This is a genomic window from Rhizobium sp. Root149 (assembly GCF_001427345.1).
GTDB classification, from domain to species: Bacteria; Pseudomonadota; Alphaproteobacteria; order Rhizobiales; family Rhizobiaceae; genus Neorhizobium; species Neorhizobium rhizoryzae.
This window is the reverse complement of record NZ_LMGD01000012.1, coordinates 1-228,237: the sequence shown is the minus strand read 5'-3', so window position 1 is coordinate 228,237 and position 228,237 is coordinate 1. Positions and strand designations below refer to the sequence as shown.

The 228,237-nt window shown below is 57.8% G+C and carries 221 protein-coding genes, 1 tRNA gene and 2 pseudogenes; 100 read left to right on the top strand and 124 right to left on the bottom strand.

Translation table 11 applies throughout. The features are described 5' to 3' along the window. Window positions 1-221: 221 nt before the first annotated feature. The 4 genes from ASD54_RS08045 to ASD54_RS08020 are packed head-to-tail and all read right to left on the bottom strand — an operon-like array spanning window position 222 to window position 4,969. Window positions 222-2,081 (bottom strand): type IV secretory system conjugative DNA transfer family protein, encoded by a 1,860-nt coding sequence (locus tag ASD54_RS08045; protein WP_062554084.1) that lies wholly within the window; start codon window positions 2,079-2,081, stop codon window positions 222-224. Between the two features lie 28 nt (window positions 2,082-2,109). Then, complete coding sequence (locus ASD54_RS26100) at window positions 2,110-3,735, bottom strand: relaxase/mobilization nuclease domain-containing protein (RefSeq protein WP_082547139.1); 1,626 nt, start codon at window positions 3,733-3,735, stop codon at window positions 2,110-2,112. Continuing rightward, window positions 3,729-4,211 (bottom strand): MobC family plasmid mobilization relaxosome protein, encoded by a 483-nt coding sequence (locus ASD54_RS27260; protein ID WP_244484708.1) that lies wholly within the window; start codon window positions 4,209-4,211, stop codon window positions 3,729-3,731. The genes ASD54_RS26100 and ASD54_RS27260 overlap by 7 nt, the downstream gene beginning before the upstream one ends. Beyond that, window positions 4,208-4,969: a helix-turn-helix domain-containing protein gene (locus ASD54_RS08020; protein WP_062554080.1), complete on the bottom strand. Its 762-nt coding sequence runs from the start codon at window positions 4,967-4,969 to the stop codon at window positions 4,208-4,210. Before ASD54_RS08020 ends, ASD54_RS27260 begins: the two co-directional genes overlap by 4 nt. 636 nt (window positions 4,970-5,605) lie before the next feature. On the opposite strand from ASD54_RS08020, the gene ASD54_RS08015 reads away from it, so the two are divergent. The 4 genes from ASD54_RS08015 to ASD54_RS08000 all read left to right on the top strand — a co-directional run bounded on the left by ASD54_RS08015 (window position 5,606) and on the right by ASD54_RS08000 (window position 7,871). After that, window positions 5,606-6,400: a TIGR04255 family protein gene (locus ASD54_RS08015; RefSeq protein ID WP_162249564.1), complete on the top strand. Its 795-nt coding sequence runs from the start codon at window positions 5,606-5,608 to the stop codon at window positions 6,398-6,400. Beyond that, window positions 6,390-7,004, top strand: coding sequence for a hypothetical protein (locus ASD54_RS08010; protein WP_156379131.1), 615 nt, complete (start codon window positions 6,390-6,392; stop codon window positions 7,002-7,004). The genes ASD54_RS08015 and ASD54_RS08010 overlap by 11 nt, the downstream gene beginning before the upstream one ends. Window positions 7,005-7,201: 197 nt before the next feature. Then, window positions 7,202-7,501, top strand: a complete 300-nt coding sequence (locus ASD54_RS26545; protein ID WP_156379130.1) for a hypothetical protein — start codon at window positions 7,202-7,204, stop codon at window positions 7,499-7,501. Window positions 7,502-7,601: 100 nt separating this feature from the next. Then, window positions 7,602-7,871 (top strand): hypothetical protein, encoded by a 270-nt coding sequence (locus ASD54_RS08000; protein ID WP_062554076.1) that lies wholly within the window; start codon window positions 7,602-7,604, stop codon window positions 7,869-7,871. 14 nt (window positions 7,872-7,885) lie between these two features. On the opposite strand, the gene ASD54_RS07995 is transcribed toward ASD54_RS08000, so the two are convergent. From ASD54_RS07995 to ASD54_RS07950, 11 genes are all read right to left on the bottom strand, one after another. After that, on the bottom strand, window positions 7,886-8,413 hold the full coding sequence (locus ASD54_RS07995) for a hypothetical protein (RefSeq protein WP_062554075.1): 528 nt from the start codon (window positions 8,411-8,413) through the stop codon (window positions 7,886-7,888). A gap of 108 nt (window positions 8,414-8,521) precedes the next feature. Next, window positions 8,522-8,857 carry a hypothetical protein gene (locus ASD54_RS07990; RefSeq protein ID WP_062554074.1) on the bottom strand — a complete coding sequence of 112 codons (336 nt, stop codon included), beginning with the start codon at window positions 8,855-8,857 and terminating at the stop codon, window positions 8,522-8,524. A 22-nt stretch (window positions 8,858-8,879) separates the two neighbouring features. Beyond that, window positions 8,880-9,605, bottom strand: a complete 726-nt coding sequence (locus ASD54_RS07985; RefSeq protein ID WP_062554073.1) for a peptidoglycan-binding protein — start codon at window positions 9,603-9,605, stop codon at window positions 8,880-8,882. 21 nt (window positions 9,606-9,626) lie between these two features. Further along, the gene (locus ASD54_RS07980) at window positions 9,627-10,763 is read right to left on the bottom strand and encodes a contractile injection system protein, VgrG/Pvc8 family (RefSeq protein ID WP_062554072.1); all 1,137 of its coding nucleotides are present in this window, start codon (window positions 10,761-10,763) and stop codon (window positions 9,627-9,629) included. Window position 10,764: 1 nt separating this feature from the next. After that, window positions 10,765-10,974, bottom strand: coding sequence for a tail protein X (locus tag ASD54_RS07975; protein WP_062554071.1), 210 nt, complete (start codon window positions 10,972-10,974; stop codon window positions 10,765-10,767). A gap of 16 nt (window positions 10,975-10,990) precedes the next feature. Beyond that, the gene (locus ASD54_RS07970) at window positions 10,991-11,458 is read right to left on the bottom strand and encodes a phage tail protein (protein ID WP_062554070.1); all 468 of its coding nucleotides are present in this window, start codon (window positions 11,456-11,458) and stop codon (window positions 10,991-10,993) included. Between the two features lie 46 nt (window positions 11,459-11,504). After that, window positions 11,505-13,646 (bottom strand): phage tail tape measure protein, encoded by a 2,142-nt coding sequence (locus tag ASD54_RS07965; protein WP_062554069.1) that lies wholly within the window; start codon window positions 13,644-13,646, stop codon window positions 11,505-11,507. After that, window positions 13,643-13,774 (bottom strand): hypothetical protein, encoded by a 132-nt coding sequence (locus ASD54_RS27430; RefSeq protein ID WP_280139172.1) that lies wholly within the window; start codon window positions 13,772-13,774, stop codon window positions 13,643-13,645. The genes ASD54_RS07965 and ASD54_RS27430 overlap by 4 nt, the downstream gene beginning before the upstream one ends. A 20-nt stretch (window positions 13,775-13,794) precedes the next feature. After that, window positions 13,795-14,052, bottom strand: a complete 258-nt coding sequence (locus tag ASD54_RS07960; protein ID WP_244484707.1) for a phage tail assembly protein — start codon at window positions 14,050-14,052, stop codon at window positions 13,795-13,797. 38 nt (window positions 14,053-14,090) lie between these two features. Continuing rightward, window positions 14,091-14,600 (bottom strand): phage major tail tube protein, encoded by a 510-nt coding sequence (locus ASD54_RS07955; RefSeq protein ID WP_244484706.1) that lies wholly within the window; start codon window positions 14,598-14,600, stop codon window positions 14,091-14,093. A gap of 77 nt (window positions 14,601-14,677) precedes the next feature. Continuing rightward, entirely contained in the window at window positions 14,678-16,129 is a 1,452-nt protein-coding gene (locus tag ASD54_RS07950) for a phage tail protein (RefSeq protein WP_062554067.1), read from the bottom strand. A gap of 417 nt (window positions 16,130-16,546) precedes the next feature. On the opposite strand from ASD54_RS07950, the gene ASD54_RS07940 reads away from it, so the two are divergent. Beyond that, window positions 16,547-17,023, top strand: coding sequence for a thermonuclease family protein (locus ASD54_RS07940; RefSeq protein WP_062554065.1), 477 nt, complete (start codon window positions 16,547-16,549; stop codon window positions 17,021-17,023). Next, window positions 17,020-17,361 carry a hypothetical protein gene (locus ASD54_RS07935; protein WP_062554064.1) on the top strand — a complete coding sequence of 114 codons (342 nt, stop codon included), beginning with the start codon at window positions 17,020-17,022 and terminating at the stop codon, window positions 17,359-17,361. Before ASD54_RS07940 ends, ASD54_RS07935 begins: the two co-directional genes overlap by 4 nt. Here the strand turns inward: ASD54_RS07935 and ASD54_RS26095 are convergent. From ASD54_RS26095 to ASD54_RS07880, 11 genes are all read right to left on the bottom strand, one after another. Further along, window positions 17,358-17,978, bottom strand: coding sequence for an N-acetylmuramoyl-L-alanine amidase (locus ASD54_RS26095; protein ID WP_082547137.1), 621 nt, complete (start codon window positions 17,976-17,978; stop codon window positions 17,358-17,360). The two genes, ASD54_RS07935 and ASD54_RS26095, sit on opposite strands and share 4 nt — an antisense overlap. A gap of 88 nt (window positions 17,979-18,066) precedes the next feature. Continuing rightward, window positions 18,067-18,459 (bottom strand): helix-turn-helix domain-containing protein, encoded by a 393-nt coding sequence (locus ASD54_RS07925; protein WP_062554063.1) that lies wholly within the window; start codon window positions 18,457-18,459, stop codon window positions 18,067-18,069. Between the two features lie 5 nt (window positions 18,460-18,464). Then, on the bottom strand, window positions 18,465-18,707 hold the full coding sequence (locus tag ASD54_RS07920; RefSeq protein ID WP_062554062.1) for a hypothetical protein: 243 nt from the start codon (window positions 18,705-18,707) through the stop codon (window positions 18,465-18,467). Window positions 18,708-18,770: 63 nt separating this feature from the next. Next, entirely contained in the window at window positions 18,771-19,022 is a 252-nt protein-coding gene (locus ASD54_RS07915; protein ID WP_062554061.1) for a hypothetical protein, read from the bottom strand. Beyond that, entirely contained in the window at window positions 19,019-20,038 is a 1,020-nt protein-coding gene (locus tag ASD54_RS07910) for an AAA family ATPase (protein WP_062554060.1), read from the bottom strand. The genes ASD54_RS07915 and ASD54_RS07910 overlap by 4 nt, the downstream gene beginning before the upstream one ends. 119 nt (window positions 20,039-20,157) lie before the next feature. Then, window positions 20,158-22,158 (bottom strand): transposase domain-containing protein, encoded by a 2,001-nt coding sequence (locus tag ASD54_RS07905; RefSeq protein ID WP_244484705.1) that lies wholly within the window; start codon window positions 22,156-22,158, stop codon window positions 20,158-20,160. After that, on the bottom strand, window positions 22,158-22,616 hold the full coding sequence (locus tag ASD54_RS07900) for a hypothetical protein (RefSeq protein WP_062554059.1): 459 nt from the start codon (window positions 22,614-22,616) through the stop codon (window positions 22,158-22,160). The genes ASD54_RS07905 and ASD54_RS07900 overlap by 1 nt, the downstream gene beginning before the upstream one ends. Continuing rightward, on the bottom strand, window positions 22,616-23,455 hold the full coding sequence (locus ASD54_RS07895) for a ParB/RepB/Spo0J family partition protein (RefSeq protein ID WP_062554058.1): 840 nt from the start codon (window positions 23,453-23,455) through the stop codon (window positions 22,616-22,618). Before ASD54_RS07895 ends, ASD54_RS07900 begins: the two co-directional genes overlap by 1 nt. Next, window positions 23,455-23,814 (bottom strand): hypothetical protein, encoded by a 360-nt coding sequence (locus ASD54_RS07890; protein ID WP_062554057.1) that lies wholly within the window; start codon window positions 23,812-23,814, stop codon window positions 23,455-23,457. Before ASD54_RS07890 ends, ASD54_RS07895 begins: the two co-directional genes overlap by 1 nt. Window position 23,815: 1 nt before the next feature. Continuing rightward, on the bottom strand, window positions 23,816-24,142 hold the full coding sequence (locus ASD54_RS07885) for a hypothetical protein (RefSeq protein ID WP_062554056.1): 327 nt from the start codon (window positions 24,140-24,142) through the stop codon (window positions 23,816-23,818). Between the two features lie 2 nt (window positions 24,143-24,144). Continuing rightward, window positions 24,145-24,480, bottom strand: a complete 336-nt coding sequence (locus ASD54_RS07880; protein WP_062554055.1) for a helix-turn-helix domain-containing protein — start codon at window positions 24,478-24,480, stop codon at window positions 24,145-24,147. Between the two features lie 137 nt (window positions 24,481-24,617). On the opposite strand from ASD54_RS07880, the gene ASD54_RS27255 reads away from it, so the two are divergent. From ASD54_RS27255 to ASD54_RS07865, 3 genes are all read left to right on the top strand, one after another. Then, on the top strand, window positions 24,618-25,298 hold the full coding sequence (locus ASD54_RS27255; protein WP_082547136.1) for a LexA family transcriptional regulator: 681 nt from the start codon (window positions 24,618-24,620) through the stop codon (window positions 25,296-25,298). Window positions 25,299-25,327: 29 nt separating this feature from the next. Then, window positions 25,328-27,793 carry a DUF4062 domain-containing protein gene (locus tag ASD54_RS07870; protein WP_062554054.1) on the top strand — a complete coding sequence of 822 codons (2,466 nt, stop codon included), beginning with the start codon at window positions 25,328-25,330 and terminating at the stop codon, window positions 27,791-27,793. An 896-nt stretch (window positions 27,794-28,689) separates the two neighbouring features. Further along, complete coding sequence (locus ASD54_RS07865) at window positions 28,690-29,991, top strand: HEPN domain-containing protein (RefSeq protein ID WP_062554053.1); 1,302 nt, start codon at window positions 28,690-28,692, stop codon at window positions 29,989-29,991. Window positions 29,992-30,059: 68 nt separating this feature from the next. Here ASD54_RS07865 and ASD54_RS07860 read toward each other — a convergent pair. From ASD54_RS07860 to ASD54_RS07830, 7 genes are all read right to left on the bottom strand, one after another. Next, window positions 30,060-31,198 (bottom strand): IS3 family transposase gene (locus tag ASD54_RS07860; protein WP_200958456.1). Its coding sequence is split into 2 segments (ribosomal slippage): window positions 30,060-30,940 and window positions 30,940-31,198, totalling 1,140 coding nucleotides; the frame shifts between segments, so codons are not numbered across the junction. Between the two features lie 102 nt (window positions 31,199-31,300). Beyond that, window positions 31,301-31,675, bottom strand: coding sequence for a formyltransferase family protein (locus ASD54_RS07850; protein WP_280139179.1), 375 nt, complete (start codon window positions 31,673-31,675; stop codon window positions 31,301-31,303). 27 nt (window positions 31,676-31,702) lie between these two features. After that, window positions 31,703-31,849: a hypothetical protein gene (locus ASD54_RS26535; protein ID WP_156379128.1), complete on the bottom strand. Its 147-nt coding sequence runs from the start codon at window positions 31,847-31,849 to the stop codon at window positions 31,703-31,705. Further along, a complete protein-coding gene (locus ASD54_RS07845; protein ID WP_244484704.1) occupies window positions 31,846-32,667 on the bottom strand; it encodes a GNAT family N-acetyltransferase in 822 nt (273 codons plus the stop codon). Before ASD54_RS07845 ends, ASD54_RS26535 begins: the two co-directional genes overlap by 4 nt. Window positions 32,668-33,006: 339 nt before the next feature. Continuing rightward, entirely contained in the window at window positions 33,007-34,305 is a 1,299-nt protein-coding gene (locus tag ASD54_RS07840; protein ID WP_062554049.1) for an MFS transporter, read from the bottom strand. After that, complete coding sequence (locus tag ASD54_RS07835; protein ID WP_162249563.1) at window positions 34,296-35,030, bottom strand: 2OG-Fe(II) oxygenase; 735 nt, start codon at window positions 35,028-35,030, stop codon at window positions 34,296-34,298. The genes ASD54_RS07840 and ASD54_RS07835 overlap by 10 nt, the downstream gene beginning before the upstream one ends. A gap of 85 nt (window positions 35,031-35,115) precedes the next feature. After that, window positions 35,116-35,958, bottom strand: coding sequence for a 2OG-Fe(II) oxygenase (locus ASD54_RS07830; protein WP_082547134.1), 843 nt, complete (start codon window positions 35,956-35,958; stop codon window positions 35,116-35,118). A 213-nt stretch (window positions 35,959-36,171) separates the two neighbouring features. Here ASD54_RS07830 and ASD54_RS07825 point away from each other — a divergent pair, with 213 nt between their 5' ends. Beyond that, window positions 36,172-37,050, top strand: a complete 879-nt coding sequence (locus tag ASD54_RS07825; protein WP_082547133.1) for a LysR family transcriptional regulator — start codon at window positions 36,172-36,174, stop codon at window positions 37,048-37,050. Between the two features lie 218 nt (window positions 37,051-37,268). On the opposite strand, the gene ASD54_RS07820 is transcribed toward ASD54_RS07825, so the two are convergent. The 6 genes from ASD54_RS07820 to ASD54_RS07795 form a co-directional block, all read right to left on the bottom strand. Beyond that, complete coding sequence (locus ASD54_RS07820; RefSeq protein WP_062554046.1) at window positions 37,269-37,655, bottom strand: hypothetical protein; 387 nt, start codon at window positions 37,653-37,655, stop codon at window positions 37,269-37,271. A 105-nt stretch (window positions 37,656-37,760) separates the two neighbouring features. Beyond that, complete coding sequence (locus ASD54_RS07815) at window positions 37,761-38,183, bottom strand: secondary thiamine-phosphate synthase enzyme YjbQ (protein WP_062554045.1); 423 nt, start codon at window positions 38,181-38,183, stop codon at window positions 37,761-37,763. A 13-nt stretch (window positions 38,184-38,196) separates the two neighbouring features. Next, window positions 38,197-39,240, bottom strand: a complete 1,044-nt coding sequence (locus ASD54_RS07810; protein WP_062554044.1) for a DUF930 domain-containing protein — start codon at window positions 39,238-39,240, stop codon at window positions 38,197-38,199. Window positions 39,241-39,365: 125 nt separating this feature from the next. Further along, window positions 39,366-41,417, bottom strand: coding sequence for an RNA polymerase sigma factor RpoD (gene rpoD / locus ASD54_RS07805; RefSeq protein ID WP_062554043.1), 2,052 nt, complete (start codon window positions 41,415-41,417; stop codon window positions 39,366-39,368). Window positions 41,418-41,812: 395 nt separating this feature from the next. Then, entirely contained in the window at window positions 41,813-43,849 is a 2,037-nt protein-coding gene (gene dnaG / locus ASD54_RS07800) for a DNA primase (protein ID WP_062554042.1), read from the bottom strand. Window positions 43,850-44,293: 444 nt separating this feature from the next. Further along, window positions 44,294-44,743 carry a GatB/YqeY domain-containing protein gene (locus ASD54_RS07795; protein WP_156379170.1) on the bottom strand — a complete coding sequence of 150 codons (450 nt, stop codon included), beginning with the start codon at window positions 44,741-44,743 and terminating at the stop codon, window positions 44,294-44,296. Between the two features lie 322 nt (window positions 44,744-45,065). On the opposite strand from ASD54_RS07795, the gene carA reads away from it, so the two are divergent. Beyond that, the gene (gene carA / locus ASD54_RS07790; RefSeq protein ID WP_062554040.1) at window positions 45,066-46,271 is read left to right on the top strand and encodes a glutamine-hydrolyzing carbamoyl-phosphate synthase small subunit; all 1,206 of its coding nucleotides are present in this window, start codon (window positions 45,066-45,068) and stop codon (window positions 46,269-46,271) included. Between the two features lie 70 nt (window positions 46,272-46,341). On the opposite strand, the gene ASD54_RS07785 is transcribed toward carA, so the two are convergent. Further along, window positions 46,342-47,736, bottom strand: coding sequence for an MATE family efflux transporter (locus ASD54_RS07785; RefSeq protein ID WP_082547132.1), 1,395 nt, complete (start codon window positions 47,734-47,736; stop codon window positions 46,342-46,344). Between the two features lie 123 nt (window positions 47,737-47,859). Then, window positions 47,860-48,393 carry a DUF2306 domain-containing protein gene (locus tag ASD54_RS07780; RefSeq protein WP_062554038.1) on the bottom strand — a complete coding sequence of 178 codons (534 nt, stop codon included), beginning with the start codon at window positions 48,391-48,393 and terminating at the stop codon, window positions 47,860-47,862. Here ASD54_RS07780 and ASD54_RS07775 point away from each other — a divergent pair. Then, the gene (locus tag ASD54_RS07775) at window positions 48,392-49,348 is read left to right on the top strand and encodes a LytTR family transcriptional regulator DNA-binding domain-containing protein (RefSeq protein ID WP_062554037.1); all 957 of its coding nucleotides are present in this window, start codon (window positions 48,392-48,394) and stop codon (window positions 49,346-49,348) included. The two genes, ASD54_RS07780 and ASD54_RS07775, sit on opposite strands and share 2 nt — an antisense overlap. Here the strand turns inward: ASD54_RS07775 and ASD54_RS07770 are convergent. The 3 genes from ASD54_RS07770 to ASD54_RS07760 all read right to left on the bottom strand — a co-directional run bounded on the left by ASD54_RS07770 (window position 49,343) and on the right by ASD54_RS07760 (window position 52,607). Continuing rightward, the gene (locus ASD54_RS07770; RefSeq protein ID WP_062554036.1) at window positions 49,343-50,251 is read right to left on the bottom strand and encodes a neutral zinc metallopeptidase; all 909 of its coding nucleotides are present in this window, start codon (window positions 50,249-50,251) and stop codon (window positions 49,343-49,345) included. The two genes, ASD54_RS07775 and ASD54_RS07770, sit on opposite strands and share 6 nt — an antisense overlap. 189 nt (window positions 50,252-50,440) lie before the next feature. Beyond that, window positions 50,441-51,544 carry a phosphatase PAP2 family protein gene (locus ASD54_RS07765; protein WP_062554035.1) on the bottom strand — a complete coding sequence of 368 codons (1,104 nt, stop codon included), beginning with the start codon at window positions 51,542-51,544 and terminating at the stop codon, window positions 50,441-50,443. A gap of 118 nt (window positions 51,545-51,662) precedes the next feature. Continuing rightward, entirely contained in the window at window positions 51,663-52,607 is a 945-nt protein-coding gene (locus ASD54_RS07760; protein ID WP_062554034.1) for a phosphatase PAP2 family protein, read from the bottom strand. A gap of 253 nt (window positions 52,608-52,860) precedes the next feature. Here ASD54_RS07760 and carB point away from each other — a divergent pair, with 253 nt between their 5' ends. Further along, window positions 52,861-56,343: a carbamoyl-phosphate synthase large subunit gene (carB, locus tag ASD54_RS07755; protein WP_062554033.1), complete on the top strand. Its 3,483-nt coding sequence runs from the start codon at window positions 52,861-52,863 to the stop codon at window positions 56,341-56,343. A 98-nt stretch (window positions 56,344-56,441) separates the two neighbouring features. On the opposite strand, the gene ASD54_RS07750 is transcribed toward carB, so the two are convergent. The 4 genes from ASD54_RS07750 to ASD54_RS07735 form a co-directional block, all read right to left on the bottom strand. Then, on the bottom strand, window positions 56,442-57,476 hold the full coding sequence (locus tag ASD54_RS07750; RefSeq protein ID WP_062554032.1) for an alpha/beta hydrolase: 1,035 nt from the start codon (window positions 57,474-57,476) through the stop codon (window positions 56,442-56,444). Window positions 57,477-57,601: 125 nt separating this feature from the next. Beyond that, window positions 57,602-59,062, bottom strand: coding sequence for a UdgX family uracil-DNA binding protein (locus tag ASD54_RS07745; RefSeq protein ID WP_062554031.1), 1,461 nt, complete (start codon window positions 59,060-59,062; stop codon window positions 57,602-57,604). Continuing rightward, window positions 59,062-60,294 (bottom strand): putative DNA modification/repair radical SAM protein, encoded by a 1,233-nt coding sequence (locus ASD54_RS07740; RefSeq protein WP_062554030.1) that lies wholly within the window; start codon window positions 60,292-60,294, stop codon window positions 59,062-59,064. The genes ASD54_RS07745 and ASD54_RS07740 overlap by 1 nt, the downstream gene beginning before the upstream one ends. Window positions 60,295-60,385: 91 nt before the next feature. Beyond that, window positions 60,386-61,600 carry a pilus assembly protein TadG-related protein gene (locus ASD54_RS07735; protein ID WP_162249562.1) on the bottom strand — a complete coding sequence of 405 codons (1,215 nt, stop codon included), beginning with the start codon at window positions 61,598-61,600 and terminating at the stop codon, window positions 60,386-60,388. Between the two features lie 368 nt (window positions 61,601-61,968). Between ASD54_RS07735 and greA the strand changes: the two genes are divergently transcribed. The 3 genes from greA to ASD54_RS07720 are packed head-to-tail and all read left to right on the top strand — an operon-like array spanning window position 61,969 to window position 64,338. After that, on the top strand, window positions 61,969-62,445 hold the full coding sequence (greA, locus tag ASD54_RS07730; RefSeq protein WP_062554028.1) for a transcription elongation factor GreA: 477 nt from the start codon (window positions 61,969-61,971) through the stop codon (window positions 62,443-62,445). Between the two features lie 19 nt (window positions 62,446-62,464). Next, window positions 62,465-63,523, top strand: a complete 1,059-nt coding sequence (locus tag ASD54_RS07725) for a glycosyltransferase family 4 protein (RefSeq protein ID WP_062554027.1) — start codon at window positions 62,465-62,467, stop codon at window positions 63,521-63,523. A gap of 5 nt (window positions 63,524-63,528) precedes the next feature. Beyond that, window positions 63,529-64,338 (top strand): glycosyltransferase family 25 protein, encoded by an 810-nt coding sequence (locus ASD54_RS07720; RefSeq protein WP_062554026.1) that lies wholly within the window; start codon window positions 63,529-63,531, stop codon window positions 64,336-64,338. Window positions 64,339-64,383: 45 nt separating this feature from the next. Here ASD54_RS07720 and ASD54_RS07715 read toward each other — a convergent pair whose 3' ends face one another. Then, window positions 64,384-64,851: an Lrp/AsnC family transcriptional regulator gene (locus tag ASD54_RS07715; RefSeq protein WP_062554025.1), complete on the bottom strand. Its 468-nt coding sequence runs from the start codon at window positions 64,849-64,851 to the stop codon at window positions 64,384-64,386. Window positions 64,852-65,101: 250 nt separating this feature from the next. On the opposite strand from ASD54_RS07715, the gene trxB reads away from it, so the two are divergent. From trxB to ASD54_RS07690, 4 genes are all read left to right on the top strand, one after another. Then, window positions 65,102-66,076: a thioredoxin-disulfide reductase gene (trxB, locus tag ASD54_RS07710; protein ID WP_062554024.1), complete on the top strand. Its 975-nt coding sequence runs from the start codon at window positions 65,102-65,104 to the stop codon at window positions 66,074-66,076. 8 nt (window positions 66,077-66,084) lie between these two features. After that, window positions 66,085-66,981: a LysR family transcriptional regulator VtlR gene (locus ASD54_RS07705; RefSeq protein ID WP_062554743.1), complete on the top strand. Its 897-nt coding sequence runs from the start codon at window positions 66,085-66,087 to the stop codon at window positions 66,979-66,981. 520 nt (window positions 66,982-67,501) lie between these two features. Next, window positions 67,502-67,798, top strand: a complete 297-nt coding sequence (locus ASD54_RS07695) for a metalloregulator ArsR/SmtB family transcription factor (protein ID WP_062554022.1) — start codon at window positions 67,502-67,504, stop codon at window positions 67,796-67,798. Window positions 67,799-67,832: 34 nt separating this feature from the next. Beyond that, window positions 67,833-68,954 (top strand): alkene reductase, encoded by a 1,122-nt coding sequence (locus ASD54_RS07690; protein ID WP_062554021.1) that lies wholly within the window; start codon window positions 67,833-67,835, stop codon window positions 68,952-68,954. A 49-nt stretch (window positions 68,955-69,003) separates the two neighbouring features. On the opposite strand, the gene ASD54_RS07685 is transcribed toward ASD54_RS07690, so the two are convergent. Continuing rightward, entirely contained in the window at window positions 69,004-69,267 is a 264-nt protein-coding gene (locus tag ASD54_RS07685; RefSeq protein WP_062554020.1) for a DUF2188 domain-containing protein, read from the bottom strand. Window positions 69,268-69,461: 194 nt separating this feature from the next. On the opposite strand from ASD54_RS07685, the gene ASD54_RS07680 reads away from it, so the two are divergent. Next, window positions 69,462-70,571, top strand: a complete 1,110-nt coding sequence (locus tag ASD54_RS07680; protein WP_062554019.1) for a calcium:proton antiporter — start codon at window positions 69,462-69,464, stop codon at window positions 70,569-70,571. A 228-nt stretch (window positions 70,572-70,799) separates the two neighbouring features. Then, the gene (locus tag ASD54_RS07675) at window positions 70,800-71,990 is read left to right on the top strand and encodes a PQQ-dependent sugar dehydrogenase (RefSeq protein WP_244484730.1); all 1,191 of its coding nucleotides are present in this window, start codon (window positions 70,800-70,802) and stop codon (window positions 71,988-71,990) included. 60 nt (window positions 71,991-72,050) lie between these two features. On the opposite strand, the gene ASD54_RS07670 is transcribed toward ASD54_RS07675, so the two are convergent. Next, window positions 72,051-73,253, bottom strand: coding sequence for a pyridoxal phosphate-dependent aminotransferase (locus ASD54_RS07670; protein ID WP_062554017.1), 1,203 nt, complete (start codon window positions 73,251-73,253; stop codon window positions 72,051-72,053). Window positions 73,254-73,565: 312 nt separating this feature from the next. Between ASD54_RS07670 and ASD54_RS07665 the strand changes: the two genes are divergently transcribed. The 3 genes from ASD54_RS07665 (at window position 73,566) to ASD54_RS07650 (ending at window position 75,862) form a co-directional block, all read left to right on the top strand. Further along, complete coding sequence (locus ASD54_RS07665; protein WP_062554016.1) at window positions 73,566-73,901, top strand: hypothetical protein; 336 nt, start codon at window positions 73,566-73,568, stop codon at window positions 73,899-73,901. A gap of 419 nt (window positions 73,902-74,320) precedes the next feature. Next, entirely contained in the window at window positions 74,321-75,232 is a 912-nt protein-coding gene (locus ASD54_RS07660; protein ID WP_062554015.1) for a DMT family transporter, read from the top strand. 414 nt (window positions 75,233-75,646) lie between these two features. Next, complete coding sequence (locus ASD54_RS07650; protein ID WP_006725577.1) at window positions 75,647-75,862, top strand: cold-shock protein; 216 nt, start codon at window positions 75,647-75,649, stop codon at window positions 75,860-75,862. 103 nt (window positions 75,863-75,965) lie between these two features. Here ASD54_RS07650 and ASD54_RS07645 read toward each other — a convergent pair whose 3' ends face one another. Both ASD54_RS07645 and ASD54_RS07640 read right to left on the bottom strand, forming a co-directional pair. Further along, entirely contained in the window at window positions 75,966-76,613 is a 648-nt protein-coding gene (locus ASD54_RS07645; protein WP_062554013.1) for an MBL fold metallo-hydrolase, read from the bottom strand. A gap of 70 nt (window positions 76,614-76,683) precedes the next feature. Further along, on the bottom strand, window positions 76,684-76,875 hold the full coding sequence (locus tag ASD54_RS07640) for a hypothetical protein (RefSeq protein WP_062554012.1): 192 nt from the start codon (window positions 76,873-76,875) through the stop codon (window positions 76,684-76,686). Between the two features lie 329 nt (window positions 76,876-77,204). On the opposite strand from ASD54_RS07640, the gene ASD54_RS07635 reads away from it, so the two are divergent. The 3 genes from ASD54_RS07635 to ASD54_RS07625 all read left to right on the top strand — a co-directional run bounded on the left by ASD54_RS07635 (window position 77,205) and on the right by ASD54_RS07625 (window position 79,832). After that, complete coding sequence (locus ASD54_RS07635; protein ID WP_082547129.1) at window positions 77,205-77,672, top strand: MarR family transcriptional regulator; 468 nt, start codon at window positions 77,205-77,207, stop codon at window positions 77,670-77,672. Between the two features lie 2 nt (window positions 77,673-77,674). Then, window positions 77,675-78,379, top strand: coding sequence for a response regulator transcription factor (locus ASD54_RS07630; protein ID WP_062554011.1), 705 nt, complete (start codon window positions 77,675-77,677; stop codon window positions 78,377-78,379). 100 nt (window positions 78,380-78,479) lie between these two features. Continuing rightward, window positions 78,480-79,832 carry an ATP-binding protein gene (locus tag ASD54_RS07625; RefSeq protein ID WP_062554741.1) on the top strand — a complete coding sequence of 451 codons (1,353 nt, stop codon included), beginning with the start codon at window positions 78,480-78,482 and terminating at the stop codon, window positions 79,830-79,832. A 13-nt stretch (window positions 79,833-79,845) separates the two neighbouring features. Here the strand turns inward: ASD54_RS07625 and ASD54_RS07620 are convergent, their stop codons facing one another. The 4 genes from ASD54_RS07620 to ASD54_RS07605 form a co-directional block, all read right to left on the bottom strand. Beyond that, window positions 79,846-80,184: a tRNA-binding protein gene (locus tag ASD54_RS07620; protein WP_062554010.1), complete on the bottom strand. Its 339-nt coding sequence runs from the start codon at window positions 80,182-80,184 to the stop codon at window positions 79,846-79,848. A gap of 3 nt (window positions 80,185-80,187) precedes the next feature. Further along, window positions 80,188-81,006: a pyrroline-5-carboxylate reductase gene (gene proC / locus ASD54_RS07615; protein WP_062554740.1), complete on the bottom strand. Its 819-nt coding sequence runs from the start codon at window positions 81,004-81,006 to the stop codon at window positions 80,188-80,190. Continuing rightward, window positions 81,006-81,506 (bottom strand): YbjN domain-containing protein, encoded by a 501-nt coding sequence (locus tag ASD54_RS07610; RefSeq protein ID WP_062554009.1) that lies wholly within the window; start codon window positions 81,504-81,506, stop codon window positions 81,006-81,008. Before ASD54_RS07610 ends, proC begins: the two co-directional genes overlap by 1 nt. 416 nt (window positions 81,507-81,922) lie before the next feature. Further along, window positions 81,923-82,180, bottom strand: a complete 258-nt coding sequence (locus ASD54_RS07605; protein WP_062554008.1) for an accessory factor UbiK family protein — start codon at window positions 82,178-82,180, stop codon at window positions 81,923-81,925. 223 nt (window positions 82,181-82,403) lie between these two features. On the opposite strand from ASD54_RS07605, the gene lgt reads away from it, so the two are divergent. The 6 genes from lgt to ASD54_RS07575 all read left to right on the top strand — a co-directional run bounded on the left by lgt (window position 82,404) and on the right by ASD54_RS07575 (window position 88,424). Further along, the gene (lgt, locus tag ASD54_RS07600; RefSeq protein ID WP_062554007.1) at window positions 82,404-83,246 is read left to right on the top strand and encodes a prolipoprotein diacylglyceryl transferase; all 843 of its coding nucleotides are present in this window, start codon (window positions 82,404-82,406) and stop codon (window positions 83,244-83,246) included. Between the two features lie 18 nt (window positions 83,247-83,264). After that, a complete protein-coding gene (locus ASD54_RS07595) occupies window positions 83,265-84,368 on the top strand; it encodes a class I SAM-dependent methyltransferase (protein ID WP_062554006.1) in 1,104 nt (367 codons plus the stop codon). Window positions 84,369-84,593: 225 nt separating this feature from the next. Continuing rightward, a complete protein-coding gene (gene pgeF, locus ASD54_RS07590) occupies window positions 84,594-85,385 on the top strand; it encodes a peptidoglycan editing factor PgeF (RefSeq protein ID WP_062554005.1) in 792 nt (263 codons plus the stop codon). A 1-nt stretch (window position 85,386) separates the two neighbouring features. Beyond that, window positions 85,387-86,541: a Xaa-Pro peptidase family protein gene (locus tag ASD54_RS07585; RefSeq protein WP_062554004.1), complete on the top strand. Its 1,155-nt coding sequence runs from the start codon at window positions 85,387-85,389 to the stop codon at window positions 86,539-86,541. Between the two features lie 70 nt (window positions 86,542-86,611). Next, window positions 86,612-87,355, top strand: coding sequence for a hypothetical protein (locus ASD54_RS07580; protein WP_062554003.1), 744 nt, complete (start codon window positions 86,612-86,614; stop codon window positions 87,353-87,355). A gap of 136 nt (window positions 87,356-87,491) precedes the next feature. After that, the gene (locus tag ASD54_RS07575) at window positions 87,492-88,424 is read left to right on the top strand and encodes a ribose-phosphate pyrophosphokinase (RefSeq protein WP_062554002.1); all 933 of its coding nucleotides are present in this window, start codon (window positions 87,492-87,494) and stop codon (window positions 88,422-88,424) included. A 74-nt stretch (window positions 88,425-88,498) separates the two neighbouring features. On the opposite strand, the gene ASD54_RS07570 is transcribed toward ASD54_RS07575, so the two are convergent. Further along, complete coding sequence (locus tag ASD54_RS07570) at window positions 88,499-90,571, bottom strand: bifunctional diguanylate cyclase/phosphodiesterase (protein ID WP_062554001.1); 2,073 nt, start codon at window positions 90,569-90,571, stop codon at window positions 88,499-88,501. 275 nt (window positions 90,572-90,846) lie between these two features. Here ASD54_RS07570 and ASD54_RS07565 point away from each other — a divergent pair, with 275 nt between their 5' ends. The 4 genes from ASD54_RS07565 (at window position 90,847) to pth (ending at window position 95,686) form a co-directional block, all read left to right on the top strand. After that, window positions 90,847-91,449 (top strand): 50S ribosomal protein L25/general stress protein Ctc, encoded by a 603-nt coding sequence (locus ASD54_RS07565; protein WP_062554000.1) that lies wholly within the window; start codon window positions 90,847-90,849, stop codon window positions 91,447-91,449. A gap of 255 nt (window positions 91,450-91,704) precedes the next feature. After that, window positions 91,705-94,080, top strand: a complete 2,376-nt coding sequence (locus tag ASD54_RS07560) for an EAL domain-containing protein (protein WP_062553999.1) — start codon at window positions 91,705-91,707, stop codon at window positions 94,078-94,080. A 36-nt stretch (window positions 94,081-94,116) separates the two neighbouring features. Beyond that, on the top strand, window positions 94,117-94,845 hold the full coding sequence (locus ASD54_RS07555) for a transporter substrate-binding domain-containing protein (RefSeq protein ID WP_244484703.1): 729 nt from the start codon (window positions 94,117-94,119) through the stop codon (window positions 94,843-94,845). Window positions 94,846-94,954: 109 nt separating this feature from the next. Further along, on the top strand, window positions 94,955-95,686 hold the full coding sequence (gene pth / locus ASD54_RS07550; RefSeq protein WP_062553997.1) for an aminoacyl-tRNA hydrolase: 732 nt from the start codon (window positions 94,955-94,957) through the stop codon (window positions 95,684-95,686). Between the two features lie 4 nt (window positions 95,687-95,690). Here pth and clpS read toward each other — a convergent pair whose 3' ends face one another. Further along, the gene (gene clpS / locus ASD54_RS07545; protein ID WP_062553996.1) at window positions 95,691-95,999 is read right to left on the bottom strand and encodes an ATP-dependent Clp protease adapter ClpS; all 309 of its coding nucleotides are present in this window, start codon (window positions 95,997-95,999) and stop codon (window positions 95,691-95,693) included. Window positions 96,000-96,247: 248 nt separating this feature from the next. On the opposite strand from clpS, the gene ychF reads away from it, so the two are divergent. Next, a complete protein-coding gene (gene ychF, locus ASD54_RS07540; protein ID WP_062554739.1) occupies window positions 96,248-97,351 on the top strand; it encodes a redox-regulated ATPase YchF in 1,104 nt (367 codons plus the stop codon). 84 nt (window positions 97,352-97,435) lie between these two features. Here the strand turns inward: ychF and ASD54_RS07535 are convergent, their stop codons facing one another. Continuing rightward, the gene (locus ASD54_RS07535; protein ID WP_062553995.1) at window positions 97,436-98,044 is read right to left on the bottom strand and encodes a LysE/ArgO family amino acid transporter; all 609 of its coding nucleotides are present in this window, start codon (window positions 98,042-98,044) and stop codon (window positions 97,436-97,438) included. A 93-nt stretch (window positions 98,045-98,137) separates the two neighbouring features. On the opposite strand from ASD54_RS07535, the gene ASD54_RS07530 reads away from it, so the two are divergent. After that, the gene (locus ASD54_RS07530) at window positions 98,138-99,040 is read left to right on the top strand and encodes a LysR family transcriptional regulator ArgP (protein ID WP_062553994.1); all 903 of its coding nucleotides are present in this window, start codon (window positions 98,138-98,140) and stop codon (window positions 99,038-99,040) included. A gap of 2 nt (window positions 99,041-99,042) precedes the next feature. Here ASD54_RS07530 and ASD54_RS07525 read toward each other — a convergent pair whose 3' ends face one another. Beyond that, the gene (locus tag ASD54_RS07525) at window positions 99,043-100,122 is read right to left on the bottom strand and encodes a hypothetical protein (protein WP_062553993.1); all 1,080 of its coding nucleotides are present in this window, start codon (window positions 100,120-100,122) and stop codon (window positions 99,043-99,045) included. A gap of 326 nt (window positions 100,123-100,448) precedes the next feature. Between ASD54_RS07525 and ASD54_RS07520 the strand changes: the two genes are divergently transcribed. Next, entirely contained in the window at window positions 100,449-100,919 is a 471-nt protein-coding gene (locus ASD54_RS07520; RefSeq protein WP_062554738.1) for a MaoC family dehydratase, read from the top strand. Further along, window positions 100,916-101,383: a MaoC family dehydratase gene (locus ASD54_RS07515; RefSeq protein ID WP_062553992.1), complete on the top strand. Its 468-nt coding sequence runs from the start codon at window positions 100,916-100,918 to the stop codon at window positions 101,381-101,383. Before ASD54_RS07520 ends, ASD54_RS07515 begins: the two co-directional genes overlap by 4 nt. Window positions 101,384-101,394: 11 nt before the next feature. On the opposite strand, the gene ASD54_RS07510 is transcribed toward ASD54_RS07515, so the two are convergent. From ASD54_RS07510 to ASD54_RS07465, 10 genes are all read right to left on the bottom strand, one after another. After that, complete coding sequence (locus tag ASD54_RS07510) at window positions 101,395-102,009, bottom strand: LysE family translocator (protein WP_062553991.1); 615 nt, start codon at window positions 102,007-102,009, stop codon at window positions 101,395-101,397. 56 nt (window positions 102,010-102,065) lie between these two features. Next, a complete protein-coding gene (locus ASD54_RS07505) occupies window positions 102,066-102,608 on the bottom strand; it encodes an adenine phosphoribosyltransferase (protein WP_062553990.1) in 543 nt (180 codons plus the stop codon). A gap of 89 nt (window positions 102,609-102,697) precedes the next feature. Next, window positions 102,698-103,576: a cytochrome c1 gene (locus ASD54_RS07500; RefSeq protein WP_062553989.1), complete on the bottom strand. Its 879-nt coding sequence runs from the start codon at window positions 103,574-103,576 to the stop codon at window positions 102,698-102,700. A gap of 22 nt (window positions 103,577-103,598) precedes the next feature. Then, window positions 103,599-104,870 (bottom strand): cytochrome b N-terminal domain-containing protein, encoded by a 1,272-nt coding sequence (locus tag ASD54_RS07495; RefSeq protein WP_062553988.1) that lies wholly within the window; start codon window positions 104,868-104,870, stop codon window positions 103,599-103,601. Window positions 104,871-104,881: 11 nt separating this feature from the next. Then, complete coding sequence (gene petA, locus ASD54_RS07490) at window positions 104,882-105,460, bottom strand: ubiquinol-cytochrome c reductase iron-sulfur subunit (protein ID WP_062554737.1); 579 nt, start codon at window positions 105,458-105,460, stop codon at window positions 104,882-104,884. A 392-nt stretch (window positions 105,461-105,852) separates the two neighbouring features. Continuing rightward, window positions 105,853-107,721: an ABC transporter ATP-binding protein gene (locus tag ASD54_RS07485; protein WP_062553987.1), complete on the bottom strand. Its 1,869-nt coding sequence runs from the start codon at window positions 107,719-107,721 to the stop codon at window positions 105,853-105,855. Between the two features lie 105 nt (window positions 107,722-107,826). Continuing rightward, on the bottom strand, window positions 107,827-108,864 hold the full coding sequence (locus ASD54_RS07480; protein ID WP_062553986.1) for an ABC transporter ATP-binding protein: 1,038 nt from the start codon (window positions 108,862-108,864) through the stop codon (window positions 107,827-107,829). After that, complete coding sequence (locus ASD54_RS07475; RefSeq protein WP_244484729.1) at window positions 108,861-110,387, bottom strand: iron ABC transporter permease; 1,527 nt, start codon at window positions 110,385-110,387, stop codon at window positions 108,861-108,863. Before ASD54_RS07475 ends, ASD54_RS07480 begins: the two co-directional genes overlap by 4 nt. Before the next feature lie 192 nt (window positions 110,388-110,579). Then, window positions 110,580-111,587 (bottom strand): iron ABC transporter substrate-binding protein, encoded by a 1,008-nt coding sequence (locus ASD54_RS07470; RefSeq protein ID WP_062553985.1) that lies wholly within the window; start codon window positions 111,585-111,587, stop codon window positions 110,580-110,582. Window positions 111,588-111,786: 199 nt separating this feature from the next. Next, complete coding sequence (locus ASD54_RS07465; protein ID WP_062553984.1) at window positions 111,787-113,646, bottom strand: ABC transporter ATP-binding protein; 1,860 nt, start codon at window positions 113,644-113,646, stop codon at window positions 111,787-111,789. A gap of 400 nt (window positions 113,647-114,046) precedes the next feature. Between ASD54_RS07465 and ASD54_RS07460 the strand changes: the two genes are divergently transcribed. Together ASD54_RS07460 and ASD54_RS07455 are read left to right on the top strand one after the other, a co-directional pair. Beyond that, a complete protein-coding gene (locus ASD54_RS07460; RefSeq protein ID WP_062553983.1) occupies window positions 114,047-114,511 on the top strand; it encodes a tRNA (cytidine(34)-2'-O)-methyltransferase in 465 nt (154 codons plus the stop codon). Window positions 114,512-114,664: 153 nt separating this feature from the next. After that, on the top strand, window positions 114,665-115,942 hold the full coding sequence (locus tag ASD54_RS07455; protein ID WP_082547127.1) for a hypothetical protein: 1,278 nt from the start codon (window positions 114,665-114,667) through the stop codon (window positions 115,940-115,942). Window positions 115,943-116,085: 143 nt separating this feature from the next. Here the strand turns inward: ASD54_RS07455 and ASD54_RS07450 are convergent, their stop codons facing one another. Both ASD54_RS07450 and ASD54_RS07445 read right to left on the bottom strand, forming a co-directional pair. Beyond that, window positions 116,086-117,042 (bottom strand): hypothetical protein, encoded by a 957-nt coding sequence (locus tag ASD54_RS07450; protein WP_062553982.1) that lies wholly within the window; start codon window positions 117,040-117,042, stop codon window positions 116,086-116,088. Window positions 117,043-117,165: 123 nt separating this feature from the next. Next, window positions 117,166-117,423, bottom strand: coding sequence for a hypothetical protein (locus ASD54_RS07445; RefSeq protein WP_062553981.1), 258 nt, complete (start codon window positions 117,421-117,423; stop codon window positions 117,166-117,168). Between the two features lie 148 nt (window positions 117,424-117,571). On the opposite strand from ASD54_RS07445, the gene hemF reads away from it, so the two are divergent. From hemF to ASD54_RS07430, 3 genes are all read left to right on the top strand, one after another. Beyond that, window positions 117,572-118,486 carry an oxygen-dependent coproporphyrinogen oxidase gene (hemF, locus tag ASD54_RS07440; RefSeq protein WP_062553980.1) on the top strand — a complete coding sequence of 305 codons (915 nt, stop codon included), beginning with the start codon at window positions 117,572-117,574 and terminating at the stop codon, window positions 118,484-118,486. A gap of 93 nt (window positions 118,487-118,579) precedes the next feature. Next, a complete protein-coding gene (locus tag ASD54_RS07435; RefSeq protein WP_062553979.1) occupies window positions 118,580-118,852 on the top strand; it encodes a hypothetical protein in 273 nt (90 codons plus the stop codon). A gap of 197 nt (window positions 118,853-119,049) precedes the next feature. Next, the gene (locus ASD54_RS07430) at window positions 119,050-119,250 is read left to right on the top strand and encodes a DUF1059 domain-containing protein (protein WP_062553978.1); all 201 of its coding nucleotides are present in this window, start codon (window positions 119,050-119,052) and stop codon (window positions 119,248-119,250) included. Window positions 119,251-119,256: 6 nt separating this feature from the next. On the opposite strand, the gene ASD54_RS07425 is transcribed toward ASD54_RS07430, so the two are convergent. Genes ASD54_RS07425 through ASD54_RS07415 form a run of 3 tightly spaced genes read right to left on the bottom strand, consistent with a single transcriptional unit; the run spans window position 119,257 to window position 121,786 of the window. Continuing rightward, a complete protein-coding gene (locus ASD54_RS07425) occupies window positions 119,257-120,522 on the bottom strand; it encodes a CCA tRNA nucleotidyltransferase (protein ID WP_062553977.1) in 1,266 nt (421 codons plus the stop codon). Continuing rightward, on the bottom strand, window positions 120,519-121,166 hold the full coding sequence (locus ASD54_RS07420) for a CoA pyrophosphatase (protein ID WP_062553976.1): 648 nt from the start codon (window positions 121,164-121,166) through the stop codon (window positions 120,519-120,521). Before ASD54_RS07420 ends, ASD54_RS07425 begins: the two co-directional genes overlap by 4 nt. Then, entirely contained in the window at window positions 121,163-121,786 is a 624-nt protein-coding gene (locus ASD54_RS07415; RefSeq protein ID WP_062553975.1) for a DUF1285 domain-containing protein, read from the bottom strand. Before ASD54_RS07415 ends, ASD54_RS07420 begins: the two co-directional genes overlap by 4 nt. Window positions 121,787-121,960: 174 nt before the next feature. Here ASD54_RS07415 and ASD54_RS07410 point away from each other — a divergent pair, with 174 nt between their 5' ends. The 5 genes from ASD54_RS07410 to ASD54_RS07390 are packed head-to-tail and all read left to right on the top strand — an operon-like array spanning window position 121,961 to window position 129,240. Then, window positions 121,961-122,974 (top strand): MoxR family ATPase, encoded by a 1,014-nt coding sequence (locus ASD54_RS07410; RefSeq protein WP_062553974.1) that lies wholly within the window; start codon window positions 121,961-121,963, stop codon window positions 122,972-122,974. Window positions 122,975-123,016: 42 nt separating this feature from the next. Continuing rightward, window positions 123,017-123,931, top strand: a complete 915-nt coding sequence (locus ASD54_RS07405) for a DUF58 domain-containing protein (RefSeq protein ID WP_062553973.1) — start codon at window positions 123,017-123,019, stop codon at window positions 123,929-123,931. Further along, window positions 123,931-126,738 (top strand): DUF4159 domain-containing protein, encoded by a 2,808-nt coding sequence (locus ASD54_RS07400; RefSeq protein ID WP_062553972.1) that lies wholly within the window; start codon window positions 123,931-123,933, stop codon window positions 126,736-126,738. Before ASD54_RS07405 ends, ASD54_RS07400 begins: the two co-directional genes overlap by 1 nt. 9 nt (window positions 126,739-126,747) lie before the next feature. Then, a complete protein-coding gene (locus tag ASD54_RS07395; protein WP_062553971.1) occupies window positions 126,748-128,820 on the top strand; it encodes a hypothetical protein in 2,073 nt (690 codons plus the stop codon). Continuing rightward, on the top strand, window positions 128,821-129,240 hold the full coding sequence (locus ASD54_RS07390; RefSeq protein WP_062553970.1) for a GNAT family N-acetyltransferase: 420 nt from the start codon (window positions 128,821-128,823) through the stop codon (window positions 129,238-129,240). A 5-nt stretch (window positions 129,241-129,245) separates the two neighbouring features. Here ASD54_RS07390 and ASD54_RS07385 read toward each other — a convergent pair whose 3' ends face one another. Next, the gene (locus tag ASD54_RS07385; RefSeq protein WP_062554735.1) at window positions 129,246-129,779 is read right to left on the bottom strand and encodes an N-acetyltransferase; all 534 of its coding nucleotides are present in this window, start codon (window positions 129,777-129,779) and stop codon (window positions 129,246-129,248) included. Between the two features lie 244 nt (window positions 129,780-130,023). On the opposite strand from ASD54_RS07385, the gene ASD54_RS07380 reads away from it, so the two are divergent. Then, window positions 130,024-131,007, top strand: coding sequence for a glutathione S-transferase family protein (locus ASD54_RS07380; RefSeq protein ID WP_062553969.1), 984 nt, complete (start codon window positions 130,024-130,026; stop codon window positions 131,005-131,007). Window positions 131,008-131,009: 2 nt separating this feature from the next. Here the strand turns inward: ASD54_RS07380 and ASD54_RS07375 are convergent, their stop codons facing one another. Beyond that, on the bottom strand, window positions 131,010-131,498 hold the full coding sequence (locus tag ASD54_RS07375; RefSeq protein ID WP_062554734.1) for an NUDIX domain-containing protein: 489 nt from the start codon (window positions 131,496-131,498) through the stop codon (window positions 131,010-131,012). A gap of 41 nt (window positions 131,499-131,539) precedes the next feature. On the opposite strand from ASD54_RS07375, the gene ASD54_RS07370 reads away from it, so the two are divergent. From ASD54_RS07370 to ASD54_RS07360, 3 genes are all read left to right on the top strand, one after another. Further along, window positions 131,540-132,493 (top strand): metallophosphoesterase, encoded by a 954-nt coding sequence (locus ASD54_RS07370; RefSeq protein ID WP_062553968.1) that lies wholly within the window; start codon window positions 131,540-131,542, stop codon window positions 132,491-132,493. 77 nt (window positions 132,494-132,570) lie between these two features. Continuing rightward, window positions 132,571-133,044 carry a hypothetical protein gene (locus ASD54_RS07365; RefSeq protein WP_156379125.1) on the top strand — a complete coding sequence of 158 codons (474 nt, stop codon included), beginning with the start codon at window positions 132,571-132,573 and terminating at the stop codon, window positions 133,042-133,044. Next, the gene (locus tag ASD54_RS07360; RefSeq protein WP_062553966.1) at window positions 133,044-133,880 is read left to right on the top strand and encodes an anti-sigma factor; all 837 of its coding nucleotides are present in this window, start codon (window positions 133,044-133,046) and stop codon (window positions 133,878-133,880) included. Before ASD54_RS07365 ends, ASD54_RS07360 begins: the two co-directional genes overlap by 1 nt. Before the next feature lie 53 nt (window positions 133,881-133,933). Here the strand turns inward: ASD54_RS07360 and leuA are convergent, their stop codons facing one another. Further along, window positions 133,934-135,685, bottom strand: coding sequence for a 2-isopropylmalate synthase (gene leuA, locus ASD54_RS07355; RefSeq protein WP_062553965.1), 1,752 nt, complete (start codon window positions 135,683-135,685; stop codon window positions 133,934-133,936). 335 nt (window positions 135,686-136,020) lie between these two features. Then, complete coding sequence (locus ASD54_RS07350) at window positions 136,021-137,205, bottom strand: benzoate/H(+) symporter BenE family transporter (RefSeq protein WP_062553964.1); 1,185 nt, start codon at window positions 137,203-137,205, stop codon at window positions 136,021-136,023. Between the two features lie 252 nt (window positions 137,206-137,457). On the opposite strand from ASD54_RS07350, the gene ASD54_RS07345 reads away from it, so the two are divergent. Beyond that, entirely contained in the window at window positions 137,458-138,555 is a 1,098-nt protein-coding gene (locus tag ASD54_RS07345; RefSeq protein ID WP_062554733.1) for a carboxynorspermidine decarboxylase, read from the top strand. 50 nt (window positions 138,556-138,605) lie between these two features. Beyond that, window positions 138,606-139,844, top strand: coding sequence for a saccharopine dehydrogenase family protein (locus tag ASD54_RS07340; RefSeq protein WP_062553963.1), 1,239 nt, complete (start codon window positions 138,606-138,608; stop codon window positions 139,842-139,844). Window positions 139,845-139,911: 67 nt separating this feature from the next. On the opposite strand, the gene ASD54_RS07335 is transcribed toward ASD54_RS07340, so the two are convergent. The 6 genes from ASD54_RS07335 to ASD54_RS07310 all read right to left on the bottom strand — a co-directional run bounded on the left by ASD54_RS07335 (window position 139,912) and on the right by ASD54_RS07310 (window position 145,191). Continuing rightward, window positions 139,912-140,796 carry a cobalamin B12-binding domain-containing protein gene (locus tag ASD54_RS07335; RefSeq protein ID WP_062553962.1) on the bottom strand — a complete coding sequence of 295 codons (885 nt, stop codon included), beginning with the start codon at window positions 140,794-140,796 and terminating at the stop codon, window positions 139,912-139,914. A 171-nt stretch (window positions 140,797-140,967) separates the two neighbouring features. After that, window positions 140,968-141,204 carry a 30S ribosomal protein S21 gene (gene rpsU / locus ASD54_RS07330; RefSeq protein ID WP_062553961.1) on the bottom strand — a complete coding sequence of 79 codons (237 nt, stop codon included), beginning with the start codon at window positions 141,202-141,204 and terminating at the stop codon, window positions 140,968-140,970. A 26-nt stretch (window positions 141,205-141,230) separates the two neighbouring features. Next, on the bottom strand, window positions 141,231-141,518 hold the full coding sequence (locus ASD54_RS07325) for a hypothetical protein (protein WP_062554732.1): 288 nt from the start codon (window positions 141,516-141,518) through the stop codon (window positions 141,231-141,233). A gap of 209 nt (window positions 141,519-141,727) precedes the next feature. Beyond that, entirely contained in the window at window positions 141,728-141,937 is a 210-nt protein-coding gene (locus ASD54_RS07320) for a cold-shock protein (RefSeq protein ID WP_062553960.1), read from the bottom strand. Between the two features lie 338 nt (window positions 141,938-142,275). After that, entirely contained in the window at window positions 142,276-144,147 is a 1,872-nt protein-coding gene (locus tag ASD54_RS07315; RefSeq protein ID WP_062553959.1) for a HAMP domain-containing methyl-accepting chemotaxis protein, read from the bottom strand. A gap of 456 nt (window positions 144,148-144,603) precedes the next feature. Further along, window positions 144,604-145,191, bottom strand: coding sequence for an ATP-dependent Clp protease proteolytic subunit (locus ASD54_RS07310; protein WP_062553958.1), 588 nt, complete (start codon window positions 145,189-145,191; stop codon window positions 144,604-144,606). Window positions 145,192-145,381: 190 nt separating this feature from the next. Here ASD54_RS07310 and ASD54_RS07305 point away from each other — a divergent pair, with 190 nt between their 5' ends. Continuing rightward, complete coding sequence (locus ASD54_RS07305) at window positions 145,382-145,972, top strand: HupE/UreJ family protein (protein ID WP_062553957.1); 591 nt, start codon at window positions 145,382-145,384, stop codon at window positions 145,970-145,972. A 108-nt stretch (window positions 145,973-146,080) separates the two neighbouring features. Beyond that, the gene (locus ASD54_RS07300) at window positions 146,081-146,905 is read left to right on the top strand and encodes a DUF2076 domain-containing protein (RefSeq protein WP_062553956.1); all 825 of its coding nucleotides are present in this window, start codon (window positions 146,081-146,083) and stop codon (window positions 146,903-146,905) included. Window positions 146,906-146,959: 54 nt separating this feature from the next. Here the strand turns inward: ASD54_RS07300 and queF are convergent, their stop codons facing one another. Together queF and ASD54_RS07290 are read right to left on the bottom strand one after the other, a co-directional pair. After that, window positions 146,960-147,424 carry a preQ(1) synthase gene (gene queF, locus ASD54_RS07295; RefSeq protein WP_062553955.1) on the bottom strand — a complete coding sequence of 155 codons (465 nt, stop codon included), beginning with the start codon at window positions 147,422-147,424 and terminating at the stop codon, window positions 146,960-146,962. A gap of 4 nt (window positions 147,425-147,428) precedes the next feature. Then, entirely contained in the window at window positions 147,429-148,337 is a 909-nt protein-coding gene (locus ASD54_RS07290; RefSeq protein WP_062554731.1) for a cation diffusion facilitator family transporter, read from the bottom strand. A 259-nt stretch (window positions 148,338-148,596) separates the two neighbouring features. Here ASD54_RS07290 and ASD54_RS07285 point away from each other — a divergent pair, with 259 nt between their 5' ends. After that, on the top strand, window positions 148,597-149,163 hold the full coding sequence (locus tag ASD54_RS07285; RefSeq protein ID WP_062553954.1) for a dual specificity protein phosphatase family protein: 567 nt from the start codon (window positions 148,597-148,599) through the stop codon (window positions 149,161-149,163). A 61-nt stretch (window positions 149,164-149,224) separates the two neighbouring features. On the opposite strand, the gene ASD54_RS07280 is transcribed toward ASD54_RS07285, so the two are convergent. Further along, the gene (locus tag ASD54_RS07280; protein WP_062553953.1) at window positions 149,225-151,414 is read right to left on the bottom strand and encodes an anthranilate synthase; all 2,190 of its coding nucleotides are present in this window, start codon (window positions 151,412-151,414) and stop codon (window positions 149,225-149,227) included. Next, window positions 151,398-151,694 (bottom strand): hypothetical protein, encoded by a 297-nt coding sequence (locus ASD54_RS07275; protein WP_062553952.1) that lies wholly within the window; start codon window positions 151,692-151,694, stop codon window positions 151,398-151,400. The genes ASD54_RS07280 and ASD54_RS07275 overlap by 17 nt, the downstream gene beginning before the upstream one ends. Before the next feature lie 53 nt (window positions 151,695-151,747). Between ASD54_RS07275 and ASD54_RS07270 the strand changes: the two genes are divergently transcribed. After that, window positions 151,748-152,638 carry an extensin family protein gene (locus ASD54_RS07270; protein WP_244484702.1) on the top strand — a complete coding sequence of 297 codons (891 nt, stop codon included), beginning with the start codon at window positions 151,748-151,750 and terminating at the stop codon, window positions 152,636-152,638. Between the two features lie 20 nt (window positions 152,639-152,658). On the opposite strand, the gene ASD54_RS07265 is transcribed toward ASD54_RS07270, so the two are convergent. Both ASD54_RS07265 and ASD54_RS07260 read right to left on the bottom strand, forming a co-directional pair. Then, window positions 152,659-153,804 carry a GGDEF domain-containing protein gene (locus ASD54_RS07265; RefSeq protein WP_062553951.1) on the bottom strand — a complete coding sequence of 382 codons (1,146 nt, stop codon included), beginning with the start codon at window positions 153,802-153,804 and terminating at the stop codon, window positions 152,659-152,661. A gap of 224 nt (window positions 153,805-154,028) precedes the next feature. Further along, window positions 154,029-155,741, bottom strand: a complete 1,713-nt coding sequence (locus ASD54_RS07260; RefSeq protein WP_062553950.1) for a formate--tetrahydrofolate ligase — start codon at window positions 155,739-155,741, stop codon at window positions 154,029-154,031. A gap of 460 nt (window positions 155,742-156,201) precedes the next feature. Here ASD54_RS07260 and ASD54_RS07255 point away from each other — a divergent pair, with 460 nt between their 5' ends. After that, window positions 156,202-156,927, top strand: coding sequence for a LuxR C-terminal-related transcriptional regulator (locus tag ASD54_RS07255; protein ID WP_062553949.1), 726 nt, complete (start codon window positions 156,202-156,204; stop codon window positions 156,925-156,927). A gap of 42 nt (window positions 156,928-156,969) precedes the next feature. Further along, window positions 156,970-157,437 carry a PAS domain-containing protein gene (locus tag ASD54_RS07250; RefSeq protein ID WP_062553948.1) on the top strand — a complete coding sequence of 156 codons (468 nt, stop codon included), beginning with the start codon at window positions 156,970-156,972 and terminating at the stop codon, window positions 157,435-157,437. A 69-nt stretch (window positions 157,438-157,506) separates the two neighbouring features. Here ASD54_RS07250 and ASD54_RS07245 read toward each other — a convergent pair whose 3' ends face one another. From ASD54_RS07245 to ASD54_RS07235, 3 genes are all read right to left on the bottom strand, one after another. Beyond that, window positions 157,507-158,622 carry a DUF2333 family protein gene (locus ASD54_RS07245; protein ID WP_062554729.1) on the bottom strand — a complete coding sequence of 372 codons (1,116 nt, stop codon included), beginning with the start codon at window positions 158,620-158,622 and terminating at the stop codon, window positions 157,507-157,509. Between the two features lie 83 nt (window positions 158,623-158,705). Continuing rightward, window positions 158,706-159,485 carry a hypothetical protein gene (locus tag ASD54_RS07240; protein WP_156379124.1) on the bottom strand — a complete coding sequence of 260 codons (780 nt, stop codon included), beginning with the start codon at window positions 159,483-159,485 and terminating at the stop codon, window positions 158,706-158,708. Between the two features lie 92 nt (window positions 159,486-159,577). Beyond that, complete coding sequence (locus ASD54_RS07235) at window positions 159,578-160,030, bottom strand: pseudoazurin (RefSeq protein WP_062554728.1); 453 nt, start codon at window positions 160,028-160,030, stop codon at window positions 159,578-159,580. A gap of 210 nt (window positions 160,031-160,240) precedes the next feature. Here ASD54_RS07235 and ASD54_RS07230 point away from each other — a divergent pair, with 210 nt between their 5' ends. The 6 genes and pseudogenes from ASD54_RS07230 to ASD54_RS07205 all read left to right on the top strand — a co-directional run bounded on the left by ASD54_RS07230 (window position 160,241) and on the right by ASD54_RS07205 (window position 165,997). Then, complete coding sequence (locus tag ASD54_RS07230; RefSeq protein ID WP_062553946.1) at window positions 160,241-161,191, top strand: choline ABC transporter substrate-binding protein; 951 nt, start codon at window positions 160,241-160,243, stop codon at window positions 161,189-161,191. Window positions 161,192-161,361: 170 nt separating this feature from the next. Then, entirely contained in the window at window positions 161,362-162,207 is an 846-nt protein-coding gene (gene choW / locus ASD54_RS07225) for a choline ABC transporter permease subunit (RefSeq protein ID WP_062553945.1), read from the top strand. After that, the gene (choV, locus tag ASD54_RS07220) at window positions 162,204-163,262 is read left to right on the top strand and encodes a choline ABC transporter ATP-binding protein (protein WP_062553944.1); all 1,059 of its coding nucleotides are present in this window, start codon (window positions 162,204-162,206) and stop codon (window positions 163,260-163,262) included. Before choW ends, choV begins: the two co-directional genes overlap by 4 nt. Further along, window positions 163,259-163,741 (top strand): annotated as a pseudogene (locus ASD54_RS07215) (HugZ family protein); the annotation flags it as partial. The gene choV and the pseudogene ASD54_RS07215, both read left to right, overlap by 4 nt. A gap of 372 nt (window positions 163,742-164,113) precedes the next feature. Then, window positions 164,114-164,425, top strand: coding sequence for a metalloregulator ArsR/SmtB family transcription factor (locus ASD54_RS07210; RefSeq protein ID WP_062553942.1), 312 nt, complete (start codon window positions 164,114-164,116; stop codon window positions 164,423-164,425). 243 nt (window positions 164,426-164,668) lie between these two features. Further along, the gene (locus ASD54_RS07205) at window positions 164,669-165,997 is read left to right on the top strand and encodes an aspartate aminotransferase family protein (RefSeq protein WP_062553941.1); all 1,329 of its coding nucleotides are present in this window, start codon (window positions 164,669-164,671) and stop codon (window positions 165,995-165,997) included. Window positions 165,998-166,039: 42 nt separating this feature from the next. On the opposite strand, the gene ASD54_RS07200 is transcribed toward ASD54_RS07205, so the two are convergent. Beyond that, on the bottom strand, window positions 166,040-167,032 hold the full coding sequence (locus tag ASD54_RS07200) for a magnesium transporter CorA family protein (RefSeq protein WP_062553940.1): 993 nt from the start codon (window positions 167,030-167,032) through the stop codon (window positions 166,040-166,042). A gap of 145 nt (window positions 167,033-167,177) precedes the next feature. On the opposite strand from ASD54_RS07200, the gene ASD54_RS07195 reads away from it, so the two are divergent. The 3 genes from ASD54_RS07195 to ade all read left to right on the top strand — a co-directional run bounded on the left by ASD54_RS07195 (window position 167,178) and on the right by ade (window position 170,761). Further along, window positions 167,178-167,546 carry a hypothetical protein gene (locus tag ASD54_RS07195; protein WP_062553939.1) on the top strand — a complete coding sequence of 123 codons (369 nt, stop codon included), beginning with the start codon at window positions 167,178-167,180 and terminating at the stop codon, window positions 167,544-167,546. Between the two features lie 304 nt (window positions 167,547-167,850). Further along, complete coding sequence (locus ASD54_RS07190; protein WP_062553938.1) at window positions 167,851-168,957, top strand: branched-chain amino acid ABC transporter substrate-binding protein; 1,107 nt, start codon at window positions 167,851-167,853, stop codon at window positions 168,955-168,957. A 112-nt stretch (window positions 168,958-169,069) separates the two neighbouring features. Then, a complete protein-coding gene (gene ade, locus ASD54_RS07185) occupies window positions 169,070-170,761 on the top strand; it encodes an adenine deaminase (RefSeq protein WP_062553937.1) in 1,692 nt (563 codons plus the stop codon). A gap of 2 nt (window positions 170,762-170,763) precedes the next feature. Here ade and ASD54_RS07180 read toward each other — a convergent pair whose 3' ends face one another. Both ASD54_RS07180 and ASD54_RS26530 read right to left on the bottom strand, forming a co-directional pair. Beyond that, complete coding sequence (locus tag ASD54_RS07180) at window positions 170,764-172,563, bottom strand: M23 family metallopeptidase (protein ID WP_062553936.1); 1,800 nt, start codon at window positions 172,561-172,563, stop codon at window positions 170,764-170,766. A 97-nt stretch (window positions 172,564-172,660) separates the two neighbouring features. Beyond that, complete coding sequence (locus ASD54_RS26530; protein WP_156379123.1) at window positions 172,661-172,798, bottom strand: hypothetical protein; 138 nt, start codon at window positions 172,796-172,798, stop codon at window positions 172,661-172,663. Between the two features lie 214 nt (window positions 172,799-173,012). Here ASD54_RS26530 and ASD54_RS07175 point away from each other — a divergent pair, with 214 nt between their 5' ends. After that, window positions 173,013-173,930, top strand: coding sequence for an AraC family transcriptional regulator (locus tag ASD54_RS07175; protein WP_062553935.1), 918 nt, complete (start codon window positions 173,013-173,015; stop codon window positions 173,928-173,930). Window positions 173,931-174,040: 110 nt separating this feature from the next. Here the strand turns inward: ASD54_RS07175 and ASD54_RS07170 are convergent, their stop codons facing one another. After that, window positions 174,041-175,690, bottom strand: a complete 1,650-nt coding sequence (locus tag ASD54_RS07170) for an alpha-glucosidase (RefSeq protein ID WP_062553934.1) — start codon at window positions 175,688-175,690, stop codon at window positions 174,041-174,043. 181 nt (window positions 175,691-175,871) lie between these two features. Here ASD54_RS07170 and ASD54_RS07165 point away from each other — a divergent pair, with 181 nt between their 5' ends. From ASD54_RS07165 to ASD54_RS07155, 3 genes are all read left to right on the top strand, one after another. Next, window positions 175,872-176,783, top strand: coding sequence for a sugar kinase (locus ASD54_RS07165; RefSeq protein ID WP_062553933.1), 912 nt, complete (start codon window positions 175,872-175,874; stop codon window positions 176,781-176,783). 107 nt (window positions 176,784-176,890) lie between these two features. Continuing rightward, window positions 176,891-177,940: a glycosyltransferase family 1 protein gene (locus ASD54_RS07160; protein ID WP_062553932.1), complete on the top strand. Its 1,050-nt coding sequence runs from the start codon at window positions 176,891-176,893 to the stop codon at window positions 177,938-177,940. 172 nt (window positions 177,941-178,112) lie between these two features. Then, window positions 178,113-179,375, top strand: a complete 1,263-nt coding sequence (locus tag ASD54_RS07155; protein WP_062553931.1) for an APC family permease — start codon at window positions 178,113-178,115, stop codon at window positions 179,373-179,375. A 40-nt stretch (window positions 179,376-179,415) separates the two neighbouring features. Here ASD54_RS07155 and der read toward each other — a convergent pair whose 3' ends face one another. Continuing rightward, window positions 179,416-180,852, bottom strand: coding sequence for a ribosome biogenesis GTPase Der (gene der, locus ASD54_RS07150; RefSeq protein ID WP_062553930.1), 1,437 nt, complete (start codon window positions 180,850-180,852; stop codon window positions 179,416-179,418). Window positions 180,853-180,885: 33 nt separating this feature from the next. After that, window positions 180,886-181,566 (bottom strand): tetratricopeptide repeat protein, encoded by a 681-nt coding sequence (locus ASD54_RS07145; RefSeq protein ID WP_062553929.1) that lies wholly within the window; start codon window positions 181,564-181,566, stop codon window positions 180,886-180,888. A 340-nt stretch (window positions 181,567-181,906) separates the two neighbouring features. On the opposite strand from ASD54_RS07145, the gene ASD54_RS07140 reads away from it, so the two are divergent. Then, on the top strand, window positions 181,907-182,836 hold the full coding sequence (locus tag ASD54_RS07140; protein WP_244484728.1) for a polysaccharide deacetylase: 930 nt from the start codon (window positions 181,907-181,909) through the stop codon (window positions 182,834-182,836). Between the two features lie 42 nt (window positions 182,837-182,878). Here ASD54_RS07140 and sbmA read toward each other — a convergent pair whose 3' ends face one another. The 4 genes from sbmA to ASD54_RS07120 all read right to left on the bottom strand — a co-directional run bounded on the left by sbmA (window position 182,879) and on the right by ASD54_RS07120 (window position 187,419). Beyond that, window positions 182,879-184,156 carry a peptide antibiotic transporter SbmA gene (gene sbmA, locus ASD54_RS07135; RefSeq protein WP_062553927.1) on the bottom strand — a complete coding sequence of 426 codons (1,278 nt, stop codon included), beginning with the start codon at window positions 184,154-184,156 and terminating at the stop codon, window positions 182,879-182,881. A 132-nt stretch (window positions 184,157-184,288) separates the two neighbouring features. Then, window positions 184,289-185,473: a YbfB/YjiJ family MFS transporter gene (locus tag ASD54_RS07130; protein ID WP_062553926.1), complete on the bottom strand. Its 1,185-nt coding sequence runs from the start codon at window positions 185,471-185,473 to the stop codon at window positions 184,289-184,291. Between the two features lie 105 nt (window positions 185,474-185,578). Then, window positions 185,579-186,334: a type I methionyl aminopeptidase gene (gene map / locus ASD54_RS07125; RefSeq protein ID WP_062553925.1), complete on the bottom strand. Its 756-nt coding sequence runs from the start codon at window positions 186,332-186,334 to the stop codon at window positions 185,579-185,581. Window positions 186,335-186,354: 20 nt separating this feature from the next. Then, window positions 186,355-187,419, bottom strand: a complete 1,065-nt coding sequence (locus ASD54_RS07120) for an LLM class flavin-dependent oxidoreductase (RefSeq protein ID WP_062554727.1) — start codon at window positions 187,417-187,419, stop codon at window positions 186,355-186,357. A 359-nt stretch (window positions 187,420-187,778) separates the two neighbouring features. Between ASD54_RS07120 and ASD54_RS07115 the strand changes: the two genes are divergently transcribed. After that, window positions 187,779-188,276 (top strand): invasion associated locus B family protein, encoded by a 498-nt coding sequence (locus ASD54_RS07115; RefSeq protein WP_062554726.1) that lies wholly within the window; start codon window positions 187,779-187,781, stop codon window positions 188,274-188,276. A 127-nt stretch (window positions 188,277-188,403) separates the two neighbouring features. Here the strand turns inward: ASD54_RS07115 and ASD54_RS07110 are convergent, their stop codons facing one another. Then, entirely contained in the window at window positions 188,404-189,030 is a 627-nt protein-coding gene (locus ASD54_RS07110; RefSeq protein WP_062553924.1) for a hypothetical protein, read from the bottom strand. Window positions 189,031-189,170: 140 nt separating this feature from the next. On the opposite strand from ASD54_RS07110, the gene ASD54_RS07105 reads away from it, so the two are divergent. The 5 genes from ASD54_RS07105 (at window position 189,171) to xdhC (ending at window position 195,532) form a co-directional block, all read left to right on the top strand. Beyond that, window positions 189,171-189,947: a 3-hydroxybutyrate dehydrogenase gene (locus ASD54_RS07105; RefSeq protein WP_062553923.1), complete on the top strand. Its 777-nt coding sequence runs from the start codon at window positions 189,171-189,173 to the stop codon at window positions 189,945-189,947. A 21-nt stretch (window positions 189,948-189,968) separates the two neighbouring features. Then, on the top strand, window positions 189,969-191,441 hold the full coding sequence (gene xdhA, locus ASD54_RS07100; protein ID WP_062553922.1) for a xanthine dehydrogenase small subunit: 1,473 nt from the start codon (window positions 189,969-189,971) through the stop codon (window positions 191,439-191,441). A gap of 299 nt (window positions 191,442-191,740) precedes the next feature. Then, complete coding sequence (gene xdhB / locus ASD54_RS07095) at window positions 191,741-194,077, top strand: xanthine dehydrogenase molybdopterin binding subunit (RefSeq protein WP_062553921.1); 2,337 nt, start codon at window positions 191,741-191,743, stop codon at window positions 194,075-194,077. Between the two features lie 10 nt (window positions 194,078-194,087). Next, window positions 194,088-194,465, top strand: coding sequence for an endonuclease domain-containing protein (locus ASD54_RS07090; RefSeq protein WP_062553920.1), 378 nt, complete (start codon window positions 194,088-194,090; stop codon window positions 194,463-194,465). Window positions 194,466-194,722: 257 nt separating this feature from the next. Further along, window positions 194,723-195,532 (top strand): xanthine dehydrogenase accessory protein XdhC, encoded by an 810-nt coding sequence (xdhC, locus tag ASD54_RS07085; protein ID WP_062553919.1) that lies wholly within the window; start codon window positions 194,723-194,725, stop codon window positions 195,530-195,532. On the opposite strand, the gene ASD54_RS07080 is transcribed toward xdhC, so the two are convergent. After that, complete coding sequence (locus ASD54_RS07080) at window positions 195,527-195,748, bottom strand: hypothetical protein (protein WP_156379122.1); 222 nt, start codon at window positions 195,746-195,748, stop codon at window positions 195,527-195,529. The two genes, xdhC and ASD54_RS07080, sit on opposite strands and share 6 nt — an antisense overlap. Window positions 195,749-195,875: 127 nt before the next feature. On the opposite strand from ASD54_RS07080, the gene ASD54_RS07075 reads away from it, so the two are divergent. The 4 genes from ASD54_RS07075 to ASD54_RS07060 all read left to right on the top strand — a co-directional run bounded on the left by ASD54_RS07075 (window position 195,876) and on the right by ASD54_RS07060 (window position 200,740). Beyond that, a complete protein-coding gene (locus tag ASD54_RS07075) occupies window positions 195,876-196,832 on the top strand; it encodes a LysR substrate-binding domain-containing protein (RefSeq protein ID WP_082547125.1) in 957 nt (318 codons plus the stop codon). Window positions 196,833-196,945: 113 nt separating this feature from the next. Beyond that, a complete protein-coding gene (puuD, locus tag ASD54_RS07070) occupies window positions 196,946-198,190 on the top strand; it encodes a urate hydroxylase PuuD (RefSeq protein WP_062553917.1) in 1,245 nt (414 codons plus the stop codon). Window position 198,191: 1 nt separating this feature from the next. Further along, on the top strand, window positions 198,192-199,499 hold the full coding sequence (guaD, locus tag ASD54_RS07065; protein ID WP_062553916.1) for a guanine deaminase: 1,308 nt from the start codon (window positions 198,192-198,194) through the stop codon (window positions 199,497-199,499). Between the two features lie 95 nt (window positions 199,500-199,594). Continuing rightward, on the top strand, window positions 199,595-200,740 hold the full coding sequence (locus tag ASD54_RS07060) for an alpha-hydroxy acid oxidase (RefSeq protein WP_062553915.1): 1,146 nt from the start codon (window positions 199,595-199,597) through the stop codon (window positions 200,738-200,740). Window positions 200,741-200,807: 67 nt separating this feature from the next. On the opposite strand, the gene ASD54_RS07055 is transcribed toward ASD54_RS07060, so the two are convergent. From ASD54_RS07055 to ASD54_RS07010, 10 genes are all read right to left on the bottom strand, one after another. Continuing rightward, window positions 200,808-201,482 (bottom strand): hypothetical protein, encoded by a 675-nt coding sequence (locus tag ASD54_RS07055; protein ID WP_062553914.1) that lies wholly within the window; start codon window positions 201,480-201,482, stop codon window positions 200,808-200,810. 128 nt (window positions 201,483-201,610) lie between these two features. After that, window positions 201,611-202,357, bottom strand: coding sequence for a metallophosphoesterase family protein (locus ASD54_RS07050; RefSeq protein ID WP_062553913.1), 747 nt, complete (start codon window positions 202,355-202,357; stop codon window positions 201,611-201,613). A gap of 1 nt (window position 202,358) precedes the next feature. Next, window positions 202,359-202,715, bottom strand: coding sequence for a hydroxyisourate hydrolase (gene uraH / locus ASD54_RS07045; protein WP_062553912.1), 357 nt, complete (start codon window positions 202,713-202,715; stop codon window positions 202,359-202,361). Further along, window positions 202,712-203,212, bottom strand: a complete 501-nt coding sequence (locus ASD54_RS07040) for an ureidoglycolate lyase (protein WP_062553911.1) — start codon at window positions 203,210-203,212, stop codon at window positions 202,712-202,714. Before ASD54_RS07040 ends, uraH begins: the two co-directional genes overlap by 4 nt. Before the next feature lie 6 nt (window positions 203,213-203,218). Further along, the gene (locus ASD54_RS07035; protein WP_062553910.1) at window positions 203,219-203,587 is read right to left on the bottom strand and encodes a HepT-like ribonuclease domain-containing protein; all 369 of its coding nucleotides are present in this window, start codon (window positions 203,585-203,587) and stop codon (window positions 203,219-203,221) included. After that, window positions 203,584-203,874: a nucleotidyltransferase family protein gene (locus ASD54_RS07030; RefSeq protein WP_062553909.1), complete on the bottom strand. Its 291-nt coding sequence runs from the start codon at window positions 203,872-203,874 to the stop codon at window positions 203,584-203,586. The genes ASD54_RS07035 and ASD54_RS07030 overlap by 4 nt, the downstream gene beginning before the upstream one ends. 33 nt (window positions 203,875-203,907) lie before the next feature. Next, window positions 203,908-204,408: a 2-oxo-4-hydroxy-4-carboxy-5-ureidoimidazoline decarboxylase gene (gene uraD / locus ASD54_RS07025; RefSeq protein ID WP_062554725.1), complete on the bottom strand. Its 501-nt coding sequence runs from the start codon at window positions 204,406-204,408 to the stop codon at window positions 203,908-203,910. Then, window positions 204,408-205,331, bottom strand: coding sequence for an allantoinase PuuE (gene puuE, locus ASD54_RS07020; RefSeq protein ID WP_062553908.1), 924 nt, complete (start codon window positions 205,329-205,331; stop codon window positions 204,408-204,410). Before puuE ends, uraD begins: the two co-directional genes overlap by 1 nt. A gap of 100 nt (window positions 205,332-205,431) precedes the next feature. Continuing rightward, a complete protein-coding gene (locus ASD54_RS07015; RefSeq protein WP_062553907.1) occupies window positions 205,432-206,139 on the bottom strand; it encodes a DUF1045 domain-containing protein in 708 nt (235 codons plus the stop codon). A gap of 84 nt (window positions 206,140-206,223) precedes the next feature. Then, window positions 206,224-207,426 (bottom strand): FAD-binding oxidoreductase, encoded by a 1,203-nt coding sequence (locus tag ASD54_RS07010; RefSeq protein ID WP_062553906.1) that lies wholly within the window; start codon window positions 207,424-207,426, stop codon window positions 206,224-206,226. On the opposite strand from ASD54_RS07010, the gene mnmD reads away from it, so the two are divergent. Beyond that, complete coding sequence (mnmD, locus tag ASD54_RS07005; protein ID WP_062553905.1) at window positions 207,425-208,150, top strand: tRNA (5-methylaminomethyl-2-thiouridine)(34)-methyltransferase MnmD; 726 nt, start codon at window positions 207,425-207,427, stop codon at window positions 208,148-208,150. The genes ASD54_RS07010 and mnmD overlap by 2 nt on opposite strands. On the opposite strand, the gene ASD54_RS07000 is transcribed toward mnmD, so the two are convergent. After that, on the bottom strand, window positions 208,151-211,798 hold the full coding sequence (locus ASD54_RS07000) for a response regulator (RefSeq protein ID WP_062553904.1): 3,648 nt from the start codon (window positions 211,796-211,798) through the stop codon (window positions 208,151-208,153). Window positions 211,799-212,169: 371 nt separating this feature from the next. On the opposite strand from ASD54_RS07000, the gene ASD54_RS06995 reads away from it, so the two are divergent. After that, window positions 212,170-212,508: a hypothetical protein gene (locus ASD54_RS06995; RefSeq protein WP_062553903.1), complete on the top strand. Its 339-nt coding sequence runs from the start codon at window positions 212,170-212,172 to the stop codon at window positions 212,506-212,508. Window positions 212,509-212,826: 318 nt separating this feature from the next. After that, the gene (locus ASD54_RS06990; RefSeq protein ID WP_062554724.1) at window positions 212,827-214,515 is read left to right on the top strand and encodes a DEAD/DEAH box helicase; all 1,689 of its coding nucleotides are present in this window, start codon (window positions 212,827-212,829) and stop codon (window positions 214,513-214,515) included. Between the two features lie 62 nt (window positions 214,516-214,577). Here the strand turns inward: ASD54_RS06990 and ASD54_RS06985 are convergent, their stop codons facing one another. Next, complete coding sequence (locus ASD54_RS06985; protein ID WP_062553902.1) at window positions 214,578-215,459, bottom strand: DMT family transporter; 882 nt, start codon at window positions 215,457-215,459, stop codon at window positions 214,578-214,580. 296 nt (window positions 215,460-215,755) lie between these two features. Here ASD54_RS06985 and ASD54_RS06980 point away from each other — a divergent pair, with 296 nt between their 5' ends. The 6 genes from ASD54_RS06980 to ASD54_RS06955 all read left to right on the top strand — a co-directional run bounded on the left by ASD54_RS06980 (window position 215,756) and on the right by ASD54_RS06955 (window position 222,197). Continuing rightward, entirely contained in the window at window positions 215,756-217,168 is a 1,413-nt protein-coding gene (locus tag ASD54_RS06980) for a circularly permuted type 2 ATP-grasp protein (protein WP_062553901.1), read from the top strand. Between the two features lie 6 nt (window positions 217,169-217,174). After that, window positions 217,175-218,116, top strand: coding sequence for an alpha-E domain-containing protein (locus tag ASD54_RS06975; protein WP_062553900.1), 942 nt, complete (start codon window positions 217,175-217,177; stop codon window positions 218,114-218,116). Between the two features lie 36 nt (window positions 218,117-218,152). After that, window positions 218,153-219,019 carry a transglutaminase family protein gene (locus ASD54_RS06970; protein ID WP_062553899.1) on the top strand — a complete coding sequence of 289 codons (867 nt, stop codon included), beginning with the start codon at window positions 218,153-218,155 and terminating at the stop codon, window positions 219,017-219,019. 84 nt (window positions 219,020-219,103) lie between these two features. Continuing rightward, the gene (locus tag ASD54_RS06965; RefSeq protein ID WP_156379120.1) at window positions 219,104-219,565 is read left to right on the top strand and encodes a hypothetical protein; all 462 of its coding nucleotides are present in this window, start codon (window positions 219,104-219,106) and stop codon (window positions 219,563-219,565) included. Between the two features lie 118 nt (window positions 219,566-219,683). Next, window positions 219,684-219,760: transfer RNA gene (locus ASD54_RS06960), tRNA-Arg, on the top strand. 100 nt (window positions 219,761-219,860) lie between these two features. Continuing rightward, complete coding sequence (locus ASD54_RS06955) at window positions 219,861-222,197, top strand: phage integrase N-terminal SAM-like domain-containing protein (RefSeq protein ID WP_062553897.1); 2,337 nt, start codon at window positions 219,861-219,863, stop codon at window positions 222,195-222,197. Here the strand turns inward: ASD54_RS06955 and ASD54_RS06950 are convergent. Both ASD54_RS06950 and ASD54_RS06945 read right to left on the bottom strand, forming a co-directional pair. Further along, complete coding sequence (locus ASD54_RS06950; protein WP_062553896.1) at window positions 222,179-222,712, bottom strand: hypothetical protein; 534 nt, start codon at window positions 222,710-222,712, stop codon at window positions 222,179-222,181. The two genes, ASD54_RS06955 and ASD54_RS06950, sit on opposite strands and share 19 nt — an antisense overlap. Before the next feature lie 369 nt (window positions 222,713-223,081). Next, window positions 223,082-223,741, bottom strand: coding sequence for a recombinase family protein (locus ASD54_RS06945; RefSeq protein ID WP_062553895.1), 660 nt, complete (start codon window positions 223,739-223,741; stop codon window positions 223,082-223,084). Window positions 223,742-224,104: 363 nt separating this feature from the next. On the opposite strand from ASD54_RS06945, the gene ASD54_RS06940 reads away from it, so the two are divergent. Further along, entirely contained in the window at window positions 224,105-224,362 is a 258-nt protein-coding gene (locus ASD54_RS06940) for a hypothetical protein (protein ID WP_062553894.1), read from the top strand. A gap of 85 nt (window positions 224,363-224,447) precedes the next feature. Here the strand turns inward: ASD54_RS06940 and ASD54_RS06935 are convergent, their stop codons facing one another. The 3 genes from ASD54_RS06935 to ASD54_RS06925 form a co-directional block, all read right to left on the bottom strand. Further along, window positions 224,448-225,086, bottom strand: a complete 639-nt coding sequence (locus ASD54_RS06935) for a hypothetical protein (protein ID WP_156379119.1) — start codon at window positions 225,084-225,086, stop codon at window positions 224,448-224,450. A 307-nt stretch (window positions 225,087-225,393) separates the two neighbouring features. After that, window positions 225,394-226,044, bottom strand: coding sequence for a hypothetical protein (locus tag ASD54_RS06930; RefSeq protein WP_062553892.1), 651 nt, complete (start codon window positions 226,042-226,044; stop codon window positions 225,394-225,396). After that, window positions 226,041-226,277, bottom strand: coding sequence for a hypothetical protein (locus ASD54_RS06925; RefSeq protein ID WP_156379118.1), 237 nt, complete (start codon window positions 226,275-226,277; stop codon window positions 226,041-226,043). The genes ASD54_RS06930 and ASD54_RS06925 overlap by 4 nt, the downstream gene beginning before the upstream one ends. 288 nt (window positions 226,278-226,565) lie before the next feature. Here ASD54_RS06925 and ASD54_RS26525 point away from each other — a divergent pair. Both ASD54_RS26525 and ASD54_RS06915 read left to right on the top strand, forming a co-directional pair. Beyond that, window positions 226,566-226,965, top strand: a pseudogene (locus tag ASD54_RS26525) (P-loop NTPase fold protein); the annotation flags it as partial. A gap of 64 nt (window positions 226,966-227,029) precedes the next feature. Beyond that, window positions 227,030-228,219 (top strand): IS3 family transposase gene (locus ASD54_RS06915; protein ID WP_156379116.1). Its coding sequence is split into 2 segments (ribosomal slippage): window positions 227,030-227,282 and window positions 227,282-228,219, totalling 1,191 coding nucleotides; the frame shifts between segments, so codons are not numbered across the junction. Window positions 228,220-228,237 lie beyond the last annotated feature (18 nt).

Sequence of the window (228,237 nt, the reverse complement as noted above, 5' to 3'; positions counted from 1 at the left end):
TTTTGACGGCCAACTCTTTGAGAGCTTGCTCTTGAGAGCGATTAAGGGACGCTGTAACGCGCACCATCTCTTGCGAAATCACTTGAACCTCCGAATCGTGCGCTGCACCTTGCAGCACTGTTCTGCATGATAACTCAGAATGATGCAATCATGGAACATAATGTGAACATATGCAATATGCCCACCAGAGGAAACTGATACAGTGTACCTGTACGCCCACTCTAGGCGGCTCCCACCATCGGGTTCCGGTCCAGCTTGCCGCGATATGCCGGATGCCGGTGCGACACGATCGCGTCAACCAGCGCTGGCGGCTTCGAGCCCGCCAGCATGAGCATCTTGCCTGTCTTCATTTCTAGGATCTGATCGGCAGTCATCAGCTTCTGCCGTTGCTCGGCGGTTGATGTCTTGCGGCTCTCCCCGAACTTTGCAGACGATTGTTTCGTGCGGGTGAGCACCGTCTGATCGCCAAGCGCATTGGCGGCCCAATTGGCGGTTTCAAACTCGGCGCGACCCAGGCCGAAAATGCGGGTGGTGACGCAGGAGCCGAGAATGCTGGCGGTGTCGCCCTTGCCATAGACGCTTTCGATCTGGCCCTTGTCCTGGGTGATGAACAGCGCCTCGATGCCGCAGCCGGCAGCGACGTTGGCGATGTTGATCAGCTTTTCCATTCTGCCGAGACGGACAAACTCGTCCAGCACCAGAAGCACGTTCCTTTTCGGCTTCCTGGCGCCCTCCAGCCGTACGGCCATGCCGAGAATGATGTTCGTGAGCAACCGGAGAAAGACCGCCTGGGCGTCCACCTGGTCGAGCGGTACGACCATGAAGAGGTCGGCGCGGCCCTCGAACAGGTTTTCGAGCGAGCACGTGGACTTGCCGAGAAAGGCTCGGAGTTCATCCGAGCGTGCCCAGTCGAAGGCCTTCTTGATCGTCGTCTTGATTGCGCCGCGCTCGTTCTCGCCGGCTGCAAGGAAGGTGGCAGCGGCGGCCGCCGGGCGGGTGCCGAAGGTCTCGGGCGCTCCGGCCCATTCCGTCAGCGTCTTTTCAAAGCCGGCGGAAAACAGCAGGTCCATGACGGTGATCAGGTTACGATCGGCTTCCTCGCGCATGGTCATGACGACCTCGATCACTGCGGCAATCATGGATTTCGCCATTTCGGCAAAGTGCGTGCCGTTTCCGCCTTCCGGTCGAACAAGCCCCTCGGCAATGACTTCGATGTCGCGGACGAGGTGCGCTTGCCGGATATAGTCGAGCGGATTGAAGCGATCCTTCGATGGCTCGATAACGCCGAAGGGATTGAGAACCACGACTTGGCGCCCGAGCGACTGCCGATAGCGGCGCGTCACGGCAAAGTTCTCGCCTTTGATGTCGAGGACGGCGACCGGGCCGTCATGGTCGATGATGGCGGGAATGACGACGGACACGCCTTTCCCGGCGCGCGTGCCGGCGATGGCGACATGATGGCCTGCGCGCCATCCTGTCTTCGGGTTGGGGCGGTAGCGTAGCATTGCGCCGCCGGAGAGACCGAGCGGCAAACCGGTATCGTTGTGCCGGAGTTGGCGCAACTCGCTCCGGTTCATCCACCGGGCGCGCCACGGGCCTTGTTTGGAAATGCGGTTCGATGATGCGGGGGCGGCAATCGAGATTGCCCGCAGGATGAAGAATAGCGGCACAGGCAGGCCGATGGCGAGGCTGGTTTGCAGGCCAAGCTTTTGCGCCTCTGTGAAGCGGTCCCATGTCGAAACCATCCCCCGGATGCTCTCGATTCCGGAATAGCCGGCATTTCGCCAAGCCTTGAAGCTGTCGAGCAGGACGCCGGCCGCAATGGTGGGGTCGGTAAGGGCGAGAGCAGACGCGGCAAGGAGGGCAGCCCCCACAGCTAAGCCCGACGCGCTGCGGATGCGGCCCTGGGTGTCTCCCGCCAACGTCAACAGCGCAAACCCGCAAAACATAACCAGAATGGCGGCGCGCGCGTTCTGGTAGATGGGTGGCCAGAACAACGGTGCGGTTTCCATCAGCAGGAAACCGGCGGCCACGACGGCAATGGAAAGGGCATAGCGGTAGGGCTGAATGATCAAATTCATGGATCGAAACTCCAGACGGAAATAAAAATCAGTTGCGGCCGCGACCGGGCGCGGGCGGTCGGGCTGTCACGTCGGCGGCGCGACCGTCTCCAGCATCGCTTCGGCTTGCTCCAGCAGGGCGAACGCTTCCGTCAGCTCGGTCGAGGTCGTGTCGCTGGAATGATTGCCGGAGGCGAGCCAGGCGTTCATGAAGGTAGCCTGTGACGCGATGAGCGATTTCAGCGATCCTTCCAAAGCCGCTTGCCGGTTTTCGATCATGTCGGTCGAGCGTTTCTCCAGCGCCTCGAACTGCGCGGTTCCGCTCTGCAAGGTGTTCATCAACGTCTCGACGTAACCCAGCAATTCGCGCTCCAGCGGCGACAGGGTCTCGGCCATCGGTGATCTGGTCGTTCCGGTCATCGGTCAATCTCCCTGGACGATCTTTAGGCATGGGGTTTTGCCGGTCCCTGCCTGACAGGTGATCAGCTGAAGGCGGTTGACGTCCCATGTCAGGACTTTGCCGCTGTTGGTCTGGTTGATCTGCAAGCCCATCTGCCAGAGGCTTGCGCTCTGGGCGCGGTCGATCATCAGACCCGCCCAAAACCAGCTCGCGGTGAAACTCAGCAGGATGATCAGCAAGGCCACCGCGCCCATGGTCAGCAAGAACGGCTGCACCATCGAGCGAAGCCGGTTCACGTCCGCCTCGGTCATCGCCAGCGCCTCGTTCAAGTGCCGGCGGTTCGCGTCCGTGAAGCTGCGGATATCGGTCTCGATTGTAGCTTGCGCGCGCTTCAAGGCTTCGCTCCAATCGGTCTCGAAGCTCGTCGAGGGTGATGGCGTCGAGCCGGCTTCCGGAGCAACTGGGCTCACCAGCCGATCTTTCAAGCGCTCGCTCAAGGGTATTCTCTCGGGTCCAGTCTTCACGGAACAGGTCTCCTTTCAGGCGCCAGCGCTCGTCCGTCTCGGGGTCGCGCACGGTGATGTAATTTTTGCCGGCGCGCGGCAGATCGAAACCTGCCGCCGTCAAAGCCTCGGTCATGCTCGGGCGGTCGCGGATTTGGCCGGCCTCGATGCGCTGGACGATCCAGTCATGGATCAGTTCGCGGGCATCGCCGCGCCGGACGCTTTCGATGAGGCTGACGGTCTCGCGGGCGCGCTCCGGGGCCATCGGATCGTTCCAGGCGTGTTCCTTGTTCAGTACATCGCGTAGGGTGTCGTAGTGCTTCTGGTAGCCGGGCGGCGCGATATTGAGGCTGCGCCCGCTCGCAAGCTCCATGCGTGGGGTCACGAAATGCAGCTCGACGCGGCCCTCGTGGGTATGGCGGACCCAAAGCATATCGTGCTGGTCGGGTTCGAGGCCGGCAAAGGCAAGGCTCTCGAAGACGTCCATCACCTGCCGTTGCTGGACAGGGCTCGGCGCGTCTTCCGCCGTGAAGGCGATGACGCCGGCGCGATAGGTCCACTGGTGCGGGCAGGCGTCGATCAGCGCGCGCATGCGGTCGGCATCGCCACGCAGCACCTCCGGCAAAGGCTCGCGGGCAAACAGCATGACCTCGCCGCGCTCATCGCGGATCGCGTTGCGGTTCTGGTCGTAGGCGACGACGTCGCGCTCGACCAGATAGTTAACCGGTCCCGATCCGCCGCCCTGGCCGTTTCGGAAGAACTTGATCAGCACGGCGCGCCATCCTTGGCCGTGAACTGCTCAAGCGTTTCCGATAGCGCCCGCTCGATGGCGACGAGGCGGGCGGCAACCGTGATTGCGTCGATGGCGGACAACTGGCCCTGTGCCTGGGCCGTGTTCAGCCATCGCGCAATCTGGTTGAGGTTGCCGCCGATCCGGGCGACGGCGCGCACCAGTTCCGGGTTCACCTTGGGAACCGGACGGCGACGCCGTGCCTCGGTGAGGCCAAGCGCTTCCCGCATCAGCGTGGCGAAGGGCAGACCGGCCCGCGCTGCGCGTGCGGTCAGCGCCTGCTTTTCCGATGCCGTGCAGCGGAAAACCACGACGGCATTGAGGTCGCCTTTGGGCGATCGCCGGGCGTTCTTGGTGGGGTTTGAAGGGGAGGCCTGCCTCCCCTCACAAGGCTCCCTGTCAGAAGGCTCGCCGTATGACAGGGGTCGCCTTGCTCCCTTCAAATCGCCAGCCATCATGACGCCCTCCGAAGATCGGTTTGCCTCGCGGGTTCATCGGCGATGTGGTCACGGCGACGGCTGAAGAATGCGATCCAATCGAGGGCGCTGGGGCTTGTGTCATCAGGTGGCCAGTAGCCCGGCAAAGCATACCCCGGCTTCCTGGTTTTCACCGTTCGAAGGCCCAAGGCGTCGATCGAAGGAAAGCCGTGACGTCGCAACCAGGAGCGCCATTGCTCGACCTGATCCGTCTTGGTCTCGGCCACGAAAACGAGCGGGACGGCTCGCCGCGCCTCGACGCGCGGCGGGGCGTCCTCGCGCGGGTTAGGTTTATATATTTTTTCTTTCTCTAAGTTTGGTGGACATATTTGTCCCCCTTCGCTGGACAAATCTGACCGCCTTTCGGGACGATTTTGACCGCCTTTTTCAGGGTAAAGGGTGACAACTTTGTCCGTCTTTTCGCGGGCGTCCGATGCGCGTAAAATCGATGCTGCTGAGGGACGATATTCTGTGTTGTGCCCGACGCCATTTCCGCGCTGGACCTCGAACCATCCTTTGACCTCAAGTTCACGGACGGCGCGCTGAATGGTCTTGACGCTCTTGCCGGTCGCGTCGGCAATCGTTTGATAGGACGGCCACGCCTTTTCGGTGTGGCCGTTCAGATGCGTGGTGATGATGTAGAGCGCCACGGACCGCGCGCTGTCGCTCAAATCCTTGTCGCAGCTCAACTGCTGAAGCCATTGCAGCTTCACGTCCCGGAATGGCCGCGCTCCGCTCATGCGCGCCTCCCTGGCCGCGATACGACCGGGAAAGAGGGGCCGGAAATGGTCGGAAAAAGTGGGACGGCGGCTTTCTTAAGCCATTGATTTTTATGAAGCGGGGTTTTAGTCCCACACGGGGTTAAGCGGCTGATTTTGCTCGAATTCGGCAGGCCCTCCGGGCCCACCATTCTTGTTTTTTTATCAATAATTACAAATACTTATTTTGCATTCCGAACTGGTTAGCCAGTGGGGTTAGCCATGACGGTTAGCCTTCGCCGCTAATATTGACCATGCAAGGAAATTCTGAAGGCCGCAGAGGACTGCAAATCCAAAAACATTGTATGTTCTTCAACGCCTAGTGTGAACAAGGCGTGATTCTGCAATGCTTAAACTGCATTTTCCGCTTGTTGTGTTAACAGCATTTTTCCTTGCGTTCAGAACGATCTTTGCAATCAACCTCGTGGGCTTGCCGTGCTCTCAATGATCAATTGTTGCTTCAATCCCTGGCACTTGTCGCGACAATAAGCGTTTCTGACTACATAGTTTGAGCAATAAAGAACCTCACCATATTTAAATCATTTGTGACGAATGTCTGCTGGACGTTTTGATGATGGCGCTGTAGACGGAGCGTGAAAAATATGGGAGTGGCAAAAGTTGTCGTTCGTACCCGCAAATTCCGATCATGCAATCGTGGAAGTTGTGTTCGGCATCACAACTAGCCGACCATTTGCCCCTCATGAGATAGAGAAACTTCATAAGAACCATAGTAAGTGGAAAGATGAACTTCCACGCATCGCGCGGAGCGCTAGTTTCCCTTTCTTTAATAACGAAGCAATGTTTCCAGCAGGATTTCCTATACAAATGGGAGCGGGCATCGCTTTCGAGCGTTTTAAGCCTGACGGAAATTTAGAGTGGAGAATATTTCTTGAGAATAACAATATATTTGTGAACTGCTTAAGTTACACCAGGTGGGAGGAAGTCTGGGGTCGAGCTCACTCTTATTTCAAAGACGTGCTAGCGTTGGTTGGGACGCCTGATAACGTAATCAACGGCGCCTCTCTTCAGTACATAAATTCATTTAAATGGGACGGCAACAAAGAGGACTACGATGTCAAAGAGATACTCTCCTTTGATAGCCACGTCCCCGCTTCAGTTGCGACTAAAGGCCATCTTTGGCACCTCCATCAAGGGTGGTTCGACCAGACGGCAGAGGGCAGGATTTTAGAGCGTGTTCACGTCGATGGCATAGAAGACGAAAGCGCTTCTCCCATTATCAGATTTGATGCCTATATTCAGCAACAGCTGACATCACCTCAGGCAGCGCAGGAAATTGTAAAGAGTGGGTGGCTCGACTCAACTTTCACAAGTATGCATGATCGAAACAAAAAAATGTTGAAGTCGTTCATTGTGGAAAAGATGGCCGAAAGGATCAATCTGAATGTGGCGTGACAGTACGAGCTTTGCGACTGGGGAATATCCAGGAGGGCCCTTAACTATCGCGATGGCACCGACGACCCTTGGTAAGTCTGCTTCTCGGACAAGTTTTGTTGCCAGCTCACGTTCCGTTCTTTATGCGCTTGGCAGCGTGGCAACCGTCGCGACACTCGTTCTGCCAACTGGGCACTTGAGCGCGGCGCATCCTGGCTCTGATGTTACAGCAAGCTCTATGGCCGGGCACAAAAGTTACGGAAACGTTGTTCTTCATGCCGCGTTTAACGACGCTGTCACCGAAATGTCTTCGTTCAGCGTACTTCCGGATGGATGGGATGGGGTGGGAAGCATCTCGCCGTCTAAAGACGCCATCAATTCGGCGCTTCTGTTTTTGGCATCTTTGCCATTCGACACTCCAGTTCCTGAAGCAAGCGCAGCCGCAGACGGAATGGTTAGCTGGTTCTGGGATACACCGTCGATTTATTCGAGCGTTTCGTTTTCAGATCCGCTGAAGTTTGTTTTCTTTGCAAAAAACAAAGAAACTGGAGCCAAGGTCAAAGGGCAGTCTTTAATCAAGGACGGAATTCCGCAGGAACTGCTCGACGTAATTAATGCAGCGTAGCTTACATGATAGAAGCCTGCATTTGTGAGGGGGAACATGAATCCCATGGCGAACTCGGTCCGGTAGACAACACCGAAAATGTGGGCCGACTTGTGACGAGCCCTAACCATTTCCGAAAGGATGGGACACTTAAGCCGGGTACATTTCCACTCTCTCACATCCGTAGTTCCGGCGTATCTTTGCTCAGGATCGACAGGATGTCGGAGGAGGAGATCACCGAAATTTCGCACCTGATCGGAAAACAAGGTGAGACACCGGTCGGGGTTCTAGTTCGAACAGCAGCGTCTGTCCGAGCTATTCAAGATGAAAAGGGTGACCAAGCTTTATGTGTTCTGGATGATCCTGTGCTAGCGAATCCTCCCTACCCAGATAATCCCGCACACGCCATCGCGGTCAGTTCCAAAGAGCGACCTGATGAAGACATTGCTGAAATCCAAAATGAGTTAATGGAACTCTTCAATGAAGCTCTGCGAACTATCGGTTCTGTCAAAAAATAGCTATCAAAACTCTCACCGGAGTTGCATCTGGCTGCAATTGAAGCCTTAGAGGCGTGCGCTCGGCTCTTCATAAAACAGGGCAAACTCACTAAGCAGATTAATGCGGACCCCAGAACGAGGCTATACCTCGCCATACCTGTCAGACTATCGAGGGCAGAAGATCGCTGTTATCTGCGACACGTGCGGCTTATCACGCCAGTATGATGCGGATCTCATGCGGCAAAGGATCGGTGATAACGTCATGCCGGACCTGCTGAGGAAGATCGCCAGTGCCGAAGGATGCGAGCGTGTCGGCAATGATTATTACGACCGGTGCACCCTGCATTACGACAAGGCGCGGATGCAGATCCCGTTGCAGAGGAAGACTTAGCGCCTCACCTCGCGCTATTTGATCCGCTCTATTCGCTCCATCCGCTCCCGCAGATCCATGATGACATCGCGCGGTCCATAGGCCGCACTCTGCGATTGCCTGACATCGTCAAGCTGACGCTGGAGATCCTTGATCGATGCATCGGTTCGCGCTCGATCTTCCGCCGATCGGGCGGTCCGCCAGTCTAGTTCTTTCTGTGTGACAACCTTGTCGCTCAGTCCTGAGATCGCGATTTGGGTCAGTTCGTTCGATTTCACGATTGCAGCATCGAGCCTGTTTTGCTCGCGAGCAAGGGTGCCGTAGAAGAACGTGCCGAGCGCAGCGAGCACGGTGAAGCAAACGCCAGCAGCGGACCAAATGACAGGCCACTGTGTTTTACTGTTTGTCCGGAGTTCGTGTGAGAGAGCACTCAGACCGGCATTCACTGTCTGGAAGCCGGTGTTCATGTTGCTGCGCAGATCGATGATGTCTTTGCCTTGGTTTTCCACTCGCTCAGACAGACGCGCATAAGATGCCATCGGGTCAAAGCTCAATCCCGCCATATCAATTTCCCCTTGAGCCATGCTTTCCCTGTACCTTCGATGCATTTGATATGACGGCTTTCGCGAGACATTTCGCGAAGGCCTTTCTGTCCAAGCAAACTGACTGCATTAGCCGCCTAACGGCTTGCGGGCCTTCCATCGGCCATAGAGGGTGATCGCCCCGCCTATCAGCGAACCCAGCGCCACAAGCAGCGCCGTGAGCTGGTCGGCGTCGACCACATCGGCAGACACTCCAAGCGCACCAAGAACCGGGACTGCAATCGAGACAATGGCGCCGATCGTTACGCGGCTTTGGTACCACGGCTCATTGTTCGTAGCATTGGCGACGATTGGCGCAACGGCATCGACAATGGGCTTGATCGCGCCGCTTTGCGCAGGCACATCGTCACGCTTCACGGTGGCGCTCACGGCTTCAGCGAGCGCAGTAATGACTGCTGTATTCATGGCTTTTCCCTTTCGTTAAGGTTTACAGGCGAGCGGCCTGCACGTGCATCCAGTCGAAATTCTTCGCGCGCCCCAGCGAGAGCCAGCCTTCCGCCTCCCACGCCTCCCAGAAGGGCACGGCATCCGCATGGGAAAGTCGCGCCTGCGGAGCCTTTACGTTGAGCCCGTTGCGCTCCGGATCGAAGTCGATGGCAATCGCCCAGCTATGCATTGAGTAAGCCGTGCCGCCGCGCATGCGCCGGACATTCAGCGATCCGCCGAAGATGTTGAGCCCGAGGGCGGCGCGTTCGCCTTCAGTGTAGAATTCCGCAACCTGCTCAAATACGCGACTCGCGCTGGTAGCTACCTTGCTGTGCAGGGAAATCTTGCGGATGCGCACCGACTTGTCCCAGGCGAGAACCATGGCGAACGGCAGCTCCACCAACACCTGCGATGTGCCGACAGGGCCGAATACCGTCATGCAATCCGCCTGACGCGGCCAAAGATTGCGAGACGGCGCGGGCTTTACGGCAGGCTCTGCGATGTTACGATCCGGAACCCCAACAAGCTTTTCGGGCAAGACGGCGCTGGAAGGCATACGCAAGTGCGAAACGGTCGTGCCGTCCGCCTTGCCCGTTACCTCCAGCCCCCGCGCGCGTTGAAAGGCTTTGAGCGCAGCGATGGAGACGGGTCCGACATTTCCATCGATCCCGCCAACTGGGTAGCCGTGTGCCGTCAGTCGACTTTGCAGCCACTGTTCAAAATTCATCGGGAATGTCCTTTAGTGAAATCAGTTCTCGTCGGTTCGCCCGTAGCGCCGCTCATTCGTCCATTGGCTTGGCGTAGCGGGCGTTCCGGGCGGGGAATTCTGGGCAACGGTTCCCTTGTCCGCCGCATCGCCGCCATTGCCGTTTCCAGATCCGGAGCCGGATTTGCCGTCATAGAGCTTGGCGGAAATCTGTGTGGTGTATCCGGACTTGGAAAACTTGTGCGTGGCCGTGTCGATCACGTAAGGCACGCCATCCAGACCAGGGCGAACGCCCTCAAACAAAAGCGGCGCACCCGCGCATATGGCGGTATCACCAAGCACGGTCACGGAGGCAGCGCCCTCGCCTCGCTTCAGATCCTTTGCCTTGGCCTGCGCCGCCTTGTCCGCTTCCTCCAGATTGGCAAACGGCTCTGGTAATCGGTAAACGCTTTCGCCGTCCGCATCGGCTTCCGCCTCGATTTCCACCCGCTTGGCTTTGTCGCCATCCTGCACATAGGCCACCACCTTACTGTAGCGCGTGCGGTCATTGGCCTCGAATTCGCAAGTTCCCGGCAGGATGATGCTCGGCGTCACCAGAACAGAGCCGACAAAGGCGCCGCTTGCAGATTGCCCGCCGCCCTTTTCCGCAAAGATCAGCCGCCCCGCCTTGACAGTAAACAGCGCATTGTGCCGCTTGGCCAGACGCTGCAGAAAGTGGATCGGCGTTTCATCCTGCTGTGCAAGCCAGGGATAGACGACCGAGCCGATGGAAGAGTCGATGGCTGGAGACAGGCCGGATTCGCTGGCTAGATCGCCCACAACATCGGCCAGCGTCTTGCCCTCCCAATGCCGCTCGCTTCTGGCCTTCAGCTTAGATGATCGCAGATCCGCGGACTTTCCGGAAATCGACATGCTGTAGGGCAGGCATTTTGGCTGCACCTTGTCGGCGGTGAATTGCCCGAGGGATCGTAAGCCACCGCTCTCATATCCAAGTTGCACATCAATGATGGCACCCTTGCGCGGGATTGACAGAAACAGCGGCGGGCCATCGTTCAACTCGATATCGACGGTATCAGCCCCCTCGCCGTCCTTGTCCGTCACGCTGATGGAAATCAGCCGCTCGTAAAAGGCACCGGCAACCGGTTGCCCGTCAATCGTCACGATGCATATTGGCTTCATGTCACCAGAGCGTCACCAGTTGCGGCGCGCTTTCCTCTTTGCTGATATCGGGCATGGTGATCTTCGTGCCGATCGGCAGAACCGGACCGAGATCGGCAAGGCCCGGGTTTGCACCAAGCACGGCCTCTGTCACATCTCCCGTGCGGCCATAGGTTTTCCAGCAGGCGAAATCGACAGTCTCGCCTTGCCGCGTCGTGTAAACTCTCGACATCGTTCACCTGGATTGTTCAGAGAATGGACGCCAGCGCAGATGCAGCCGCACCGGCAAGTGCCGAAGCCAAACCAGCGCCGGAGAGACTGGAACCATAGCGCCGCAGCTGAATGGAATAGGCGTTCTTGCGCGGCACGCCTGCAATGGTGTGGTGCGTGCGGTCCTGTTCGACCGATTGCACCACATAGAGGCCATGCACCACGCCCTGCGCTTCGGAGCCGGACACCAGCATCAGCGGCGTTCCGGCAAGGGCCGCATTCATGATGCCTTCAAGCGAGCCCTGCCCGCCGAACTCTACAGGAAACAGTACGCCTCGAATGGTCAACTCGTCAGAAGTTCCGCCTGTGTGCTGCAAAACATTCATGCCCTGCGCAAGCTGGATTTCCGCCCATTTCGTATCCAGTCGGCGGCTCACGGCCTCGTAGCCGAAACCCAAACCCTCGAATGCGAAATCACCAAGCGTCATGTTCACGGTGCCTGCCATATGCAGCGCTCCTCTGCTTCAAAAGTCCTAAGTGAGCACGGACTGGCTAATCCGAGTAAGCGCCCTCACGAGCAGCCCGGACAGAATCCCCCATTTGCTTCGCCGCAGAATTTGCCGCCGCCACAGGGTCCGAGACGCCGGTAATGGTAATCGGCGCGTGGATGGTGATCGGCGGTGGAGGCTGCTGGTTTGTCACATGCACCTCCTGCACGCCTTGCGGTGCGTTCGCCTGCCTCAGCATTTCCACCGTGATGGGCTGCTGGCCATAACCGACATCATCTTTGGTCTTTCCGGGAAGATTATTCGTCGTTCCGCCGAATCCGGCAGCGCGCGCGTTGATGGCATCCTGAATGGCTATCGCGCCATTTGTCGGCACGGTTGGGACGGAAGGTTGAGGCGCAACTCGCCAGAGTGCAGCCGCGACATCCTCAACACCCGGCAGGAGCGCCTGACCGCGCTTATAAGCCGTATCGCCCGTCATCGTCTGACGACCGAATTCATAGGCTCCCGCCCCCGCAGCGAATGCCGTCCCAAGACGGCCAAGCCCGAGCAGAGTTGCTTTCCAGCCACCACTTGCCGCAGCAGCACCTCCGGCAGCCGCGCCGCCGCCAGCAGCGCCAACCAGTCCAGAGCCACCGCCGACCAGATTTGCGATCTGGCCAAGCGCCTTGACGGCGGATAGCGCGGCAGATGCGCCGGACAGCAGCATCATGGCAGATGCGAGTTTTCGCACCGTTCCGGCAAGGAACGCGATACCCGCGCCCCACACCATGAATTCGAAACCATAGCCCGCCATCTGCCCAAAGAATTGCGCAATCGGGTTAGCCTTGATCGCTTCCGTCAGCTCGCGGACCGACGATCCCCATTCGCGAAACTTGGCAAAAACCTGCCCCGCCTGGTCAGCCGCCTTGCTGCCATCTTCGACACCGAAAAAGAACTCCTTCAGCGCCCTGGCAGATGCTGCAAAATCTCCCTTGCCATCCACCGAAAGGCCGCTCCAGAAGCCCTGCATAGCATAGCCGATACGGTCAAAGACCGTGAACCGGGATTCGAGCGTATTGAAGATATTGGCAATCTCATTGGCAGCGTTGCCGATGGGCTCCAGCAACCGGCTGCCGATCGCCACACCCATGTTCTCCATGGAAATCCAGAACGCCTTCATTTTCTGGTTGGCATCCTGCATGCGGCGCTGGAATGCCGCGTCCACCGTGCCGCTGGCATTATTGGCCTCGTCACGAATGCGGATGTAATCCTTGAAATCGGCAATCATGGGCCGCACAAAATCCAGCGTCTGCTTGTCGCCAAAGATCTCGGTCAGTAACTCGCCTTTGCCGCCCTTGGTTTTCTGGTCCAGCAGCTTGATGAAGTGCTCGATTGGCGAGATGCCGTTCTTGTTTGCCTTTTCGAGTTCCTTGGTAACGTCAACGCCGAATTTCTTAAAATTCTTGATCGTCTGTGGCGTGACGATCTTGCCCATGAAATCGGAAAGATTGTTCGCTGCCGTCGAGGCATCGCCCGCGCCGCGCCGCGCGATCTGAAGCGCAGCCGCCATATCGTTGACACCAGAGACGCCATTCATGCCCAGAGATCTGGCAGACGCCGTCAACTGCGGGAAGTATTGCGCCATGTCCCGCAGCTCGAACGCACCGGCATTGCCAGCGCTGGCCATGCCGTCCAGCATCTTTGAAATTTCGGCAGGCAACACACCCAGGTTCTGCATGGCAGAGCTGGAGGCGGAAGAGAGATCTTCGATCGTCGCCCGCGTGGCCGTTGCCGCCTTACCGATGGCCGGGATAGCTCCCGCCGCATCAGTAGCAGCCGTGCCCATGGAAATCATTACATCAACGCCCGTGGTCAGGTCTTTTGCAGACTGGTTCACGGCGGGCGCAAGTGAGCGCATCTTCTGTCCAAGCTGCTCCAGCTGAGCGCCGGTCATATCCGACTTGATGCCGATTTCCGTCAGGGCTTCCTGAGCGCTGGCGGCAGCCTTGAAACTCCCGCCAACACCTTCCGTTACGCTCAGATAGGCGCCGCCAATGGCGAGGATTTGTCCGGTGATCCCGCGCAATGGTGCCGTCATGGCGCCCGTGGTTTTCGAGATGCCGGACAGCGCGCCGCCGATGACGCGAGCCTTTGCGCTCACGTTATCGATCAGGCTCATACGCAGCGTGCTTTGCAGCGTGGTCATTTCGGTTTCCCGTTCAGTTCGCGATGCAGCCGCAGTGCGGCATTGAAATGCTGGATAAGTTTTTCCGGCGACCAGCGCTCAATGACATTGAGCGATGTCGAGGCAAACCGGGCCACGAAGTGAGCCATCAGCTCCCAGTCGTGGCCTCCTACTCGTTTCCCTCCAGGTCACTCAGCAGGTGCTTTGTCTGGTCAAGGATGCGGTTGAAATCCGGCAGCTTGATTTTCTTGAACAGGGGGAGCGGCGTGTCAGACAGCGCCGCCAGCATGACGGCTGTCTTTTCTTCGTTTGTCGAGAAACGAGAGGCGAGGATCATATCGCCCACCTCTGCCTCACGGTTGAAGTGAAGCTCGGTCAGCTTTCCGCCGTCATGTTCGACGGGCTTTTTCAGGGTTACGGTAACCATCATCATTCCTAGAATTAAGAGGGATCAGAAAGCGCCGCCTAAAGCAGCAGCGCCGTGCGAATGCTTTGCTGTTGCGAAACACCGCCAACCTTTATGTCGAAGTCATCGACCTCGTAGATCGGGTTACCGTCGATCTCCAGCTTGTAGTAGTTCACGTCGACAGCGTAAGAATTGCTTGGCAGATCGCCGCCCTTCCAGGTGCCAGGGTCCGGCTTGTAGACTTTGCCGCGAATATTCATGACGGCGGAATGCACCGTGCCGTCTTCATCCACAAGCGCGCCGGTGACCATGAACGGGGTTTCCACCCCCGGCGCCAGACCGAACAGCTGCAAGGTCTGCGGATCGAGACCGGCCATGGTGAAGGAAAATTCCAGCGCATTGTAACCCATGTGGATCATGCGCGGCTTGATCATGCCAGCCTGGCGCAATTCCTCGCGCTTGGCCTCTGGCACGGGAGGCATCAGATCACCGATCTGGCCAATCTTGTTCTGGCGATCGGCATAGAGCATGCAATCGCGCAGGATGAAGCTAGGAAGCTGGTTTGCCATGAGAGATATCCTCAAGAGTGGAGTGGGTCGAGCGGAACGCGCCGCCCTCTGTCAGGCGGTGGCATCGACGATTAAAATCAGGCCGCGAGCGGGCCTTCCTGAATGAGGCCCTGCACCTGGTCGAATAGCAGCTCATAGGCAACGAGTGGATCGCGATAGGTGGTAATGTGGATCTGCTCCATCAGGCCAACAGGCTCGAACCGGACACCGAAGAACACCTTGCCCTGCGCATTCAGGCTTGGGGTATTGTTGACAGTCAAGAACACAGAACCGGTCAGGATATCGTTGTTCAAGACGAACACGCGCATGGCATTGTTGCCGTCTTCCACCGCCATTTTCAGGTTGGCGGCGGTGAACTTTTTGTCCACCCACTGGAAATACACATCCTCCAGCGCTTCATTCACCATGTCTGCCGTGGCACGCACGCTGTCGAATTGCCACAGCACATCGCTTGCCGCCAACCGCGAACCCCAGGTCACCAGATCCGTGCGGCGGATGATGGTGTTGACGCTGTTTTCGTTGAGATAGTTGGAATCAGCTGGATACTGGATCGTGCGCGCGACACCATCCAGCGTGCGGATCGGCTTATTCGAAACGGAGCCCGAAACACCTTCCGAGCTCGCTACCACGCGAGCACGGACACCCGCGAAGACCGCAGCAGACGGCACCACCACCGGCACATCATCCACCAGCTTGATGCCCATCGGGTCGATTGGCAGAATGCGATCGCCCAATGTGGAGCGCCAGCGCACTGCAGCGGCATTAGTGGTGTTGGGGCCGTTGAAGTAGGCACGCGCGCGGATCTGCGGGCAAATGACCTTGGCAGCAGATACGAAGGGATTGCCCACATCGCCGATATTGGCAATGGCCGTCGGCAGCACCTTGCCCGCATCGGAACCGCCACCGGTGAAGCCAACCGTTGGCGCGGCAGTCATATTTTTGCCTGCACTGGTAACGGTAATTGAAACCACCTTGCCCGCATTGACGCCCGTGCCGAGAACCGCAACGGCGGTAGGCAGCACCTTGCCTGCATCCGTGCCGCCACCCGTGAAGGTGACAACAGGCGCCTCTGTCAGCTTTTCGCCATTGGTGGCAACGCTGACCGAGACGAGGCCACCTTCGATCCAAGCACCTGTGTTCCCAGCTGTGATGAGTACGCGCGGCTGCGGCAGCCCGCGTGATTTCGCGGTCAGTGCGGCATAGAGGCCGGTGCGGGCAACAGGGTCACCCACCAGGTTGTTTTGCATGGTCGTGGCGTCAGCGCTGTGCTCCACACGGTTGACAATGACATAGGTCGCGCCCTCGCCAAACAGCGTGGTGACCATATCCAGCAGCGTGCCAGCCGTGCCGAGCGCAGCAGCCTGGGTGAGCGAGGTGACCAGCGTCAGGCCCAGTGGAAACTGTGCCGGATCAGCATCGGGCGCGCTGCCATTGGCGAAGGTGGTTCCAAAGCGGTTGATGCGCACGAGCGACGGCGTATCCGGGCTTTCTTCAAGCTTCACGCCATGGAAATAAGACAGGTCTGCCATCGGGCATCCTCCGTAAGCGGTTTCAAATCTAAGAGGGAAGGTTCAGCAAACTGCGACCGTTGCAGCATCGCTGATACAACGGGCCTGTATTCACAGATTTGCTCAACCAGAAGTCACTAATTTCGACCGAAGGCATGGACTGCGATCAAATTAGGTGATTGTCATTCCGCTAATTCAACTATTGGAAGCGGAAATGAGAATAGCGATCATGTTACTTTTGGCCTCGACAGCGGCGACCGCAGCCCCTGTTTTGGAAAGCCATCGCACCGACATCGAAGTTGCTCAAAGCTGGTCATGCCAGCCCAAGAAGACATGTAAGCAAATCCAGTCCTGCGATGAGGCCCGGTACTATCTTCAGAACTGCTCTTGGGGCGGCAAACTTGACAGAGATTCCGACGGCATACCGTGCGAGGCGATATGCTGAAGTTTTTCACCCTTATGATCAGTTTGACCGTTTCTGCATCTGCCCTCGCACAAGGCCCCGTTCAGGGCAGAGCCTCGATTATCGATGGCGACACGATCGAGATTGCTGGCCAGCGCATACGGCTTCAGGGTGTCGATGCACCGGAAAGCTGGCAGGGTTGCTGGGACGCCAATGAAAACATGTACCGCTGCGGCAACGTCTCAGCCGATGCCCTGGACAAGTTCCTCGCTGCATCACGGCCAACACGTTGTGAGTTCGTCGAGTGGGATCGATACAAACGCATGGTCGGCGAATGCTACCGTGCAGACGGCGCAAGCGTTGGCGAATGGATGGTTCGCAACGGCTACGCCCTTGACTACAAGCAGTATAGCAAGGGGGCCTTTGCAAAAGCCGAGGCCGAAGCAAAGAAAAAGGAGGCCGGGATGTGGCAGGGGCGCTTCGATGCTCCTTGGGATGCCCGCCGTCAATGAAGGAAGCCGTGCGCATGAAGACCCACCTGATCGGCTTAATCGGCCTATTTCTTTCTACCACCCCTGTACCCGGCGCCGATGAGGCAGTGAGGTTCGGGCGCTTCTGGGGTGCCGTGCTCGCAATCGAAGATGCGTGCCCCAAGTATTTTATTCGCACTGACGCGATCATGGGGAACCACTTAAAAGGCGAGCAATATGCCTATGCAAAATCCATAGTTGAGGATGAGCGAAAGAAGGCAGCAAAATCCGCCAAGAAACTCGGCTGCGATGCCTCGGCGAAAGAAATCCTCAAGCTTACAGAGCTTTCGTTCTTTGAGGTCTGGGAGATCAAGGACTAATTCCTAACTGACCACAGCCACAGCGCGTCGATCTGCTCTTCCGGCAAGCCGAGTGCCGCCCCGATCTGGTTGATCATCGGGTAATCACGCTGATAGCTTTGCGTGTCTTGCCAGTCGATCATTGCCGCCTCACGTTCCAGCGGATCGGGGATCGCCGCGATTTGCCACGAACTCGGCATAGATTTCCGTTTGTGTCCGGTCGCGATCCTGAAGCGCGTCCGCTGCCCAGACGCGTTGAAGCTTGGGCAGGCCTTGTTGGCATATTCGCGATGCCCGGAAACCTTCAGGATATTGAAGAGATCGCGGAGATCGATCAGTTCGGCAAGAAGCGCCTCCCTTTGGGCAGGGGTGCGCGTGTCTTTCGCATCGCGGCCATCGGCAGAAAGACCGCCGACATAGGCGACACCGATTGTTCCGATGTTGTGGCCTTCGCAATGGGCACCGATCTTTTCCAGCGCCCTGCCCTGCCAGCGTTCACCGTTGAGGCCGATGACCCGGTGATAGCCGATGCCGGACCAGCCGCGCTGGCGGTGCCAGCGATCGATCTCGGAAACGGTGACGGGTCGCCCTTCCGGCGTGGCGGTGCAGTGGACAATGATTTCGTTGACAGGGCGCATGAAAAAGCTCCGATTTGCCGTTGTGGCTTGTCGGAGCGACTATGCAATCGGGGGAAGAATTCAGCGGCTGACAGGTGTCAGCGTCTCGCTAGAACAGGCTGCCTTGAGCGCCGTCATCTGCTTTCATGCGCCAAATCGTGCGCTCGTGCAAGCCGGAGATGCGGGCCGCTTCCCGCACGCTCTTGCCCTGGTCGAGCGCGATCTGCGCACGGCGACGGGCGGATTTGAGAAGTGCTGCCGGTCCCTTCGGCAGGACTTCGGCCTGCACACCCTTCAACCGTCCTTCAGCGTCCAGCGTGGCAAGTTCGCGGCAGATCAGATCCGCCGTTTCAGAGCCCACCAGTTCCGTCAGCCAATGGTCCGGCAGCGCACGCGGCGGGATGGAAACGCGGGTGCCGCCGTGGCTTTCCGCAATCAGAAAAGCAACGTCGGCACCGGCAATATCGGCAATGTCACCCAGAAGACCCGGAAGGCTGCTCATGACCGTCACGCCTCCGGTGGCCCGGATGTGCGATGGCAGGAAGGCGTGCGGCGGTGAACGACATTGACCACCTTCCCATCGAGAACGATCAGCTTCACGCCTTCGGTGATGATGCCGGTCGCTTCTTCGCGAATGCCGGTTTCAGCCAGAACGGCAATACGCGAGCGGATGGTTTCGATATCGAGGCCATAAGCCAGTTCCAGAAACCGGACGACCGCGGTGTTGGTGACCTGATGCGTGTGCGTCATGATCCACCTGCCTTGCCCGCCCGAATCTGTTCGCCCAGCGCATTCATGACCACCTGCCATTCCCTATCGGTCACGGCGCTGAGGTAGAAAACCGAATGATTGAGCAGATCGATCACCGCCTGGTCGACCGGCTTCGGTGAGCCGGTGGATGGAAAGCTCCGTTTCCATGCTGCGCGAGAGTTTGGAGAGGAGGGAAATCCGCCTGGTCAGGCGCTTGACCTCGCCACCATCAAGCGTGATGCCGCTGCGAACGAAGGGCTGGAATTCGCGCTTCAAGAGATCGAGTTCGTGGCAAAGCGAAGGAGCGGGCTTCATGCCATGTCCTCCACATCGCGGTTCTTCCAGGCGGCTTCGATATCTTTCACCGTGACGTCGCGATCCTCGCCAATGGCAATCATGGTCGCGAGCTTCATGGTCTTGTCGATCTGACCAAGTGCGCCGCCCTTCAGGCCAATGCCTGTCAACAGCTTCACGCTATCAGGGTCGGAAATCCCCCAGGCGGCGATGTAGGAGGCGATATCCTCCGCATAGGGCTTCTGGCGCTTCAGGTGCTTGCCGATGCGGCGCTTCAGCTGGGCATAGGAACGCCCCCTCACCTGTGCGACGAACCGCGAATAGACTTCCTCGTTACCGACAAGCGCGATGCCGCACTGGTAGATATCCGAGAAGTGCCGCAACTGGTTGATGGCATCATCAACGAGGTTCTGCGCCTCATCAACAATCAGCAAGGTGCCACCGCCTGCCCGCCCGAGCTTTGAGCCGATGGCCCGCGTCAGACGCGCCGGGTTGTTTTCGTGAACTTCAAGTTCGGCTGCCAGCTCCACCAGCAGACCGTGAACAGTCTTCGTGTGCGGGCTGACGGTCGCGTGATAGACGTTCGGATGCGTTGCCCGGTAGTGGCGGCAGGTCATCGTCTTGCCGTTTCCGGCCGCGACCGTGATGATGACGAGATCCGCGGTCATCTGTGCCCATTGCAATGTCTGGGCAATCTCGTTGGAAATGCGGGTGCGCAGGAAAGTTGGCGAAGTCGGGATTGTCGGCATGGCTGCCGCTTCCAGAACCGCCGTCACCCACTGGTGCATCTGGCGGTTCATGTTTTCCAGACGCCCGAGATAGGTGCCGGAAAACCATTGCGAGAAGGTGCCTTCCTTCATGCCGCTGCGCCGGGTGACTTCCGCCTTCGTCCAGCTGTTGGCGATGGCAATTTCCGCCACATGCGCACGTATCCGACGCCAGTCATCAATGTCGTCGGAGTGTTTCTCAATAAAATTCAGGTCGGGTTCCTGTTGCTCCCAACCGGAATAGGGTCTTGTGTCGATATGCTTGTTCATGCGAAGGTTCCGTTGTGTGAAGCCCTAATCCGGGCTGATTGTCGGGCGGGATTTTCCCCGCCCGTTTTTTTTGGAACCGGACTCTGTACTTCACGGCTCTGCACTGCGGTCCCGACGCACTACTTCCGGGACCGATCCCCTTTCGGGAATGGGATGATCGCTGGCTCTCCTGAAACCTTGGAAAGCGCGCGAGAAAAGCTGTCTTCGAAATCCGTCTGGTCGATCACCGGCGCTTTCACGGCGAGATTGCCGGCCGCCATGCGGGTGACCTTAGAGCGTTTGGGCTGCTGGGCTGGCTTGGGCTCTGCTCTACTGGCAGCGCTGTAGAGATCGGCCAAGTCTTGAGCCTTCACCTTGGCGTGGAGTGCCTTCTCGGCATTGATCGCCTTCTGGTAATCGCCGCGCAGCTTCGCATGTGTGCGAGCGGCTTCAGTGTCATGGAAACCGGTGTTCTCAACGCAAGGCGCATCGCAGATCAGCGAATTGTCGAGGTCATAGATCTTGATGTCGCGGTGCAGCTGATCCGGGTCGAAGCGGATGATAACCTTCTTGCCTACATAGCCGGTGAGCGGCGGTGCCCAATAGCGATTACCGTGCAGGTGAATTTCCCCGTTTGGTTTGCGCGCCTTGAAGGCTTCCGACGCCAGCAACCAGAGAGAACGCTGGGCAGCCGTTGCGGTGCGGACAATCGTGCCCGGATCGGCAAGGCTCTGCTCGAACGTCTCATCAAAGCTGCGGCCGTTGCAGTTGCCGCCCTTGCGGCCCACGCGGGCGTTGTGCTCGGCCATCTGTTCATCGACATGGGCGATGAAGGTCGCCAGCGGCACCGCGTACTTGCCGTAGTTTTCCGGCTTCGCATCCGGCTTGTTGCCGGTATAGGCACCTGCACAAACAGGGTGGCGGGCCACATCATCCGTCAGATCGCGGAAGGCTCGTTCGATCGGCTTCGACTGACCAGAAAAGGGCTTCGTGAACTGAAGCTCGACACCCAGCGTGGTCAAAAGCCCGCGCGGATCTTCGTCCTTGATCTTGAAGCGGTATCGGGTCTTTGAACCTCCGGTGATCCACTTGCTGGTAAAGGCGCGCCCGTTATCGAGCGTGATCATGTCCGGAATACCGTAGCGTTCCACCATGTCACCAATCGCCAGCCGCACGGTTTCCTTGTTCTCGCTGTCGGAGATCCGCCAAGCGAGAAACTTACCGGAATAGAGATCCTGAAGCGCCACCATATAGACGCGGCCGATCGTGTTATCAGGAAACCGCACGAACACATCGAAGCGATGGCCGTCCATGTTCACCGCCTGCATGGCGTGAAGATGCGAGCGGGTGCGGCGTTGCGGCGGATAAAGCGCCTTCAGCTTCTCGCGTCCTTCGCGCGCTGCAATCTGTACCGCTTCCGGCACCTCATGATCGAATCGACGGCGCAAGGCCCGCTCGCTGGGAATCGGCGACCACTTCTTTGATTTCGCCAGCTTCACCACCCGGCGATAGCAGGCGGAAAAAGTCGGGCGTTCAGGTCGCAGGAAGTCGCTTTTCAGGATGTCCCAGACATCCGCGTGGCACTCGGCAAACCGGGTATCCGTTGAGTAGGAAGGAGCCAGAGCCGCCAACCAGTCCTCGCGCGGCAGACCGGCCACGAGCTTACGCCACTCGTAAAAGGCTGACTTCGTGACCCCTGCCCGCGCACACGCCATGGTCACGGCAGCACTAGCTGTCATGCCGCCCTGCTCCAGATCATCAGCCGTTTGAAGCGCCTTCAAACGCGCTTCACAGAGGGCTTTCTGGTCGTTTGAAAGCGTCTCGAAGCCGTGCCAGAGCTTCGCCTTTCGCTCGCGTTTTAGGTCCCGGTCATCGTTGGCAGGTGCCATGTGAACGACCAGGAGCCGGGTCTGCGCTGCTTGTGGCAGAAGCGAATAGTGATATTCCCAGATGGGCTTCGTCTTGCCCGGAACCCGCCGCGCGAGACGCTCATCACCACGCCATGTGGTGCGGGCAATCTTGTCGAGTGCCGAAACATCGCGTGGAAGTCCCGGCAGATTTGCAGCGGCCAGTTCTGCGATAGAGAAGAACTCCTTCACGCTGATGGCCGGTGCGGCTTTGACGTTCTTTCGCGCTGCCATCACAGCCCCCGCCTCTTGATGTTGATCGGCGTGGCGCGAAGGGTCTTCAGGCGCTGTTGCAGTTCCCGCTGCTCCTGCTGAAGGCGGGCAATCTCGGCAAGGCGGGCCTCGTCGCCTTCCAGCAACGTCAAGCCATCCTCGGAAACCACGAAGTCCCAAAGCCAGACGGCACCGGTTGCCCGAACGAAAGCCTTGAAGCGAACGAGGCTCACATCATGGCTGGCCTTGCTTTCAGCCGTGTAGGCATCGAGCGTCGTCTTCGAGAGGTTGGGCAGCCCGAGGTAATGCGCCATACGCGCGGCCACGACATCGCGGGAATATGGGCATTCGCGGATCGCTCTCGCCATCTCGCGCTTCAGCTTGGAGCGGAAGCGGTCGAGATCTATAGAGGCAACAGGCGAGCGAACCGGAAACAGCGGCTCCAGAAAGAAATCGAGCTGTGCAGGATGGTTCGACATCACGCAGCCTCGCTCTTCAGGTCGGCAATCATCTGCTGAAGCTCGGCGTTGCCAGTGAGGCCGATATGCTCAAGGAATTGCGACCGCGTTTCTTCGTTCGCATCCTCCCAGGCAGTCACCAGCCGGGAAAGCAGAAGCGCCTGGTCGGCCTTCGCCTTGGGCAGCCGCGGAGCCGGATCGACAATCGCCAGCGCCTTCTTCACATCAGGCTCTGTTTTCAATGCAAGCGCCACCTGCCGCTGCTTTTGCGGCTCCAACTTGGCCAGCGCCAGAAGCTGGGACTGGTTGTCGGCGGCGGGAGAGCTGTGCAGAGAGGCGCGTAACTCGGGGTGGAGCTTGCTGCTGATCTTAGCGAGCCTTTGGGCTGATCTCGTGGACAGCCCCAGCCTGTCAGCTACTGCTTGGGAATAGCAGGAGGCACCTTCGGCAGACCATAGCGACAACCTGTCGCTATGGTCCCCGCCCGACGCAATCTTCCCGTACTTGCTCTCCCAAAGGTCGCGGTAAGCCTGCACGAAGTAAGCGCGATCGAGAACAGAGAGATCCCGGCGATGCAGGTTCTCTGCCAGTTCCAGCAGTTGCGCATCAGCGCCGTTCGCCTTCACCACAATGGCATCGAGGGTCTCGATCTCGTGGATCTCGGCCCCGGTGCAGCGATGTCCGCCGATCACCAGCGTATATGGCCGTTGCGCCGCAGGAGTAGCACGAACAACGATCGGCTGAAGCTGCCCATGCTGCTTCATGGAAGCGCCGATCACGGATGCATAATCGCGGTCGATAGGCCGCTGACGCTCACCAATCAGGATCTGGGAAAGGGAGAGCTGCTTGTAGTCAGGCATCAGGCCACTCCCCGCATCTCTTCGGTTTGCAGGAAGACGAGAGCATGCGCCCGCTCAGCCATCATGCGATAATGGGTGGAGAAGCGCGGCGTTTCGAGCCGACGGTCAATCGTGCGCAGCGCGCGGTTGATCGCCTCGCGAGAGCGGTCTTCCAGTTCCACGACCCGGCGCTTCGGCCACTTGAACTCAGTCACCATCAGATGAATGACCACCTGCCGGGCCAGCGCCGCGTCAAACCATTCATGTGGCGGCTCAACGATGTCGCGGATAGCCAGATGCGGAAAGCCTTCGCGCACGGCAGCATAGCAAGCGTGCAGCTGCGCGTCATAAAGCGCCTTCTGATCAAAGACGTTGATCATATTACGCTCCCCGCAACTGATTATCGTCAACGTCGGAGGCAACCTGCTTTCGCTGCAGCCGAGCGCGAAGTTGTTGAAATTCTTCCTCCGTCAAATCCAAGCGATGAGGACCATCCGTTTGGCTACGAACCCGACTGGATCGGCCGAGACGACTAAGGTGATCGCGGTTCTTGTAGGGGCCAAACATGAGCGTCAGTTCTTCGGACGTCATCGCGCCGTAGTCTGGAACTTTCGCTCGCTGGGCCATTGCTGTTGCGGAGGTGATCTCGCCACAGCCAAACAGGCGGGCAACAGCTTTGCAGATTAGGCAGTGAACACGCTTTTTCATGTCTAAGCCCTCGCCTCGTTTTGGCGTTGCGCCATAGTGGCGGGCCGGACATAGTTCTCGCGGGGTTGAGGTGATTTCCGCAGACCGGAGGCGTGATACCGCGTCCGCCAGAGCAGTTCTGGCCTTGTGCCGAGAGCTGCGGCAATCGCCCGCTCCCCTTTCACATTCGGCTCCCGAAGCGTCGTTCCTGCGGTGCCTCTGGGAAGCTGATAATCGCGGTCGACCTGAAGGAGGCTGATACCCGCCGTAAAGAGCCTGCTCTTAATGGTGGAAATTTCTGAAATCTTCTTGTCGACTATGGTTGTGGTCTGCTTGTCGGCCTGCTTGCGCCGGTGCATAGTAGATCCTCGTTGTGATGAGGGAGACCCTGCCAGGTCTCCCATTTCATGGGTGTTTTGGTCCGTATTTATGGAAAGGTTATCGCAGAAATTTGTGATCGTCAAACAGCGAATCGCAAAAAATTGCGAAATAACGCATGGCCGTACCATTTGATTATGAGGGCGTTGTGGGACGCCTACTTTCCGTAAAAGGTGATGCCAGCGAGGGCGAATTCGCAGGCCGCCTTGGTATTTCTCCGAACACCTGGACCGCATACAAAAAAGGTCGGCAGTCTTTCGGACTGCATGAAATCACAAAAATCTGTGACGAATTAGAAATTGATCCTAGCTGGCTGCTTTTTGGTCAGCCTACCGAAGCTGATAGCCTCACACACTCCGAGATGGCAGAGCTTGTGAGATTGCCACGGTTCGACGCGCGCGCATCAGCTGGCAACGGCCTTGTGGCTGTCGACCAGATGCCAGTTGGAGAAATCAGCTTCGCACGCAATTTTCTTCGCAATCTCGGAGCCAATCCGGATTACTGCTACATCCTGGAAGCGCGCGGCGATTCAATGTGGCCAACGATACCTGACGGCGCACTCCTCATCGTCGACGCATCAAAAACCGAAGTCGATGACGGCCGGATCTACCACTTCAATGTTATGGACAAGGTGCTGGTAAAGCGTGCGCGGTGGTCGATGGACGGCAAGCTCTACCTGACCTCAGACAATCCGGCTGCAGGCTTGCCGCCCGAAGTCTTCACCGCCGACCGCGTCCACGAACTCAACGTCGGCGGCCGCGTCATGTTTACGGGCCACGCGCCCATGCCACTACGGTGAAAATTCAGCAAGCTTAACGAGAGAGATCTGTGCAGAACACACGTACAATCATTCGGGTCTTCATCGCATCACCAGGTGATCTAACCGAGGAAAGACAGCTTGCAAAGAATGTTGTCGATGAAGAAAATTCAAACCATGCGAATTTTCAGGGCTATCATATAGAACTAGTTGGGTGGGAAGACACAGTTGCCCAGCATGGTCGAGCACAGGAGGTAATAAATCGCGAGCTCGACCAATGCGAATTCTTCATTGGCATGCTTTGGAAGCGATGGGGGACCGCACCGGGAGCAAGCTACACTTCCGGCTTCGAAGAAGAATTTGAACGTGCACAAAAACGATTCAAACAGACTGGGTTCCCAGATATCTCGATGCTTTTTAAAGAAGTGTCAGCGGATCAAGAGAAGGACGCTGGACCCCAGTTGCAGCGTGTTCTTGATTTCAAGAAAGATTTTGCCGACAAATATCTCGGCCTTTATCAAGGGTTCTCCGATAGTCGAGAATTCGAGCGGAGGTTCCGTGCAATTCTTTCACGTTGGCTCAAGCGCAAGCTCGAGCAAGATACTGAGCAACATCTAACGCAAGACGTAAAGCTCCCTGAAATCTCTCCCCAGCCTGCTGTAGCTGAAACAGACAGAGCATCATTGATTTTGGATCGTGAGGCGTTGGAGTTTGTACAACAGCTTGTTCTGCAACCTAAGCCCCAAGACGCACCCTCATATACACCGACTGACGCCGCCCGTTTTAGGCTTATCGCCACCACGCTGAGGCAGGCCGGGAACGATGCTATTACCCTTGGGCCACATGACGCAAATATCATATACAATAACTTGCGCGATCACACGCTATCTCCTGCAGAACGACGCGGCCTTTTTCTAGCCGGCCTGCGTAATTTTGAAAGTAAAAATACTCCCATCTGGTACGTTCTACCAGGAAATGATCGTAGTACCGCTGATAAATTGTTAGTTTACACAATAATATCAGAGGTTCCGGAGAGAAAATCTGCCTTCAAGTTGCTAGAGCTAATGCCAGTGACGATTGAGGACGCCAGAGATCCTTTCACTCCTAATTTTTACCTTGAGCAGTGGTTCGATAAAGACCTAGAAGATGATTTAAAGTCATCAGCTTTGTCCTACTTAGAGAAACGGGGTTCACCGATCGCGCTAGCCGCTATTGACGCGCTCATTGCAGGATCAAATGCTACCATCTCGAGAGATGCCTTAGCTGCCAAAGTGTGTATTTTATATAGACAGTCTTCGGAAGACGCGCTTCGCTTCTTGGCTTCCTATCCTGAAGCGGAAGTTAGGCCACAGTTAGTTGAAATGCTGTTTAAGAAAACGGCCCTAATTCCAACCTCTGTACTCAAGGCGTGTTTACCTCAAAAGACTCCTGAGATACGCCTCATCGTCGGAAACGAGCTCCTCCGACGCAAAGAACTTAGCCTTGACGATCTAAATTATTTAGAAGTTGGCGCTCATCCGGAGCTAATGGCTGTATCAGCCAAACTTAGGGCCCAGTCGGGTTCGGGATTTTCTCTGACCAATGCCCGCGAACTGATTTTTAAGGGAAGCAAGCCGAGAGACCTTGGATCGGTTTCACCTCAGATGACAGAAGCTTTTTTTGAATACAACATGCATCACCTGTCACAATTGCCAGCAGCTGAAATACAACACATCGCGAATGGCGAAGGTTATTTTGATGATTTTGGAACGATAGCACTCGTAGATAAGATTTATCATGAAAATAAATTTAATATATTTGAAAATATAGAAGATGAATATCAAAATTTTTACAATAAAAAATATGAAAATTCTTTTATAGACTTGTCAAATATAAATCAAAATGTAAATGATTATCTACGTAATCGAACGTTTCATAGGACATTGAATATAGTTGCCTCAAAAATGGATAGTTCCGCACTTAAGACAATCCGTCATGTGATAGACAAATCGACAATCACAGGAAATTCACGCTTATATAAATTTCTATCGCGTTATGGCGATTGGAATGATGTACGTAGAATAATAAAAATACATAAAAATTTCGATTATAGCACACGTTCAATAGTAGATTTTGAGAGCCAAAATCTTCACGCGATCGCCGCGGATGCAATATTAAAGCTAGGAAAAGAGAGATACGTTGATCTACTCGAGGAGGAAATCCCAAGTCCGCTAAAATTTTTAATAATCTGCAGAATGCCTAATTCTGCATTTTCGTCCTTCGACAGGGGTAAAATTATATATTGGTTAAATTCTGAAGATTCACAGTTCCGTCGAGCGGTAGCTTTAAAGACAGTTTTATCATACAGCAAATCTTTTGTTTCCTCTATCTTAGATGATTATTGTAAGCTTCCGACCTACTACTATGATTGCATTTTCTGGTTGGACCTCGGTGTGTCGATGGATGTCAAATCCAAACGGCATATTGTTTACAGCGCGATTGAAGCGCTTGAGTTGACTACACGTAGATCCTCAACACCCCTAGGGCTTGTTTTGTGAAACCATATGTGATCCGAAGCTAGCGTAGAAAATGTTCAATTGGACCTGTTGAGAAAGTCGACTTTTATCGGTTGAAGAATTTCAAATGAGCGTGTTGAGGGAAAGCCTCAAATAGCAATCTTTGAGGTCCGAGACTTCTAGAGGAATGCTGTATGGTAAAGATAACGCCTACAGCTCAATCCAAGTCCGGAGAAATCTCTGGATTGCGCCGCTACGCTAAGTACCTGATATATCGATTTTTCTTCTAACTAAGGCGTCGCTTAGGTTCGATCCGTAATCTCATTTAACTGAAATCTCCATTTCGCGTCACCAAGTTGGTACCTTCACAGCCTTGAATACTGAAATTCTAATGATTTAATGGTCAATTTGAAAAATTGAAGGCGATTTGAAACGCTTCTATCGTTGCCCATGAAATCGCATAATGTGCATTATGATCAGGGGTACCGGCTGAACACGATGTCCAGCAGCAAGCATTAGCGATTCAGCTAAACCACTGCTCTAAATGACATAACCGGTCCTTCCCGGATAATGCCGCGAATTCCCGCCTCTTCCGGATGGTCGTGTCAAACAACAACGATGCTACCCGATTGGTACGGCTGCGAGCGAATTTTCAAAATCATTTAGCTCAAAGCATATTCGAAAGGTCGTCCCAGCGGGCAAGGCGGAGAGATATGCGATCATTTGACGATGAGCAATCGAGCCGAAGGTCACCTTGACTGACCTATGAAGTGATTAAACAATTTGATTGTTCGTACACCTAACCCGAACGTTGCCGACGGCAAGCAACAACAGAGCAACGGGTCCAGATTTCCACCTCATAGGAATACACCCCAGCTGATCAAGAATCGAGTATGCTGTGGCATAAGCACGGTAGCAGTTGAATCTAAAGGGTAACGATGCCGATCGAACTCCACGGTAAACACAGGGAGCAGCTACTAAAACGCATTGGTGCAATCGCTGGAGATTTACGACGCAGCGACGGCATGTTCCTTGATCTAAGTGCGATGGATCTAGTCCGAGACTTGGATGATGGCCTCAAGGGTAAACCGGAGCTTGCGAGCACCCTCGCTCGATACATCGGCGATACACCCCTGCCTACATTCGTCACTGAATACCTGAATATAAGAATTCGTGACAATTACGATTACCGACCGGACGACAATGGGCTAGTTAAGGAAATGGAATATTACGGCACCCAGCGTGATTTAGCTACGGATATCGTGTGCGCTTTCGAATCTCTTCCATGGTCGTACGCCGCGACTTTTTTATTGCCGGACACGCTCAATTGCCTGTTGGACGAAGATGAGGATGAAAGGAGCCTTTCGGAGGATACTCGGCTAGCTCGCTTAACAGATCATTTCAAAGCTCAATACTCAGAAAACCCGCGCAATATTCGGCGGCGGCCCAGTAGGGCGGGGCTAACGGGATTGCTTAGCACGCACGAAAATTTAAACCAGGTCTCGGGTCACCGAATTGTTCTTCAAACCAAAGTTGACGGCTTTATTGGCATCTATGACCGAAGTGTCGCGCTTCAACTCGCCGAACAAAGAACTAAATCGTTTTTTGGTCTGCTTCTCGCGTTAGGCATCATAGAAAAGGGATCGCTCTACGGGCCTCGTGTGAAAAAGAATCGACTTACAATTCATCAGGCGACCGACGAGGGATGGGAATATTTTCGCGAGCATGAGTTTGATCACGACTTCGACGAACTGATCGCACGGGTGAGAATCGCGGATATGAGCGCCTATGGTGTCAATCTATCTGGTGATGCTCTAAATAAGATTTGCTCCGAAGTGCTTAACGTGGTTCGAACGGCGTTACAGCCGACTTCGACCTGTAAACGGGTCCAGTTAGCTTCTGTCTGGCTAATAGATAGCTATGCCAATGGTCGGGATTTGCTAGCCTTCATTCAAGCAATGGTAAGCTTGGAGATCCTCTTAGAGGGCGATTACAAAGAAACGGGTCTGGGGGCGATGTTGCGAAATCGCTGCGCATTCTTGATCGGCACGTCGGAAAAAGACCGAGAGGATATCCTGTGTCAGCTGACCCGTATTTATCAGGTTAGGTCAAACATTCTGCATCGCGGGAAAGACCAGCTTACCAACGAGGAAAAGCGTCTACTTTACTCTCTCAGATACCTGACATCTCGGGTGATCCGTAAAGAGTTAGCCCTAGCTGCCTCGATCTACTCCCCATAAGATACTAAGAGCTGGCTCGGTTTGTCTGAACAGTTTCGGGCGTTTTGCTAAGTGGATTTCCGCCTCGATTATGCCGCCACCATCATTGGTGCCAGCGCGTTGAAGTAGGCCTGATCCGGCGTCTGCCGGTCAAGGGATGAATGTGGGCGTCGGCCATTGTAAAAGGTCAGATATCGGCCAATGCCGACGCGGGCCTCGGACACGGCCTTGTAGGCGTGCAGGTAGACTTCCTCGTATTTGATCGAGCGCCAGAGCCGTTCGACGAACACGTTGTCACGCCAAGCGCCCTTGCCATCCATCGAGATTGCGATCTCCGCCTTCTTCAGCACGGCGGTGAAGTCGATGGATGTGAACTGTGATCCCTGGTCGGTGTTGAAGATTTCCGGCCTGCCGTAACGAGCAAGCGCTTCCTCGACCGCTTCGATGCAGAAGGATGCTTCCATCGTGATCGACAGCCGCCATGACAGAACCCTCCGGCTGAACCAGTCCACGACGGCGCAAAGATAGACGAAGCCGCGAGCCATGGGGATGTAGGTCAGGTCCATGGCCCAGACCTGGTTGGGTCGGGTAACCGCCAGCTTGCGCAGGAGGTAGGGATAGATTTTGTGCCCAGGCGCTGGTTTCGAGGTGTTCGGGCGGCGATAGATCGCCTCGATGCCCATCTTCTTCATCAGCGTCGCGACGTGCAGCCGCCCAGCTTCCAGCCCTTCTCCTCTCAAGAGCCCTTGCAACATCCGACTTCCGGCAAACGGGTAGTCGAGATGCAGTTGGTCGATCCGGCGCATAAGGGCCAGATCGTCGCCAGACACTGGACGTGGAGAATAATACACGCTGCCACGGCTGAAGCCGAGAAGCTTTGCCTGGCGCGATACGGAGAGTTTGTGCTCGCGGTCTATCATTTCTTTCCGCCCAGCAAGCCCGCCTTGCCGAGCGCACCGGATAAAAAATCGTTCTCCAGTGTCAGTTCGCCGATCTTGGCATGAAGCGTTTTGACATCGACGGTTGGACTGGCCGGTTCGGCCTTGGTTTCATCGCCGAAAATGCCTGTGGCCCCCTCAAGGAGCTGGTCTTTCCATTGCTTGATCTGGTTGGCGTGCACGTCAAACTGCTGGGACAATTCCACCAACGTCTGCTCACCTCGGATGGCGGCAAGCGCCACCTTTGCCTTGAAAGCCGGGCTGTGGTTCCGGCGTGGTCGTCTCGTCATGGTATCTCCTGTTCCCGGCATCTAAGCCGAAGTCAGGCAGAAATTCCACTTATCCTGGCTGTGCAGATTTCCCGAGCCAGCTCTCTATGTATCCTTTATCACTCAAACCCGCTCCTGCTCCTCTGCCGGAATGAACCCATAAGCCGCAAGATGGTCGACGGTTTTCAGCAGAAGCTCCAGCCCCATCGGGCCGAGCGCCCTCCTCCACAGATCGGCCGGTGTTTCGCCCTTTCCGATGAAGCACCAATCCTGGAAGGCTATCGGCCCGCCATCCATGGCATCGGTCAGATGATAGACCGTGCCACCCGTGACGCGATCTCCCGCCGCAATTGCCTCGGCCACTGCGATTTTACCCGGATGGAGCGGCAGCAGCGACGGGTGATAGCCGATGCAATAGCGGGCCTGTTCTCTGATATGATCGGGCACGAAGACGAAGGCGTGGGCGCAAATGATGACATCAACCGCCTGCCCTGCCAGCGCATCCAGCCCGCACCCGCCGTAGCTTTAGGCCGGAACATCCGCCGCCATCGCAAGCTGCCATAGCCGGTCCTGCGGGTTGGGCACGGCCACGAAGGCGATCTCATGAACCGGCAGCAGCGCCTTGAAGAGTTCAGCCGCCAGCCACTTCTGGCCAATGATGCCGATCCTCATGGCGCGTCCTCCGCACCTTCGACATAGCGGAAGCCCTGGATGGCCCGCAGATGGCCGCCGTATCCGGTCTTCATGCCACGGCCGAGCGCGCTCTTCTGCTTGCCCGGACCATAGAGCACGGCAGAGACTTGGGCCCAGTTGCGGTCCCGGCGCAGCGCCGCCGCCAAGCCCGGATGCGAGGTATGGAATAGCGTCAGAAGCGGCTTGCCATACCGGTTGTTTCCCCGCCGCCATTCTGCGCACACCGCATTGAGGAAACGAACGCCGACGCCCGCACCCTGCCATTCCGGCATCACAACGAGGCGGCAGGCTCTGGCTTCCGCCATTCCCGGCCTTGTGGAGAACGCCACATGCGCCACCGGCTCGCCCTCCACAAAGCCGACATAGCAGGTGGCCGCGATCATGTGCGGCAGTTTCAGATAGTGATGCGGCTCAAAATGCGGCCACCATCGCCAGTTGGTTTCGCGGATCTCCAGCTGGATCTTGGGTCGTCGCCGAAGATACCTCCCGGTGAATGCACCTGTTGCCGTGTCATAGATCCAATCCGGATCGAGCCAGTCGATGATGTCATAATGGCAGGAAAGCAGAACCGCCCTGCCGCCCGTTCGCCGCCACGCCTTGCCAAAGGCCAGCGCACCAATGCGGGCGATCTGCCGATCGACCACGCTGGTGAACTCATCGATGACGACTTCGGACGGCTGTTCACAAATGATCCGGGCAAGCTCTGCCCGGAACTTCTCGCCATTGGACAGCACATTGAAGGGCCGCAGCCAGGCGGGCACAGAGCCCAGCCCGACTGCCGCAAGCGCTGCCGTCACATCATCAAAAGCACGCTCCGGCGCGATGGCCTCAATGATCGGCTGATCGTCAGGCCAAGTAGCCTGATATCGCCGATCGCTAGAGAATACCTGCGTGCCAGTGCGGTGGCTTCAGCCTTGCTCTTCACCTTGGCCTCGGAACCGGATGCTGCCGAAAACAGGAGCCAGTACAACGAAACGACTCCGCTGCAACCAAAGGCCTGCCTTTAAGGCGAAAGTCGTGCCGCCGTGATCAAGGGCGAAAATGGTCGAGCTCGCGCAGCAGTTCGACATGCATCAGAACCAGATCAGAGATCGCCACGTTCAACGGCCATGATTGTGCGGCTGTCGAAAGCGTCTTCAATCTTCTGAAGCCGGAGCGATTACGGCGCGGGTCTTACTTCCGTGAGAGACTGAAGCGTCCAACTCAATGAGACGCGGTCTGGGTACGGCCGACAGAAATACCCAGTAGCCGACGACCGAGAAGGCCGCGAGCGAACCTAGGGCAATCTGATAGGATTGCGTCACTCCGAACGTCGGTGACATTGCGGAAACGAGCAAACCAAATCCCCACTGCCAGATAAAAACTCCGACAAACAACAACAAATTGAAAAATGCTATCGCACGCCCTGCTTCTGCTGGCTTGGATTGCTGGCCCACGAGTGGATGAGTGACCGATAACGGCCACGCGGTAACGCAATAGAGGGCGAACATGTACCAATCGGCCTTGTCACCCATGATCGTGATGACAATCAAAATCGTGATGCTCGCCGGCGTCCATCTGCGCAACAGGCGCTCGGCGTCCTGGGCAGACGTGTTGAACTTCGGAGAAAGGTAGCCCATGAGTAAAAATGTCACGAGCATGATGATGTTGATGAACAGAAGTTCCAGCGATGCCCCGCGAGCATCTTCCCCCCTCAACTGCGTCAACCAGGGACCAATCCATAAGGTCTGCACAGCCACAAGAATTGCATAGTTGAAGAACCCAAGGGCACCAATCTTCCAAGTATAGGAAGTGGACATGATATTTTTATAGCCGAGGAAGAAGCTTCGGATACCTGTTGTCCCTTGGGGATTATGCTTCGGCGCCTTCACCGCAACCAGCAGGGCAACCGCCGCGAACAAAATGCCCAGTGCCACGAACAGAGACGGCCAGCCGAATGAGGTTGCAAGGCTTTCGGATGGTAGCGTGCCGAGTACAAGACCGAGCGCACCCGCCATCAACATCCATGAATTAAGGCGCTGTTGCTGTGCGGCGGCCGTCCAGAGGCGGGCTGCCGTGAGCGGCGCAATAAGACAGGCGCTGACACCGATACCACTGAGCAATCGAGCGCCGAAAAGTCCGTTGAATGAACTCGAATTGGCAAATAGTAAGCAGGACAGCGCGGCAACACTCAATGAAACCACGAGAACCAGCCGGACACCGAACCGATCCAGTAGTGCGCCCATAGGCAGCTGCATGATCGCAAAAGACACGAAATAAGATCCGGCAAGCAAACCTAGCTGGGCCGAAGATAAAGAAAACTCTGCAGTGAACATGGCCGCCAGCGCCGCTGTCACCCCCCGTAACTGGGATGACAGCAAATATCCGGCAGCAAAGACCACGAGGACAAAAATACCCAGCTGGCCGTTGGCCCGGTCTTGTTCTTTCAGCTCCATACCGTCAAAGGCTCCTTCGCGCCTCGATAGCCAAGGAAACCAGATATGGTCAGTCGATCCACGCCTTCGCCGGGCAAAACTGCGTGGAGTTTTCGGGCATTGAAGAGGATCAAGTCGCCGTTTTCGGGTTTGGCCGAATAATCGCAAGGTCCGAGGTGTTCGAGCGGAATTGCATAATCGCCACCCCGCCGCTCCAGGAACTCGGCATCCGATATCTCGTCGTTCCACATCCCTATTTCGCCACCCTTCTCTGGCACATCAATATAGATGTTGATCGCAAATTGGCTGATCAGGGATTCAGCTTCAGGAGTATTGGGTGCATGTCGTCCGAACATGTCATGATGCGCTTTGAGTGGAATTCCAGGCTTCATGCAGCGTGAAAGTCCGACAAACATTTTTTTCCCAAAGAGCGTTTGAAGCGTGCACCCCTGCGCCCAGGTTTCGTCCATCGCACAACGAAAGGTGTCCATCGGGCAAGGATAAGGCGCACAGGCGGCTCGCAGGAGATTGATATTATCCATCGCCGTATCGAAATAGTGTTCGATGATTTCCTGCTTCATGCCGGTCTCGAAATACGACATGCCGATACGGCCGACCTTCGGTGCGTTCAGATAGTCGTTATACCCCGTGGACTTGAGCCCCTTGGTGATATGCTTGCAGGCATCGCGCGAAATGAAGTCAGGAATCCGGAGAACCTGAATTTCATTCCGGATCAACGCCCCCACGTCTTCAGCGGTCAGCCTGGAAGAGACACGGACCGGGTCTGTAGCGGATGCGGGAGCAGTCTTGTGAATAGCCACGTTCATGGGTTCAGCTCCAATATGTGAGCGGGCATTCTTCCCCGCGATATCCGATGAAGAATGAGACCGCCATACGCGACGATCCGCGCGGAGATGCGACGGCGTGGATCTTGCGGGAGTCGAAAATCAAAAGATCGCCCCGACCCGGCTTGATGACCACATCGGGCGGCGGAAGGTCTTCTATGGCAATGCCGTATTTGCCTTTGCGACGTTCATTGAACTCTTGAGTGGTCATGTTCTTGTGCCACATCAGAAGCTCACCGCCGATGTCTGGCACCTGGAAGTAGATGTTTGCGGCAAATTGCGCAGTAAGCGACTCTGCTTCCTCAATGCCGGGAGCATCTTCAGAAAAAATGTCGTGATGAGCGAGGAAGGTCGTATCGGGTTCGACCATGCGCGAAAGGCCGACGAACATTTTCCGCCCAAATATCGTTTGGAGATTAGCACCTGCGGGCCAGATTTCGTCCAGCAGCGCGCGCAGCGTATCCAACGGAGAACCGAAGGGTTCACATGCCTTGCGAAAATCGTTTTGGTGGTCACTGGCAACAGTGAAGTATTTGTCGATGAGTTCTTGTTTCATTTCGGTTTCGTAGAAGGCCATGCCGATTTTACGAACTTCCGAAACGTTTATATAAGGCTGAAAGCCAAGGCTCGTCTGCCCCTTGCTGATAAGGTCACAAGAAGGGCCGTTGGCAAACCCCTTCACCTTGACGACGCGCACTTCACTCCTGGCCAGCGCTGTAATATGATCCTTGTTAAGGCTATATTTGTTAGTCTCAATTAAATAATCTCTATTGTCTGTTTCCTGAAAATCATGACAGTTTTCTTTTTTCACTGCCTGCAAATTACTCATATGCCCTCCACATAAAATATTTTTATTATAATAAAATTTTTTGATAAAAAAATTATAGGACGTTCACGGTAAACCCTCAGAGGTTTCCGTCCTCGATGTTCCGACTTTTTGCTTTTATTGATGAGCGCAACTCTTAGTATAGATAGAAACTCTTGAAAATCGCTCCGGAGGCAACTCTGTTTGGCGTCTGCGTCACGAATGTAGAAAGCAAAGATGCTTACATTAGAAATGCGTCTCTTTATTCGCCTTTTCGAACTAGGAACTTTCGCAGCCGTTTCCGACGAAGAAGGCATTAGTCCCTCTGCTGTGTCCCGAATAATGACGCGGCTTGAAAATCGGCTGGGCGTAAAGCTGGTTCACCGCTCCACGCGAAGACTGGTGTTCACGCCAGAAGGCCATGTTCTTTTAGGCTACGCTCGTCAGATGACTATTTTGGCTGACGCAGCGGCAGCGGACATCTATCAAAAGGCCGGGCAGGTCAAAGGCCATCTGCGGGTGAACTGCGGAACCGCTTTTGCGCACTACAAGCTGGCCCCCATACTCCCCGAATTTCTCTTGCGATTTCCGGATGTGACGATTGATGTGGCGGTTTCGGACCAGCGGATCGATCCGATGGAAGAGCAAATCGACGTCACTATTCGAGTCGGTTCCTTACAAGATAGCGATCTGGTTGTTGCGCGCCTGGGAACCGTGAAAAGGATCATCGCCGCAAGTCCGGGCTACCTCGAACGCAGAGGCGTCCCGAAAACTCCAGCCGATCTGAAGAACCATAATTGCCTGCTGCTTACAGGATTTGCAGGGCAAGCCTTGTGGCCGATGATCAGCGACGGGGTCGTAGAAAAAGTGGCAGTCAGCGGATCGGTTTCATCGGATAGCGCAGACACATTGCTCAAAATGGCGATAGCTGGTGTTGGAATAATCAGGTTAGGAGATTTTCTAGGCGAGCCCGCACTGGCTGACGGTCACTTGATCAAGCTTCTGGAGGGGAAACACGATCCGGATCCAAAACCCCTTTCCGCACTCATGTTGCCAGGACGCCAAAACATTCCGCGAGTGCGGGCCTTCGTCGATTTCCTGAAGGAACATGTTTAGGCGTTTTTTGTGATATATTGATTGAACTAAGCAAATACAAATATTGCGGCTACATCGAAATAATTTTCGATCTACCTTCATAGACTTCCTTAATATTGTTGTACTTGTCCCAACAGACCGGCTTCTGATCCACCTTATCGCGACAGGCGCAATGCCGTCGACATAGGGCCGGAGCCCTCGCTATCGACGGCAAGAACAGATCAAAACAAGCCCGTTGTTCAGCGGCTCACGACCGGGCAACCACGCTCGTTGGCGAAAATGATGCGGTTCGGACCACCGCGATCATAGCCGTTGACGACAACGACACGACGATTGACATCAACCACATGCGCGCGGCGAAGGCCCATGCGGGATGCCTTTTCCTCAGCCATCCAGGAAGCACAGCCCCGGTCGCGATCACGATCGCGGCCCCAGTCACGGCCACGATCACGCCCCCAATCACGATCCGGGCCACGGTCCCAGCGCGGTCCCTCATCACGACGACCATCGAAGAACTGGACCTGGATCCGTAGATCGTCAGAGGCTGACGCACTGGCAAGCGGTGCCAAGGTTGCCGTTGCCATCACGGCTGCAGCAAGAACGGTCTTGGTGATGATCATTTTCATGGGCGGGGTCTCCGGCTAATTCTTGGCCTCTACGGCGATGGTGGAGAAATAGCACCAAACTTCTGAACAGGTTCCGAATTTCGCATTCAGAAAGCATTCATCTGCTCATGAAGACACATGCAAGACCACCTCGCGTTGATGAGGCCTGTCACGGTGTTCGAAGAGGTAGATCCCCTGCCATGTGCCAAGGACCAGACGACCAGCCATGACTGGGATTCCGATCGATACTTGCGTCAGCGCAGATTTCACATGTGCTGGCATATCGTCCGGCCCTTCAGTCGTATGGATCATCCAGCGCATCGAGGCGTCGTCGCTCGGTGGAACCAGCCGTTGAAAGAAATGCTTCAAATCAGTCTGGACGTCTGGGTCGGCATTCTCCTGAATGATCAGCGAACAGGACGTATGCCGGACAAAAACCGTCAACAGGCCTTCCATTGTGCCGGCCTGCTGCACAAAGGCGCTCGCCTTCTCGGTAAACTCGTAAAGCCCCTGGCCCCGCGTGGGGATCCTCAGCGTCGTCTGCGGCATGCTTGCGCCTTTCTCAATGAACCGGGAAGCGGCGTGCCGCCCATTGGCTGCGAGGCACCTTCTCCCCCACGGCGAACTGGAAGCTCGTCACGCGCGTTGCATCGCCATCCACTTCGCATCGATAGTGAATATCGTACCAGACGCCGGACGCACGAAAAGCTGCGAGATCGACCTGCATCACATTGCCGGACTGGAGACGGATATTCGGCAGGTATTCCGGGTCGAACCGTTCTTTGCTGTGTTTCAACTGCTCACGCAATTCCGTGGCACACAGCTGTGATGCGCGCTGCTCCCGCGGCACACCAGCCATTGCCATCATCGCCACCATTTCGCCGTTGGAAGAGGCGGAATAGAGTTTCCTGGCCTCCCGCAGCGTAGCCTTCGTCTGGGCTGCCGGTGGCTTGCGTTCAGTATCGGCGGGTTTCTCAGGCTTTGCCATCGGCAGGGGAACAACAGAGGCAAGAGCCTCTCCCTGCCCCGCGTTGGCCGGTGCGCCGACTTCCGGCAAGGCGATCTCCGGCTGGGCTTCAGCGGGCTTCTCAACCTGTTCGGCGGTCTGGGCATCCGCGGACGGCGGAGGCTCCTGCGGCGCTTCAACGGGTTTGGCTTCAGCCTGTGTTTCCTGCGGCACAGGTGGCGCAGGCTCTGGCTTGGCTGCCTCGGCGCCATCACCATCCAGGGCCTTTTCCGGACCACTATCCTTTTCGCCGAACTGAAATGCAGGTCGAAGCACAGGTGTCTGCATGGCAGCCTCAGGCTTTTCGGGATCCGGCTTGTCCTGCGGTGGCGGTGGAGGTGGCGGCGGTGGCGGCGGTTCTTCCGCCTTCGGCGCCGGAGGTTGCTCAGGCGGCTTTTCCGGCTCAGGTTCAGGCGGCGGAACGATCTCGACTGACACTGTCTCTTCCGTCGGCTGCGGCGGATCGGAGTGAGGCAGACCGATCAGAATGACCCCAAGAACCACGACGTGAATGGCAACAGACGCCACGGCGCCCAGCGGGTAACCGGGTTTTGGAGAGGCCTCTTGAATTGGCGACTGATGGTCAGGTTCATCCTGCATGCATCCACATGTAGGCGGATAGGCGTAGACAATCGAGAGCCTAGCGCATCAAAAGCGAGTGCACCAACAAAAAACCCGGCGGAAGGTCGGTTCCGCCGGGTCGTAATCTTTAAGACAAGATCGGTTTAGCTATCCAGGAAGCTGCGCAGTTTGCGCGAGCGGCTGGGGTGCTTCAGCTTGCGAAGGGCCTTCGCCTCGATCTGGCGGATACGCTCGCGTGTAACCGAGAACTGCTGTCCGACTTCTTCCAGCGTATGGTCCGTGTTCATACCGATGCCAAAGCGCATGCGCAGAACACGCTCTTCACGCGGCGTCAGCGACGCCAGAACGCGTGTCGTGGTCTCGCGCAGGTTTGCCTGAATGGCAGCATCGATCGGCAGAAGCGCGTTCTTGTCCTCGATGAAGTCTCCGAGGTGGCTATCTTCTTCGTCGCCCACGGGGGTTTCGAGAGAGATCGGCTCCTTGGCGATCTTCAGAACCTTGCGCACCTTCTCCAGCGGCATGGCCAGCTTTTCTGCCAGCTCTTCCGGTGTCGGCTCGCGACCGATTTCGTGCAGCATCTGGCGCGAGGTACGAACGATCTTGTTGATCGTTTCGATCATGTGAACCGGAATACGGATCGTGCGTGCCTGGTCGGCAATCGAACGCGTAATGGCCTGACGAATCCACCAGGTTGCATAGGTGGAGAACTTGTAGCCACGACGATATTCGAACTTGTCGACCGCCTTCATCAAGCCGATATTGCCTTCCTGAATAAGATCCAGGAACTGCAAGCCACGGTTTGTATACTTCTTGGCGATGGAGATGACGAGACGCAGGTTTGCCTCGACCATTTCCTTCTTGGCAATGCGCGCCTCGCGCTCGCCCTTCTGCACCATATGCACGATACGGCGGAATTCCGTGACCGAAATACCGGTTTCCGTCGCCAGATTCTGGATTTCCTGACGGATGTCGCGGATTGTCTGGTTTTCCGACTTGGCGAATTCCTTCCAGCCGCGCGCAGCGAGGTTGGCGATGGACTTCATCCAGTGCGGATCCAGCTCGGCACCCTGATACTGCTCGAGGAAGCTCTCGCGCTTCACGCCATAGGACTCTGCAAGACGCAGCAGGCGACCTTCGTTCTGAACGAGGCGCTTGTTGATGTCGTAAAGCTGCTCGACAAGGCTATCGATACGGTTCTGGTTGAGCGACAGCGACTTGACCGCCGTGATCAGTTGATCCTTCAGTTCCTTGTAGCGACGCTCCTGGCCGGACGAAAGCGTGCCCGTGCAGGACAGGCGGGCTTCCACCTGCTGGTCCTGCAGCTTGCGCAGCTTCTTGTAGGTATCGGCAATCAGGTCGAGCGTTTCCATGACCTGCGGGCGAAGTTCCGCTTCCATGGCGGCAAGGGAAAGGCTCGATTCATCATCGTCCTCTTCCTCTTCTTCCGGCATGGGCATATCGCCGCCGACATTGGTGATGTCGTCGTCATTGGCCGGAGAACGCGACCGGCGCGTCTTTTCCTTTTCCTCGGCAGCCTTGCGGTCGGCCTCGATCTTTTCCGGGCTCTGGAACTGCGGCGCAGCCTTGGCTTCAGGACCGGAATAGGTGGTTTCAAGATCGATGATTTCGCGAAGCAGCGTCGTGCCTTCGTTCAGCTCGTCACGCCAGATGATGAGCGCCTGGAAGGTCAGCGGGCTTTCGCACAGACCCGCGATCATGGTTTCGCGGCCGGCCTCGATGCGCTTGGCGATGGCAATTTCGCCCTCGCGCGACAGAAGCTCGACAGACCCCATTTCACGCAGATACATGCGCACCGGATCATCGGTACGGTCTGTCGGCTCGCGCTTCTTGGTCGCAGCAACAGCCGTGCCGGTCGTGGTGGTCAGTTCGCCACCTTCGCTTTCGGCCTCATCGTCGCTGCTGTCTTCCTCGGCTTCCTTTTCCTCGGCGTCATCGTCTTCCACAACGTTGATGCCCATGTCGGAAAGCATCGCCATCGTGTCTTCGATCTGCTCAGAGGTCACTTCTTCCGAAGGAAGCACCGCGTTCAGCTCGTCCATGGTCACATAGCCGCGCTTCTTCGCGAGCTTGATCATTTTCTTGACCGCGTCATCCGAAAGGTCGAGAAGCGGACCGTCGCTTGCGCCGTCGCGTTCGTTTTCAGCTTCTTCGTTTTCTTTGACTTTTGTTGCCATGTATTTCGTCTTTCCTTGGACGTCGTTCGCAGCGCTTCGGCTAAGCCGCCACAACACCGTCAAGACAGCGTCGCGAATCGCACCAGAACACGTACCGGGTGGACAATTAATTCCCGATTAACCAAGGCGGAATTGAGCCACAAAACAAAAGCTGGTTATCGCGAAGGCGAAGGACCATGCTCGTGTGTCGGTGTGCTTCACTCCGCCTATGAATGTCTAGGACGGTGATTCCCACAAATTTCCCTCCCGTCAAGCCTTTAAAGGGCCAACACAGTGATTAAAGTGGAAAAATGCCTAACCACCGTGCTTCCTCACACCACATCACGGTTGTCGCTTAAGTGGTGATGATTTTCCGTATGGCAAGATGCCCGAACGTACCAAGAACCGATCAGGCCTCAATTTCCATGGCTGACCGCTGCACCTTTCACGCGGCCTGACATGACCCCGAATCCGTCGATAATGGCTTCCTGATTTTCCATGCGCGTAATCTCGAGCTGAACTTCCGAGAGCGCCCGCAACAAAGGCTCGATATTGTTTTCATCACCGGCTTCCGTTGCGATCGCAATCTCCCGCTCAAGCCCCATCTTTTCGAAACGTAGAGCCTTGGTTCGTTTGTGTAGCGAAAGCGCCTGCCGGTATCCTTCGCGCGCATCTTCAATGGCAGCCTGTTCGGTTGCAATCCAGAGGCGCGCATTGCGCACCTGCTGATCCAGCGCCGCCACCAGTTGCTCGAAACCCTGGGCGCCCAGTTTTTCCAGAAGGTAGCCCCGCGACAGATGCGGACCTGCCGTCGCCGCAACCGGCAGCATGGCCGACCAGAAACGCTGGAGATCGCGATTCTCGAAGTCGATGGCGGCGATCTCGTCATATTCCTCCAGCAGCAATTGCGGGTGGTTGACGATGGTGATCGCCAGGACAACCTCGCGCAGTGCCGGAAGCTCCTGATACCCGCGAACCACGCCCGTGCGCGCCAAACGATCCGATACGCTCATGCTGCGGCTCGAACCTGCCGCCTGCCCCTTGTTGCCGAAGCCTCCGGCAGCACCACCACCTGGCCGTCGGCCCTGCCCCCGTTGCGCCTGCCCGCCGAAGGCCTGTCCTCCAAACCCTTGTCCACCACCATATTGGGGGCGAAAAAGTGCATTCAGCCGCTCGCGAACATCCTGCTGGTAAAGACGGCGCACGCTTTCGTCTGCAATCACCGAGACGATCTGCTTCAGGCGTGCCTCGAGCTCGGCCTTCTTTTCCGGTGTCTCGAAACCGCCACCCGCCGTCTCGCGCGACCAGATCATCTCCGAAAGCGGCTTGGCCTGTGCCATGACGCGGTCGAACGGCTCCCGCCCCTCGTGACGCACGAGATCATCGGGATCCTTGCCATCGGGCAGAAGCGCAAAACGCACCGAGCGGCCGGGTTTCAAGTGCGGAAGCGCCAGATCGGCGGCGCGATGAGCAGCGCGGACACCGGCACCGTCGCCATCGAAGCAGAGAACAGGCTCCGATGTCATGCGCCAGAGCAGCTCGAGCTGGTTTTCCGTCAGCGCGGTGCCAAGAGGAGCCACGGCATTTTCAACGCCTGCCTGATGCAGCGCGATGACATCCATATAGCCTTCGACAGCGATGATCGTTCCCTGCTCCGCCTGCCCGCGGGCACCGATCTGCGACGCTCTGCGGGCCCGCGTGAAGTTGTAGAGCACATTGCCCTTGTGGAAGAGCTCGGTTTCATTGGAGTTCAGATATTTCGCAGGCGCATCCGGCGACATGGCCCGCCCGCCGAAGGCGATCACCTTTTCGCGGGACGAAAGAATGGGAAACATGACGCGGTCGCGGAACCGGTCGTAGGAAACGGCGATACCCTCGCCATGAACAACCAGGCCACAAGCCTCGATCTGCTCCTTCGGAATGCCTTTGCTCGCCAGATGTTCCTTCAGCGCGTTGCGGCTGTCGGGAGCATAGCCAAGTCGGAACGTATCTATGGTCTTCGCACTCAGGCCACGGTCGCGCAGATAGGCCCTAGCCTTGGCTCCCACCGCGCTTTGAAGCTGATCCTGGAAAAAGCGGGTTGCCATTTCCATGACATCGATGAGGGTGGCGCGCTCCTTCTCACGCTTTTCCGCCTGCACATCCGGCTGCGGCATGGCGATTCCAGCCAGATCGGCGATGGTCTGCACCGATTCGACGAAGCTCATGCCCTCGATTTCCTGCAGAAACCGGAAATGGTCGCCGGAAACACCGCAACCGAAACAGTGATAGCGCCCCTTGCGATCCTCGCAGTGGAAGCTCGGGCTCTTTTCACCATGAAATGGGCAGCAGGCCCAGAAATCACCACGAGAGACATTGGTCTTCTTGCGATCCCACGTGACGCGGCGCGCAATCACCGTCGAGATCGGCACCCGGTCGCGTATCTCGTCTAGGAAAGTGTTGGAAAAGCGCATTGGACCCTCAAGCTTATTCAACCATGTAGTACGTGCCCGGCCAATGCGCCATCATCATCGACAGCAGCCCCCACTATCCACAGCTCCAAACAAGATAACCTCTCACTTCTCGCCCGGCTTGTGACCAAACTAAGGCGCATGCTGCGGAGCAAAAATTATAATTTTGTAATTTGATTGTTGGCGGCTGCAGGCGTTTTCTACTCGTGCCTTCTCGACGTCCCACTCTCCATCGGGAAGGCTGACAGTAAAGGCGCAGATGCAGCCCCCCGCTCGCGCCTTCAGTAACCGCTCTTCCCTGGGGCGGTTGCGAATGTCCAGGCGTAGAGAGGCAGGGCCATCCCTAAGCCCTGCCTCGCTTGGCCTTTATAGAACGACCTCCAAACGAAAAGGCTGGATCCTTGTCCCCGGACCCAGCCTTTTCGCGGTTCTGAAGGTAGAAAGGGCTTACTTCAAAAGTTCTTTGACCAGCCCGGATGCCTTTGCAAAATCCATCTGTCCGGCATAGCGCTCTTTCAGGACACCGATAACCTTGCCCATGTCACGCAGACCCTGAGCCCCAATCTCTGCAATCACCGCCTCGCAGGCAGCGCGCACGGCCTCGTCAGACATCTGTTCGGGCATGAAGGAACGAATGATTTCGATTTCCTCACGCTCCTGCGCAGCAAGTTCGGCGCGACCACCCTCGTCATAGATCTTGGCCGATTCTTCGCGCTGCTTGATCATCTTCTGCAGGATCTGCAGGATCTCATCGTCAGTTACCGGGTCCTTGCCGACGCCACGATGGGCGATGTCGCGATCCTTGACCGCGGTCTGGATCAGGCGGACGGTGGAAAGGCGGCGACTATCCTTGGCCTTCAAGGCTTCCTTCATCGCATTGGAAAGTGTGTCGCGCATCATCTTCTTCTTATCTCCTTGTAAAGGCGTCCGCGCATTTCGTTTTGCTGAAGCACGACGCCTTTGGTGGGCGATCTCTTAAACCACCCGGCGATGCGGATCAATTCGGAGGTTGGAATACTTGCATCTACCCTGTTCAAATGACAGATTACCTTGAGAACTCGGATTGACCATCGCAAACACTTTCACTATTTTCCCGCACCTGCACGAGAATTGTATCCAAAGCCAGGCGCGACCTTCCGCGCGCCATTTTTCGCGACCATAGATGGCCCTATGGCTCTGCCGCGCTGAGTGGCCGGGCAACGGGCGGAGACAAACTGTTATGACCAACACTGCACCCTGGACCTCTCGCAAGCCAACGGCCGTCCTTGTCCTCGCGGATGGTACGGTAATCGAAGGCGTCGGTATTGGCGCCACGGGCAAGGTGACGGCAGAAGTCTGCTTCAACACTGCGCTCACCGGCTATCAGGAAATCCTGACAGACCCGTCCTATCTCGGACAGATCGTCACCTTCACCTTCCCGCACATCGGCAATATCGGCACCAACGACGAAGACGTGGAAGACCTGACGCCAGCAGCACGCCGCGGCGCAGTGGGTACCATCTTCAAGGCGGATATCACCGAGCCATCGAACTACCGTGCGGCGAAGCACCTGAACGACTGGCTGGCAAGCCGCGGCATCATCGGCCTTTCGGGTATCGACACCCGTGCGCTGACTGCCTGGATCCGCGAGCATGGCGCACCGAACGCGGTTATCGCCCATGACCCGAACGGAGTGTTCGACATCGAAGCGCTGAAGGCGGAAGCCCGCGCGTGGAGCGGTCTGGTGGATCTCGACCTCGCCAAGGAAGCCACATCAGGTCAGTCTTCGCAGTGGACCGAAAAGCCATGGGTCTGGAATGAAGGCTATGACAACCTCAAGGCAGACGACGCGAAGTATCACATCGTCTGCGTCGACTATGGTGTGAAGCGCAACATTCTGCGCCTCTTCACCGGCTTGGATTGCAAGGTAACCGTCGTTCCTGCCAACACGTCTGCTGAAGACATCATGGCGCTGAACCCCGATGGCGTGTTCCTGTCAAACGGTCCGGGAGATCCGGCGGCAACTGGCAAGTATGCGGTGCCGGTCATCCAGCAGATCATCAAGACGGAAACACCGACATTCGGCATTTGCCTTGGCCACCAGATGCTGGGTCTGGCGCTTGGCGCGAAGACCGAGAAAATGCATCAGGGGCACCATGGCGCCAACCATCCGGTCAAGGATCACACCACCGGCAAGGTCGAGATCGTTTCCATGAACCACGGCTTCGCAATCGACTCGAAGTCGCTGCCGGAAGGTGTGGAAGAGACTCACATTTCCCTGTTCGATGGTAGCAATTGCGGTCTGCGCCTCGCAGGCAAGCCCGTCTTCTCGGTCCAGCATCACCCGGAAGCATCGCCCGGCCCGCAGGACAGCCACTACCTGTTCCGCCGCTTCATCAACCTGGTGCGTGAGCGCAAGGGTGAGGCTGCACTGGCCGAGCGCTGATCCACATCAGACGCGTTGGAATAAAAAAATGGCCCGCTTCATGCGGGCCATTTGCGTAAGGCCAAGCCTTTCAGCCCCGTTCCCTGACAAGAAGCCAGAAACGCACGCAAAGCATGACGGCTGCTGCTGTAAGACCAGTCACAAACCCGATCCAGACGCCCGGCCCGCGCCATTCCAGAGGGAAAGCAAAGACCCAGGCAAATACGAAACCGATGGGCCAATAGGCGATCAGCGCGAGCACCATCGGCACCTGCGTATCCTTCAAGCCGCGCAGAAGCCCCGCAGCAACTGCCTGCAGCCCATCGAACAACTGAAATGCGCCTGCCAGCATGATGAGCGGCACCGCAAGCTCCAACACGCGCTGGGCATCCGGCAGGCTCGTATCCAGGAACAGCCGGCCAAGGGAAGCCGGAGCCACCGCAAACAGCGTACTTCCAACGATAGAAAAGCCCAGGCCCACCACCAGCACAGCCACCGCCGCGCGCTTGACGCCAAGATGGTCTCCGCGACCATAGGCAAGACCCACACGCACAGTGGCAACTTGCGCCAGTCCAAGCGGCACCATGAAGGCGATTGACGCCAGTTGCAGGGCAATGCCGTGCGCCGCCAGTTCCAGCTTTCCAAGCATACCCATCAGCAGCGATGCAGCCGTGAAGAGGCCCGCCTCAGCAAGAATGGTGAAGCCAATGGGCAAACCCACCGCAAAGATCTCCCGAAAGGCACTCCAGTCCGGACGCCAGAAGCGCACGAAAATCTCGTAGGCGCGCATTTCCTCGCGGCTCTGGATATAGGCCACCAGCAACGCAAACCCCAAAAGGTTGGCGCTCAGCGAGGCAATCGCGGCACCATTGAGCCCGAGCTTCGGCATGCCGAGATTGCCGAAGATGAGGCCGTAATCGACTACCGCATTGAAGGCGAACATGCCAAGCGTGACGTAAAGCACGATACCCGCGCGCTGCAAGGCACTGGCAAAGGAGCGCAGCACCATCACCAGCAGCGCCGGAAACATGCCCCACTGGAGAATGCGAAGATAGGATTGCGCCAATTCAGCAACGTCAGGCGCCTGCCCCAGAGTCAGCAGAATCGCCTTGGAGAAGAACAGGATCGGCGCCGTGACGATGCCATAGGCTATCACCACCCACATTCCCATTCGCACCGAACGGCGCGCCTGCTTCTGGTCCCCTCGCCCGACAGCCTGCGCTACAAGCGGAATCACAGCATTGGAAAAACCGCTGCCGAAAATAAAGACAACGAAGAACATCTGGCTGGCAAGCACCACGGCCGCCAGTTCGGTCGTCCCCAGCCAGCCGACCATCACCACATCCGTCGTATTGATCGCCATCTGCGCCAATTGCGCTCCGACAAACGGAACGCCAAGCCCGATTGTCGACTTCACATGGGAGCCCCACGAGTTATCAGACATCGATGAGGACTGCGCTGACGCAAGAACGGTGGACATGACCATGCTCCGGAAACGAAAAAAGGCCGCTGCACGGAAAATGGGCAGTCGGCCATGGACGGACTTAGATCACACCCTCCAGAGTAGCAACCCTTTTGCCTAATAAAGCAGAAGAATTGAATGGAGCCATCAACTGGAGTGATGGGTTGCCCGGATCGGATCGACAGCCGCAACAGCTCGAATTTTCCGATTCTGTTGTAGGTAGAAAGCCAGCAAGGGAACAGCGACCACGAAGATCAGCAAGGCCAATTGCGTGGACGAACTATCCCGGACGACGACAGCATGCATCATTCGATGAGGAACGAGCGTGAACCCGCCGGCCACGACGATGCCCCAGAAATAAAGCTGACGAACGGTAGCGGTATGCGCGCGGATGTTTCCCGCACGCGCAGTCCGGTAAACGCGCCAGCTGCTGACAATCACCATGACCGATAACAGGTGGATTGGAGAAAAGCCCCAGATCATATCAAGGCTATGGATAAAGAAACTGGAGCCCGCCGTAGCGAGCATCAGAAACAGCCAGATCTTGCCGAACAGCCTGTGAAGCGAAGTTCCTCGTCCCTTCCAGATGAGAAGGAAAGCACCAAGCACCGCGGCGGGCAAAACAGCGGCAACGTGGATTTGGACGGCGAGAGGCGCTTCAAGAAGAGGGGCAAGCATCATGACGGCGGGTTCTCCGGTTGAATTCGTCCCCGAGATTGGCGAAAACCTGGGTGCAGCCAACCGGATTGGCGTCAATGTGAGGGTAAAGTTCGTGAGAAGCGTCTATTTGCAATTCACGCTTCGCGAATTGCAGAGGTTTTTCGGCTCGTCGCGATTCTGGGCGACGATCGTGATTGTCAGTATCGTGTTCACGGTTGTCGGGCCGTTCGGCACCGGCGCATCGATGCCCTTCCTTCGCCGCCTCGCCTTCTGGCTTTTCCTGCAGGTAATAGCTTTTTCCATCGCAAGCTTCGTCATCGTACTGGCACTCGCGGTCTTGAGTCGTGGCGGCAGACATCGACTCCCCATCATGATGATCGGCGCGATCATCGCAGCCTTGCCCATTGGCCTTGCGGTGGAAGTTTTGCAGGCGGGGTTTACGGGGCAGTCCATGTCTGTCGGGAGCACGATCGAACAGATCAAGATTTCGCTCCTGCTCAGCCCCCTGCTCTGCGCCCTGACCAATCTGACGATGAGCCCGCCTGCATCTGAGAGGCAAGCGGATGAGCCGATGGATTGGCGGCACGAGAGCAAACCGCCCGCTGTCTCTCAGCCGGAGCCGTCGTCGCAATCCAGTGCAGAGGATCTTGCCGATCCGCCAATCCTGTCGCGGCTGAAACCCCAACACCGTGGCAGGTTGCTGAGGCTCGCTGTGCAGGACCACTACACTGAGGTGGTAACATCACGCGGCAAGGAACTGGTCCTGCTTCGCTTCAGCGACGCGCTGAACGAAACCGCGCCGGCTGCGGGCCAGCGCATTCACCGCTCGCATTGGGTGGCAGACGACCATATCGCCCACCTGAAACGCGCAAACGGAAGACTTGTGGCTGTGACGAAGGCTGGCGAAGAACTCCCCGTCAGTAGACCCAATGAGGCAAAGATCCGTCTCAAGTTTTCTGACAGGCAACCGTCATAGCTGCTGGTAGCTCGGCGTGAACGTATCGCAGGCCTGCATGTTGCCGCTCGTAAAGCCCTTGCGGAACCATTTGACTCGCTGCGCCGAAGTTCCGTGGTTGAAGCTGTCCGGAACAACATAACCCTGCGAGCGGCGCTGCAAGGTGTCGTCCCCGATCTTCTGCGCGGCGTTGAGCGCCTCCTCAAGATCGCCCGTTTCCAGAATACCCTTCTGGTCGGTGTACTTGCCCCAGACGCCCGCAAAGCAATCAGCCTGAAGTTCCACGCGCACAGACATGCGGTTGGCATCCGCCTCGCTCATGGACTTGCGCATCTGGTTGAATTTGGGGAGGACACCGATCAGGTTCTGGACGTGATGACCCACTTCATGAGCAATGACATAGGCTTCGGCAAAATCGCCCGATGCGCCAAATTGGCCCGATAGCTGCTGGAAAAACGCTGTGTCGAGATAAACCTTTCGGTCGCCGGGGCAATAGAACGGGCCACTGGCCGAGGATGCAAGCCCGCAAGCCGAATCTACCCGCCCCGAAAACAGGACTAGCTTTGGCTCCTCATACTGGCCACCACGCTGCTGGAAAATCTGCGTCCAGGTATCTTCGGTTTCCGCCAGAACAGTCGAAACGAACGCTTTCATTTCATCGTTCTGCGGGGCGCGCTGAACCTGCTGCTGACCGGATGAACCACCGCCAAGATCGATATCGCCGCCAGATAGAAGCGTGAGCGGATTGATGCCGAGAATGAAGCAGACGATCACGATGAAGATCAGCCCGCCGATCCCGATGCCACCGCCGCGACCGCCGCCACCGATTGGAATCCGAAAGCCCGGACCGGAACGGAAACCGCCGCCGCCATCCGCACGGCGATCTTCGATATTGTCCGATTGCCGTCTGCCACGCCATTCCATCGCTGCACCCTCTGCCGTTGCTGCATTCCGCGTGCACGATAATGGCGAATCTCAACCATCGTTCCATGACACGAGAGCGGGAACGCCCCGCCCCGCTCTGTTTCAGCATTTAACGTCTATTGCGACGAGTAGCAAAACCTCATGCTCTGGACGAGCTTGGTGCACTGAGAATAGCGACACTCTTGTAAATCAGCTCTTGATGAGCGCAGGCCACCTGATAGCTGGCATGCTCTGGCCCTGAAGACGCGGCATCCGCTTCAACATCAGATGCGCCAACACCATGACCCCCGCGGCAACGTAGCCATCCAGCGCGTAGTGCCAACCGAGGTAGACAGAACTTGCCATTGTGAGAAGGCAGGCAGCGAATGCTACCGCCCCCCACCGTCTGGAATGCTCCCAGACGAAGAGTGCATTCATGACGATGAGTCCCACATGGATGCTTGGGAAGGCGGATATTCCGCTACCGAAACCGCTCAATCCCTTCTCATGCAGAAACCAGAGGTAAGACTGGAATATCGAGGCTGAAAACGGGGATTGATCCTGTGACAGTGCGAGAAGCAGCGGGCGGAACCGTTCAACATCCTGAGTCACGGCGCCATAAAAGGCAGGTCCAGCAGACATCAAGCTTCCTGCAACAATGTTTCCAAGAAAGATCCAGCAAAAGAGAAAGGACGCGATGTAGCGCCCGCGCAGATGATCCGCCTTCGGGGAGGTCACCACGAAGAACAGCCCACCGAAGCACAGCAGGTACCACAGGACGCTGTACCCATGCCCGATGACGGGTAACGCCTCGGATGCAAATGGCAGCGACCAGAGTAGTCTCCACGGATCCGTTCCACCATGAAGCCAGCGATCCAGATCTGCCAGAAGTGGATCATGCGGGAAGCCACCGTTCAAGGCAGGTAAAAGCGTCTTGAACCAGGTGAATGCGCCGAGAAAGATTGAGATCGAGATGAGCAGAATCAGACCTGCCAGGAAGCGGGCGATACGGTCATGCGAAAGCATCCGCATGTAGGCCAGTTTGCGTCGGCGACCCGCCCGCATAATGACCGGAATCAGTTCTGTTGCTAACAGGACACTGGACATGAAAAGGAGGAATATCTGGGGAGCTCGCTCAAGATATTGAAGCAGCGACAGAATATTACCGTGCTCCAGAATAACCGTGCCTGTGAGGGCAAGAAGACAATAGCACAGGATGGCGGCATGAAGGGGCGCATCACGGAGAAGGCAGTCTGCCAATGAACGAAGGACGCCCTGGCCAAACTCCTTAGATGAGAAAATTAGTGTATTCATGGTTGAAAAGGCCTCCGAATTTGGCCCACCATGACAACCCATAATTTAAAATTTCTTGCTGACTGAGAATTTTACCCAACTTCACACAACTTAGCCGGAAGTTTTGCAACCGTCCTCATCAGTGGATGCTGGAGACCGGCAACGGACCCTTAAAGATAGATCGAGTGTGGGCGCGCGTGAGTTGGCTGCCACAGATCATGCTGACGACAGCTATCACGAGCCCGGCCACGCCAACGCCCGCAATCACATCGACGAGATAGTGATTGGCATGGGAAACCGCGGATATCGCCATCATGCTGTTCCAGACAGCGAAAGGATACCGCAGCCACTTAACATCCCACATGGCCCAGGCACAGAGCGCTGCAACCGCGGCATGCACGGAAGGAAATGTCAGGATACCGGCCAGCCGATTGATCGAAAACACGAAATCGGGATCACTTCTCACCGCATTGAACTGCTGGAGGAAGTAAAAACCGAATTCGGCATTGATGTGGGAAAGCTGCTCCTGTGATACGCCATAGACCACGTAGGTGCCGAGAGCCGGATACCAGATGGAGATCAAGCTCGCCACGAAGCAGATCAGGCCATAGCTGGCAACCATTGCATAGGCGCGCGGACCTCTTCCAAACATCACCAGCAGCAGCGGAATACCCAACAACTGAAAGCTGAAGCTGAAATAGGCTGCGGCAAGGCTCATCGCCAACAGCCTGCGTTCATCGATGAACCGGATGAAGGCATGCCAGTCGAAATGCAGCGCCGCATCCATTCGCACAAGGGCTTCGTCCGCCAAGGGCATATTGACCTTTATGGCGAGATAGGTCGCGATAGCCGCCGGAACCGTCAGGATGAAGCCATATGCAACACATTCCAGCGCCATCCGCAGCGGGGGCATGTTCCGCAGGCTGGCATAGAGGATGCCGGAGCCAAAGACGACGATGATCAGGCCATAAAGATTTAGCAGTGGTTCAAAATCGATCTTCATCGACAGGAGCCGGGCGAGGCCGAACACCAGCACATGAGAAACGAGAACGAGCGAAATGAGCAGAAAACGCGGCTTGTTCACTCTCGTGGCGCCTCGGCATTTGTTATCTTCGTTTGCCCAGATAAGCCCACGCCAGTAAATAAACGGACAATATGGTGGAGAACCTGCTCCTTGCCAGTAGAGACAACTGCGGAAACTAAATTTTGGGGGTTCCTTCCGCGCGAACATTTCCCTATAAGCCGCTTCTAGCCTGAAAAGACCCATCCATTGCGCCCGGCCGGTGAAGCCTCACCCTGGCCGGTTTTTCGCGCAACATGTTTATGGAATTGAGCCCATGCCGAAGCGCCAAGATATTAAGTCAATCCTCATCATCGGAGCAGGACCGATTGTCATCGGTCAGGCCTGCGAGTTCGACTATTCAGGCACTCAGGCCTGCAAGGCGCTGAAGGAAGAAGGCTACCGGGTCATTCTGGTCAACTCCAACCCGGCAACGATCATGACCGATCCGGGCTTGGCGGACGCGACTTATGTCGAGCCCATCACGCCGGAAGTTGTAGCCAAGATCATCGCCAAGGAACGTCCGGATGCGCTGCTGCCGACAATGGGCGGACAAACCGCGCTCAACACCGCACTTTCCCTGAAGCGAATGGGTGTTCTGGATCGCTATAATGTCGAAATGATCGGCGCGAAGCCGGAGGCCATCGACAAGGCCGAAGACCGCGCTCTCTTCCGTGAGGCGATGGCGAAGATCGGGCTGGAAACGCCCCGCTCCATGCTGGCGAACGCGACAGAAATCAAGGATGCCGACCGCAAGAAGCACGAGGCAGAGCGTACCAAGCTGCGCGAAACACTGTCCGGTGATGCGCTGGACAAGGCGCTGGACGAACTGGAAAACAAGTGGAACCTTGGCGAGACGGACCGCAAGCAGCGCTACATGAGCCATGCCATGGCTATCGCCGCCCAGGCGCTGGATGTCGTGGGCCTGCCTGCCATCATCCGTCCCTCCTTCACCATGGGCGGCACCGGCGGTGGCATTGCCTACAATCGCTCTGAATTCTTCGAGATCATCAATTCCGGTCTGGACGCCTCTCCGACCACGGAAGTGCTGATCGAGGAATCGGTTCTCGGCTGGAAGGAATATGAGATGGAAGTCATCCGCGACCGAGCGGATAACTGCATCATCATCTGCTCCATCGAAAACATTGATCCGATGGGCGTTCACACGGGTGACTCTATCACTGTCGCACCGGCGCTGACCCTGACGGACAAGGAATACCAGATCATGCGTAACGCATCGATCGCGGTACTGCGCGAAATCGGCGTGGAAACCGGCGGCTCGAACGTTCAGTTCGCCGTGAACCCCAAGGATGGCCGCCTGGTCGTCATCGAAATGAACCCGCGCGTGTCTCGCTCCTCCGCGCTCGCTTCCAAGGCAACCGGCTTCCCGATTGCCAAGGTCGCGGCCAAGCTCGCCATCGGCTACACGCTGGATGAGCTGGAGAACGATATCACCGGTGGCGCCACACCCGCCTCCTTCGAACCATCCATCGACTACGTCGTCACCAAGATCCCGCGCTTTGCCTTCGAGAAGTTCCCGGGTGCAGAACCGACGCTCACCACCGCCATGAAGTCGGTCGGTGAAGTCATGGCCATTGGCCGCACCTTTGCCGAATCTCTGCAGAAGGCCCTGCGCGGCCTTGAAACCGGCCTGACGGGCCTCGACGAAATTGAAATTCCGGGCCTGGGCCAGGGTGATGACAAGAACGCCATCCGCGCCGCCATCGGTACGCCCACGCCGGACCGCCTGCGCATGGTGGTTCAGGCGCTTCGTCTCGGCATGTCTGAAGCGGAAGTTCACGAAGGCTGCAAGATCGACCCGTGGTTCATCGCCCAGTTCAAGGCTATTGTGGACATGGAAGCGCGCGTGCGTGAACACGGCCTGCCGCAGGACGCTGACAACCTGCGCATGCTGAAGGCCATGGGCTTCTCCGATGCCCGCCTCGCCTCGCTCACATCGACCAAGCCGAAGGATGTCGCTGTCCTGCGCAATAGCCTGAACGTACGTCCGGTCTTCAAGCGCATCGATACCTGCGCTGCCGAATTCGCTTCGCCGACCGCCTACATGTATTCGACCTACGAGACACCGTTCGTCGGCGTCGCCCGCTCGGAAGCTGAAATATCCGACGCCAAGAAGGTCGTGATCCTCGGCGGCGGTCCAAACCGTATCGGCCAGGGCATCGAGTTCGATTACTGCTGCTGCCATGCGGCCTTCGCGCTGAAGGATGCAGGCTTTGAAGCCATCATGATCAACTGCAACCCGGAAACCGTTTCCACTGACTACGATACCTCCGATCGCCTTTACTTCGAGCCGCTGACAGCCGAAGACGTGATCGAGATTCTTCGTGCAGAGCAGGAAAAGGGTGAGGTCGTCGGCGTCATCGTGCAGTTTGGTGGCCAGACACCGCTGAAGCTGGCCGAAGCTCTTGAAAAGAACGGCATCCCGATCCTGGGTACAGCGCCGGACATGATCGACCTTGCGGAAGATCGCGACCGCTTCCAGAAGCTCCTGATGAAGCTGGATCTCGCCCAGCCGAACAACGGCATTGCCTATTCGGTTGAACAGGCGCGTCTCGTCGCGTCCGAAATCGGCTTCCCGCTGGTCGTTCGTCCGTCCTACGTTCTGGGTGGCCGCGCCATGCAGATCATCCACAACGAGACCATGCTCCAGGCCTATCTTCTGGACACGGTGCCGGAACTGGTGCCGGAAGACATCAAGCAGCGCTATCCGAACGACAAGACGGGCCAGATCAACACGCTTCTCGGCAAGAACCCGCTGCTGTTCGACAGCTATCTGACCAACGCCATCGAAGTCGACGTGGATGCGCTGTGCGACGGTGAAAACGTATTCGTCTCCGGCATCATGGAGCATATCGAGGAAGCCGGTATTCACTCCGGCGACAGCGCCTGCTCGCTGCCATCGCGCTCCTTCTCGCCGGAACTGCTGGACGAACTGGAGCGTCAGACGACCGCTCTTGCAAAGGCGCTGAATGTCGGCGGTCTGATGAACGTTCAGTACGCGATCAAGGACGGCACGATCTACGTTCTGGAAGTCAACCCACGCGCCTCGCGTACCGTGCCCTTCGTCGCCAAGACCATCGGCGCGCCGATCGCCAAGATCGCCGCCCGCATCATGGCCGGTGAAAAGCTGGATGCGGCCATTGGCGCCTACGGTTCAAAGCCGGATCCGCGCAACCTGAAGCACATTGCCGTCAAGGAAGCCGTGTTTCCGTTTGCCCGCTTCCCGGGTGTCGATACGCTGCTCGGTCCGGAAATGCGTTCGACCGGCGAAGTCATCGGCCTCGACCGCAGCTTCCCGCTCGCTTTCGCCAAGAGCCAGCTGGGTGCTGGCGTGGAACTCCCGCGTGAAGGCTCCGTCTTCGTCTCGGTCCGCGATGACGACAAGACACGCGTCCTGCCTGCCATCAAACTGCTGGTCGAAATCGGCTTCAAGGTTCTGGCAACCGGCGGCACGCAGCGCTTCCTCGCTGAGAACGGCATTGAAGCCGTGAAGGTGAACAAGGTCCTGGAAGGTCGTCCGCATATCGAGGATGCGATCCGCAACCGTCAGGTCCAACTGGTCATCAATACGACCGATAGCAACAAGGCGATTTCCGACTCCAAGTCACTTCGTCGTGCAGCCCTGATGCAGAAGGTGCCCTATTACACCACCATGGCTGGCGCCATGGCCGCCGCGGAAGCAATCGAGGCCCTGAAGAAGGGCCAGCTGGAAGTCGCGCCGCTTCAGAGCTACTTCTGAAATTGAAAATCAGGAGCCCGGAGAGCGCAGTCATCGCCTCTCCGGGCTCCTTCCTCTTGCGCTAAACCGAACCCGGCAAGCAGTCATGTGCCTGAAGCTCAGGAGGTTCTTGCATCCGCGTACTGAGCGGTCTGTTTGATATCCCATTCGGATTGGAATGCTGGCCGCGGCTTGTCCTGCAGGTATAGCTCGCCATTGATCAGCTTGCGTGTTGGCAAAGCACGCCGATCAATCGCCCCCTCGAGTGTCATTGCCTGATCTCGCGCGAAAACACGATCGCCGAAATGCCAGGAATGCGTCCAGCTTGATCCGTCGCTGACAGCAGGCGGCTTGAGCCCGCTGAAATAGTCGGAACAATTGACATTCACACCCTTGGAAGACGCGCCGTCAGGTAAACCGACGCGGCCAGTGCGTGGCGCCGTGCCAAGCCGCTTGGCATTGGAAACCGCCAAAGCCGCATCGTATGGCGAGGAGTAATTTGTCAGCCTCATGATGCGCCGGAACATCGGATTACTCCAGTCGCTGGTCTCGGTCAGACTTCCCGCAGAAACGTCCGCGCCGATGAAGGCGACCTGGCCGACACGCCAATCGCGTTTGAAGAGTTCGCCCTTTTTTTCCGCCTGCACGAAGGCTTCCATGGTGACATAGGCGCCAGCAGAATGCGCCAGAACATGAATGTTCGTTTTGCATCCGGCCTTCTGGCCCTCGGACAATAATGTGATGCCCTTCGTTACGAGCGAAAGGGCAACCTCGGCACCATCGGCACGGTCCTCCAGATAGTTGAGAACCTGATTGGCGCTTGGCCAGTCGAAGGAGATGATTTCCCCGCGCCAACCTTCCGCCCGAAGATTGTTTCGCAGACGTCGCATGCGGGTGAGGACTGCCTCGATCGTATTGTTATAGCCGTGGACAAAGATCAGGACATCGCCTTTCGGACTGATCGAGAGCGGGTTCTGATCACCATCTGCGAGACCCTGAACTTCTCGCATCCACTCTCCCGGCGATCCGATTACATCCTTCGGTCCGTACCCGAATTGATCGGCGGCAACCTTCAAGTACCGTACAGGTCCCGGATCGCTGCCAAATGAGCCCGCAGTCAACTTTCGGGCAGTCATCACATAATCATAATGCATTTTAGCCCCCTCAAACATAAGTTGAATTAACAAACTTATAATTGCATAAGGGCAAAGACTTGCAAGACCGGGCGCAAGTAAACGATTGCAGCATCCGAAAGCAGCCTCAACCTGGCCCAGGACTTCTATTGACGCTCCATCAGCCGCCGGACCGACGCCATGTCCGACTTGAACTTTTCCAGTTCCGCCGCCTTTCTGGCCTCATCTGGAATGCGCAGCAGATAGGATGGATGGACAGTCACAAACAGCGTGCAGCCGCTGCTCATGGCAATGGGGATGCCGCGCACATCCTGAAGCTTTTCCTTGTGATCGGTCAGAGCGTAATAGGCCGTTGCCCCCATGGCCACCACCAGAGACGGTTTGATCAGTTCCACTTCTTTCGTCAGCCACCACCGGCAGGCCTGTATCTCCCCCTGGTTCGGCTTCTGGTGAATACGGCGCTTGCCCCGCGGTTCGTATTTGAAATGCTTCACCGCGTTGGTGACGTAAAATTCCTTCCGGTCCAGCCCGACCTCATTCACCACCGTATCGAAAACCTTGCCAGCAGGACCAACAAAGGGACGGCCAGCCAGATCCTCCTGATCCCCCGGCTGTTCACCGACGAACATAACCCTGGCCGATTGTGAACCTTCGCCGAACACGGTTTGGGTTGCCCGGCAATGCAGTTCGCATCGGGTACAGTGACGGGCATCCTGACGCAGAGCCTCCAGTGTCCCCTCTGGAAATGATGGCTCCTCCATCCCACCGGCCGCCATCCGGTCCTGAAGCCGCTGGTGAAACGCTGGCGGTTGGGAGGCGGCACGCTCGGCCATCTCGCGCACCTTGGCTTCGGCATTGGCAATGAGGTCGGGAATAAGGTCCGCCTCCGGCAGGTTCTTCCAGTATTTCTTCGGCATTTCTGCCGTCATTGCCTTCACCTTCAACCGCGCGGGATTGAAGATATTGGCATAATAGATCCGCCAGAGTTCATCCGCGTCGTCGCGGATTTCCGGCTTCTCGGCGGGTTCGTCGGAGACGGTCAGTTCCTCGCCATCCCAGGCAGCCGACCCCTTGGGCGTCGCGATGACCCAATCCATATCGAAGAAGCGACGCTTGAAGAACGGCGCCATCCGCGCCACGATGTGATGATCAGGCTCGAACCAGGCAAAGAAGGCCCGCCGCCGCTCCATCGGATCGCGAGACGGAACCTCCTTGAAGCGCACGAAGGCCTTCATCTTGTGGCTGTCGCGGCGAACGGATTTTTCCAGCTTGCGCGCAGCAATGACATCCGGGTCTGAAACGATACCGATCAGGTGACGCTCGGATCGAATGCGCCAGAGCAACCGATATAGCAAGGCAAAACGGTCCGGATCCGAATGACAGATGACCGTCTGCGCCAGATCGAGAAACGCCGGTGGTACGCTGGGCGAAGCCGCTGTTGGCGACGGAACCGGCAATTCGCTCTCGCCGAAACCCAGACCGCTCTCGACCGATGAGCCGCTTTCCCACACCACCTCGGCGGGGCTCACATTACACATCAGGAGAACACGCGCCGCATCGCGCCATTCCATAAAGTCGCCGCATCCATTGAGACGGATCTTCAGCATCAGAACAGCGTCAATTGCTCAGGCTGCGGCGAGAACATCTGTCGCAAATCACTGCGATCAATCATCCGGTGCGGCGTCCAGCCATCCGCCACGATGAAGGGCTGCACCTTGCGCAAGGATACGCCGAGACGACCGAGATCTTCGATCCGGAGTCGACGGAAACGCCGCGACGAGAGGATGGATCTGACCGTCTTGGTACCAAAGCCCGGCACCCTAAGAAGCATCTCCTTCGCCGCCTTGTTGACATCGACCGGAAAGCGATCCCGATGCGCAAGCGCCCAGGCCAGCTTCGGATCCAGTTCCAGATCGAGGTTTCCGTCTACGGTTGCAGATGTGATTTCACCGATGTCAAAGCCGTAGAAACGATAGAGCCAGTCCGCTTGGTAAAGACGATGCTCTCGCACGAGCGGCGGCTTGATGAGCGGCAACTTGGAGGATGCATCCGGTATCGGACTAAACGCCGAATAATAGACCCGTTTCAGGCCGTAACTTCCGTACAGCCGTGCGCTCGTGCCGAGAATGGTCGCATCATTGGCACCATCCGCGCCAACAATCATCTGCGTGCTCTGCCCGGCCGGAACGAACTTCTTCCGGCGCTTGGTCTTCAGTGTCGGCTCGGATGCATCCTCGATCTTCAAGCGAAGATCACCCATGGCGCGACGGATACCCTCAGGCTTCTTTTCCGGTGCGAACTGACTGATGCCTTTGTCCGTGGGCAATTCGATATTGATCGACAAACGGTCGGCATAAAGCCCAGCCTCCTCGATCAACGCCGCAGACGCTTCCGGGATTGTCTTCAGGTGAATATAGCCGCGAAAATTATGAACCGTGCGCAAATCCCGCGCAATCTTGACCATTTCCTCCATCGTATGGTCAGACGAGCGGATAATGCCGGAAGAAAGAAACAAGCCCTCGATATAATTCCGGCGATAGAACTCCATGGTCAGCCAGACCACCTCTTCCGGCGTAAAGCGCGCCCGCTCCACATTCGAGGACGACCGGTTGATACAATAGGCGCAATCGTAAATGCAGAAGTTCGTCAGCAGTATTTTGAGAAGCGAGATACAGCGGCCATCGGGCGCATAGGCGTGGCAGATGCCGGACCCTTCTGTCGACCCCAATCCTCCAGACGAGGTTGAATCACGCCGCGTCGTGCCGCTGGATGCGCAGGACGCGTCATACTTTGCTGCATCGGAGAGGATGGCCAGACGTTCTTTCAGCGACTTCTTCATCACTGATGTTCACTAAACGTTCCGCATCCATCTGTCAATGCTGCCGGCAGGAAACCACCCAGGCTCGTCGTGCTTGACCGTGTGTGCCCGCTTACCGGACGAGTCGCACACCTCCCATAACTTGGGAGTAGATTTTGTCTAGCGCGCCGCCAATTGCTGTTCCATCATCGGCCATGAAATGATTTTCCGGCTTTGATGCGCACGCTTCCAGAGCAGACGGAATTCGCTTGAATGCATTCTGTACACCTACATCTGTCGAGGGTGGATAGTAGGTTTGAACCGTGAATACCTCGACCCCAACACCGCGAAGAGCAGTGCACTCATCGGCATAGAATGGTCCGAACGTTCGGGCAGGTGTTGTACTGTCAAGTCCATCGGTCATAAAGACGAAATAGGTTTTGCGTTTTGCGGACGATGAGCCGTCGCCGATGTTGCGAATCTTTGGGCGTACCAGCGTCAACCCGTCTTCCAGAAAAGACCAACCATCATCCGTCGCCTTTCCCGGTCCAATGATGACACCTGGTGGATAAGTGGGCTCCACTTCCAGCGCAGCGCCCACCGTGGCGAGTTGGTCCGCATTGCTGGAATTCTCCAGCAGGGCGTTGAATGTGGTTCCGACTGTATAGACGCTGTAGGTTTGCAGTCCGGTTTGGCCAGAGGCTTTTGCTCGGGCGGCAAAGGCAGCCATTGCGCTGCGGATGAAATCCATTTTCAGCTTGATGCCCAGTTCCTTCGCGACTTGAACCCCATCCTTGTAACCCGCCTTTCGCGCCAGACTGTCATGGCAAGCAAACTGGCAGCCATCAGAAACAATCTTCCACCTTTTCAGATCGGCGTCAGTACCGGGAACGGACATGGAGTTCGAGACATCCACCAGAAATACAATCTGGGAATAAGCAGTCGACCCGACAGAAGCTTCCGCCGCAAACGAAATCTCTTTCGTCGGCATGTTCCACAGGGCACCAAAGTATAAAGGAACGTTTATCCTGCCTGTAACCCTGACGGTACGATTGGTGGCAGTCGGAGCGGTGACCGCAAGATTGCTGACCTTATATCCGGCCCCCAGATTTCCAGCGACATGGGAATTGGCCAGAGAAAGCAGCGCCTGTTCGCCAGACAAACCTTTATTGTAGGCCTGCGAAGCAGCAAGAGCAGCCGCATCCGCACTTTCCTGAGCCCGCTTCAGCTCAAGCGTCATCATGCTATAGTCAACGGCAAATCCAGCACTCAAAAGGATTATAGGAATCAATAAAGCGGTCATGATGGCGAAATTTCCGCCTTCGCAGAACAATATATTCTTCAACATCATCAATCACCTTTTGAAATAAGAGTGATGATGTATTTTGAATATTAATCTGGAGTAAAAACATAATTTTTGCTGATGTTGTTATATCCAGATCACGACGTTGTTATATTTTACTATAATTATATATTTATAAGCATAGCAGAAAGGGCAGTCTGCCTCTGCAACACAGATGCGGCCACGAGCGGCTTCTCCGAAGTTCTCCCCTGTTCGACCGCAGAAAAAGCCCTATCTCGAATTTGCTGGCTTTCCGCTTTGCGATTCTGCTATGTTCAAAGGCAGAAGAGTTTTCACATGGTTCCGGGGTCCCCTCCGGGACCTGTTTCTTTTTGTGTCTGCCAGTTGTGGGCATAAGACTGAGGAAATGAGAAATGGTTGAAAAGGTACCGATGACGCCGTCTGGCTTCACCAAGCTGCAGGAAGAGCTGCGCTGGCGCCAGCAGGAGGAGCGTCCCCGCATTATCGAAGCCATTGCGGAGGCACGCGCCCACGGCGATCTTTCGGAAAACGCTGAATATCATGCCGCCAAGGAAGCGCAGAGCCACAACGAGGGCCGCATTACGGAACTCGAAGACCTGACGGCGCGCGCGGAAGTCATTGACCTGACGAAAATGTCGGGTTCGAAAATCAAGTTCGGCGCCAAGGTCAAACTCGTTGATGAAGACTCTGACGAAGAGAAGACCTACCAGATCGTTGGCGATCAGGAAGCTGACGTCAAGGAAGGTCGCATCTCCATTTCTTCGCCTATCGCCCGCGCCCTGATCGGCAAGGAAGTGGGTGATTCGATTGAGGTCAACGCGCCGGGTGGCTCGAAGGCTTACGAGATCCTGTCCGTTTCCTGGGGCTGATAGAAGGCGCAAAGCACTCGTGCCCTCATCTCTTTCTCAGGTCGAGATCATTGCCCCGCACTTCAAGCGAAGATTGTCGGGCGTAACCTCGACCGTCATCCAGCTTGTCCCGGTCCAGAATGCACTCGGCCAGAAGGTCATCACCTTCGGGCCGGGACTTCCTTCGTCACTGCCTTCCATGAAGGCATGGCAAGTGCCTCAGCTTTGGAAGCCGCCTTCGGGCCAGACCTGCCGCGTTTGGCACGCGCGCCGGAACATCGAAATGCTGCCCGGCATCATCCTGCGGGATATATTTCGAATGCCGCTCAGACTTCTGTTCACTTCGGCCTCGCAACGGCATCATAGCGGCTGGACAAAGTGGTTGATCTCGCGCATGGATGGCGTCATTGCCGTCTGCCAGAAAACAGCCTCATACCTTGAGCGCGAGAGCACGGTGATCCTTCACGGCATTGATCTCGAGCGGTTTTCTCCGGCTGCGGACAAGGCTACTGCCAAGTCTGCTGTCGGCCTTGATCCCGGTTTTCGCTACATCGGCTGCTTCGGTCGCGTCCGACATCAGAAGGGGACCGATCTCTTCGTCGATGCCTTGGCTCGCCTTCTGCCGTCTCACCCGGGCTGGAAAGGCGTGATTGCCGGTCGCGCCACTGCCAAGCACATGGCTTTCGAGGAAGAACTGAAGCAAAAGGTCAATGCTGCCGGGCTTTCAGACCGTATCCTGTTCGTCGGGGAACACACGAATATTCCCGACTGGTATCGCGCTCTGGACCTGTTCGTTGCACCGCAACGCTGGGAAGGCTTCGGCCTGACCCCGCTGGAAGCCATGGCAAGCGCTGTGCCCGTGATTGCATCCGATGTCGGCGCATTTCCGGAACTTGTCGTAGAGGGCCAGACCGGCCATATCGTCGGCCGCGGCTCCGTCGAAAATTTCGTGACGGCTCTTTGTCCTTACCTCGAAGACGATGAACGGCTGGCGCGGGCAAGCCACAATGCCCTTGCCCATGCGCGCAAGAATTTCTCCGTGGAAGGAGAAGCGCGGGCAATCGGCGAAGTCTATGCCCGCCTCTTGGCGCGCGGTTGACCCTTATGCAGGTCTTCGTCATCAATCTGGATCGCGCCACAGACCGCATGCAGCGCATGCGGACGCTGCTGGACGGCCTTGGTCTCGCCTGGGCCCGAATTCCCGCCGTGGACGGCAAGGCGCTGGAACCCGAAGCCTTGCGCACCTGGTCGGCAGCACGAGACGACGGAAGCCTGATCCTGACACCCGGCGAAGTGGGCATTCTGCTAAGCCAGAGACAGGCCTGGCAAAATACGGTTGAGCAAGACAAGCCGTGTGTCGTGCTGGAAGATGATGTCCATATCGCCGACAGCGCGCGTCACTGGCTGGCGCATACGGATTGGCTGCCGGCGGATGCGGATATCGTCAAATTCGAAACCACCTTGCGCCCTGTCTCGGTTGATCGGCAGGCCATCAACGTGGGTTCCGGGCTACGGCTGGCGCGATTGAGATCAGGCCATCTGGGTCTGGCGGGTTACATCATCACGCCAAAAGCCGCACTGCGACTGCTGAAAGCCATCGGACAAAGCGCGCATGCGGTTGATCATCTGGTCTTCGATCCGGTTTCGCCGCTGTTTGACGAACTGGTGATCTATCAGACGCTTCCTGCCCTCTGCATCCAGGATCAGTTCCTGCCGAGCCATCAGGTGGGCCTTGGCGGAGAAATCGAGCGGGCCTGGGCAGTGGAGAAAAAGAAGCAGAAGCGAACGCTTCTTCAGAAACTCGGCCGCGAAGTTCAACGCCTCGCATCGCAGGCTGCGTTTGCGTGGCGCGGCAATCGGCTCAACCCGTCGAGCCGACTACGTAATCTCCGGGTTCCGTTCGAAGAGAAATAAGCAAGCCGCGTGGCTGGCTGTACCCGTCGCACGCGAGCCCTGAGATCAGATCTCGACCAGCCCCAGTTTCTTGACCTGCCGGATCGTCAGCATCGTGCGGACTGTGTCCACATGCTCGTTGGCGGCCAGAACCTCGATAACGAAATCCTGGAACTTCGTCAGGTTTTCGGCTGTGCAACGCAGCAGAAAATCGCTGTCGCCGGACACCATCCATGCTTCGCGCACGATCGGCCAGCTTTCCGCCAGAGCAGCAAAGGCCTTCAGATTGGCTTCCGATTGATGCTTCAGGCCGATGAGGCAAAAGGCCACCAGATCGTATCCGAGCTTCGGCCCGTTCAAGATGGCGGCATAACCTTCAATGATCCCCATCTCCTCCAGCTTGCGAACGCGTCGCAGGCAAGGAGGCGCAGAAATGCCAACGCGTTCGGCCAGTTCCACATTGGTCATGCGGCCATCACGCTGCAATTCACGCAAGATCTTGATGTCAGTGGTGTCGAGTTCGACTCGCAGCACGCGAAATTCCTCTGATATGTTTTCCAGTGGTATTAGCCATTGCAGCCCCGAACGCAAGAAATTCACGCCAATGTGCACTGAAAGACGCGCCTAATATTGTGCAGAACGCAAAGCTGGCCTGCCTGTAATGCAAGGCTGCCCTTGAACTGGAACATGGTTCAATCATAAATGGGGGCGAGTTAACATAATCGATGGATTGCTTCTGCGCGAACAGCGCTCGTTCCCCTGCAATCCCTGAAGGATAGAAATCATGTCTGCCCGTCATACGCAGGTCCTGATCATCGGCTCCGGCCCCGCAGGATACACTGCCGCCATCTACGCCGCTCGCGCCATGCTGAAGCCCGTTCTCATCGCCGGCATGGAACAGGGTGGCCAGTTGATGATCACCACCGATGTGGAAAATTATCCTGGCTTTGCCGACCCCATCCAGGGTCCATGGCTGATGGAACAGATGCTCAAGCAGGCGCACCATGTCGGCACGGAAATTGTGAACGATCTGGTGACGAAGGTTGAGCTGTCGCAGCGCCCATTCGTTGTCAGCACCGATTCCGGCCAGACCTGGACGGCCGACACGCTGGTGATCGCAACCGGTGCCAAGGCGAAGTGGCTGGGCATCGATAGCGAACAGCATTTCCAGGGCTTTGGCGTCTCGGCCTGCGCAACCTGCGACGGCTTCTTCTATCGCAACCGGGATGTCATCGTGGTCGGAGGCGGAAATTCCGCCGTCGAAGAGGCACTGTACCTGTCCAACATCGCGAAGTCTGTCACCGTCGTTCACCGCCGGGATAGCTTCCGCTCGGAAAAGATCCTGCAGGAGCGCCTGTTCCAGCGTCCCAATGTCAATGTTCTCTGGAATTCGGAGATTGCGGAAATCATTGGCGAGCCTGCCAAGCCGCCGATGCCGCCATCCGTCACCGGTGCCCGGATCCGCGATACCAGAACCGGAGCGATAACCGAGATGCCGATCCATGGTGTTTTCGTCGCCATCGGCCACGCCCCGGCAACGGAACTGTTCAAGGATCAGTTGAAGCTCAAATCCAACGGCTATCTCTGGACAGCGCCGGACTCGACAGCGACCAGCATTCCCGGCGTCTTTGCCGCGGGCGACGTGACTGACGACACCTTCCGCCAAGCCATTACCGCCGCCGGCATGGGCTGCATGGCAGCTCTTGAAGCAGAGCGGTTCCTTGCCGGCATCCAACCTATGGCTCAAGCTGCGGAGTAAATATGGGCGTGCCACTCGACTGGGATAAATTGCGCATCTTCCACGCGGCAGCGGAGGCGGGTTCTTTCACGCATGCGGCGGATAAATTGCACCTATCCCAGTCGGCCATCAGCCGTCAGGTCAGCGCGCTGGAGCAGGATGTCGGCGTCAAGCTCTTCCATCGCCATGCGCGCGGCCTGATCCTGACCGAACAGGGTGAATTGCTGTACCGGACAGCACACGATGTCTTGCTCAAGCTGGAATCCGTCAAGGTTCAGCTGACCGAGACAACGGAAAAGCCGAGCGGCAAATTACGTGTCACCACAACCGTCGGCCTTGGCCAAGGCTGGCTGACCGACAAGGTGCAGGAGTTTCTGCAGCTTTACCCGGAAATGTCGATCCAGCTCATCCTCGATAACGAGGAGCTGGATGTGAACATGCGCCACGCCGATTGTGCCATCCGTCTGCGTCAGCCGCAGCAATCGGATCTTATCCAGCGCAAGCTCTTCACCGTGCACATGCATGTCTATGCGGCTCCCTCCTACATCAATCGTTTTGGAGAGCCGCAGACCATCGAGGATCTGGATACGCACCGCATCATCACATTTGGTGAACCAGCGCCCAACTACCTGCTGGACGTGAACTGGCTCGAATATGCCGGGCGCTCGTCTGACAATCCTCGACTGCCGCATCTGCAGATCAACAGTCAAACATCGATCAAGCGCGCGTGCCTGCTCGGCATCGGTATCGCGGTCCTGCCGGATTACATCGTCGGTCGCGACCCGGGCCTCATCCAGCTTGCCATCAACGCGGATATCCCGTCATTCGATACCTATTTCTGCTATCCGGACGAGATGAAGAACGCTGCCAAGCTGAAGGTCTTCAGGGACTTCATCGTTGCCAAAGCCCGCAACTGGAACTTCTGACAACCGAAGAACAGCACCTCGCAGGCCGCCAGTTTTTAGAAAGCTGATACAGCATTGCACTATCAGCATGGCTGCCCTGCACAGAAAAGCATTGTTCCCTGCTCAAGAAAGAACCATATCGCACACAGCTGATGCACATGGCGGCTTTTCCTCCCAGTTCCGCCGCAGCAGCTGTTCCCCTCTGGAGGTTTATTGACCTTCACACTTACAAGGGCCCTGGAGCGATCCGGCGGCCCTCTTTTTTTAAGCTTCCATTGCCCTTGTTGAACAAAATTCTTGCCCCGGACGATCCCTGCCCCTTGTTGTGGACGAGGACAGCTTCCATATTCGGGATAGCTGTCCCGGCGGCCTCCTGTCGCCCCTCAGCTGTTCCCCTCTGGAGGTTTGGTAAACCTTCATCCTCACGGGCCCGAAGAAATTCGAGGCCCTTTTTTTTTGCCAACCTCCTTTAAATCGTAAAATAACGATCTACATATCGCTCAGAAACGATTTATCCGGTCAGAAAACAGGAGGGCTAGGAATGGACAAGACAGAAATTCTGAAAGCGCTCTCCCACCCTGCCCGTGTCGAGTTTCTGGAATGGATGCGCGAACCGGAGGCACATTTCTCCTCCCAGGCTCATCCCTTGGATATGGGCATCTGCGCCAAACAGTTTGAAATGCGCTGCGGCCTGTCCCAATCCACCGTATCCGCCCATCTGGCCATGCTCGAGAAAGCCGGCCTCGTGAAAACGAACAAGGTGGGCCAGTGGACCTTTTATCATCGTGATGAGGACAGAATTCGGTCCTTCATCGATCACCTGAAGACCTCGCTCTGAGGCAACCTCCCCTTTTCAATCTATGAGGATTATCATGCCTACACTGTTCGACAGCGTGAAGTTTGGCGATATTGAGCTTCGCAATCGCATCGTCATGGCGCCCCTGACCCGCAATCGCTCCCCGAAGGCGGTCCCGAACGACCTGAATGTTGTCTATTACGAACAACGTGCGACCGCTGGCCTGATCGTATCGGAAGGAACTGCCATTACGCATCAGGGTCAGGGTTACGCCGATGTCCCGGGGCTCTACAAGCCGGAAGCCCTGGCTGGCTGGAAGAAGGTCACCGATGCCGTCCACTCGCGTGGTGGCAAGATTGTTGCGCAGCTCTGGCATGTCGGCCGCATTTCCCACGTCTCGCTGCAGCCAAACGGTGCGGCACCCGTTGCACCCTCTGCAATCACTGCGAAGTCGAAGACCTACATTCTCAACGAGGACGGCAGCGGCGGTTTTGCGGAAACCTCGCAACCCCGTGCGCTGGAACTCTCCGAACTGCCGGGTATCGTGGATGATTTCCGCAAGGCAGCACGCAACGCGGTCGATGCCGGTTTCGACGGCGTCGAAATTCACGCAGCCAATGGCTACCTGCTCGATCAGTTCATGAAGGATGGCGCCAACCAGCGCACCGATGCCTATGGCGGCCCCATCGAGAACCGTATACGGCTGACCCTTGAGGTGGTCGATGCCGTGGCATCTGAAATCGGCGCGGGCAAGACCGGCATTCGTCTGTCTCCGACAACGCCCGCCAACGACATCAGCGACAGTGATCCCCAGGCCGTGTTCAATGCCGTCGTCAAGGAACTGGCCAAGCGCAATCTGTCGTTTATCCATGTGATTGAAGGCGCAACAGGCGGCCCGCGTGACCACCAGTACGCAGGCACATCGTTCGACTACGCCTCCTTCAAGGCAGCCTATATCGAAGCTGGCGGCAAGGGTGCCTGGATGGTCAACAACGGCTATGACGCCGAGACTGCCGCCAAGGCAATCGAGACCGGCCATGCGGATCTCGTCTCCTTCGGCAAGCCGTTCATCGCCAATCCGGACCTCGTCCGCCGCATCAAGGATGGCGCTGCCTGGAACGATGTGAACCCGCAGACGCTGTATGGCGGTGGCGCCGAGGGCTACACCGATTACCCAACGCTGGAAGCGGCCGAATAAGACGCTTCAGGGAGGCCCGCTCCGGCGGGCCTCACCATCGCTCAAAGCATCAGTGCGTTGGGCGAGCTTCGACAGAATCTTCAACTTCCGCCTCCGGCCTGTCTCCGCCATCGCTATGCTCCACGTGCCAGATGCCCTTGGCATCCTGCCAGCTGATCTCCTCTGAATCCCCGCCGACCTGCTGCTCGGCCGCAACAATCTTGGCAGCCTGCAAGGCATCGGAATGCGTGGCAAAGGTCTCGGAATAGACGTCACCCTGGCGATACGCCCAGCCACCGTCATGCTGCACCACCTGATAGACGACTTTGGTCATGGTTTCCTCCTGATCGAGTGTATTTTGTGTTGCACCTGCCGGAAATCGAAAAGCAGCACGTCCGGTTCCGGAAGAATGCGACAGGCAGAAAATTTATGCTGTGGGAGCAGGCTGAGTAAACGCTAGTCTGCTCGCTTGATGGTTCTGCGAACTGCCATAGATATTGCTCCCATCACGCCGGAGCACATCTCAGCATGCCATCTCTTCTCAGCCGCGAAAAGTATCTTGTTCTGGCAGCACTGGTGGCAGTGTCAGGCTTCTTCGTGGAGCACTTAATTCTCGAGATGGGCAAGCTGGCGGCCATAATCGCCGCAGTCGCGCTGATCGGCGTCATCGTGCTTGCCTCCACCCGCGTGGCCCATGCGGCGGAAATTCTGGCACACAAGGTGGGCGACCCCTATGGTACGATGATCCTGACGCTCTCGGCGGTCGCCGTCGAGGTCATCATCCTGGCAATCCTGATGAACAATTCCGCATCGCCGACCCTGGTGCGGGATACGATCTACGCGGCCGTGATGCTGGACATCAACGGAATTCTGGGCCTCGCCGCGTTGCTTGGTGGGCTGCGCCACGGCGAACAACCCTATAACGATAATTCCGGCAAGACCTATGGTGTGATGATCCTGACCGCCATGGGCATTTCGATGATCGTGCCCGAATTCATCCCGGCAGATCGCTGGCACTATTATTCCGCCTTCACCATCTGCGCCATGATTGCGCTCTATGCCCTCTTTCTGCGTATGCAGGTGGGTCCGCACAGCTATTTCTTCAGCTACAGCTATCCACGACAAACGAAGCCGAAACCAGCGACAGGCGACGCGTCACACTCTGAGCCGGAAGAGCCGTCTCAATCTTCCGCCTCCGCCATCGGTGTCATCCTTGCAGGGGTCATAATTATTGGCGTGCTTGCCGAATTCATGTCTGCCTTCCTTGATCTCGGCCTGAAAGGCAGTGGCGCGCCGCCTGCCTTGATGGCGGTCATCGTGGCTTCGATATCGGCAGCACCCGAGATTCTAACCGCCTTGCGCGCAGCACTCAGAAACCGCATGCAGGCCACCGTCAACATCGCCATGGGTGCGTCACTCTCAACGGTGATCCTGACGGTGCCGGTCATGGAGAGCATTGCCCTCTACAGTGGTCAGCCCTTTGTCATGGCAATGACGCCCGTACAAACGGTCATGGTCACCATCACGCTGATTGCCGCAGCGATCAACCTCAATGACGGCGAAACAAACGCCATCGAAGGCATGACGCATTTCGTCCTTTTCGCCACCTTTGTCATGCTGACAGTTCTGGGACTTTGAGAGTGAGTTGAAGATGTTACGGGCAGGTCCGGAATCCGATCCGGAATAACCTGAATCAGAACATGAAGAAATATTTCCGATAAAACAAACTTGAACGCTTCGTGTAGAGCAAAAGGCGAGACCCGACCCTAGATCAGATCAAACGTCGCGGAAGCGGCAGTCCATTGAATGATTTGGGAGAACATGATGAACCGCTTCAACGTCCTGGCCGCAGCCACCTTCCTCGGCATGGCGGCACTCGCGCCGATGTCCGCGCAGGCACAGACCGCAACGGCGAAACCAGCGGAGACCAAACCGGCCAATGCGCCGGACCAGAAGCCGGCCTTCGCCGGTCAGACGCGCGCACCGCAGCCCGCACAGATGGTGAAGGTCAAAAAGGAAGTGGTGGCGCAGGGTCTGCCACATCTCTGGGCCATGGAGTTTCTGCCGGACGGCCGGATGCTGGTAACCGCAAAGCAGGGCAAGATGCACATCATCTCGAAGGACGGGAAGCCCGGTCCGGCAATTGATGGCGTCCCGAAAGTTCTGGCAAGCGGCCAGGGCGGCTTGCTGGATGTCGCGCTTGCGCCAGATTTCGCCTCATCCGGCATGATCTTCTTCTCGTTCTCCGAAGAGCGGGAAGATGGCAATGGCACATCCGTCGCCTCCGCCAAACTCGTACCCGACGCAAATGGCGGCGCGAAACTGGAAAACGTCAACGTCATTTTCCGCCAGACGCCAAGCTATGACGGCAACAAGCATTTTGGCTCTCGCCTCGCCTTCGGGGCCAAAAACGAACTCTATGTGACGGTCGGTGAGCGTTCGGACCCGGAACCTCGCGTTCAGGCGCAGGAACTGTCCAGCGGTCTCGGCAAGATTTTCCGCATCACGATGGATGGCAAACCATTTGATGGCAATCCGTTCGTGAACCAGAAGGACGCGCTGCCGGAAATCTGGTCGCTTGGTCACCGTAATCTTCAGTCCGCGACCGTCGACGACAAGGGCCGCCTCTGGACTGTGGAGCATGGCCCTCGAGGCGGAGATGAGTTGAACCTGCCGGAAGCAGGCAAGAACTATGGATGGCCGGAAGTGACCTATGGCGTCGAATACAGCGGAAGCCCGGTCGGCAAAGGCGTGACGCAAATGGCGAAGACCGAGCAGCCGGTCTATTATTGGGATCCGGTCATCGCACCCTCCGGCATGGCTTTCTACAACGGCAATGCCATTCCTGAATGGAAAGGCGCCTTCCTTGTCGGCGGACTCGTGAGCCAGGGCGTCGTCGTCCTTCACATGGACGGGGACAAGGTGAGATCCGAGGAGCGCGTGCCGCTGGACGCGCGCATTCGTGACGTCAAGGTTGGCCCCGATGGCGCCGTCTACGCCGTCACAGAACAGCGGGGCGGCGGCGCATCAACCATCATCAAGCTGACGAAGGCTTGACCTAAACCAAGAAAGGGCCCGCCGACGAGGCGAGCCCTTTCTGTCTTGAGACAACAAGGCTTACTTGCAGTTATTGCAGAAACGCTGGATGCGGCGGCAGGCTTCTTCCAGCAGATCCTCAGACGTTGCGTAGGAGATACGGAAGTTGGGGCCAAGACCGAAGGCAGAGCCGTGGACAACTGCTACGCCTTCTGTTTCCAGAAGTTCGGTCACAAAATCTTCGTCCGTTTCCAGAACCTTGCCCGAAGGCGCGGTCTTGCCGATCAGGCCTGCGCAGGACGGATAGACGTAGAAGGCACCTTCCGGCGTCGGGCAGGAAATGCCCTGGGCCTGGTTCAGCATCGATACGACGAGATCGCGGCGCGCTTCGAAGATCTTCTTGTTCTGAGCGACGAAATCCTGCGGACCGTTCAGCGCCTCGACAGCCGCCCACTGGGCGATGGACGCCGCACCGGAGGTCTGCTGGCCCTGGATCATGTCCATGGCCTTGATCAGCTCCAGCGGACCAGCCGCATAGCCGATACGCCAGCCGGTCATCGCGTAGGCCTTGGAAACACCGTTCATGGTAAGCGTGCGGTCATAGAGCTTCGGCTCCACTTCCACCGGCGTCACGAACTTGAAGTCACCGAAGGTCAGGTGCTCGTACATGTCGTCGGTCAGGATCCAGACATGCGGATGCTTGACCAGAACGTCGGTCAAGGCCTTGAGCTCGTCATGGCTGTAGGCGGCGCCCGACGGGTTGGAGGGCGAATTGAAGACGAACCACTTGGTCTTCGACGTGATCGCCTTCTCAAGATCTTCCGCCTTCAGCTTGAAATTGTCTTCCTGCTTCGTCTTCACGAAAACCGGGGTACCGCCGCAGATCGACACCATCTCCGGGTAGGAAACCCAGTAGGGAGCGGGAATGATGACTTCATCGCCCGGGTTCAAGGTTGCCATGAAGGCGTTGAAAAGAATCTGCTTTCCGCCAGTACCGACGATCGTCTGGGCAGCGGTGTAGTCGAGACCGTTTTCACGCTTGAACTTGGCGGCAATCGCCTCGCGCAGCTGCGGAATACCGGAAACCGGCGTATACTTCGTCTCACCGCGATTGATGGCGTCGATGGCGGCTTTCTTGACATTATCCGGCGTATCGAAATCCGGCTCACCTGCGCCGAGACCGATGACATCGCGGCCTTTCGCTTTCAGCTCGCGCGCTTTCTGGGAAACGGCGATAGTGGCGGACGGCTTCACGCGGGAAAGTGCATCGGCAAGAAAGGCCATGATGGATAGATCCTAAGACTGTTGAAACGGCAGACCAGCTCGGTTTTGCCGGATGTTTCTATGAATAATGTTCGTGCGCGTTTCAAGCAGAAACGGCAATTTTCAAAATCTGATCGAATGCTGAAACGGCCGCGAGGCATTAGCTGGAACAGCGATATCACGGCCGGGTTTGAGTGCCTACAAAAACCGCGTTAACCAATGTCTTGATTTTGCCACAATAAATGCCGGTACCTGCCTCAATCCGGTCTTTGTGGCGTCTCTTTCGCACGGCTTTTTCTCAAATCAGGACAAGCGCAGTGAAGGGAAGAGAAAATGTTTCTGGATGATGAGGAAGCGACAGTTCGCATTCGTATCCGGCAAAGCTTCTCGACGCTTTGGGTCGCCGCAACAGCGCTTCTTGCTTGTGTGGTGATGATGCTCGCCATGATTGGCAATGCCCGCGCCGCCGACATGCGCAGTATAAGCGAGATCGTCACGCCCCAACTATTGCTTGGCGAAACCGTTGGCTTCGATACGCGTACGATTTTTTCGGCCCTGATCGTGGTTTTTTCCGTCGCTGCGGCGGGACTGTGGCTCCGGATCTTCCGGATGCCTGTCTCCGGCACATCTCTGGATCGGTTCGACGAGCAGACCAGCAAGCCACGCTAGCCCGCCCTCTCTCGCTTGAACCTTATCCGCACTCCTGCTAAAGCCCGGCACAACACAGGGCGCGCCGCAGACTAGGGTGAGGACTCAATCATCTTGTTGAAATGGTGTGAGGCGATCCGGAGGAGATACAAGGCGAAAAACTTGAGGCGATGTTTATGCATCGGCGAGGCTTTTCAACGACGTAGATCGCCGGATCGACCACATCCAAAGGACACGCGAACGGCTTCAATCTGCTTTGTCGAGGCTCTCGAATGGGTTTGGGACCCATCCGTCGAGCCTCTCCTCGCATATTCTTGCCGTTCATCGTGCCATTTCAATAACATGATTGGGTCCTCACCCTAACGAAGCGGCATCCATATTCCCGGTCTTATCTGATCGGCGAATATACCGGCGCCTGACCTCCAGGTATCAGGCCCGCAATGACACGCGTACAGGCAAATCTCGTTCTTCTTCTCGCCGCAGCCATTTGGGGCGGCGGCTTTGTGGCCCAGGCAACGGCCATGGATGCGATCGGCCCGTTCTGGTTCGTGGGCCTGCGCTTCGCGATCGCCGCCCTCGCCTGCCTTCCGTTCGCGCTGCTTGAGCACCGCAAACTCGGCAAACCTGCGCAAAGGCGCGATTTCGGCGCCTTCGTACTGGTCGGGCTCGCGCTGTTCGGAGGCGCGATAACCCAGCAGATCGGATTGCAGACGACGACCGTCACAAACTCCAGCTTCCTGACCGGGCTATATGTCGTCTTCGTCCCCGTCATCTCGATCATTCTGTTTCGCAAGGCCCCTCACTGGATCATCTGGCCGGTCGTGCTAATGGCACTTGCGGGGATCTTCCTTTTGAGCGGCGGCACACTGGCTCACATGACTATTGGCGATCTCTGGAGCATCGTCTGCGCTGCCTTCTGGGCCATGCAGATTGTCCTTGCCGGCCACTTCATCGCACGCTCACCGCGTCCGCTTGGGCTGTCAGCAACGCAATTTGCAACCTGCTCCGTTCTGGCTCTGGCAATGGCAATCGCACTTGAGCCGATTTCGCTTGCGGCCATCGAAGGCGCCTTGATCGAAATCCTGTATGTCGGACTGATATCATCCGGCCTCGCCTTCGTGCTTCAGGTCATCGGGCAGCGCTATACCACGGCACCCCAGGCGGCCATCTTCCTGTCCTCCGAAGCCCTGTTCGGCTCGTTTTTCGGCGCCCTTTTCCTGGGGGAAAAACTGCCCGCTATCGGTTATGTCGGCTGTGCCCTCATCTTCGCGGCCATGCTGATCGTGGAAGTTGTGCCAGAACTGCTGAAACGGCGACGGAACGGCAAAAGCATCGGCGCGGACTTCACTTAAGCCGAATCGCGTTGCACCTTTTGGCACGAAATCGACCGCCGGATACAGTTCCGATACACAATCTCATCTTGTGGTTGCGGCAATTTCGCTGATTTTTCAGCATGAAGAGCAATAGTTCATGTGTTGCTAATTAGTTGCACAAAAGTTTTTCTTGCCAAGTAGCGATTTACACAGCACTCTGTGAATGTTCGGGCAATTTACGAGCATGGGAAGAGCTATAATAAGCGCTCCGGAAGCGCCAAAACTTCCGGGTAGGAGATATGAGGCGTTTCAGCAATGATTCTTACTCGTATTTTCTGCGGTAACACGGGCCCCTTTCCTCCATTTTCGAAATGCCTGCCGCCAAGCCCCTCGTGGGCAATATCGTGATGCTGTCCGCCGCTGAACACGGACAGAGGAAAAAGGACCTGATGCATGGCCGAGACTGGCACTGTAAAATTCTTCAATACGGACAAGGGCTTTGGTTTTATCAAGCCAGATAACGGCGGCGCCGATATCTTCGTCCACATCTCTGCTGTACAGGCTTCTGGCCTGTCCGGACTTACCGAAAACCAAAAAGTAAGCTTCGACACGGAACCGGATCGTCGCGGCAAGGGCCCGAAGGCAGTCAACCTGCAGATTTCTGGCTGATATCCGCTACGGATCTCTCGAGTTGAAGCCCGGCAGGAATGCCGGGTTTTTTTATGCCCCCGTTAGGAGAATATCCGGCGCCCATCGAAGCGCCGGAAGTTTATCAAATTCCCTGAAGGAATGGATTGCTGCGGCGTTCGTCGCCAATTCGGCTGCCGGGCCCGTGACCGCAGATGAAGCCGAAATCATCGCCCAGAGGCAGAACCTTATCGCGGATCGATGCCAGTAGCTGATCGTGGTTGCCGCCCGGAAGATCGGTACGGCCAATCGAACCGTTGAACAGCACATCTCCCATGATGATGAAGCGCATGTCCTTGTTAACAAAAATGACATGGCCTGGCGCATGTCCCGGGCAGTGCAGCACATTGAAGGTGTGCGTGCCGAGCGTGACGACGTCACCGTCCTGCAGGTAGCGGTCAGAAACCAGGTTGCGGGCTGGCGCCTTGTAGCCAAACTCCCGGCCTCGTGCCGCAAGCCCATCCAGAAGATACTGGTCGTCTTTGTGGGGGCCGATAACGGGAGCCCCGGTCATTTCTCTCAACTCGTCGGCACCACCGGCATGGTCGATATGACCATGCGTGATCCAGATTTCCTTGATGGTGATGCCTTCCCGGCGGGCAGTCTCGGCAATGCGGTCCGCATCACCGCCGGGGTCGACGACGACGCCTTCCTTCGTTTCAGTATCGAAGATGATCGTGCAATTCTGCTGGAAGGGAGTGACGGGAATAATCCCTGCCTGGAGCTGTCCCATGATACCTCACTGAAGGATGCTGACGAAAGGTTCCCTATAACGCCCTTCGCCCTGCCCTGCAGCGAAAAAATCACTCAGAGACGAAGTAGCTGCCTTCAGCGGAAACGGAAGGAGCAAAGGCGGCCGCGCCAATGAGGAGAGAAGCAACCGCGATCTTCAAAGCGAATACGGCCACGAAAACGGGGCGAAGCGGGTGATGTGTTGTTTCGGTCATGCTGCGGTCTTCCAATTGTTCCGCCATATCGCTGGTGAGCAGAGCCATCGTTTTTCTCCTTATTCCGGCCAAAAAACGGCACAGCGCAGAGAAAGGTTCCGCCAATCATGCAACTGAGAATATTATGTTGCATGAATTCAACACGTGCCTTGAGCGGAGCTGGCGTACGCTTTGTCCTTGCCAGTGGCAGGCCGCTGACAATCCGGCGAGGCACGCACAATCCTGTTGATTCCGGAGGCACTTCGCGCTTTATCAGGCGCGACGAAACCAGAAAGACAACCGTGGCGCGGCAAACGCTGCCATTGGTTTGCCGAAGAGGAAACATAAACGTGCCATCGGGTTCGACAGGGAAAGCCGCTGCAAAGGTTCACCCGCCAATGCCTGCCGTCGATGAGGCGCAGATCGATTTCGAAACGATAGAGCTGTTCTTCTTCGCCTATCGGGATTTCGTGTCCGATCCCGATGCTATTCTCTCCAAGATCGGCATGGGACGCGCCCACCACCGCGTGGTCTACTTCGTCTGCCGCCAGCCAGGCATGATGGTGACCGATCTTCTTGATACCTTGCAGATCACCAAGCAGAGCCTCGCCCGTGTTCTCAAGCAGTTGATCGATAACGGCTATATCCGTCAGATGGCAGGCGCCAAGGATCGCCGCCAGCGGCGGCTTTATCCCACATTGGCGGGGCGCGAACTGGCGCTGGCGCTTTCTGAACCGCAATCCCGCCGCATAGCGCGCGCATTGGAAGAGTTGACGCCAGAGCAGCGTGGTGGTGTGCTGGCGTTTCTGAAGGCTATGCGCGGTCGCGAAGAAGGCGTAGAGCCGGTTGAAACCGAGGTCGAGTGAATATGGCGAATGCTGCAGTGTCACCATCCGATGACGCCGCCCACCTGCTGGTGGTCGATGATGACCGGCGTATTCGCGATCTCCTGCATCGCTACCTGATGGAACAGGGTTTTCGCGTCACGGTCGCAGGCGATGCTGCCGAAGCCAGACGTCGGCTCGAAGGAATAGAGTTCGATCTCATCATTCTTGATGTCATGATGCCGGGCGAGACAGGCATCTCGCTCACCCAGTCCATGCGCGAAAAGCGGGCAATTCCCATCATTCTGCTGACCGCGCGGGCCGAAGCGGAATCGCGTATCGCAGGACTGGAGGCCGGAGCCGACGACTACCTGCCGAAGCCGTTTGATCCACGCGAACTTGTCCTGCGCATCAACAATATCCTGCGGCGCAATTCCAATCCCGAGGTTCCGAAGATCGATCAGATCATGTTCGGCCCCTTCACCTTCTCCATTGCCCGCAAGGAACTTCGCCGCGCTGCCGAGACAATTCGCCTGACGGACCGCGAACAGGAGATCATGCTTCTGTTTGCGCTGCGTGCCGGAGATACGATTCCGCGCCATGAACTGATCGGCGACGATGCCGAGGTAGGAGAGCGAACGATAGACGTGCAGATCAACCGACTGCGCCGGAAAATCGAGGATGATCCGGCCAACCCGGTCTACCTTCAGACCGTTCGCGGCATAGGCTACCGCCTGAGCATTGACTGATCTTCGTCCACCACTCAACCGCTCTCTCGATCAGCTGAAGCGGCTCTCCGCCACCCTCTCCCACGCGACCGGCAGCCTGAAACAGCGGGTGGAGCCTGTGATGGACCGGCTCAAGCCACCGGGCTGGACGAAAGCAACGCGGTGGCTGAAGCGCCGCATGCCAACCGGCCTCTACACCCGGTCCGTGCTGATCGTCATCATTCCGATGCTCCTGCTGCAGAGCGTTGTATCCGCCGTCTTCATGGAACGGCACTGGCGAAACGTGACAGAGCGGCTGTCGCAGGCCGTAACGCGTGATATCGCGGCAATCATCGAGATCATCAAGACCTATCCGCCCGCAAATGGCGACTATACGGAGATAACCCGTATTGCCCGTGACCAGCTATCGCTGAACATATCGGTTCTGCCCGATACCCAGCTGCCGCCGCCGCGCCCGAAGCCGTTCTTTTCGATCCTGGATGATATTCTCGCGGACCAGATCAATCAGCAGATCCGCCTGCCCTACTGGATCGATACGGTCGGCGACAGCCGTCTGGTGGAAATCCGTATCCAGCTGGATGACAAGGTTTTGCGCGTCTTTACCATTCGCAACCAGACCTACGCCTCCAACACGCATATCTTCCTGGTCTGGATGTTCGGTACATCGCTTCTCTTGATCGGCATTTCAATCCTGTTCCTGCGCGGCCAGATCCGCCCCATCCTCATGCTGGCGGATGCCGCCGAAAGCTTTGGCAAGGGCCAGCGCAATGATGGCTTTGTGCCTCGCGGAGCCGATGAAATTCGCCGCGCGGGCATTGCCTTCAACCAGATGCGCGAGCGCATCGAGCGGCAGATCGAACAGCGCACCGCCATGCTGACAGGCATCAGCCATGACCTTCGAACGATCCTCACCCGATTCAAGCTGCAACTGGCGCTGGCTGGCAATAATCCGGACCTGCATGGCATGGAAGCGGATGTAGAGGACATGCAGAGCATGCTGGAAGGCTATCTCGCCTTTGCGCGTGGCGAAGCCGAGGAAGATTTTGGCGAACTTCGCCTCAGCGAACTTCTGGAGAAGATCAGGGTCGACTTCGATCTGCACGGCAAGGAGATGGACTATACCATCGACGGCGAGGATCTCCTGTCCGTGCGTCCCAATGCCTTCATGCGTCTCGTCGGCAACCTTGCATCCAACAGCCAGCGCTATGCGAACCGCCTGACGGTCGAAGCCCGGCACAGCGCCAAATGGCTGACATTGATTTTCGATGATGATGGTCCGGGCATTCCGGAAGCCTCACGCGAGGATGTGTTCAAACCGTTCTACAGGTTGGATGAGGCACGCAATCTGAACGCTTCCGGCACGGGTCTCGGGCTTGCCATTGCCAGAGACATTGCCCGTGGCCATGGCGGGAACGTCACCTTGTCCGATAGCCCTCTCGGCGGCCTGCGCGCTGTGGTGCGCGTGCCAGCCTGAAGACTGGACAAGATCACATCATCTTCTTGCCGTTCGGCACGCCGCGCTCGACGCTGGCCAGAACGATTGCGCCATTCTCATCGGCAAAACCCAGCGTCAGCACTTCGGAACGCACCGGCCCGATCTGACGCGGCGGGAAGTTGACGACGCCCAGAACCTGCCGCCCCAGCAGGGTCTCCGGCGTATAATGTACGGTGATCTGCGCGGATGAGCGCTTCACGCCGATCTCCGGGCCAAAGTCGATCCGAAGCTTGTAGGCGGGCTTGCGCGCTTCCGGAAAGTCCTCGACCTCGATAATGGTGCCGACACGGATGTCGACTTTTTCGAAGTCGTCGAAGGTGATCTCGGCCAAGTTTCAGCTTCCCAGTTCCTGCGCACGCGTGCGTGCCGCTTCAATTGCCTTGTCGAACAGCGGCTGCATGGCATCGTCCGCCATCAGCACGGAGAGTGCCGCAGCCGTCGTCCCGCCGGGAGACGTCACGTTCTTGCGAAGCTGCGCAGCCTCCTCCGTCGATTGATGCAGCAGTTCCCCAGCGCCCGCTACGGTTTCGCGCGCAAGACGCATGGCAAGATCTGCGGGAAGGCCAAGCTTGCGGCCTGCTTCCGCCATGCATTCCACGAGGTAGAACACGTAAGCCGGACCGCTGCCGGAAACCGCTGTGACGGAATCAATATCCGCTTCGGTTGCGACCCACTCGACAGGACCGCTGACCTTCAGAAGGTCATGCACGGATTGCCTTTGCTCGGCGGAAACCCTGGCATTGGCGAAAGCACCTGTCACGCCACGACCGACCATCGCAGGCGTGTTGGGCATGGCGCGAACCATGCCAGCATCTCCCAGAGCATTTTCGATCGATTTAAGCGTCTTGCCCGCAGCAACCGATACCACCACGGTTTCGGACCCCACCAGGCCCTTCAGCGGCGGCAGCACTGCATCCATGACCTGCGGCTTGACCGCTATGAACAGAATGGACGCGGAGATACCGTGAGGTGCTTGCGTTGCATGGCGCACGCCGGCCTCAGCCAGTCTGCCCTTCGTCGCCTCGGAGGGCGACGGATCGATCACCAGAACGTTCTCCGGTGGAACGCCGTTCTTCAACCAGCCAAACAGCATGGCGCCACCCATGTTGCCAGCGCCAACCAGCACAATCGGATTTTGGGCAGAAACAGGCATCAGCATTCACCAACAGTCTCGAACAACACGGCCTCCATGGCCGATTTTGCATCGAGTCCGGACCAAACGACGAACTGGAACGCCTGATAATAAGTTTCGCAGGTCTCCAGGGCGTTGGAAAGCAGAACTTCAACCTGCTGGTTCGTCGGCTCCGCGCCGCCTGCCAGAAGCAGAGACTGGCGGAAAATGACCACGTCTTCCTGCCGCCAGAGATCGAAGTGACCCATCAGCACCTGACCGTTGACCTGCGACAAAAGCCGAATGACCTCGTTCACGCGAATTTCGGGCACTTTCAGATCGAAGGCACAGGCCAGATGCAGCGCTTCGAACTCCTCCATCCAGGAAAAGGAAACGTGGTAATCCGTCCAGTGACCCTCTACGGTCATGGCGATTTCGTCTTCGCCGGAACGCTCGAACGTCCAGTCGTTCGAGGCGGCGACGAACTCGATCATGTCGACCGGGTTCGAGTGACGTTCCGTCTGGATCTCAATTAGGCTCATGCGGCACCTTCTAAACCGGAATGGAAGCGGCATTCGTGCAAGGACTACGCACCAAGAGACGCACACACAATTACCGGAAACTGATAGTCTCGATGTTCCCCGCACCGGCCACACTAGAGCGTCAGCCCTGTCTGGAGCTTGTGGTCGCTGTTTCGAATCATCATTTAAAATCAGTGTATAGGCACAGAATCCGAGTACCAGTCCCTCTTGCCACATTTTGCGGGGACGACTCAAAAAACACCCTCTCACGAGGGTTAAGATTTCATGATTAAGCGATTCTGCGACTTGCGTTTTTCCAACCTGTCCACAGGCCCGAATTTTGTTTGTACAAGCTGCGGACCGAAGCCGGTCAACACGAAAAAAGGCGCATCCCCTGTTAACAGGAACGCGCCTCCCAATGCTGGTCGAAGTGACCTTCAGCCGTTATTGGCGAGCTTGGCTTCCAATGCCTCGATCCGCGCCTTCAGGGCGTCGTTCTCGTCGCGGGCCTTGATTGCCATTTCGCGCACGACCTCGAATTCCTCGCGCTTCACCACGTCCAGCGAATTGATGAACCGCTCCATCTGTGCGTGGATCGCCGTTTCGGCTTCCTTGCGCACACTCTGCGCTGCTCCTGCCGCATCCGTCATCAGGCGGGCGAATTCATCGAGAATACGATTGCTGCCGGTCGACATGGATCTCTACTCCTTATCCGGGCCGCCGCGGCGGCAAGCCGTTGATCTTCCCAACTGAGGTAGGCGCAGACGACATCGCTTGCAAGATTTTTGGCACTCTGCGGATCGGATTCCTGCAAATGTCTGAGGATGACCAGAGCTTTGGCGAGATAAGCCTTGACCCGTTCCGGGACGAAAGTCATCTTCCGCGAAAGAAATGGCTTTCCGGCCGAGGTATTTTCATTTGTACTCAGCACCTGGTCTTCTCGCCATATTGCCCTATCCGAACATAGATCCGATCGCCTTTTCGATCGGTCCTCTTGCTGTGCATTGGTATGGCATCGCCTATGTCGTCGGCATCATGCTGGGCTGGCACTATGCCAAGCGCATGGTCGCCAGACCGGAACTTTGGCCGAACGGCACATCACCCATGACAGCGGAAAAACTGGACGATTTCCTCGTCTGGGTTGCCGGTGGCATCGTTCTGGGCGGACGGATCGGATACATTCTCTTCTATGATATGGGCGCCGTGATCGAGAACCCGGTCCGCGCGATCCAGATCTGGAATGGCGGCATGTCCTTCCACGGAGGATTGATCGGCACCACTCTGGCGATGATCTTCTTTGCCAGACGCAACGCCATCCCGGTCTGGAGCCTGTTCGATACGGTCGCGACCGTCGCGCCCTTCGGTCTATTCTTTGGCCGCCTCGCGAATTTCGTCAATGGCGAACTCTGGGGTCGCATCAGCGATGTTCCCTGGGCCATGGTCTTCCCGACGGGCGGGCCTTTTGCACGCCACCCCAGCCAGCTGTACGAGGCCGTGCTCGAAGGCATCGTTCTTCTGCTCGTTCTTCGTGTCCTGACCCATCACGTAAAGGCGCTGCGAAAGCCCGGCACGGTGGCAGGTGCCTTTGTCTGCGGTTATGCGCTGTCGCGTATCTTCGTGGAATTCTTCCGGGAGCCGGATCCGCAGCTCGGTTATCTCGCGTTCGGCTGGCTGACCATGGGAATGGTGCTTTCCCTGCCCATGCTGGCGATCGGCATCTGGGCAATCCTCCGCGCACGCGGCGCGGCCCCTACACCTTGAGGCGAAGACGAGGCAAACATGACCACGCCGCTCGCAGACAAAATCAAGAACCTGATAAAGCTCAACGGCCCCATCAGCGTTACGGATTATTTCGCCCTGTGCCTTGCCGATCCGGAACACGGCTACTACCGGACGCGCGAGCCTTTCGGTCAGTCGGGCGATTTCATCACGGCTCCGGAGATCAGCCAGCTGTTCGGCGAAATGATCGGCGTTTTTCTGGTTCATGCCTGGCAGCAGCATGGCAGCCCGACGCCCGTCAATCTGGTGGAGATCGGGCCGGGACGCGGCACCATGATGCTGGACATCATGCGCGTCGTGCGGCGGCTTGCGCCGACCTTGTTTGACGAACTCCAGATCCATCTCGTGGAAACGAGCGATCGTTTGCGTGGCGTGCAGAGGGTGACGCTGGAAGCCTTTTCCGCCAAGGTTCACTGGCATCGCGGATTTGACGATGTCCCGCCAGGTTTCACGCTGATTGCCGCCAACGAACTGTTTGATGCCATTCCGATCCGCCAGTTCGTCAAGACCGGCACCGGTTTCCGGGAACGCCTTGTCGGCCTCGATGCCGATGATGAACTGGCCTTCGGCGTTGGAATGGCCACCATCGATCCGACGCTTCTCCCTCAGGGAAGTGGAGGCGAACCGGAAGGCACGGTCTATGAAATTGCCCCGGCACGGCAGGCGGTGATGCAGGCCCTGTGCGACCGGCTGACACAAAACGGCGGCACCGCAGTCATCATCGACTATGGCCACATGGCCACGTCTTTTGGCGATACGCTGCAGGCGGTTCTTCGCCACGAATATGATCATCCGCTCGCCCATCCCGGCGAAGCGGATCTGACCAGCCATGTCGATTTTGAGGATCTGGCACGGGTGGCGCGCGCCTCCAACCTGCAGATCAACGGCTGCCTGCATCAGGGCGATTTCCTCTACGGCCTTGGCCTTGCCCAACGGGCGCAGGCGCTGGCTTCAGGCAAGGCCGAGCAGGAGCAAAGAGCAATCGCGCTGGCGGCAGACCGCCTGGCTGGTGCCGGTGAAGGCAAGATGGGCGAGTTGTTCAAGGTCATGGCAGTCTCCTCCCCCAAGGTGGCGCTTGCCCCGTTCAAGCCGGTCACGCGCTGACCTTGATCTTCTGAGCTGAGCGGTTGACAGGTTTGCAGCCGCCGGGCCAAAGTCCGCACCGAACGAAGCAGTGGGCATGGCGCCTGCCGCGCAGATGGCATGCCGCAAACGTCGGCACGGACGAGCATGCCTGTGACCAACAGACTGGCGGCGCAGATCAAATCCGCCCCGGAACTCGAACCGTAAACGACACGTCAGCACCAACGTCTCACGCAGCGGGAACTTATGCAGCAACAAGCCCTATCGCCGGTCCATAGCCCAATCCTGTCCGAACTGGAGCCTTCTGGCATTCGCCACGGCTTTTTCACGAAGGTAGGCGGCGTTTCAGATGGCATCTATGCCAGTTTGAATGTCGGCCTCGGCTCGAATGATGATGCTGAGAAGGTGCTGGAAAACAGACGCCGCGTTGCTGCCTGGTTCGGCCAACCGCTGGAACGGCTGGCGACCGTGCATCAGATCCATTCGACCGATGTCATCGTCATGGATGACCGATATGACGGAACACGCCCTCAAGGCGACGCCATGGTGACAGCGACACCCGGCCTGATCATCGGCGTCCTGGCTGCCGATTGCGGCCCAATCCTGTTTGCGGATGCCAAGGCGGGGGTTATCGGTGCGGCCCATGCCGGTTGGAAAGGCGCTCTCGGCGGAATTGCGGAAAACGTGATCGGCGCGATGATTTCCTTGGGCGCAAGCCTTGAGAACATCACCGCAGCGCTTGGGCCCTCCATCGGGCCGGCCAGTTACGAAGTCGGCCCGGAGTTTGTGGAGCGCTTTGTCACGCAGGACCCGCGGTTCGAGCGGTACTTCACACCATCAGCCAAGGCGGGCCACGCCATGTTCGATCTTCCATCACTCACGACGCAGCGGTTGCTCGATGCGGGCGTCCGGGCTGAAAATCTCGCAATTGATACCTATCCCGATCAGCATCGCTTCTTTTCCTACCGCCGAACGACACATGCCAGGGAACCGGATTACGGCAGACAGATTTCAGCCATTGCAATAATGGAGACGTGATATGGCGCTGCATTTCGACAGAAGCGAATATTCCGAGCGCCTTCAACGTCTGACGGATGTCATGGAAGCACAGAAGCTGGACGCGCTTCTACTGTTTGCACAGGAGAGCATGTACTGGCTGACCGGCTACGACACCTTCGGCTATTGTTTTTTCCAGTGCATGGTCGTGAAGGCAGACGGCTCCATTTCGCTTCTCACCCGATCTGCGGACATGCGGCAGGCCCGTCATACGTCGACGGTCGAAAACATTGTCATCTGGGTGGACCGGGTGAATGCTGATCCGACGCTGGACTTGAAGAACCTGCTCAGCGATCTCGACCTATTGGGCGCGAAGATCGGCGTCGAATACGATACGCATGGCATGACGGGCCGGGCTGCGCGGCTTCTCGATAACCAGCTTTCCACGTTTGCATCCTTGAGCGATGCATCAAATCTCGTCGGCGAACTGCGTCTCATCAAGAGCCCCACAGAGATCGCGCATATCGTTCGCGCGGCCGAACTGGCGGATGATGCTCTGGATGCCGCTCTCGAGCTGATCGCTCCGGGCGCCGATGAGGCAAAGATTCTGGCTGCCATGCAGGGCGCGGTCTTGAAGGGTGGCGGAGACTATCCCGCCAACGAATTCATCATCGGCTCTGGTTCAGACGCGCTTCTTTGTCGCTACAAGGCAGGTCGCCGCAGATTGGATGCTATCGATCAGTTGACGCTGGAATGGGCGGGCGTGTCTGCCCACTATCATGCTGCGATGATGCGCACCGTGCTGGTTGGCGAGGCAAGCAGCCGACATCGCGAACTGTATAATGCATGCCGGGAAACCATGCTCGCACTCGAGGACGTTCTGAAACCCGGAAACACGTTCGGAACCGTATTCGACGTGCACGCTCGCATTATCGATGAGCGGGGACTGACTCGACATCGACTGAACACCTGCGGCTACTCGCTCGGCGCTCGTTTTTCGCCGTCCTGGATGGAGCAGCAGATGTTCCATGCGGGAAATGAGCAGGAGATCCTGGCCGATATGTCGCTGTTCGTGCACATGATCATCATGGATTCCGACAGCGGTGCGGCAATGTCGCTGGGCCAGACCTACCTCACCACGAATGACACACCCCGTAGCCTTTCGCGACACAGCCTGGATCTCATTGTGCGTGAATGAGACACCGGCGTTGACTTGAACCTTTCCTCGCCCCTACTCTCTTTCTCTGGGAGACGGCAGGAGGAACGGGATGCGAAAGCACCAACTGCAGGTTTGGGCACCGCTGGCGGCCATCCTACTCTGTGGCTGCAACACGTCCGATGCGCTGACGCCGAAGGTCGACGTTGGCGGTGGATTGCATCCGACAAGCCCGGTCACGCAGGCCGAGGCGCAGCGCATGGCCGGAAGCCCCGAACCGCAGTCGAGATCCTTCCCGCCAGCTCCCTCCTATCCGGCTGGACCGCAAAATTCCCAGCAGGCGCAATCACGTGCCATGATTGAAGGCGCTTCGGCCTCAAGCCAGACCACGGTGCAGAGCGCCCCGCTTTCATCTCCATCGCCACCGCCGCCCGCTTCCTCACAAAGCGCAGCCGCCATTGCCTCCCTTCCCGCCGCCTCGGCAGCGGAGGCGGAAAGCATCCGCTTTCTTCCCATCATCGGTGCACCCGTTCAGGCGGTTACCCCCCTCTCGAAAGAGCTGGGTTCCTCGGCACGTGCGGCTGGCCTGACCATCAAGGCTGCGGCAGATTCTACCGCAGGGCATATCCTCAAGGGCTATCTTTCGGCTTTCGAGGATGGCGGCAAGGTGACGGTCGTCTACGTCTGGGATGTACTGGACGGTACAGGTGCCCGTCTCAACCGGATCCAGGGACAGTTATCCACACCCTCGCGCGGCGGAGCGGACCCGTGGACCTCGGTTCCGGCCGAACTCATGCAATCGGTCGGCCAAACCACGATAAAAAGCTATCTTGAGTGGCGAAACAGTCGCGCCTGATCATCCTGAGTTGAGATAAATTTACCACCTCTAACGCTGGTTACATAAAAATCCGGCCTGTTGGGCCGAACAGTCTTGCATTCGAGGCACGCCTCGGTAAAAGGCCCGCATCCAGCGTCAAAATAGGCGGACCCAAATGAAGGTTTTCGCAGGCAATTCGAACCGGCATCTGGCCGACGCGATCTGTTCCTACCTCAATGTACCTCTAGGAAGAGCCAGCGTCCGGCGGTTTGCCGACCAGGAAATCTTCGTGGAGATTCAGGAAAACGTGCGTGGCGAGGACGTTTTCGTCGTCCAGTCTACATCGTTTCCCGCAAACGACCATCTGATGGAACTGCTCATCATGATCGATGCGTTCCGTCGCTCCTCCGCACGGCGCATCACCGCGGTGCTGCCCTATTTCGGCTATGCCCGCCAGGACCGCAAGGCGGGACCGCGCACGCCGATCTCGGCCAAGCTGGTCGCAAACCTGATCACGGAAGCCGGTGCTGATCGCGTTCTGACGCTCGATCTTCATGCGGGCCAGATCCAGGGCTTCTTCGATATCCCGACGGACAATCTTTACGCCGTGCCGATCCTGGCCCGTGACGTGAAGGAACACTATGACCTGAAGAACGTCATGGTCGTTTCACCGGATGTTGGCGGCGTGGTTCGCGCCCGCTCTCTCGCGAAGCGTCTCGATTGCCAGCTGGCGATTGTCGACAAGCGCCGTGAGCGTGCTGGTGAATCCGAAGTCATGAACGTCATCGGTGATGTGACCGGCAAGGACTGTTTGCTGATCGACGATATCGTTGATTCCGGCGGCACCCTTTGCAACGCCGCAGAAGCACTGCTGAAGAACGGCGCAACCAGCGTGACCGCCTACATCACACACGGCGTTCTGTCGGGCGGCGCAGTCGCTCGCGTCAGTTCCTCGAAGCTGAAGGAACTGGTGATCACAGACTCCATCCAGCCGACAACGGCCGTCCAGTCCGCTCCTAACATTCGCGTTGTCACCACAGCCGGCCTGCTGGGCGAAGCGATCAACCGGACGGCTCTTGAAGAGTCGGTCTCCAGCCTGTTCGACTGATCTAAACAAGAATAGACAGCATTGGCCGCACGGCGCTCAAAGCACCGTGCGGCCATTGTTTTTTTGGGCACTCGTCAGGCCACGTGCGGCAAGGCGTCTACATCCGCATATTCTTCAACCGGATTGACCAGGCCATCGATGCCCGAATGCGGCACAGGCTTGCCAAAGAAGAAGCCCTGCATCTGCTCGCATCCCTCTCTGCGCAGAAAATCCACGTGTTCGGCCGTCTCAACCCCTTCCGCCAGAACGGGGATATTGAGGCTGTGCGCAAGAATGACCGTAGAGCGAACGATAGCTGCAGCCAGACGATCATGGCTGACCCGATCCACAAAGGAGCGGTCAATCTTGATCTTGTCAAAAGGAAAGCTCATCAGCGTCGAGAGGGATGAATAGCCGGTGCCATAGTCGTCCATGGCGATTTTCACGCCGAGATCCTTCAACTGCCGGATGATGATCAGCGCCCTCTCCTGCTCCTCGATAAGGCCGGACTCGGTGATCTCCAGTTCAAGGCGATGCGGCGAAAGGCCCGTTTTTTCCAGAACCATCGCGACCTTAAGCGGGAAATGCGGATCGGAAAGTTGCTGAACCGCGACGTTGACCGCAATTCCATACGGCTGCTGCCAGCGAGCGGCTTCCATGCAGGCATGCTGGAGAACCCAGGCTCCGATTTCGACGATCAGCCCGGAGCGCTCCGCAATGGGAATGAATTCCGCAGGAGAGATACTGCCCCGCACCGGGTGGTTCCAGCGCAGCAGCGCTTCAAAGCCAACGAGATCGCCGCTCACCGTATCGTGCTGTGCCTGATAGAACACTTCAAGCTGCTCGTTTGCCACGGCGTGACGCAGGTCCATGGCCAGCGCATTGCGTTCGCGAACGGCTGCATCCATTGAAGGATCGTAAAAACAGACATTGTTCGGGCCGAGCGCCTTTGCGCGGTACATGGCCACATCCGCCTGCGCAACAACGGTGTCCATCAGGTTTTTTTCATCGCCCGGCTCGAAAAAGGCAATACCGACGCTGGATGACACACTGAAACGGTTCTCCTTCCAATCGACCGGTTGATTGATCTGGACGAGTAACCGATTGGCGAGTGAGCTTGCGTCGTGACGCCCGAAAGCCTTCTGGCTGATCACCACAAACTCATCACCGCCAATCCGCGCGATGAACTCCTCAAATCCCATGACGGAGCGAAGGCGCTGGCCGATGACCTGAAGAACTGCATCGCCAGCGCTATGACCGTGGACGTCATTGATTTCCTTGAACCTGTTGAGGTCGAAGGAGAGGACTGCGACCCGATGACCAGGAACGACAGGCCGACTTTCGATCTTCGAGAGCTGCTCGTGGAAGGCGGCGCGATTGGGCAGACCGGTCAGGGCATCGTGCAGGGAGAGATGGCGATAACGGGCAACTGCGGCCTGCGTTGTTTGAAGGTCCAGCACATAAGTTGCAGCCGCAAGCCCCATCAGTATCATCATGACACTCAGGACCGAGAAGCCCAGAAGCATGGACGAAACGGCGGAGCCAGAGAGCGCCGCCATCGGCTCGAGCACCAGCTGTACCGCGGCCATGGCTGTGAAATGGGTCGTCACGATCGCAAGTACCAATGCGAGCGTGCCGCCATATCGGCAAAAGCGCGTGACGGGCCGGATAATCCGGTTGACCGCGACCGCTCCAAAGAAAGCTCCGAGCACCACAGAGGCCACCACATAACGATCGTCCCAGATGATCGAGCCCGGAACGTCATAGGCCGCCATGCCGGTATAATGCATGGATGCGATGCCAAGACCGATGACGGCTCCTCCCGCCTCGCCCAGTGCGGAACGGCCACTAGCGGCCGCAATCCCGAAACCTGAAACGCAGCCGGCAATAGCAAGAAACAGAGACAAAAGCGTCAGGTCTGGCTGATATCCCGCAGCGACGCCCGGCAGATAGCCCAGCATCGCCAGGAAGTGCGTGGTCCATATCGCGCATCCACTGACGAAGCCGGTCAGCAGCACCCACACAAGCCGTTCGCTACGGCTGGATGCCTTGAACGAGCGTGCGAAAAGGCGCATGCCGAGATAGGATCCGAAAATACAGACCAGAGCAGCAGCCGCGACATAACGAAGGTCGTGATCCTGGATCAGGCAGGAGATTACATACAGCATTGAACCGACACTCATTGGCAAGTGAATGGAAACTAATCAACGAAAGTGTAAAAAGCCTTCGAGAGAAGGGTAAATGAATTATCATCTTCTAATGTGCCGATTTGGGGCCGCACGGCCAGCGCTTGCACTTGGGGGACATATCGTCTATAGCGCGGGCGTCCGCGTAGACACCCTTGGAGGCAACGCGGATGAAGCGCGTCGGATGATGCCCTTCAAATCCGGCGGGGACTGGTTCCCGGTCCGGATTCTCCAAATAACCTCGAAAAGGATATGCCATGAGCAACGCTACTTATGAGCTCAAGGCCGAGGCGCGCGATCGGGTTGGTAAGGGGTCCTCCCGCGAACTTCGCCGCAACGGTTTGATTCCTGCCGTCATCTATGGTGACAAGCAGGCTCCGATTTCCATCGCCCTGTCCACGAACGAAGTAACGAAGCGTATCCACGCTGGCGGTTTCATGACCACCGTTGCTACGATCGATGTCAACGGCCAGAAGATCTCGGTTCTCCCGAAGGACTACCAGCTGGACCCGGTTCGCGATTTCACGATGCACGTCGACTTCCTGCGCGTTTCCGCAGACAGCCGCGTTACCGTTGAAGTCCCGGTTCACTTCATCAACGAAGACAAGTCCGCCATCAAGACCGGTGGTGTGCTGAACATCGTTCGCCACGAAGTCGAACTCGTATGCCCGGCAAACGACATTCCGGAATTCCTGACGGCTGACCTCGAAGGTCTGCAGTTCGGCGATTCCATCCACATCTCCAACATCAAGCTTCCCAAGGGCGTAGAGCCGACGATCGATCGCGACTTCACCATCGCTTCCATCGTTGCTCCGGTTGCTGAAGAAGCCGCAGCAGGCGAAGGCGAAGCTTCCGAATAAGCTTCTCTGTCGACTTCTGATTGATTTTAACCCGCCGGGCGACAGCCGGGCGGGTTTTTCTATTTACCGCCGCTTAAGGCTCTTGCTTCGAAACATTTCCAAATTCGCAATACTGCACGTTAAGGTGATGTCTGTTCGTGCCATGATTGAACGGGATTCGTCCGGTTTCAGTGAAATTTAAAGAATACATGCCACGGTCTAGGAAGCTTACGTCGAGATCCGGCGACACTGCTGGAACGCGCGAGGGAGAAACTGATGACACGATCTGTCGAAAGCCGCTTCATTGCGATCATTTCTGCAGCTCTGGTCATCGTTGTTGCTCCGCTTTTCTCCCTGTTTCTTGCTTTGTCTTCCCAGCAGGCCAGCGAGAGCCAGCATGAGCGCATTCAGGTTCTGATTGGGGCCAATGCCCAGGCGCTTTCCAAACCGCTCTGGGATCTCGACATTGAGAGTATCCGCCAGATCACCGAGCAGCTTGTGGGCGAAGGTGCAATTCGCGTTGTTCAGGTCACCGATACGATAGGCAAGTTCGACGTCACGGAGAGCAATCTGCGCGACAGCAGCGAAGATCTGGAGAAGATGTCGCGACCTATCGTATACCGGGCGCCCGACAGTATCCAGCGCATTGGCACCATCACCATTCATTATGATAGGGTTGGGCTGTTTTCGGCATTGAACCGCATGGAGATCACATTGATCTCCATATTCGCGGTCGCGATCCTCGTGGTGTTCGCAGCGGCAATCGTGGGCAACCGGCTCATGGTCATTAGGCCCCTCCTCCGCCTGACGGCGGCAGTCGAGGCGACGCGTCGCCTTGGCTCGCGCCACCACGTCGACTGGCGCTCGAAGGACGAGATGGGCCGGCTGGCGAAAAGCTTCAATGAAATGCAGATCCAGCTGGACCGTGAAGAGCGGGAACTCAAGCGCGCTCACCAGCAGACAACCGAGATCTACAATCTGACGCCCGCCATGCTCTTCTCGCTGGATGCCGACGGCATGATCTGGGCTGTCAGCGATTATTGGCTTCTTGCCACAGGCTATAGCCGTCGCCATGTCCTGGGGCGGCCCTTTGTTGATCTCATCGTTCCCGAAGACCGTCCGGTCTATCTCGACCGTAGAAGCGAGGCAGACGGTGGCAACGCCAGCCACGGCGTCACAGTCCGCTTTCAATGTGCAGATGATCGCATCATCGACGTGCTTATCATGGAAACGCTTCTCAAGTCGGCATCCGCTGAACTGCCGACCTCGCTCAGCGTCATGACGGATGTGACCGAGCTCAAACAGTCCGAGATCCGCAATCATCATCAGGCCATCACCGATCACTTGACCGGCCTTCTGAACCGCCAGGGCTTCGAGGTCGCGCTCGATGAGAAGATTGCAGAGGCCGACGAGAGCAAGACCGACGTCGCCTGTCTGTTCATCGACCTCGACCGGTTCAAATCGATCAACGATACGTTGGGACATGCGGCCGGAGACCGTGTGCTGTGCGAATTCGTCGAGCGTGTGTCTCCGCTGGTCACCGCTGAGGATTGCGCCTCCCGTTTGGGCGGGGACGAATTTGCTCTTCTCATTACCGGCAAGGATGCAAAGGCAAGAGCATCGCAGATCTGTATGCAGGTCGTCGCGGCTTTCGACGCCCCCTTCGAGCTCGACAGCGCCTCGGTGCGTCTCAGCGCCAGCATCGGCCTTGCGGTCTATCCGGAGCACGCCGAAAGCGCCGCAGAACTTCTTCAGCGATCCGACATGGCAATGTACGCCCGCAAACGCGATGGCAAGAACGGCGCCAGCATCTATGATGAGGCAATACTGGATCGCACACGCCAGAGGGCCGAAATCGAGGCCGACATCGAGGCAGCGCTCGCGAACAGCTGGTTCGAGGCACATTTCCAGCCCATCGTCGATACGCGCACCCGCTCTACCATGGGCTTCGAGGCCCTGATGCGCCTGCGCCATCCCCGCAAAGGTTTGCAGTCTCCAGCCGCCATCGTCAGTGTTGCCGAAGAAACCGGCTCAATAGACAGGATTGGCAATGAGATCCTGGAGGATGCGCTCGAAAGTCTTGCAAAGGTATGCCGCATACCGGGCATGGAGCGCTGCTACGTAGCCGTGAACTTCTCGCCGCTGCAGTTCGAGCACAGCTTGCCGACGCGCATCGCAGCCCATGCGGCCCGTTTCGGCCTCAGCCCCAGCCAGGTCGTGATAGAAATCACCGAAGCGGTTCTGATGCACGACAACCCGGAAATCCGCACAATCCTGGATCAGTTGCACAGTTTCGGCTGCCGTATCGCACTGGACGACTTCGGAACGGGCTATTCTTCGCTAAGCTATTTGAGCCGCTTCCCGGTCGACATCGTCAAGATCGATCAGTCCTTCGTGAAATCTCTCGGGACCGATGCAGTCGAGATCAAGCAGAAAAACCGCATGCTGATGGAAGGTATCACTGCCATCTCGCATAAGATGAACTGTATCGTGGTCGCCGAGGGAGTGGAAACGGAGGAGCAGTTCACGCAGTTGCGCGCCATCGGCGTCGATTGTGCACAGGGCTATCTCTTCTCCAAGCCCATGGCCGTGCCGGATCTCATCACAAATCTGAACACGACCGCGAATTTGCTGGAATCTCGCATTGCATAAGCGCAAACTGTATTAGCGATTCAACTGGGGGTGAGCGTGAAACGACTTCTCCTGACAGGCATACTGGCGCTGATGGCATCGTCGGCACACGCCGAGCATCTGACGTTCACCACGGAATCCTATCCCCCCTACAGCTTTATTTCGTCGACCGGTAAACCGTCAGGGGTCGGCGTCGATCTGGTGGATGCCATCATGCGCGCCAGCAGCGTCAAAGCCAGCTACACAATTGAAGTCATGCCTTGGGCCAGAGCTTTGGCGCTTGCGGAAACCTCGAAGGATCATTGCGTCTTTGCCGCAGCCCGCACCAAGGAACGCGAGAAGACCTTTCAGTGGGTCACCCCCTTCTTCTCGGATATCAACTTGCTCGTTGCGCTCAAGTCGTCGCCGGTCGACGCCCGCACAATCGAGCAGGCGCGGCGCTATACCGTCAGCACACAGCGGGGCGATTATACGCAAAGTCTGCTGAAGGATAAGGGCTTCGAGAAAATCGATGTCAGCGCAAATTTCGAGACCTCGCTGGCAAAGCTGATGGCGGGACGCATCGACCTGATCCCGATGTCGGAATCGGTCTACAACAAGCTGATCCGTGAAGGTGCGGAATTGCGCCGCCTGATGATCTTCTCGGAGCAAAAACTGGGCATTGCCTGCAATCGCGAGATCTCGCCCGACCTGATCGCCAGAATGCAGGCTGCTCTGGATACACTGCGCTCCAGCGGGGAACAGGATCGCATCTTGCGCAAGTATGGCCTGATGCCGCCTCGTTAACTTGCGTAGCCACGTGTCTGCCCAGCAAAGGCCCGCCTGACGACATCGCTCTTGACTTTACTGCCCTTTCGGAGTGGGAAAGCGATCGAGAGCAAAGGTCCAAACCATCATGATCATCATCGCAGGCTTGGGAAATCCGGGCAGTCAATACCGCGGCAATCGCCATAACATCGGCTTCATGGCCGTTGATGCAATCCAGCGCCTGCCCGGCTTTGGCTCCTGGTCGAAGAAGTTCAAGGCCGAGATTTCCGAAGGCGAAATCAACGGGGAGAAGGTCCTGTTGATGAAGCCGCAGACCTTCATGAATCTCTCCGGAGAAGCGGTTGGTGAAGCCATGCGATTCTACAAGCTCGGTCCGCAGAACATTGTCGCGATCTACGATGAACTCGATCTTCCTCCCGGCAAGGCGCGCATCAAGACAGGTGGCGGACACGGCGGGCATAACGGTGTGAAATCGCTGGATGCCCATTGCGGCAAGGACTACAGACGCCTTCGGCTGGGCATCGGCCATCCCGGCGCCAAGGAACTGGTTCATAACCATGTTCTGGGCGACTTTGCGAAATCAGATCAGCCCTGGCTTGAGACACTGCTCGATGCGATCGCCGCCAACATCGGCCATCTTGTGAAGGGTGAAGATTCGCAACTCATGAACAAGATCGCGCTTGCCACCGGTGACCAGAGTGCGGACGCGACGACAAAACCTGCAAAGGCGCCAAAGCCCCCCAAGCCCGCCAGCCAGTCCCACATCCATCAGGCGCGCAGCAATCGTGGCCCTGCCCTTCCGGCGTCGGGCCCCATGGCAGACATGCTGAAGAAGATGTTCGGCCCGAAGGGGGAGTGAAGGTTCACTCCTCCGGTTCGGTGATGAACATGAGCGGGAACCCGGCCTCCTTTGCGAGATCCACCGCTTCCTTCGCCTTCGTCTCGGCAATATCCTTGGCACAGACGACAACGACAGCAAGCCCCATGCGGTGCGCCGTCATCATCACGCGATGTCCGGCTTCCGCGCTCATGCGGAACACTGACTTCAGCACGATCGTCACGAATTCGCGCGGCGTGTAGTCGTCGTTCAGGAGAATGACCTTGTAGAGCTTGGGTCTTTCGAGCTTTGGCTTCGCCTTTGTCGTCGGCTTGACTGTCGTATTCTCACTCATGGCCGCGTTCCCAACAGGCTCGATTGTCGCTCACAAGCGATCAGCACGGATATTGATAGATGGCAAGATGCGCGACGGGCATCAGCCCCGCGACAGACCGGATCATAATCTCTGCAAAGGTCGCGGACAAGTCGCGCAGGCCTTTCCAGACGGGATTTAAGCCTTTGCTGTGGTCGCTTGCCCTTGACCCGATGGCCTCTTTCCCCCATAGCCGAAGCCAAATCGAAATCAACGACGGGTCAACCCTTATGGGCTTTAAATGCGGCATCGTCGGCCTGCCCAATGTCGGCAAGTCGACACTCTTCAACGCGCTGACGAAAACGGCTGCTGCACAGGCCGCCAACTATCCCTTCTGCACCATTGAACCCAATACGGGTGAAGTGGCCGTGCCGGATGCACGCATGCAGAAGCTGGCTTCCATCGCGGGCTCGAAGGAAATCATCCCGACCCGCATTTCCTTCGTGGATATTGCCGGCCTGGTGCGCGGCGCCTCGAAGGGTGAAGGTCTCGGCAACAAGTTTCTCGCCAACATTCGCGAAGTGGATGCTGTGGTCCACGTTCTGCGTTGCTTCGAGGATGACGACATCACCCACGTCGAAGGCCGCATCAACCCGGTCGGTGACGCCGAAACCATCGAAACCGAACTGATGCTGGCGGATCTCGAAAGCCTTGAGCGCCGCGTGGAACAGACCCGCAAGCGTGCGACCGGCAAGGACAAGGAATCGCTCGCGCAGCTTCCTGTCATGGAAGCCGTGATCAAGCTTCTCAATGAGGGCAAACCGGCTCGCCTGTTGCTGAAGACACTGGGAACCGATGAGATTGCCGTTCTCAAGGGCCTCAACCTGCTGACCTCCCATCCGGTTCTCTATGTTTGCAATGTCGCGGAAGCCGATGCCGCAACCGGCAACGAGCATACGCAGGCCGTTGCTGCCATGGCGAAGGAACAGGGCGCAGAATGCGTCATCATTTCCGCCGCCATCGAAGCGGAAGTCGCTCAACTGCCGGAAGAGGAAGCAACCGAATTCCTCTCTGCGCTCGGTCTTGACGAAGCAGGCCTTGATCGCTTGATCCGCGCTGGCTACCACCTGCTCGATCTAATCACCTACTTCACCGTTGGCCCGAAAGAAACGCGTGCCTGGACCATTGTTCGCGGCACCAAGGCGCCACAGGCGGCAGGCGTTATCCACTCCGATTTTGAACGCGGCTTCATTCGCGCCTTCACCATTTCCTATGACGACTACATTGCCTTCAAGGGCGAAGTCGGCGCCAAGGAAGCGGGCAAGGGCCGCGATGAAGGCAAGGAATACGTCGTGAATGACGGCGACGTCATCCATTTCCGCTTCAACACCTGATCGCGATAGCTGATCAGGGCGACTTTCGCTCTTCACAGGCCGCCGCTGCACCCGCACCGGCGGCTTTGTTGTTCGCGAAGAGGCTCAAACCTCAAAGAGCAGAGTTGCGGCAATCGTCCACATGATGAGAGCGATGCAGGTATCGAGTAAGCGCCACGCCGAGGGCTTCGCAAACAGGGGCCTCAGATAAGTCGCGCCGTAAGCGAGCGAGAAAAAGAAGACCAGTGAAGCCGTTGATGCTCCTGCTGCGAAAATCAGTTCCTCGCCCGGGAAGCGGGTTGAAAGCGTCCCTACCAGCACGACCGTATCAAGATAGACATGCGGATTGAGCCAGGTGAAGGCAAGACAGGTGGAGATCACCGTCGAGAAAGGCAGTCCTGCGCCCTCCGTGATCACGAGGCTGGAAGATCCCGTCACGGCAGAATGCAGGCTGCGCGCGCCATACCACAGTAGAAAAGCCGCCCCCGCATAGCGCATGACGGGATCAATCCATGGTGCAGACGCAAGGATTTGCTGAAAACCGCTGACGCCGAAGAAGATAAGCAATGCATCGGAAAGCGCGCAGGTCAGGGCAACGGCCAGAACATGCTCGTTTCGCAAACCCTGCCGCAGCACGAAGGCATTCTGAGCCCCGATTGCGACGATGAGGCTAAGCCCGATACTGAAACCCGTCGTGTAGGCCGTTGTGATCACAGCATTTCCTCTCACTGAATGATCTGGAATTAACCGGCCATGCGAGTTAAGTAAAATGAAGGCTTCTAACGCGGATTAAGGAAAACTAATTCGATGCTGGACTATGGCGGCTTGCAGGCGGTGGCGATGGTGGTGCGCACGGGCAGCTTCGAAAAGGCTGCCCAGAAGCTGTCCGTTACACCTTCTGCGGTTTCGCAGCGGGTCAAGGCGCTGGAAGAACGCCTTGGCACGATCTTGATTGTACGTGGCCAGCCTTGCACCGCGACCAGCGAGGGCGAGTTGATCTGTCGCCATGTCGAGCAGGTCCTGATGCTGGAGCATGACCTTTCCGCCGCCCTCCCGCCCCTGCCTCCCAACCGTGACAGCGAGGACCGGGTTACGATCCCGCTAGCGGTCAATTCCGACAGTCTCGCCACCTGGTTTCTCAGCGCCGCCGCCGCCAGTTTCAGTACGGGCTATCTGTTCGATGTGATTGTCGATGATCAGGATCATACGACGGACATTCTGAAAGCAGGTCGGGCTATCGGTGCAGTCACCGCACAGCCGGAACCTGTTGCGGGCTTCAAGACCTTCTCGCTCGGTGCCATGACCTATCTTGCGACCGCCTCACCCGCCTTCCGCCAGCGATATTTCAGCAATGGACTGACGAAAGAGACGCTGCAGAAGGCGCCCGGCATTGTCTTCAACCGCAAGGACAGTCTACAGGACATCTGGGTTCGCAAGGTCACCGGCCAACAGGTCGCATTTCCGAACCATTGGCTCCCGTCCAGCCATGCCTTTATCGATGCCTGTCTGCTGGGATTGGGATGGGGCATGAGCCCGCTTTATCTTTTGCACCACCATCTCGCCAATGGCACACTCGTGGATCTGGCGCCTGCACATCCGATCGACGTTCCGCTGTACTGGCAGATAAAGTCCTCCGCCGCAACGCCTCTCAAGGTCCTGACAGAGACCATCGTTGCCTATGCGCGGAGCAACATGAACCGACCGTTCTAAGTTCAAGCCACGGGCGGCAGCTTTTCGGCCATGGCGGGCGGAAACAGTTCCAGCACCCGTTGGCGCAGATAACGCCATCCCACACCCACCAGCAGCACGACGATGCCGACAACGGCAAGCGCCATGAACACGATCAGATCGCCGGTCAGTTGCTGTTCCTTCAGGATCCCGATAACGGCGACGACAAGTGCCACAAGACCCGAGGTCGCGAACGCGCGCCGGTCAATCAGAATGCCCACCAGCATCAGGCAGGACACTACGAAAACGATCGGTAGGGCCAGATCACCCTGCCAGCTCTCCGGCGTTACTCTCAGCGCCCCCGTCTGGAGGTAGATGACAAAGGAAAGAACGGCATACAGCAAGGCAGGCGCCGTCATCAGATGAAGCCAGAAGGCAATATCGGCGCTTCTTGAAATCCGATGGCGATCGGCAAGATCAAAACGCATTGCAATGGCAAACAGCCCGCCCGCCGAGAGCAACAGAATGCAGACCAGCAGAAACGGATAGCTGGTGATGAAATGCTGAACCCCGAACACGCGCTCCAGCAGTGCAAAGACAAGCATCGTTGCCAGCGCCAGACAGGACGCGATGAAGAGCGCAACGGCAAGCGGAACCCGGTAACGCAAGGCATAGAGCCCGAGCACCGCCGGAAACGGAGCCACATAAGCGGCAAGACCCAGCGACGTATCAGCATCGACGTAATCGCCCAGGATCACCAAACCCGCAATCCACGTCACCGCCGCAGCCGAAATGGTCAGCACGACCGCAGGCAAGGCCAGACGCTGGCGCGCGACCAGTATTTCAGACAGGAGAATGATGGCCGGCGTGATGACGAAAATATTGCCGAGCCCCCAGAGGCCGGCAAACAGGATCAGGATGCCGATGCTGATAAGCACGTCATGAAAACCACGTAGAAACCGGGGGGCTTCCGTATCAGGAGGGGAGGAAAGCATACTGTCCGCCACGGAGCCAGCAGGCAAGGCAAGCGATTTCGACAAATGCCGTTCGAGATCCGCGACCTTGGCGGCATCAACAAGCCCTTTCTCGACAGCACCCTGCAGTACGGCTCTCAGCTTGGTCATGTTTCTCCTCCCGATGCCTTGAGAGCAGAACTCCCACCGTCTTGAATAATCTCTGCGACTGGCCATTGTCCATTATCGCGAGCGACCTAGAGTCTACCTTTCGAAGGCTTGTATCAACTGTCGCATTTCTGAGACGGACCAAGAGAGAAAGCCGCAACCAGGAATGGACGCGACCGTGAATTCATTGCATACCATCGACCCCCGCAAGGCATTTCAGGAACGAGCGTGATGAGGGCCTACCTCTTGAATTGCTAAAACAGCTGTTGGAACACGTTCGATGAAACGCTATTCATCAAAGACAATCCAGTCTCATGAAGGAACCAGGCATGACGAATGGGAAGCTTCACTTTGAAGACTTCACCCCCGAGCGCGCATTTCCGCTCGGTCCGCTGACGGTGAGTGCTGAAGAGATCATCGAATTCGCTTCCGAATACGATCCGCAGCCAATGCATCTTTCCGAAGAGGCCGGCAAAGCGAGCATTCTAGGCGGTCTGGCGGCTTCCGGCTGGCATACCTCTGCCCTGCACATGCGCATGACGATCGACAGCTTTCTGCTCAACTCCACCTGTGAGGGTGCGCCGGGCGTCGACTTCATGGACTGGAAAAAGCCGGTTCTGGCAGGCGATACCCTCTCCGGACAGGCGGTGGTTCTGGAGGCCAGAACACTCCGCTCAAAGCCCGGCATCGGCTTGATCCGTATGCGAAGCGAAGTCGACAACCAGCGCGGTGAAACCGTCTGCGTACTGGAGCAGGCAATCATGTTCCGGATGCGGAATGCTCAGGAGACTGCACCATGAGAATGGCTGAACTCAACCCGGTCGGCACGCGTCTCGAAGTGGGCACCATAGAGTTTACCACAGACAGCATCATCGGCTTTGCGCGGAAGTTCGATCCTCAGCCCTTCCATCTGGATGCCGAGGCTGCCAAGGATTTCGTGTTCGGCGGCCTGTGCGCTTCCGGATGGCAGAGTGCAGCGGGCTGGATGAAAACCTTTCTGGCCTTCTGGACCAAGGAATGCATCCGATTGCACAAGCAAGGCATTGCCCCGCCCAAGCTCGGCCCCTCGCCCGGCTTTCGCAAGCTCCAGTGGCTGAAGCCGGTCTATGCCGGCGACCGGATCACCTATTATACAACACTGCTCAACAGCCGCGAACTGGCCTCGCGCCCGGGTGTCTGGCTGAACTCGACCCTGAATGAAGGCGTCAACCAGAACGGCGAGACCGTTATTCGGTTCGAAAGCAGCGTGCTGGAATTCACCTGAGGAGCACGAGCTCAGCGGGCCACGATCACCGTGGCGCCGGCTCCCACCATCAAAGCGCCTGCGCCTCTGTTGAGACGGCGCAGGACCACAGGATTGCGCAGTAATCCGCGTGTGCGCAAGGCAAGCAGAATGTGCCCGCCAATCACAAGGGCCTCGACGATCAGGATTGCCGCCGCCAGCAGACTGAAATCGCCGAGCGAGAGATGCGCATCAACGACGTTTGGCAGCAGAGCGATATAGAATAGCGGCATCTTGGGGTTTCCGAGATTAAGAAACACCCCCGCCAGATAACCGCGCCATAATTCCCCGTGACCGGCCACATGCCGCGCTTCCGGTACGGCAGCGGGCGCAGTCCACAGCCGACATCCCATCCAGATCAGGTAGATTGCTCCGAGATAGCGGAGCACCACCATCGCCCACCCCATCTCTGATGCGAAGGCGGACAAGCCGAAGGCCGCAAGGGACAGGAAGATGAGGATACCTGTTACCGTACCGAGACCGTAGGCCAAACCCGATGCCGCGCCGTGATGAAGCGTACGCGCAAGGATCGTCATATTATCCGGGCCGGGACTGGCCGCGAAAATGAAGAATGCGAGCGCAAACCCAATCAGCGATGTGAATTCCATCTGCCCCTCCTGCGGACATCAATGGAACCGCAGCAGAACAGAGCGCTGCTCAGCCGTCAATGCCCGTCGAACGACACAAGCGTGCGAACCTCAACGCCAAGCGCCTCCAGCTTCTTGCGCCCGCCCAGCTCCGGCAAATCAATGACGAAACAGGCGGACACCACCTCGGCACCCAACTGACGCAGCAGCTTCACAGCGCCCTCAGCTGTGCCGCCCGTCGCGATCAGATCGTCGCAGAGAATGACCTTATCCCCCGGCTTCACCGCATCGACATGCATTTCCATCTCGTCGACGCCATATTCGAGGCTATAGGCCACGCGAACGGTTGTGTGCGGCAGCTTGCCCTTCTTGCGAATTGGAACGAAGCCTGCCGAAAGTTGATGCGCCATGGCACCGCCCAGAATGAACCCGCGCGCCTCGATACCCGCAATCTGGTCGACAGCCAGATCCGCATAGGGACGGACCAGCTCATCGACCGCGCTGCGAAACGCTGCAGCATTCCCCAGAAGCGTCGTGATATCGCGGAAGATGATCCCCGGCTTCGGATAATCGTGAATAGCGCGGATCGAGGCAGCAAGGGTCTGTTGGATATCGGCCATGGGATTCAAACGTCCAGAAGGGTGAACAGGGATGCCGCCAACAAAAAAGGCGGCCGAAGCCGCCTTTCTAGAGAATATGAGCGCTGGGCTCAATGTTCCTTGTTTGCATAAACCGACTTCTTCGTCAGGTAGACCAGGATCGTGAAGATTGCCAGGAAGACCATGACCATGAAACCGGTCCGCTTGCGCTCTTCGAGATGCGGCTCGGCAGCCCACATCAGGAACGCCGAAACGTCCTTCGCATACTGGTCGAGAGTCTGCGGTGAACCGTCGTCATAGGTCACCTGGCCATCCGAGAGCGGCGGCGCCATAGCGAGCGCGACAGCGTTGGCAAAATACGGGTTGAAATGCGTTCCCGTCGGAACGTCGACACCCTGCGGCGCTTCCTGGTAACCGGTCAGCAGCGAGTAGATATAGTCCGGACCACCTTCCTGATACTGCGTGAAGATGTCACCCACGAAGAGCGGGAAGCCACGGGTTACACCGCGCGCCTTGGCAATCAGAGAGAAGTCCGGCGGAGCTGCGCCACCATTGGCTGCTGCCGCGGCCTGCTTGTTCGGGAATGGCGACGGGAAGTGATCCGAAGGCACAGCCTTGCGGGTGAACATCTCACCATCATCATTCGGGCCGTCCTGAACTTCATATTCCGAAGCGAAGGCCTTCACCTGGGCTTCCGAGTAACCGAGGTTCTCAAGCGTTCTGAACGCCACCAGATTCATCGAGTGACAGGCAGCACAAACTTCTTTGTAGATCTTCAGGCCGCGCTGCAACTGACCCTTGTCGTATTTTCCAAACGGACCGGCAAAGGACCACTCAAGGTTCTTCGGCTTCAGGACGGGAAAGTGGCCACCCTGAATTGCGTGCTGCGTTGCTTCCGCCAGCCCGTGTCCCTCCTCGGCCTGTGCCGAAGAGATGCCAAAGGCTGCCAGTGAGGCGACCAGAGCGAGGCTCGTTACAAGCTTTTTCATTATCGTTGTCCTCTCTCTCGCTTCAGGCCTGAGCCGCCGCAGGTTTTCCCTGCTTCTCGAGAACCGCTTCGGTAATCGAGTTTGGTATTCTGCGCGGCGTTTCCAGAAGGCCGAGAAGAGGCATGATGAGAAGGAAGAAGCCGAAGTAATAGGCTGTCCCGATCTGGGAGAAGACAACGTAGAGGCCTTCCGCCGGCATGGCGCCGAGCCAGCCCAGCATGATGGAGTTGGCAACGAAGATCCAGAAGAACAGCTTGTACCAGGGACGATACACTGCGGAACGAACCTTCGACGTATCGAGCCACGGCAGGAAGAACAGCACGATGATCGCGCCGAACATCACCAGAACGCCACCGAGCTTGGAATCGATCGGGCCGACGTTGAAAGTGATCGCACGCAGCATGGCGTAGAACGGCAGGAAGTACCATTCCGGAACGATGTGTGCCGGGGTCTTCAGCGCGTCCGCCATGATGTAGTTATCCGGGTGACCCAGATAGTTCGGCATGTAGAAGACGAACCAGGCATAGACCATCAGGAACACGGACAGGCCGAGCGCATCCTTCAACGTCGCATAGGGCGTGAAGGGCACCGTATCGGTCTTGGTCTTGACTTCAACGCCCGTCGGGTTGGTCTGGCCCGTCACATGCAGCGCCCAGACGTGCAGGATGACAACGCCTGCAATCATGAACGGCAGCAGGTAATGCAGGGCGAAGAAGCGGTTCAGCGTCGGCTGGTCAACGGCAAAGCCGCCGAGCAGGAACTGCTGGATCCACTCACCCACCAGCGGGAAGGCCGTGAAGAAACCGGTGATGACCGTTGCACCCCAGAATGACATCTGGCCCCATGGCAGAACATAGCCCATGAAGGCGGTTGCCATCATCAGCAGGAAGATAACCACGCCGAGGATCCAGAGGATTTCGCGGGGCGCCTTGTAGGAGCCGTAGTACAAGCCGCGGGCAATGTGCAGATAAACCGCGATGAAGAAGAACGACGCGCCGTTGGCATGCATGTAGCGCAGCAGCCAGCCGTGGTTCACGTCGCGCATGATCTTTTCGACGGAATTGAAGGCGACGGTGACTTCCGCCGCATAATGCATGGCCAGAACCACACCGGTCAGGATCTGCACCACCAGCATCACGGCCAGCATGCCGCCGAAGGTGTAGGCGTAGTTCAGGTTGCGCGGAACAGGATAAGCGACGAAGCTGTCATACATCAGGCGCGGCAGGGGAAGCCGCGCGTCGATCCATTTTTCGACAGCCGTCGATGGTTGATAGTTGGAATGCCCACCACTCATGTCGTGTCCCCTCAGCCGATCCGGATCACAGTATCGGAAGCAAATGTAAATGTCGGAATTGCAAGGTTCTGCGGGGCTGGACCCTTGCGAATACGACCCGCCGTATCATAGTGCGAGCCGTGGCAAGGACAGAACCAGCCGCCGAAATCACCGGACTGGCCGAGCGGAACGCAACCCAGATGGGTGCAGGAGCCGACCATGACGATCCAGTTTTCCTTATCCTTGCCCGCGGAACGGTCCAGATCTGTTGCCTTGGCATCGGCCGCGAGGTTGGCGTTGCGTGCAACCGGGTCCTTGAGGTCCGCCAGAGCCACAGCCTTGGCTTCTTCAACTTCCTTCGGCGTGCGGTTACGGATGAAGATGGGCTTGCCGCGCCACTTCACCGTCAGCGACATGCCCGGCTGGACGCTGGCCACGTTCACCTCGATGGAGGCGAGCGCAAGCGTCGAAGCATCAGGCCGCATCTGATCGATAAAGGGCCATGCAACCGCAACGGCACCAACCGCACCTGCCATACCTGTTGTCAAATAAAGGAAATCACGGCGTGTGGGCTCGCCCACGGTGCCGCTATTCGTGTCGTGCTCGCTCACGTTCAACCCATCCTCTGCGCAGAAATGTACTGAATTTGCATTGCCCCTCACCCTTGCGAGTCCAATTCGGACACAAATTGGTCGCTATTCTCCCCGAAATTTGTCTAAGCGTGATCGCAGGATATGTCCAGCCTCCCCACTCAGCTATCGGCAGATTGTCGCGCCCAGATGGCGCAACGCAACACCGCTCCCCCTGGAACGATGGTCACGGCACGCCCTGCCCCGGACCTTATCAACTGTCACTAGCATGATTCGCTGGAACGGGGCTGTGCGCCAGTGAGATAGAATGTCGCACATCTTGCGAATGTCAGGTTTTACCCCCATAAAGGCTGCCCGCACACCGCACTTGATATAAATCAAGTCGGATGAGGTCTCCTAACAGAGCTTGCGCTTCAGTCCGTGCCCGGCTCAACCGCAATGAACCCGCCCGATTGCCGCGCCCATAGTTCCGAATAGAGACCGCCGCTCGCGATCAGTTCCGTATGCGTGCCCTGCTCCGCGATGCGGCCCTTATCCATCACGATCAGCCGGTCGAGAGCAGCGATGGTGGAGAGGCGATGGGCGATGGCAAGCACTGTCTTGCCCTGCATCAGCGCATCGAGATGCGCCTGAATGGCCGCTTCCACTTCCGAATCGAGCGCGGACGTCGCCTCGTCCAGAACGAGGATTGGGGCATCTTTCAGCATGACGCGCGCAATCGCAATACGCTGGCGCTGACCGCCGGACAGCTTCACGCCGCGCTCTCCCACATGCGCATCAAAGCCGGTACGGCCGCGCTGGTCCTGAAGCTTCTCGATGAAATCATAGGCTTCGGCACGCTTTGCCGCCTGCACCAGCAAAGCCTCATCCGCGTCCGGACGCCCGAACAGAATGTTGTCGCGGACGGAGCGATGCAGCAGCGACGTATCCTGCGTGACCATGCCGATCTGGGCGCGCAGGCTCTCCTGGCGGACCTTCGAGATATCCTGCCCGTCGATCAGAATGCGTCCGCCTTCGAGGTCGTAAAAGCGCAAAAGCAGATTGACCAGCGTGGACTTTCCCGCACCCGAACGCCCGACGATGCCCACCTTTTCGCCGGGGCGTATCGTCAGATTGAGATGCTCTAGCACGCCTTTCCCGCGACCATAGTGAAAGCTCACATCCTCGAAACGGATTTCCGGCTCGCGCACCACGAGCGCCGGAGCGTTTGGCGGGTCTGCGAGATCGATCGGCTGAGAAATCAGGTCGGCCGCATTCTGCACGGTACCGTAGTTTCGCATGATGCCGTTGAACTGCGTCATCAGCCGTCCCAGCAGAAAATTCAGGCGAAGCACGAGCGCCAGCGTAAAGGCCACGGCGCCGGAACTGATCCGACCATCCAGCCAGAGGTGGATGCACAGCGCGGCCATGCTGGTGATCATGACGCCGGACAGCAAAGCCATGGACGCGCGCACGCCGGTAATGAACCGCGTGAACATCAGCGTCGTGTTCTGGAAGACCTCGAAGCCCTCGCGCATGTAGCGATCATTGGCTTCGTCGCGCCCGAACAGGCGCAGCGTCTGGATATTGCTGTAGGCATCGACCATGCGTCCGCTCAGCATGGATGCGGCCTCCGCCGTCTCGCGCGAATGGAAACGGATTCGCGGCACGAAATAGCGGGCAAGCATCGAGAAAATGCCGACCCAGACCAGCACGATCACCGCAAGGCGCCAATCCAGACCGCCGACGAGCGTCAGCATCGAGACCGAATAAATGCCGACAAACCAGACACTTTCCATGAGGGAGGTCACGAGATCGCCGGTCGCCTGCCCGCCGGACCAGACCTTGGTGACGATGCGGCCCGCAAAATCATTCTGGAAAAACGAGAGCGACTGGCGCGCCACGTGCTGGTAACTCTGCCAGCGCACGAGATTGTAAAATCCCGGCGTGATGATCTGCTGGTCCACCAGTGCATTGGCCATGGCGACAAGAAACCGGACAACCGCAATCAGCACCAGCATTCCTGCCAGTTCCCAGCCATGCGCGGCCAGAAGACCGGCCCATCCGGCGGCTCGGTCCGTCCCCGCCAGAATATCGACCAGCCGGCCGACAAACCAGAAGAGCGCCGCCTCGATGGCAGCCGTCATGCCTCCCAGCACCAGCATGGCAACAAAGGGAGATTTGGCTTGGCGTATGTAGAACCAGATGAAAGCGGTGGTGCCGGATGGCGGGCGCAGATTGTCCTTGTATGCAAAGGGATCCAGCCAGGTTTCGAAACGGCGCGCGATAGATGAAAATATCATGGAGCCCGATATAGGCGGATTCCATGAGGAGGCAAAGTTAAAGCCTCTTCATCTTGAGGCCAGACCATTTTGCAACTGGCTTATCTTGCAGTTGGAAAGAAAAAATCATGCCTCCAGTACGTGGGCCTTTTCCGCCACATCGAGACGCACATAGGAACCGGGTGACGGAAGCGCTACGCTGGAGGTCTTGATGCGAATAGGCGGCAGCGCCGCCCCATTCAACGCAACCGCGATGGTGGAGGTGGCGCCTGAGAATTCCACATCGACAACCTGCCCCGTGGTGTCGTCGGAGCTGCTGTCGCTGGCGATACGGATCTGCTCGGGCCGAAGCATGATTTCCACCTTGCCCTTGTGGTGACCCGCAATGGGCACATTGCCCAGGGCGCAATTGGCGATGCTGCCCTTGGCAATGGCCGGAAGCAACACGGCATCGCCCATGAAAAGAGCCGTGGCACGATCCTTCGGATGAAAATAAAGCTCCTGCGGCGTACCCGCCTGCACCACCCTGCCCTCCCGCATCACCACCACGCGATCGGCGAAGGAAAGCGCCTCTTCCTGGTCATGCGTAACCAGAATGGTGGTGACACCCGCCGATTGCAGCAGACGTGACACCGTTTTGCGCATGTTCTCCCGCAGGCCGGTATCGAGCGCGGAAAAAGGCTCGTCCAACAGCATCAGGCGCGGACGACAAGCCAGCGCACGGGCAAGCGCCACACGCTGCTGCTGACCGCCGGACAGCTGGTGCGGACGGCGCGACAGCATGCCCTGATCCAGTTCCACCATATCCAGCAGCGAAAGAATTCGCTCGTTGCGCTGCCGGTCCGTGCGGGAAATGCCGAAGCCGATATTGTCCGCAACCGTCAAGTGGGGAAACAGCGCGCCATCCTGCGCGACAATGCCAATCGAGCGAAGATGTGCCGGCACGCTTGTCGCGGCATCAGCCAGCAGCTCGCCACCAACTGAAACGCGCCCGCTATCCGGCGTCTCGAAACCCGCAATCATCCGCAGAAGCGTCGTCTTGCCGGAGCCGGAGGGACCAACGACGGCGGTGCGCATGCCGGACGTGGCTTCGACACTCACCTGATCCAGCGCCTGGACCTTGCCATATCGCTTGGAGACGTTTTCGATGGAAAGCACGGTCATTGTCCTGCCACCCGCTTGGACTGGAGATGAAGATAAAGCGTCATCGGCATGGAAAGCACCACCATCATCACCGCATAGGGTGCCGCGGAAACATAGTCGATCTCGCTCGTCAGTGACCAGAAGCGGGTGGCGAGCGTATCCACGCCAAGTGGCGAAAGCATCAGCGTTGCCGTCAGCTCGTTGGCGATGCCGAGAGCCGCAAGCGCTACACTGGCTGCGGCCCCCGGTGCCGCCAGCCGGAAGGTGATTTCAAAGACTGCCCGCCGTGGTGGTCGCCCAAGGGCGGTCGCCGCCCGTTCCAGCTCCACCGGCGCCTGGGCAATGCTGGCGCGCAAGCCCACCATGGCGCGCGGCAGAAACAGAAGCACATAGGCCGCCAGAAGCGTAGCGAAGGTCTGGTAAAGCGGCATGAAATAGCGAACGGTAACAGTCACCAGCGCCAAGGCCACGACGACACCCGGAAGTGAGCCGACATAATAGTGGCACGCTTCCAGAATCCGCTGCACACGACCGGGCGCCCGTACGGAGAGCCACGCCATGGGTGCGGCGAGTGCAGTCGCCAGCACTCCGCCGACCAGGGAAAGCACAAGTGTCTGAAGCAGGGCGTTGCCCAGCCTATCGGCCTGCCAGATGGCAAGCCCGCCCAGCCACAGCCAGCGCCCCAGCGTGTAAAGCGGCACACCGATGGCAAGACCGGCGACGAGGATTGGCAGCAGGAGGCACGGCAGGGTCAACGGGCCGAGAGCATGAACGACGGACGGACGGGCAGTGCCGGTGCCAACTCGCGCATAGCGCTCGTTGCCGCGCAGGATTATTTCCAGCAGCAGAAGAAGCAGGCAGCAGAGCACCAGAACCCCGCCCAGCATGTTGGAGGCAGGGCTGTTATAGGAAGACTGGAACTGATCGACGATGGCGGTCGCGAAGGTATCGAAGCGGATCATCACGAACAGCCCGTATTCGGACAGCAGATGCAGCGCAATCAGCAATGAACCGCCGCAGATGGCAAGGCGAAGCTGGGGCAGGACCACATGCAGGAAAACCTTGAACGGTGACAGGCCAAGCGACGCACCGGCATCTTCCAGCGCGGGATCGAGCCTGCGAAGCGAGGCGGCAACCGGCAAATACAGGAAGGGATAATAAGCAAGCACCGCCACGAAGACGGCACTCCACAGTCCGCGCATGCCGGGCAGGAACGTGATCCAGGCATAGCTGTGAACGAAGGCTGGAATGGCAAGCGGCGCGACGGCAAGCCCCGAAAAGAAACGCCGAAACGGCAGATCCGTCCGCTCTGTCAACCAGGCAAGACCCACCGCTACGACAATCGAGATCGGGATGGTGACGACTTCGAGGTAGACCGTGTTGATCAGCAGTTCGCCAACGCGCGGACGAAACACCAGTTCGCGCACTGTTTCCCAGCCCACATCGAAAGTGACCAGCACAATGAAACCAAGCGGCAGCAGGCTGAAAAGCGCGACACAAAGCGCCAGCAGCGTCGCCACCGGATGCGGACGGAGCGCTGGCAGAAACCGATGTCCGTCGGTGCGGCCGCTTGACCGCCTCAGCGATGAGGCACGCTGCAACAAGGGTTCGCTCACTCCGTTCAGGCCACGCTCTCAAAGCCGCGCGGGAAATGCCAAAACGACCGTGCCTTGCGGCCACGGTCGCTCAGTCTGATTAGAAGTTTGTCAGTCAGAACTCAACAGGCTAGAAGCCGATCAGAGAATACCCGCCGCCGTCATGAGTTCGACAACCTTCTTGCTGTCCAGCTTGGAGGCGTCCACCTTGGGCGCCTGAAGATCCTTGATCGGCACCAGCTTGGCATTGGCATCGCCGTTGATGGCGTATTCGAAGGAGGTGCCGCTCTTTAGAATATCCTGTCCGCCCTGACCGGTTACGAACTTCAGGAATTCCTGCGCTTCCTTCTGATGCTTGCTGGATTTCAGAACACCACCACCGGAAACGCTCAGGAACGCGCCCGGATCCTGATTGCGGAAGTAGTGCAGGCCAACATTCTTGCTGTTCTCGCCGGTCTTGGCCTGATCACCGAACCAGTAATAGTGATAGATCACTGCACCTTCGACTTCATGCGCGTTGACGGCCTTCATGGCAACACTGTTGCCCTTGTAGGCAACGGAATTTTCCTTCATCGCCTTCAGCCACTGCGCGGTTGCCTGCTCGCCCTTCGTGGCGAGAAGAGCACCGACGATCGCCTGGAAATCGGCCCCGGCAGGAGATGCACCCCAGCGACCCTTCCACGCCGGGTCGGCGAGATCCAGCATGGACTTCGGCAGCTTGTCTTCCGTCAGCTTCGTCTTGTCATAGGCAAAGACCGTGGAGCGGCCGGCAATACCCGTCCAATTACCATTGGCAGGACGGAACTGTTCCGGAACCTGGGCGAGCGTGGCAGAATCCACCGGCGCGAAGAGACCGGCCCCATCGACCAGCGTCATGGCGGGAGAATTCTCGGTCAGGAACACATCCGCAGGAGACGCCGCCCCTTCCTGGATCAACTGGTTGGCAAACTGCATGTCGCCGCCCTGGCGCATGGTTACCTTGATGCCGGTTGCCTTGGTGAAAGCTTCGATCCACTCGCGACCGAGACTCTCATGCTGGGCATTGTAGACGACGATGCCTTCGCCATCCGCTGCATGGACGATGCCTGCGAAACCGGTGCCTGCAAGCGCAATGGCAAACAGCGTGGACAAGCGGCTGACTGACTTCATCGATAAATCTCCTTCAACGAGACCTGCGGCTCCACAGGCGTGAGGCTCTATAGATTTATTTGATTGGCGCTTTCAAGTTTGAACACCCGCTCATGCAGGGAAATTGGACCAACTGCGTCAAGATATCGCCGCATCTTACCCGATGCGGCGATCAGAGGATGAAACGAACGAGGGCGTCTCAAGCGAGGATTGTTTCGCCTTATTCAGCCGCCTCGGTCTCTTCCTCGCTGTCCTCGTCACTCAGGAAACCGCCGGACTGCCGGTTCCACAGATCGGCATAGACGCCACCATGGCTGACCAGTTCAGCATGCGTTCCCTGCTCGATGATGCGGCCCTGATCGAGCACGATCAGGCGATCCATCTGCGTCAGCGTGGACAGCCGATGCGCAATGGCGATGACGGTCTTGTCCTCGATCAACTCGAACAGGCTTTCCTGAATGGCGGCTTCCACCTCTGAATCCAGCGCAGAAGTCGCCTCGTCCAGAATGAGAATGGGCGCATCCTTGAGGAACACGCGCGCAATCGCGATACGCTGGCGCTGGCCACCGGAGAGCTTGACACCTCGCTCGCCCACATGGGCGCTCAAGCCCGTCCTGCCCTGCTGGTCGGCGAGCGTCTGGATGAATTCCCAGGCATTGGCCCGCTTTGCGGCCTCGATAACGTCCTCATCGGTTGCCTCGGGACGACCATAGGCAATGTTGTCGCGGATCGATCGATGCAGCAAAGACGTGTCCTGCGTCACCACGCCGATGTTTGCCCGCAGACTGTCCTGCGCGACGTGCGAGATAGTCTGTCCATCGATCAGGATCTGCCCCTTCTCGACATCGTAGAACCGCAACAGCAGGTTCATCAGCGTCGTCTTGCCGGCACCGGAGCGACCAACAAGGCCGACCTTCTCGCCTGCACGAATGGTCAGCGAGAAGTCTTCGATCACGCCCTTCTTCTTCCCGTAGTGGAAACGAACGCCATCGTAGACGATCTCACCCTTCGGCACAGTGAGCGCCTTGGCCGCAGGCTTGTCGACGATGTCATGCGGCTTCGTCATCATGCCCATGCCGTCGTAGATCGTGCCAATGCTTTCGAAGAGCGCGGCCACTTCCCACATGATCCACTGCGACATGCCGTTGATACGCATGGACAGACCAATGGCGACAGCAATCGCGCCCACCGAGACATTGCCCTGAAGCCAGAACCAGATGCCAAGCGCGGCCACCGAGAACTGAACGATGGCATTGTTCACGTCGACCGCCATGTTGAGCAGGGAAATCTGCCGCATCTGGCGGTGAACCGTACCAAGGAATTCGTCCATGCCTTCGCGGGCATAGGTTTCCTCGCGCCCTGCATGGGAGAAGAGCTTCACCGTTGCGATGTTGGTATAGCTGTCCACGATCCGGCCCGTCATCATGGAGCGCGCATCAGCCTGTTCGCTGGAGCTTTTGCGCAGACGCGGGATGAAGAAGCGCAGAATGAGGCCGTAGATGATGATCCACACCACCAGCGGCACGCCCAGCCGCCAGTCCACTGTCGCGACCAGCGCAAGCATGGAGACGAAGAAACTGATGGCGTAGACGAAGACGTCGATGATCTTGATCGTGCCCTCGCGCACGGCAAGCGCCGTCTGCATGACCTTGGTGGACACGCGACCGGCAAATTCGTTGGCAAAGAAGGTCATGGAGTGACGCAGCAGGAAGCGGTGCATCTGCCAGCGGGCAATCATGGGGAAGTTGCCAGCCAGCACCTGGTGCATGGTCAGCGTATGCACGATGCCAAAGGCAGGCAAAGCCAGCAGCAGAAGCGCCGCCATGCCAGCCAGACGCCAGCCTTCATTAGCCAGAAATGTCGCGCGGTCGGCATTGCTCAGCCAGTCCACGATATTGCCGAGGAACTGGTAGAGAAACACTTCCAGTACCGCTATGCCCATGGAGCAGATGCCAAGCAGCAGAAGCCAGGGCCAGACAGGCTTGGTGTAATACCAGCAGAACGCCAGCAGGCCCTTCGGGGGCAATGCGGGATCACCCGCCGGATAAGGGTTCACACGTTTTTCGAACCAGGAAAACATGATGTAAAGGCTCCGTCGATCGGAACGCATTGCCGCCGTCCCGTGCACTTGGTGCGGGACATGGTGAGGCAAATGCAAAATTCAATTGGCGAGGCCATGATGCGGCCACGAGATGAAATGAAACGGGAGTTTGGCGAGAACCGTTAAGCGCTCACACCAGTGCCACAAGATTGGGCTGGAGAAGGCGCATACGCACGGTCATATCCATGTAGGGCCTCCTTGTCTGGTGTGTTGGTTGTCTGGCGCTCGGGTTGCGAAGCGTGTAGCACCTCCGGGAAAAATTGGAAAGCCGCAATCTCGGAGTGCCCTCGAAAGTCAGCGATCGTGTGAATGTCGCGTGACAGGCCCTGTGGATGAGGCAAACCCAATACGTCTTCTATCCCTGACTTGGTGACCCCGCATGACCACAGCCCTGCGTATCGCGCTCTATCAGCCGGATATTCCCGGCAACACCGGCACCATTCTCCGCCTCGCAGCCTGCATGGGCATCGGCGTCGACATCATCGAGCCCGCCGGCTTCGTGCTGTCAGACAAGAACCTGAAAAGAGCCGGCATGGATTATCTCGCAAGCGTCACCATGACGCGTCACGTCAACTGGCAGCAGTTCGACGCGTGGCGGCTGAGCGAAGGCCGCAGGCTTGTGCTGGCATCGACAAAGGCTGCCGAGCGCTACACCGATTTTGTATATGCTGAAAACGACATACTGCTCTTCGGCAGGGAAAGCGCGGGCGTGCCGGATGATGTTCACAATACGGCGGATGCGAGAATCATCATACCCATGGTCGAAGGACAGCGTTCCATCAATGTGGCCATGTCGGCAGCAATGATTACCGGCGAGGCTCTGCGGCAAATCGCCTGGCGGTGAAAAGCAGCTACAGGTAGTATTGGCGAATGCGAAGGATTATGACACACTCAGTGTGCAGCGCACAATTATGATGGCGTGAGCGGGCCCGAACGTCTGCCGCACCAGTGTCACGAACATAATTTAGGAACGAACACCGAAACCGGAGACACGTCGATGTTCCCTTCAGCATTTACGCATAACATCACGCAGTTTGCCCGTACTCTCAGCCTGCCGGAGCGTTTCCAGCATTCACCGATCCGCAATCTCTCGCTGGAACATTTGCGCCGCCGCAACGCAACGCTCGACACCCTGTTCTACGACGTCAAATGCGTGACGGCAGAAGAAGCCTTCTATATCAGCAGTTGTCTCGCAGCCGAAGGCGCGATCCTGATCGTGCCGCCCACAGGCGCAGATCCCCTGCGGCTTTGCGATACCGTGGACGATTTCTTCCAGGCGGGTGGAGCAACGATCGAGACACTTGCGATCGCCGGTGTCGGCAGCTCCGCTCTCGGCTCTGCGGCGCTAGGTCGCAATATCGCAGATGCGACAGGCAAGCCGGTGGCCGTGGTCATTTCGGGTTACGGCCTCGCAGATGCGGTGACCGAAGCCATGGGCGGCTATTTCCTGTTTGGCTACATGAACTCCGTACGCCATGCCTTCGAACAGCTGGATGAATTCTTCGGCCGCCCGCAATTCGGTGTTGCCACCCGTCTGAGCACGGACAAGCTTTGCCAGGGCAGTCTCGACACCCAGACGGTACGGGCGCTGCTGGTCGACCCTCGTCTGTCGCTGAAGTTGCTCGTCGGTCACTCGAAGGGCAATCTGGTCTTGTCGGAAGCGCTTTATGATCTGGCCGAGAATGAGAAGGAACGCGCGCGCCAACTGGCGGGAGCACTCAAGATCGTGACGATCAGCGCCCGCATCGCCATGCCACCTCTGTTCAGGGATGTCATCGACATCATGGGCGAATGGGATTGGTTCGGCGAACTCAATTCGCGAAAGTCCATTCCCTCTGACCGGATCGTCCCGCAGGGACTGCATCATACGAATACGGAACTGCCGAACCACATTCCGGTAACGGCACTCCTGAGCGAACTGCTGTCTACACCGGCAACCATTCCGGTATCGGAGCAGGTTCAAAGCCTTGCTGTTGAGGAGCCTGAAGCCCACATCCCGGCAGATGCCGCAGAGCAGCCCCTCGCAATCGACGTTGCTGCGCCAGAGATGGCAGAAGCAAGAACGGACAGTGCCCCGGAAGCGAGCAATGGGCCGCCCGAGGAAGCCGGTCAGCAACCGGATGTCATGATCGAGGCCGTCCCCGTGCCATCGCAGCCGGAAGACACGCGGGAAACCCTGCTTACAACAACAACGCCTGCTCCGGCAGAAGAGACCAAGGTTGTGGCGGCACCCCTTCCCTTCAAGCCAAAGCGCGGCTTCCGCAGAGGGAAGTAAGCGTCAGGCGGGTCACGGAGCGACAGCAGAAGAACAAATTGAAGGGGCCGGTAGAACACTCTACCGGCCCCTTCTCTCGAACCACCTCCCTCGGCATTACTAGGGACAAGGGGCATGCCGAAGGCAGGTTCAAACACAAACATCTATTGCAGGGCGCGAAGCGTAGCCGCCATTGTTGTATTGGTAATATTGAGGCCAGTTTCCCGAAGTTTCGATTGAACTGAAAGGGCAGCAAGCCTTGCGGCATCTTGCTCCATGCCGGTGTCGATCAAACCTCGGACATCACCGCCGACAGTTTCCATGATCCGCGCAACTGTCGCCGATGCGCCGCCGACACGAGCGCCCGCGGCATTGACGCCAACGGAAGCGTCCGTCAGGCCGCGCATCATTCTGCCAACGGCGGAAAGCATACCCTCGATCTCGTCATTGCCGACGGAACGCGACACCGATATCTCCCGGGACGATGGAGGAACTGCTATCTGGGCGCCTGCTTCTAGCAGGTGATAATCATAAGGCGCACCTGATCTTGTGATGCCGGAATAGGATCGCGTCAGCAGTCCGTCGCTTGCATCCTCCTTGGCAACGAGGGTCGATTTCGCCGTATCGAAATCGATGATGTTTATCGCCACGTCACCATTCCGATCAGAGCTGACGGAGCCCACGATCGACTGGACCTTCGGCACTTTTCCTGTTTCGCTCTGAAGCCAGTTCTGGCCTTGGAACGATCCCGCCTGGGCGATGTCCAACAGTCGGCCCTTCAAGTCGGAAAGCGCCGAGTTTACACCGTCCTTATCAACGCCAGGGGTCTTGGCGAGATAGAGCTTCGACTGGATGTCGGACATGACCTCGGTCGCGGCGTCAAGCGCGACGGACGCCTTGTCGGTCAACGCCGCCGAAAGAGCCTGCGCGTCCTCTGCGCTGGAAAGAGAAATGCTGCTGGACTTCACCGTCGTTGCGATGGACCAGTAAGCTTCGCTACCTGCCGTTTCCGCGACCCCGCCAGCTGGCGCGGCCCGCTCTGACCTCACAGGCTGTGCGCGCGTCGACTCGGTCCGCCCGGAAATCGGTAAACGGGTCAAATCAGTGAGGATACTCGACATCAAAACTCCGCTGAGCAGAGCCGGCTACACGTGACCGGTTCAGTGCACCTTTTAGCGAAGAATGTTTTTGGGTTCCGTTTCGGAAACAGCTAAAGCTTTACGGAATACCGCATGATTGCAGCCTCAATCGGCACTCGGTAGTCGCCGCATCGTAAATTCGATCTCATCGCCGTCGAGCTGACGCCAGCTTTCAACCTCGGTCCAGTAAGCGGCCTTGGGGAAGGTATCGAACCATTCGCGTGCTTTCTGGCGTGCTTCCGGTCTGGAAAGACGGAAAGTTTCCCGCACGAAATGGCTCCGACCGGCTTCACCTTGTGACTGCCGGTGCCGGTCGATCCGTCGTTTCAAGCCGTCGAGCGGCGGTGATGTGAATTTCGCCATGCGCTCTTACCTCTAACAGTCAGATAGTAGCAGAAAGAGATAAAGCGAGTCGAATCGTCTGCGACACCGGTTGCGATTGCGTCCGAGCGATTGCCTGTTTAGAACCCCTCCAATTCATCACGCGCGCATCAGCGGATTCGAGGACAAAATGGAACGACCGCAGATTCCGATCGGCCTGCCCGACGACATCGAGGACAAGAAGCTGCAGGCACGTCACTGGTTCGAGCATCTGCGGGATGAAATCTGTGCATCGTTCGAAGCCCTCGAAGATGAACTGTCCGGCCCCTTGTCGGACCGCGCTCCCGGTCGCTTTCGACCGAAGGACTGGCTACGCGAAGGCGGCGCCGGTGGCGGTGGTCGCATGTCGATGATGGAAGGCCGCGTTTTCGAAAAGGTTGGTGTCCATACGTCCACGGTGCACGGCGAGTTTTCCGAGGAGTTCCGCAAGCAGATGCCGGGCGCGTCCGAGGATCCGCGTTTCTGGGCATCCGGCATCTCGCTCATCGCGCACCCGGTGAACCCGAATGTTCCTGCCGTGCATATGAACACACGCATGGTCGTCACCTCTGGCCTCTGGTTCGGCGGCGGCGCGGATCTGACCCCCGTGCTCGACCGGCGCCGGACGCAGGACGATGCTGATTCGCAGGCTTTCCATCGCGCAATGGAAGAACCTTGCCGCAGACATGCCCACGTCGCGGATTACGAAAAGTTTAAATCCTGGTGCGACGAGTATTTCTTCCTCAAGCATCGCAACGAGGCCCGCGGGATTGGCGGCATCTTCTATGATTGGCTCTATCCCCGCGAAGAAGCTGGCGGTTGGGAGGCAAATTTCGCCTTCACTCAGGATGTCGGAAAGGCATTTCGCGATATTTATCCGCAGCTTGTCCGCAAGAACTTCAACACGGAATGGACCGAGCAGGACCGCGACGAGCAACTGGTTCGCCGCGGACGGTATGTGGAGTTCAATCTCCTCTACGACCGCGGAACGATCTTTGGCTTGAAGACCGGCGGCAACGTCGAGTCCATCCTGTCGTCCCTGCCCCCTTTGGTGAAATGGCCCTGACGCGCCCGTGAAGGGGTGTGACTGCAAAGTCCATTGACAAACTAGAGATCCGTATCATCCTCATCCGCATTACTACACTGGAGGAGGATCATCATGGTCGCGTCAGGCAGCGTAGCAGTCCCCCCGAACACCCCTCAGCAGACAGAGACCTCTCGTTTGCTGGCAACTCCCGAATTGATTGACCGATTGGCTGCGGAACTCAGAGCCCGCAGTGATGCAGACCTGCCCCATGCGTTTTATGTCGCGCAGGTTCGCCGGCAACTCGCATCCCAGGCGAATGAAAACATCCCCGGATCGTCGGAACCACAGCGTCGGGCGGGCTCGGCTCACCCCTCCGTTTTCCACGCCTGGGCGCTTTCGGACTAAGCATCGGGCGAAAAAGTGGAATCCGGTTTTTCGCTCAACGGATGCGTCAACAAAGAATTTAGAGCGGCGGGCCGTTGCCGATTAGTCGCCCGACGCTCTAGGCATCGCTTTCGGGAACCGGCAGGTTTCCCGCCCGTTTAGACCTCGGAGACACGTTGAGGAGCGCGTCTCCGAGCGTTGAAAACGGGAGATGTATCATGAGACAGTTTGAATGCGGGACACTGGTGCCTGGTTGTGATTGGCATACACGCGCGGATCAGGACGCGGAGATCGTCCGCCGGGCTGTTGACCACATGCGCACGGCCCATGGCGAAACCGTTATTCGCGAAACCATGGTCGAGCACATCAAGGAGCGTATCCGCGACGAACGTGCCGAGCCTGCACAACCCGCTGGCTGACAGCCGTCAGTCAGCCTGCTCAATGATTGTAGCCAGCCGGGTGGTCAATGCTGCCCGGTCGTCGACAAAATTTCGCTCGACCCACTCGGCCTCGAGTTGTCCCAGGACCTTTCCGAACTTTGGGCCCGGCGTCAGCCCCAGTTCAACGAGATCCGCACCGCTGACTGGAAATTGAGGCTTCACGAAAGCGATTGCCCGCTTCAACAGGGTGTCAAGCTTGGCCGCCTTCAGCATCTCGTCATTGTCATCAACGGCCTTGGCCCTGGCATTGACCAAGGCGAGCCGCAACCGCATGATGATCCCGGTCACGCCCTGCCGATAAAGCGCGCGATCGAGGGCGGCACCCGCCATATCGGGTGTGATTGAGGGCGCTGCGGCAAATGATTGAAGAGCCTCCGCCTCCGCGCGTGACAGGCGCAGCCTGTCCGCCATCACGCGAATACGCTCGCCGTCCGGCGGGATGATCGCCGCCAGCCGTAGCATGGGATCCGGTTGCCATTTCAGAGCCGTCTCGGTCGCAACCAGACCATGGATCGCGTCGATGCCCCATTTTTCCGTTTCAGGCAGCACCGCCGTCAGCACGCCAGAGGTGCGCATCCACAACAGGGCGCGCGAAGGATCAGGCGCTGCCAGCAGCTTTCGCAGTTCCGACCACACACGCTCGGCAGACAGACTATCCAGCTTGTCCTTGGCCCGCGCACTGGCGCGCAGGCCATCGGCATCCGGCCTCCCCGATCCGTAATAGGCGAAGAACCGGAAGAACCGCAGCACACGCAGGTAATCCTCGGCAATACGTTGATGTGCGTCTCCAATGAAGCGCAGGGTCTTCGTCTCGATATCCGGCAAGCCGTTGACGAGATCGACGACATCGCCATCGGCCGTTGCATAGAGCGCATTGATGGTAAAGTCTCGCCGCTCTGCATCCGCCTGCCAGTCGGTGCCGAAGCTCACCTTTGCGCGCCGCCCGTCGGTTTCCACATCCTGCCGAAGCGTGGTGACCTCGAAGCCCCGACCATCGATCACCAGCGTCACGGTCCCGTGGTCGATGCCGGTCGGCACAGCCTTGATGCCAGCCGCAGCAGCCCTTTCCATCACGACCTGCGGAAGATTGGTCGTGGCAAAATCCACGTCGCTGATCGGCGCGCCCATCAGGGCATTGCGGACAGCACCGCCAACCACACGACCTTCACCGCCATCAGCGTTCAACAAGGCAAACACCCGCTGGACAGCCGCATCCTGCAGCCACGCCTCATGAGCAAGGTTCACCGTCATGCATAAAGCCTTTCGTAAAGCGTGCGCAGAATGCCTGCGGTAATGCCCCAGATGTTCCATTCGCCATAGGGCATTCGGTAGAAATAATGGGTTGTACCGTTGAAATCGCGGCTGTCGCGCTGATGGTTGGCAGGGTCCATCAGGAAGGACAATGGCACCTCGAACACCTGCTCCACTTCCGTCGGGTTCAACCGAAGCTCGAAACCGCGTTCAACCACTGACAGCACAGGCGTGATGCGGAAGCCCGTCGCGGCAAAATAATCCGGCAATCGCCCCACCGGCTGAACAAAGCGTGGATCGAGACCGATTTCTTCCTCGGCCTCCCGCACTGCTGCCCTTTCAACGGAGCCATCCTCGGGATCAACGGCTCCGCCCGGAAATGCAATCTGACCCGAATGCTTGCGCAATGTCGCGGTACGTTTCGTGAAAATGATCTTCGCGCCGTCGGCGTCATCGACAACGGGTATCAGTACGGCCGCATCTTTCAGCTTGCGGGCAGAAACCTCCGCAATGATCGCAGGGTTGAGTATGTGGTCCCCATGCTCGGCGGATGCGAGATCGAGCGGGCTGCCCGACTGGTTGAGGGCACGGCGCCGGAACTCGGCAGCGGAGTAGAAGGCTGGGTTCAGCAGCAGCTCGCTCATTGGCTCAACGCATCCAGTTCATCCGCGGGCATCACCGGAAAAAGACACGCGCCGGATCGCAGCGCGAACATCTCTCTGCCATCGATCTCGACGGTCTCGCCGCGTTCGACCAGATCATACATCACGGCGCGGGAAACAAGCGCCTCCAGCCGCCCGCGCACGAGGACGTAGGGTTTGAGCTGTCGCTTTTCACCAGCAATCTCGAAACGGAGGGGATGCTCGGCATCGACAGAGACGAGGTCACCCACATTTGTGCGAAACGTGATGACCGGCAATCCTGCCTTGTCGGCCACATTCATTTCAACGGCCAGAAACGGCGCATCCTCCACGCGGATGCCGACTTTTTCCACAGGTGTGACGAGATAGGTCTTGCCGTCTTCATCCTTGCGCAAAACCGTGGAAAACAGGCGCACCAGGGCCGGTCTGCCGATCGGGGTACCAAGATAGAACCAGGTACCATCGGCACGAATTTCCATATCCAGATCACCGCAAAAAGGCGGGTTCCAACGCTCGACGGGCGGTAATCCTCGTTCACGATTGCCGGTCTGATCGGCAGCGCGTGCGATCATGGCTGCCAGTCCCGCAGCGTCGCCTGCCGCTCTTATTGTCTCGTCTGCCATAATTTCATTCACGCTTGCTGTTAATGCAGTGCTCTGTCACGAGATAGTCATTCACAACGTCCTTGTCAGCCGCTATCGCGGGAATAAGTTGAAAAGGGCGAATTCTACACTTGATCGAGACGATTCGTTCGCCCGGCATAATGCCGGGTCAGAAGAGCCAGATGGAGACCGAAAATGGGCGTCATGACTTCCACCGAAACTCCGCTGGACGAAAAGGCGATCGTCGCTGCCGCCGAGCAGGCGCTCGCCGACATCTCGACGGTTCGATCGGAAGTCTCCAAGGTCATCTTCGGCCAGGAGCACGTTGTCGAAAACACCCTTGTTGCAGTCCTCTCCGGTGGCCATGCCCTTCTGGTGGGCGTGCCAGGCCTTGCCAAGACGAAGCTGGTTACGACGCTTGGTACGGTGCTGGGGCTTGATGCCAACCGCATCCAGTTCACACCGGACCTGATGCCCTCCGATATCCTCGGCACCGAAGTGATGGATCAGGACGAGAACGGCCGCCGCTCTTTCCGTTTCGTCAAGGGTCCGGTCTTCGCGCAGCTTCTGATGGCGGACGAAATCAACCGTGCCAGCCCGCGCACCCAGTCGGCACTGCTGCAGTCCATGCAGGAATATCACATCACGGTGGCTGGCCAGCGCTATGATTTGCCCTCGCCGTTCCACGTTCTGGCAACACAGAATCCGCTGGAACAGGAAGGCACCTACCCGCTGCCGGAAGCGCAGCTCGACCGTTTCCTCCTTCAGGTGGATGTTCTCTACCCGGATCTCGCCGCCGAACGTCAGATCCTGCTCGATACCACCGGCATTGCCGAGGCACGGGCAACAAAGGTCATCGAGGCATCGCGCCTCCAGGAAATCCAGAAGCTCATCCGCCAGATGCCGGTAAGCGACAAGGTGGTGGATGCGATCCTGTCCCTCGTGCGCTCCGCCCGTCCTGGTCAGGGCAATACAATGACAGACCGTCATGTGGCCTGGGGTCCGGGTCCGCGAGCCGGTCAGGCACTGATGCTGTGCGCGCGCGCCCGTGCGCTCTATGAAGGCAGGCTCGCCCCCTCCATTGATGATGTGCACGCTCTTGCCGAACCTGTTCTCCAGCACCGCATGGCCCTGACATTTGCCGCGCGTGCCGAGGGCATGTCGGTGCGCGATGTCATCAGCGGCCTCGTCAAGCAATCGAACGCCTGATTGGCGATCCTGTAACATGCGTCATCGTTCAAAGGAGCAGGCGTGGCATCCATAGGCCAGATCGTTTCCCAGACACCCGGCAGTGAAGTTCTTGCGCGCGCCCGCCAGCGGGCAGCACTCGTGCCGGATTGCATGGTGGAGGCGAAGCGGATTGCCAATACGGTGATCTCCGGCTGGCATGGTCGCCGCAAGCGCGGCGTTGGCGAAAATTTCTGGCAGTTCCGCCCCTATACCGATGGCGAAAACCTCTCCCGCATTGACTGGCGAAGGTCTGCTCGAGATGACCACGCCTATGTCCGTGACCGCGAATGGGAGGCTGCCCACACGGTCTGGCTCTGGGCCGACATGTCCCCGTCGATGATGTACAAGTCCACCTATGGTATGGTGTCCAAGGAAAGCCGCGCACTGGTTCTGATGCTGGCGCTGGCTGAAATCCTGGCGCGGTCGGGCGAGCGCATCGGCTGCCCGGGCGTGATGGAACCTGTCTCCGCCCGCAACGCCGCAGAAAGGCTGGCAACCGCCATCATGCATGCGCCGCCGACCGAAGGCCTTCCTCGAACGGACATGATACGCGGCGCCAGCGACATCGTTCTCATCGGTGACTTTCTGGACGATGCAGACAAGATCATGGAACGCCTCTCGCCTCTCGCAAAACGTAGCCTGCGAGGACATGTGATCGAGGTCGCCGATCCGGCGGAAGAGATTTTCCCCTATGCTGGCCGCACGGAATTCACCGATCCGGAAACGGGTGAAAAGCTGACATCCGGCCGAGCCGAAACGCTGCGGGACGACTATCAGCGCGCCTATCTCGCGCGCCGTGAAAATCTTGGCCAGTCGTTGCGCCGGATGGGCTGGAGTTTCATCTTCCATCGCACGGACCACCTGGCGTCAGAGGCGCTGGTGGCCGTTCACGGTCATCTGTCCGGCAATCCGCCGCGCCTGGCAGGAGGACGCTGATGGGAGCCCTCGCCTTCGCAAGCCCATTCATCCTCATCGCGCTTGTGGTGCTGCCTGCCATCTGGTGGTTGCTGCGCCTGACACCGCCTAAGCCGCGGTCGGAAGTGTTCCCGCCGCTGGCCATTCTCGCCAAGGTTCTGAAGCGGGAGGAAACCCCTGCCCAGAGTCCGTGGTGGCTGACGCTGCTGCGGATGCTGATGGCAGCCGCACTGATCTTCGCCATTGCAAACCCCGTTCTGAACCCCCGGACCGGCTCCTTGAACAATGGGGGGCCACTTGCTCTGATCGTCGATAACAGCTGGTCCACGACCGCCGACTGGCAGCGTCGCGTGGAAACGGCTGCGATGTTGATTGACGATGCGGAGCAGGCCAACCTGCCGGTTTCCATCGTGTTCACGACGGATGCAACGCATGACGCGGTCCCTGCAAGTGCCGCCGCTGCCCGTGAGAAGCTGGCCGCAGCGCAACCCAAACCACTTCCGCCCATGAGAGAACGCGCGGCAGATGCCCTTGTCGAAGCCTTCAACGGCTCGCGTCCCGGCACTATCGCATATCTGAGCGACGGCATTGCAACGGCTGAAGACGCGGACATGGTGGCAGACCTCTCCAGTCTGTCGGCGGCAGATGTGCGCCTGATCACCGGTGAAGGCTCAAACGCGGTTGCGCTGACGCAGGCTGCGAACGATTCGGGGGCCATGAAAGTGACCGTCGAGCGCCTGTCGCGCGATAGTGCCCGCAGCCTCACCGTCAACGCACTCGATCAGCAGGGTCGTTCACTCGCAACCGCGCCCTTGAACTTCGCGGCAGGCGCTTCAACGGCCACGGCTGAAATTGCAGCGCCATTCGAATTGCGCAACGACTTCGCACGGCTTGCAATCGATGGCCTTGCTACCGCAGGATCGACCCATCTTCTGGATGATGGCTTCAAGCGTCGCCGTGTTGCCCTTCTCTCCGGCGATAGCAGCAATGAAGTGCAGCCGCTTCTTCAGCCGCTCTATTACATCAGTCGCGCCTTGCAGCCCTATGCGGACATCATCGAGCCCAAGAGCTCGGATCTGACGGCATCGCTGCCGGAGGTTCTGAACACCAATCCATCCGCCATCATCATGGCAGATATTGGCCGCTTGCCTGCAGAAACCTACGAGCCGCTGCAACGCTGGCTGTCGCGCGGTGGCGTGTTGATCCGTTTCGCCGGTCCGCGTCTCGCAGCGGCACCGGCAGACGATCCGCTGGTGCCTGTCAATCTGCGCCGTGGCGAGCGTGCGCTGGGTGGCGCTCTTTCCTGGGCGGAACCGCAGCCGCTTGCTGATTTTCCAGCGATCGGCCCCTTTGCCGGCATGCCACGCGCGGGAGACGTCACCGTCAACCGTCAGGTGCTTGCCGAACCCTCGCCGGATCTGGCGGAGCGCACCTGGGCAAGCCTTGCCGATGGAACGCCGCTGGTCACGACCCGTGAGGTGAATGCCGGCCGCATCGTGCTTTTCCACGTCAGTGCGGAGGCAACATGGTCAGACCTGCCTCTGTCCGGATCCTTCGTTGAAATGCTGCGCCGCCTGATGCAGGTTGCCCGTGCCGGTGGAGCGCAAACCGCTTCGCAGGGCGGAGAGGCTGCCGTGGCCCTGCCGCCCTATCGGCTGCTGAATGCTGAAGGCGTTCTGACAACACAGATCGGCTCGGCAAAACCGCTGACGACAGCCCCGGGGAAGGTTACATCCGCATCCTTAGATCATCCGCCAGGGCTTTATGGCAATGAGGACGGCTTCAGCGCGGTCAACCTGCTGCCCCCAACAGCCAAACTCGACCCCGTCAACATGTCTGCCGAGGGCATGACCGTTGCCCGTGAGGGTCTCATTGGCCGCGAAGCCGTGTCGCTGAGGCCTGCGCTGTTCACGCTTGCGCTGATACTCCTGCTTCTCGATACGCTGATTGTCCTTGTCATGAATGGTGCCTTTTCCAAAGCGGCTCGTCGTGGCCGGATTGCGGCTGTCCTCGCAACTTTGATTGCTCTGCCCTTTGCCCTACCCGCTCCGCCCGCCCATGCAGCGGATGCGCGACCCGGTGACGAACAGGCGCTGGAGCGGCTGGATACGACCCACCTTGCCTATGTCATCACCGGCGAGCCGGAAGTAGACCGTATCTCGGAAGCGGGCCTCGAAGGTCTCACCCAGTTCCTGACATTCCGCACAGCTCTCGAACCCGGCGCGCCGGTTGGCCTCGACATCTCAAAGGATGAACTGGCCTTCTACCCGATGATCTATTGGCCGATCTCCGCAACAGCGCCTATGCCCAGCGCGGCAACAATTTCGCGGATCGATGCCTATATGCGAAACGGCGGCACGGTTCTGTTCGATACCCGCGACCAGATCTCGTCGTTCGATGGCAGCTCGACCTCAGCCAATGGCCAGCGGCTGCAAGACATTCTGGCCAACGTCGATATTCCGGCATTGGAACCAGCGCCCGCTGACCACATCCTGACGCGCGCCTTTTATCTCCTGTCCAATTTTCCGGGTCGCTACAGCGGAAGCCCCATGTGGGTGCAGGCTCGCCAGGAAGCGCGCAATCCGGATCGTCCGCTCGCCGCGTCCGGGGATGGCGTCAGTCCGATCCTGATTACGGCCAACGATCTGGCGGGTGCCTGGGCGATCGATGCAAACGGCATCCCGCTGCTGCCGACCGTTCCCTCGGACGAAATGCAGCGCGAATATGCCTATCGAACCGGCGTGAACATCATGATGTACATGCTGACCGGCAACTACAAGGCGGATCAGGTTCATGTGCCGGATCTGCTGCAGCGGCTTGGCCAGTAGGATATCGGGATGAATATTGAATTCTCACCCTTTCTGCCGTGGTCCGTTCTTGTCGTTCTTGGCGTTTTCGCACTTGTGCTGGTCGTGCTTTCGCTTTGGCGCGGCATGCGGGGCGCAACGCTTCGCGCCGTTGCGCTTGCTGTTCTTCTCCTGTCGCTGACCAATCCAACCCTGACGCAGGAAGACAGGGAGCCCCTGTCGACCATCGTTCCGGTGATTGTGGACCGCTCACAGAGCCAGCAAACGGCCGAGCGTACCCGCCAGACTGATCAGGCATTACAGGCACTGACCGACCGTCTTTCACGTTTTCCCCGCATCGAGCCGCGCATCGTTGAGGTGAAGGATGAGGATACCGACACACCCTCGACCCGTCTCTGGTCCTCGCTCAACGCAGCGACCGCGGATGTTCCGCCTGCGCGGGTGGGCGGCGCGATCTTCCTGACGGACGGACAGGTGCATGATCTGCCCGGAACAAATCAGGATCTCGGCTTTACCGCACCGATCCACGGACTGATCACCGGTCGTGCCGGAGAATATGACCGGCGCGTCCAGGTCGTAAAGGCGCCGCGCTTCGGCATTGTCGGAGAAGAGCAGGAGATGACCCTTCGCGTGGTGGACGAAGGTCCGGCACCGGGCGGGGCTGCGTCCGTCACCATCCGCATGAACGGCGAAGTGATTGGCAACCTGCAGGCAAATCCGGGCGTTCCGATCCCCTTCCGCTTCAATGTGCCGCGTGGTGGCAACAACATCATGGAGTTCTCCGTGCCGGAAGTGGCCGGAGAGGTGAGCGCCGCCAACAATCGCGCCGTCCATGTCATTGATGGCATTCGCCAGAACCTGCGCGTTCTGCTGGTATCAGGCGAACCGCATGCCGGTGAGCGCGCATGGCGCAACCTGTTGAAATCAGATGCCTCCGTCGACCTGGTGCATTTCACCATTCTTAGGCCAAGCTTCAAGCAGGATGGCACGCCGATCAACGAACTGTCGCTGATCGCCTTTCCGACACGCGAACTGTTCATCGAGAAGATCAATGATTTCGACCTGATCATCCTCGACCGCTACCAGAACCTCGGCACGACCCCCATCCTGCCGATGCTCTATTACGATTACATCGCGCAATATGTGGAAAAGGGTGGCGCCCTGCTGGTGGCGGCGGGCCCGGAATATGCCGGTGATTCGTCAATTGCGCTCACACCACTCTCTACGGTTCTGCCTGCCCTGCCGAGCGGCAGCGTCCACAATGCTCCGTTCTTCCCGCGACTTTCGGATGAAGGCAAGAAGCACCCTGTGACGCGTGGACTGGATGGCGCAGCCGCAGAGCCGCCGGCCTGGGGACGCTGGTTCCGCACGGTGGATGTGGATCCGCCGCAGGGCCAGACAGTGATGCTGGGCGACGGCACCCGCCCTCTCCTCGTCCTGGATCGAAAGGGCGAAGGGCGTATTGCTACTCTCTTGTCCGATCAGGGCTGGTTATGGGCCCGAGGTTTCGAGGGCGGCGGCCCGCATGTGGCGCTCTACAGGCGCATCGCGCACTGGCTGATGAAAGAGCCGGAACTTGAAGAGGAAGCGCTGACTGCGCGCGCCGTCGGCCGAACCCTGGAGGCGACGCGCCAGACCATCGGCGACGATCCGGGTCCGGCGACCATTCGCTATCCGTCCGGCAAGACAGAAACAGTCGCCTTCACGGCGGCAGGTCCGGGTCTCTACCGGATCGAGAAGCGGATGGATGAAACCGGCCTGTTCGAAATACGCAATGGCGACCTCTCGACGCTGGTTCATATCGGCAATGTCGATGCGCCCGAATTCCAGGCCATGATTTCCACCGGCGACGTACTTGCACCCTATGCCCAGAAGACGCGGGGCCTGATCAGCCGCGTGGCCAATGGCGACGGCGTGACGATCCCCGATCTCCTGCCTGTGCGTGGCGAGGTCAGGATCAATGATCCGAACCGGATGGTCATCCGCATGACAGATGAAACCGTGCTGAAGGGTATCGATTCGACACCGCTTTTCGCCGGTTTTGCAGGACTGGCAGCGCTTCTTCTGGCAATTTCTGCCATGTGGTGGCGCGAAGGACGATAAATGGCATTTGATCTGGTTGTTTCCGACGTCGTGACGCCGGATATGGAAGAGGCGATTCGAGGGCCTCTGGTCGCGTACAACAATGCGCGGTTCGGCGAGAGCAGCAAACGCGACCTCGGCATCTACCTCCGTTCAGAGGCTGGAGAGATCACGGGCGGATTGATCGGCTGGACGGCCCGCGACTGGCTCTATCTTCAGCTGCTCTTCATACCGGATGAAAATCGCGGTCATGGCCTTGCTGGCCGACTCTTGAGCATGGCGGAGAACGAAGCGCGTGCACGAGGCTGTGTCGGGGCCTATCTCGACACCATGAACCCAGATGCGCTGCAGACCTATCTGAAATACGGCTACAGGATCATCGGCAAGAACGGCCCGATGTCCGGCGGCCAATTCATCACTTGGCTGAACAAGGTTTTCTGAGAAGCTTATTCCGCGGCGAGAGCCAGAGCCACCGGTTGCCAATCCTGCCAGGCAATTTCGCCTTTCAGACGGGCATGAACATTTTCGCCAAGTGGCACGACCAGAATGCGCGCCGGATCGGTTGGTCCCGGGAAAGTCAGCGCGTTGTAGGCAACACGCTCGAACCCGAGCGGCATGTAATAGGGAGCATCGCCGACAAGAATGACGGCCTCAGAGCCCTTACGCCGTGCGGCCTCGATTGCGATGCGAACCAGTTCACGTCCGATACCCCGGTTCTTGTGCGATGGCCGCACGGCAAGCGGCCCCAGCAGATGCCCGTCAACCCCGCCTGCTCTCACTGCGGTCATCCGCACAGAGGCAATCGTCTCGCCGTCATCGGCGCAGATGAAGGAGAGCGAGCGGTCATGCGGACCCTGTTCGCGAATACGCTGCGATGACTTGGTGAACCGACCGGGACCAAAGGCCTCGGCATTGATCAACTCGATGATTTCATCGTGGGAAGCATCTTCAGTGAGGTAGACGAGATCGTGCTTGTTCATGAGCAGCCAGACCATATAAGACAAAACAACGGCATTGTGAACGACGCCGAGGGGGCGTCCGGCAGTTCAATCAACGTCGTCGAAGTGTCAGGGTCTGGGCCATTGTCGATTTCCTCACTTGGAAAATCGCAATAACAGTAAAATTTATAGTCGTCTATCGAAAACACACTGTCTTCATTGCGGAACTCGCTTTTCATTCGAGGACTTGTATCGTTGCAACGACGACAGTGAGGAGAATGAACGCATGGGAATGCTTGTCGAAGGCCAGTGGCAGAACGTCTGGTATGATACGAAGTCGACGGGCGGGCATTTCAAGCGTGATGCCTCCCGCTTTCGCAACTGGATCACGCCGGATGGCTCTGCGGGTCCGTCCGGTCAAGGCGGCTTTAAGGCAGAAGCGGGCCGCTACCACCTTTATGTATCACTCGCCTGTCCCTGGGCGCACCGCACGCTGATTTTCCGAACCCTGAAAAACTTGGAGGACATGATCAGCGTATCCATCGTCAGCCCTCTGATGCTCGATAACGGCTGGGAATTCAAAACGGAGGATGATCCGGATGCAACGCCGGATCATCTGTTCGGCAGTCGCGCACTCTGGCAGGTCTATGTGCGCGCGCATTCGACCTATTCAGGCCGCGTAACGGTGCCGGTTCTCTGGGACAAGAAGAACGAGACGATCGTCTCTAACGAATCGGCGGAAATCATCCGCATGTTCAATTCGGCCTTTGATGCACTGACGGGCTCGACGCTCGACTTCTATCCATCATCGTTGAGAACAGAGATTGATGCGCTGAACGCCCGCATCTACGATGCGGTCAACAACGGCGTCTACAAGGCTGGATTTGCGACGACGCAGGCTGCCTATGAGGAGAATGTGACCGCGCTATTCGCCATGCTGGATGAGCTCGACCGCCGCCTAACACAACAGCGCTATCTCTTCGGCAGCCAGTTGACGGAAGCGGACTGGCGTCTTTTCACGACCCTTGTGCGGTTCGATCCGGTCTATGTCGGCCACTTCAAATGCAATATTCGCCGCATCGCTGATTATCCAGCACTCTCGGGATATCTGCGGGATTTGTATCAGCACCCCGGCATCAGGCAGACGGTCAATCTCCGCCACATCAAGCATCATTATTATCGAAGCCACAAGACGATCAATCCCACAGGTGTGGTGCCGGTTGGACCACAACTCGATCTCGACACACCCCACGGTCGGGATCATTTATGAGCCTACCAGATCTCCTGCTTTGGCCTCTCGCCTGAAAGCTCTTCCAACCGCCGCAACGTCGCGGCGGTGACATCTACGGGCAGATGGTCGAGAGGAAAGAACCCGCTCTCGGCAATTTCCCGGTCAGGCGCTCGTGGCGCCGTCTGCCGCACATTCACCCGGTAAAGGATCACGTGGTCACGCTTGCTGGCGCGACTGTTCTGATAGACCTGAAACAGCAGCGGCTCGCCATCGATCTCGAGATTGCCTTCCTCTCGCAACTCTTTCGCCAAGGCAGCCGCGGCGGTTTCTCCGTGTTCGACGCCCCCGCCCGGAAGATACCAGCCCGGAACATAGGTATGGCGGACCAGAAAGATGCGGCCTTGCGCGTCGAAGCAAGCTGCGCGAACCCCGAGCGTCATGCCCCGCGTGAAGGCAAACAGCCGATGCAGGACGGAAACGATAACCCTCGTCCTCAATCCGCGGATTTCCTGTATTCCTTCATTGCTCATGCGGGTTGCCCCCTTGGCCTGCAAGCTCTATGTCTCGAGCAATGTACACCTTCGCGCACATTTCAGATGTTCACCTTGGCCCGCTTCCTCGCCTGACAGTGCGCGAACTGGCCTCGAAACGCATCACCGGCTTTATCAACTGGCACCGCAACAGGCGCAAGCATCTGCTTGTGAATACATTGGATCTCCTGTTGAGCGATATCCGCACGAAACAGCCGGACCATCTGATGATCACCGGCGATCTTGTCAATCTCGCAACCTCCATCGAGATCCGGCTGGCGGGCGAATGGCTGCGCAGCATCGGCGATCCACTTGATACGACGGTGGTGCCCGGTAATCACGATGCCTATGTGCCCGGCGCTCACGATCGCTCCGTGCGAGAATGGTATCCGTTCATCGCGGCGGACAATGATCCGAATGACTGGTCCGACGAGGACCACATTTTCCCGACCTATCGCCGCCGCGGACCAATCGCCATCATCGGCTGCTCTACCTCAAATGCGACCCTGCCCTTTTCCGCCAGCGGACTATTCAGCAGCCGGCAGGCCCGCGAAACCGTCAATCTCCTGCGCAAGGCGGGAGAAGAAGGTCTGTTTCGCGTCGTGATGATCCACCATCCACCCATTCGCGGCGCGGCCGCTTCCCACAAGCGCATGCTGGGCATTCGCCGTTTCAATGCAGCAATCTCCACCGGCGGCGCAGAGCTAGTCCTCCACGGCCACACGCATCTCAATACGCTCTACCATTTGAAGACACATGCAGGCAGCGTGCCGGTGGTCGGTATCGCTTCAGCCTCGCAGGGGCCGGGTGGACATAAACCTCCGGCCGCCTATAATTTCTTCACATTGTCGGGCCAACCTGGTTCCTGGAACCTTGCATGTGATCGGTTCGGACTGACACAGGAAGCGGATGCCATTGCTCACGAGCAACGACGTGTTCTTTACGGAACACCGGCACCACTTCCGGAGCCACCACCTCTCGAACTAGAACTGTAGCCAGTTTGGCGAAAGCCTTGGCCTGTAGTGATAATTCGGAAACTTTGACGATTGACAGATTCGGTACCAAGGAATTCATGGACGTAAAGCCAAACAACACGGACATTCGACGGGACCTCGTTTCCCTGCTGCCCCGTTTGCGGCGTTTTGCCCTTGTTCTTGCGCAGAACGGGGCGAAGGCGGATGAGCTTGTGTCCAAGGTGTGCGGTCAGGCTCTGCTGAAGGCACCGTTCCAGGATGCGGAAGACCGGCTGGATCTGCGCCTGTTCGGCGCAATCTGCTCCCTGTGGCGAACGGAAATCCGCAAGAAGAAGGCATCCAACGAGACAGTCGTCTGCCTCCATTCCGCGGCTACCAGTTCACCACAATTGCCAATGATCCTCTCCGCGGAACTGGCTGCGGCCTTTCTGCTCTGTGCGGTCGAAGAACTGTCCTATCGCGAAGCGGCAGCGGTCATGGCAACGACGGAGGACAGCATTGCGGAGACGGTTCTGGCCGCCAGACGCGAACTTGCCATTGTCACCGAAAGCGAAGCGGAGCGCCGAGCCTGATGTCCGACAATCTGCGCCAGCCCTCGCTTGATGCCCGTCTGTCCGCCATGCTGGATGGAGAAGTGACTGAGGCGGAGAAGTCTGAACTGGATGACATTCTCGCGAATGATCCAAATGCAAAACTGACCTCGGACAAACTCAGGCAAGCCACAGAACACGGTCGAACGCTGTTCAATGAAATGCTGAAAGAGCCGGTTTCGCTCAGCCTCGTCAGAAGCATCAAGACAGCACCGGAAGGCCGTCGCGCCTTGCGTTTTCCGAAGCAGGAAACCGTTCGGCAAAAGCTCAAGCCTACCTACCGTCTCGCGATCACCTCGTCCGTCATTATGTTCGCGCTCGGCGCAGCGGCCGGCTACATGGTCGGCGCCCCGTCCCACATGATGACCTATGCGGATATCGCGGGCGATCCAAGCAAAGCCTGGCTGGATGATGTTGCGTCTCACTACCGGCTCTTTTCCCGCCAGTCGCGACATCTCGTGGAAATTCCGGCGAACGAATCCGCGCATATCGTCGAATGGTTGATGGCGACCACGGGCATTTCATTTCGCATTCCCGATCTCACTTCGGAAAAGCTCGTCTTCATGGGTGCTCGCCTGTTTTCGGCAGGCGGAAGGCCGGTGGGGGAACTGATCTACCAGAACCGGGATGGCGAGGTTATCGCCATATCCTTCACCAAATTCATTTCGCCCATGCCGGAAAAAGACATGCGCGAGAGCATTCGAGACGATATCGGAATGGTGACCTGGCAGGGCTTGCAGGCAAGCTACGTGCTGACTGGCCCCTCTTCCGATGCCGATCTGGAGGGCTTGGCGACAAAGATAGCCGGCATTATCTAACAACAGTATTCATTCGAAAAGCGCCCGGGTTAGAAGCCCGGGCGCTTTCCATATCAGCTATTCGCCAGAACGCGGTTCGCAGCGGAGACGATCGCCTCGAGCGAAGCCGTCACGATATTGGTGTTGATGCCCGCACCGAACAGTTTACCCCCATCGTACTCCATCTCGACATAGGCGATGGCGGACGCATTCGAGCCATGCTGGAGGGAGTGCTCGGAATAATCCGCCACCGACAGTTCCTTGCCGAGATAGATCGATAGAGCATTGATGAAGCCGTCGATCGGTCCAGTACCCTTGCCTTCGATCCGCTTGGTCTCGCCATTATCGGTGATTTCAGCCGCAACGATCCGGATCCCTCTCTGGTCGGTTCCGGCCGGATAGGTGTGGTGATCCACGAACTTGATGCGGCCTTCCGGCTGATCGACATACCGCTCGATAAAGCGCTCGTAGATACGCTTGGAGGGCAGCTCCTTGCCTTCTTCGTCTGTGATCCGCTGGATATCCTCGCGGAATTCGACCTGCAGATTGCGTGGCAGATTGATGCCGTAATCCTGGGAGAGGATATAAGCGATGCCACCCTTGCCTGATTGCGAGTTGATGCGAATGATCGCTTCGTAGGTACGGCCCACGTCCTGCGGATCGATCGGCAGGTAAGGCACTTCCCACACCGGCGAATTGGCCTGCTTGATCGCCTTCATCCCCTTGTTGATCGCATCCTGGTGAGAGCCTGAGAAGGCGGTATAGACCAGCTCGCCAACATAAGGATGACGCTCAGGGATCGTCATCTCGTTTGAATATTCGTAGACCGCTTTGATGCGCTCGATATCGGTGCAATCCAGCTCGGGATCGACGCCTTGCGTATACATGTTCAGCGCCAGGGCCACGACATCCACGTTGCCGGTGCGCTCGCCATTGCCGAACAGCGTGCCTTCCACGCGGTCGGCACCGGCCATCAGGCCCAGCTCCGTTGCGGCGATGCCCGTGCCGCGGTCATTGTGCGGGTGCAGGGAGATGATGACATTCTCGCGGTTGTCGATATTGCGGCACATCCACTCGATCTGGTCCGCATAGATGTTGGGCGTTGCCATCTCAACCGTGGAAGGCAGGTTGAGGATCAGCTTGTTCTCAGCCGTCGGCTTCACTTCGGCAATCACGGCATTGCAGATTTCCAGCGCCACTTCCAGCTCCGTTCCGGTGAAGCTTTCCGGCGAATATTCGAAGCGATAACCACCATTCTCGCTGCTGGCGGCCTTTGAAGACATGTCCATGATCATCTTGGCAGCATCAACGGCGATCTGCTTGATGCCATGCACATCCTTTGCGAACACGACGCGCCGCTGCAATTCGGACGTGGAATTGTAGAAATGGATGATCGGCTTGTAGGCACCTTCTAAGGATTCGAAGGTGCGGGTAATCAGTTCCGGGCGGCACTGGACCAGCACCTGCAGGGACACATCCCGAGGCACACCGCCTTCTTCCACGCACCAGCGGGCGAAATCGAAATCCGTCTGCGAGGCGGAGGGGAAACCGATCTCGATTTCCTTGAAACCCATGTCCAACAGGAGCTTGAACATGCGCGCCTTGCGATCATGACCCATCGGGTTGACGAGCGACTGATTGCCGTCGCGCAAATCGACGGAGCACCAGATCGGCGCCTTGTCGATGACCTTGGACGGCCATGTGCGATCCGGAATATTGATCGTGGGGTACGGGCGGTACTTGCGGGATGCATCCGGCATTCCCCGGCTCTGACCCGTGGCCTGGCTCGATGTCGCGGCTTGCGTTGCGGGAGTATTGGCAGTCATTCGTCTTCTCCTTCGCGTCCAGCGTCACGCTTATGGCATCAGCCTGTTACAGCGTTGAAACACTGGATCAAGGCCTCTATGGAGGCTTTCGGTCTTCAAATCATGGATTTTGTGAAAAGGAGCTCTAGCCGGCAGGCTCTTTCGGCCGCCGGGCGCTCCTTAACGGACCCGGCAACCGCCGATAAGGCCGAGAAGAAGAAGCGAGTTTAGGGCAGCAGAAGACGCGCGGTGTGCCATCTGGCCCGCGACGCAAGAAGTCGGAAATGTACTGCCCGTGATCTTCATGGAGAATTTGATACCGTGGGATGCGATGTTGCGCAAGATGGGTTGCGCCCTCAGTGACCATTTTGCTGAACGAAACGTCGCAGACCCAACATAAACGCACCTGCGACGAGGCCCCAGAAGGCTCCGGAAACACCCATGAAAGCGGTACCGGACGCCGTAACCAGAAAAGTAATCGCCGCCGCCTCACGGTGATCCGCATCGCGGAAAGCAGCCTGCGCCGAGCTGGAAAAGGCGCCGACCAGCGCAAGCCCCGCCACGGCCTGCAAAAGGATCGGTGGAGCAAAAGCGACAAAGGCGATGATGGCGGAAGCCAGAAGTCCGAACAGAATATAGCCAATCCCGCCGATGATCGCCGACCAGTAGCGCCGTTTTGGATCCGGATGCGCCTCATCGCTGGCGCACATGGCCGCAGTGATAGCCGCCAGATTGACCGGAACCGCACCGAACAGCGCCGCCACCAACGAAAACACGCCTGTCGAGGCAAACAGCGGACCGGGCGCAGGCTCGTATCCATAGACTTTAAGAATGGCGATGCCGGGAATGTTTTGGGAGGCCATGGTCACGACAAACAATGGAATGGCGACGGAGACGAAGCCATGCCAGGTGAAGGTCGGCATCACCGGAACGAGCGTCGGATGAATGGAACTGCCCAGTTTTGAGAGCATGTCCGGCGGCAGGTCCACGCCGAACACAAGCACCAGCGCAAAGGCGCCGAGGGCCGCAGGCACCGCCCAGAGCCGCTTCCACATGAGAAACACCATCCAGGTTCCGACGATCGGCAGCCCAAGCCAGGGGTTGAATGCGATAGCCTTGACCGGTGCAAGGCAGAGGCTGAGCAGGATGCCGGCCAGCATGGCATTGGCAAGCGAAGCGGGTATCATGCGCATGGCCTTGCCGAGCGGCTGAAACAGGCCCGACAGGATGATGAGAACCGCACACATGACGAAGGCACCAGCCGCAGCGGAGAAGCCACCCTCGATCATGCCGACGCTGGTGAGAAGAGCCGCGCCGGGAGTGGACCATGCGCAACTGATCGGCATACGCTTCCAGAGCGGGAAGATGATGCCGAGCAATCCCATCAAAGCTGCCAGCACGAAAAGCGCGGATGCCACCTGATCCGGCGCCGCCCCCATGGCTGTCAGCCCCTGCATGATGACGGCGAAGGAACTGATGAAGCCGACAAAGGCAACCAGCGTCCCCATGATGGTGGCCTGGATGGAAAAGTCTTTCAGCATGGCATGCAATCCGCGGCAGTGAATCCGTATCGGAAGTCACACCAGATTGCAGCGATGCGAGCAAGCTTATTGCGGGGTAATTCAGTTCTCTGAGCAGATTCTCTGAAAGCCGCCCAAAATCCAAGAAACCTTGAGGTTTACCTGCTTTGCCTCTTGCCTTCTGCCCCCCTTTTGCATAAGCCCCCAGCCGACGCATTCGGGGCGTCCCGTTCACTTCCGCCGGAAACGGCTGGGTTCACGAAGGATGAAGCCTTGATCCAGACTCCCTATTACCTCATCGACAAGTCAAAGCTCCTGCGCAACATGGAGAAGATCGCGACCTTGCGCGAACTGTCCGGCGCCAAGGCTTTGCTGGCGCTGAAATGCTTTGCCACATGGTCCGTCTTCGACTTCATGCGCGACTATATGGACGGCACCACCTCATCCTCCTTGAATGAGGTGCGCCTTGGCCATGAGCGGTTCGGCAAGGAAACACACGCCTATTCGGTTGCCTATGCCGATTACGAGATCGACGAAGTCGTCTCTCATGCCGACAAGATCATCTTCAACACGATTGGTCAGCTGCAACGCTTCGAGAAGCAGTCTGCCGGCATCATTCGTGGCCTGCGGCTGAACCCCGGCGTGTCTTCGTCGAGCTTCGATCTGGCAGATCCCGCCCGCCCCTTCTCGCGGCTCGGCGAATGGGACCTGAGACAGGTCGAACCAGTGATGGACCTCATCACCGGCTTCATGATTCATAACAATTGCGAAAACGGCGACTTCGATCTGTTCGACAAGATGCTCGGCCAGATCGAAGAAAAGTTCGGCCCCCTGCTGAAGAAGGCCGAGTGGGTGAGCCTCGGTGGTGGCATCCATTTCACCGGAGAGAACTATCCGCTGGAAAAGTTCGCCGAGCGCCTGAAGCGCTTCTCCGGTGAGTACGGAGTACAGGTCTATCTGGAGCCCGGCGAGGCCTCCATTACAAAATCGACGACGCTGGAAGTCACCGTTCTCGACAAGCTCTACAACGGCAAGAACCTTGTCGTGGTGGATTCGTCCATCGAGGCACACTTGCTGGATCTTCTGATCTATCGCGAGAATGCCAAGGTTCATCCCAACCAGGGGCCACATCGTTACATGGTCTGCGGCAAGTCCTGCCTGGCCGGCGACATTTTTGGCGAGTTCGATTTCCCGAACGAGTTGAATGTCGGCGACCGCATTTCGATCCAGGACACCGCCGGTTACACGATGGTCAAGAAAAACTGGTTTAACGGCGTGAAAATGCCGGCAATCGCCATCCGTGAACTGGATGGCAGCCTCAGGACGGTCCGTGAATTTTCTTACACGGACTACGAAGAAAGCCTTTCCTGAAATACCTCAGGTTGGTCTCTGACGATTGGACATAGGAGTTGGTCCCTATCATGAGAAAGAACGTGCTCATCATCGGCGCGGGCGGCGTCGCGCAGGTCGTAGCGCATAAATGTGCGCAGAATAACGACGTGCTGGGCGATCTCCATATCGCATCCCGCACCAAGTCGAAGTGCGACGCGATCATCGCGAGCGTACACGAAAAAAAGGCCATGAAGCAGGCGGGCATTCTGGAAGCCCACGCGCTCAACGCCCTCGATATCGAAGCCACCAAGGCGCTGATTACCAGGCTTGGCATTCAGATCGTCATCAATGTCGGCACAGCCTTCCTGAACATGTCCGTCCTGCGGGCCTGCATGGATACGGGCGCTGCCTACATCGATACGGCCATTCACGAAGAGCCGAACAAGATCTGCGAAACGCCGCCGTGGTACGGTAACTACGAATGGAAGCGCGCCGCCGAATGCGAGGAAAAAGGCATTACCGCCATCCTCGGCGCCGGCTTCGACCCGGGCGTCGTCAATGCCTATGCCAAGCTGGCCAAGGACGAGTATCTCGACAAGGTCACCGACGTGGATATCGTCGACATCAATGCTGGCAGCCACGGCAAGTATTTCGCTACGAACTTCGATCCGGAAATCAACTTCCGTGAGTTCACCGGCGTCGTTTACTCCTGGCAGAAGGGTGAGTGGCAGGTAAACAAGATGTTCGAGATCGGCAAGGAATATGACCTGCCGGTCGTGGGCAAGCGCAAGGCCTATCTCTGCGGCCATGACGAAGTCCATTCGCTGGCCAAGAACATGGATGGCGCAGACGTGCGCTTCTGGATGGGCTTCGGCGATCACTACATCAACGTGTTCACGGTCCTGAAGTCGATCGGTCTTCTCTCCGAACAGCCGGTGAAGCTGGCCGATGGCTCCGAAGTCGTTCCCCTCAAGGTCGTCAAGGCCTGCCTGCCGGATCCGGCATCGCTCGCACCAGAGTATGAAGGCAAGACCTGCATCGGTGACTATGTGAAAGGCTTGAAGGACGGCAAGGAAAAGACCGTCTTCATCTACAACGTAGCAGACCACAAGGAAGCCTATAACGAAGTAGGCAGCCAGGGCATTTCCTACACCGCTGGCGTTCCGCCGGTCGCAGCAGCCATGCTGGTTGCCACAGGTGAGTGGGACGTCAAGAAGATGGCGAACGTGGAAGAGCTTGCTCCGAAGCCCTTCATCAACCTTCTGAACAAGATCGGCTTGCCGACTCGCATTCAGGATGAGAACGGCGATCGCGCTGTCGAATTCTGAAACGTCACGCCGTGAGCGTATTCATCGATCCGCCGGAGCAATTCGGCGGATTTTTTTCTACCCGGTTCTATGCAATACGACGGGAGAGATAGGCGGGAAAATCGCGCATATCCTGAAGCAGGATGATCCTTTCAGGCGCCACGAACGGCTGCGATACCGGACCGCCGATGACAATATCCGCATGGGCCGGAACTGTCGCATGCAGGCCGGCAAGGATTTTCTCGAACGCCCGGTACGCCAGGGAGATACTGCTGAGACAAACGCATCGGGCGCCATGGCGCTCTGCCGCATGCGCGATCTCCATGACGGAGAGATTTGGGCCAAGGTACAGCACGTTCCAGCCGGCTTGCCTGGCGAGGACTGCGGCGCAAAGCGCGCCGATTTCATGCGCTTCACCCTCCGGCGTCGTGGCGATGATGAGAGGCGCAGACGAACAGGGGGCCTCACAAAGATCGAGGCTGTCGAGCAACAGCTTCTTGATCTGCATGCTGGCAAAGTGTTCATCGGCAACCGACAACCGGCCTTCAGCCCACAACGCACCCACCAGGTTCATGAGGGGTGAAACCGTTGTGAAAATAAAGTCTTCCGTCTCCTGAACACGTCGGCGATCGGCCAGCCAGAGCGCGAAATCCGCGAACCTGCCGACACGAAGAAGTTCAACCCCGGGACGCAGCGCGTTTCGGAGCACGACATCCTGTGTCATGGATTGCAGATCCTTCGCGTCCAGTCCGACAAGCGTACTGATGCGGTAGCCAGCATCAATGCAGAGTTTGAGGGATCGAAGCCGCTCGGCATGGCGCAGGGTATAAGTATGGGGCTTCAGTTTTGCGCTGATAAAGTCGGTCAAACCATAGCGCTCTTCCCATACGCGTATCTGACGACTGGATAGGCCGGCATGCCGTGCCGTATCAGCAAGATTTAAAAGAGTTTGGTCAACATCTTCGGTCAACACGTCGAATCATCCGCCGTAATACTTTCGGCGAGTATGGAATGTTTCCCGCGATTCACAACAATTAAGGTTGAAAAGATAAAACGAATAAAACCTGAGCAAGTAATAGATGTGCGCCACAAGTATTTCTGACTATGGCACACATCTTGATATCGAGCCGAGACCCGAAGTGGTTTAGCGCGGGCGCACAGCCTTCTTCGGCATGGGCAGCAGACCTTCGCGCTGCATCTGCTTCTTCACAAGCTTGCGATGGCGGCGAACGGCTTCTGCTTCTTCGCGAACACGACGCTCTGAAGGCTTCTCGTAGGAAGTCCGGGCGCGCATCTCGCGGAAGATGCCTTCACGCTGCATGCGCTTCTTGAGCACACGAAGCGCCTGTTCGACGTTGTTGTCTCTGACGATGACCTGCAAGATGGCTCCTTGGTGCAGACGTACTGCTACTTCTTGATTTTCATTGAATTGAGGTTGATCCAGCCGGACGCAGGCTTGCGCTCTTCACCGGCTTTCGGTGGTTGCTTCCCGGAAATGGACAGGGACGCGTCAATGTCATCTTCGCCGACGGTGCGGTCGAAGTTTTCCTCATTGAACCGAACACGGTAGCGCGTTGGCCCACCACTTTGAGATTCGGGCTGGACCGATATGATGCGCCCCTCGCCCTGCGCTTGGCCGGAAGGACCTGCCTTCAGAACGATGCGATCACCAGCTATGTAGCGGTTTCTCGCCACGGCACTCTCCTTCTGCATTCCATGGGCTGAACAAAAACAAAAGGCCGGGATGAACCCGACCTCATAATGCTTCCTGCTCCCAACGCCAGTACATCCGTGGTCGAAAAGAGCAGCAATCAGCCAGCAAACCCGTGCACATGATGCGCGACGAGCAGATCAGGTCTAAGATAACAGATGCCCGATCCTCAAACGGGATGGGCAATCGGAAATCAAGCAGCCTGAAGGTTGTCTGCAGAGCTCTTGCCAGAACGACGGTCCTGGACGATTTCGAAGCTTACCTTCTGGCCTTCGACCAGAGTGCGCATGCCAGCGCGCTCAACAGCCGAGATGTGGACGAAAACGTCCGCATTGCCGTTCTCAGGCTGAATGAAGCCGAAACCCTTGGTGGTGTTGAAAAACTTGACTGTGCCGATGTTCATAACGATTTCCTTTCATCAAATCGTTGTAGGACCCGCGATACCTTGCGGGCAAAGATCGAAGATTTGAGAGGAAATCTGACGAGAGCATAAAGCTCCGGGACGACGTCACAAGCAATTGTCGATAGCCTGAGGGTACGCTGTTATTGGATATATTCAACCTCAGGGGCTGTATTTATTTGCAGGCCCACACAAAAATGAAGGTAACTAGCTGAAATCAAATCTTTAAAATTTCGATTCAGTTGAACTCGACGGCGTCGCGTGACGGCTTTCTCATCAAATTCTAACCCGGCTGTCAGGCAGCCGGGCCTTCTTCTCAGCTTCATCGATCACGGAAGCACTCAGGAAGCACGGCGCAGCGAGAAGGACCCTGCGCTGGCGACGACCGGCTTTGACTGCCGCGCTATTGCGCCCTTGTCATCACGGCCTTGGTTGAGCTGGAACCTGCCAACCATGCTGCTGAGCAGGTTGGAGTCAGCGGCCAGAGAATTGCTGATCAACGTGGTTTCCTCCACCATCGATGCGTTCTTCTGGGTCATTTGATCGATGGAATTGACCGCATCGCTGATCTCCGAAAGACCGACCGCCTGCTCTCGCGACGCCGTGGTAATGGCCTCTACCTTGGCATCGATTTCCCCGACAAATGTTTCAATCTGCTGCAAGGCTCCGCCCGTCTCGACAACCAGTTGCACGCCAGCGGCAACCTCTGTTTTCGACTTCGCGATAAGGGCATTGATTTCCTTCGCCGCCGTTGCCGAGCGTTGGGCAAGGTCGCGAACCTCTTGGGCCACGACAGCAAAGCCCTTGCCGGCCTCGCCGGCACGCGCAGCTTCGACACCTGCATTCAGCGCAAGGAGATTGGTCTGGAAGGCAATCTGGTCGATCACATCAACAATCTTGCCGATCTCGCCAGATGCACCTTCGATACGTTTCATCGCGTCGATTGCATCGGCAACAACACCGCTGGACTTCGATGTGCATGTCCGCGCATCCCGCACCAGATTGCGCGTTTCAGCCGTACGCTCCACGGACGCCTTCACCGTCGAGGTTACCTCTTCAAGCGAGGCAGCCGTCTGTTCCAGCGCGGCAGCCTGTTGCTCCGTGCGCTTTGAGAGATTGTTTGCGGCCTCGTTCATCGCCATGGCATTGTCGTTGATCTGACCGGTCTTCAGAAGAACCTGCTCAATCGTTTCCTGGAAGGTCGCGATGGAATTGTTGAAATCAGTCCTCAATGCTTCGAATTGGACGGCAAATTCCTCATCAAGCGGCTTTGAGATGTTGCACTCTGCCAGACAGCGCAGCCCGGCACCCAGGCTGTCGACGACCTGTTTCAGTTGGGCCGCCTCGGCGACACGCTGGCGCTCCTGAAGCGCCCTCGCCTCGTCGGACAGGATACGACCAGCCTCCATTTCTTCGCGAAGCCGCTTGCGCTCCAGCGCGGCCGTTCGAAACGTCTGGACCGAGCGCGCCATGTCGCCGATCTCGTCGCCTCGCTGCGCATAGGGAACGTCCTGACTGTAGTCACCAGCAGCAAGACGGCTCATATACCCGCCGATGGCGGTCAGCGGCCCGATGGCACGCATCTTCATGAACCACAGCCCCGCCAGAAAAATGACCAGCGAGAGAATACTGCCGCCGATTGCCAGGTTGCTGAACTTGGTGTCTGCATCCGCTGCGGCCGCTTCCGTGGACTTCATCCATGTATTGGACATGTCAACGAGGCGAATGACAGCCGCCTGATGGTCACGGAAGGTCTTTTGCAAGGCATCGAAGCTTTTGTGTGCGGCCTCGACATCCGCGCCAGAGGCAAGCACGGCAAAGCTGCTGTCGAGCTGTTTCCAGAAAAGATCGCCTTTGACCAGGACTTCATTGAGAAGATATCCTTTAAGATCAGCCGGGAGGCTCGAATCCTTCCAGATTTTCCGCCGGTCCTCGTAGTCTTGCCTGAGCTTGTTGACCTTCTTGACGTTCTCGGAAAGGTCATCGCGATGGATAACGACCTCCGTTGCCAGTCCATAGGCCTCAACCAGGTAGAGAGGTGGCGGCAAGATATCCGCGACGAGATCCTTTCCATCGACGATCTGATTAAAGACTGGTCCTCCAACCTTCAATTCGCCAAGCGCAAGACGCTGCACGCCAAATGAACTAACAATACCTGTCGTTACAATAATGCCAAACAAAACGGTCATGCGAGAGATGGTCAAGGTGAACATGAAAATCCTCATCGGCGCGATGGACCTGTTATGATGCCTCCATCCCGGCATTTCTTCTGAATCCAAAAATATGCATACACTTATTAACGCAATCTATATTGCTCTAATTGACTTAAGAATAGACTACACCTCAGCGAGTACAGAAATGCACCTGCAATCAATATTTTTGTAATCCGCGAAGTTGTTAGCGCTACCAGGATTTTTACTCAGATTTCCTGCATAGATTGTCTTTGACCGCTACAGGTAGCATGATCGGCCATCTGTCCGTGCATGATCATCGACGGGACATCCAGCAGTATGAGTGATTGCTAACTTAATGAGAGACGTATCGTACACTAAAAGACCCGCGAATTTTTCTGAGCATTTGCCCAAAAAAATTTACTTTGCGGCAAAGAAAAAGCCGCGCCGGATGAGTTCCGGCACGGCTTATGGCAAAATGAGGTCTTGGCGTGAAGGTCAGTCGATCTCGGACTGGCTCTCGACGATGCGGTTGACGAGGCCGTAGGACACCGCATCTTCCGCGCCAAGCCAGTAATCGCGATCGATGTCCTTGGCGATCTTATCCTCGCTCTGGCCGGTAGCCTTGGCGAAGATCTTGATCAGGCGCTGGTTCATCTTGATGATCTCGCGGGCCTGGATCTCGATATCGGAGACCATGCCGCGCGTACCGCCGGAGGGTTGATGAAGCAGGAAGCGAGTGTTTGGCAGGCAGATACGACGCTCTTTCGGCGCCGCGACATAGATCAAAGCACCGGCAGAGGCTACCCAACCCGTACCGATCATCCAGACCTTCGGCTTGATGAACTTGATCATGTCATGAATCGAATCGCCTGATTCGACGTGACCGCCGGGGGAGTTCACATAGATGCGAATGTCTTCATCGCTCGCGGCAGCCAGCGCAACAAGCTGGGTGCAGACCTTCTGGGCCAGTTCCTGGGTAATCGGGCCATAAATGAAGATCGAACGCGACTTGAAAAGATTCGCCTCCGTTTCCTTGCCGAGTGGCAATTCCTTCGTCTTGTCGTCTTCATTCTCGTCGTTCATCGAACAGTCTCCAGAGTGAATTTGCTCTCCCCGGACATAATGTGTTCGCGCGCACAAAACAATCAGCCAGCGACGTTATGATGAATATGGCCTTCGTCATTTTACGCATAGACAACTTTTTAGGCAGTGCCTAATCTTGCGCCGAACGCAATGAAAACCGTTGCGCCGCGCATTTCGAAGGGGAACATTCATGTTCAAACGTCTTTCACTGGCCGTCGCCATGTCGACTGTGGCCGCCGTCCCGGCATTCGCACATCTGGATCCACTGGAACATGGATCGATTGCGGCGGGGCTGTCTCACCCCCTCTTTGGAGCAGACCATGTTCTGGCCATGGTGGCGGTTGGCCTCTGGGCGGCCCAGATCGCAACGGATCCGAACCGTCGACAGGCTCTGTGGCTTGTTCCCGCTGCCTTCGTGGCCATGATGGTTCTGGGCTTCGGCCTGGCGGTAGCAGGTGCGCCCCTTCCCTTCGTCGAGCCGGCAATCCTTGCCTCTGTCATGGGCCTCGGCCTTTTGGTGGCCCTGGCTGTGCGCGTGCCCGTCGCCGCATCTGCCGCTGTCGTCGGCATATTCGCGCTCTTCCATGGTTACGCGCATGGTGGTGAATTGGGGTCCGCAGCGGCACTTCAGTTCGGCCTGGGCTTTGCGGTCGCAACGGCCTTCCTGCACCTCATCGGCGTCGGGCTGGGCATGAGGACCGCACGCTTGGCTCCCGCCATCGGTCGCTTCGCAGGCGCGGCAACAGCACTTGCCGGTCTTTCGCTTGCCTTTGGCGGCTGAAGTACGGCTCTCTTACCAAGATTTAAGCTTCGGGCCTGCTGACAAGGCCCGAATTTCTCCCTACTTCCTCCTCATGGCTGTCGTGAAACGAGCCTTGAGGAGCCGACCATGTCACCTGAAGAACGCCAACTTCTGACTGAACTGTTTCAACGAGTCCGAGGCGCCACTGCTACGCCGCGTGACCCGGAAGCGGAAACGCTGATCGCGGATGCCGTTCGTCAGGAACCGGCGTCACCCTACTATCTGGCACAGGCAGTCATCGTGCAGGAGAAGGGGCTCGAAGCCGCATCCAAACGGATCTCAGAACTTGAGGCCCAAGTCCGTCAGTTGCAGGAGCAGCAGGCAGCGGCACCGCGCGAAACGGAGCAGCGTGGCGGCTTTCTCAGCTCCATCTTCGGCTCCAGCCAGCCGCCACAACCGCCCGCACAATCACGACAACAGCCATCGCCCCGTCCCTACAATGGGGCACCAAGCGGCCCGTGGGGTCAGTCGCTCGAAGTGCAGCAGCAACCGGCCTATGGACAACCGGGAGCGATGGCACCATCCGGCCCTTGGTCAACGGGCGCATCTGCACCAGCTATGCGGCCGCCATCGGCAGGCAGCAGCTTCCTGACAGGCGCGCTTGGCACGGCCGCTGGAGTTGCAGGCGGCATGCTTCTGGCCAACTCACTCAGCGGGATCTTCAGTCATCACATGAGCGGTCTTGGCCTCGCCTCTCCCGCAGCCGAAGGTTTCGGCAGCAACCCGATCGAGGAAACCACGGTCATCAACAACTACTATGGCGACGCTGCTCCGACCCAGCCCGATCCAATTCCGGCGCAGGCTGATCCGACACCGGACAATGACTTTCAGCCGGCATCCTACAACGATAGCAATGATGACTGGAGTGCCGATGATGGTGATTCCGCCGGCGACGACAGCAGCTTTGCATGACAGACAAGCCGGGCTCAGCGCCCGGCTTTATTGTTTCACTCCCATCAACCGTCTTCACCCACGGCCGCGATAGGTCGGCACGCCCTGATCCGGCAACCAGACGCCTTCCGGTGCTGCACCGGTCTGCCAGAAAACATCGATCGGTATTCCGCCGCGTGGATACCAGTATGCGCCGATGCGCAGCCATTTCGGCTCCAGCAGATCAACGATCCGCTTGGCGATGTAGACGGAGCAATCCTCGTGGAAGGCGCCGTGATTGCGGAAAGACGTGAGGAACAGCTTCAGCGATTTCGATTCCACCAGAAAACCGTTCGGGATGTAATCGATCACGATGTGCGCGAAATCCGGCTGTCCCGTCATCGGGCACAGCGATGTGAATTCTGGCGCGGTGAAACGCACGACGAAATCCGTGCCCGCATTGTTGTTTGGCACCTTTTCCAGCACCGCCTCTTCCGGGCTGGTTGGCGCGTCCACCTGACGGCCGAGCTGCGACAGCCCGCTGACATCGGTCTTGCTCATCTGACTAACCTTCTATCTGAACCTTGACACCATGTTCACGCTCGCCCTCGGGCTCCACGTGAATGGCCAATGATGCGCCGGGAATAGCCTGCTTGATCGCATCTTCCAAGCGGTCACAAATATCGTGCGCCTGCCCCACTGTCATCATGGCTGGCACCACAAGATGAAAATCGATGAACGCAGCAGCCCCGGCGCGCCGGGTTCTCAGATCATGAACACCCAGCGCTCCGGCGGAATGGGCGGCAATCGCTTCCTTGATCGCAACCTCTTCTTCCGGCTCAACCGCCTTGTCCATCAGCGCGCCAAGAGAGGAGGTAATCAGTCTGTATCCCTGCCAGAGAATGTTGACCCCCACGATCAGCGCCAGCAGCGGATCAAGGATGGCGTAACCCGTCAGAACTGCCAGTACCAGACCGACGAAGACGCCGCCGGACGTCACCACATCCGACATGACATGATGACCGTCTGCCTTCAGGGCCGGAGAACGGTTCACTGTGCCCACGCGGATGAGAACAGTCGCCCAGACCGCATTGATGACGCCTGCGAAGCCATTGATGCCAAGACCGAGCCATGGCGCTTCCGGCAGCGCGGGCTGCATGATGCCGGCATAGGCTTCCTTCACGATCAGAAGTGCGGCAACCACGATCAGCACGCCCTCCAGAACAGCGGAGATATATTCCGCCTTGTGATGCCCGAACTGGTGGTCGTCATCAGCGGGGCGCTGCGCATACCGAATGACGAAATAGGCGACCACCGCCGCAGTCACATTGACCGATGACTCCAGCCCATCTGAAAGAAGCGCCACTGATCCCGTGACCCACCAGGCCAGAAGCTTCAGGCCCATGACAGCTAAGGAGAGTGGAATACCCCAGAAGGCAAGGCGCTGAACGAGTGTGTGGTTTGGTTGTGACATCATCTTCTCTGCGTATGCGAATGATTTGCAATAGCCCTGAAACGGCGAAACCGCCGAGGCGTCAGCGCCCGGCGGTTTCTGTTGGACGTCTCTATCGCTCACTTTTGCGCGGCTGTCAAAGCATCGCGGTGCAGGTCCAGTGACAGCCTTGAGCGGAAATGTTGATGGGCTTTGCAACAGACATAAATTCGCCACAGGCCGGGTTCTCAGGTCGTAGTCGCTCCAGACAAGTCGAAATCAAGACAGGACGCATATCCCAATGGTAATCATCAGCATTGCAAAAAAAGTTACACTGGTGGTTGGCGCTGCTGTGCTTGGCCTTGGTGTCTATCTTGGCTATCTGCAACTTGTCGGAAATTTCCATGAAGTGCTTCCCGGAAAATTTTATCGCTCCGCGCAGCTTTCTCCCGAAGATCTTGGCAAATACATCGATGAATACAAGATCAAGACAGTTATAAACCTACGCGGCGGCAACCCCAATGCAGCCTGGTATCGGGCAGAGGAAGCCATGGCAACCGAGCATGGCGCGAAGGAACTTAACTTCGAGATGTCCGCGCGCAAACCGCTGGGGCTGGATCGCACATTTCAATTGCTGGAACTGATGCGCAGTGCGGAAGGTCCGGTGCTGGTTCACTGTCGCAGCGGCGCCGATCGCACGGGCTTTGCCACCGTCCTTTACCTTCAGCAGATCGCCGGTGTGGATGAGGAGACAGCAGAATGGCAACTTTCGCCACTCTTTGGTCACCTGAACCTGCCCTTCCTCAAGGAGTATGCGATGGACGATACCTGGGAAGCCTTCGAGAAAGTCATCGGACTCCACAGCTGATCGAAACAGAAAAGGGGCGAGAAACCGCCCCTTTCCTAAGACAGTGAAGTTGAGGCAGCGATTACGCCGCCTGCTCCTTGGCCTTCCGCGCCAGATGCGCCACCACATTCTCGATCATCCGCATACCGGCGTCACCGCCCAGCGTCATGATCGATTCCGGATGGAACTGCACAGCTGCGATCGGCTCCTTGGCATGCTCGATGCCCATGATGGTGCCGTCTTCGCTTTCGGCCGTGATGATGAAATCCGGGTGCAGCGTCTTCGGGTCGGCAAAGATGGAGTGATAGCGGCCGACCGTAACCTCCTTGCCGAGGCCTGAGAACACAAGTCCCGGCTCCAGCACCCGAATGCGCGATGGCTTGCCATGCATCGGCACCGCCAGATGGCGCAGTTCGCCACCATAGGCTTCGGCCAGTGCCTGAAGCCCCAGGCACACCCCAAAGATCGGCAGACCCTTGGCACGCGCCGCCTTGATGGTGTTCTTGCAGTCGAAATCCTGCGGATTGCCCGGTCCGGGCGACAGGACGACGAGATCCGGCTTGATGCGGTCATAGATTTCGGCAGGCACCGGCGTACGCACTGTGGAGACTTCGGCGCCTGTCTGGCGGAAGTAGTTCGCCAAGGTGTGAACGAAGCTGTCTTCGTGGTCGACCAGCAGGATCTTCACACCCTTGCCAACAGCCGCGACATCGCGGCCCGCCTTGGCCGTATTGCCCGCACGCGCATCACGGATTGCAGAAATCATGGCAGATGCCTTCAATTCGGTTTCAGCCTCTTCCTCATGCGGATCGCTATCGTTCAGCAGCGTCGCTCCGGCGCGCACCTCCGCGATGCCATCCTTGATGCGGATGGTGCGCAGCGTAAGCCCCGTATTCATGTCGCCGTTGAAGCCCACCATGCCGATGGCGCCGCCATACCAGGCGCGCGGGCTCTTCTCATGCTTTTCGATGAACCGCATGGCCCACAGCTTCGGGGCACCCGTCACGGTCACTGCCCAGGCATGGCTGAGGAAACCGTCGAAGGCATCCATGTCCGGGCGCAGACGACCCTCGATATGGTCCACCGTATGAATGAGGCGCGAATACATTTCGATCTGGCGGCGACCAATGACCTTGACGGAACCCGGCTCACAAACGCGGCTCTTGTCGTTGCGGTCGACATCCGAGCACATGGTCAGCTCGGACTCATCCTTCTTCGAGTTGAGCAGCTTCAGGATCTGCTCACTGTCGGAAATCGCATCCTCGCCGCGGCGGATGGTTCCCGAAATCGGGCACGTCTCGATACGTCGGCCAGAGACGCGGACAAACATTTCCGGCGAAGCGCCGACCAGATATTCCTGATGGCCGAGGTTGATGAAGAAGGAATAGGGTGACGGATTGATCGCCTTCAGCCGATTGGAGATCTGCGAGGGCTTGCTGTCGCACCGCTCCATGAACTTCTGCCCCGGCACCACCTCGAACAGGTCGCCGCGGCGGAAGCTTTCCTTCGCCTTGACCACGAGTTCGGAATATTCGCCGGGACGATGATCGCCCTTGGGCGGGATGACATCCGTGGTGCGGAACGGGTCAGGCGCGATTTCCTCGCTCTTGCCTGCGGTCGTCAGGTCGCCGCGGCTGAAGTCATAGCGGTCGATCCAGGCCTTGGCGGAATAGTGGTCCACGACGAGAATCTCGTCCGGCAGGAACAGAACCATGTCGCGCTGATCGTCCGGCCGCTGTAGCGACAGCTGGATGGAATCGAACTGGAACGCAAGATCGTAGCCGAAGGCACCGAACAGGCCGATTGCGCTATCGGCATCGGAGTAGAAAAGATCAACGACTGCACGCAGTACCGTAAAGACGGTCGGCATTTTCGAGCGCTCTTCTTCCGTGAAGGCGCGCGCTGGCAGATTAACGGAGAGATCGAGACGACGCGCAGTGCGCTCACCCAGTGTCAACTCGGTCTCGCTTGCCAGACGCTGGGCGATCAGTTCCAGCAGCACTTCGCCGCGCCCGTTATAGGCCTCGATCCAGACCTGACGTCCGAAGGAGGAGATACCGAGCGGCGGATCGACGATGGCCGTGTCCCAGCGCGTGTAGCGACCCGGATACTCATAGTTCGATGAGAAGACGGCGCCGCGACGCTCATCCAGCTTGTCGACATAGCTGGAAATTGCATCGGCATAGGGTGCGGCGCGACGTTTGCGGCTGACCTTTATCCCGCCGCGGGTCTCGTAAACCTCGGACCCATCATCTTCAATAATCGTGACCATAATCCACCTTTTGAATATCCCGCGTTCTTATCCTGTCCTCGACAACTGCGAAAGCTGTTTTGCGGCGCAAGCGTTTGGCATTTGCCCGGTTTGCGAGGGGAGCCTTGGGAAACAAGAAAGCCGCCTCGGTGGTCGGGCGGCTTTGTCTTGTCTTTGAACATGACTGGTCAAGGCCGCTTAGCTGCGAGCCCACCACCAGATAGCCATGATCAAAGACGTCTTCATGCCGTGATTGATAGCGACTCCAAACCTGCTTCGCAAGAGCCTCCATGAGGAGCATGCGACCAATTTGATCCTGATGCGTTGTCAGCCGTCACGTGGAGGACAATGTTCATGATGATGCGCATAGCTGCAGCCCTGTTGGCCACCATTTCGCTCACGGCGGCGAGCCTGCCGACCGAAGGCCCGCTTCCTGAAGCAAAGCCAGCTGAGGCTGAGCGTTCGTCAGACAAATCCCTGCCGGACAATACAAAAATTCCGGAGACGAAAGACATTCCGACACCTGCAGCAAAGCCACAGCCGCCGGCAGAGGCCGAAACGCCCGGCAAGCAACCATCCAGCGAACCTCAATCGCCGACCAAGCCAGGAACAGAGGCCGAGAGCAAGACCGAGACCAAGAGCAAGACACCGGAAGAGCCTGCCGTGCCAAACATCATCAAGGAAGATCCACAGGCCTATGCGGCTTGCCTGTCGGATTTGAAAGCGATGGGTGCCGAGTTCACCGAGGCCGAGTCGATCTCCGAGGAAGACGGCACCTGTGGAATTGAAAAGCCGATCAGGCTCACAAGTCCCCTTCCCGGCATCAAGCTCTCCGACCCTTCCCCCTTGCGATGCGAGGCCGCGCTGGCCCTGTCGCACTGGCTGAAGGACACGGTACAGCCGGCCCTGAAGGTTGCGTTTCCGGACAGACAAATCGTCGGTGTTCGCAATGCTGCATCCTATGCCTGCCGCAAGCGCAATCACGCCGAAACGGGCAAGATCTCGGAGCATGCGAAAGGCAACGCCATCGACGTGATCGCACTGGAATTCGACAAGGGTGACGCGATTGAAATGAAGCCGAAGACAGAAGACCCGACACTGGAGGGCGCCTTTCAGAGGACCGCGACCGCCGGGGCGTGTCTGCATTTCCGCACCGTTCTGTCACCGGGCAGCGATGCGACCCATGAGGATCACCTCCATCTCGATGTTCTCGAGAGGAAGGGCGACTACCGATATTGCCGTTGACCCTTCGGCCCTGAACGGCTTCAGGCCATAGCTTTGGATGCGCCCGACATGGCAGGATCATGCAGGAGCGCGCAGCCCCGGCCCGCGCGCTTGGCGCGGTAAAGCGCTTCGTCTGCCTCCACCATGGCGCGCTCCAGATCGACTTCCATCGGATCGAACAGGGAGATGCCGATACTCACCCCAACCGACGCCTGACCTGCTGACGTTACGGTTGGAAGCGATATTGTCTGAATGATACGTGCACCAATGACGGCGGCTTCCTGCCGACTGTGACAGTCGGCAAGTACGATGAACTCGTCTCCGCCCATACGACAGATGGAAGCATTCGGCAGACAAATGGAAAGTCGTCGTGCCGCCTGCCTGAGAATTTCATCGCCCACGCCGTGCCCGAACCGGTCGTTGACCTGTTTGAAACCATCGAGATCAAGGTACAAGAGAGCCTTGGTACTTGAAGTCTGCCGCATCGACTGCGCTTTTTCCGCAAAGCCACGCCGGTTCAGCAGTCCCGTCAACGGGTCTTGCAAAGATTGGGTTCGACTCTCGATCTGACCGGCAATCGCCCGCACCGTGGTTTCGCGCTGCTGCCGCATGATCCAGATGGCAACACCGATGAAGCCTGCACCTTGCAGGAGGATAAGCGGAATGAATTCGGGGTGATGAATGCAAAACGGAATCTTGAACGAAGCATCGATCACAATGACCTGCGCCAGTGCCAGCCGCGGCGCGGCATAATTGCGTGCAATGATGCCCGCACAGGATCCCAATCCCGAAGCAACCACGATGATGAGCATGGGCGTGTCGTCACTGAAGCCGACGACAACCATGGTGGCGGCCATCATCGTCGCCCAGCCAATACCGGAGACCACAACAAGATCTGCAGCAACCGTACGCAGCCAACTGACGTTTGTTGCGCACACCCGCATAACGCCGAAGATGAGGTCGCACAATGCAATGTACAGCAGGATCGTATTCTGGAGACGGGCGTAGGCCAGCAGCGTAATGCAGAAGGAGTTCAGAGAGCCCAAGAGGGCCGGCAAGGTGGAGGATGCCAGGGTCGCACACAGTCTGTAGCGAATCTCATCCGAAATGTCGGAACCCATATCGGCGATCCAGTTCAGAATCGGCACCCGGGGCTGCAACAGATTGGGGTTATGCGATAGTGGCATGCCTTCACTCCATCTATAGCACAAAGCATAGAGCTGAATTACTGAAGACACGTTAGCAAAATCGGACAAATGTCCTTCTCATACAGAACAGACAACTATCGTGAATCAAGAATTAATCCTGATGATTTGAGTAAAAACCACTGGAATTCACGTTAAGTCTATGATTGCCAATCATGTTCGAGCTTTGACATAAGACTCCAACTTAGGTTGATTGATCCCTCACCCTAGAAAAGCCCTTCGATTTGCCCGAGTTCATTCAAGGCAATGCGCTCTGCCGAAGGCGACCGGGGCAAGCCAGGCATGGTCCGGATCTCGCCCGTGATTGCGACCACGAAGCCCGCTCCCGCCGAAAGCCTGACCTCCCTGATTGGCAGACTATGTCCCGTCGGCGCCCCAAGCAGAGACGGATCGCTGGAAAAGGAGTATTGGGTCTTGGCAATGCAGACCGGAAGTCCTCCATAGCCTTGCGCTTCAAACGCCCGCAACTGCTCAAGAACCGATGCTTCGGCAGTAACTCCATCGGCGCGGTAGATCTCCCGCGCCACGGTCTCGATCTTTGCCATCAGCGACAGATCATCGCCGTACAGGGGACGAAAGTCTGCTTCGCAGGAATTCGCCAGCGCGGTCACTTTTTCAGCAAGTTCGACAATGCCCGCAGACCCCTGCGCCCAATGACGGCAAAGCACCGCATCGACACCCTGATCATTCGCGTAATCAACAATCGCCCGAACTTCAGCATCGGTATCAGACGAAAAATGATTGATGGCCACGATAACGGGAACACCGAACTTGCGGATGTTCTCGATATGACGACCAAGATTGACGCATCCCGCCCGAAGGGCATCGACATTCTCGCGGCCAAGATCCGCCTTCGCGACCCCGCCGTTCATCTTCAAGGCACGAATGGTTGCAACCACCACGGCGGCGGCAGGCCGCAGACCTGCTTTTCTGCACTTGATGTCGAAAAATTTTTCGGCGCCGAGGTCAGCGCCGAAGCCCGCTTCGGTCACAACAAAATCTGCGAGCCTCAAGGCTGCCTTTGTCGCCACGATGGAATTGCAGCCATGCGCAATGTTGGCAAAAGGCCCCCCGTGCACGAAAGCCGGATTGTTCTCCAGCGTCTGCACGAGGTTCGGCTGCATGGCATCTTTCAACAGCACGGCCATGGCACCGTCTGCTTTCAGATCCCGCGCGAAAATGGGCGTCTTGTCGCGGCGGTAGCCAACGATTATGGCGCCCAGACGCGCTTCCAGATCCGCAAGGTCTTCGGCAAGGCAAAGGATGGCCATGACTTCCGAGGCAACAGTAATGTCAAAACCGGTTTCGCGCGGAAATCCGTTTGAGACACCGCCGAGCGAACCAACGATCTCCCGCAGTGCCCGGTCGTTCATGTCGACCACACGCCGCCAGGCGATACGCCGAAGATCGAAATCGAGACCGTTACCCCAGTAGATATGATTGTCGATCAGCGCGGCCAGCAGATTGTGAGCCGCGGTAATGGCATGGAAATCACCCGTAAAGTGCAGGTTGATATCCTCCATCGGAACGACCTGCGCATACCCGCCCCCCGCAGCGCCGCCTTTGACTCCGAAGCAAGGACCTAGTGATGGCTCGCGCAGGCAGATCATGGCACGCTTGCCTATCCGGTTCAGTCCGTCGCCGAGACCGACAGTCGTCGTTGTTTTGCCTTCGCCGGCGGGTGTCGGATTGATGGCCGTGACCAGGATCAGCTTACCCTCGGGTCTGGCACCCAGAGAGTGCAGAAAAGACGCTGATACCTTTGCCTTATCGTGACCGTATGGAACCAGAGATTGCGCCGGAATTCCGATCTGAGATCCAATCTCCGTGATCGGCTTCATGGCAGCAGTACGCGCAATTTCGATGTCAGACGGCACGATCACACCCAGTCTCCGTTTACGATGCGTTTCAATCTGCATAGCGCATTGCATCGCTGGCGCCTACCAGTGCCGGATACTTACATCCAACGCGTTTTATTCGCTTGGTGCATGGTCTGATGCAAAAGATAGAAGTTGACGCATTCCTCAGAGACGATTACTTGCGCGATCAATATTTTTCACTCGCCTGATCAAAAATTATTGAATTTCCCGCCGCAAATCTTCTTGTGTTTACAGAATCTCGACTGGATTGTATCAGCAAGGACCATGCAATCTCAAGAAATGAGAGCAAGATTTGGACAACGGCCATCATGTCGGGCAAATACTCATTCACTTGAGGCAAATTGCACCGAATTGATACAGGTCGATTCGAAGTTAACCCGTATCGACTCAGTCGAATTGCAGTATAGATGTGAAAATACGAAAATAACGTTGGCAAGCATTTACGGTTCGGCTATCGTCGTTCCATTGCAGTTTAGCGCAGGCAAACGATCGGGAATTCATGATTACGCTTGAACGGCATTCGCTTTTGAGTCGGGAAATTTCTACGGCGGATTCACGCGCGGCGGTCGTGGCTGTTCTGGCGAAACTTGCAAAACAATTTGGCTTCAAATATTTCGCGCTGATGAGCGCGCCGGCGGCATCGGACTCTCTGCTGGAACCACTTATGGTGGAGTCGAATGTCCCTCGGTCCTATCTTCGCGACTTTGACCGTTTGAGGCTGCTCACGGCTTGCCCCCTGGTTCCGCTGTTGAAGAACATGGCTCTTCCGCTGTGCTGGAGCTATGAAGAGCAGTATGATGACGGTTGGCCTCTGGATTTTCCGGAACCGTTTCGCCGCCTTGCGAAGACCTATGGCATGACCACCGGCGTCGCCATGCCTTTCAGTTCGTCGGATGGATCCATGTTCGTCATGCGCCTCGACGGAGACCGCCCTGTTCTGACGCTGCCTCAACTCAACGAGGTTGGAATGCTGATGCTGCAGTGTTTCAGGGTCTTCGATCGCGTGCGCCGCACCGAGCCACCACCGAAAAGCATCCTGACGGCCCGCGAACTGGAGGTGCTGAAATGGACCTCACAGGGGAAGACATCGTCCGAGATCGGTGACATTCTTTCCTTGTCGGATCATACCGTTAATGCGTATCTGAATAAGGCAATAAAGAAACTGGATTGTGTAAATCGAACCCAACTGGTAGCAAAAGCTATCCGTCTACGTTTAATCACCTAACAAACGGGGCGTATTAGACAAGTGTCAATAAGGGTTCGACCATTGCTGTCAAAATCCGGATCCATTACTGGAAAGATCGACACGCTGCAGGACTTCGGTTTGTCGACAGACGAATTCTTTGAAATTTTTTCTACCTTCAATCTTGTCGGTTTATGGCGCCTGGACCTGGATAGTGGTCACACATTTTGCAGCGCCACCTACAGCAAACTTTACGGCATCAAGCACACCGACGGCCCCATCAACATGATGGAGATCATTGCCCGTATTCATCCGGATGATTTGAGCAGTGTCATGGAGAGCCATGAAGTTGCCTCTGCCCATCCCATGGCTTATCAGAAGATCCATCGCCTTTCATCGGACAGGATCACCTACCGATACGTCTGCTCGATCGGTCGCTTTCGCACGAAGCCCGGCACCAGCGGCGAAATCGTAGGCATTGCCTTTGAGGTGCCGCCCCATCGTTGCGACTTCCGGTATGAAACGGACAGTACCGCCGACCTGAAGCTCTGAACCGGGGTTTATGCAGCCGCATCCCTGATTCAGATGCGGCTTTCAATCCCGATCGTCCGACGGCACCCTCTATCGATCAAGAATAGCTCTGATCTCGACGAGATTGGAACGCGTGCGCAAGGTGTAGAAACCGATCGTCGCCAGATGTGATGGCATGATCAACCCATCTTCCGCGCCATTGGAAATGATCAGGGGACGAATCTTCAGGGCACCGCGGAACTGTTCCAGTGTATCGTTCCAGATCGAGCCCAGATTGCGCTCGCGAATGACCTGATTGAAGTCGGCACCGGCCGCACTCATGATGGCGTAGTAGCCATAGAGCTGGCCATAGGCGAACCAGAACCGGTCGTCAGCCCGCGTGTCGAACCATCCGCCATTGTAGTTTTCGGAACGCTCCCGCAGGATCGCGGAGGTCGCCCCCAGGTCGTTGGCGATCCGGTCTACGAACTGGACCAGATTGTCGGCACGGCCATCGAAAACGGCATTGCAGGCGGCCAGATCGCCGTTGAACTTGCGAAGACTGTCAATGGCTGCGCGATAATAGCTGGGGGTCGGCGTTTTGAATCCGAACGGCTGGAGACCGAAATACCAGGAATATTCGTCGAACTGAAGGTTGCCGCGTGCATCCTGCAGGTTTCCGTTGATCCCGGATGTGCCGCGCACGCGACCGAGGGAATCAACCAGTTCGACTGCAGTACGGCGAACGGTCTGGTTCACGCCGCGCTGGAATGCAGCCTTGTTGTCGAGAAACGGTGTGCGATCCCAATCGAGCCCGAAGAACCCAAGCCGGTACATCAGCATGGACGAGATCCATGCGTTCTGGTTCACGTTCGTGTCGGTCAGATCGGCGGCAACTTCAACAATACCGGATTGCTGGCATTGCCGTGGCAGAACAGGTGCAGAAGACGGAGCAGCGGTCGCCGGCTGGCTGCCTGGCTGCACGGACGGAGATAGTTCCTGGCCGGCGCCGACATTGCGTGTCTGGAACGCGTAGCGATCGACGAAATTCGGATCGAAGCCGCTCCAGATCTGTGTCTGCCATACGAAATAGCCATACAGACCCACGAAGAGAACAAGGAAAGCAGCGAGCGGCAGCTTGATCAGCAGATTGCGTTGCCGATACCAGCCGTGCGCGGCCATGATGGGCCACAACAGCCATGCGCCGAAGAGCTTCACGCCTCGCATGATGGTTTCCCCTGCGCGTCGCAAAAAGGCTGAAAATGCACTCATGCCCGATGGCTCTCCTGTCGTTTTCGTTCAGGTAAGCATCAATGGCCCGCTTGTCGAGTGGTCGACAGCTTGCGTTGAAATGCTTCGTCGAGAACTGCCCTGCGGTGAGCAATGCCCCGAACCGACAAAAGCCCCCTCTCTGCTCGCTGGCGCAAGGTGTCGAAATGCGGTAGCGCGAGGCCGGACTGCGCATATCGATTGGTTTCCAGCGATGTCAGGGCAAGGATATTTGCTTCCGCATCCACCAGGATCTTGTTGTAGAAAAGGTTCGCGCTTGCCGTCATGTCGATTACGCCGTCGACCAGATCCTGCAGAACGTCGATCCGATCAACGATTGCATCAACCGGCTCACCGGCACCGACGGGAACCAGCTGAAGTTGCGTGAATCGCTTTTCCAGCTCCGCTTCCAGCAGGGTCAGTTGCCGTTGCAGGAATTCACGATGATCAATGATCAAGAGAAGAAGCCGGTGACTTTCGGCAAGCCCATCCAGCAGAATGTTCGCTGTCTCCTGATCGCTGTGCTGACGCTGCTCGAGTGGCGAGCGAAGCAACCTTTTCAGGAGACTTCTCTTGGATGGAAGCTTGTGCCCTCCGGCGTCGTGTATGGCAGTTGCCGCTCTGGCGTCGATCTGCAGTGCAAGGCGCGCAGACTGGCTTTCGATCCAGCGCCATTCCAAGAGACATATATCAACCTGTTCCAGTGCTGCAGGGTCCAGCGACTCCGCCAAGAGTTGCTTCACCGCCGTCTCCAACTGCTCACGAAGAGCAGCCATCCGCCGCCCCAGGACGTCCGGCACGGCGGGCTCAGCTTTCTGCATTGGCGTTTCCATGCTTTCTCCGGCGAGCCGATATCACACCGGAGTTTTTGCAGAGAGCTTGGCCAGACACAAGACGACGATACGCGTTCAGATCAGAAACCGAGCGCCTTCAGTTCGGCATCCAGTCTGTCACGCGTCTTCTTCGCCATCTTGGCGGCCTTTACAGCCTCGAGGTTGGCAGGTTTGTCCCCGGCGACAATGAGCGCGACCATGCCCATTCCCCAGTGTGGGGTGCACTTGATGACATAGGCACCTTCCTTGTCGACCTTGAGAATCAGCTCCTGGTTCATCTTGCCCTTGGTCTCCTCGACACCTTCGGGAAGCAATTCCTTTACGGTCGCCGCATCATGCCCTTTGTCGACGGGTACGAACTTCACGGTGTCGCCCACGGCAACCTTCACCGCAGCGGGCTCGAAAACCATGGCCTCGCCATCGGTTCCCTTGTTCAGCATCTTGATTTCGTGCTCCGCGGCCTGTGCCGTTCCGGCCAACAGGGCTGCGAAAACAAGGGCTGCGGCGGCGAGACTTTTGTTGAGACTGGTCATGATCGTTTCCTGTTTCTCCGGCAGAGCAGTTCCGCCTCTGAATTTCAGGAGAACCAAATACGCTGGCGTCAAAAACTCACCTTGATCAAGATCAATCGCGCTCCACCGCGATTGTCGCAAATCCACCGCCTGTTCCGGCGCGTTTGGGCAAGCTTGCTTGCTTAGGTCAGATATTGATAATGCTGGGGAACCAAAAAACGGAGCAGTTCAATGCACGCAAAAACCTCGCTGAAACTCTCGCTGTCTGTCAGTCTCTTGATAGCGGTATCCGGTCAGGCGCTCGCCGCCGAGCCTGCAAGCTGCAGCTCCGTTCGATTTTCGGACGTCGGCTGGACGGATATAACCGCCACGACCGCAACCGCATCGGTGATCCTGGAAGCGCTCGGCTACAAGCCGCAGGTTCAGGTTCTGTCGGTTCCGGTCACCTACCAGTCGCTCAAGAACAAGGATATCGACGTTTTCCTCGGCAATTGGATGCCGACACAGGAAAACGATGTTCGCCCCTTCCTGAATGACAAGTCTGTCGAGTCATTTGGTCCCAACCTTGAAGGCGCGAAATATACCCTCGCCACCAATTCCAAGGGTGCCGAACTCGGCATCAAGGATTTCAAGGACATCGCGAAGTTCAGCAAGGAACTGGGCGGCAAGATTTACGGCATCGAGCCCGGCAATGATGGCAACCGCCTGATCCTCGACATGATCGCCAAGGATACGTTTGGGCTCAAATCCTTCGAGGTCGTGGAATCCTCCGAGCAGGGCATGCTGGCGCAGGTCGCCCGTGCCGACCGTTCAAAGGAACCCGTTGTCTTCCTCGGATGGGAGCCGCATCCGATGAACGCAAATTTCAAGCTGACTTATCTGACGGGCGGCGATGACGTGTTCGGTCCGAACCTCGGCGGCGCGACGATCTTCACCAATACGCGCGCAGGCTACACCAAGGAATGCCCCAATGTGGGCAAGTTCATCACCAATCTGAAGTTCAGCCTGTCCATGGAAAACGAAATCATGGGCGGCATCCTCAACGATGCGCTCGAGCCGCAGGCGGCTGCCAAGAAATGGCTCAAAGCGAACGGCAAGGCCGTTGAGCCTTGGCTGGCCGGTGTGACGACAGTGGATGGCAAGGACGGTCTTCCCGCAGTCAAGGCCAAGCTGGGCCTCTGATCACCCTCTAGAGATCATCCCTCTAGAGATCAGGCGGCCAGATTGGCCGCCTCACATGCTTCTGGCATTTCCGCGCTGGGTTTTCTGCCCGGCCGGCTTCATCGCCGGGTTTAGCGCCTCCCATGCGTCTTGCCCTTTCGTCGTGACGACTGCAACACGGGAAGAAGCCTTTGGAATTCCTGACTGAACACCGTATTCCCATTGGAATCTGGGCGAAGAAATGTGTCGATTGGCTGACGCAGAACGGCGCCTGGTTCTTCGACCAGCTTTCCGCCCTCCTCTCCAAAGTCATCAACGCACTTCTGTTTCTTCTGCAATGGCCGCATGCGCTGGTGATTGTGGCGCTGATGACGGGCCTCTCCTTCTATCTGCGCAGGTCAATCGGCCTTGCACTGTTTACCTGTCTTGGGCTCCTGCTGATCATCAATCAGGGCTACTGGAAGGAAACGACGGAAACGCTCGCGCTGGTTGTGGCTGCCACTGCCGTCAGTATGGCGATCGGCATTCCGCTTGGCATCGCCGCTGCACGCAGGCCATGGCTCTATGAATTCATGCGTCCGATTCTGGACCTGATGCAGACCATACCCACCTTCGTATACCTGATCCCCGCCCTCATCCTCTTCGGTCTCGGAATGGTGCCCGGGCTGATCGCCACGGTCATCTTTGCGGTCCCCGCTCCCATCCGCCTGACCCGGCTCGGGATAGTCTCCACACCAGGAGCACTGACGGAAGCAGCAATCGCCTTCGGTGCCACGCCTTCTCAGGTCTTGCGCAAGGTGGAACTTCCCTTTGCCATGCCGCAGATCATGGCTGGCCTGACCCAGACCATCATGCTGTCGCTATCCATGGTGGTGATTGCGGCTCTGGTCGGCGCCAATGGTCTCGGCGTTCCGGTCGTCAGGGCGCTCAACACTGTCAACATCGCCCGTGGCTTTGAGGCCGGACTCTGTATCGTCATTCTCGCCATCATTCTGGACCGCATGTTTCGCACCGATACCGATGGAGAAGGCGCATGAGCGACGCAATCATCTTCGGCGCTGTCGACATCATCTTCGGCGATCGCTGGCAGCAGGCGCTGTCCCTCGTCGACGCGGGAAAGACACGCGATCAGATCAGCGCGGAAACCGGTCAGGTTCTGGGGGTGGCCAACGCGTCGCTCACCATTCGTGAGGGCGAAATTCTGGTGCTGATGGGTCTGTCGGGTTCCGGGAAATCGACGCTCCTCCGGGCAGTAAACGGGCTGGCCCCGGTGGTTCGTGGCAGCGTGACCGTGATGACCGACAAGGGAAGCGTGGACCCCTACCGCTGTTCCGCCAAGGCGCTGCGGGATCTGCGCATGAACACGGTCTCCATGGTGTTCCAGCAGTTTGGCCTGCTTCCATGGCGAAGCGTTGCAGACAATGTCGGCTTTGGTCTGGAACTCGCGGGCGTCGAGGAGGCAGAACGCAAGCGCCGGGTAGCCGAACAGCTGGAGCTGGTCAATCTTGCCAAATGGGCGGGCCGTAAGGTGGGAGAGCTGTCCGGCGGCATGCAGCAACGCGTCGGTCTGGCGCGCGCCTTTGCCACAGGCGCACCGATCCTGCTGATGGACGAGCCCTTCTCGGCACTCGATCCTCTCATCCGCACCCGGCTGCAGGATGAGCTTCTGGAGTTTCAGGCGCGACTGAAAAAGACAATCCTTTTCGTCAGCCACGACCTCGATGAAGCCTTTCGCATCGGCAATCGCATTGCGATCATGGAAGGCGGCCGCATCATCCAGTGCGGCACGCCGCAGGAGATCGTCCGAGCACCCGCGGACCAGTATGTGGCCGATTTCGTTCAGAACATGAACCCGATCTCCATGCTGACGGCGGCCGACATCATGCGGCCAGGCACGCAGGGACCATCTCAGGCGCTGCCGGTCACCGGAACGACGCGGCCAGCGACACCGCTCGTCGATATTCTGGACGCGCTGGCAAGACAGCCCGGCGTGATCGGCGTCATAGACAATGGAGAAATCATCGGCTCCATCTCCGCAGACGAGGTGATCACCGGGCTTACGCGTCACCGCCGCAGGGAGGCATCTTCATGAAAGACAAACCCTCCGTTCTGCGACCCACGGATGACGAGGCGCGCCAACTGGCGCGCCAGCTGATGGCTGAAGCGCCATGGGTAGCGCTTGCAGTTCTGGAGCCCGCAACGGGCTGGCCCAGCATCAGTCGGACGATCATCGCTCTGGATGAAGACGGCGTGCCCTTCATTCTCGTCTCTGCGCTCGCAGCCCATACTGGTGCGCTGAAGACAGATGGACGCTGCTCGTTTCTGGCAGGAGAACCCGGCAAGGGGGATCCGCTTGCCTATCCGCGCCTCAGCGTCCAGGCACAGGCGTTTCAGGTTACGCGTGAACATCCGGATTTTCCGGCCTTGCGAGATCGCTTTCTCAACCGCCATCCCAAAGCACAACTCTACATCGATCTTCCCGATTTCTGCTTTTTTCGCCTGATGCCGCAATCAGGCTCTCTAAATGGCGGATTTGGGAAAGCTTTCCGCCTCGAAGGTCAGGATTTAGTAGGCAGAGCATAGACCGCCCGTTTGGAGGGAATCACTCAAGAAATCATGGATGATTTCTTCGGTCTAAAAAAATATTCACAAGACAAACATCTTTCTAAATTAGTTTCTCCTTCAGGTTGCAGTCTTATCACTTTTTTGGCATAATCGATAATGATTAACTATTCAGATTTAACGTTTTACCTTGTCAGTTAAGCGATTAAATAGTCGAACTACCTAAAATGTCATACTTATCAGGGCCTACCGTGAGGTGTACACCTGATACGTAGAATTTAGGGATATACAATGGGTGCCTGAAGTTGGTAATTTATAGTTACATTGTTATCTCGCATTAGGAGGTAACAACGTAACTGGGGAAGACTTGAGGGAAGAAGAATGATGTCACTGTCAGAGAATTCCGCCGCGGCTGCAAACCTGCTGTCTGCCATGGCAAATCCCAAGCGACTGATGATCCTGTGCTGCCTCGTGAAGGGGGAAGTTGCGGTCGGCGCCTTGGCAACCAAGGTTGGCTTGAGCCAGTCGGCGCTGTCTCAGCATCTCTCCAAGCTTCGCGCGCAGAAGCTGGTCAACACCCGTCGCGATGCGCAGACGATCTACTATTCGAGTTCTGCCGAGTCGGTGATGAAGGTGCTGGAGACCCTCGAGTCGCTGTACACCGAAGCTGAGCCGGCAAAATCGGCTGCCTGATTTTTTTTGAGCTGCAATGACAGCGCTGACATCGGGGGATGTCGGCGTGGCGGGACGCGCACAGCGTCCCGCTTCTGTATCCAACATGAGCGCAATATTTCGAGCGCTCATTCCATAGGCGCATTCCGTCTGGTCTTGCTTGACCATTCAACAGCGATTGTTAACCTCCTCCTCCAGCCGCGACCTGTCATAGGTCAGGTCGGGAATGGCCTCCCCTGAATTGCTGGGGCCATGGAGATCCTCATGTCAAACCGCCTCACCACCGTGCCGAACGACCTGCGGGCGTTCTGGATGCCGTTTACCGCAAACCGCCAGTTCAAGAAGGCGCCTCGCCTTTTCGTCAGTGCCAAGGACATGCACTATACGACGCATGATGGCAGGCAGGTACTCGATGCGACGGCAGGTCTCTGGTGTGTGAATGCGGGCCACTGCCGTCCCAAGATCACCGAAGCGATTCGCGAGCAGGCTGGCGAACTCGACTACGCGCCGGCGTTCCAGTTGGGGCACCCGAAGGCGTTCGAGCTTGCGAATCGCCTCGTCGATATCGCACCCGAAGGTCTGGATCATGTGCTCTATACCAATTCCGGTTCCGAATCGGTTGATACGGCCCTGAAAGTTGCGATTGCCTATCATCGTGCAAAGGGGAACGGTGCCCGTTTCCGACTGATTGGCCGCGAGCGCGGCTATCACGGCGTCAACTTCGGCGGCATTTCCGTCGGTGGCATCGTCGCCAACCGCAAGATGTTCGGCACGCTGCTCACCGGTGTCGACCATATGCCGCACACGCATCTGCCGGGCAAGAATGCCTTCACCCGTGGCGAACCGGAGCATGGCGGCGATCTTGCGGCAGAACTGGAACGCATCGTGACATTGCATGACGCGTCAACTGTTGCGGCGGTGATCGTTGAACCCGTAGCCGGTTCTACTGGCGTGCTGATCCCGCCGAAGGGCTACTTGCAGAAACTGCGCGAGATCTGCACCAAGCACGGCATTCTCTTGATATTCGATGAGGTCATCACCGGCTATGGCCGCCTCGGCGCTCCCTTCGCGTCGCAATATTTCGACGTGAAGCCGGATATCATGGTGACTGCCAAGGGCCTCACCAACGGCGTCATCCCCATGGGTGCCGTCTTTGTGACGGCGGAAATCCACGACGCCTTCATGAACGGCCCGGAACATCTGATCGAATTCTTCCACGGCTATACTTATTCCGGCAATCCGATTGCCTCTGCTGCAGCACTCGCCACGCTTGATACCTACAAGGAGGAAGGCCTGCTGACCCGTGCGCAGGAGATGGCCTCCTACTGGGAGGACGGCCTGCATTCGTTGAAGGACTGCAAGAACGTCATCGATATTCGCAATATCGGACTGATTGGTGCCATTGAACTCGACCCCATTGCAGGAGAGCCGACAAAGCGCGCCTTCAACGCATTCCTCGCGGCCTATGAGGATGGCCTGTTGATCCGCACGACCGGCGATATCATCGCGATGTCGCCGCCGCTGATCATCGAGAAGCATCACATGGACGAAATCTTCGGCAAGCTGCGGACGATCCTGAACAACAATATCTGACAAGGCATGCGGGCGGAGGCAAAACCTCCGCCCGTAAAAATGTCACAACCAGCCGCGCCGCTTGAAATACAGAAACGGCAGCGCCGCAGACAGGATCATCAGCACAACCGCCCAGGGATATCCCAACTGCCACTGCAGTTCCGGCATGGCCTGGAAGTTCATGCCATAGACGGACGCAACCAGCGTTGGCGGCAGGAACACGACGGACGCGACCGTGAAGATCTTGATGATCTGGTTCTGCTCCAGATTGATCAGCCCCAACGTCGCATCCAGCAGAAAGTTGATCTTGCCGGACAGGAAGGTTGCATGATCGCCGAGCGATGTCGCATCCCGCTGCAGGAGCTTGGCCAGTTGCCGCGTTTCTTTCGTCGGCTTGCGGCTCTGCGTTTCGAGTGCTGAATGGTAGGCGACGAGCCGGGAAATGCTGACCAGGCTTTCTCGGATACTGCTGAGAAAATCACCCTTCTGGCCCAGCTGATCGATCAGCGATTGCAGGTCGCGTTCTTTCTCGCTGGATTTGGCGCTCTTTCCCCGGAACACCTCACGCGAAATGCCGTCGATCTCATTGCCCATCCGTTCCAGAACATCAGCCAGACGGTCGATGATCGCTTCGATCAGGCCCAGCATGGTTTCCTCGCCGGACGCATAGTTCTGCCCGTTGCTGCGCATGGCACGACCAGCAAACATCAGAAACGGCTTTGCTTCCGCATAACGGACCGTCACCAGCTGGTTGCCTTTGAGAATGAATGTCACCGGCGTCTTCGAAGGCGCATCGCCATCCAGATTGGTCAGCGCGGTCATGGTCATGAACTCGGCGCCGTCTTCCTGGTACAGCCGTGCGGAAAGCTCGATCTCCTCCATCTCGTCTCGTGTCGGCAGGGAAAGACCGAGCGCGGTTTCGATGAAGGATACCTCCGATGCAGAAGGCTTCAGCAGGTCGTACCATTGCGCCGGGGCTGGCTGGTCGGCAGTGCTGGCAGAAAGGTGGTCACGCAGAACAAGGCGATCTGTGTCACGCTCGTAGATACGCAGCATGGGCATGCTCCTTCACAGGCTTGATCTTGCCTGCGGGGAGCAGAAACGCTATCCGACAGGCAGGAAAAATGATGTCGATAGTCGACTGTCGGGGTCCATTTTCGGGTTCCTTGAATGAGATGAAGAACTCATCACGACCGCTCACATGCGCCCGAACTGGTCGCAGGTCAAGACGCTTTCGACCCTGACAACGGAAGGGAGTGCCGTGAAACACAATACGCGCCTAACCTTTTTCGCCCTGCCCTTTCTTTTGCTGGGAACAGGAGCCGTTTGGGCGATCGACTGGGGCAATGCAGGCCGCAGCCCGGAAGTGAAGCCGGTGCCCGGCCAGGCGCTGCCGCAGCCACCAACCGATAGATCTCAATTGCCCGATGGCAGCTTCAATTGCGACACCGTGACCCGGATGTCCTGGGAGCAGAGCCGCACGGTTGAAAGCGCCGGCACCGGCCCCCGGCAAGTCAGGCGCTGTAGCCGCGACGGATTGAGCATAGAGGTAACACCGCCCTCCAATTGATCAACGCAATCAAATTCGAATTTTCTAAATCAACCAAAAACCAGTGTCATCGGTGAAGTCCGTCAAGATCAAAGCCTACGCAGCAGGCAAATGCGCATTTTCTGCGCAGAATTTGATATTTTCTTGCTTTCGTTCCCCCGAATTTCTACAGAAGGTTGCCGCCTGAAAGCCAAAAATGGCTCGGGTGAAAGACTGCACTTCCACTCGTATTGGCGCCGGAGGACCGCCCCTTCGGGACACGAGCGCCGGAAGAGCGCGGTCGTCAGATGGGCCAGACATTGGCTCGACCCAAGGAGAAGAACTGATGAACCTCAAGACCTTGCTCACAGCAACGACGGCAGCCTGCCTTCTGATGGCCTCTACTGCTCGTGCAGATATCGTGATCGGCCTCATTGCGCCAGTCACCGGCCCCGTCGCAGCCTATGGCAACCAGGTAAAGAACGGCGCAGAAACCGCTGTCGCGGAGATCAACAAGAAGGGCGGCATTCTGGGAGAGAAGGTCGTCCTCAAGATCGCCGACGATGCAGGCGAGCCAAAGCAGGGCGTGTCCGCAGCCAACCAGTTGATTGGCGAAGGCATTCGCTTCGTCGTCGGCCCGGTCACATCCGGTGTTGCCATGCCTGCATCCGATGCGCTGGCAGAGAACGGCATTCTCATGGTCACGCCAACGGCTACGACACCCGCTTTGACGAACCGCGGCCTCACCACGGTTCTGCGCACCTGCGGACGCGATGACCAGCAGGCGGAAGTGGCGGCCAATTATGTGCTGAAGAGCCTGAAGGACAAGCGTATTGCCATCATCAACGACAAGGCGGCCTATGGCAAAGGTCTGGCGGACGCCTTCAAGGCAACGCTCAACAAGGGCGGCGTCAAAGAGGTTCTCAACGATGCCATTACTCCCGGCGACAAGGATTTCAGCGCGTTGACGACACGCCTGAAGGCTGAAAATGTCGACGTCATCTATTTTGGCGGCTACCACCCGGAAGGTGGTCTACTGGCCCGCCAGTTGGCCGACCTCGGCATCAAGCCGCTGATCATCGGCGGTGACGGCCTTTCCAACACGGAATACTGGAGCATTGGCAACAAGGCTGCGGCTGGCACCATGTTCACCAATGCTTCCGATGCGTCCAAGAGCCCGAACTCCAAGGCTGCTACCGAAGCGCTTGCCGCACGCCAGATCCCGGCAGAAGCCTTTACCCTGAATGCCTATGCAGCTGTGGAAGTCCTGAAGGCAGGCATCGAAAAGGCCAAGACCAAGGACGATGCGCAGGCTGTGGCAACGGCACTGAAGTCGGGTGAAAAGATCACGACAGCGATCGGCGACCTGACCTATGGCGAGACAGGAGACCTGACCTCCCAGACATTCGATCTCTTCAAGTGGGAAGACGGCAAGATTGTCGCTGCACAGTAAACCTGGCAATGGGGCGGTCTCCGCCGCCCCATTATCACCATCTATTCCCATCGTATTTGTCGTGAATCGGCTATAGTCTCCCCGCACTGCAAGATGACCAGGAGACAGCGAAATGCGCCTTGAGACCTATATCGATCAGGGAACAGGGCGGGAGCCCGCCGATATCGTTCTGAAGGGCGGCCATTTCTACGATCTCGTCACTGGCGAACTCGTGCAGTCGGATATCGCGATTTGCGGTGATCGCATCGTCGGCACCGGCGAGGCCTATCGAGGACAGACGGAAATCGATATCTCCGGCCAGATCGTGGTGCCAGGTTTCATCGATACCCATCTCCATATCGAAAGCTCGCTGGTCACGCCGCATGAATTCGATCGCTGCGTTCTGCCCTATGGCGTAACCACCGCCATTTGCGATCCCCATGAGATTGCCAATGTCATCGGCACCGAGGGCATCCAGTTCTTCCTCGATTCGTCGCTTGAGACGATCATGGATATCCGTGTTCAGCTTTCTTCCTGCGTACCAGCAACACATCTGGAAACCGCAGGCGCCGATCTTCCCATCGAGCGCCTCCTGCCCTTTCGACATCGTCCGAAGGTCATCGGGCTCGCGGAATTCATGAACTTTCCCGGCGTGATCCATAAGGATCCGGTCTGCATGGCAAAGCTCGAGGCTTTTCAGGGCGGCCATATCGATGGTCACGCGCCGCTCCTGTCCGGCCTTGGCCTGAACGGCTACCTGTCGGCGGGCATTCGCACGGAGCATGAATGCACAACGGCCGAAGAAGCCATGGAAAAGATCCGCAAGGGTATGCACATTCTGGTGCGGGAAGGCTCGGTGTCCAAGGACCTCCACGCGCTGATGCCCATCATCACGGAACGCCTGTCGCCTCATCTGGCGCTCTGCACGGATGATCGCAACCCGCTGGACATTGCCGAGGAAGGCCATCTGGACTTCATCATCCGCACGGCCATTGCCCACGGCGTCGAACCGCTCGCCATTTACCGCGCAGCCTCCATCTCCGCCGCACGCGCCTTTGGCCTTAAGGATCGCGGGCTGATCGCACCCGGCTGGCGTGCAGACCTTGTGGTGGTCGATAACTTGGCCAACTGCAAGGCGCAGATGGTGTTCTCAGCAGGTCGATTGGTGAACGACGAATTGTTCGCGACCCGCAAGCCGGTGGAACCTGTGGGCCTGGATAGCGTGAAGGCGCGCATCGTCAAGGCAGCGGATTTCTCCGTTCCCGCACGGCAGGAGGAGCAGCCGGTCATCGGCGTCCTGCCGGGCAAGATCATCACCGAGCATCGGCGTTTCCGCCTGCCCTCGTCGGGCAATCAGAGCACGGTGGATCTCGCCAATGATATCATTCGCGTGGCTGTCATCGAGCGGCATGGCAAGAACGGCAATCACGCCAACGGTTTCGTGCAGGGCTTTGGCCTGAAGAAGGGCGCCATCGCCTCCACCGTCGGGCATGACAGCCACAACATCTGCGTTGTCGGTGTGTCCGAGGAAGACATGGCGCTTGCCGCCAACCGGCTCGGCGAGATCCGCGGCGGCTTCGTCGTGGTGGAGGATGGCAAGGTGACGGGCGAAATCGCGCTTCCGGTCGCGGGCCTCATGAGCCTTGAACCCTACGAGACGGTTCGCGACATTCTTCATGAACTGAGAAAGGCTGCCTACGCACTCGGAACAACCCTGACGGAGCCCTTCCTTCAGGTCGCCTTCCTGCCACTGCCCGTCATTCCACACCTGAAGATATCGGATAAAGGCATGGTGGACGTCGACAAGTTTGCCCTGATCGGTTGAGGCTATTGCTTGTCGCTACCCGGGGTCAGGGCGGAGACAGCCGAGTGAGCCGCAGACGTGGCGGTTGCCCGAATGGTGCTGGCAATGGTCTCCACGCGGCCAATCTGCTGGCGGAACTCTTCCAGCGCCCTGCCCCGCAAGGTCGTGCCCGCAGGCATTTCAGCCTTGGTCGGATCCTTGTAGGTATCGCCGACGCGCAGTTCGTAATAGAGATGCGGTCCGGTGGACAGCCCGGTCGAGCCCACATAGGCAATGACTTGCCCCTGTGCCACATGGTCGCCAACCCTCAGCCCCTTCGGCGTGCCTTCGATGTGGGCATAGGTCGTGGTATATCCGCCATCGTGCTGGATGCGGATATATTTCCCGTATCCGGTTTCGGAATCAATCTTCACCACAACACCGTCGCCCGCCGCAACGATCGGCGATCCCATGGGCGCGCGATAATCGACCCCGTTGTGGAATTTGCGGGTTCTGAGGATTGGGTGCACGCGCCAGCCGAAACCGTCACCCAGCTGACCGGCGGAAACGGGCTTGTGCATCAGCGTCTTTGAGACCGATCGTCCTGCATCGTCGAAAAACTCAGGCTTTCCGCTATCGGATACGTAGCGGTAGAAACGGCGGTCCCTGCCCTTGCCCTTCAGCGTCACGGAAACAAGCTCCTGCTCGCCCTGTTCTGCTGTGCGGAATACAAAATCCAGTTGCGGCACATCGGCTGTTTTCGACCAGTGAATGCCATTGGCACGCAAAAGCTGGACGATCTGCAGGCTCACCTTTACCGGCACGTTTCTGCGCGCCAGATGCTCGATCAGCTTCGGATAATCGGCTGCAGCATCCTGCAACGCGGCAACATCCTTCGGCACGGCCTGCGCAGACCCGGACCGCGCCTCTGCCGCCTGATGCGCCAGCGCTTCTGCCACCATTCGGTCATAGGGCCGGTGATCGGTTACCAGCTGGAAGTGGCCATCATCGCAGCGCGCCAGAAGACGTTCCCGACCATCCGCCGCCAGATGACGCGCAAACAGAATTTCCGAAAGATTGGGCTGTGCAGGACGCTGGCCGATGATCAGGTCGAGCTGCTCGCCCTTGCGGACAACGTCAGCACCCAAACCAGAGGCCAGCTGGGCAAAATCCTGCTCGGAAACTCCGATGACGCCCTTGATATCGCGAAGCCGTTCCGGCTGGACAGGCAGGGAGACAATCCGCCTGACAAGCATCGCCTCCTGCGCAGGGGTCACGGTCACATTGGATTGGTCGGCGGGACGCACCGCCTTCGGTGCGTCCGCAGCATAACCGAGCCCGGAATGGCGCATCAATTGCCGGGCATCCAGCGCATCTTGGAGAACCAGATCGAAAGGATTGGCGCCCGTATCTGCAACCTGCGCGACAGCCGAAGCGCTGGAGGCAGCCGACCCGGATGCATTTTCATTCAAATCGAGAGAAATATCGAAGTAGGAGGTCTGCGACATCGAACCATCGCCCATCCGCTCCACGAGATCGAGCGTTTCCGGGCGACCGGTTCGGGGCATCCACAGCCGAGCCTTCTTCGGGCTGGTGACAGACTGCCTTCGTGTGCGGGCAAGCACAACGGGCTTTTTCTGCTCCGGCCCTGTGGGAGGAGCAACATCCGAAAGCGGCTCGAGAAGCGCGGTTGAGCTTAGAGTGACCAGAAGAGCGGCGGCGATGACACATCCGCTGTTGCGAATCCAGAACCGCCGCGCTTTCAGCCCAGGGATGTCCGGGGCAAACTCATCGCCAACGCAACTCTCATCGCGCACAGCAATTGCGCTTGCCCTTGCATCCATGTGGACTGATCCCGCCGCCGTTAAAAAGTTAAGCAGACGTTATAGTTCCGCGTGGCGAAAATGTGTCGGACCCCGGTCTCTGAACAGGAGATCGCGCTTATCCGTTCAGAAAGCGTCGGCGAAGCTCCTCATCCCGCCGCCGCTCGACGGATTTGCGATACCGCACCATGAACTGCTCGATACGCTCTTGAAGCCAGACAAGGGGGCTTTCGAGTAACCGCTGGAAATTTTGCATCTCCGTCTCCTTTCCTTGGAATATTTGCTGTGTGGCTGCACTCTGCTTATGCCAGACGCAGACAGGAAACCGGTAGACCGTTCCTCCGGCATGATTGCACAAAAATCCGAAAGGCCAGATTTGCAAAAATGCAGGACCGCGCATATATGGAAGAAAAGCGAGAGAGATCCGCGATTAAGTACACGGAAATCCGGCCATATCAGAGACAAGTCAGATGCATCAACTTCAAACGCTTGCCGATATCATTGCACGACACACCGAGAGTGACGGAGTTTTTGCAACCGAAATTCCTCGCCTGAGCCTTGTGCGCATGTCCAAGCGCACTGAGCCTATGCAAGGTGTCCAACACCCTTCGCTATGCCTCATAGCGCAGGGCACCAAGCAGGTGCTGCTGGCGGACGAAGTGTTCGAATATGGACCGGCACGTCACCTCATCGCCTCGGCAGACCTGCCAATCACCGGACAGGTGATCGAGGCGAGCCCGGAAGAGCCCTATCTCAGCATCAAGCTCGATCTGGATCTGTCGGTGCTGGGCGCGATGATGATTGAAATGCCGCCCGCGCCTGAAACCTTCACCACCGCGAAAACCTGTGGCAAGGCAATCTGCCTCAGTCGAACCGATCCACAACTGCTGGAGGCTGCCGTGCGCCTTCTGCGTTTGCTCGATACGCCGGATGACATTCCGTTTCTGGCTCCGCTTGCCGAGAAGGAATTATTGTACCGCCTGATGCGCGGGGACCAGGCGAAGAAGCTCCATCGCATGCTGATGCCGGAAAGCCGTTTGCAACAGGTCAATCGCGCCATTGCCTGGATCCGCCAGAATTATGCAAAGCCCTTCAGCGTGGACCGCGTGGCGCAGGAAGCGCGCATGAGCACATCTTCCCTGCATGAGCATTTCAAGGAAGTGACCGCCATGAGCCCGCTGCAATACCAGAAGCAGCTTCGGCTACAGGAAGCGCGCCGGTTGATCCTGTCGGAGGCGCTGGACGCGGCAAGTGCGGCCCATCGCGTGGGCTATGACAGCCCATCGCAGTTCAGCCGCGAATATCGTCGCCTGTTCGGAGCGCCGCCGATACAGGACGTATCCCGCCTGAAGACGGAGCCGGCCAGCTTTGCGCCGGCATCCGCCTAGAGCATCGGGCGAAAAAGTGGAATCCGGTTTTCCGCTAAACCGATGCGTCAACGAAAATTTAGAGCGGCGGGCCGTTTCCGATTAGTCGCCCGACGCTCTAATCTTATCCGTCAAAGCTTGGCACAAAACGCATCGAGTGCCTCAAGCTTTACGACCTTCTCTTCCAATGTCGGGGCAAAACCCGGCATCGCAAGCGGCGTCGCTGACGCAAACTGCGCAGGCAACAGGAAGTCCTGCACTGAGCGCGTCAGGTTGAACACGAAGAGCAACCGCTCATCGCCCTTCTCCCGCACGAAAGCGAGAAGATCGGCCTGCGTCTCGAGGAAGGTCAGGTCACCATCATAAAGGCTTGCATGCGCCTTGCGGAAGGCCAGCGTCTGCCGATAGTGGTGGAGAACGGAATTGGCATCCGCTTCCTGCGCATCCACCGCCAGTTTCGCATGTGCGGGCGGCACGGGAAGCCAGGTCTTGGCCCCCGGAGAGAAGCCGCCGTGCGGTGCCTTTGCCTCCCACACCATGGGCGTGCGGCATCCGTCACGACCCTTGAAGGCAGGCCAGAAGCGAATGCCGTAAGGGTCTCGCAGATCCTCGAAGGCCAGTTCCGCCTCTTCGAGACCAAGCTCCTCGCCCTGATACAGGCAAATCGACCCGCGAAGGCTGGAAAGAACGCTGATGGCGAGTTTCGCAATGCGCTCGCGCTCATCCGGCGTCTCCATGAAGCGCGTCACGTGGCGGATCACATCATGGTTGGAGAAGGCCCAGCAGACCCATCCATCGGTCACGATTTCCTGGCACTTGGACACGACACCGCGAATATGATCCGCCGTGAAACGCGGGCTCAGCAGGTCGAATGTGTAGCACATGTGCAGCTTGTCATTGCCGCTGGTGTAGATCGAGAGCGTCGATAGCGAGCGATCGCCATCGCCGACTTCGCCCACGGTGGTGCGGCAATCATACTCATCGAGTAGCGAGCGCAGCTTTTTCAGGAACTCGATGTTTTCCGGCTGGCTCTTGTCGTAGAGATGGTTCTGCATCGAATAGGGGTTGGTATCGGTCTCCAGACCCGTCGAATCGGGATCGTAGACCATGGGCGGGTTGTTCCGCAGTTGCTTGTCGTGGAAGTAATAGTTCACGGTATCCAGCCGGAAACCATGCACGCCCCGGTCCAGCCAGAACTTGACCGTCGCCAGAACCGCCTTCTGCACATCGGGATTGTGGAAGTTGAGATCCGGCTGCGAAATCAGGAAGTTGTGCATGTAATACTGCTTGCGCACACCGTCCCATTCCCAGCCGGGGCCGCCGAAAATCGACAGCCAGTTGTTGGGCGCCGTGCCATCCGGCTTCGGGTCGGCCCAGATATACCAGTCCGCGCGCGGATTGGTTCGGCTCGCCCGGCTCTCGATGAACCATGGGTGTTGGTCCGAGGTATGCGAGATGACCTGGTCGATGACGACCTTCAGCCCCAGCTTTTCGCATTCGGCCATCATCTCGTCGAAATCGGCCAGCGTGCCGAACATCGGGTCGACATTGCAGTAATCGGAAACGTCATAGCCCATATCGGCCATGGGCGAGGTGAAGAAGGGCGACAGCCAGATCGCATCAACGCCAAGCGAGGCGATGTAAGGCAGGCGTTGCGTTATCCCTTTGATATCGCCGATGCCATCACCGGTCGTATCCTGGAAGGACCGTGGATAGACCTGATAGATAACTGCGCCGCGCCACCAGTCGGGATCGCCCTTGCGTGCCGTCACTGTCGTCATGCCTGCTCGACTCCTTCAATCGTTTCATACATCCGGTAAACTAATCAGAGTACGCGAAAAGACAAAGGCAAAGCGGTGGATGTTTGGCATCAATTTCAAAATCCGCATAAAAGCAGCCCCAGCCGACTTGTCATACAGCTTCGCCCGTCCTATTCCCGGATGAACGGGTGGAGACGGCAAGATGACGAAGCGGGTTCTTTCGATCGGCGAGTGCATGGTGGAACTCTCGCAGGCGGGCCAGGGCCTGCTGCGCAAGGGCTTTGCAGGGGATACGTTCAATACTGCCTGGTATCTGCGTGCCGTGCTTTCGCAAAACTGGCAGGTAGATTACCTGACGGCGCTCGGCGACGACCCGCTGTCCGAGGAGCTGCTGGCCTTCATGCAAAAGGCCGGGATAGGTACAGGTCTCATTCGTCGCATTCCGGGCAAGACACCCGGTCTCTACCTCATTTCACTGAAGGATGGCGAACGCACCTTCAGCTACTGGCGTGATACATCCGCTGCAAGACAGCTTGCCGATGATGCCGACCATCTGCGCAAGGCGATCGAAAGCGCTGACGTGCTCTATTTCTCCGGAATCACACTCGCAATCCTCACGCCGCATGCGGCAGACACGCTTCTGTCTGAACTGCGCCGCGCGAAGGCAGTGGGCAAGCATGTGATCTTCGACCCCAATATCCGGCCTCGTCTGTGGAACGACAGGCAGCGCATGCTGGACACGATCACGGCCGGTGCCGCAGCCTCCACGATCGTGCTGCCCAGCTTCGATGACGAGGAAACGCATTTCGGCGATGCCAACGTGGCCGAAACGATTGAACGCTATCAGGCGGCGGGCGTGCAGCGCGTTGTCGTCAAGAACGGTTCGCAGGGAGCCACGGTCGCAGAAGGCTCTCAGCGCACTTTCGTGCCTGCCGTGCCTCCGGAGAAGCTGGTGGATACCACCAGTGCTGGCGATAGCTTCAACGGCGGTTTCATCGGCAGACTGCTGGATGGAACACCGCCAGCGGAAGCGGCGGCCCATGGCGCGGCGGTCGCCTCCGTGGTCATTGCCCATCACGGCGCCCTCATCGAGCCCGCACTTCTCCCCTCCTGAGACTTATGACATCACCCTGTAACAGAACGCACCGATAGAAGCATCTGTCAGGCCATATCGACACGAGTCGAACGCGGCAATTGGTCTGCTGGATCAGGGGATGCGCCATGACCAAGATCACCATCGTCACCGATGCATGGTACCCGCAGATCAACGGCGTGGTTCGCTCCATCGAAAACACGAACCGCGAACTGGCACGAATGGGCGTCGAGGTCTCCATGATCACGCCGCAGGGATTTTCCAGCATACCCTGCCCCACCTATCCGGAAATCCGGCTGTCCGTCGCGACCTATGCATCTGTTGCCCGGGCGATTGAAGCCTTCGGGCCATGTTCGGTTCACATCGCCACCGAAGGGCCGCTGGGTCTGCTTGCCAGACGCTGGTGCCTGAAGAACAACATGCCCTTTTCCACCAGCTATCACACCCGTTTCCCGGAATATGTCGCAGCCCGTTTCCCTATTCCAATCCGCTGGTTGCGCGCCTTCGTTCGCTGGTTTCACAATGCGGGCAACGGCTGCATGGTTGCAACGGCAAGCCTGGAAGGGGAACTCTCCAAACTGGGCCTTCGCAATCTGCGCCGCTGGAGCCGGGGCATCGATCATTCGCTGTTCCGGCCAATGCCGCAGGAAGCCGAGCCCTTCGGCCTTCCGCGCCCCATTTTCATGACGGTCAGCCGCCTCGCCGTTGAAAAGAACATCTCCGCCTTCCTAAACCTTGATCTGCCGGGTTCGAAAGTGGTGGTGGGGGACGGGCCGGAACGCATCAATCTTGAGCGACAATTTCCCGATGTTCATTTCACCGGCATGAAAACAGGCGAGGATCTGGCGCGGGCCTATGCGCAGGCCGATGTCTTCGTCTTCCCCTCCTTGACCGATACCTTCGGCAATACAATTCTGGAGGCACTGGCCAGCGGCGTGCCAGTGGCAGCCTATCCGGTGACTGGGCCGATCGATATCATCGAGGATGGCAGCGGCGCTGGCGCTCTCCATGAAGACTTGCACGCTGCCTGCCTTGCCGCCTTGTCCTGCTCTCGCGAAGATGCACGCCGTCTTGCGGAACGCTATTCATGGCAGGCAGCCACCCGGCAGTTTCTGGAAAACGTGCTGTCCGCCTGCCGTGCGGACAAGCTGCAGCACCTTTCGCAGGACTCGCTTTAGAAAATCCGGACGGAAGGCGAGCGCCACCAGCCTGCTATCAGCCGCGCTGAAGACCTGACGAGTAATTCTGAAACAAGCCTGTTTTTGCTGGTGAAACGGTTGCCGAACCGGGAGTTTGGCATATCGTCGCCCGTACATCGGAACATGGATCATCAGGAAAGAGCTTGCCAACATGGCGCTGAAACAATCGCTGACCACCCTCAAAGGCGCCGGCCTCATGCTCAACATCGTGATCGGAGCCGGGCTGCTGGCGCTGCCGGGAATGGTTGTGCGGGAGGCGGGTCTCCAGGCGATCTGGGCATGGGGACTGTGTGCGCTTGTGAGTGTGCCCCTGCTGCTTGTCTTCATCATCATGGGCATGCGCTTTCCTGATGCAGGAGGAATAACGCACTTCGCAAAGCTCGCCTTTGGCCGGAAGGCCTATGCTATGGCTTCAGTCATCCTGCTCGGCACCTTCCCGTTCGGCATGCCGGCGATTGCCCTGACGGGAGGTCACTATCTGGCGGAAGCCTTTGGCGGAACGCCCACGCTCTACGCAGCGGGCCTGATTGTCGCCGCAGCAGCATCTCATATTCTGTCCACCGAAATGGCCGCACGGCTATCTGCTGCCATTGCATCCATTGTGCTGGTCAGCCTGCTGGGCCTGATGGTCGTCGGCCTTGCCACGGTCGACTGGTCGGCGGGCACCCGTCATGTCGCCAGCATCGCTGAGCTTGACGGACGAATCGTTCTTGCGCCCTTCATGATGATCTTCTTCGCCTTTACCGGCTGGGAACTGGCGGCGGGCCTTTCGGAAGAGTTCAAAAACCCGGCCCGTGATTTCCCCCGGGCCATGTTCCTATCGTTTGTCGCCGCCTGTATTCTCTATTTCGGCATGGCACTGACAGCGCAGAGCATTGTCATAACCGGCTCCTATGAAGCTGCCTTCTCCTCCATCCTTGCTCATGCGGTTGGCGAAAACGGGCGCATCGTCATGGGCTTGCTGGCGGCAACCATCATCTATGCGAACCTGCTGGGGTGCATCTGGGCCGTTTCGCGCATGGTCTATGCGCTCAGTCGCGAAGGGCTGCTGCCGATACGGTTGCAGACAACGGCGAAGGGCGTTCCGCTATCCTCCGTTCTCATCATCTGCCTGTTACTTCTCTGCGTCGTGGGCGCAGATGCCTCTGGTCTCATCCATCTCGGGCTGATGCTCGAACTCGCCGCACAGAATTTCCTGCTGCTCTATGGCTTGAGCGGTCTCGCTTTGCTGAAGTTATCCCGACGCGTCTTTGATCGCCTCGCGGCGCTGCTGACAGTCGGCCTCGTTCTCGTTTTGATGATTGTGCAGGGGCAGTCGCTCTTCTACCCGCTCGGGCTGGCGCTGGCCGGAATCGTTCTCGAACGGCTCAACTCCGGTCGCCCGATCTTGCGCCAGACGATGCCTGCGGAGTGAGGGCCGAACGCCCTCACGACAATAGCGCGGTTTAGAGCATTCAACGCTTCTTGCGCTTGTGCTCGTACGGATTTTCCGCCGACTTGAAGTGGATGCGGATCGGTACACCCGGCATCTGGAAGTCGGCGCGCAAACCGTTGATCAGATAGCGGACATAGGATTCCGGCAGGGCATCCGAACGGGTGCAGGAAATCATGAAGGCAGGCGGACGAGCCTTGACCTGCGTCATGTATTTCAGGCGAATGCGGCGGCCCGAAACAGCCGGTGGCGGATGCTGGATCTGGGAGCTTTCCAGCCAGCGGTTCAGCCTGGCGGTGGAAATACGCTTGTTCCAGACCATGTCCGTGTCGATGATGTTCTGCATCAACTTGTCGAGGCCGTAGCCGGTCTGTCCTGAAATCGGCACGGCGCGAATACCGCGCGCCTGTGGAAGCAGACGCTCTGTCTTTTCGCGCAGGTCCGTCAGGAACGCCTGCGGATCTTCGACGAGATCCCACTTGTTAAACGCCAGCACCGCGGCACGGCCTTCACGCAGCACCAGATCGACAATCTGCAGATCCTGCTTCTCGAAGGGGATCGTTGCATCGAAGACAATGACGACGGTTTCGGCAAAACGAATGGCGCGCAGCGCATCGGCAACCGAAAGCTTTTCCAGCTTTTCCTGAACACGCGCCTTGCGACGCATGCCCGCCGTGTCGAACATCTTGATCGTGCGGCCACGCCAGTCCCATTCAACGGAAATGGAATCGCGCGTAATGCCCGCTTCCGGTCCCGTCAGAAGACGATCTTCACCCAGGAAGCGATTGATCAGCGTGGATTTTCCGGCATTGGGACGCCCGACGATCGCCACGCGCAGCGGCTTTGTATCGTCATAGGCCGGCTCGAATTCCTCGTCCTCAGCACCCTCGCCTGCAAAGCTTCCGGCGGAGACATCGACATCCGTCTCGGCCTCGTCATCCTCTTCCTCGCCAAACGCCTTCTCCGGTCCGAGCGCTTCGACGATCGCATCGCGCAGATCGATCATGCCCTGCCCGTGCTCTGCCGAAATCGGCACAGGTTCGCCAAGGCCCAGCGTATAGGCATCGTAGAAACCGCTGTCCGAACCGCGTGCTTCCGACTTGTTGGCAACCAGCACGACCGGCTTGCCACGCCGACGCAGCATTTCGCCCAAAGTCTTGTCGAGCGGCGTCAGGCCCGTCTTGGCGTCGACCACGAACAGAGAAAGATCCGCCTCATCGATTGCCGCTTCGGTCTGGGCGCGCATGCGGCCTTCCAGCGTATCGGGTCCAGCCTCTTCGAGACCGGCCGTATCGATGATGCGGAAGCGCAGATCCACAAGCTTTGCGTCACCCGGGCGACGGTCACGGGTCACACCGGGCGTATCGTCCACAAGCGCCAGCTTCTTGCCAACCAGACGATTGAACAAGGTGGATTTTCCAACATTGGGACGCCCGACAATGGCGACGGTAAAGCTCATTTCAGGTTCCCTTTCCGGGCCTTCTCAAGTCTATCAGGATTTCGCGGCCGGTGGCGCGGAGGATACCAGAGTATCCAGGAGAATCTGGGCACGGTTCGCGATGTTGCGCGGCGCCTGGGCGTCGTTCGCAATATCTTCGAACCACTGCTTGGCCTTTGCCGTATCGCCAGCCTTCATGGCAGCAAGACCCAGCACTTCGCGCGCGGAATTGCGCAGCGCGTGGTTGCCCGTTGCCATGGGTTCAACCTCGGCCGCCACCTGCGCATAGGTGCTGGTATCCACCATCAGATAGGCGGCGCGCATCTTGGCGATATCACGCAGCACGGCAGGAATGGCGCTATCGGCTGCCACCTGCTGGAACGCCTTTACCGCACCAGCCGCATCACCCTTCTGGGAAAGAAGCGTGGCGGCGCGCATGCGGGCCAGAACCGGATAGGCACCGGAGCCGTCTTTCTCGAGCTTTTCGAGAGCGGCAATCGCTTCGTCCGTCTTGTTCTGCTTGGCAAGGTTCAAGGCCGCCAGAAACTGGTCGCCATATTGCGATGCATTGTTCGAATGCCAATATTCATAGCCGCGATAGCCCGCGGTGCCGAGAACGATCAACGCAGCGCCCGCAATGATGAAGGGACGATAAGCGCGCCAGACCCTGCTGATCTGCTCCGAGCGCAGTTCCTCATTCACCTCGCGAATAAAGCTGTCGTTTTCGTGTGCCATACCTTGCTCCGGCCGAAATCGGCCCATTATCTCGAAAGCCTGCCTTCTAACCTATTTTTCACAGGATGTAAGGGCGTAGATGCTGCAAAGCGTCATGGTTTTGCGCTGAATACGGAGAATTCATCAACTTCGTAAACAGCGTGCGGAGCAAATCTGCATCGCCGGAAGCGTGTGGCCCACAATCCATCCTCAATCATTTCAGTCTATGAAGCACTACGAACTCTCCCCGACTTTGCCGCATTCCGAATGCAGGAAAGCGGGCCGATTCTTGCCACAGGTCCCCACAGTGCGTTTTCTTGCCCCTGCCCTTTTTTCATTCCTTGTCGCATTTCCGGGCAACATTCTTGCACAGGACCAGCCAAAACAATTAGTGATGATCTCGTTTGATGGCGCCGGAAACAATGCGCTATGGGAGCGCAGCCGCACACTCGGCAAACGGGTCAACGCGCACTTCACCTATTTCCTCTCCTGCACGCTCGTCATTGATCGCGCCCGCGCCAAAACCTATCAGGGGCCTGGACAGAGGCCCGGCAAATCCAACATCGGGTTTGCCCAGACGAAGGAAGAAGCGCTTACCCGGCTGGACCATGTCTGGAACGCCCGGCAGGAAGGCCACGAGATTGCAAGCCATACCTGCGGTCACTTCGATGGACGCGAATGGAGCAAGGCCGATTGGCAGCAGGAAATGCGCAGCTTCCGCTCGCTGCTAGGGTCTGCCTGGGCCGATCTGGGTGCGCCGGATAAAGAGCCCGCAGGCTGGCGGGATTTCGTGAAGAACGGCATCAGGGGATTTCGCGCGCCCTATCTGTCCACAAGTGACGCCTTGACGGAGGCGGAACGCGACGAAGGTTTCACCTATGATGGCAGCGGCATCAGCAAAGGTCCAATGCTGCCGACACGCGAAAACGGCGTGCTGATGTTCGGGTTGCCTCTCATTCCCGAAGGGCCGGAGCGGCGTAACATCATCGCAATGGATTATAACCTCTTCATCCGCCATTCGGCAGGCGTGGAAAATCCTAGTCGCTCGGCGGAGTTCGAGGAACGCAGCTATGCGGCCTTTCGTACCGCTTTCGATCGGCAATATGCAGGCGACCGTATTCCGTTGCAGCTTGGCTTTCACTTCGTGGAAATGAATGGCGGCGCCTATTGGCGGGCGATGGAAAGGCTGGCAACCGAAGTCTGCCAGATGCAGGATGTTGCCTGCGTAACCTATGGCGAGGCCATACGGGCGCTTGGCACGCGAAACGCGCAGAACCCTTCTACCCTCTGAAAGAATGAGGCCACCCGGTTTCCCGCGTGGCCCCTGCTTTCTTCAGGTCGGCTTGTTTGCCGCCATCTCGCCATCGCTATCTTCGCGGGCGAGATAACGCTGGTCGATTTCCGGCAAAGGCTCGCCATCGATGGCCGCCTCGAAGGCCTTCAGGCGCTTGTGGATGGAGAGAAGCTCGATGATCGTGGTCCAGGAATTCACGAGATACTGGAACGAGTTACTGACCTGCCCGAAGGCAGTCGCGATCTGCTGGTAGATACCATAGGTGATCTTGCCCGCCACGATCGTCGGCACCAGCATGATCAGCAGGAAGATGCCGTCTGCCTGCACATAGAAATAGCGGAACACGTTGAAATAGAGATAGTGCCAGTACAGACGGAAATAGTTCTTGCGCACATTGCCGAACAGTTCCTTCACCGTCGGTGGCTGAGCTCGAGAACCGTCATCTTCGCCGTAGACCAGCTCTTTTCGGTAAGCCGCTTCCACGCGCTGGTTCCGGAAGTTCAAGCCGGGCAGCTTAATGCCGACAACAGCCAGGAGCACGGTGCCGAAGGCGGGCCAGAATATGGCAAGCCACAAGAGCGGATGCGCGATTTCGCCAATGACGGGCAGTTCGGTCACGTAGCTTGAAAGCGCATAAAGGATCGGCAGAAACACGATCAGCGTCATCACCGAATTGATCAGGTTGATGCCGAGGCCTTCCAGCGTTGCGGAAAAGCGCATCGTGTCTTCCTGCACACGCTGCGAGGCGCCTTCGATATGACGGAGCTTTTCCCAGTTGGCCATGTAGAAATCGTTCATCGCCGTACGCCAGCGGAAGATGTAGTGGCTGGTGAAGAAGTCAGTCAGAATGGAGACGCCCATGGAAAGGAAGGCGATCTTCGCAAAAATAATCTGCAGATTGTAGAAATCCCAGACCGTGATGCCGGGCTTCTGTGACAGGGCGTTCTGCAGCAGATCGCCGAAAGGCCGACGGAAGTTGTTGATGACAACGGTGACCTGCACGCCAAAATAGGTCACGGCAATGATCAGCAGGCTTCCCCAGATCGACCACCATTTCCACGGATGATCCTTGGCGATCACCGTCCAGGTCGCGCCGAACAGAAAAAGGCACAGCGCAAAATAGGCGTAGAACCAGACGTTTGGTGGAAACGCGAAATAGCTGAGATCGTAAGGTTCAGGCGTTCCGTCCGGCACGGCAAAGCCAAGCCTTGCGCCCAGGCCATCCACGAAGAAGTACCAGGCAAGGACGCACACGAGCGACCAGATGATTCCGGAAGCGAAGTAGAATTTCGGTTTGGGAAAAAACGAGTGAAACACGGAAGCGAGTTTCCTTGTGCTCAGCCGCGACCGGCCGCATGGATTGATTTGGCGCGAAACTAGGACAGTTCATGCAGCGCAGCAATGCCACAGCCGTTATCTTACGCATTTGTAAGGCGGATAGCGGTATGCCTATCTGCCACGCAGGGGCTCGAAGGCTGACACAACCGGCAAAGCGAGCACGAATGCCAGCAACAGCACCATGGCGGCGATCACCGAAGCGAGCGTGAAACTGCCGCTCCATTGCGTCGCCCATCCGGCAACCAGAGGCCCGAAGATCTGGCCAACTCCGAAGGCCGCCGTCATCAGGGCCAGTACTTTTCGCGCACTGGCGGGCGCGAGTGCGCGAGCCACCTGCAGGCCGTGGGACGTGACGGTCATGAAGGTAACGCCCAGCGACAGCCCGCCCACGAGTGTGCCGAAAATCGGCGGCAGATAGACGGATGCCAGTACGCCCAAGGCTTCCAGCAGGAGACAGGCGAGATAGCTACGAACGAGGCCGAACCGATTGACGAAGGGTTGCCAGATGAACAGCGAAACGGCAGCGGTGATGCCCGTCACAAACCATGATCCGGCTTCCACGACTGGCCCGGCATTGGCCATTCGTGCGATGGCGACCAGAAAGGTTGCCGTCACCACATAACCGAAACCGAAGAGACCGTAGGATGCGGTCATCAATACGAGCGGCCGCGTCCAGCGTATCGGCGGCTCCGCCTCTGCACTGCGGGTCGTGACCGGCTGCGGCAGCAGTCTCGCCACGAAGAACAGAACCAGCATCACGACAGCAGCACCGGCAAGCCAGTTCACACGCCAGCCATCACTTGGACCGGCAGATTGGATGTTGATGATCAGCGCCAGCACAGATGAGGCCGCGATACCAGCGCCCACTCCACCGAAATGCAGCGCCCCGACGCTCGCCCGTCCGGCACCATGCGCCAGAACGATGGACGAGGTGAAAATCATGGCGAATGCGCTGGCCAGTCCTGCGCAAAACCGGATCAGGATGAACGCTGGCAACCAAGTGGTCGTTGCCATGGCAACCAGCAGCAGCGCTGTTGCCAGTAGTCCGCCAAGCGCAAGCTTCCGCTCAAAACCCGTCGCCCAGCCTTGCGAGGCCAGCAGCGCGCCGCAGAGATAGCCGGCAAAATTTCCCGCTGCTATGAGACCGGCATCCGCGGCAGACAGGGGAATGCCGCTCATCATGCCCGGCAGGACCGGCGTGTAGAAAAATCGGCCGAAGCCCATGGCGGCGGCCATGACCAGACCACCGGCAAGACCGATCATCAGCGGGGAAGAGGAACTTTGTATTCTGATCATGCGCCCCTATGGCAGGCGCTGAAGCAGATCACAATCAAAGATCGGAAATGGCTGATATCACGCTTTTTGATAATTGGCACAGCAAGAACCAAACAGCGGCACAGCCTATTCCGCCAGCGTGAGAATGAGCGGGCCATTCCGCGTCACCACGATCGTATGCTCGAACTGCACAGTCGGAGCGCGCGGATCTCCGTACAGCGTCCACGGGTCGCCATTGCCGCCGTCTTCGGCCCAGGTTGCGCCCAGCGACAGAAACGGCTCGACCGTGAAGACAAGCCCCTCCTCCATGGTCCGCGTCTCGTCCGGATCAGGCCATGTCGGAAGCTCTGAGGGTTCCTCATGCAGCGAACGGCCAACGCCATGGCTGGCAAGATTGGTGATCAGCGTATAGCGGTTTTTCTTGGCAAAGGTCCCGATGGCGTTGCCGATGCCTGCCATGGGCTTGCCGGTCTTCACCTGCTGCAAACCTGTCCAGAGCGCCCGACGTCCATCGCGCACCAGCTTTTCGATTTCGCGCTTCACCGGCGGCACGGCAAAGGAAGATCCTGTATCGCCGAAAAACCCGTCTTTCACGGCAGAGACATCGATATTCACGAGATCGCCCGCCTGAATGACGCGGTCTCCGGGAATGCCGTGTGCAACCTCTTCATTGACGCTGATGCAGGTGGCGCCTGGAAACTGGTAGCAGAACTCCGGTGCCGATTGCGCTCCGTTCTCTTCCAGCAGCCTGCGGCCAATATCGTCGAGTTCCTTCGTGGTGATACCGGGCTCCAGCGATTTGCCCATCAGGTCGACGGCCCGGGCGCACAACCGCCCGATGGCCTTCAACTTGTCCAATTCATCTTCGCTGGAAACAATCATCACATTATCCATCTACCGCATCAGGCGGCGGGTTTCGCCCCTTCCGGTTGCGAGGTCAATTCTTTTCTGACCAGAGGCGCAACCTTCGTGCCGAAGAGTTCGATGCCCCGCATGATCTGGTCATGCGGCATCAGGCCGATTGCCATCTGCAGCAGGAAGCGGTCATTGCCGAACACGCGATGCGCGGCCACAATCTTCTCTGCCACCAGTTCGGGATCGCCAACAAACAGATTGCCCGGCGCAGACCGCGCACGGTCGAACTGGGCGCGGTTGGTAGGCGGCCAGCCGCGCTCCCGGCCGATGCGATCCATGACTGCCGCCTGCGGCCCGTAGAACTGATCGGCTGCAGCTTCCGTCGTATCGGCAATGAAGCCATGAACATTGATGCTGGTCTTCAGCTTTGTCGGATCCTGACCGGCGCGCCGGGCTGCCTCCCGATACAATTCGAAAAAGGGCGCAAAGCGCGCATACTCGCCGCCGATAATCGCAACCGCCAGCGGCAGCCCCATGGCGCCAGCCCGCGCCACGCTTTGCGGCGTACCACCGACAGCGATCCAGATCGGCAGCTTCTCCTGAAGGGGGCGTGGATAGACACCGCGATTATTGATCGGCGCCCGCAACTCGCCGGACCAGTTGACGATCTCCTGATCGCGAAGCGTCAGCAGCATGTCCAGCTTTTCGGAAAACAAATGGTCGTAGTCGTTGAGGTCGTAGCCGAACAGCGGATAGGATTCGATGAAAGATCCACGGCCAGCCATGATTTCGGCGCGTCCGCCAGACAGAAGGTCCACCGTCGCAAACTGCTGGAACACGCGGATCGGATCATCGGAGCTCAGCACGGAAACAGCACTCGTCAGCCGGATGGTCTTTGTCTTGACCGCCGCCGCAGCCAGAACCGTGGACGGTGACGAGACGGCATAATCCGGCCTGTGATGTTCGCCAAGGCCAAAGACATCGAGCCCTACCTGATCGGCAAGCTCGATTTCCTCCAGCAGGTGCTTCAGCCGCAGTGCCGCATCCGGTCCGCGTTTTCCGGTCGCCGCATTGGGATCGACATCCGCAAAGGTATAAAGGCCGAGTTCCATGATCATCATCCGTGTTTCAACATTAGCTTGTAGATAGAAACTGGCACGGCTCCTGCAAAGCAGAAAGTCTCGAAACAATCCGTCAAGAATTTCGATAGGCAACAGCCAAAACGATTCCGCAATCAGCCGGTTAGGAAGCCTTCCGGAATCATGATTGCAGGAACCTCGCGCGCTACTTCAACCCGACAACCACTCCAATCTGAGCACATGTCATCAACCCTTTGTGAGTGGAGTGTCTCAAGGGTTGATCCCTCCCTTAACCTTTCGATAACTCTGCCCCGGTTCAATCACACGCTGTCACGCCCACGCAGAGCATGCTCGTCTGGGCTGTTTTTCACATTTCTGATCAGGAGAGTTCGATGTCCATAAAGACATGCGCCCTAGCCATTTCCATCGCCTTGCTATCCACCTCGGCCTTTGCAGCCCAACCGAACCGGATCAAGCAATTCGATGCCTGGGGCGTCTATTCTTATGGCGCTGGCACAGCCAAGAACTGCTACGTGCTCTCCGTGCCGGTGCAGCAGCAACCGGCAAGCGTCAGTCATGGGGACAATTTCTTTCTGGTCGCGCCGCAGACCGGGCAATCCGGACTGATGCCGCAGGCCATCATGGGCTACAGCCTCAAGGAAGGCTCGAAGCTCACCGTTACCATTGGCGGCGATACCTTCACGATGATTCCGAAGGAGAACGCAGCCTGGGTCCGCGATCCGCAGCGAGAGCCGGAGCTTGTTGCGGCCATGCGTGGCGGCAGCGACATGACCGTCAAAGCCATATCCGCACGCGGCACCGATACCAGCTACACCTACTCGCTGAAGGGTGTTTCCGCCGCCCTCAGCGCGGTGAGCAACTGCCGCTAATGCATGTCGCGCTCAACCGGATTCGGTTGAGCGGAACGAGCATGCATCAAGTCAAGGTCTTACAGCGTCGTTCGCGCGTTCAATCGAACGTGCCGCGCTGTAGCAGAAGGCGAAACCAGGCCTGAACTCAGGCCGATTCGGCAAACCGGGCAGCGGCATCGCCGGTGCTCGGAGAATTCTGCCGCTCGACCTGCCGCTGGACGAAAGAACCGATGAAGGCGCCCAGCGTCAACTTTGCCAGATCGAGAAATTGCGCGGCAAAGAGAGCCAGGAACGAAAAGACAAGCGTCAGGAAAATCGTTGCCAGCGGCAGCCCGGTCAGTCCCAGCTGCGTGAATGTTCCGGTAAAGCGCGTGAGGCTGCTCAATCGCACATACTGGTCAATCGCATCCGATTTACCCTCCGCCACCAATGGTGCCAACAACTCGTAATCGTTCTTGGGGATTACTGGCGCTGCCGCTGCGCCGGAAGCGACCGTCAGCTTGTAGCCGACAAAGGCCGCAATGCAGGCAATGAAAAAGAGAATGATGAAAACGAGATTGGGGATGAGCAGCCGGTAGATCGGATCATCACTCTCCGATACCGCCCCCATGACGGGCCCTGGAATAAAGATCTGCGCAGTAAATAGAGCAACAATCGAAAACACACAGAACAGGGAGATGGCATAAGGCACGCGGGACATGTGCAAGAGATGCGCACTGCCCAGGGTCGCGGCTGCCGCGGAGGTCGTTGGCGTGTCGTTTGGCATCATCATGAGTGTCTCTCCTGAAATTGTAACGTGATTGCAATCAGGAAGACCATACTACATATACGCGAGACATTGCCAGCCGTGCCGCTTTAGGCATACCTTCCTCTCATGCACTGCAACAGAGCCGTGAGACAGGGAGAATGAGCATGGCCAGAAGCGTCGTCGTAACCGGATCCACCAGCGGCATCGGGCTTGGAATTGCCCGTGCGTTCGCAGCCGAAGGCGCCAACGTGATCATCAACGGTTTCGGCAAAGCGGAAGAAATCGAGGCCGCTCGCGCGGAGCTTGATTCGCTCTCTACAGGCCGCGTTCTCTATCATGGCGCGGACATGACGAAACCGGATGAAATTGCCGACCTTATTGCCACGGCCGCGCGCGAATTCGGAACGGTGGATGTGCTGGTCAACAATGCCGGCATCCAGCATGTCTCGAAAATCGAGGATTTTCCGGTCGAGAAGTGGGATCAGCTGATTGCAATCCTGCTGTCTTCCGCCTTCCACACCATGCGCCACACAATTCCACTGATGAAAAAGGCGGGCAAGGGGCGCATCATCAACGTGGCTTCCGCGCACGGACTTGTTGCATCCCCGTTCAAATCTGCTTATGTGGCAGCCAAGCACGGCGTTTTGGGTCTCACCAAAACCGCCGCACTGGAATTGGCCGAAACCGGCATTACAGTGAACGCCATCTGCCCCGGCTACGTGCTGACGCCCCTCGTGGAGAAACAGATCCCCGACACGGCGCGCGAACGTGGTATCTCGGAAGAGGCGGTCAAGACAGACGTCATGCTCCGTTTGCAGGCGACGAAGGAATTCGTCTCCATCGAGGAAGTGGCACAAACCGCGCTTTTCCTCGCCAGCGACGCAGCACGGCAGATTACCGGCACACACATCACTATCGACGGCGGCTGGACCGCCCAATAAACCGTTCACAAGGGAACAGGCATGACATCAGCCATCCGTTTTATTCTCAATGGCGAGGATGTTTCGTTAGGCGATTTTGCTCCGACGGAAACGCTTCTGGATTATCTGAGGCTGAGACGAAGGCTGACCGGCAGCAAGGAAGGCTGCGCGGAAGGCGATTGCGGTGCCTGCACCGTGCTTGTCGGTCGCTTGATCGGCGGCGCGCTGCGCTACGAAAGCGTCAATGCCTGCATCCGTTTTGTCGGCTCCCTCCACGGCACCCATGTGGTGACGGTGGAGCATCTGGCGGGAAAGAACGGCGAGCTTCACCCTGTGCAGCAGGCCATGGTGGATTGCCACGGTTCGCAATGCGGCTTCTGCACGCCGGGTTTCGTCATGTCGCTCTACGGCCTGTGGATGACGACCGAAAACCCGACGCGGGCGGAAATCGAAACGGCGCTGCAAGGCAATCTCTGTCGCTGCACGGGCTATGAGCCAATCGTCAAGGCCGCCGAGCAAGTGGCGACGCAACGCCCAAGCGCCCTGTTCGACCCGATCGAGCGCGACCGCGCCGAGATCATGGCCAAGCTCTGGACCATACGCTCGTCCAGCGACACCATCCGCATTTCAAAGGGTGAAAATCAGGCCATCATTCCTGGCACACTCTCCGATCTGGCAGAGGTGCTGGCCGAGCATCCGGGCGCGACCATCGTTGCGGGCGCCACCGATGTCGGCCTGTGGGTGACGAAGCAGATGCGGCCCATCAATCCGGTCGTCTTCATCAATCACCTGACCGATCTGCAAACCATTACGGAAGATGAAACCGGCATCGTCATTGGCGCGGGCGTCACCTATACCCAAGCCTTCGAAGTGCTGGAAAGCCATTATCCAGCGCTTGGTCGCCTCATTGATCGCATCGGCGGCCAGCAGGTTCGCAATATGGGCACCATCGGCGGCAACATCGCCAACGGCTCACCCATTGGGGATACGCCTCCGGCACTGATCGCTCTCGGCACCGAACTCACACTGCGCTCCGCCACCGGTTCGCGTTCCATGCCGCTTGAGCAGTATTTCATCGAATACGGCAAGCAGGACCGTCAACCCGGCGAGTTCGTTGAGAAATTCACGGTTCCGCTGCCCGATGAGGAAGCATATTACGCCGTCTACAAAATCTCGAAACGCCGCGATGAGGATATCTCGGCACTCTGCGGCGCCTTCTACCTGAAGCTGGATGGCGAGGGCTGCGTGGAAACCTGTCGCATCGCCTTCGGCGGCATGGCGGGTACACCCAAGCGCGCCAACCATGTCGAAAACGGTCTGGCAGGTCGCCCCTGGACCTGGAACACGGTCGCTTCGGTACGCGATCTTTTCGATGAAGATTACACGCCGCTGACGGACTGGCGCGCTACAGCCGAGTATCGCGCGCTGACTGCCAAGAACCTGCTGACGCGCTTCTTCCTGGAAACCGCTGGCCAGCCGCAGGAACTGTCTCGCTTCGAGCCCGAGGAGGCTTGAGGGATGAGTTCTTTCTCGAGTTCAGTGGTCTTGAATGACCCCCCTCTGTCCTGCCGGACATCTCCCCCTCAAGGGGGGAGATCGGCAAGGCGCAAACTCATCGGAAGCCATTCAGGTCGCAACCACCGCACCCACATCGGGATGCAGACGTGTTGGGAGCGTGCCGCGAGTCAATCTCCCCCCTTGAGGGGGAGATGTCCGGCAGGACAGAGGGGGGTAAAGCTTCCCTCATCGCCAGACAGCACAGAGAGATATCATCAGCCACAGAAAATCTGCCACATCATCGAAGGAGCCCGTTAATGGATACCACCACCTTCGAAGCCAAAAACACCATCAATGGTCCGATGCACACCTCGCTCAGGCATGATTCCGCCCACAAGCATGTGACCGGCACCGCCGAATACATCGATGACATTCCGGAACCCGCTGGCGCGCTGCATGCAGCACTTGGCATGTCGGATCGGGCTCATGCCGAAATCCTGTCTCTCGACCTCACCGCCGTCCGCGCCGCACCCGGCGTTGTGGATGTGATTACCGCTGCCGATATTCCCGGCATCAACGATGTCGCCTCAACCGGCCAGCATGACGAGCCGTTGCTCGCGACGGACAAGGTCGAATTCCACGGCCAGCCGATTTTTGTGGTCATCGGCGAAACGCGCGAGCAGGCCCGCCGGGCTGCCCGTCTCGCAAAAATCGAATACCGGGATCTGCCCCACTGGACGGATATCGATAGCGCACTGGCCAATGATGCACCGCTGGTCGTCAAGCCCATGACGCTGAAGCGCGGCGAACCGGAAACGGAAATCGAAAAGGCACCGCTGCGCGTTCAGGGCCATATGTATATTGGCGGTCAGGAGCATTTCTATCTGGAAGGCCAGATCGCCATGGCCATTCCGGGTGAAGACGAGGATATCCTCGTCTGGTCCTCCACCCAGCACCCCAGCGAAGTGCAGCATATGGTTGCCCATGTTCTGGGCTGCGCCAACAATGCGGTGGAAGTGAAGACACGCCGCATGGGCGGTGGCTTCGGCGGCAAGGAAACGCAGGGCAATCTGTTTGCATGCCTGGCAGCGGTGGCAGCCAAGAAGCTGAACCGCGCCGTAAAATTCCGGCCCGACCGCGATGAAGACATGGCCGTAACAGGCAAACGCCACGACTTCCACGTCAATTACGATCTCGCCTTCGATGAGGAAGGCCGCATTCACGCTGTCGATGCCACCTATGCGGCTCGCTGCGGCTTCTCGGCGGATCTCTCCGGCCCCGTGACGGATCGCGCGCTGTTCCATGCGGATTCGAGCTATTTCTATCCGCATGTGCACCTCACTTCGAAGCCGCTGAAAACCCACACCTGCTCCAACACCGCCTTTCGTGGTTTTGGTGGGCCGCAGGGCATGGTGGGCGGCGAACGCTTCATCGAGGAAATCGCCTATGCAGTGGGCAAGGACCCGCTCGATATCCGCAAGCTGAACTTCTACGGCCAGCCGGGATCGGGCCGCACGCTAACGCCCTATCATCAGGAGGTGGAAGACAACATCATCCTGAAGCTGGTGGAAGAACTGGAGGCCTCCAGTGATTACCGCGCTCGCCGTCAGGCCATCATCGAGTTCAACGAAAACAGCCCGGTCATCCGCAAGGGCATCGCACTGACGCCCGTGAAATTCGGCATCTCTTTCACCATGACCGCCTATAATCAGGCCGGTGCGCTGGTGCATATCTATCAGGATGGCTCCATTCACCTGAACCACGGCGGCACGGAAATGGGCCAGGGCCTTTACACCAAGGTGGCGCAGGTGGTGGCCGACACGTTCAACGTCGATATCGACCGGGTGAAGATCACCGCCACGACCACTGGCAAGGTGCCGAACACGTCTGCCACGGCCGCCTCGTCCGGCTCGGATCTGAACGGCATGGCTGCTTATGATGCAGCCCGCCAGATCAAGGAACGGCTGATCGATTTTGCCTGCCGTCAATGGAAGGTGGAGAAGGATCAGGTAGAGTTCCTTGCCAATCGCGTGCGTGTGGGTGAGGACGAGGTACCGTTCGATACGCTGGTGCGTGCCGCCTATTATGATCGCGTTCAGCTTTCCGCCGCAGGCTTCTACAAGACGCCCAAGATCCACTGGGATCGTGCAGCGGGCAAGGGCCGCCCCTTCTACTACTTCGCCTATGGCGCGGCTTGCTCGGAAGTCTCCATCGATACGTTGACGGGCGAATATCTGGTGGATCGCACCGATATTCTGCACGATGTCGGCAAGTCGCTGAACCCGGCCATCGATATCGGCCAGGTGGAAGGTGCATTCGTGCAGGGCATGGGCTGGCTGACGACGGAAGAACTCTGGTGGGATACGAAGGGTCGGCTTCGCACGCATGCGCCGTCCACCTACAAGATCCCGCTGGCCTCCGACCGCCCGAAGATCTTCAACGTCAAACTGGCGGAATGGTCTGAAAACAAGGAAGCCACCATTGGTCGCTCCAAGGCGGTCGGTGAGCCTCCCTTCATGCTGGGCATTTCTGTGCTTGAAGCGCTCTCGATGGCCGTTGCCTCCATTGCCGATTACACCGTCTGCCCGCGCCTCGATGCCCCCGCAACGCCAGAACGCGTGCTGATGGCCGTGGAGCGGCTGAAGGCGATGTGACAGGCTGACAATGCCGCATTTCGAAGTCCCGGTTCGCAATCGTCAAAATGCGCGGCGCATGCGTCGCGCGTTGACGGAACCGGAACTGAAATTCTGGAATGCAGTGCGTGCGCACCGGCTGATGGGCTTAAGCTTCCGGCGGCAGATGCCGATTGGCGGTTACATCGCGGACTTCGCATGCGCCGAACACAGGCTGATTATCGAGATCGATGGAGCCACACATTCATTGGACAAGCAGATTGAGCGGGATGACCACCGGGACGCCGCGCTGATTGCACTCGGCTGGCGGGTCATCCGCTTCACCAATGATGAAGTGCTCAATCGAATGGACGATGTTTGCACGCATGTACTTAAGGTTATCGGAATTGAACGCTTTGAAGAAGTATAGCGTCAACGTCGGAGCTTTACCCCCCTCTGTCCTGCCGGACATCTCCCCCTCAAGGGGGGAGATCGGCAGAATGGCTACCCGCTCGCTCCTGAAGCCAGACGAGGCAGAAGTGTTAACATCGCTGAGCACCGAGAGGATCAGATATGATTGGGAGGGCGCCCCGAATCGATCTCCCCCCTTGAGGGGGAGATGTCCGGCAGGACAGAGGGGGGTGCGCACCTTCACGCATTCTTCGCAATGATTATGGGTCGGATCAAATGACCTCTCTCACCACCTTCCTCAGCCGTAACCCGCGCGTCATCCTCGTGACCGTTGCCAGCGCGAAGGGATCGACGCCGCGGGAACAGGGCGCGTTCATGCTGGTGTCTGCTGCGGAATGCTTTGGGACCATCGGTGGCGGGCAGCTGGAATTCATGGCAATCGACAACGCGCGCGCTTGTCTCGACGGCAGCGGCCAGACGCAGATGGACGTGCCTCTCGGACCGGAGATCGGCCAATGCTGCGGCGGGCGAACCCTGCTCACCTTCAATCACGTGACGCCGCAACTGGCAGCAGACCTTGAGTCACGCCTTGCCGCAGAGTCAGCAGCCAACCCCGGAGTCATGCTCTTCGGCGCGGGACATGTGGGAAAAGCACTGGCAGCAGCTCTCACGCCCCTGCCCTTGCAGGTGACGGTGGTGGAAACAAGAGCGGAAGAACTGCTCGGCCTGCCGGACACCGTGACCGCGCGGCATGTGGCCATGCCGGAAGCCCTGATAAAAGATCTACCAGCAGCCAGCGCCGTGATCATCCTCACCCATGATCATGCGCTGGATTTCCTCATCGCGAAGGAAGCCCTTGCCCGCAATGATCTGGCCTATGTTGGCATGATCGGCTCATCCACCAAGCGGGCGACCTTCAAAAGCTGGCTGGCGAAGGAAGCGGAGGGCGCAATCTCCAGCGAGAAGCTGGTTCTTCCCATCGGCGGCACGACGGTCCGCGACAAGCGCCCGGCGGTGATTGCGACGCTGGTGGCTGCGGAACTGCTGGAGACCTATGCGCGCCGTACCACCGGCCGCGGCCTATAAAGGCGGCAACCTGCGCTCGACGAGCCGCTTCCAGAAATCCTCGCGTGGTGGATCGGAATGACGATCTCCTCCACTGATCGCGAGATCCTGCAGTAGCTCGTCAGGCACCGGTTCCATCTCCTTTGAGCGCAAACGCAACAGCCTGCCCATGAGACGCGTGTACCAAATCCGGAACGCAGTTTTGCGCCGGGCAGAACCAAAGGTCCAGACCGCCATGATGGCCTCCAACACTAGATTTTTTCATGTCTGGCTCGACAAATGAGCCCATATCCGATGACATACCACCCGTTTCCTGCGCTCTACCAATTCGAAATGCCTGCGAACCCAGAAAGAGAGCTTATGCATGAAAATGTCTCGGAAGCTCCCGCTCAACGGTCTTCGAGCCTTTGAAGCGGTGGCGCGTCTGAAGAGCTTCACAAAGGCGGGCGAAGAACTGGGCATGACCCAGACCGCCGTGAGCTACCAGATCAAATTGCTGGAAGATCATCTGGACCGCGCAGTTTTCCTGCGGGAGGCACGCAGCATCTCACTGACTGCCACCGGTGAACTTCTGATCCCGAAGGTGATGGAAGCGTTTTCACTCCTGTCCGAAGCAATCGCCGACGCGAAGCAAGAGGCAGAAGGCGTTCTGGAAATACGGTCTACGCCAACCTTTGCCTCTCATTGGCTGGCCCGCCATATCGGGTCGTTCCAGCTTTCACATCCCGGTCTGGCGGTTCGCATCCTGCGTGCAGAGAAACCGGTCGATTTTAGAACTGAGAATGCCGATGTCGTCATCTGGAGAGCTGAGCAGCAGCCAGCGGATGTGGAAGCGCACGAGCTGTTCCGACTGAACTATGCGCCCATGCTGAGCCCCAAGCTGGCCGAAACAATCGGTGGCGTGACGACGCCGATGGATCTGCTGAAACTGCCTCTGATTGGTGGGAGCAACAAATGGTGGGGAATCTGGTTTCGATCGAACGGGATAGACATTCCCCTACCCGGCACAATCACGATCGATGCGGACGGCGCCCTCGATCTGGAAGGCAGTGCCGCAATCGCCGGTCACGGCGTGGCCTTGTTAAGCCCGTTTCTTCATGGCGAGGAACTGGAAGCCGGACGCCTGATCATGCCCTTTGACGTGTTCAAGAAGGACGACCACAGCTACTGGCTCATCTATCCCAAAAACCGTCGCAGAATGGCAAAGATCCAGGCTTTTCGAGACTGGTTGCCGAAGAAGCTGGCAGACGACCTGAGATTATTGCCGATGGAGCTTTCACCAAACGCGAGCAACCTGCCACCGGATATCGGCAACCCGTAGCCGCCGCGCATACAAACAAGACTGAATATCTGCTGCAATGCACCCTTTCTGCTTTTCTTCGTTTAAGAATTTTCGCAAAGTGTCATGTCGGGGAATGAATCGGGAAAACCGAAATGTATGAATATGCCATAGCCTGGGAATGGCTGAGCTTCGCCGTGCGCTGGCTGCACGTGATCACTGCAATCGCATGGATCGGCTCGTCCTTCTATTTCATCGCGCTGGATCTGGGGCTGGTGAAGCGCCCTCACCTGCCGCCGGGTGCCTATGGCGAAGAATGGCAGGTGCATGGCGGCGGCTTCTATCACATCCAGAAATATCTGGTCGCGCCCGCGCAGATGCCGGAGCACCTGACCTGGTTCAAATGGGAAAGCTATGTCACCTGGCTTTCCGGTTTCGCGCTGCTCTGCGTGGTCTATTATGGCGGCGCCGATCTCTTCCTCATCAATCACGATGTGCTGCCGCTGAGCTCCTGGCAGGCCATTCTGCTGTCGCTGGCCTCGCTCTCCATCGGCTGGATCATCTACGATCAGCTTTGCAAGTCCCCCATCGGCGAGAATACCTGGGGCCTGATGGCGATCCTCTACGTGGTGCTGGTCGCCATGGCCTGGGGCTATACGCAGATCTTTACCGGTCGCGCTGCCTTCCTGCATCTTGGTGCCTTCACCGCCACCATCATGTCCGCCAACGTCTTCTTCATCATCATCCCGAACCAGAAGATCGTGGTGGCGGATCTGATCGCTGGCCGCACACCAGACCCGAAATATGGCCGCATTGCCAAGCAGCGTTCCCTGCACAACAATTATCTCACGCTGCCTGTCATCTTCTTCATGCTGTCGAACCACTATCCGCTGGCGTTTGGCACCCAGTTCAGCTGGGTTATCGCAGCACTTGTCTTCCTGATGGGCGTTACCATCCGCCACTGGTTCAACACCACGCACGCCCGCAAGGGAAAGCCCACCTGGACATGGCTCGTGACCGTGCTGTTATTCATCCTCATCATGTGGCTCTCCACCGTGCCGAAAGTGCTGACGGGAGAAAAGCAGGCGGCCGTACTTTCACCCATGCAGCAGCAATTCGTGGCCGATGCGCATTTCGGGAAGGCGAAGGAAATCGTCCAAGGTCGCTGTTCCATGTGCCATGCGGCAGAACCGGTCTGGGAAGGCATTCGCTTTGCGCCCAAGGATGTGCAGTTCGAAACCGATGCCGAGATCGCCCGTCATGCGCATGAAATCTACATTCAGGCAGGCCGCAGCCATGCCATGCCGCCGGGCAATATCACCGAAATTTCGCCGGATGAGCGCAAGCTTCTGACGGCCTGGTATGAAAGCGCCGTCAAAGGTGCCGGAGCGACACAATAACATGACCTCACTTCTTCTTCGCGGCCGCCTGCTCTCCTTCCATCGCGCACCGGAAAGCCTGACCGACACTGCAAGCTATCTCTATGAAGAGGATGGCGGTCTGCTGGTGCAGGACGGGCGCATCGCGAAGATGGGCGGCTATACGCAGGTAAAGGCTGCCGCACCGGAAGGCGTGGAGGAAGTAGACCATCGCCCGCACCTCATTCTGCCGGGCCTGATTGATACCCATGTGCATTTCCCACAGATGCAGGTCATCGCCTCCTACGCGGCCAACCTGCTGGAATGGCTGAATACTTACACTTTCCCGGAAGAGTGCCGCTTCGTCGAAAGCGCCCATGCAGCCCGCATTGCCACGCATTTTTACGACGAATTCCTGCGGCAGGGCACCACGACCGCCGTCGCCTATTGCTCTGTTCACAAGGCATCTGCTGACGCCTTCTTCAGTGAGGCCACGAAGCGCAACATGCTGATGGTGGGCGGCAAGGTGATGATGGATCGCCACGCCCCTCAAGGTTTGCTGGATACGCCGCAGCTCGGCTATGATGAAACGCGTGCCGTGATCGAAGAATGGCACGGCAAGGGTCGAAATCACGTCGCTATCACGCCCCGCTTTGCCATAACCTCGACCCCAGAGCAGATGAGCGCCGCGCAGGCACTGGCGAAGGAATTTCCGGATCTGCACATCCAGACACATCTTTCGGAAAACCACGACGAAATCCGCTTTACCTGCGAGCTTTACCCGGACGCGACCGATTACACCGACATCTATGCCCGTTACGGCCTGCTGGGCAAGAAGACGCTGCTCGGCCACGCCATCCATCTCTCGGAACGCGAGGCGGATGTGCTGTCGGAAACCGGATCCGTTGCGGTGCATTGCCCGACCTCGAACCTGTTCCTCGGCTCCGGTCTCTTTCCGCTGAGAGCCATCCGGCGTCGCGAGAAGCCCGTGCGTGTCGGCGTGGCAACCGATATCGGCGGCGGCTCAAGCTATTCGATGTTCAAGACCATGGATGAGGCCTACAAGATCCAGCAATTGCTGGGCGAGCGGCTGAACCCGCTGGAAAGCTTCCACCTGATGACGCGAGGCAACGCGGAAGCGCTTTCGCTTGTAGACCGCATCGGCACGCTGGATGAAGGCACCGATGCCGATTTGGTGGTCCTGAACGCCTCCGCGACACCGGCCATGCGGCTGCGCATGGAAACGGTCAACACTCTGCCGGAAGAGCTTTTCCTGCTGCAAACACTGGGTGACGACCGTTCCGTCGTCGAAACCTACGTGGCCGGAAAGCCGATGAAGCCTCTGGATTAGGTGAGCAGCAAAGGCTTCCCAAATCATACTTTTTGCTTCCTTCGGGCGACACCTATGCTAGTTGTTGAACAACGACCCGGAGGAACTTTAGAGTAATGACTGCCCCGCTGACGATTGCCGACCTAAAGTCGCTTGCCCGCCGCCGTGTGCCAAAAATGTTCTTTGAATACGCGGATAGCGGCTCCTGGACGGAAGGCACCTATCGGGCGAACGAAGACGACTTCGCAGCCATCAAACTGCGCCAACGCGTCATGGTCGACATGACCAACCGGTCGCTGAAGAGCACTATGATCGGTCATGACGTCGCCATGCCGGTTGCTCTGGCCCCGACCGGCTTCACCGGCATGCAGCACGCGGATGGCGAAATGCTGGCAGCAAAGGCCGCTGAAGAATTCGGCGTTCCCTTCACGCTGTCCACCATGAGCATTTGCTCGATCGAGGATGTAGCCTCCGTTACCACAAAGCCGTTCTGGTTTCAGCTCTACGTGATGCGCGACCGCGATTTTGTCCAGAACCTGATTGATCGCGCAAAGCGTGCCGGTTGCTCGGCATTGGTGGTGACTGCCGACCTGCAGATCCTCGGTCAGCGCCACAAGGATATTCACAACGGCCTCTCAGCGCCGCCGAAGTTCACGCCCAAGCATGTGTGGCAGATGGCGACCCGCCCGCAATGGTGCCTCGGCATGCTGGGCACGAAACGCCGCACCTTCGGTAACATTGTCGGCCACGCCAAGAATGTATCCGATCTCTCGTCGCTCGGCTCCTGGACGGCAGAACAATTCGATCCACGTCTTTCATGGAAAGACATTGAATGGATCAAGCAGCAGTGGGGCGGCAAGCTCATCATCAAGGGTGTTCTGGATGAAGAAGACGCTCGCGCCGCCGCAGATACCGGGGCCGACGCGGTGATCGTTTCCAACCACGGCGGACGCCAGCTGGACGGCGCTCCCTCCTCGATCAGCATGCTGCCGAAGATCGTCGACGCCGTAGGAGACCGTATCGAGGTCCATGTCGATGGCGGTATTCGCTCTGGTCAGGATATCCTGAAAGCCGTCGCACTTGGTGCGCGCGGCACCTATATCGGCCGTCCCTTCCTCTATGGCCTCGGCGCCATGGGCAAGGAGGGTGTGGACCTGGCCCTGAGCATCCTACGCAAGGAACTGGATGTGACCATGGCGCTCTGCGGCAAGCGTGATATTCAGGCAGTCGATCGCAGCATATTGGCGCACAACCCTTATTAAGGGTCTGATGGTCCGCGTTCCGGACCCTCAAGATCCGGAACGCGGAGATCACTTATCCCTGATCCCCTTATTTGCTTGCCGGGTCAGGCACGCGTGCGTCCTCGATCACGTAATTGATGAGACCCTTCTCCCGAATCTGGCGGAAGAGGATGTAATGCTCCGGGAAAGCTCCGCCAGTTGCGGCATCCTTTTGACCGACCCAGGACGATGCGACATCCGGCCCTGCCACATCGGCGGTGAAGACGTTACCATCATGCGCCCCGACAAGCGTATAGGGCGCCGCGCTCGGCATGCGTGCCACGAAGGTCGCGGCCAGATCGCTCTGCATGTAACCGGACAGTTGCAGCATCGTGTCCGGCGAATGTGGAAACGGCACACCATTGTTGGACGTGCTGTTGTGCCAGTAACAAAGCGGCATCAGGTAGCAACTGCCGCCTGTCGGCACCGAGCCATCGCTGTTCGGTGTCATGTGACCGCCCACACTGAAATTCGGATGCGACGAAGAGCCGGTCGGCAGAGGTAAGGTGGCATAGCAGTGATCATTGGAATTGGTGCCAATTCCGTTGTTGATCAGCAGTTGTTTCCACGTCACGCCATTGATCTTCGGGTCCGGCGTACTTCCCACGACGTTGTAGAGATCACCTGTGTAGATGACCACTGTAGCGGATGTGGATTCGATAATGACGCCCGAGTGACGTTGCGCAAAATCCGCAAGCGCCTGAGCAACTGAAATATCTTCCATGGAAAAATCCCCATATAAAAACCGCAGGATCACGACCTGCGGTTTTAAAAATATCGGGACACACCCAAGCGCACAACGCGGTGACCTTTGCGCTGGTCACCGCTGCGTTTGCGCAAACCACTATTCCCTCACGAAAGCCAACCGGTGGCGAGTGCCGCCGCCCATTCCGGACGACCGTTGGCCTCAGCAATCGCGGCCTGTCGATGATGATCATACGGCACAAGCCGGAACGTAATATTCCATAGACCGTCACGCCGCTCGCAGATTGCGTAGGAGGCAAGTGGTGAACCGGTTTCCACCCGATGCTGCACTGGCTCCGCGTCGGAGTAGGCGGGACAGCCGACGCTGCCTGGATTGACGATCAGCCGTCCGTCAGAAAGCATTACGGCGCGCGGCATGTGCGTATGACCACACAGGATCAGCGACTGGGAAATACCCTCAGCCAAGGCCTCGATATCCGTACGCGCTTTTTGATGAACGTACCCATCTCTACTGACGGTCTGGAGCCAATAGACATCATCCGCCTGCGGTGTGGCATGGCAGAGAAAGACTTCGTTCTTCCACACCAGCGATGCCGGCAGACTGCGCAGCCAATCCAGATGTTCGGCCGTCAATTGCGCAAATGCTGCAGCATCAGAATGCCCCATGTCACTGACTGCCTGCTCGACCAGGTACCGATCATGATTGCCGCGGACCGTCGGTAGATCAAGGGAGAGCAGAAGGTCAGCGGTCTTTCCGGCATCGAGCGGCCCTGAAAGACAATCACCGAGATTGACGATGGCGTTCGTGGGAATGCCTTGCTGACCGATATCGGTCAGCACCGCCTCCAGCGCCGCACAGTTCCCGTGGATGTCGGCGATGGCGGCAAAGCGCATGTCAACTGCCTCGATAGGTTGAATAGCCGTAGGGCGAGATCAGCAGTGGCACATGGTAATGGCCGCTTTCGTCCGCGATTCCGAAGCGTATGGGAATGACATCCAGAAATGCGGGCTCGGCAAGGATGGCTCCGGACCGGCGCAGATAGTCACCGGCATGGAATAGGAGTTCATACGTTCCCTTGCGGAACGTCTCGCCGATCAGGATCGGCCCGCCATCCACCCGCCCATCGGCGTTGGTCACCACAGACTTCAAATGCCGGCGTGTCTCGCCCTCCAGGTGAAAGAGATCGATTGACAGACCTTCAGCGGGTTTACCGAGTGCTGTATCGAGAACATGGGTGGTCAATCCGGTCATAAACTGGGCTCGCTGATGCTGTAGGGCTGAGGATAAAAGAATTCTTCCAGATTGTTGTCCGGTCCGTCGCGGTCCACGACCAGAAAATCGGAAACCGTGCCGATCGTCATCAGCGGATGATGCCAGACATTGCGGCGATAGTTCACGCCCTGGTCGCCCCGCGCCAGAAACACCTGTGGTTCGCCGGGCTGGCCGCCTTCATCTTCCGACACAACCACCAGATAAGGCCTGCCGTTCAGCGGCGAAAAACTCTGGCTGCCGAACGGGTGGCGCTCCATCATCGTCAGCGCATAGGGAAACGGCCGAGGCTGGCCCCGGAAGATGTTGATGATGACACGCGCATCTTCACCTGAAACCTCCGCTTCCGCGAGCGCATGAAACCGCTCGGTATTGCCGCCATTGATAAACTTCATACGGGCGGGATCGGCCTCGATCACCTGACCGAACGGCGCAAATGCGGCTTGAGTGAGCGGCTGGATCGGCAGGATTCTGGACATCTGTAGTTATTCACCTTGGGCATGGATATGGCGCAGAGCCCGAAGCTGGGCAAGGAGTTGCGGCAAGTCTTCGCGTACTGTCTTCCAGACGACCTCGAACTCCAATTCGAAATAGTCGTGCGCGACGAGGTTACGCATGGCCTTTATCTTCATCCACGGAATTTCAGGATGATCATCGCCGATATGCGGATTTAATCTCAGGACCTTGGCAACACTTTCTCCCAGGATCACCAGAGCCATAGAGACTGCCATCTGTGTCTTGATATCGCGAATGACGTCGATCTTTTCAGAATTTGAGACGAACGCAATTGCGTTTTCAGCGGCTTCTTCCATCTGTTCGATGTGATCAAGCAACCTGCCGCGGTCGAAACTCATAAGGCAACAGCCTCGGCCAGAACGCGATCCCTGACCCTCGGGCGAAGCCCCTTGCTGGTTGCAAGATCAACGCGCATTTGCAGCAAGTTCTCCAACTCGTGCTGAAGACCGCCAAGATCGAAAAGCGTGGTGTCCTCCAGTGTATCGACCAGAATATCCAGATCGCTGTCGTCGCGATCCTCACCGCGCGCAACAGAGCCGAATATGCGGGGGTTCGCCAGCCGGTGGTACGCGACGAGCGCCCGGATCGCCTCCCTGTTTTTCTCCAGCACTTCTGATGGGCGCATGTTCAACTCCTGTCGGGCTATTCTACCCCATCCTCATGCGGAAGGCAGCATGCTTTCAAGGCGCAGGAGTGCGATACGCTCCACCTGCCCGCATGCGGTCAAAAACTCTTCGTCCCTGCTGTTATTCACCCGCGTCTCGAAAGCGGACAGGATATCGTGCCTGTTCAACCCCTTGACCGCAATGATGAAGGGGAAACCGAATTTCTGCGTATATGCATCGTTCAACTCGGTGAATCGGGCATGCTCTTCCGGCGAAAGGCGATCCAGCCCTGCGCCTGCCTGCTCCTTCCGACTGTCTTCGGTGAGTTCCCCCGCAATCGCAAGCCTGCCCGCGAGATCCGGGTGCGCGCGCAGCACGCCTAGCCGCTCTTCCTCGGATGCTACGCGAAAGACCGCCACCAGCGCTGCATGAACCCGCTGGGCATTGAGTGCCTCACCGCGCACCAGATCGTCGTCATAGGCGCGTTCTGCAATAAAGGGCGAATGTTCGAAAACGCCGCCAAAGCGGTCGACAAAGTCTTCCCGTGTCATGATCAGATCGTGTCCGGCTTGTGGTGCTCGTGCCAATGGCGGGCAATCTCGATCCGCTTCGGAATCCAGACCTTCTTGTGTTCGAGCACATATTCCATGAAGCGCCTGAGCGCGGCGATACGGCCCGGACGGCCAACGAGGCGGCAGTGCAGACCGACGGACATCATCTTGGGCGCGCCGTCCTTGCCTTCCTGATAGAGCGCGTCGAACGTGTCCTTCAGGTAAGTATAGAACTGGTCGCCCGAATTGAAACCCTGCGGTGTAGCAAACCGCATGTCATTGGCATCCAGCGTGTAGGGAATGATGAGGAAAGGCTTGGCATCCACGCCCTTCACCCAGAAGGGCAGATCGTCCGCATAACTGTCGGAGGAATAGAGGAAACCGCCCTCCTCCTGCACCAGTCGCAATGTGTTGACGGAGGGCTTGCCCTGATACATGCCATAGGGGCGCTCACCAGCGACCTCCGTATGCAGGCGCACCGCATCGAGGATATGCTGCCGCTCAAGCTCCTCCGGGTAATCCTTGTATTCATGCCAGCGATAGCCGTGGCTCGCGATTTCCCAGCCCGCCTCGTTCATGGCTGCCACGGCATCCGGGTTGCGCATCATCGCCAGGGTGACGCCATAGACCGTGCAGGGAACCTTCAGCTCCGTGAACAGGCGGTGCAGACGCCAGAAGCCAGCGCGCGAACCATATTCATAGATGCTTTCCATATTGAGATTGCGCTGCCCGGGCCATGCCGCCGCGCCGACGATTTCCGACAGCAGGTTTTCCGATGCAGGATCACCATCGAGAATGCAACTTTCGCCACCCTCCTCGTAATTGATCACAAACTGGACCGCGATACGCGCACCACCCGGCCATTTCGGGTCCGGAATATTGCGACCGTAACCAATGAGATCACGCGGATAGGGTTCTGCCACCATCGAAAATCACCTTCTCAAACAGGCTTTCGACGGTAGCACTCGTTCATCAAATGTCGAGTGTTTCTAATGCATTGCACAAGACATTTTCACGAAACGCGGCTCAAGCGATCCGCCTCGCGGAGACACTGCCCAGCGGATGAAGCGAGTGTACCAGGAACGGCGCACCCGGCTCTGTCTCGACAAACAGCGCAAGATTGACCAACATCTGCGGCCGCTGGAGAATGGGCTCGAAATAGCGCTTCAGCACCTGCTCGAAGACCGGCATTTCCGTCGACCCCACGGGACCTGTCAGCGTCATGTGAAAACGGAACTCGTCCATCACATGGGGATGGCCAAACCGGTGCAGATTGGAAAACTGCGAGGCCGACAGGCGCTCCGTATCGACCCGCTCCAGTTCCGCTTCCGAAAGCGGAGCCCGGAACGCATCGAAATGCATCACGACGCTCGAGGCCAGATGGTTGAGATCCGGGCATGGGCGCTCCGGCGCAAGCGCAAAACGGTTTCCAAGCCGCACGACTTCTAGACGTGGCAGGGGTATCGGCTGATGCTGACCTGTAAAATGCAGAAGACGCCGCAGCAGCATCGGTTCGGTCATGCCGTCTGCAAGCCGGAAGGGCGGCTTCAGCGTCGCGTGAAAGCCATAGCGGCGCGGCACCGCCGTGTTGAAGGCAATCTCGTGCAGGCCGAGTTCCCGGATGAACGGCAATTCCATGGCCTCACCGGAGAACGCATTTCGCCCAAGCCATTGCGATGCGGCAATGGTCAGTGGATCTGCCGCCGTGGGCGTAAAATTGATGGCATACCGCATCTGCTAACCTCCAAGGTCCCCCGACCTCGCCGAGCAGCAGATAGGTGATTCAGATGACAGCGTGACGACACGGATATGTCGATTTTACTCCGCGGATGCAACTTTCAGATGATGCTCCAGCACGTAACTACCCGGAACCAACATTGGCTGCCCGGCCATGCCGGAAAGGACCGCATCCGCCAGACGATGGGCGATCCCGAACGAGACCTTGAAACCGCCTGTCAGTGCGAAAACATTGGGCGCATCGGGATGCGGGCCAATCATCGGATCGCGATCCACCGCCCGTGGCCGCAAGCCGGCCCACCGCTCTACCAACGGCGCCTCGGCAATCGCAGGACACAGACCCCGCGCCTTTTCGACAAGCGCATCCAGCCGATGATCCGTGTCGAACGGCGCATCGAACTCTTCCTCGCTCGTACTGCCGATTGCAACCGTGCCATTCTCGTGCGGCACCACATAGACCCCGTTGAGATAAATGATCGGAGCGTCTGCCGGAACATCCGCCTTCAGCAAGGCTGCCTGTCCTTTCACGCCACGCCCCAACGGCTTGCGAAGCACCGGCCCCAGCCTATCCAGCAGCCCAAAGGAACCGACGCCTGCCGCAACCACTGCCTGACCGAACCGGATGTCTTCGCCATTCGACAGGATGGCCCGACCAGGGAGAAGCCTGGCAACGGCCTCACCATCCAGCCGGCTTACGGTCGGCAACTGGTCGCAAGCAGCCACGAGTGCGGCGACCAGACTGCGCGGCGATACACGTCCTGCCAGACCGTCATCGATCAACCCGGCACCACACGCGTCTGGAGAAAGCCAAGTGGGATCGGCAGGTGTATCCAGCACCCGCCAGTCGAAACGCCTCTCCCCGCTCTGCCATCGAAGAACTGCATCCTCGCCATTGCGCTCGGCAATCTCTCGCAGATGCGGTTTGGGCAGCGGGATCAGCCGCCCGCACCGGCTATAGCCGCAGGAAAGGCCTGTTTCAGCCTCCAGCCGCGCTACCTCTTCTTCGAGTTGCACGAGCGCATCGAACTGAAACTGTTTCTTCTCGTTCCAGCGGTCGGGCGTGTGCGCCATCAGGGCGCCAAGCAGGCCGCCGCTCGCACCCGCGGCGGGCGCCTGTGCATCGACGAGCAGGGTCTTCAATCCAGCGCGGCCAGCCTTCAGCACAAGCCATAGACCCATGACACCTGCACCGATGACCAGAAGATCGACGGCGCGCCTTGCCGATACGGATTGACCGCCGGAGGGCAGCACATTATCCGCATGGGTCAGAAAAGGATGAACCATGACGGCTCCCGGACAGACTGAAAACGAGGCGACACCGCTGGAATGGCGCGAGGGCGATATGCCCTATTCCACCCAGTTTGGCGATCACTTTTATTGCCAGACCGATGGCAGGCTCGAATGCAGCCACGTGTTCCTGGCTGGAAACGGTCTGCCGCAACGCTGGCAGAGGCCGGGTGAATTTCGCATCGGCGAACTCGGCTTCGGAACGGGCCTGAATTTTTGCGAAACATGGCGCCAGTGGGGGCAGACAGCACCATTCGACGCAAGCCTGCATTTCACCTCATTTGAACTGCTGCCGATGGCCTCATACGAAATAGACCGCGCACTTGCCCATTGGCCGGAGGTGGATGCAGAGCGCAAGGCACTCGCTGCCCTCTGGCCGGAGCGGCCCGAAGGCATCGTATCGCTTAACCTGAACGATCGGGTTCGCCTGACTGTCGTTTGCGGCGCAGCGGAGTTATGTGTTCCGCATTGGGATGGCGCGTTCGATGCGTGGTTTCTGGATGGGTTCGCACCCTCGCGCAATCCGGCCATGTGGTCGCTGGAGCTCATGACGGCAGTCTGCAAGAAAACCGTCCTGGACGGTACATTCGCCACTTATGCAGCGGCAGGCTTCGTGCGGAGAAATTTGCAGGCGGCAGGCTTTGTCGTGGAACGACGGCCGGGCTTTGCGGGCAAGCGAGAAATGCTGTGTGGTATCAGGCCTTCAGACGATCCAGCATGATCAGACCTGAAAAGCGCCGTCGGCTTCCGCATCCGGTGAATACCACTCACTGATCTTGGCGATCAGGATTTCCGGGCTGATCGGCTTGGAGAGATAGTCATCCATTCCCGCTGCCAGACAGAGATCACGGTCGCTTTCCAGCGCGTGGGCCGTTACGCCGATGATCGGGGTATGGCCACCTTCCGACCGCTCGATCTCCCGGATACGGCGGGTTGCCTGATGTCCGTTCATGAGCGGCATCGAGACATCCATCAGGATGAGGCGCGGTCTTTCTTGCATCCAGGCGGCAACGGCCTGTTCTCCATTTTCCTCCATGCGGAAGCGCACGCCCATGGATTGCAGGATCTGGGTGAAAACGATCTGGTTCACCTCATTGTCTTCCGCGACCAGAACTTCAAGTCCGCCGGGCGGTGGACGAACGACGCCACCCCGGAGCATCGGAGCCTCTCGCGCAGCACTGGCAACAGGCTTGACGGGCCTCGTCGAAACTTGCTTGGCAGCTTCCGAAGCGTCCCTGTCTCGCCTGCCATTTCGCACCACATCGACGAGCGTGGAGTGCAGCAACTGCCCGCGCGCCGGCTTCATGAGATGCGCCTGAACATTCAGGCCTTCATTGCCCACCTCCGCATGCGCCGTATCCATGGAGGTCAGGAAAATGATCGGCAGATCGGCCAGCCGCGCATCTTTGCGGATGGCTGCCGCAACGGCAAGCCCGTTCATGTCAGGCATCTGGTAATCGAGGATGAGGGCATCGACCCGTACGCCAAACTGGTCGGCCGCCTTCAGAACGGCAAGCCCTTCCTCACCGCTGGCGGCGGCAACGCCATCGAAGCCCCAGGATGCAAGTTGTTCGGAGAGAATCTGCCGGTTGATGGGATTGTCGTCGATAACGAGAATCTTTGCGTTCTGCACGCTGGCTGGCGTGGTGAGCGAGACCCCGCTTCCCGGGGCCGCATCGAAGGGCAGAACGGCAGAAAAGATCGAGCCCTGCCCGATCTTGCTCTCTACGCGGATCGTACCGCCGAAGATTTCCACCAGACCCGCTGTGATTGATAGCCCCAGACCGGTCCCTTCGTGGCGACGCGTCGAGGAGCCGTCAACCTGGGAAAACTTCTCGAAAATCCGGTCCAGTTCCTCGTTCGGAATGCCGATACCGGTATCTTCTATTTTGAGGTGAAGCGATACCCGGTCGTCTTCACTGCGCTCGGCATGGACATCCACCAGCACATGCCCCTGCTCCGTGAACTTGATCGCATTGCCCAGCAGATTGGTGACGATTTGCCGGAAGCGCCCTGCATCGCCAAGAACCCGTGTACCGCCGCCGCTCGCCTTGACGATGAGCTCGATGTCCTTTTCCGCCGCCGAGGAGGACAGGAGCGTCGCGACATCCTCCACGGCGTCGATGACATCGAACGGCACTTTCCGCAGCGTCATCTGCCCTGCGTCGATCTTGGAGAAATCCAGGATGTCGTTGATGATCGTCATCAGCGCCTTGCCTGATTTCACGATGATTTCGGTAAAGGTCTTCTGCTTTGTATCGAGATTGGATTTTGAGAGCAGTTCTGCCATGCCAAGGACGCCATTCATCGGCGTGCGGATCTCATGGCTCATATTGGCGAGGAACTCCGATTTCGCCTTGTCAGCGGCTTCCGCCCGCGCCAGCAGACGCTGAAGCTCCCGCTCGCGGTGGCGGATCTCGGTGACATCGGTGTAAACGGCAAGATATTGCTGCTCGCCGCTCTTCTTCATTTCAAGGTCAATATAGCGATCGCCCCCAATACACATGGAGACTTTCGCGCTTGCCCCGCCAACAGGCCCCTGCGCCCACTCCAGCAGTCTATGGACCACCTTGTCCGCGTCAGGAATATTGCCTCGCTCGATCAGTCGCTGATACAGCGGTCGCCATTGCTTGCCCACCTGGAGATCTTCCTCGGGAAGATCCAGAAGGCGGTGGACCGCATCATTGCAGAAGGCGATGTCCTCGCCATGCATGATGAGAATGCCTTGCGACATCGCACCGGTTGCATCACGCATCATCTCCGCATGGCTGTCGAGCGCCTCTCTGGCCTCCAGCGCTTCCTGCTCCCGACGACGGATCGCTGTAATGTCGACGCAGGTAAAGAGGATCTTGTCGCCACCCACATGCATCCGGTCCACGAGAATGCGGCGGCCACTCGGATTTGAAAGCTCGAACTGCGGGATGGGGCCCGGGCGACACAGCATCTCGATCCGCTGGCGGATCAGGGTATCGAGATCGACATTTTCGTGGTCATACATCCCGCGGGCAAAATTGAACCGCAGGAAATCCTCATACTGCTCCCCGGTCCAGTTTCGATATTCGTCGCCATCCGCTCTCCAGAACTCGTTGAGCGTCTGGTTCACATATTCAAGCCGCATCGTGTTGTCGAGAATGGCAAGGCCAACGGGCAGAGCTTCGAGGATGGCCTTCAACTGCTCATGCATGGCCTCGGCGCGCCGTTGCGCATCTCTGGCAAGAGAAACGTCCGTTATGGAACCGACAATGTAAGGTTCACCCGACGGCGAAGAAATCCGGCCAAGTCTGGTGATGGCCGCCATGACGTGTCCGTCCTGGAAGATGACATCTTCATCCTTTTCGATACTGCCGCCATTTTGCAGCAGCCTTTCATTTTCCTCGCGATATCGATCGGCAGAATCCGGAAACATTTCCTGCTCCGTCTTTCCGATGAACCTTTGACGGTCACCCCCCAGCATTTCCTCATAGATGCGGTTGACATAGAGAATGCGGTGACGGCTATCGCGCAGGAACACGGCAACTGGCAGATCCTCAAATGCCGCACGGAAAATCTGGCCTTCCTCCACCTCGCGAGCAAGGCGCATTTCCTGCACCTTTTGGTCGGTCACGTCCTGCCGCAACATGACCATCCAGCCATTGTTCAACCGCTTGTTCACGCTGCGAAGCCAACGGCCATCCGGCATCGGCTCCACCGCATGCCATTCCGGCCTGCGCAAAACCTCAAGACGGGTCTCGACAGCCTCACCACCCATCAAGCTGGCTTCCGTGCCATAGTCGTTTGCCGCCTCACCGGCGCGGAATGCATCTGCAACGATGTCGCAAAGCCTGCGTCCGATGGACAATGGCGTATTGAGCGCCTCAAAGTGCACGCGCATATGCTCATTGAAAAAGACGAGCGTCTCGTTCTGGTCATAGATCGCGATTCCGGCGTCGAGAAGATCGAGAGAAGGCCCGAGGACGGCCAGATCCGTCAGGCCGTCAGACGGGGCACAGCCATCCGGCACCAACGGCTGCTCTGGCTCTGCATGCGGCAGATAGAGAACAAACAGAAAGGCGCTGTTGTCATGGGACAGGAAGCGTTCAATCTGGATGTCATAGAGCGGACGGCCGCAATCTTCCCGTTCGGTTGCCACTTCTTCGGTCCCGAAGACAAGGGCCCGCCTCTGCTTGTCCTCAAGCTCTGCGCTCTCGGTGAGCCCGCGGATATCCTCGGCGCGACGGCCCTTGAACAGGGGAAGCGGAATGCCGCAGAAGCTCGCATAGGCGGCGTTGACCGCCACATAGCGCAGGCTGCTATCCTTGATGAAGGCAGGCGTCGTCAGATCGCCGATCCGGCGGCAAGCCTTCTCCAGTAAAGCGCTGTCGTTCTCCAACTCGTCCCCCAAGAACCACGCTGAACTCTGGATCACTGATTCGCATGGTGCGCTGTTTCTAAAGAATTGACACGGGTATAGTTAACCAACGCTTGATATAACGGGGCATAAGCCACCGAAATTCTGCATCTGAACCGGCGTTTGGAGCAGAGACGTATCGAATCCGTCTCCATAGCCATTCACAGATTTGCCGCGTATTTGCCGAAGTCATGCCATATTGCCAGCACCGCGAGCAGATTTGAGCCGGCAGAACAATTTCACGTTTCGTCTGGCTGAACGCCTGTTCAGACTTCTCTTCAGCGCTTTCCATCAAACTGCCGCCTTTATATTTCACTCTCGGAATGTGCCCAGAAGGGTGAAAGGAAAGATCCATGTTCGCATTGAGCAAAGTCATTACGTGCAGTCTGGCGGTTGCGACCGTGACAAGCGCGCTGGCGGTCACGGCGCCTGCGGCAGAAGCCCGGGACGATTTCGCGGCTGGCCTTGCCGGTGGCCTCGTTGGCGGCCTGATTGGCGGTGCCATTGCCTCGCAGCCTCGCGGTCCGGTTTATGAAGGCCCGGTCTATATCGATCCGCCGCCACCACCGCCGCCACGCCGCGTTTACTACGAGCGTACCTATTATCGCCCGGCCCCGGCGCCTCGCTGCCATTACGAATGGCGCGAGAATGATTGGGGCGAGGCTTTCCGGGTGCGGGTGTGCCCGTACTGAGGAGCGCGGATCGCTTCGTAAGATGATGATAATTGCCAGAGCCCGCGCCAATATGGCCGCGGGCTCTTGACTTTTTGTGTGCAAAGCAGCACATGCAGCCCAGCTTTCACCTTCCGGCCGCCGCGTGAGCAGGCCCTGCGACGAAAATGGCTCGCGAAGAAGGCAAGCGCCACGAGTATTGGCCTTATTTGGCCAGCGCTGGAAAGCAGTTTCCACACACAAGTTCCCAATTCACGCGGGGTTCTTGACGCCAGATGAAACCGGTTCGGCATGGTGCCTGACCGGCATCCTCGTTTGGCGCCCCGAAAGGTATTCGACTTGACGAATTTCCATGAGCTTGGTCTTTCCAAGCAGATCGTAGCCACTCTCTCCCAGCTGGGCTACGAAACGGCGACCCCGATCCAGGAGCAGGCGATCCCGCTTCTTCTTCAGAGCCGCGACATGATTGGCCTTGCCCAGACGGGCACAGGCAAGACGGCAGCATTTGGTCTGCCGCTCATCGAAATGCTGTTGAAGGACGCAAAGCGCCCCGACAACCGCACCACCCGCACCCTCATCCTGGCCCCGACCCGCGAACTGGTGAACCAGATCGCTGCAAATCTGAAGGCCTATGTGCGCGGCACACCACTCAAGATCAACTCCGTCGTTGGCGGCGCTTCGATCAACAAGCAGCAGCAGATGCTGGAAAAGGGCACCGACATCCTGGTCGCCACACCCGGCCGTCTGCTCGACCTCGTCAGCCGTCGCGCCATCGGTTTGACGACCGTGCGCTATCTCGTGCTTGACGAAGCGGACCAGATGCTGGACCTCGGCTTCATCCATGATCTGCGCAAGATTTCCAAGATGGTGCCGAACAAGCGCCAGACGCTGCTGTTCTCGGCGACCATGCCGAAGGCGATTGCCGATCTGGCCGGTGACTACCTCAAGGATCCGGTCAAGGTCGAGGTTACCCCTCCGGGCAAGGCTGCCGACAAGGTAGAGCAGTATGTCCATTTCGTGGCCGGCAAGAACGACAAGACCGTACTTCTGAAAAACGCCCTCCTGGCGAATCCGGATGGCCGTTCCATGGTCTTCCTGCGCACCAAGCATGGCGCGGAAAAGCTTTCCAAGCATCTTGCCGATCAGCAGTTTGCCGTGGCCTCGATCCATGGCAACAAGAGCCAGGGCCAGCGCGAACGCGCCCTGAAGGCGTTCCGCGATGGTGAGATCAAGGTGCTCGTGGCAACCGACGTGGCAGCCCGCGGCATTGACATTCCCGGCGTGACGCACGTCTTCAACTATGATCTGCCGGAAGTGCCAGATGCCTATGTTCACCGCATTGGCCGTACCGCCCGTGCAGGCCGTGATGGCATCGCGATTGCGTTCTGCGCCCCGGATGAAACGCGCCTGCTGCGCGACATCGAGCGCCTGATGAACATCGAGATCACCGTTGCATCGGGTCAGCGTCCAGCTGAAATGCGCAGCCCCGCGCGCCCGACCAAGGCTCGCAATGGCGGCAATCGCGAAGGTGGAAACCGTGAAGGCGGAAACCGCGACGGTGGCAATCGTGAAGGTGGCCAGCGTTCGGCAAACCGCAATCGCGGCGAAGCCCGTCCGGCACGCCGGCCCATCTTCGCTGATGGCGAGGCAGCACTGGAGCGCGGCGAAGGCCGTAGCAACAACCGTCCGACCCGTCAGCGCAACGAAGACTTCCGCGGCCAGCGTCGTGGTGAAGAAGCGCCGCGTTTCGAAGCAGACAATGATCTGGCCGCAACGTCAGACTTCGGACAGGGCCGCAAGAAGCAGTTCGGCGGTCCGCAGGGCGAAGGTCGCCCGCATCGCGCCGAGGGCCGTCCACAGGGCCATGGCAAGCGTGACCATGCAAGCCACGGCGCACACGAACCGGGTGCAAAGCGCCCGCACCGTGGTGGTCAGGGACGCCCAGGCCAGGCCAAGACCGGCGGCAATGGTGGCCCGGTAAAGTTTGGCGGCGGCGAAGGCCAGCAGAAGCGTCGCGATCGCGCCTGATCAATCACACATATCTTGATCTCAGAAACCCGCTCTCGGCAACGAGGGCGGGTTTTGCCGTCTCAGGCGTTCGGCTTGCGATTGACCAGATAAACCCCGGTCACCACAATCACCGTTCCAATCACCATTGGCACGGTCAGAGCCTCTCCGAACAGCACAGCGGCTTCAATGGCCACCAGCGGCGGCATCATGTAAATCAAGGATGCCGCGCGCGAGACCTGTCCGCGCCGGATGAGGTAGAGCAACAGGCCCACCGCTCCCATGGAGATGCCGAGCACCGACCAGGCCATCGCCGCGATCGCAGGAACGGTCCAGTCGAACCGGCCCGTTTCCAATCCATGGGCCAAGGGCGCCGTCACCGCAAAGGCACCCAGATATTGCAGCGTCGCGATCGCGCGAAGATCTCCGCCTCCCAGAAAGCGCTTCTGATAAAGCGTGCCGAGCGTGACGGAAAGCATGGCGATGAGGTTGATCAGCACCGGAACCGCAAGTCCGGTCAGGCCGCGCTGCAGAACCCCGGCAAACTGAGGCGACACGGCGATTGCGATGCCGGCAAAGCCAAGCGTGAGACCGGCAACCTGTATACGGCTGATCCTCTCGCGCAAAAGCAGGAAGGCGCACGCCGCTGTCAGCAACGGCTGAAGCCCGGCAATAACGCCCGAGAGACCGGCCGGAACACCCTGCCCGATCGCCCACCAGAGCCCTGACAGATAGAGGCCATGTAGCAGGATGCCGGACAAAAACGCATGGAGGCCCTGTTTCAGCGTGCGTGGCCATTGTGCTTTCGAGACCAGGACGAAGCCGGCAAAGACAACCGCTGCGAGCGCATGGCGAGCACTGAGGAATGTCAACGGATCAGCATGGGCCGCTGCAATCTTGGCAACGATCCAACCTGTCGACCAGAGGACCACGAAGATGGCAGGAGCCAGACGGTCAAGCATCATTTTAGCCTTGAATCAAATGCTGATAGATTGTGCAGATGCTGCTTAAACCTCATGCAGGAACAAGGCAAAGCAGAAGTGTTGAACAATCGCGGAAACGGGAAAGATAGCAAAAGCAGTGCGTTTGCATGAGCGTTAGGCCATCTTGGCGCACAAACTTCGAGCAATCTGGCGCGCCTTTGCGCTTTATATCAAGCCATCAGACAGCATTGCCTAATTAATTTGTTTTTCGATGACGCATGGTTCTTGCAATGCTGTTTGCGTTGTACTCTTATGGTCCAAAATCGGGGAACGCACCATTGGCATTTGATGAAATGTTGACTGCGGAAGACCTTCCGCGCCCACCATACAAGACTTACCAGGAGTGGTATGCCGCACAGGATCCTGCGCATCTGATCCAGAAGTCGCAGGACGCGGAATCGATCTTCCGAAAGACGGGCATTACATTCGCAGTCTACGGACATGCCGATTCCTCTGAAAAGCTCATTCCCTTCGATATCATTCCCCGCATCATCTCAGCGCGCGAGTGGCGCAAGCTGGCCCAGGGCATCGAGCAGCGGGTTCTGGCACTCAACGCCTTTCTGGACGACATCTATCACAAGCAGGAAATCATCCGCGCAGGGCGCATCCCGCGCGAACTGATCGAGAAGAACGAAGCCTTCCTTCCGGAAATGATCGGCTTCAAGCCGCCGGGCGGGGTCTACACCCACATCGTCGGCACCGATATCGTGCGCACCGGCGAAGACCAGTTCTATGTGCTGGAAGACAATGCCCGCACGCCCTCCGGCGTCTCCTACATGCTGGAGAACCGGGAAACCATGATGCAGATGTTCCCGGAACTTTTTGCCATGAACAAGGTGCAGCGGGTGGAGGACTACCCCTATCTGCTGCGGCAATCGCTGGCATCGCTCGCCCCTCCCGGCTGCAAGGGCAAGCCGCGCGTGGCGGTTCTGACGCCCGGCATCTATAATTCCGCCTATTACGAGCATTCCTTCCTGGCTGATACCATGGGCGTCGAACTGGTCGAAGGATCGGACCTGCGCGTCATCGACGGCAAGGTGAAGATGCGCACCACCCGCGGCTATGAAGCCATCGATGTGCTCTACCGCCGCGTCGATGACGACTTCCTCGATCCGCTGACCTTCCGGCCCGACTCTGCGCTTGGCATTCCCGGCATCATGGATGTCTACCGTTCCGGCAACATCACCATTGCCAATGCGCCGGGAACCGGCATTTCGGACGACAAGGCGATCTACTCCTACATGCCGGAAATCGTCGAGTTCTATACCGGACGCAAGCCACTGCTCGAAAACGTGCCGACCTGGCGCTGTTCCGAGCCCGACAGCCTGAAATATGTTCTGGAGCATCTGGAAGAGCTGGTCGTGAAGGAAGTTCACGGCTCCGGCGGCTATGGCATGCTGGTCGGGCCGACAGCCTCCAAGAAAGAGCGGGCTGATTTTGCCGAGAAGCTCAGCGCCCGCCCCTCAAACTATATTGCCCAGCCAACGCTTTCGCTGTCTACCGTGCCGATCCTCGTCAACAAGGGCATCGCGCCCCGCCATGTGGATCTGCGCCCCTACGTTCTGGTATCCGACAAGGAGGTCAAGATCATTCCGGGCGGGCTGACCCGCGTCGCCCTGAAGAAGGGATCCCTGGTAGTCAATTCCAGCCAGGGCGGCGGCACCAAAGATACGTGGGTTCTAGAGGACTGAGCGAACATGCTGGGAAGAACTGCGAACGGCCTCTACTGGATGTTCCGATATATCGAGCGCGCCGAAAACATCGCGCGTCTCGTCGATGCGGGTCTGCGCGTTTCGTTGACGCGGACGGGCTCGACGGATGAGGATTGGGATGGCGTGCTGCAAAGCGCAGGCGTGCGCGACGAATATGTGGAACTGCACGGCAAGGTGACCACAGCCAACGCGATCGACTACCTGCTGCGTGAAAAGACGAACCCTTCCAGCGTCATGTCCTGCATCGACTCCGGCCGAAACAATGCGCGCATGGTACGCACCGCGCTCACCCGTGAAACCTGGGAAGCGACCAACGAATGCTGGATCGAACTCAAGCAGCTCTTGGAAAAGCGAGTGAAGCCTGCGGATCTGCCAGCTGTGATCGATACGATCAAGCGGCGTGCGGGCCTGATCCGCGGCGCCTTCCACGGCTCGATGCTGCGCAACGATCTGTATAACTTCTCGCGCATCGGCACCTTCATCGAGCGTGCGGACAACACCAGCCGCATTCTGGACGTGAAGTATTACGTGCTGCTGCCGGCCGTCAGCCAGGTGGGCTCCTCGCTCGACAATTTCCAGTGGGAATCCATCCTGCGGTCTGTTTCGGCGCACCGGTCCTACGGCTGGGTCTATGATGCGGAGTATCGCCCCTCCAACATCGCCGACTTCCTCATTCTCAATCGCCGCATGCCAAGGTCGCTCGCCTATTGCTACGAAAAGATCGTCAGCAATCTGCGCTATCTGGCGGAGGATTACGGCGAGCGTCACTCCGCGCATGATACGGCGGACAGCATCCGCACGATGCTGAAACGCGGCGAGATCGGCGATGTGATGGATCAGGGCCTGCACGAATTCCTTGAGGATTTCATCAGCCGCAACAACCAGCTCAGCGTCGAAATTTCAGAAGGCTACCGCTTTTACCGTTGAGCGGGGCATGGGCACACCGGGGGACGGATTGGCCATATGCGTTTAAAGATTTCTCATACGACCGAATATCTCTACGAAGAGCCGGTTGCCTATGCACTCCAGCGTCTTCGGCTGCACCCGCAGTCGAGCCATGTACAAACGGTGCTTAACTGGTCACTGAGTGTCGAGGGCGCCAAGGTGGAAGCCGGTTATAACGACCAGTTCGGCAACCGGGTGGATCTTGTCTCGATCGAAGGTGGTGAACACACCATTCGCATCACCGCCACAGGCGAAGTGGAGACGATTGACCGCGCTGGCGTGCTCGGTCCGCATCACGGCTTCGTGCCGCTGTGGCTCTATCTGCGCGAGACGGAACGCACCAAGCCGGGCACGCTCGTCAAGGAACTGGCCCGCAGTGTGACTGGCGACAGCGAGCTTGCGCAGATGCATGCCCTGATGGAATTGATCCACGCCAATGTGGAATACAAACCCGGCTCCACCTCGTCCGAAACGACGGCTGAACAGGCGCTGGAAGCGAAGGCGGGCGTCTGTCAGGACCATGCCCATATCTTTGTTTCGGCTGCGCGCTTCCTGAAGCTTCCGGCGCGTTATGTCTCCGGCTACCTGATGATGGAAGACCGGATCGAACAAACTGCGACACATGCCTGGGCGGAGGTGCACATCCCGGGTCTCGGATGGGTGGGCTTTGATGCGGCCAACAAGATCTGCCCGGACGAGCGCTATGTCCGCATTGCCTCCGGCCTCTGCTATAGCGACGCAGCCCCGGTTTCCGGCATGCGCATTGGTTCCGCAGGCGAGGACCTGACGGTGACACTGAGTGTCGAAGGCCCAGGCCAGAGCCAGTCGCAAAGCCAGACAAGTGATCAGGGCGGCACGCAGTCCCAAAGCCAAAGTCAGGCTTGATCAAACCCGACGACCGAAATGGGTGCGGCGCGCAAGCTCCGCACCAACTGTCTGCTGCAGAATATCTCTTCGAAAGGGGAGCCGATGCTGTTCGGAAAATCTGTCTTCCAGTCTATTCTGACCCGGCTTGACGATGAGGATGCGCAGGCGGCAGACGCCCAGCCGCAGGCCAATTTTCGTGTGTCTGGCCTGCCGATGGGTTTCGTCACGGAAACCTGGGAGAGGCCTGAGCCGTCGCCGACAGAGAGCCTCTATCGCCTCTATGGCCTTGATGAAGAACAGACGCTCTCCAAGGTTGAAGAGCCGCCTCCCCCTCCGCCTGTCATGCCGCCGCATCTTGCCCGTTTGTCGGACACGGAAATTGCCGAGGATCTTGCCCTCAAACCGCAGGATACCCCGGAAAAGCTGATGGCGCGACGCCGTGCTTTCGCCAAGTTCAATCATCCCGATCGCGTGCATCCCGATTTCCGCCCGCAGGCGACACGCCGGATGACAGTCGCGAACATGTTGGTCGACCAGGCTCTTCGCCTGCATCCGCATCGATGACGAATGAACATTATGGGTGAGATACCACTTTTTTGCAGCCCGGGCGATTGATGCCGCCCCTGACCTTTGTTATGAACCTCCCACCGGCACAGTCGTCCGCACAGAACGATTCTGAAAAGCACCCGTAGCTCAGCTGGATAGAGTGTTGGATTCCGATTCCAAAGGTCACAGGTTCGAATCCTGTCGGGTGCGCCATTATCTTCTTAGTGCATTGAAAGTCAAAAACATCTAGGGTTTCAGAACCTTAGAGCCAGCCGAGTGCTTCACATGGCTAGTTCTCAAGGGTTCGTCACTCATGGCTGGAATGACCTATATGCAGCGCCGTCCGTCAGGCATCTACGAGTTTCGCAAAAGGCTTCCTCAAGAGATCGCAGGAAAACCAGCGCCGATTCGCATTCGTGGCGAGCTTGCAGAGCTCATCAACGCAAAGACCGGCAACTTCAAACAGTTCCTAACCATCTCCCTCAATACCACTGACCAGAAACGGGCAAAGCGGGAGGACCTGAGGCAGGCGGCTCGTGTCGCTGACCTGTACGAGAAGGCTTTGAGGTTGCTTCAGGCAAAGGCTGAGAGCAAAGGAACTGCGGTTAGCCCTGAGCTGCCTCCGATGCAGCAAATTGAGGATCACTTTTATCAGACCGTATTGGCAGACGATGAAAAGCTCCGCCGTCACGGAGATGCTCGAAGACAAATGCAGTCACCAGAAGAACGCTCCCGATATAGCCTTCTGGAAAGCGTTAAGTTTGGCGGCTTGGGTCTGTCGGAAAGCCACATGGTCGTACTTGACGAAGAGATAGCCCTCTTACTGGCAGACTTCCGCAACGCTTTGGCCAGATACGATACCACAATTGCGCGGGCTCCACTGCTAGCCCATTTGGCGGGCCTAGGGTGCTCAGTTCGAGAAGAGAACGCCTACTTTCAAGACGCTAGCTTGGCAGTCCTGAGGGGTCACGTGAGAGGCTATGAGGCACTTCTCGAGCGCCAAAAGGGACGAGTGATTTCGACACCTGCCCCCGTTGAGGTCGATGCCACCAAGAAAGGCCCGAAGCTGTCGGAGGCCTTCGACCTTTGGAAGGCAGGAAGCCAAGCGAGAGGCGGCAAGAAGCCAGCGCCTACAACAGTAGCTGAGGCTGAGCGAGGGGTCCGCTATTTCATACAGTATCATGGAGATATGCGCCTTGGGGACATCAGTAAGGAGAAGGTTCGCGACTTTAGGAATGCACTATCTCGCCTCCCCACCCGCTTGACCGCTGCACAGAGGAAACTACCACTCAGGCAACTTCGCAAAACACAGTCCATCCGCTTTTCGCTGCGAACAAAAAGTCCAGTCGAGGCTCGAAAACGTGAGCGCAAAATCACACAATTTTTAGACGGGCTGTTCGCAAGGCTTCGTACCAAACAAGTGGTCGAATTGAGTCACCGGCAGATTCAGGCATTATCGGGTTCATTTTATGCGGCTTGGGCTTCGGAGCCGGACAGGTTTCCAGATCGGCTGCTTTATGCCGATGGGCTTGGACTACCTTGCACTGCTCCTGAAGACTATGATGCAGAGGCAAAGAAGTTACGTCAGTTGAGCGAAACCTTGCGGGTCATTCTTCAGCCAACCCTCGGGGACGCGCCACTGGCTTCCTTGCTTCGGGTGTCTGACACACTGCTGATGCTGCACGGCATTCCGAAAGCCACCGAGGCAAGCCGCCGCCATCTAGCTAAGGCACTTGCCAAAGAGCTGCCTGAAGCCATCGCCACACGAGCACGCTTTGCAGACGGAGATTATCGAATTGATGAGCGCCTATCCCGCTTTCCGGCTTGGGAAAACATAGGGCTGATAGCACCGGCTACAACGCACACAAAAAGACGTAGTAGCAGCACCACGCTATCGAGCCTTCTTGATGGCTGGTGGTCTGCGAATCAGTCGCTCGGCAAATCAGTCGCCACTCACGAAAAGTATGTCATCTCGTTCAAGCACCTAAAGGACTTCCTGAGGCACGATGAAGCCTCTGCGGTCACCAGCGATGATATCCGCAAGTTCCGCGATGAACGCCTGAAGACAGTCGCGCCGGTCACCATCAGGTCTAACCTCATTGCCTTCAAGAGCGTCTTTGCGTGGGCTGTGGATCAACGCTTCATGGATCGCAATCCGGCAGAGGGAGTCAGCGTCCAGAGGGGCAAGAAGGTCAAGCTTCGAGAGCGGGAGTTTACCGACAAGGAAGCTACCGCGATCCTGCGGCATGCCAACACCCTGCGGAACGATCCGAACCTTTCAGACACCGGGCTGGGCAAGCGCTGGGTGCCGTGGCTTTGCGCCTACACTGGGGCTCGCGTTGGGGAAATCGTGCAGCTCCGCAAAGAGGACATCCGCCAAGACAAGGGCAGTTGGGTCATCACCATCTCGCCTGAAGCTGGCTCTGTGAAGACCGGCGAGGCCCGTGAGGTCCCTCTTCACGCCCACGTCATTGAGCAGGGCTTCTTGGATTTCGTGAAGGCGTCCCCAAAAGGCTACCTGTTTATCCACCTGAAGAAGGGCGCTTCGTTCCGTCAGACATGGCGAGGCAGGAAGAACGTTATAGCTGCCTTTGTGCGTGAGGTGGTGCCAGACCCCAACGTTGCCCCTAATCACGGCTGGAGGCACTGAGTGTATTGCGTGGTGGCGTTGGCTTGAAGTGCCTCAACATGCGGAACCAGCCCGGCCAACACATCGGGGTCCTGGCTGCCTACGTTGTTGCGGACAAACTCACCGAAGAACGTAGTGAAGGCGTTGGGGTCCTCACTATCCTTCCCTTGCCAGTTGTCCCAAGCGTCCTGCCACTTGGTTCGGAGAGTGTCACCGGCTGCCGAGCCCTGAGCTTGCTTGAAGCTTCTGACGTACTGAGGCGAGTAGTGAGCAGGGAGCTTGCCTTCAGTGACCGCTCTGGCCATCTCGCCAGTATGATCCCGTAGGAAGTCAGCACGCGCCTGAATGTCATCTTGACGCTTCTGCTTCTCGTCAACTGTGCTGAGGTAGGTTTGTAAGCCCGAATTTGCCGTGGCAAGGCTTTCAGCAAGACCCCTCAGCGGTGATGGGGCGGGCTTGATGAAGGTATCCACCGGACTGGCAACGGGCCTTAGCTGAGCGGACAGTGGGAGCTCTTGAACGGGTGCTCTGGCCATGGGTCAGCGTCCCGCCTGCCGAGGGTTCGGCAAGATGGTTGAATACATTGATGGGGTTCCTTTGGTTAGTATGCTTTGGGGTAGGCCATCAAGCTAGGAGGGACCGATGTTATCAGACGCGAGAGGGGTCAGCTTGACGGTATCTGTAACAGTTATTTTGAAGGGTAACGAAAAGCGCGGCTTTCTCTTCGGTACTGTGGGAATACTCTTCCTCAACTAAGGGAATGGTTTTGAGCGCCTCTTCCACTACGGAGGGATTGCTCTGAGGTGCCCCACTGCCACCGCAATCTGCCAGCTCTCAGCAAACGATAAAGCCCGCCGATGGGGTACCAAAAGCGAGCTTCTCTTACTGCACTGTGGGAATGGACTTTAAGCCGCTGCACGCTCCAGCACTCTGGAGACCTGCATGGCGCTCCACTTGCTGCCTCGCGAGGTAGTGAGACCCATGGAGTTGAGAGCCTCTGCAATCCCTGTAAGCGTCTTGCCAGCATCACGCATAGGCCCGATCACCTCTATCAGCCGCTTCGCTTCCGCATTGGCCTTCACCTGCATGGCAGCGTTGCGCTTCATCGTGGGGTCTCGCATTCCGCCTAGCTTTGTGCCCCGCTCCTTGGCCGCTTGCAGCGCTGCCTTGGTGCGTTCTGAAATGAACTTCCGTTCCTGCTCAGCAAGGGCCGCGTAGATGTGGAGTTGAAACTTGTCAGCAAATGGCATTTGGGCAACGCGAAGCTTGAGCTTGGGGTCATCCATTAGGGCAGCGATGAACGACACCTTGCGGCTCAATCGGTCAAGCTTGGCTACAAGGAGCTCAGCGCCACTCTTCCTGCACATCTCCAGTGCGGCGTCCAGCTGTGGTCTGCGGTTATCTCCACCGGATTGGATATCCTCAAACTCTGCAAGAACCGTGTAGGGCTCCTCAGAGAAGTTCTTCAAGAACACCTCGATGTCTTTGTCCTGGCCATCCAGCCCTAGGCCGCTCTTGCCCTGCTCTTCCGTGCTGACTCGCTTGTAGACCACGTACTGCTTCATGGGGATTTCCTCCGTTAATCAGAGGATATGATCCATTTCACAAATGTCAACGACCGTTGTGATTGTTAAAGGCTTAGCAAGCAGCCTGCCTTTCTGCACTGTGGGAATGCCTTTTCTCTACGCTGGGAATGGTCTGCCGGGTCTGCTCACATGGGCACTATGCCAGCCGTCGAGCTTCCCTATTGCACCCGGCAAGGAGGGGCATGAAACCACCACAATGGAGACCGCCTAGGGGGGCACGGGGGGAAACCTCGCCGCCGCTGCTACGTGATCACCTCTGAGATGTGTGACCCCAAATTTTAGTCGGAAGCTTCACTTTGAGCCACCGTAATGCTAGCCGGTGTGGCACACGGAGGAGATGAGATGCGAGTCTACAGGCTGGAGCCGAAGTCAGGCGTAAAGCAATACGCAATTCAGAAGCATGGCTTCTACATCTTAGGAGACCGCAAGAGGTTTGGCAAAAAGCAGCACCATTCTGCTAATGAAGTGCTTGTTCCAACCGAGCAGGAGATGATTGATCTGATCTTGGAGGGCCATTACGTCCGCGTAAAGGATGATGTTGATCCTCGCGGCAATCTCGTGCGGCTCAACCTCTACATTGACGGGAAAAAGGTAACCTAAAGGGCGGCATCAGGCAACACTCTAACGATTCGGTGGCGTAAAGCGCGTAGAATGCAGTTGCTTTGAAGAACACATGTGCTCGCAACTAATCGTCTTTAACGAGACTCTCTGAATCGATCAACAATGTCAATTCTGCAAGCCTTGGACTGGCCTTATAGCTTAGTCCTCCCGCAGTCAGCAGAGGGATGAAAAGACCAGATCGGCTAACGGCCGCCGCAATGGCAGAGGTCTCCTCCTCTTGGTAACCACTGTTCTGCATGCTTTTAAGAATAAGGCCCCAGAACCTTATATCATCGGGCATCGTTCCCGAAACAATTTCCTTGTAGAAACGGACGGCGTGTCCCACGAACATAAGCTCATCCCGTGTCATATGCTCAAGGACACCCGCCCATCTCCTAAAAGCCTCCTCACTCAGACTTCGGTTTCGCTTCAGTCCAACTACAATCTGCATCAACAATCGCAGGTTTCGCCGTGCTGCGCCTTCAGAAGCAGCCTTAGAATATCGCAAAAGCACAGCTACAAAGGGTTGAATATCTGACTCGTGGAACTCTACCCTGCCAAATGACAGCTCCTCAATGGCAACGTCTACTGCCTCTTGGTTCTTCTTGGCTAAGTACTCATCAGCGAGTTTAGAAAAGAGCCCACCGCCCGGAGTGAGTATGGAAAGGATGTCGCCCGCTAAGGCTGCTCCGAACGATAACATTCGGCTATTTTCATCCTTCATGGAATTATCTCCTTACCGAGACCATAAGCCAGAAGCTAATCGAAAGCCGGAGAAAGACAATCCTCAGACATGCCTTGGAGTTGTAATTGCAGCATGGCTCTGCGGCCTGGAGATGGCTTCCAACGATACCTCGATGTGGCGACGAAGAGCATAGTGCCTTCAAGCCATCCTTTGGGGTTCGTGGAGAGGCTAAGGGAAACCCATTGCCGCTGGTGCCGAAGCAGCGAATTCCCGGGGTGTCTCAAATCGACGATTGCGCCATCGCACGCGATGTGTTTGGTGACCCTAATCACCTAGATAGTTCTAACTACGCAAAGGCAGGCTCCCCAAATTCAACCATCCGTTTAAGATCTTCAACGGCGTAAATATGAACCCTCACAGGGAAAGGTGCAGCAGAATTTGCTAAATCGATGTCAACCTTGATCTTCACCTGCACCTGAATCGGAAGTATTTCTTCAGTAATGATTATCAGATCCACCGCGAATCCTGACTTAAGTTGGTCATCGAGACCCTCGTAATAAAGTACTATATCATCAATCGAGGATTTATATTTATCCACCGGCAGCTTGCCATTGGTTGTGTACTTTACCTCAATCACTCTGATTAAGTCACCATTAGTCACAACAGCATCAAGAACTATATTCCTGTTAAATCTCGGCGAAACTCGACGGCGGACGGTACCTCTCTGGCCGAGGGTAAGTAGGTTTACCGCCAATTCTTCAGCCAACAGAAGCCTAGAGGCTCTAGCAGCTCCTTGTGTAAAACCGTCGATGGCCCCGCCTTGATCTGACCCAACCACAGCAGGACTCTGCGGCGGCATTGACGTTGCCTGTCCCGCCAGATCCTCGCCTTCAGCAGAGACCGGAGGGGTCCCGGCTGCCTTTATATCGTTAAGCTCAAACCGCAACTTTGAAAAGGTTGCTTCAGTCATAGCATCAACAAGGCCAAGTGACTTCAAGAAATTTTGCTCATCTTTGTAGTCGGCAGGCGCGTAAAGGTTTTTTGGCCTACTCCAAAGGATACAAAAAAGCAAACAACAAGCACTGTTGGGAACAAAATCAAGAACCAAACATAGGCTCTTTGGGTCTCTGGCTGGAGAAGCGGCAGCACAACAGTACCGCTAACCTCTGCGAGAGCTGCGAAAATTGCGATAATCGTCAGGGGATTGCTCACATGTGTGATTTTACTCATCTTCGAAGCCCCCTGCTCAAGAGCTCGCATTACCAGAGGATGCAAACCTCTTTCAAGAGCATTCCTGCCTCAAACTAGAGGCCCATAGCCACACCTCACCGACTACCGACAGCCATTCCCATAAGCTACAAGGATCTCAACCGCAAAATATAAACCAAGGTGGCCTTGCCAATTATGCACGCGCCCCCCAGACTTCGGCGAAGTTTAGCATAGGGGTGAGCACGAGTGAGAGGGTTCTTCAGTCAGAAAAGACCAGTCAGCTCCCCAAGCGTGGCTCACCGAGTCAAAATGACTACAAACCTCCCTGAAGAGCTGCGAAGCCACTACCTGGCATACTACCTGACCCTACCCCAGCCACGTTTCGCAGTGCTAGTCAGAGGACTTTGGGGGTCCGGGAAGACCCATTTTGTACGATCGTATCTGAAGGAGTGGATCAGTCAAAATCCTGAAGATAAAATCATTTGGGTGAGTCTTTACGGTGCTCAAGACGTCAAACAAATCGCAGACGCTGTATTTTCGGCCAGATACCCAAGACTAGCCCACCCAGTCAGCAAGGTCTTAATTGGCGCGGCTAAAAATTGGCTTAAAATGACCTGCCACTGCGAATTTCCTCCAGAATTGATTAGAGTCCGGCCCATCAGAGGACGGACGAATGAAGAAGCAGAGATTTACGGAAGAGCAGATTATCNTGACCTGCCACTGCGAATTTCCTCCAGAATTGATTAGAGTCCGGCCCATCAGAGGACGGACGAATGAAGAAGCAGAGATTTACGGAAGAGCAGATTATCGGGGTGCTGCGTGAGCAGGAGGCTGGCGCGAAGGCTGCCGACCTGTGCCGCAAGCACGGGATTTCCGAGGCGACATTTTACAACTGGAAGGCCAAATACGGCGGCATGGATGTCTCCGAAGCAAAGCGGCTGAAGGCGCTTGAAGAGGAGAATGCGAAGCTGAAGAAGTTGTTGGCCGAGCAGATGCTGGATGTTGCCGCGCTCCGCGAGCTTCTGGCAAAAAAATGGTAGGGCCTGCCGCCAAGCGTGACGCCGTCGCGCATCTGAAGGCCGTCATGGGTCTTTCGGAGCGGCGGGCCTGCCAGATAATTTCCGCCGACCGCAAGACGATACGCTATCAGTCCTGCCGACCGCCGGAGGCCGAATTGCGAATGAAGCTGCGCGACCTCGCCAACCAGCGACGGCGTTTCGGATATCGGCGGCTGTTCATCGTGCTCCGGCGGGAGGGCGAGCCATCCGGCGTCAACCGCATCTACCGGCTCTATCGCGAGGAGGGTCTTTCCGTGCGCAAGCGCAAAGCCAGGCGTCGCGCTGTTGGCACGCGTGCGCCGATCCTCGTTGAAGCAAAGGCCAATGCCCGCTGGTCGCTGGATTTCGTCCACGATCAATTTGCGTGCGGCAGGCGTTTCCGCATCCTCAATGTGGTCGACGACGTCACGCGCGAATGCCTGGCGGCGATCCCGGACACATCGATATCAGGTCGTCGTGTCGCGCGAGAGCTGACGACGCTTATCGAGCGACGGGGTAAGCCCGGCGTGATTGTCTCCGACAACGGGACCGAACTGACCTCGAATGCCATCCTTGCATGGTCGAAGGATCACAAGGTCGAGTGGCACTACATCGCGCCGGGAAGACCAATGCAAAACGGCTATGTCGAGAGTTTCAACGGCCGCATGCGTGACGAGCTGCTCAACGAGAGCCTGTTCTTCGGTCTCGACCATGCCCGTAGCGCCATTGCGGAATGGGCCGACGATTACAATAATTTTCGGCCACACTCATCGCTCGGATACCAGACCCCGGCGGATTATGCCGGGATCATCGCCGCAACCGGCTCCAACGCTACGCAATGTGGAAGCTTCGCGTTTCCGCCGGTTGCTCCCACCGCGCCATTTCGCGTAACAAAAAACGCCGAGGCTCTAATCACCGCCGGATGAAAGTTCAGTGGCAGGTCA

Bases quoted from the DNA above. Each gene is read 5' to 3' on its own strand.
- ASD54_RS08045 (WP_062554084.1), bottom strand. From the start codon at position 2,081: ATGAATTTGATCATTCAGCCCTACCGCTATGCCCTTTCCATTGCCGTC.
- ASD54_RS27260 (WP_244484708.1), bottom strand. From the start codon at position 4,211: ATGATGGCTGGCGATTTGAAGGGAGCAAGGCGACCCCTGTCATACGGC.
- ASD54_RS08020 (WP_062554080.1), bottom strand. From the start codon at position 4,969: ATGAGCGGAGCGCGGCCATTCCGGGACGTGAAGCTGCAATGGCTTCAG.
- ASD54_RS08010 (WP_156379131.1), top strand. From the start codon at position 6,390: ATGTGGCGTGACAGTACGAGCTTTGCGACTGGGGAATATCCAGGAGGG.
- ASD54_RS26545 (WP_156379130.1), top strand. From the start codon at position 7,202: ATGTCGGAGGAGGAGATCACCGAAATTTCGCACCTGATCGGAAAACAA.
- ASD54_RS08000 (WP_062554076.1), top strand. From the start codon at position 7,602: ATGCGGACCCCAGAACGAGGCTATACCTCGCCATACCTGTCAGACTAT.
- ASD54_RS07995 (WP_062554075.1), bottom strand. From the start codon at position 8,413: ATGGCGGGATTGAGCTTTGACCCGATGGCATCTTATGCGCGTCTGTCT.
- ASD54_RS07990 (WP_062554074.1), bottom strand. From the start codon at position 8,857: ATGAATACAGCAGTCATTACTGCGCTCGCTGAAGCCGTGAGCGCCACC.
- ASD54_RS07985 (WP_062554073.1), bottom strand. From the start codon at position 9,605: ATGAATTTTGAACAGTGGCTGCAAAGTCGACTGACGGCACACGGCTAC.
- ASD54_RS07980 (WP_062554072.1), bottom strand. From the start codon at position 10,763: ATGAAGCCAATATGCATCGTGACGATTGACGGGCAACCGGTTGCCGGT.
- ASD54_RS07975 (WP_062554071.1), bottom strand. From the start codon at position 10,974: ATGTCGAGAGTTTACACGACGCGGCAAGGCGAGACTGTCGATTTCGCC.
- ASD54_RS07970 (WP_062554070.1), bottom strand. From the start codon at position 11,458: ATGGCAGGCACCGTGAACATGACGCTTGGTGATTTCGCATTCGAGGGT.
- ASD54_RS07965 (WP_062554069.1), bottom strand. From the start codon at position 13,646: ATGACCACGCTGCAAAGCACGCTGCGTATGAGCCTGATCGATAACGTG.
- ASD54_RS27430 (WP_280139172.1), bottom strand. From the start codon at position 13,774: ATGGCTCACTTCGTGGCCCGGTTTGCCTCGACATCGCTCAATGTCATT.
- ASD54_RS07960 (WP_244484707.1), bottom strand. From the start codon at position 14,052: ATGGTTACCGTAACCCTGAAAAAGCCCGTCGAACATGACGGCGGAAAG.
- ASD54_RS07955 (WP_244484706.1), bottom strand. From the start codon at position 14,600: ATGGCAAACCAGCTTCCTAGCTTCATCCTGCGCGATTGCATGCTCTAT.
- ASD54_RS07950 (WP_062554067.1), bottom strand. From the start codon at position 16,129: ATGGCAGACCTGTCTTATTTCCATGGCGTGAAGCTTGAAGAAAGCCCG.
- ASD54_RS07940 (WP_062554065.1), top strand. From the start codon at position 16,547: ATGCTGAAGTTTTTCACCCTTATGATCAGTTTGACCGTTTCTGCATCT.
- ASD54_RS07935 (WP_062554064.1), top strand. From the start codon at position 17,020: ATGAAGGAAGCCGTGCGCATGAAGACCCACCTGATCGGCTTAATCGGC.
- ASD54_RS26095 (WP_082547137.1), bottom strand. From the start codon at position 17,978: ATGCGCCCTGTCAACGAAATCATTGTCCACTGCACCGCCACGCCGGAA.
- ASD54_RS07925 (WP_062554063.1), bottom strand. From the start codon at position 18,459: ATGAGCAGCCTTCCGGGTCTTCTGGGTGACATTGCCGATATTGCCGGT.
- ASD54_RS07920 (WP_062554062.1), bottom strand. From the start codon at position 18,707: ATGACGCACACGCATCAGGTCACCAACACCGCGGTCGTCCGGTTTCTG.
- ASD54_RS07915 (WP_062554061.1), bottom strand. From the start codon at position 19,022: ATGAAGCCCGCTCCTTCGCTTTGCCACGAACTCGATCTCTTGAAGCGC.
- ASD54_RS07910 (WP_062554060.1), bottom strand. From the start codon at position 20,038: ATGAACAAGCATATCGACACAAGACCCTATTCCGGTTGGGAGCAACAG.
- ASD54_RS07905 (WP_244484705.1), bottom strand. From the start codon at position 22,158: ATGGCAGCGCGAAAGAACGTCAAAGCCGCACCGGCCATCAGCGTGAAG.
- ASD54_RS07900 (WP_062554059.1), bottom strand. From the start codon at position 22,616: ATGTCGAACCATCCTGCACAGCTCGATTTCTTTCTGGAGCCGCTGTTT.
- ASD54_RS07895 (WP_062554058.1), bottom strand. From the start codon at position 23,455: ATGCCTGACTACAAGCAGCTCTCCCTTTCCCAGATCCTGATTGGTGAG.
- ASD54_RS07890 (WP_062554057.1), bottom strand. From the start codon at position 23,814: ATGATCAACGTCTTTGATCAGAAGGCGCTTTATGACGCGCAGCTGCAC.
- ASD54_RS07885 (WP_062554056.1), bottom strand. From the start codon at position 24,142: ATGAAAAAGCGTGTTCACTGCCTAATCTGCAAAGCTGTTGCCCGCCTG.
- ASD54_RS07880 (WP_062554055.1), bottom strand. From the start codon at position 24,480: ATGCACCGGCGCAAGCAGGCCGACAAGCAGACCACAACCATAGTCGAC.
- ASD54_RS27255 (WP_082547136.1), top strand. From the start codon at position 24,618: ATGGCCGTACCATTTGATTATGAGGGCGTTGTGGGACGCCTACTTTCC.
- ASD54_RS07865 (WP_062554053.1), top strand. From the start codon at position 28,690: ATGCCGATCGAACTCCACGGTAAACACAGGGAGCAGCTACTAAAACGC.
- ASD54_RS26535 (WP_156379128.1), bottom strand. From the start codon at position 31,849: ATGAGGATCGGCATCATTGGCCAGAAGTGGCTGGCGGCTGAACTCTTC.
- ASD54_RS07840 (WP_062554049.1), bottom strand. From the start codon at position 34,305: ATGGAGCTGAAAGAACAAGACCGGGCCAACGGCCAGCTGGGTATTTTT.
- ASD54_RS07830 (WP_082547134.1), bottom strand. From the start codon at position 35,958: ATGAGTAATTTGCAGGCAGTGAAAAAAGAAAACTGTCATGATTTTCAG.
- ASD54_RS07825 (WP_082547133.1), top strand. From the start codon at position 36,172: ATGCTTACATTAGAAATGCGTCTCTTTATTCGCCTTTTCGAACTAGGA.
- ASD54_RS07820 (WP_062554046.1), bottom strand. From the start codon at position 37,655: ATGAAAATGATCATCACCAAGACCGTTCTTGCTGCAGCCGTGATGGCA.
- ASD54_RS07815 (WP_062554045.1), bottom strand. From the start codon at position 38,183: ATGCCGCAGACGACGCTGAGGATCCCCACGCGGGGCCAGGGGCTTTAC.
- ASD54_RS07810 (WP_062554044.1), bottom strand. From the start codon at position 39,240: ATGCAGGATGAACCTGACCATCAGTCGCCAATTCAAGAGGCCTCTCCA.
- rpoD (WP_062554043.1), bottom strand. From the start codon at position 41,417: ATGGCAACAAAAGTCAAAGAAAACGAAGAAGCTGAAAACGAACGCGAC.
- dnaG (WP_062554042.1), bottom strand. From the start codon at position 43,849: ATGCGCTTTTCCAACACTTTCCTAGACGAGATACGCGACCGGGTGCCG.
- ASD54_RS07795 (WP_156379170.1), bottom strand. From the start codon at position 44,743: ATGCGCGACACACTTTCCAATGCGATGAAGGAAGCCTTGAAGGCCAAG.
- carA (WP_062554040.1), top strand. From the start codon at position 45,066: ATGACCAACACTGCACCCTGGACCTCTCGCAAGCCAACGGCCGTCCTT.
- ASD54_RS07785 (WP_082547132.1), bottom strand. From the start codon at position 47,736: ATGGTCATGTCCACCGTTCTTGCGTCAGCGCAGTCCTCATCGATGTCT.
- ASD54_RS07775 (WP_062554037.1), top strand. From the start codon at position 48,392: ATGACGGCGGGTTCTCCGGTTGAATTCGTCCCCGAGATTGGCGAAAAC.
- ASD54_RS07780 (WP_062554038.1), bottom strand. From the start codon at position 48,393: ATGATGCTTGCCCCTCTTCTTGAAGCGCCTCTCGCCGTCCAAATCCAC.
- ASD54_RS07770 (WP_062554036.1), bottom strand. From the start codon at position 50,251: ATGGAATGGCGTGGCAGACGGCAATCGGACAATATCGAAGATCGCCGT.
- ASD54_RS07765 (WP_062554035.1), bottom strand. From the start codon at position 51,544: ATGAATACACTAATTTTCTCATCTAAGGAGTTTGGCCAGGGCGTCCTT.
- carB (WP_062554033.1), top strand. From the start codon at position 52,861: ATGCCGAAGCGCCAAGATATTAAGTCAATCCTCATCATCGGAGCAGGA.
- ASD54_RS07750 (WP_062554032.1), bottom strand. From the start codon at position 57,476: ATGCATTATGATTATGTGATGACTGCCCGAAAGTTGACTGCGGGCTCA.
- ASD54_RS07745 (WP_062554031.1), bottom strand. From the start codon at position 59,062: ATGCTGAAGATCCGTCTCAATGGATGCGGCGACTTTATGGAATGGCGC.
- ASD54_RS07740 (WP_062554030.1), bottom strand. From the start codon at position 60,294: ATGAAGAAGTCGCTGAAAGAACGTCTGGCCATCCTCTCCGATGCAGCA.
- ASD54_RS07735 (WP_162249562.1), bottom strand. From the start codon at position 61,600: ATGTTGAAGAATATATTGTTCTGCGAAGGCGGAAATTTCGCCATCATG.
- greA (WP_062554028.1), top strand. From the start codon at position 61,969: ATGGTTGAAAAGGTACCGATGACGCCGTCTGGCTTCACCAAGCTGCAG.
- ASD54_RS07720 (WP_062554026.1), top strand. From the start codon at position 63,529: ATGCAGGTCTTCGTCATCAATCTGGATCGCGCCACAGACCGCATGCAG.
- trxB (WP_062554024.1), top strand. From the start codon at position 65,102: ATGTCTGCCCGTCATACGCAGGTCCTGATCATCGGCTCCGGCCCCGCA.
- ASD54_RS07695 (WP_062554022.1), top strand. From the start codon at position 67,502: ATGGACAAGACAGAAATTCTGAAAGCGCTCTCCCACCCTGCCCGTGTC.
- ASD54_RS07690 (WP_062554021.1), top strand. From the start codon at position 67,833: ATGCCTACACTGTTCGACAGCGTGAAGTTTGGCGATATTGAGCTTCGC.
- ASD54_RS07685 (WP_062554020.1), bottom strand. From the start codon at position 69,267: ATGACCAAAGTCGTCTATCAGGTGGTGCAGCATGACGGTGGCTGGGCG.
- ASD54_RS07680 (WP_062554019.1), top strand. From the start codon at position 69,462: ATGCCATCTCTTCTCAGCCGCGAAAAGTATCTTGTTCTGGCAGCACTG.
- ASD54_RS07675 (WP_244484730.1), top strand. From the start codon at position 70,800: ATGGCGGCACTCGCGCCGATGTCCGCGCAGGCACAGACCGCAACGGCG.
- ASD54_RS07670 (WP_062554017.1), bottom strand. From the start codon at position 73,253: ATGGCCTTTCTTGCCGATGCACTTTCCCGCGTGAAGCCGTCCGCCACT.
- ASD54_RS07665 (WP_062554016.1), top strand. From the start codon at position 73,566: ATGTTTCTGGATGATGAGGAAGCGACAGTTCGCATTCGTATCCGGCAA.
- ASD54_RS07660 (WP_062554015.1), top strand. From the start codon at position 74,321: ATGACACGCGTACAGGCAAATCTCGTTCTTCTTCTCGCCGCAGCCATT.
- ASD54_RS07650 (WP_006725577.1), top strand. From the start codon at position 75,647: ATGGCCGAGACTGGCACTGTAAAATTCTTCAATACGGACAAGGGCTTT.
- ASD54_RS07645 (WP_062554013.1), bottom strand. From the start codon at position 76,613: ATGGGACAGCTCCAGGCAGGGATTATTCCCGTCACTCCCTTCCAGCAG.
- ASD54_RS07640 (WP_062554012.1), bottom strand. From the start codon at position 76,875: ATGGCTCTGCTCACCAGCGATATGGCGGAACAATTGGAAGACCGCAGC.
- ASD54_RS07635 (WP_082547129.1), top strand. From the start codon at position 77,205: ATGCCTGCCGTCGATGAGGCGCAGATCGATTTCGAAACGATAGAGCTG.
- ASD54_RS07630 (WP_062554011.1), top strand. From the start codon at position 77,675: ATGGCGAATGCTGCAGTGTCACCATCCGATGACGCCGCCCACCTGCTG.
- ASD54_RS07625 (WP_062554741.1), top strand. From the start codon at position 78,480: ATGGACCGGCTCAAGCCACCGGGCTGGACGAAAGCAACGCGGTGGCTG.
- proC (WP_062554740.1), bottom strand. From the start codon at position 81,006: ATGCCTGTTTCTGCCCAAAATCCGATTGTGCTGGTTGGCGCTGGCAAC.
- ASD54_RS07610 (WP_062554009.1), bottom strand. From the start codon at position 81,506: ATGAGCCTAATTGAGATCCAGACGGAACGTCACTCGAACCCGGTCGAC.
- ASD54_RS07605 (WP_062554008.1), bottom strand. From the start codon at position 82,180: ATGTCGACCGGCAGCAATCGTATTCTCGATGAATTCGCCCGCCTGATG.
- ASD54_RS07595 (WP_062554006.1), top strand. From the start codon at position 83,265: ATGACCACGCCGCTCGCAGACAAAATCAAGAACCTGATAAAGCTCAAC.
- pgeF (WP_062554005.1), top strand. From the start codon at position 84,594: ATGCAGCAACAAGCCCTATCGCCGGTCCATAGCCCAATCCTGTCCGAA.
- ASD54_RS07585 (WP_062554004.1), top strand. From the start codon at position 85,387: ATGGCGCTGCATTTCGACAGAAGCGAATATTCCGAGCGCCTTCAACGT.
- ASD54_RS07580 (WP_062554003.1), top strand. From the start codon at position 86,612: ATGCGAAAGCACCAACTGCAGGTTTGGGCACCGCTGGCGGCCATCCTA.
- ASD54_RS07575 (WP_062554002.1), top strand. From the start codon at position 87,492: ATGAAGGTTTTCGCAGGCAATTCGAACCGGCATCTGGCCGACGCGATC.
- ASD54_RS07570 (WP_062554001.1), bottom strand. From the start codon at position 90,571: ATGCTGTATGTAATCTCCTGCCTGATCCAGGATCACGACCTTCGTTAT.
- ASD54_RS07565 (WP_062554000.1), top strand. From the start codon at position 90,847: ATGAGCAACGCTACTTATGAGCTCAAGGCCGAGGCGCGCGATCGGGTT.
- ASD54_RS07560 (WP_062553999.1), top strand. From the start codon at position 91,705: ATGACACGATCTGTCGAAAGCCGCTTCATTGCGATCATTTCTGCAGCT.
- pth (WP_062553997.1), top strand. From the start codon at position 94,955: ATGATCATCATCGCAGGCTTGGGAAATCCGGGCAGTCAATACCGCGGC.
- clpS (WP_062553996.1), bottom strand. From the start codon at position 95,999: ATGAGTGAGAATACGACAGTCAAGCCGACGACAAAGGCGAAGCCAAAG.
- ychF (WP_062554739.1), top strand. From the start codon at position 96,248: ATGGGCTTTAAATGCGGCATCGTCGGCCTGCCCAATGTCGGCAAGTCG.
- ASD54_RS07530 (WP_062553994.1), top strand. From the start codon at position 98,138: ATGCTGGACTATGGCGGCTTGCAGGCGGTGGCGATGGTGGTGCGCACG.
- ASD54_RS07525 (WP_062553993.1), bottom strand. From the start codon at position 100,122: ATGACCAAGCTGAGAGCCGTACTGCAGGGTGCTGTCGAGAAAGGGCTT.
- ASD54_RS07520 (WP_062554738.1), top strand. From the start codon at position 100,449: ATGACGAATGGGAAGCTTCACTTTGAAGACTTCACCCCCGAGCGCGCA.
- ASD54_RS07515 (WP_062553992.1), top strand. From the start codon at position 100,916: ATGAGAATGGCTGAACTCAACCCGGTCGGCACGCGTCTCGAAGTGGGC.
- ASD54_RS07510 (WP_062553991.1), bottom strand. From the start codon at position 102,009: ATGGAATTCACATCGCTGATTGGGTTTGCGCTCGCATTCTTCATTTTC.
- ASD54_RS07505 (WP_062553990.1), bottom strand. From the start codon at position 102,608: ATGGCCGATATCCAACAGACCCTTGCTGCCTCGATCCGCGCTATTCAC.
- ASD54_RS07500 (WP_062553989.1), bottom strand. From the start codon at position 103,576: ATGAAAAAGCTTGTAACGAGCCTCGCTCTGGTCGCCTCACTGGCAGCC.
- ASD54_RS07495 (WP_062553988.1), bottom strand. From the start codon at position 104,870: ATGAGTGGTGGGCATTCCAACTATCAACCATCGACGGCTGTCGAAAAA.
- ASD54_RS07485 (WP_062553987.1), bottom strand. From the start codon at position 107,721: ATGATATTTTCATCTATCGCGCGCCGTTTCGAAACCTGGCTGGATCCC.
- ASD54_RS07480 (WP_062553986.1), bottom strand. From the start codon at position 108,864: ATGACCGTGCTTTCCATCGAAAACGTCTCCAAGCGATATGGCAAGGTC.
- ASD54_RS07470 (WP_062553985.1), bottom strand. From the start codon at position 111,587: ATGAAGTCAGTCAGCCGCTTGTCCACGCTGTTTGCCATTGCGCTTGCA.
- ASD54_RS07465 (WP_062553984.1), bottom strand. From the start codon at position 113,646: ATGTTTTCCTGGTTCGAAAAACGTGTGAACCCTTATCCGGCGGGTGAT.
- ASD54_RS07460 (WP_062553983.1), top strand. From the start codon at position 114,047: ATGACCACAGCCCTGCGTATCGCGCTCTATCAGCCGGATATTCCCGGC.
- ASD54_RS07455 (WP_082547127.1), top strand. From the start codon at position 114,665: ATGTTCCCTTCAGCATTTACGCATAACATCACGCAGTTTGCCCGTACT.
- ASD54_RS07450 (WP_062553982.1), bottom strand. From the start codon at position 117,042: ATGTCGAGTATCCTCACTGATTTGACCCGTTTACCGATTTCCGGGCGG.
- ASD54_RS07445 (WP_062553981.1), bottom strand. From the start codon at position 117,423: ATGGCGAAATTCACATCACCGCCGCTCGACGGCTTGAAACGACGGATC.
- hemF (WP_062553980.1), top strand. From the start codon at position 117,572: ATGGAACGACCGCAGATTCCGATCGGCCTGCCCGACGACATCGAGGAC.
- ASD54_RS07435 (WP_062553979.1), top strand. From the start codon at position 118,580: ATGGTCGCGTCAGGCAGCGTAGCAGTCCCCCCGAACACCCCTCAGCAG.
- ASD54_RS07430 (WP_062553978.1), top strand. From the start codon at position 119,050: ATGAGACAGTTTGAATGCGGGACACTGGTGCCTGGTTGTGATTGGCAT.
- ASD54_RS07425 (WP_062553977.1), bottom strand. From the start codon at position 120,522: ATGACGGTGAACCTTGCTCATGAGGCGTGGCTGCAGGATGCGGCTGTC.
- ASD54_RS07420 (WP_062553976.1), bottom strand. From the start codon at position 121,166: ATGAGCGAGCTGCTGCTGAACCCAGCCTTCTACTCCGCTGCCGAGTTC.
- ASD54_RS07415 (WP_062553975.1), bottom strand. From the start codon at position 121,786: ATGGCAGACGAGACAATAAGAGCGGCAGGCGACGCTGCGGGACTGGCA.
- ASD54_RS07410 (WP_062553974.1), top strand. From the start codon at position 121,961: ATGGGCGTCATGACTTCCACCGAAACTCCGCTGGACGAAAAGGCGATC.
- ASD54_RS07400 (WP_062553972.1), top strand. From the start codon at position 123,931: ATGGGAGCCCTCGCCTTCGCAAGCCCATTCATCCTCATCGCGCTTGTG.
- ASD54_RS07395 (WP_062553971.1), top strand. From the start codon at position 126,748: ATGAATATTGAATTCTCACCCTTTCTGCCGTGGTCCGTTCTTGTCGTT.
- ASD54_RS07390 (WP_062553970.1), top strand. From the start codon at position 128,821: ATGGCATTTGATCTGGTTGTTTCCGACGTCGTGACGCCGGATATGGAA.
- ASD54_RS07385 (WP_062554735.1), bottom strand. From the start codon at position 129,779: ATGAACAAGCACGATCTCGTCTACCTCACTGAAGATGCTTCCCACGAT.
- ASD54_RS07380 (WP_062553969.1), top strand. From the start codon at position 130,024: ATGGGAATGCTTGTCGAAGGCCAGTGGCAGAACGTCTGGTATGATACG.
- ASD54_RS07375 (WP_062554734.1), bottom strand. From the start codon at position 131,498: ATGAGCAATGAAGGAATACAGGAAATCCGCGGATTGAGGACGAGGGTT.
- ASD54_RS07370 (WP_062553968.1), top strand. From the start codon at position 131,540: ATGTACACCTTCGCGCACATTTCAGATGTTCACCTTGGCCCGCTTCCT.
- ASD54_RS07365 (WP_156379125.1), top strand. From the start codon at position 132,571: ATGGACGTAAAGCCAAACAACACGGACATTCGACGGGACCTCGTTTCC.
- ASD54_RS07360 (WP_062553966.1), top strand. From the start codon at position 133,044: ATGTCCGACAATCTGCGCCAGCCCTCGCTTGATGCCCGTCTGTCCGCC.
- leuA (WP_062553965.1), bottom strand. From the start codon at position 135,685: ATGACTGCCAATACTCCCGCAACGCAAGCCGCGACATCGAGCCAGGCC.
- ASD54_RS07350 (WP_062553964.1), bottom strand. From the start codon at position 137,205: ATGCTGAAAGACTTTTCCATCCAGGCCACCATCATGGGGACGCTGGTT.
- ASD54_RS07340 (WP_062553963.1), top strand. From the start codon at position 138,606: ATGAGAAAGAACGTGCTCATCATCGGCGCGGGCGGCGTCGCGCAGGTC.
- ASD54_RS07320 (WP_062553960.1), bottom strand. From the start codon at position 141,937: ATGAACATCGGCACAGTCAAGTTTTTCAACACCACCAAGGGTTTCGGC.
- ASD54_RS07315 (WP_062553959.1), bottom strand. From the start codon at position 144,147: ATGTTCACCTTGACCATCTCTCGCATGACCGTTTTGTTTGGCATTATT.
- ASD54_RS07310 (WP_062553958.1), bottom strand. From the start codon at position 145,191: ATGAACGACGAGAATGAAGACGACAAGACGAAGGAATTGCCACTCGGC.
- ASD54_RS07305 (WP_062553957.1), top strand. From the start codon at position 145,382: ATGTTCAAACGTCTTTCACTGGCCGTCGCCATGTCGACTGTGGCCGCC.
- ASD54_RS07300 (WP_062553956.1), top strand. From the start codon at position 146,081: ATGTCACCTGAAGAACGCCAACTTCTGACTGAACTGTTTCAACGAGTC.
- queF (WP_062553955.1), bottom strand. From the start codon at position 147,424: ATGAGCAAGACCGATGTCAGCGGGCTGTCGCAGCTCGGCCGTCAGGTG.
- ASD54_RS07290 (WP_062554731.1), bottom strand. From the start codon at position 148,337: ATGTCACAACCAAACCACACACTCGTTCAGCGCCTTGCCTTCTGGGGT.
- ASD54_RS07285 (WP_062553954.1), top strand. From the start codon at position 148,597: ATGGTAATCATCAGCATTGCAAAAAAAGTTACACTGGTGGTTGGCGCT.
- ASD54_RS07280 (WP_062553953.1), bottom strand. From the start codon at position 151,414: ATGGTCACGATTATTGAAGATGATGGGTCCGAGGTTTACGAGACCCGC.
- ASD54_RS07275 (WP_062553952.1), bottom strand. From the start codon at position 151,694: ATGCTCCTCATGGAGGCTCTTGCGAAGCAGGTTTGGAGTCGCTATCAA.
- ASD54_RS07270 (WP_244484702.1), top strand. From the start codon at position 151,748: ATGATGATGCGCATAGCTGCAGCCCTGTTGGCCACCATTTCGCTCACG.
- ASD54_RS07265 (WP_062553951.1), bottom strand. From the start codon at position 153,804: ATGCCACTATCGCATAACCCCAATCTGTTGCAGCCCCGGGTGCCGATT.
- ASD54_RS07260 (WP_062553950.1), bottom strand. From the start codon at position 155,741: ATGCAGATTGAAACGCATCGTAAACGGAGACTGGGTGTGATCGTGCCG.
- ASD54_RS07255 (WP_062553949.1), top strand. From the start codon at position 156,202: ATGATTACGCTTGAACGGCATTCGCTTTTGAGTCGGGAAATTTCTACG.
- ASD54_RS07245 (WP_062554729.1), bottom strand. From the start codon at position 158,622: ATGCGAGGCGTGAAGCTCTTCGGCGCATGGCTGTTGTGGCCCATCATG.
- ASD54_RS07240 (WP_156379124.1), bottom strand. From the start codon at position 159,485: ATGCAGAAAGCTGAGCCCGCCGTGCCGGACGTCCTGGGGCGGCGGATG.
- ASD54_RS07235 (WP_062554728.1), bottom strand. From the start codon at position 160,030: ATGACCAGTCTCAACAAAAGTCTCGCCGCCGCAGCCCTTGTTTTCGCA.
- ASD54_RS07230 (WP_062553946.1), top strand. From the start codon at position 160,241: ATGCACGCAAAAACCTCGCTGAAACTCTCGCTGTCTGTCAGTCTCTTG.
- choV (WP_062553944.1), top strand. From the start codon at position 162,204: ATGAGCGACGCAATCATCTTCGGCGCTGTCGACATCATCTTCGGCGAT.
- ASD54_RS07210 (WP_062553942.1), top strand. From the start codon at position 164,114: ATGATGTCACTGTCAGAGAATTCCGCCGCGGCTGCAAACCTGCTGTCT.
- ASD54_RS07205 (WP_062553941.1), top strand. From the start codon at position 164,669: ATGTCAAACCGCCTCACCACCGTGCCGAACGACCTGCGGGCGTTCTGG.
- ASD54_RS07200 (WP_062553940.1), bottom strand. From the start codon at position 167,032: ATGCTGCGTATCTACGAGCGTGACACAGATCGCCTTGTTCTGCGTGAC.
- ASD54_RS07195 (WP_062553939.1), top strand. From the start codon at position 167,178: ATGCGCCCGAACTGGTCGCAGGTCAAGACGCTTTCGACCCTGACAACG.
- ASD54_RS07190 (WP_062553938.1), top strand. From the start codon at position 167,851: ATGAACCTCAAGACCTTGCTCACAGCAACGACGGCAGCCTGCCTTCTG.
- ade (WP_062553937.1), top strand. From the start codon at position 169,070: ATGCGCCTTGAGACCTATATCGATCAGGGAACAGGGCGGGAGCCCGCC.
- ASD54_RS07180 (WP_062553936.1), bottom strand. From the start codon at position 172,563: ATGGATGCAAGGGCAAGCGCAATTGCTGTGCGCGATGAGAGTTGCGTT.
- ASD54_RS26530 (WP_156379123.1), bottom strand. From the start codon at position 172,798: ATGCAAAATTTCCAGCGGTTACTCGAAAGCCCCCTTGTCTGGCTTCAA.
- ASD54_RS07175 (WP_062553935.1), top strand. From the start codon at position 173,013: ATGCATCAACTTCAAACGCTTGCCGATATCATTGCACGACACACCGAG.
- ASD54_RS07170 (WP_062553934.1), bottom strand. From the start codon at position 175,690: ATGACGACAGTGACGGCACGCAAGGGCGATCCCGACTGGTGGCGCGGC.
- ASD54_RS07165 (WP_062553933.1), top strand. From the start codon at position 175,872: ATGACGAAGCGGGTTCTTTCGATCGGCGAGTGCATGGTGGAACTCTCG.
- ASD54_RS07160 (WP_062553932.1), top strand. From the start codon at position 176,891: ATGACCAAGATCACCATCGTCACCGATGCATGGTACCCGCAGATCAAC.
- ASD54_RS07155 (WP_062553931.1), top strand. From the start codon at position 178,113: ATGGCGCTGAAACAATCGCTGACCACCCTCAAAGGCGCCGGCCTCATG.
- der (WP_062553930.1), bottom strand. From the start codon at position 180,852: ATGAGCTTTACCGTCGCCATTGTCGGGCGTCCCAATGTTGGAAAATCC.
- ASD54_RS07145 (WP_062553929.1), bottom strand. From the start codon at position 181,566: ATGGCACACGAAAACGACAGCTTTATTCGCGAGGTGAATGAGGAACTG.
- ASD54_RS07130 (WP_062553926.1), bottom strand. From the start codon at position 185,473: ATGATCAGAATACAAAGTTCCTCTTCCCCGCTGATGATCGGTCTTGCC.
- map (WP_062553925.1), bottom strand. From the start codon at position 186,334: ATGATTGTTTCCAGCGAAGATGAATTGGACAAGTTGAAGGCCATCGGG.
- ASD54_RS07120 (WP_062554727.1), bottom strand. From the start codon at position 187,419: ATGGAACTCGGCCTTTATACCTTTGCGGATGTCGATCCCAATGCGGCG.
- ASD54_RS07115 (WP_062554726.1), top strand. From the start codon at position 187,779: ATGTCCATAAAGACATGCGCCCTAGCCATTTCCATCGCCTTGCTATCC.
- ASD54_RS07110 (WP_062553924.1), bottom strand. From the start codon at position 189,030: ATGATGATGCCAAACGACACGCCAACGACCTCCGCGGCAGCCGCGACC.
- ASD54_RS07105 (WP_062553923.1), top strand. From the start codon at position 189,171: ATGGCCAGAAGCGTCGTCGTAACCGGATCCACCAGCGGCATCGGGCTT.
- xdhA (WP_062553922.1), top strand. From the start codon at position 189,969: ATGACATCAGCCATCCGTTTTATTCTCAATGGCGAGGATGTTTCGTTA.
- xdhB (WP_062553921.1), top strand. From the start codon at position 191,741: ATGGATACCACCACCTTCGAAGCCAAAAACACCATCAATGGTCCGATG.
- ASD54_RS07090 (WP_062553920.1), top strand. From the start codon at position 194,088: ATGCCGCATTTCGAAGTCCCGGTTCGCAATCGTCAAAATGCGCGGCGC.
- xdhC (WP_062553919.1), top strand. From the start codon at position 194,723: ATGACCTCTCTCACCACCTTCCTCAGCCGTAACCCGCGCGTCATCCTC.
- ASD54_RS07080 (WP_156379122.1), bottom strand. From the start codon at position 195,748: ATGGCGGTCTGGACCTTTGGTTCTGCCCGGCGCAAAACTGCGTTCCGG.
- ASD54_RS07075 (WP_082547125.1), top strand. From the start codon at position 195,876: ATGAAAATGTCTCGGAAGCTCCCGCTCAACGGTCTTCGAGCCTTTGAA.
- puuD (WP_062553917.1), top strand. From the start codon at position 196,946: ATGTATGAATATGCCATAGCCTGGGAATGGCTGAGCTTCGCCGTGCGC.
- guaD (WP_062553916.1), top strand. From the start codon at position 198,192: ATGACCTCACTTCTTCTTCGCGGCCGCCTGCTCTCCTTCCATCGCGCA.
- ASD54_RS07060 (WP_062553915.1), top strand. From the start codon at position 199,595: ATGACTGCCCCGCTGACGATTGCCGACCTAAAGTCGCTTGCCCGCCGC.
- ASD54_RS07055 (WP_062553914.1), bottom strand. From the start codon at position 201,482: ATGGAAGATATTTCAGTTGCTCAGGCGCTTGCGGATTTTGCGCAACGT.
- ASD54_RS07050 (WP_062553913.1), bottom strand. From the start codon at position 202,357: ATGCGCTTTGCCGCCATCGCCGACATCCACGGGAACTGTGCGGCGCTG.
- uraH (WP_062553912.1), bottom strand. From the start codon at position 202,715: ATGACCGGATTGACCACCCATGTTCTCGATACAGCACTCGGTAAACCC.
- ASD54_RS07040 (WP_062553911.1), bottom strand. From the start codon at position 203,212: ATGTCCAGAATCCTGCCGATCCAGCCGCTCACTCAAGCCGCATTTGCG.
- ASD54_RS07035 (WP_062553910.1), bottom strand. From the start codon at position 203,587: ATGAGTTTCGACCGCGGCAGGTTGCTTGATCACATCGAACAGATGGAA.
- ASD54_RS07030 (WP_062553909.1), bottom strand. From the start codon at position 203,874: ATGCGCCCATCAGAAGTGCTGGAGAAAAACAGGGAGGCGATCCGGGCG.
- puuE (WP_062553908.1), bottom strand. From the start codon at position 205,331: ATGGTGGCAGAACCCTATCCGCGTGATCTCATTGGTTACGGTCGCAAT.
- ASD54_RS07015 (WP_062553907.1), bottom strand. From the start codon at position 206,139: ATGCGGTATGCCATCAATTTTACGCCCACGGCGGCAGATCCACTGACC.
- mnmD (WP_062553905.1), top strand. From the start codon at position 207,425: ATGACGGCTCCCGGACAGACTGAAAACGAGGCGACACCGCTGGAATGG.
- ASD54_RS07010 (WP_062553906.1), bottom strand. From the start codon at position 207,426: ATGGTTCATCCTTTTCTGACCCATGCGGATAATGTGCTGCCCTCCGGC.
- ASD54_RS06995 (WP_062553903.1), top strand. From the start codon at position 212,170: ATGTTCGCATTGAGCAAAGTCATTACGTGCAGTCTGGCGGTTGCGACC.
- ASD54_RS06985 (WP_062553902.1), bottom strand. From the start codon at position 215,459: ATGATGCTTGACCGTCTGGCTCCTGCCATCTTCGTGGTCCTCTGGTCG.
- ASD54_RS06975 (WP_062553900.1), top strand. From the start codon at position 217,175: ATGCTGGGAAGAACTGCGAACGGCCTCTACTGGATGTTCCGATATATC.
- ASD54_RS06970 (WP_062553899.1), top strand. From the start codon at position 218,153: ATGCGTTTAAAGATTTCTCATACGACCGAATATCTCTACGAAGAGCCG.
- ASD54_RS06965 (WP_156379120.1), top strand. From the start codon at position 219,104: ATGCTGTTCGGAAAATCTGTCTTCCAGTCTATTCTGACCCGGCTTGAC.
- ASD54_RS06955 (WP_062553897.1), top strand. From the start codon at position 219,861: ATGGCTGGAATGACCTATATGCAGCGCCGTCCGTCAGGCATCTACGAG.
- ASD54_RS06950 (WP_062553896.1), bottom strand. From the start codon at position 222,712: ATGGCCAGAGCACCCGTTCAAGAGCTCCCACTGTCCGCTCAGCTAAGG.
- ASD54_RS06945 (WP_062553895.1), bottom strand. From the start codon at position 223,741: ATGAAGCAGTACGTGGTCTACAAGCGAGTCAGCACGGAAGAGCAGGGC.
- ASD54_RS06940 (WP_062553894.1), top strand. From the start codon at position 224,105: ATGCGAGTCTACAGGCTGGAGCCGAAGTCAGGCGTAAAGCAATACGCA.
- ASD54_RS06935 (WP_156379119.1), bottom strand. From the start codon at position 225,086: ATGAAGGATGAAAATAGCCGAATGTTATCGTTCGGAGCAGCCTTAGCG.
- ASD54_RS06925 (WP_156379118.1), bottom strand. From the start codon at position 226,277: ATGAGTAAAATCACACATGTGAGCAATCCCCTGACGATTATCGCAATT.